A 230686-nucleotide genomic window follows, 5' to 3' on the forward strand; every position below is an offset into this window, starting at 1 on the left:
CGCGGAAATCGCGCACCGCCTTGGCGTCACCGACTCGGAAATCGATGCTTTGCAGCACCTAAGAACCACTTGAAACCCGCGCGCGATATTTCTTCGGCGTCTCGATGTAATGGCCAACCTCGGCGGCAAGGATCGCGCCGCGCGGGATCGGCGGCTGCAAGGCGAACAGCGCGGCGTCGACCTGATGCGGGTTCATGTCCACGCGCGCCGTCGAAAGGGATTTCGCGAAGGCGTCTTCGTCGACGCCTTCGAGCGTGATCCGGTGCGCAAGGTACCGGCTGTGGTATGCGGTGTAGTCGTTCATCTGCCCCTATCGGCGATCCGTACGGATTACCGATCTCAACCCAGTTTCTTGTTTGTTCTAGCCCGCTTCGCCACTCGCGCAAGAGGCCATAGCCTCTATACTCGTCCAAAACGAGTGATTCTTTCGGGCATTACACGCGCTTGGCAGGCGGCAGGGCCTAGCCGGTCAAAATCGCAAGCATCGGCGCAGGGGGATGGGCGTTAAGGCGTGCTGAAACGTATCTCACCGATCCAATTCGACCTCGCACCGAAACAGGGCCGCACCAAACCGTCGTTCATTACCTGTGAATTGGCGAGCGGGGAACCAATCGAAGTGGTCGCTAAGTTCGCTGGCGGTTGCGACCTTGGCAATGTCAGCCTCGCAAGAGAGATCATTGGCGCGTGTCTCGCGGGCGACCTCCGCTTACCAGTGCCAGAGCCATTCTTGATTGAAGCGACTACGGAATGGGTCGACACGATTCCCGACCCCGAACGACGCGGCAAAGCACGACGCGGATCGCTTATCGGATTTGGCTCTCGTCTCGTTATCGGGCAATTCGACATTTGGAAGCCCGGCAACGTGATTTCGGACGCGATGCTGCCGGCCGCAGCCGCCATCTTCACCTTTGACGGGATCATCCAAAACCCTGACCGAAGGTCGGATAACCCGAATTGCCTCGTTCGCGGCGACGACTTGCGTATTTTCGACCACGAGTTGGCTTTTTCTCATGATCTACCTATCTTTGGGCAGCAATGGAGCCCCCCTTGGGTCATAGGCGGTCTTAAGTCTATGGAAACGAATGGGAATCATATTTTCCGGGCGGGGCTCAAAGGGCGTTCCATCGACTTCGGGCCAATCCGTGCCGCATGGTCAGGCTTGTCGGACGCCCAGATCACGGATTATGAAAAGGCACTTCCAGCCGAATGGACCGACGTAGCGAGCGCTGCGGCAAGCGCGACCAAGCTGATTCGGGACGCACGAGACAACATTGATGCAGTTTTGGAAGAAGTGAAGCGGGTGCTCTCATGACAGACAAGGCAGCATACAGCTACACGCTACTCCGGTACTTTCACGACGTACTGACGGGCGAGTTCGTCAATGTTGGCGTGGTTCTCTTCGTGCCGTCCAAGGGTCTTGTTCGCTACAAAATGCGCGGCACGATTGGACGCCTGAAGGGCGTTTTCCCGGACATTGATCGCAAAGCCTTCCTGTCGTCGATGACCGCCGTGCGCAAGGGCTTGCAACTGGTCACCAAGCACGAAAGGGAAGCTGGCCTCCTGAAGAGTGAAGGCGACGCAGCCGCCATCGCGCGCCGTGCCGTGCCGCCCGACGATAGCTCTCTTCAATGGTCACCATCTGGCACCGGGTTGACCGCAAATCCAGATGAGGCATTGGATCGTCTCTTTGATAGACACGTGTCGCGGTACGATACGCATCATCGTTCCCGCCGCTCCGACGATGATGTTTGGCGTCCGGTTCGCCAGAAGCTCGAAGAGCGCAACCTCGCGCAACATCTTCAGGAAAAATCCATCAGCGGCACCGTGGACGACATTGTCTTTAAGCACGCGTGGAAGAATGGCCAGTGGCATGTCTATGAGCCACTGTCCTTCGACCTTGCCGACGCTGACGGCATCAAGACGAAGGCGCGCGAATGGCTCGGGCATCTGTCCGCTGTCGTTGCCGATGGCAAGGCCGAACAATTCAAGCCGCACTTTATCGTTGGCGCTCCCACTAATCCGACATTGCAGGATGCTTATCGCAGCGCCATAGCCATCCTCGAACGGGCTCCGAACCATCCGGAAGTTTTCGAAGAGGGGCAGCTTGATAAGCTCGTTGCCCAAATCGAGGATGAAGTGCGGGAACACAACGCCCGCGCTTGACGCGCGGTGTGCACAACTTCCGGCCAAGAATTCCAGCTTTTAACGAATTCGATCTTAGACTAGGCCCAGTACCAGCCCCAGATGGTGGACAATGCAATCGAGCCGTGCGGTCCGGTGCCACCGGGACGGGAGAGCATTTGTCCCCGAACCGTCCAGCGAAAATCCGCCGCCGACAATGAGGCACCTCGCAAACGAACCTCCGTGTGATCACGCGGAGGCGTATTCCCCTCAACACGGGCAGCGGTTGGGCAGGACCGTTGGTGCGGGAGCGCGGTCGCTCCTCGCCTCGGTTCAGCGCAAGTCGTGGGTACGCAGATTGGCTTGCGGTGCCATTAAGCGTCTGATTTATTTGCTATTTGTTGCGTGCTGGAAATCTGGCTGGGGAGCCTGGATACTAGCCCTTCTTTTCAAGCTTGAGGTCGCGGCCTACCAGACATCGCGACCACGGGCGCGCTTGGCAGGTGTCTGAACAAGCAATAGTCCCTCGGACATGGCTTTCGCCGCGAGCTGGGTTCGCGAGACACACCCCATCTTTGCAAGGATGTGCTCGATGTGCGTCGAGACCGTACGCGGCGAGACGAACAGCTGGTCCGCGATTTGCGGATTTGACGCGCCGGTTGCAACCAGATGCAAGACCTGGATCTCTCTGAACGAGAGATCGTATGGCCACGAAATCTGTTCCTCCGTGACCAGGACCATGTTGCGCTGACAAGGTATGATTGAAACCCGGTGGCAATGGCCGGCATCATCGCTCCACAGGAAGCGCCGCGGCATCCACGGCCTGAGCATTTCCAGGAGCTGTTGACGCAATGCGCCGCCTTCGCCGAGGTGGGGTCCCGGTGCGCGTGCCAGCAAATTAAAAGTTGCGCCACTCGAAGATATGACCAGCGCGAACGAATTAGGAGCTACGCCTTCGGCGAGCAGACGCGGCGTTCTCAGCCGGTCGCACAGCTCAGCCAGAATGGGGCGAAATCGCTGAGTGATCTCTCTGCGCTCATCCGTTGCGGCGCTCGAAGCCGTCCAGTTCATATGGAAGGCGCCGACGTAGCGTCCATCCGGTAACCGCAGGCACATGGTCGAGCCTTCGTGGAAGCCTGACGGAATGAGATATTCGCGGGCCGTCAGAGTGTCGGGAAACCAAAGATCCCAGTCCTGCTCACAGTCCCGCCACCTGAGAGAGCGCGGATCGTCGCGATGCGCAATGGCGAAGGCAGGATTGCCCGTCACGAAATCATCGTTGATGTGCTCGAGCAGTTTCTCGCAGTAACCGTCACTTGCAAGCGTCTGATGGAGATGGGTCTGAGACAGAGGATCCCAGGCCGTCAGAGTGAAAGCAGAGCACCGCACCAGGTCGCGGATAAGTCGCGTTACCTCCGAAGTTCTGTCAATCAGCTGCGCGCGTGGATCGACGGATGCCGCATCCCACGGAACAATCACCGAACTCTCTAAGTGTGCTCTCACTGCTTCCCCCTGAGATATTATTCCGGAAGGAGCCAGCCGGTAGCGTTCGGTTTGATGCTAATTTTCTTTTGAGCGGCTGTCGTGCCGCCTTATTGCTCTCGGCGGCTCGAATTGGCTCGTTTTGCTGACGAGCTTACGACAGATAAGACCTGTTGGCACCGGCTATTTTGCCTGTCCGACGACCGTAAAGGGCTGGCCGATTCGCTTGGGCCCGGCACTTCGGGGCCAACAATCATAAGTTGTTCTATGATGTCGGAGCTACATGAACTCGATGGCGCCTCGAGGGCTGCCGCATCGAACGGGCCAGTTCTTTCCGATCCAATGAGCCGTGCGCCACCCGCGCTGCCCCGCGCAAAATCGGTCAACTGACGTATTGAAGCAAGGTGTTGCGCGTCCGAAGCTTGGCAATGGCAGCACTTGATTTCGCAATGTCTGGCGACGGCGTTGGCAGGGAGAAGGTCTGCGGTGGGAGGCATCACACGCTCATCGATACGACGGCGAGAGGATGATCGGAAAATAGCTGCGATAAAGCCAAGAGGAGACGACAATGCCCAACTGCTCGGAAAGTCTCAGAAATGGCAGAGCCACGCGATGCGCAGTCTGTAATGGCAGGTTTGGCCTTATCCGGCACTACTCATGGCGGACCCCTCTTTGTTCAAAGAAGTGCGTCGATCGCTTCAGAGCTCGCCGGGAAGCCGACGGCAATTGGGTGGGCAAGCTACTCGCCGGCAAATCGATAACACACTCGGACGTTCAAACAGGGCCCGCGTGATTGTCTGCCGGCAGTGGCGCGGATGACCCTCCATCGGACGATCGGACCACGCTGGCGGCGATCGAGGAGCCTGGCAGGCGGATGGTCCGGCTGCGCAAAAAAGCTTAGTGCCGATATCAATTGACTTGCATAGAATAAAAATAACTTGCATGAAATGCAAAGCAGCGATACCGTTTTACGTATCGGTAAGCGCAGCCGGATCCATCAAGCCGATCTCGATAAGCGCAGGAGGAGGACTTGAAATGACTTCAAAGCTGACCAGACGGACAGTGACGGCAGCCCTTGGCGCGGGCTTGGCCATGCCCTGGATTTTGCGCTCACATGCCTTGGGCGGACAGCCCATCGTGATTGGAATTCCCGCAGCGCAGACGTCAGCCGCGGGGGTGGCTGATCATCTGGACTTCGTCCAGGGGACAACGCTCGCGGTCGAAGAGATAAATGCCACCGGTGGCGTGCTCGGCCGCGAGCTCAAGATCTTCACAGTCGATATTGATGTGCTCTCGCCGGAAAGCAGCAAGCAAGCGATTGCTGCATGTATCGATGCGAAAGTCGATGCCATCTCCTTTGCGTTTACGCTGGTGCCAGTGCCGGCGATGGATGCCTCCGTCAAATACAAGTGTCCTTGGATCCACGGCAGCGCACAACGTGCCGGGAGCGAGGCCGTCAAAAACAATCCCGAAAAGTATAGCCACGTCTTTCAGACGCCTCCCTCGGAAGTCGATTACGGCTGGACCTATCCAATCTGGCTCGAGCACGAAGAAAAACGAGGAGTCTGGAAACCCAAAAACCGCAAGGTTCACATCGTCCAGGAGCAGGTCGCTTACTGCCAAACTATTTCCAAAGCGGCGCAAGAGGCGTTCAAGAAGCGCGGCAACTTTGAAGTGGCGCGGATCACCGATATTCAATTTCCGGTCCAGGACTGGGCGCCGGTCATCCGCGAGATGAAGGAGGTCGGAGCTGCGGCGATCATGGTCGATCATTGGGTCGCGGCCGAATATGCGGCGTTCTGCAAGCAGTTCGTTGCCGATCCCGTGCCGGACTCTCTGGTCTACCTCCAGTACGGTCCTTCTCAGCCCGAGTTTCTACAGCTGGCCGGCAGCTCTGCAAACGGCTTCGCCTGGTCGACGACCATGGGTCTTTATGCAGACGAGAGGGGGCGCGCGTTCGCGCGCAAATACAAGACGCGCTTCCCGGGAATCATGGGATTTGCCTATCCGAGCATCTCGTACGACCAGACCTACTACCTGAAAAGGGCTTGGGAGGCGGTCGGCGATCCCCGCAAATTCAAGGAGGTCTGTGACTGGATCCGGGCCAACCCTCAGCGCGGGGTCAGTGGCTTCATGAACATGAACAATGCGTATCAGGAGAGTTTTCACTTCCCGAACAATGGCGGTGACACGCTTCAAGTGTCTGACATCGATAAGGGCGTGTCTCAGCTCTACTTCCAGGTTCAGGGCGTGGAGCACAAGCTGATCTTCCCGAACGAAGTTGCCGAATCCAAGCTTCAAAAGGCTCCCTGGTGGTCCTGATGTTGAAGAACACGTACGAGAGCCGATCTTGGGGCAACAAACCCTTTCAGCCGCTGTTCTCGTGCAGCGGCATCCATCTCGACCTCGGCGGACGGGAAATCCTTCGCAACATCAATGTTCACGTCGGGGTCGGGGAGGTACTCGGCGTCATTGGTCCCAATGGCGCCGGTAAGACGAGCCTGTTCGAAGTGTTATCCGGGCGAATGGCACCTAAGGCGGGTCAAGTGACCTTCAAGGGTCAGGATGTCACCTCGCTGCCATTGCACCGAAGAGCCAGGCTCGGGATCGGCCGGACCTACCAGACGCCGGTTATTCCGGAAGAGTTGACGGTCGGCGAAACCTTCAAGGCCGCGCGACAAGCCTTTCAGCCCTATCTGACGAAGTTCGATGCGGAATATGGCGCTGAGCTCGTCAATTTGAAAGTGGACGAGGATGTCCCGACAGCTCAGCTCGAAACACTCAACCGCAGAAAGCTTCTGCTCGCCTGCCTTCTGATGCGCCGGCCCTCGTTGTTGCTGATGGACGAGCCCGCAGCCGGTCTGATCAATTCTGAGGTGGAGGAAATCGATTTCCTCCTCCGGCTGCTGTCAAAGGAAATGAACATCGCGATCATCATCGTTGAGCACCGAATTGAGCTTTTGGGAACGATTGCGGATCGCGTCATGGTGATGGATGCAGGAGAGGTAATCTCCGAAGGCTCGATGGCGAAGGTGCTCACCGATCCCAAGGTCCACGCAGCCTACTTTGAAAACGTAGACGAGGCAGCCTGACATGAACGTCATGCAGCAGGACTTGGGCCGAACGGCACATACGCAGGTGCAGCGACGCGAGGTGCTCAACGTCTGCGGCCTATCGGCCGGATACGGCCCCATGAGGGTCATTCACGACCTTGATCTGATTGTCAGTTCCGGAGAACGCATCGGCATCGTGGGCCTGAACGGCCACGGAAAATCGACCCTGTTCTACGCCATTGCCGGACTGACGGGATGGCAACGGGGTTCCATCAAGCTCAATGGCATCGAAGTCGGCCGTACGCGCAGCCAAGGCCCTGGACGATACACGCACCAGATTGTGCGCGCAGGTCTCGCTCTCATCCCGCAAGGCGATGAGATCTTTCATGGTCTGACTGTCGAAGAGCATCTTGATTCCGGGGCCTTCACCTTGCGCTCCTGGCGCGAGCGGAAGGAACGCAAGGAGCGCATCCTGCAGATTTTTCCACCTCTGAAGAAGCTGATGGCTGTTCCCGTTGGTCGACTGTCGGGTGGTGAGCGACGAATGGTGTCGATCGGCCGCGGCTTGATGGGGGAGGCGTCGCTCTTTCTGGTCGACGAACCATCCCTCGGGCTCGCGCCAAAAATCGGCAAGAACGTCATCGACGCGCTCATGGCGCTCGATCTCGGCGGGTCCGCGATGGTGATCGCGGAGCAGAATGTCTCCCTGCTTGAGGGGCGTGTTGATCGGATCATCGGGATGCATGTGGGCAAACTCAAGGGCGAGGCATCTGCCGCGCTGATGCTGCACGACCACGGAAGGGCGTGACGATGGATGTCTGGTTTGTTGTCAGCAATACGATTCTATTAGCGTGCATTTACGGCACGCTTGCCATCGGCGTATCCATCACATGGTCAAGCCTGGGGCTGCTCAATCTTGCCTATGGGTTCATCTTCGCATTTGCAGGCTATGGTGCCTGGCTATTTGCCCAGCATGTCTCGACCTGGGGACCGGCCGTTCTTGCAAGCGGTGTTCTGGCCGGGGCTTTAGGCGGACTGCTTGTCTGCGCGCTCGCCTTCATTCCCATCCATGACAAGCCGAACTTTACCATCCGCGGGTTGATTGCGACGCTTGCGATCAACCTGATCGGAACACAGTCGCTGCTGTGGTGGTTCGGACCGCGCTCCAAGAGCTTGCCCGAGATCTTTGGAACCTGGAAGCTCTCTCTTTCCGGAATGACCTTGACGGCCGATAAAGTGGGCAACGTCATCACGTCGGTCGTGATGCTTCTGCTCGTGCTCAGGTGGATGCGGTCAAGCCGCCGCGGACTCGAGATCCGCGCAATGATGATGAATCCTCATGCCGCCTCCATCGTCGGCATCGGCGTGCGGCGAACATCATTCTACGTGATGGCGATCACGGGAGCCCTGGCAGGGTTGGCAGCAGTCCTTCTGTCGCAGACCTATTACATTTCTCCCTTTGGCGGTCTTACGCCGATGATCAAGGCCGTGAGCATTGCGCTGTGCGGCGGGCTTGGAAGCGTCCAAGGCGCAGTCATTGCCGCGGTCGTGCTCGGACTGAATGAAGCGCTCACAACAGTTTCGATCGGCGGCCGCTACGTCCTGATCACGCAGTTCTTGATGATCATCCTGATCCTGCTGGTACGCCCGAGAGGGATCGCGGGAATTCTCGACCGGGCCAGGGAGGCTTAAAGCATGACTGAGGGCAGCCAAGCTCAAAGAACGTGGCGAAACCCGTTGTTCGCCTGGGATAGCGGGCAGGAAGTAGAACAGCTTCCGACCGCGTCCTACGTCAGTCACCAGGAGATCTGGGAGACAACGCGCTCCTCAAGGACCAAGCTCTTTCAGGTCGGACGGCTGCGGTACTACCACAAATGGGCAGGCCACGGCCAACGCACCTGGCGCCGCCGCCGCTACTGGCCGACGCGCCGCCGCATGCTGCGTATTCGGGGAGAGTACAACGACAAAAGCCTTCGACGCGAAAAGACCATTGTCGACAAGCGTCCGATCTGGTGGGTGATGGGACTGATCGCGTTGGCCTTGGTCCCCTTGGTCGCCCCCGAGAGCCTGGAAAACACGCTGCTCACGGCTGGCGTGACCTTCGGAATCTATGCCGCTATCAATCTGTGTTGGATGCTGGTTATCGGCACCGCGAGCATCTTCTCGCTGGCCACCTATGCCATCGTCGGTACGGCCGCATTCATTACGGCATATGCGTCGACCACCCTTGGCCTGCCCTGGTGGCTGTTGCCGCCGCTTGGAGCGATCGTCGGGTTCATCTTCGGGGGCATCATTGCGCTGCCGGCAACGAGGCTCGATGGCTTCTACTACGCCTTGTTGACGCTCGGGCTCAATGAACTCTGCCGCGTGTATTTCGTGACGTCCAGAGAGTTCGGCTCGGCCACCGGCGGGCTCTATGGTGCCGCAACATACATCCCCCAGGACTGGTCTTCGACCGGACAGCTGCAGCTCGCCTACTATGCTTGTTTTGCGCTGATGTTGCTTGCGCTGCTGCTCTATCGTTTCATCAATGGGCGACGGCTCGGGCGCATATTGCGAATAGCGCCGGAAAAACGTGAGGCGTTTGCCGAAGCTACCGGCGTCAATTTCCGTCAGGCGCGCGTGCGCGTGTTCCTGATCTCCTCCGTCGGGCTGGGATTTATCGGCGGCTTCTATTCGGCAAATTACGGCGGCGTGGCGTTCTCCATCTTCAGTTTTGACACGGTGTTGCTGGGCCTCGCCATGCTCGTGATCGGGGGAATCGGACGGTCCGAAGGCGCTGTGGTCGGGACATTGATTGTCGTGTTCTTCGACAAAGTCCTGATTACGCTCGGACCGATACGCCTGATCATCATCGGGCTGATCATGCTGTTCGTTGTGCTCTATCTTCGCAACGGCCTGTTCGGCATCAAGCAGCAGTTCCGGACCTGGAGAAACAAGAAGAAGAGCGAGCGTCGCTCCGCCCGCGCCGAGAAGGGTGGCGAAATGCTGCCCGAGGAAGCGACCGAAGCCGATAATCCGGATGACGTCTATCGCCGCCGCTACGACAAAATGCAGCGCGAGTTCTTAAAAGAGCTGGTGACCCCTGAGGTGATTGAGGAGCATCGGCGCGCGCCGCAGGGCCAGCACAGCGAGTCATTGGAGCGGCTTCTGATCTACTTCAGGAATCAGCCGCAACCGGACAAATACGCGATCACCGCGCTTCAGTCGATCAACGGCTACCGAATTGTCGCGCTCTCAGGTCACCGGGGCGTCGCCCCTCGCGTGGTCGAGGACAAGATCTACAGGTCGCCTGTGGAAGCCTATCACGGGGTGTTTCTGCGCCGGGTGCAGGATCTTCTCGAGTCCTAAAGCCGCAAATTGAGACGCGGCACTGCTGAAAGTGGGGAGTCACGAGATGGCACAAGTTAAGCTCTTTGGCTATTCGGACAAGATTTCGGTCAAGCCGGGAGATGTCATCCAGTTCCATGTCAATGCCGACGGGACAGAGGTCGCCGAGGCGCAACTGGTGCGCCTGATCCATGGTGATGAGCATCCGGCAGGGCCAGGATTCGTCGAACAGGAGATCGACTGTTCCGTTAACGGAGCTTGGCGCGTCGAAAAACAATACACGCAAGTCGGCTCCTTCCTCGAGGTCGGGGACATCGAGCGCCGGCTGGCGCTCGAGGGTAGCTTCACTGTGTTTGCATTTGTCCACCCGTTGTGGCCGCAGGTGGGCACCCGGCAGTGCCTGGTGGGGCGCTGGGACAACGACAAGAATTGCGGGTTTGGCCTTGGCATCAAGCAAAATGGGCTCTTGGAGTTCTGGGTCGGGCAGGGCGACGAGGTCGATTACCTGGAAGCCGAAGTGCCGCTTAAGGCCAACATGTGGTACTTTGTGGCCGCGAGCCTGGATGCGAAAACCGGTCGCGCGACGCTGTACCAGGAAGGCGTGGTCAACCGGTACAACAGCGTGCTCGGCAAGGTCGCGCCGCTCGACCTCAATTCGCACGTCTCTGAAGTCTTTCGGTTTCGCCCGAAGCATTTGGCCGACACGCCGTTCTTGATGGCAGGATCGCGGGACTGGCACGAAAAGCGTGGGCACTTCGTCTCGCAGCTTTATTGCGGCAAGATCGATCGACCTGGATTGTTCGATCGCGTGCTGGGGCGCGATGAGCTCGACCTGATCAGGAGCGGGGACAGGCCGCCGGCCAAAGGCATGGTGGCGTATTGGGACACGACCCACGGATACACCGATCAAGGAATCGGCGATACGGTAACTGACGTCGGTCCGTTCAAGCTGCATGCGAAAGGCTACAATCGGCCTGTTCGTGCGCAGACAGGGTGGAATTGGAGCGGGCGCAATGATTGTTTCCGCTTGGCGCCAGATGAATACGGAGGGGTCGAATTCCACTCCGATGCCCTCATCGACTGCAATTGGAAGGTAACAAAAGCTCTGAAGCTGCCCGATGATCTGCGCAGCGGCGCGTACGCCATGCGTTTGCGCGCAGGGCCCGGCACGGGCCTCGGTGAGGAATATATCCCATTCTTCGTTCGCCCGAAGGTGCCGACCGGCCGCATCGCCTTCCTCGTGCCAACGGCAAGTTACCTAGCGTACGCCAACGAGCATCTCAGCTTCGATGCTCCCATCGTTCAGGGCATGACGGGGATGACGCCCATTCTGACGGACATCGACGTTGAAATGTACAAGAACCCTGAATTCGGGCACGGCTGTTACGATTCCTGGGCCGATGGTCAGGGTGTCTGTTACAGCTCCTATCGTCGTCCGGTCGTCAATATGCGGCCGAAATACCGCATCTCGAGCATGGATATCACCTGGCAATACCCTGCCGACCTGTCGGTGATCGCTTGGCTCGAACACCACAATTACGACTACGACGTCTTGACCGATGAGGACCTCGATCTCGAGGGGGTTGCTGCGCTCAAGCCATATCGCTGCGTGATCAGCGGCACGCATCCGGAATACTATTCCGAGCGGATGATGGACGCGACGGAAGACTACATCGAGGGAGGCGGTCGCTACATCTACCTCGGCGCCAACGGATACTATTGCAATGTGGCCATTCGACAGGATGAGCCTTGGGTGCTCGAATGCCGCAAGTTCGGCGACACCTGGAAGGCATGGGAGGCGCGGCCTGGCGAGCACTACATGGCCACCACGGGGCAAAAGGGTGGCCCCTGGAAATGTCTGGGCAGGCCGCCTCAGAAGATCATGGGTGTTGGCTTTGTTTCCGAGGGGTTTGGCAGGAGCGAGCCTTTTTACCGCATGCCGGACAGTTATGATCCGCAGCTCGCCTGGATTACCGAAGGGATAGAGGGGGAGATCATCGGCGACTTCGGCCTCGCCTATGATGGAGCTGCCGGCGTCGAGCTCGACCGTTACGATCTGACGCTCGGAACGCCGCCGAACGCGAAGGTGATTGCATCGTCTGGCGGTCACACCGACAACTATATTACGCACGTGCAGGTCCAACTGCACCAGCATCCAGGCATCACGGGGAGTTACGATTACCGCGTGCGTGCGGACATGACCTATTTCGCCACGCCGAATGATGGCGCCGTATTCTCTTGCAGCTCCATTGCTTTCGGCCAGGCGCTGCCGGCAAACGGTTTCGATAACAATGTCTCTCGGCTGCTGGCAAACGTCGTGAATGCGTTCGCCAAACCTGGGCCGCTACCGGATGCGGCACGCCCGGAAACAACGCCGCCAGAGGCAGAGCCTGTTGCTTCCTAGGCCTCGCCGGAAACATCCAAAAAAGGGGTCACAAACGTGCCGAACGCAGTGCAAGTCGAGGACAGGGACGAACTCTTCAAGGAGATGTTCGAGGCAAAGCAGCGCGAGTTCCTGCGAACGCTCGTCACCGCCGAGGTGATGGAGGAGCACCGGCTCGCTCCTTGCGGCCAACACAGCGAGCCGCTGGATCGATTGCTGCTCTATTTCAATCGCCGCCCCTTGGCTGAGCGGTATGCCATCCTGACTGTCGAGCCGTTCAGGGCCTATCGGGTGGTGGCTCTTTCTGGACAACGTGGCGTGCCTCCGAAGGCGGCGGATCAGAAGACGTACGCCTCCCACACGGACGCACAGCACGCGATCTTTCTGCGTAACGTGCAAGCCTTGCTCGAGTCCTAGTCCAGCTGTCGCTTCGACTTTGCGTCACTTAGACTTTCCGTCACTTGGACTTTGTGTCGCTTTGACGATCCTGTTCCCCCGAACTGGAAGCCGGAAAAATTCTGGAGTTTGTAAATGACAAAACCTAAGCTCTTCGGCTATTCGGACAAGCTTTCAGCCAAACCGGGCGATCTCCTTCAGTTTTATGTGAATGCGGAAGACGCCGATCGCGCCGAAGCGAAATTGGTGCGGCTGATCCATGGCGATCAGCATCCTTCTGGACCAGGGTTTATGGAGGAAGAGATCAACTGTGAAGCAAACGGCACCTGGCGGGTCGAAAAGCAGTACACCCAGCTCGGCTCGTTCCTGGAAGTAGCCGACCCCGCGCGCCACTTGGCGCTGGAAGGCAGTCTGACCGCCTTTGCCTTTATCTGCCCGACGCGGCCGCAAGCCGGATGCCGACAGTCCCTGATCGGTCGCTGGGATGACCAGGAGGGATGTGGATTTTCCCTCGGCATCTCGGAGAACGGCCGGCTCGAGTTCACGGTGGGACAAGGTGCAAAGATCGATCGTCTCGAAGCCAGTGTCCCTCTGCAGGCGAACACGTGGTATTTCGTGGCGGCCACCTTCGATGGAGCAACAGGTCAGGCACGCCTCCTCCAGGAAGGCGTCCTCAATCGCTACAACAGTCTGCTCAGCAGAGTGGCGCTTGTCGAACACCACGCTCATGCAGCTCGCAGCCTTCAGGCGCGGCAGAAGAATCTTCCCGGCACGCCGTTTCTGATCGGCGGCGCGTGGGATTGGCAGGATGGCCGCGGTCAGTTCGTATCGCAGCTCTATTGCGGCAAGATTGACCGACCCGGACTGTTTGATCGCGCGCTTTCGCCCGAGGAACTGGGGCAGATCAGATCCGGCCACAAGCCGTCCTCGCAAGGTATGGTGGCCTATTGGGATACAGCTGCCGGTTATAGCGAGACAGGTATCGGCGACACCGTTACTGACATAGGTCCTTTTCGGCTGCACGCCGAGGGACGCAATCGGCCGGTGCGGGGCCAGACCGGCTGGAATTGGAGCGGCCGTAATGATTGCTTCCGCCTTGCGCCACAGGAATATGGCGGCATCGAATTCCACGCCGATGCCCTGACCGATTGCAATTGGAAGCTGACCAAGGCAGTCAAGCTGCCTGAGACTTTGCGAAGCGGCGCTTATGCGATCCGCCTGCGGGCAGGTGAAGGAACCGGCTTGGGCGAAGAATACATCCCGTTCTTCGTCCGTCCGAAGGCGCCGAAAAGCCGGATCGCGTTCCTGTTTCCGACCGCAAGCTATATCGCCTACGCCAATGAGCGTCAGAGCTCCGAGGCACCAATCACCCAACCCGTTACCGGCATGCCGGCCGTGTTGTCCGAGATCGACGTCGAACTCGCGGAGCGCTCCGACCTAAGCCTGTCCGCCTGCGATCACCATGCCGACGGGCAGGGCGTTTGCTATAGCTCCTACCATCGCCCGATCATCAACCTGCGCCCGAAATACCGCTCATCCAGCACAAACCTTGCCTGGCAATTCCCGGCCGACCTGTCGGTCATCGCCTGGCTCGAGCACCAGAACTACGAGTACGACGTTCTGACCGACGAAGACCTGGAACGTGAAGGGGTAGCGGCGCTCGAACCGTACACCTGTGTCATCAGCGGCACGCATCCGGAGTACTATTCCGAACGGATGTTGGATGCGACTGAGGATTACATCGCAAACGGTGGCCGCTACATTTATCTCGGCGGCAATGGCTTTCACTGGAGCGTGGCGTTCCGCGACAATGAGCCATGGGTGATGGAATGCCGCAAATTCGGTCCGGCCTGGAAAACCTGGGATGCGCGCCCCGGGGAATACTATATGGCCACCAATGGTCAAAAAGGAGGGGCGTGGCGGGCACAAGGCAGGCCGGCGCAAAAGGTCGTCGGCGTTGGCTTCATCTCGGAAGGGTATGGAAAGAGCCAGTTTTATCGCAGAATGCCGGACAGCTATCACCGGACAGTCTCCTGGCTCACCAAGGGAATTGACGGAGAGATCATTGGAGATTTTGGTCTCGCCTACGGCGGCGCTGCCGGCGTGGGACTGGACCGCTGCGATCCGGCGCTCGGAACGCCACCGCATACAAAGCTGATCGCCTCTTCAGGTGGCCACACCGATAACTACCTGGTCAACCCCGAGGTCATTCACTATGCCTTCGAGGGCCTGTCAGGATCATACGATTATCGCGTCCGCGCCGACATGGCCTATTTCACGGCGCCGCACCATGGTGCGGTCTTCTCCGCCGGATCCGTCGCCTTTGGACAAGCGCTGCCGGTCAACAATTTCGACAATAACGTGTCTCGGCTGCTGGCAAATGTCGTGGACGCATTCGTGAGGCCGGGAGCGCTGCCCGGATCGTGGTGGATCAGCGAGGAGAAGCAATGGCGATGAAGCAATCTCGCCAAGTGTTGGGGCTCGCTGCTCATCGTCGGCAGCCGCAGAAATAGCTCCTGGAACACATGCTCGTAAGGCCGAAGGACCTACTGTGGAGCCGTAACATTCGTGCCCGGTCGTAGAGAGGAGGTTTTTAAGATCACAGGGCCACTTGGCAGACCCACTCCGTGCGCCTGGACCAGGCGATCGCACTCCGTTGACGGCCGCGCAGCCATGGAACTCGACATACTCGATGCTCGTCTTCTTGATCTCGTGCAACACAACAATCGTCTGAGCAGTGAAGCGCTCGGCGAAAGGGTCGGCTTGTCTGCATCCGGAGTTCAGCGTCGACTGAAGCGCCTGCGATCGAAACGCGTGATAGAAGCGGACGTTTCAATCATTTCTCCGAAAGCCATCGGACGGAACGTAACCATGTTGGTCCTCATTTCGTTCGAGCGCTCTCGGGCCGACATCCTTGATCGCTTCAAGCGCTCAATCTGCAAGATGACTGAGGTGATGAGCGGATTCTACGTGACCGGTCAGGCCGAAATCGTCCTGCTGGTGACGGCTCATAGTATGGAAGAGTACGAGCAATTCACCCGGCGCCTCGTCCATGAAACGCCGGATATCAAGCGTATTGACACGATGGTCGTTTTGGATCGGTTTAAGGCCGGCTTCACATTACCAATGGCGTCTATCGCGTGCTGGTGATCAAACCTGACGTCACACTGGATTAGATGGTGCCTCCTTCAGTGCACGCGACTTGGTATCATCTCTCTCTCTGTGAACCTCGGGGACATGTTGTTGAGCCGGCGACTATCGTCCGCATCGACTATCCCGAGTTTGTATCGTACGCCGTCATGCTCTCGTTCTTGCTCTGGCCATGGGGGCGGCCGTGGATCGCGAACGGGCCGCAAAGGAGTGCGGGCTTAATTCTGACGATCTTGAGGCGGCGATGGCTGGTGGGCACGCGTGCGCCAGGACAGATTCGGCGCGAGAATACGTAGAGACACTGGGCCCGATGAGGTGAATCGATCCTATCGCGGAGGAATCCATGAAGGATTGCGAGCTACTTCGTGTGCCCACCGCTCCTCTTGCGTCGATGACGCCCGGGGCGCTTTCTTGCGCGATGCAAATATTTTTGAATTTAGACGAATGAGCAGTCCCGTACAAAGCCTTCACGGCGCTGGCCCACGCGTCGGGACAGCCCGCACAGTGTACTGAAAAGGACCTGCCAATCGGCATTCCGTTTCTTGCGAAGGATGGACGAGATGAGATTCTCTTGTGACTGGCGGGTCAGCTCGAGCAGATGAGCCCTTCGAATGATCCTTACCTGTCGCCGGTCGGGAACAGCTGACTGCATGCGGACGTGCAACGAGGTCGTCCTGATGGAGACGTCGGGGGCCGCTACGCCAAGTCGGGCGGACTGGCGAGGAGAAGCATTGGCAAAAAGGCGACGGAGTGCTGTCGGTAGGTGCAAAAATGCTCAAGACGTCATATCCTGACAGGTGAATTCCTGCAGGAGACGTCGAATTGAGCAAGGTCAAGCGGGCCGACCATAAGCGCCGGGGCAATGTCAAGAAGGGGCGGGCTGTCGAGCAGGCTCCACCTCCCGCCGAAACAGCGGTTGCGAAGCCGCCGATCGACGAGAGGACGGGCGCTGCCATTCGCCGTGCCAGGGTCGAGCGAGGACTTACGCTCAGCGATGTTGCGTCAGCCGCAAGCATTTCGGTCCCGATGCTCAGCCGCTTTGAAACTGGGCAGTCCACCGCCAGCCTTGTGCTGCTTGAGCGTATCTGTGCGGTGCTGGGAACAGACCTTCCGACCTTATTTAGCGAGGTCGAGCAAGCAAGCGGCGAGGCTCAACTCATCAAGGCCTCTGACCAAATGGAGGTGGTCCGCTCAGGGACCAAGCACGGGCACACCTATCGCTTGCTCTCATATCACAAGGGTCCGCGAAAGCTCTTCGAACCTTTCCTCATCAACATGGATAAGGAGAGCGAGAGCTATCCGCGGTTTCAGCATCCCGGCACTGAATTCATCTACATGCTGAGCGGCCGCATGGAGTATCGCTTTGGCGACAGAACGTTTCTCGTTGAGCCGGGTGATGCATTCACGTTCTCGGGCAGCGTTCTCCATGGTCCGGAAAAGCTGCTGGATGACCGCATTCAGTTCATCACGATTATCATATATGCGGAATAACGTTGACGGCTGCTCAAACTCGGGAGACCGATGCGTCCAATAGTGGAAGTGGACCCGGCTGAGAACATGTGATTCGTAAGGAGCCCGCTTCTCGCAGGCGGCCAGTTGGCGGAGTTCTGCTCGACGCCAGCCTCCCCAACTCCCTGCGGGCCGCACCGAGCATGATCGGGCCATGCATGGCGACCACAAGCATACATGACGCCGTCGACCTGCGCACGATATGATGGATCCGCGCGCCTTGGTGGATCGGCCGTGCATTGACCGCCACGCAACGCGATCGCCGACGTTACCAATGATTTGTCTCCCGTTTCCGAAAGTCGCCATATCCTCATTTATTTATAGGATTGAGAGGGGAGCAGCTTTGAGAGGTCGACGAGATTGTCACTAGGCACAGATATCTCGGCCGCACCAGCGACCTAGCGCCCGGCAACGCGATCATGCGGGCGCGGGCTGTGCCGCATCACGCTGGGGGCCATGGTTTAGTTCGAGTTTCCGGAAATTGAAAGCGCCGCCGGACGAATAGGTCGCAATCCGTCGAAAAGGGGCTCTTGAAAGCGGGATTCGAGCGTCAACACGACGCTCATTGCATTAATCAAAATCAAATCGTCGTTACAGTCATAGGGGTCGGGCCGCAGAAATTTCAGATGCTAGGGGACGGACCGCACTATGACCGACCACGTGCCTGCTGTCTTGGAAGCGCTTGACAGTTCCGGAAATGTAGCTGTCAAGCCAGTGCCCGGCACACATCAAATGCTTCGCCGGCCTGCTACGGTGTGTCCTGATAGGCGATCCTTCGTCAAAAACGCGATTCTTGCGAAAATTTCTCTGCAAGATCTTGCGGCTATAGGGCAGTTCCTTGAGCCGGTCGTCCTGAGAGAACGCATGATTCTGCAAGAGCCGAAGAGGCCTGTCGAACACGTCTATTTCATGGAATCGGGCCTCGTCTCGCTAAGGATTGTCGCGGCGGGAAGCATGCTTGAAACGGCGGTAATAGGATATCGGGGTGTCGTCGGCACTTCGTTCTTATGGGGAGCGTATCCCTCCACTCATCAATCTGCGGTGCTATTTCCCGGAAGCGCGCACAGGATCCGGGTCGAGGATTTGCGCCAGATGATGAAAGAGCGGCCGGGCATCCGAGAGCGTCTCTTTGAGTACCTTCAGGCGCTGACGTTTCAATGCATCCAGGCAGGGTTGTGCGGAGTTCGGCACGATCGCGAGCAGCGGCTCGCGAGCTGGCTGTGTCTAGCGAGTGACGCAATTGACGCACGCGTGCTGCCAGTTACCCATGACTACCTTTCCTCAGTCTTGGGATTGCGCCGCGCCGGGGTTACGGAAACGCTGATCCGACTCGAAAAACAAGGAGTGATTCGAAAGATGCGCGGCGTCTTGCAGATCGACGAGCGCAAATCCCTCGAGCAAAAGGCATGCTGTTGTCACAAGCTAGTCTCAAGTGCTTATGCCTCGTCTCAGTCCACTTGCTCACCACCGGAGCCGGCGAGCTAGCAGAGCCGCCAAGGTGCTCTTCTTTCAACGATTCCAGCGCGGGGGCTCGATTTCTTCCGTAACGGTTGCGCTCAATGTGAGCTCCAAGCAGTTTGGACGATCTTTGCGAAAATAGAGCACTACTTGGTCCCATGTGAGGGGCGTCCATGCGGCGAGGTGCCGCGATATTCTTACAATCTGGCTGCTGAAATCTCCCGTGGCTCGACAGAGCGGCGGAGCTGTGTCGCGAGATGGATTGAGATTGGAGACGCTCAGTGCCTGACCTGAGCGTTGGAAAGGTGGCCTTCGAAGAGGTGACCGAAGATTGGTTTTGTGGCTTAACTGGCTTTGAAACAGCCCGGCGGCCTAATGTCCTGAGTCACAAGTTCGCATTATTAGATTCGCGTCAGTATCGCATCGCTGTCGCCGCGCACAATAGACGACGCGCATCGAAGCGGTGATCGTGGCGACGCTGGAGAGTGCTCCCAAGAACGCCACGCATTGGAGCTCGCGGGGCATGGCGAAGCAAAGCAGCCTGTCGGTCTCAAGCGTGCAGCGCGTCTGGCGAGCTTTCGGTTTGCAGCCTCATCTGATGGAGACGTTCAAGCTCTCGACCGACCCGGATTTCGTGGCCAAGGTGCACGATGTGGTCGGCTTCTCCGTCTCCCTACCCCCAGCGTCGTCCTGTGTGTGGACGAGAACTCCCAAATTCAGGCGCTCGACCGCAGCCAAGTTACCGATGCGCCCCGGTAGCACGGCGCAGCTACGACTACACGCGGCGCCACGGAGTTCCGCAAGTTCCTCGACGAGATCGAGGCCGCTGTCCCGCGCGGTCTCGATGTCCATCTCGTCATGGACAACTATGCCATGCGCAACCCCCCATTGATCCGCAGCTGGCTCGCCGAGCGGCCGCGCTGGCATGTCCATCTCACGCCCACCAGTTCGTCCTGGTTCAATCAGGTCGAGCGCTTCTTCGCGCTCATCACTGACAAGAAGATTCGGCGCGGCATCTATCGCAGCGCCCAAGCTCCGCGAGCAGACATCATGGACTTCATCAGTCATCACAATACCGATCCCAAGTCATTCAAATGGACCAAGCCCCACAAGAGTCTGAGTACCAATGCGCGATGCAGGGACGGAGCCGTGTGTAGTAGTGACGAAGGCACTGTAATGGTGGCGGAGCGAAGGCACGGCACTGTCCCGCTTGATTGGAAGAACAACCGGAAACGGGAGGACTCTTTTGGGTCAAGCAAGGCCGTATGACATCCCCAAACGCTGGGTTTAGGAGGCGTACAAACGGGTTAAAGCAAATCGGAGGCGCAGCCGGTGTGGACGAGCAGTCGATCGAGGTGTTCGAGGCAGACTTGCAGAGCAATCTGTACAAGCTCTGGAATCGAATGTCTTCGGGCAGCTACTTTCCACCGCCGATCAAGCGTGTGCAAATCGACAAGCGCGACGGCGGGAACAGGCCGCTAGGAATTCCTACGGTGTCGGATCGCGTTGCTCAGGCGGTCGTCAAAGGATATCTGGAGCCGGATTTGGGGAAACACTTTCATCCAGACTCGTTCGGATATCGACCTGGAAAATCGGCGCTCGATGCCGTTGGGGTTGCTCGCCAGCGATGCTGGCGGCATCCCTTCGTGCTCGATCTCGACATTCGGGCCTATTTCGACTCGATATCGCATGAGCTTTTGCTCAGGGCGATTCGGAAGCACACGGACTGCGCTTGGGTGTTGTTGTACATTGAATGGTGGCTTAAAGCTCCCGTTCAACTGGAAGACGGCACCCCCGATCCCCCGAGAGAAGGGTACGCCGCAGGGCTCGGTGGTATCACCGCTGATGGCGAATCTCTTTCTTCACTATGCGTTCGACATGTGGATGCGAAGAAATCATCGGAGCATCCCGTTCGAGCGTTATGCCGATGATATTCTCTGCCATTGCGACAGTGAGCGGCAGGCACAAGAACTGAAGGAGGCGCTTGCGAAGCGCTTTGCTGAATGCGGACTGGAGCTTCATCTGGACAAGACGAAGATAGTCTATTGTAAGGATGACGACCGGCGAGGTGATTATCCTGAACAGAAATTCGACTTTTTGAGCTACACGTTCCGTGCCCGTCCGTCGAAGAGCCGTTGGGGAAAGCACTTCGTCAACTTCAGCCCCGGCGTCAGCAATGCCGCGGCGAATGCAATCCGACAGGAAATCCGTGCCTGGCAACTACGCTGCCGGGCGGATAAGAGGATAGACGAGGTGGCGAGGATGTTCAACCCGATCATTCGAGGTTGGATGAATTACTATGGTCGGTACTACAAATCGGCGCTTTACCCGACACTACGCCATCTCGACCGATGTCTCGCGCGATGGGCGATGTCGAAATACAAACGTCTGCGGCGACATCGAAGACGGGCAGAGCATAGGGTACGGGACATTGCTTGCCGCACCCCCACGCTGTTGGCCCATTGGCCGATGCTGCACAAGACGGGCGGCTGGACCGTAAGAGCCGGATGAACGGAGACGTTCACGTCCGGATCTGTGAGCGCCTGGGGGCGGGCGCACTGGAGGCGAGCAAAGGCACAGATTATCGTCCTCCCCGTCCCACGGCGGTCGAGGTGGTCGTCGCAATGTTTCCTCTTTAGCCGCGGGCGATCGCTGGTAACGTGCCTACGACAGGACGACTTGGAGCAACGAAAGCCGATCGTTGTTCTGTTTCTGACGGCGAAGGAACGGCCGTCGGGTTCAAAACAGCGCTCGTCGGTTCCGGTCTCTGAAAATTTGTAAGCGTAGTCAGAAACTTGATAGTTGCACGGCGTTGGCATGGCCATTGCTACCGGGAGCCAGTAGAACTGATTGAGGTGCGGGAGCTATTTCGACGCCTAAACTAGGCGATGCTTCCCGTCCGCGAGAGCCGTATCTCATTTGCGAAAAAGGGATAAGCGCGCCATGAGGGGAAGTTCTCGTTACCGCCGAGCTCGATCCTTCCAGGGCCAACACATTCGGTTGAATGACATCGTGAACGGTCGAGCATCAAACTTCGGGAGCGCCGAGTTTGAGAAGTCATAAGGCGACATCTCCCTCTCCGGATCCGCCCATGCAAGCTAGGGAGGAAGCATCTCGTGGGGTAGCGATCTCCCGCGACCGGACATCTGGATCACCGCTGATCTCAGCTCGGCTACGAAATCTGCGTTGCGGACGCGACGCGTCGCCGCACGCTCTGACGGAGCGCAATAACTTGTCGACTGGCATCACGATAGTGAAGGTCATACTCAAACTGGTCGATAGTAGACATTCGGTCGCTATTGCGGCCTATTTGACGTTAAGCAGGCTAACATAAATAAGGAAGGTGACCTTTGCCAATCGACTATCCGGCGGTACTCAACCTCAAGTCCGAAGCCGCTCCCTATTCGTGGGGTGATCGCGAGGTGATGCTCTATGCACTCGGCATAGGCATGGGCTCCGATCCTTTGAACGAAAAGGAGCTACAATTCGTCAACGAGGCATTTGCAACCTCTAAGCCACTAAAGGTGGTTCCAACCTTCGCTTCGATCTGCGTGTGGGGGGCACGACCCGGAATTATCGATCTTAACCGCGTTATGGTCGTTGATGGCGAACGCGACATCACATTTCACAAGCCGATCCCTGTCGCGGCCAGCGTTACGGCGGATGCGCGCATACGCGGCGTGTACGACAAAGGCAAGGAGAAGGGCGCGATCATTCAGAACGAAGTGATCGTCAGAGATGGCGAGGGTGACAAGATCGTCACGATCGCATCTTCAACCTTTGCGAGGGGAGACGGCGGCTTTGGGGGACCAGCGGAGGGAATGCCACAGCCACACCAAGTGCCGCGCCGAGCGCCGGACAGATCGATCGATATACCGATTCGGCCCGACCAGGCCCTGATCTATCGTCTGTCGGGTGACCGTAATCCCTTGCATAGCGATCCTGAATTTGCGCGTCAGGCTGGTTTTCCCAAGCCCATTCTCCATGGTATGTGCACTTACGGACTGACCTGCAGGGCCGTTTTGCAGACCTATGCCGACTACGATCCCTCTGCCTTCCAGCGTCATCGCGTGCGCTTCTCTGCCCCAGTGTTTCCTGGGGAGATCATTTCGATCAATCTCTGGAAGGACGGCAACTCGATTTCGTTTGAAGGCCATGTTCGAGAGCGCCAAGTTACCGTCGCCAAGAATGGGCAGACGGTGTTACGCTGAATGCTTCCGGATCCGCTCCGCCCAATCAGCTGTCGAACGCCATGTGGAACTACCCCCTTTGCATCACGAAGAACTGCCTCACCCTCGGGTTCATGATTTTCGGTTGAAGGTTGGCTGCGCCGCGGACGGGACGGAGGAAGACGAAGCCGCGGCCCGATGAAGACCGAGATTGCAGCCCGCGAAGCTGACCGGCCGCTACGGCACTGTTGAAGGGTGCGCCTCCAATCAGCTTCGCTCCATCGAGCGACACCAGACGTGATCTCTTCGGCGGCCGCTTGACCACGGGCTACCGTCAGTGCCAATTGCCTTTAACGATTGGGGCTCACATGCGCGCGATCAGATTGGAATGCTGCGCGGCATCGGATTGGACTAGCTGCGCGCGATCATCGGAATCCGCACTTCGGCAGCCTTCGTTGGGCGCGCCATTAGAAGCTCCCTCCGATCGCTGCTTCGTATTCGGCAAGAGGACGCAACAACGAGGGCAGTGGAGAAGGTGCCGCGACTGTCGCTGTTGCCGGTCGGCAGACCGTGCCATTGCGACCGGGAATCCTGTCGATGACCCGCATCGGCGCCTGTCCGATTGCTTGTGGATCGCAACCTCGCGCATGCCGTGGCGGATGCACATCTCGCCGGCTGCAACCGTCATCGCCACGCGCTCGCCGATCAGCCGCCACGGCACCGAGTAGCTGTTCGTGTCGATCTCGACGGCACAATCGTTGCGGACGACGCGGACCAGGTCACGCAACGATCCGAACGAGGGCTGCCCTCCGAGCGGCTTCAACCGGTGTGCCCCATCACCTGCAAAGCGAGCGATCGGCGCCCCGCCGGCCGTGCCGTGGATACGCTACGTTCGCCGCCTCACGGTCTTACTCGGCGAGATGCGCTTCGAATGCCTCCCGGCTAGCGAAGGAATGTCCGGCGATCGCATTCTTCTTCACGTAATCGACATCATTCTCCGTCTTGCCCTTCGTGCGCGCCCGGTACAACTCGCAGGCGCGAGGACGGAAGCTCGAATGCTTCGCGAATGCAGTGAGTTTGGCGTTAAACTGAACGGACCGGCTCACGGCGTCGTGGAGCACTACGAGCGCGTGGATTGTCCACCAGCACTTCCTCCGGCAGACGGCCGAAGGCCGTGAATGCGCTCTCGCGCCCGGCGAACCAGTGCTCTCGCTTCTCGGTTCGGAACGCACGGACATGCAGCCGCAGCGAAATGCTCCAGCGCCGCCAGAACACGATGCTTTGATCTTCATCCGGCCGATCTCGACCAGACGCCGTCGAATTCGATCGGCCGCTGTCCGGCGTGTCTCGAACCGCGTCGTCGCCAGTGCTTCGGCCTTCAGGACCTGGTGCTGCACAGCCTGTTACAGCGTTGGCCGGCTGACTGCCACGCTTTCCTTGGCCTACAGGTCCTTGCGCGCTACATCCGCAACTCCATGCATGCTGTGCGTGTAGTCATATTGCAGCGAACGAACCGAATAAATTTGACTTATCCGGCGATTGGCTGTTGGCGTCACCCAGTGTCCACGCCAGGACGTCGAGGAAGTGCCGCAGGAGGCTTGCAAGTGCTAGTGTGGCTCGCCCCTTCATAGGTTCGCTCAGGTCCCGGCTACCGATTGCCTTGGTCAGATAAGAGACGACGGGATTGCGAAAGGGTCTTCGGAATGTACGGCTCCGCAGAGAGCGCGCTGCCGTGGGAATTTCTTTCGCGTGCTACCCGACGGGGAAATTGGTAACACAAAAGCTATTACCACAAATCTCGATCCCGAGCCGATCCCGACCTAATAAATCGTCAAGAGAATTCGAGTTGGCTTGGCAGGCACCTCTTTGCGCTCGCGACCGAGACAGGTCGCCGGCACCCGCTAAGTCGAAGGGCTGGCCAGAAACCGCACCTTCGTTTGGATTCCAGGTTGAACCTGCTCTACGTCGGGACTGCTGATCGCGCTAATCCGCGGTGATGCCGACGTTCAGCTACCAAAATCGATGGTCTCGTCGGATGAAGTCGTGGTAATCGTGGCAAGGTCACCTATCGGCTCCTCGATCGTGAACAGCGGGGTCTCCAGTCTATGGGCTGACGATGGACGGCGCTCGATAGCGACTGCTAGATCGTCGGACTGGGCCGGCGACATTGTCTGTCGCGAGCCGCAGCCCTATCGATTCCACCATCGCTCAAAAACGCTCTCCCGGCGTTAAATGTTAGCACACGCTTGCTCATATATATCGAACCGATGCTCGCCACTAGCATGGGTAGTGTCTCGATCGACGTTGATATTGTACGGTCAGTTGGTAACTGGCCCTGCAAGTGCGGATGCAGCTTAAATGTGTTGGCCGCGCGATTGCGTCTTAGTGACGGCGGCGCGGAGGTGCTCCACCCGTACATCACAGCTCCAACGCACATGACTCGGAAGGGTTGGGAGTTCGAATATGCGCATTGAAGCCTTCCGGAATCTACAGCATGAGGCAGTCGTCTGGCGCCACTATCTCCACGAAAATCCTGAGCTCGACTATCGGATGCATAACACGGCGAGGTTCGTAATCGAGAAGCTGGCGTCGTTCGGTATCGATCGCATCGAAACAGGGATAGCTGAAGCCGGTATCGTGGCACTGATTCAGGGTGAAGACGGCAATCAGCCAACGATTGGGTTGAGGGCGGACATGGACGCCCTGCCAATCCTTGAAGTACCAAATAAGCGCTGGTCGTCGAACATACCCGGCAAAATGCACGCATGCGGGCATGACGGGCATATAGCTATGCTGCTGGGCGCCGCAAAGTACCTTGCAAATACGCGCAACTTCAAAGGATCCGTTGCGTTGATCTTTCAGCCCGCCGAAGAAGTAGGGTTACCATCGGGCGGCCTGAGGATGGTCCAAGAAGGAATCATGGATCGCTTTGGTATCCATCAAGTATTTGGCATGCACAATCTGCCGGGCATCGAGGTCGGCAAATTTGGCATTTGTGATGGCCCAATTATGGCCTCGCAGGACGACTTTGATATTGTCGTGAAGGGCAGAGGCGGCCATGCCGCCGCGCCGCATCAGGCAATTGATCCAGTTGTCATTGCAGCCCACATAATCGTCGGGCTGCAAACTTTGGTCTCGCGCAACACGAACCCGATGGAGCCGCTCGCGATCTCCGTCACCAAGTTGAAGGCCGCTGAAGCCTACAACGTCATTCCCGACCAGGTCGAAATGGGCGGTACCGTCAGGACCCTCGTACCTGGCCTGAGGGAGTTCGCCGAACGGCAGATTTTGGCAACCGCGCAAGGCATCGCGCGCGGATTCGGTGCGGACCTCGATTTGAAGCACCGTCGCGCCGTTCCCGTCACCTTCAATGACACGAACGGAACTAATCTGGCGATCAAAGCGGCGTCCAACCTTGTGGGGCCTGCCTCCGTGGACGTCAAAATCAAACCGCGGATGGGATCGGAGGATTTTGCCTACATGCTGGAGGCACGACCAGGCGCTTTCATTTTCCTTGGTAATGGAGCGACCGCTGGCCTGCATCACCCGGCATACGATTTCAACGACGAAGCCCTGCCTTTCGGAATCGGCTATTGGGTGAATCTGGTCGAGATTGTGCTGGCTGCTTAAAGGGGCGTCCGGCTAGTGCCGCGAAAAGGTACTCTATGTCGTTGCGTAGTTCCCCGGTCATTCGACTAATGCAGATCTCGACGTGCTCGTCTCAGTCTTCAGACGACTCATTGAGGCGGCCATACACGAGTGAGCAGCCCGGATCATTCTGTCCTTGAAATGGGTATAGCCCCGACCCTTCGCGGCAGGAACGCTATCAGGCGCAACGGCCCGCTGAGCAAGGATTGAGTGCATGACTCGTCTTTCAAACTAAATGAGATCGGTTTATTGCGATTGGTCGGTGCAAAAGCAATGAAACCCTGAGATCTCTCCGTGAGGCAACTAGGGTCTATAGGCCTCTGATAAGGCGGAAGCAAATGGCTGAAGGCGCAGCCTTCGGGCATACCGAGGAATCACCCAACGGGCGTGCGGGAGGCGGTCTCGGCATTCTCGGGTAGGAGAAAGTTTCTCCGAGTCAAGGAACACATCAGTAATATTGCCGTCGGTTGACGATAGCGATGCGCGATGATCGCGATCTGTCCCTCTTCCGAACACTCTCTCACCCGATGAGATCGGGCGCACAGTCCATTAATCTCAACAATCGGCCAGCGCAAAGGGACAGTGTCTTTAACGCTCTCAGCCTCCATGGATTACCTACGACCACCTATAGGACGACATGCGCGCGCCATGCGTCCGCTGAAAACGCTCCCAACACACTGGCGTCCGAAGCAGACGCCGAGAACGGCGCGATGGCATGAAAGTTCGCGGCCAACGGTGATGGTATTCTCGGTTCCATCGAGTAGGAGGCTGGATGAGACGACAATTGCGCGGCTTTCGAAGCCAAGATCGTAGCTAGTGAGCACGTCGTTCTGCACCGTTGCTATATCAAAGCCGTTGAAACAGGGGCCAATATCAAAAAACGAAGGGAACGTCTGTCGCTGTCGGCGTAGTTTTGGCTGATGACATCAGCTCTTGCGGCGGATCGGACTGCTTGCGGAGGTCATGTGAAACGTTGACCCGTATCATACTTTTGAAGGGCCTCGTCACCGAATGTTCGGCACGGCAGGGCGACTATCGTCCTTTCACGCACCCTCGCAGTTGTGTTCAGCCGTGTCCGGTTGAAGGCGTCTTTGGCTGATGCCCGACACCAAATTGCAAGTATCACGTCAGGCGGCAAAAAAGCCCATGGCATTTCGTCAACGAAGTTTCCAATAGCGGCCTTCGCGGCACGCGTATTGCTTGGGATGGAGCGGATCCGTTCACCCGTCGTCCAGCCCAAGTTAGGGAGTTGAAAAACTTCTTATCCAAATCTACGCCATGGCCACTGCATTGTTGATCGCGGATCTACCAACTGAGGCTTGCGCGCGTCCATGGAGGCAGGGGAAACAAATGTCCAAAGGATTTCGGGCGATTAAAAGAGAGGCGAACCAGGGGTTCGTAGCTCTGTTACGCCGCGGAATAAGACGAGAACGAGAGGCACTCATATGTCCAAAAGCTTGATCGACCTGCGCGCCATTCTCGACATCGAACCGATCGAGGTGAACCTGTTCCGTGCTAATAGTCCGAGAACCAACTCGGAACGGCTGTTCGGCGGGCAGGTGATAGGGCAGGCGATGGTCGCGGCATGCCGCACGGTCGAGAGTCGGCTGCCGCACTCGCTCCATTGCTACTTCATTCTACCAGGTGATCCGCGGGTGCCGACCGTCTATCAGGTCGAACGCATGCGCGACGGCAAGAGCTACTCCACGAGGCGCGTCACCGCGATCCAGAACGACAGTGCGATCTTCTCGATCATCGTGTCGTTTCATGCCGAGGAGAAAGGGTCCTTTGATCACCAGGACAAAATGCCCGATGTGCCCCCGCCGGAGAAGTTCAGCGCGGAGGAATTGTCGAAGCAGCCGATCTTTTTCAAGGTGCCGGAAATCGTCCGCCGCTATTACGAATCCGATCGTCCGATTGAATTGCGCCCGGTCGAAATTGGCCGTTATCTCGGTCAGACCATCGACGGCGGCAGGATCCATGTCTGGATCAAGGCCGCCACAAAGCTTCCGGACGATCCGGTGATGCATATGTGCGCGCTGGCCTATGCGTCGGATTTATCGTTGCTAGATGCGGTGATGGCGCGCTATGGTCGAACGCTGTTCGACGAACGAATGATGTCGGCAAGCCTCGACCACGCGATGTGGTTTCACCGCCCGTTCCGAGCCGACGATTGGCTGCTCTACGCCAAGGATTCGCCAAGCGCGCAAGGCGGTCGCGGCCTCACGCGCGGCCTGATCTTCAGGCTAGACGGCAGGCTGGTGGCGTCCGTCGCCCAGGAAGGCTCGGTGCGCGAGCGGCGTTGATTAATCACGTGCGTACAAACGCTCGTGATCAGGTCCGCGTCGCTGATTGTGCTCGCAGCGGCCATGCTCCTCCATACGAAGGCATTGCAGAATCATCCGTCGACAACGCAATAACTAAGAAGCAATAGAGATTGCGGCATTGCGCGCCGAAGGCCAACGCGCAGGCAAGTTCTAGCATTGCAGCTGGTGCGCCGCGAGACCGGCAAGAAGTGGATGGTGCAAGCCAGTACCATGAAGGAATAGCCAACCACATCGGTACCGCGCCGTGCGCAGACATTCGCGAAGAGACTGGCGAAGCGTCGGGTTGTAGCTTGCAGGACTCGATCCGCGAAAGAATGTTTTCCGGGTGTCGACGCTGTCAACCGAGCGGAAGGCAACACGGGCGGACGCGCAAACGAGAGCAATCGTCGAGCCCGGCGTGGTCGTAGATGGGTGCGTCGGAACGTGGACCATGCCAGGACGCGAGCGTTGGGTCCGGCGCTGCGCAAGCCTTGAGATGGGACGTCGCATTTCCCGCGCGGACCAGCAGATGAATCTTGCCGGCGCGTCGATTTTTTTTCGACGATCATTGCGTTACCTGGGATCGGACGGCGCTCATGATGGCGTAAGCCGGCATGACCAAGGGGACATGTCGGTGCCAACGTGCCAAGAGCGACGTTCGTTGTGCTCTAGGCCGAGCTCGCTCTTTGTCGTCTCGAAATCTTCTTCGACGCGCTATCGCGTTCCTTCAACACGAACGCGGCTCTCGATTGAGGTGCCATCGGGACACCATATGGTGAAGCAGGAGAGTTCACCGTCGGCAAGGCCGCGTCGCATCTCCGTCGTCGTCGCTCGCCAGCGCTGCGCTTTGGGCAAGCGCGCGACGGCGGCTCCGAGGGGTGGCTCGGCCAGACCCATGATCGAATATGCTGAACTTGGCGCACAGAACTAGGCATAACCCTTGACGTAGGGGACGAACAAATACCAAGCGATCCATCACACCCAAGGCAGCCTCCCAAAAGCAGCCCTGAGTCTGATTTGCTCTCAAAGGGGTATCCTTAGAGTTCATTCAACCTGAGGGTTATCCACAGGAACAATCCACGCCACCCACTGCCGATTCCTGTACGGTGTCGGACAGAGCCGACGGCTGTTTGTGTAGAACATCGGACGCTGTCTGAGGGGCATCCGGACCACTTTACAAGCAATCGGGAGATTAGTGCCTTTGAATGCCGCTGGCACGCCTATTGCTTCTGAGAAAGGCCAACCGTGAGTGACCTTAGGGCTCAATGCTTCCAAATGCGTAAGACAAGCGATCATCTGCTTCGTTAGCCAGAGACTCATTACTGAACGAGCGCGCGGAAACAATCACCGCAATTTTGGTAAGCCGCTGATGGAGAGCAATATGCCTTCAGCGAGAAAAAGGGCATCGATGGGCCGAGCTTCTCGGAGAGCACGCTAACGGGCCAATTGTCCGAAATGGGTTTCGGGGATTCCAAAGTGGGGTCGGTACATCGCCTCGAAATCACGCTGAAATTTGATTTGCTTCGAGGGAGAAAGGACGACCGTTCGAGCTACTAGTCGTGCGTGCCTCTGAATGACGATCTCGACGACGCGCGACTGAATTGCTTACAGGAGAATCCGATGGATCTTGTATTCACAAAAGAAGAGCAGGCATTTCGACGGGAAGTGCGGCAATTCCTCCGCGACAACGTGACGCTCGAGATACGACGCAAGATGATCGAGGGACGCGATGTCTCGAAGGACGAGATGGTCACCTGGTGGCGCATCCTCAACAAGAAGGGATGGGGGGTCAGCCATTGGCCTAGGGAATATGGTGGCACGAACTGGACCTCCGTGCAGCACTACATCTTCAAGGAAGAGTTGCAGATGTATCCGGCGCCGGTGCCACTCGCGTTCGGCGTTAGCATGGTCGGTCCGATCATCTATACCTTTGGAAACGAGGCTCAAAAGCAGTACTATTTGCCTCGCATTGCGAACGTGGACGACTGGTGGTGTCAGGGATTTTCGGAATCTGGCGCGGGTTCTGACCTCGCTTCGCTCAAGACAAAAGCCGAGCGCAGGGACGACAAATGGATCATCAATGGGCACAAGACCTGGACCACACTCGCGCAATATGCCGACATGATCTTCTGTCTCTGCCGCACCGATCCGGCCGCGAAGAAACAGGCCGGCATCTCCTTCATGCTAGTTGACATGAAAAGCAAAGGCATCACAGTGCGTCCCATTCAGACCATCGACGGCGGTTACGAGATCAACGAGGTGTTCTTCGACGACGTCGAGGTGCCGATGGAAAATCTCGTGGGCGAGGAAAACAGAGGCTGGCACTACGCGAAATTCCTGCTCGCCAATGAGCGGACCGGCATTGCACGCATAGGCGTTTCCAAGGAGCGCATCCGCCGTATCAGGGAGCTGGCCTCAAGGGTCGAGTCCTGCGGTCAGCCTGTCATCAAGGATCGCTCGTTCCGCGAGAAGCTCGTTGCTTGCGAGATCGAGCTGAAGGCATTAGAGCTCACGCAGCTGCGCGTCGTTGCCGATGAAGGTAAGCGCGGGAAGGGCCAGCCCAATCCAGCGTCTTCCGTACTCAAGCTCAAAGGCTCGGAGATTCAGCAGACTACGACCGAACTCTTGATGGAACTGATCGGTCCATTCGCTGCACCCTTTGACGAGGATCCGCACGGCTCCGGCCTGACCGCGAATTGGGCCGCTCAGATCGCGCCGATCTACTTCAACAACCGCAAACTCTCGATCTATGGAGGTTCTAGCGAGATCCAGCGCAACATCATAGCCAAGGTGGTGCTGGGGTTGTAACTCGTCTCCCGCTCTTAGAGGATCAAAAGATCCAGCCCGAATTTGTCTCGAGGAAATTGAAGAAGATGGATTTTGGATTATCCGAGGAGCAACGGCTACTCAAGGAAAGCGTCAATGGACTGTTGACGAATGCCTATGATTTCGAGCAACGCAAGAAATACATGATGGAGAAAGGAGGATGGAGCAGAGCCATCTGGAGTCGCCTTGCGGAGCAGGGCCTCCTAGGTCTTCCGTTCGCGCAAAATGACGGGGGCTTTGGCGCGGGCGCCGTCGAGATCTTGATCGTGATGGAGGCCTTGGGACGAGCTCTCGTGCTTGAGCCGTATCTTCCTACTGTCGTGATCGGCGGCGGCTTCCTGTGTCATGGCGGCTCAGCCGCGCAGAAGGCCGAGCATATTCCGCCGCTCATCGACGGTAGCAAGACCTTTGCGTTCGCGCAGCTCGAGAAGAACTCACGCTACGATCTGAACAATGTCATCACCTCGTCGAAGAGCAAGGGCGACGGGTGGATCATCGACGGCGAAAAATTCGTGGTCATCAACGGCGAAACCGCGAACACGCTGATCGTGACTGCGCGCACCAAAGGCGCCCAGCGCGATAGATGCGGTATCGGTGTCTTCCTGGTTCCCGCCAACATCGCGGGTATTTCGAAAAGAGGCTATCCGACCCAAGACGGCCTACGTGCGGCCGATATCACCTTCAGCGGCGTCGAAGTCGGTCGCGACGCTGCATTCGGTGATCCAGAGAACGGCCTGCCGCTGATCGAGCGCGTGGTCGATGGGGCCCGCGCCGCGCTTTGCGGGGAAGCCGTCGGCTTGATGGATGAATCGCTGAAAGCTACTGTCGAATATCTGAAGCTTCGTAAGCAATTTGGCGTGCCGATCGGATCGTTCCAGAGCCTGCAGCACCGCGCCGCCGACATGTTCGTGGCCCTCGAGCAGGCGCGTTCGATGTCGATGCTTGCTACCATGGCCACCGATTTCGATGATGTCGCCGAGCGGAGCAAAGCTATAGCGGCGGCAAAAGTGCAGATCGGCAGAAGCGGAAAATTCATCTGCCAGCAGTCGATCCAACTGCACGGCGGCATCGGCATGACCATGGAAGCCAAGATCGGTCACTATTTCAAACGGCTGACGATGATCGAGAATACGTTTGGTAATGCCGACTATCACCTTCGTTGCGTTGGCGAGGGCGGCAGGGTGGTATGATCTGTGTGAATGAAGAGACAACGGCCGTGCAATGGCCGTTACGCCCGATCGTGTTCCGCCGCCGTGAAAGATTCAGCGTGATGACACTCGAGAAGTCGGCGAGGTTTCGCCAAGAATGGATGCGGGCGTCCATGTAAGACCTCAAAAATCAAATGTCCAGGACAAGCCTTGGCACGACCGTTGGTGGCGCGACGCGAAACATGACCCAAGGAAGTGTGCTTTGTGAATAGCGTTGTCGTTATCGAGAATTCGATGAACGGACAGCCCGCCTCAAGTTAGAGCGCTCTGGAAATCTAGCGTTACTCGTCCGTGAAGAACTCGACTCAGCTTGGAACGAGCTGAAGTGGGAGGATGAGCTGGGCGAGGATTTGGTGCAACAGAAGCTCGAGCCAGCGGATGAGGCGGCGGAAGTTGTAGCCGGCGGCGGCGAGGACGGCATTAGTGACATCGCTCTGGCCGTGCCAGAGATAGTTCCGGCCCATCCGATGTTCGGATTTGAGATGGCCGATGACCGGCTCGATGGCCGAGCGGCGGCGCATCTCGCGTTTGATCTTGGGCGCACCCGCCGCTTCTGCCCTGAGATGAACACCCTGAACTTGTAGTCGGGTGGCGCATTGTGGCCGCGATAGCCTTTGTCGAGAACGTGCCGCTCGATGATGTTGCCGATCAGCGCCTCCATCTCCGGGATTACGGTCTCGAGCGTATGACCGTCATAGGGGTTGCCCGGCAGCACCTTCACATGGGTGACAAACTGGTCGCCGCAGGCCGGCGCCAGCGTCGTGGCGACGCAGACCTCGACCCCGAACTCATAGGGCCGGTGGGCCTTGCCCTTGCCGATGCACTCCACCTCCGGCGCGTGCAGCGAGTAGACCTTCGGTCCACGCTGGTGCTGCTTCTGGTCAAGCACCCGTCGCGCCAGCGCAGCATGGGGCCGAGGAGAATCTCACCGAGCAAGTCGGTGCGGCCTTCGATCTTGTGACGTCGCGGATGACGCGGCGGAGATAGGCGGAGCGTCCTCTAGGCTCGGTTGGCGCACTTGAACTGCTTGGCGTAGGCATAGCGCTGATGCTTGATCAGCGCGAACTTGCCCACTCGCGCATAGAATTGCCGCAACGCGAGGCCCTGCCGTTTTGCCAGCGGACCAGGATTTCGCGAGCGCGGTTGAGAGGCCTGGCATCGGTCGGGAACATCACGTTCTTGGGCTGCACCGTAGTGTCGACGATGACGCGGTTGAAGTCGGACGGCTTCATCGCCTCGGCCTTGGTGGCGACCAAGAGGCTCTCCTGCAGCAGCGCTTGCAGCTTCTCCTCGCCCATCCGTTGGCGCCAGCGCGTCAGCGAGCGATCGAACACCAGGCGGTTCTAGAAGAACTCCTCGCCGCAGAAGAACTGGTAGTAAGTCTGTATATCCCTCGGTGCTGGAGCAAGGCGCCGGAGATCTCCGGCATTGTCGAGCCGCCGCCCTAATAGGGCCGCGGCGTCTCGACGGTCGGAGAATGGAGCATGCAAAAGGCTCTTTATGTTGGGCTCGACGTGCACAAGGCCAGCATCTCGGTGAGCACGGTGGAAGACGGACGCGAAGGAGCAGTCAATTTTGTCGGTACTGTCCCGAACACGCCGATAGCGCTCAACAAGCTCAGCAAGCGTTTGGCCAGAGATGGCCACCGCCTGGAGTCCGGTTGTTGCGGGTACGGCGTCTATCGACAGCTCACCGGTTTAAGGCATGGCTGCACGGTCGTCGCGACGTCGGTGATTCCACGCAAGCCAGCGAACGGATCAAGACCGACCGGCGTGCGCGATCTCACCCGGACGCGGATGCATCGATGCAGCTCGTGCAGGCTCGGCGGCAACTGCAAGCATTTCTATTGCGTCACGGCCGCCATTACGAGACCGGCAAGACTGGACCCAAGACATCGCTCCTGGCTTGCCGGTCAAACCTTTGATGAGTCCGCGCATCAGATCGCTTTTCAGGCTTACCTTGAAGCGGTCTGGACCGCGCAAGATCGCCGTGACCAGCGCATCAGCACGATGGCTGCCCATTGGTCGATGGGACCGCTTGTGGAGGCATTGCGCGGGTTGCGAGGTCTCGATTTCATCTGCTCCGCGACGTTTGTCGCAGCGATCGGCGACCTCGGCCGTTTTGAGAATGCGCGGCAATTGATCTCATATCTCGGCTTCGTGCCTTCCGAGCAGTCAAGCGGCGAGCGGATCTGGCGCGGCGGTATCACCAAGACCGGAAACGGCGAGGCACGCCGAATGCTCATCGAAGCCGCCTGGAGCTATCGCTATCCGCCGCGAGTTGCCAAGGACAAGGCCGAGATAGTCGTGCGACTTCCCAAGATAGTTCGCGAAGTCCCGCCATCAGCCGCGTCGGCAGCGGCGGACGCCCTGGCTTGCAGGCAGCGCCAACCCGCTCCTCGAGGAACGACCAGTCGATCGCCCGTGGAAGCTTCACCAGCGCATGGTTCATGTCGACGATCGCGTCCAGCCGCGAGCGCAGAAGATCGGCCTGTCCGCTGTCCCGTCGTTCCGTGGGTCGCATCCTACTCCCTTTCGATGCGACCGAAGGAATCACGATTCGCGATTCGAAGGAATCGTAAAAATGAAATTGCAGGCTTTTGGGCCCTCGAACCCAAGAAACTTGCAATCTCAAACCTCGCTCCGCTCCAAAAATTGACTCCCGCTCAATGGATTAGGAGGTTCTTCACGGACGACAAGTTAGAGTGCTCTGGAAATCTAGCGTTAGCTACGATGTCGCGTGTTGCTCCGGTCTCAGCCGGATTGTGCGATCCGCGCTCTCGTTGTCGACAGTGCTTGCTTGCCATCAATATCGATGAGCTCGATCTAATTCGCCTTGCTGGCTTAGAACCGGATCAGCGCGTGCGGTTATCTAAGTCTCCGATTGCCTAGGTCGTGGAAATCACATTCGAGTATCGTTGCCAGGCAACGATACGTAGTACATAAGCGTCGTCGACGGTAGTTCAAGGCATAGTCGTGGCTCGCTACGTGATCCGTACGCAACAGCGTGTGTCCGCCAGTCTCTCGTTTGATGCGCGTCGACAGAGGATATTCAATACGTGCTTTGCGCCGCATCCTTCTCGGCCGTGATGTAAAAGACGCACTTTAAGTGCTTCATCGATGGGCTCCATCTTCGTCGTTGATTGGTTGAATCTTTGGTCCATCGAGCGCCCCTATTGCAGATCGAAGCTCTTCTCGGGCGCGATTCCAACCGGAGCTGAGATCGCATAAGAGAGCGGCCGATCGTTCAATGCTCCCTTCGAGCTCATCAAGGACGGCAGAAACGGTCTCTGGAGCGGGCCCTCCTCCGGCGCGAGCCGCTCTCACGATGACGTCTGGTGCTGGCGAGACGTCGGGATCGAGCATCCGATCTCCTTCCATGATCGCCGAGAGGCGCCGTGCGCCGCACTCGACGGCGGTCGTGACGAGCTGCCCGACTTGATTATGGGCTGAGCGAAAATCGAGACCAGCATCGACTGCGAGACGGGTCGCCGTTTCCATGGCATTTACGAAGGACCTATCGAGCATAGAAGTCGCAGCTTCTTCAGCGACGATCAGCCCGGAAAAACACAGTCGGATGAGGCGCACCGAGTCAATGGAATTGTCGATCCCAGGCCAGACATGGCGGGTAGCTTCTGTTCCAACGGCCACGCAGTTCGTGAAGGGGGTGCTATGCATGCCGGTGATTGCGGCGACGAAACAGCCAATCGCCGCGCCAGCCTTTCCCTGGACTTGCTCGAGAAGAAAGGGATTCCGCTTGTGGGGCATCGCGGAGCTAGAGCCCACCAGTTCGTCCGGCAAACTAACCAGCCCAGCTTCGCCGACCCAAAGCAACAGGGTCTCGGCGATTCGACTGAGATTCGATCCCAGAATCGCGGAAGCCGCTAGCAGTCGAAGGACCAGATCGCGAGATGCCACGCTGTCAATGGAGTTGACTGACGTCGTCGTGAAGCCGAGCAGCCCTGCCGTCAAGTCCGGCAGGATCGGCAAAGTCGTGCCACCTCCAACGCCAGCGCCGAGGCAGCAACGATTGAGGAGTGGATGCACTGCCAGGACCGCATCTAGATCGCGTGCGAGCGCGCTAGCGAACGCTACCAGATGGTGCGCGAGGGTGGATGGTACGGCAGGCTGACGGTGTGTGTGTAGCGGGAAGACCGTCTCAAGATGAGCGCGTGCCAGACTGCACAAAACCCGCAGAAGCTTGACGAGTTCACTGGCCAATTTCTGATACGGACCTCTCATTCTGAGTTTCACGAGCGTCGCATTGATGTCGTTGCGGCTGCGACCGAGATGTAGATTGCTCGCCTCCTTGCCTATCACCGAGCGAAGATGATCTTCATAGGCGAGATAGGAGCCGCGAGGAGCGAGCAAATCCGCAATCCCGTGGAATCCTTCCGTCTGTAACCTATCGAGCTCGATGAACACCGTTCGAGCGAGATTCCTGTCAATCAGCCCGGCTCGCTCAAGCATGATGGCTTGGGCCCGGTCGATCTCGGCGTAAAATGGTAGTTCGTCGCTTACGGACCGCCGAAGATCGGCGCCGAAAACGATGGCACTCGCCTCAGGATGGAGCGTCGATTTGATACGACCTGTGTCTTGCAACGTTCTTTCCTTGTGCCTATTGGATGAAAGAAACCGCAGCCTCGGCGCGCCGGGCGGCTGCAGCCGGATCGTCATCAACCGCAATAACGTGCCCGATCCGGTCGCGGAAATCGTTGCATCGCCGAAATTCTATCGGCAGTATGCGATACAAAGCGAACTCCGCCAGTCCAAATCGGTCGATGAGGTGCTCGCCGTTCTGGGGGAGGTCAAAGGGCCCTTCGCGCTGCGGCACTATGAACCGGATCGAACCATGAGCATCTGCGGTCGGCCTCGCGGAGGGCAGTCCGAGTAGGCTACGTAATACCGCGAGCACCGGATCGAAGCCAGTGGCGTGCCGGAAAAGGCTCGGAATTGACCCGCCGGCGAGGCGCGGATTGACTTCGATGATCGTGACGCAGCCTGGGCGTGCTCGGAGCTCGACATGAGCCGGTCCCCGCACGTGACCTAGGACCTCTACGGCGCGAACGGCCTCGCCCACAATTTGCGCTCGCAACTGAGGCGATGTCACCGCCGGCGCATCGTGTCCGATCTCGACGAAATGCGGAAGGGCTCCGAGGTGTTTCCGCGTCACGCCGATGATTTGCCTGTCAAGGATCTCGACGGAAAACTCGTCACCTGCGATGTACGACATGAGAAGGCCACCAGACTGCATAGGGCGCCCGCGCACATCGGTCGTGGTCCCGAGCAGATTGCGCAAAGCTTGAATCGCATCGGTTTCAGTTGCCACTAGATTGACGCCGACGCTCCCGGTCCCATTGATCGGCTTTGCGACCGCAGGCAATCCGACCCGCATGATGGCTTTGCGGATGTCGCAGTCTGCATCGACTGTGGCGCTGTTGGGAACGCGGATACCAGCCGCGCGCAGCGCGTCAGCCTGACGAGCCTTGTTCCGGCAAAGCGCGATGGCATCGGGATCCGGGCCAGAAAGCCCGAGCCGCCTGGCTTGCAACGCGGCCGTATGAAGGTAGAGATCGCTCGACGTTGTGAGCAGCTCGATCGGCATAACCGCGGCAACGTCATCGACGACAGCTGCAACAGCGGCCTCCGATGACGTGTCGCATGCGCGTAGGTCGAGCTCCGGGTTGCCGCGCAGAAAGTCATACCGCTCAGGCGCGGCAGTGACAAAAACCGGAAGAAGCCCCAGTTCTCGAGCGCGCAGAATGAAGTCGCCGCCCGAGCCAGAGCTATTGGATTCGATGAAGATCGCGGCGGAGATGGGCATTGCAGCAGCCTTCAGTTCACGCAATAAGCGGATCCCATCACGTCTCTCAGCGAGCGGCGGCTCCAATCGAAACGGCACCAGCCGCCATTGGCGCGGAGGGGATGGTGGACGAGGATAGGCTCGATCGCAGCGAGCTCGGCCCGATAGCCGTGCTCGAGCATCCACGCTGGATCGTAGACGTTGTGCTCGTATCGGTTGCTGTCGTCGGGAAACACCGCGAGCACCTTGTTTCTGGGGTAGCGCTCCGCGTACCATCTAGCCACGAGGTAGGCCGCTCCGCTCGTGGGTCCCCGCTTCAGCGAAGTCTCACGATGAAGCCGATGTGCAGCTTGGTATGCTTCGTTGGCGCCGAGCCAATGGATCTCGTCGAACGCATCGTGCAATAAGTTGCCCGGGAGCATGCTGTTACCGAGACCGCGCAGATCGCGGCGATTCGCCGGCTGACCGAACAATACACTACCGAATGTATCGATTCCAACGAGTTTCATCTCGGGAAAGAATGCGCGGCAGTAGTGCGCAAGACCGCAGGATGATCCTCCCGAGCCCACCGTTGCGACCATTATATCGATCTTGCCAAATTGTCTGATCGCTTCCTCCGCCGGACGCGCGTAGGAAAAGCGATTGCCGAGATTGTCATACTGTCTTGACCAAGTGGCGCCGGTGCGCCCCATGAACTCCAGGAGTGCTTGTTTCCGGAGCAACTGGACGTTGGCATCCGATGCGGTAGCGTCGACAAGGTGCACTTCGGCCCCCAAATCCTCTATCGTGCGCTTGAGCGGCGGCTCGATGGCGCGATCGCCGAAAATGTGCAATTTGAGTCTGAACTGCATGCAAACGATAGCGAGACCGAGAGCCATGGTTCCGCTCGATGTTTCGACGACCGTCGTGTTGGGGCCGATCTCGCCGTCGCGAAGCCCAATTTCGATGATGTTGAAGGCCGGGAACACCTTCATGAGCCTGAAGTCGATCGCGGCCAAGTTTGCAGGACGCAATGAGACGATCTTGAGGGGGGCATGAGCGCCTACGATGTCTGAGAGCACGTCAGCCATCCAGCGGATCCTCAATATGGGGACGAAAAGGTACGAAGGCGATCGAAACCGAGGCGGAGTATGGCGGTGCTGGCCTCATCCACCCGAGTACAAAGATCGGGCAGAGCCGGATCGAAGATTAGACCAGCGGCAGTGCCACTATGGGCGACAATAATGCCGACTGAGCCGGTGCCTTCCTTGATGCGAAGGAGTTCATTGAATTTCGGCTTGTTGAGCGGATTCTGCATGGCCGTCTCGCTCGTCATCGCGGAGAAGGTCGCAACTCGGCCGGCGAGCTCGACGCTCTGCTCAGCAACCGCTCGCTCCAGGACCGCCAACGCGCACCCAAACGCGGCGATCTGGTCGCGCGAGTAGCGCGCCCGCCGTAACCCGTCGGTGTCAATACCGCTGCTGGCCACACCGGTGTCAAACCCCAGGATTTTCATTTGTGGGAGAGGACCATTGAACATCCGGACAATCTTGCCGATGCGATGGGCGAACAGGATCGTGGCGCACGTACAGTCGAACATCAGTGAGTCACATGCATGCTCAGCCGCTACCGCGAGTTTCGCTTGCAGATGAGGCGCCGGAAAGATGCGGGATCCCCGGTAGGTACTGACGGCATGAGCGACCGCGCGGATGGTGGCCACTACGCCACTCGTAGACGAGCCCATGCCACCGCCTTCCGGGACGAACGTCGTCACCTCGAGCCTAGCCGCCACATTCTTCATTCCGAAAGCATCAAGAGCCAGCCGAGCTGCGATCTCGCATTTGCAGAAATGGGCCGGCGTCACGTGGATGCCGGTGCGGCCGGCTTCGGGTACGAACCTGCCCGTGCGGCTCGGCTCCAATGTCACGCGGGCGATCGATCCAAGATTGTACGGCATGTGAACTGAAACCAGAGCGCGCACCGTCCGATGGTGCTCGCCGTCAGCGATACGGAAAGCGCCTTGGAGCAATTCGCCAAAGTGCGGATGGCAGCTTGCTACGCCACATGTGTTCGCGGAGGGGCGGTCGGACGTTCGCGCAACGGGTCCTGAATCTTTCAGCGATATCTCGATCATGTCGTTCCGCCCCTGCGGCTAAGCTGACCTGGCGGAACAGCAGCGGAAGTATTCTCCATCGGTTGCTCGCATAGCGTCAGATTCCGCATCATAGCATAGCGCATCCAGATGACGCCGGTGCCTCTGCAGGAATCCAGCTTGGTGTGCATCACTTTCTTAGTTCTTCCATTGTGTGCACTGAAATGGAACCATTCCTACGAAACAGAGAGCCGCCGACTCAGACCATCTTGATGACGAAATAGTCTCTCGCGTTCTAATGAACGCAGCACGAGGATGCCTTTAGGATTGATCTATCGCGTCTGCTAGAAGCAAATTACCTAAGCGCGCAGATGTACGCACCTACCAGGAGTAGGAGTTCAGTCTATCAACCGACCCGCCGGTTGCCAGTGGTCGTCGAGCGGTGTGACCCGGCGTTCTCAACCTTTCGAGCAGCGAGCCAAAAAGCTATACCGAAGCCGCGGTCGGTACTTGACATGGTCAAGCGACACCATGTTCCAAATTTTCGGAGAGATGTGGAGTCAGCAAGAGCCTTGTCCTTCATGAAGGCCTCAAAGTCGCCGATGTCCACGACCGCCCATAATCATCGAGCTCTGGGTAACTTCGTTCAGCGGCGCACCTTGCGTGCTTGAAATGGTCGACAAGGTAAACAGAGGATCATGTGAACGCTGCCGTAATCGATTGTCTGAAAGCCTTGGATTCCCCAGCAGCGATCCGCGGCCATCACGCCAGCCGAGCGTCAACTTGTTCAGTCGACGCATGCAAGAGGTGGCTGGGAAGCCGACAAATTCCGGCGAGTTCGGCAAAGGAGAATGGAGCGACGTCAATTATGCCGAGCGATCTGTAGCATTGAAGTATCTGCTGCGCTCCAGCGTAGCTCTTCGGTCCATTTGATTGGCGCTTGGCGGCTACTTTGATCGCAGCTTGGGCGGCGAGGCATCCACTTTTCCGAGAATGCGTTGACGGCGGCGTCGAGCGCCGCCGATCGATGACGTTCGGATCGAACCGCTTGGGAGACGCATATTTTTGCCCTCCGGATGGGTGGGATCGCGTGCTAATGGCCTCAAGGTAGTTGGCATAGCCGGTCCCGCCCGCCAACCTCCGGAGGGCAGCGGCCGATGGCATCGCGGAAGACCGTCCGTTGGCATGTCGTCGAGCCATTTTTCGAGCTTGATCACATGATTCCAGCTGTCGCCGAAGTCATAGAGATAGTGGATCGTTTTGACCTCGGTCTCGTGAACGATATCGCAGAGACGGGCTTTGTGGGCATCGACGGGCTGGAGCCAAGATCACCATCGGGATCAGGTATGCCCCAATGTCCTTCGCCAGCGTTAGATGTAGCCGCTTAAGACGCAGGGTCAGCTGTACGAAGATGTCGCATTACCTCTGGTTGTGTTTCGTTGAGGATCACCTTGGTCCGGACAACGGTCGTGTTGAGCCTCATGCCGCCAGCCTCGGATCTTGTGCATGCGTCGAATAGGCTGATGCTCACGGAAGCAACTCGCCTAACCTTGCGGCGGGCCGGCCATTGACAAGCTTCGCGAGGACGTCACTAAGCCAGTGCTCGGCACTAATGCCATTGAGCTTGCATTTTTATGATGCCCGCCGAACTGACTGAGCCGCGCTCAAGCGATGACTATCGGTGCTGCGCGAGGAAGGCGCGATCGCGCCGTTGATGCTACCGCCTCTCACCCCGCGCGAACGGGTCTTCAAGGAGTTCGATGCCTACCTACAATCAGAGTGCGGCTTGACCCCGAGGTCCATCGTCCGCCATCTCCCGGTCATCCGCGGGTTCCTGCACGCGTGTGCTCCGGCGGCGCCGCCGCCCTGTGTAAGATCAGCGAAGAGGACGTGACCCGCTACTTGAGTGCGACGCCCAGGATTGTAGCCCGGGAACAGGCTAGGCGTGTGCTGGTCGTCGCGCGCCCTTCTCCGTTACCTCCACTATCGGGGCTGAACGCGCGCGCCCGTTGGCGGATCGCGTTCCATCGATGCGTCGATGGAAGCTCACAATTCTGCCGACCTATTTGCCTGCCGCTCAGGTGCGGAAAGCTCTCGACGGTTGCGACCGAGAGACGGTGATGGGACGGCGCGACTACGCTATACTGTTGTTGCTGGCCAAGCGTAAGCGTGGCGTTGAGGCCCTTGAGAATTTTTGTACTCAGTCCTGAGAGGACCGCTAGAAGAGTCATCTTCTGCAAGGGTGCTCACAATGGACGACCATTCGGACGACATAAGACGACCGTTGTCACCGCGTATCGAAGTGTACGCAGGCGCAGGTCGAAAGCGCTGGCCGGACGATTTGAAGGCACAGATTGCCGCGGAAAGCCTTGAGCCGGGGGCGATTGTCACAGATGTCGCGCGTCGCCATGGGTGCCGGCCCCAACAGGTGCACGACTGGCGGCGCCGGGCGCGTTTGGGCCAGTTGGTGCTGCCGGCTTCGGCGGACACGCTGTCGTTCGTGCCGGTGGTATCGGAATCGGCGCTACCGGCGGCCGCAGAGCCCACCGGGTCGCCGGAAGCAGCCGTTGTGACGGTTGAACTCCAGGGGGCACGCGTGGAGGTGCGAGGGACGCCTGGCCTTGCTGTGTTGAGTGATGTGTTCTTGGCGCTTCGACGGACACGTTCATGCTGACGCCGCCCGCGAGCCTCATGATTTACGTGGCGACGCAACCTGTGGACTTCAGAAAAGGTGCGGAGGGCTTGGCGCTGTTGGCGAAGGAGACGCTGGGCCATGACCCGATGAAGGGCGTGGCGGTGGTGTTCCGTGCGAAGCGCGCCGATCGGGTGAAGATTGTCGTCTGGGATGGCAGCGGCCTTGTGATGTATTGGAAGCGGCTCGATGGCAGCGGCTTCAAATGGCCTCCCATCGTGGCCGGCGTGATGCGGATGAATGCCGCCCAGCTGTCCGCGCTTCTGGCCGGCATGGATTGGACGCGGATGCACGCGCCTCGAATCCCGCAGCCGAAAGCACTTGCGTAGGACATAAAATCTTCGCTGCATCGGGGCGCGAAGCATGGCAGACTTGGGCCAATGAGTGATTTGCCTGATGAGCTGCCGAGCGATCCAGCCGAGCTGCGTGTCTTTGCCGCGGCTCTGCTGGATCGCTGCGCCAGGCTCGAGCGGTTGCTCAAGCTTGCGAAGGATGCGCAGTTCGGTCGATCGTCGGAAAAGCTGGACGCTGATCAGCTGCAGCTTGTTCTGGAGGACATCGAAGAGGCCGTCGCGGCTCTCGAAGCAGCTGAGGATCGCGCCAATCCCAGAGCCCGCGAGAAGAGAACTGCCAAGCGCAGAGCCAACCGTGGTCAGCTTCCGGAGCATTTGCCACGCATTGTCGAAACGCTGATGCCGGCTGCAACCTGCTGCCCGTGCTGCAAAGGCGATCTCGTTGAGATTGGTCACGATGAGAGCCAGAGGCTCGACGTCGTTCCGGTGCAATACAGGGTGATCGTCACCCGCCGGCCCAAGCTGGCTTGCCGCGCCTGTCATGGCGTCGTCCTCCAGCACGCTGCGCCCGAGCGATTGATCAAGGGGGGACTGCCCACCGAGCGTCTCGTCGCGCATGTAATTGACGCCAAGTATCATTGGCATTTGCCGCTCTATCGTCAGGCGCAGATGCTGGCGACCCACGAAATAGCGCTGGACCGTTCCACGCTCGCCTTCTGGGTCGGCTACGCCGCCCAGGAATTGAAGCCCTTGTGGCATCGTCTGCGCCAGCTTCTGCTCGCCTCTTCGAAGCTCTGTGTCGATGAGACCCCGGCGCCGGTGCTGGATCCAGGGCGCGGCAGGACCAAAACCGGCTACTTCTGGGCGCTGTCACGCGATGACAGGCCCTGGGCCGGACCTGACCCACCTGGCGTGGTTTACGCCTATGCACCGGGCCGTGGGGCCGTTCATGGCTTGAGGCTGCTCGAGGGCTATCGCGGCATCATCCACTGCGACGGCTATCAGGCTTACAAGACCATGACCCGAGAGACGCGTGCGGACGCCTTGTCCGGAACGCTCGCCTTCTGCTGGTCGCATCTGAGGCGCCAGTTTGTGAAGATCGAGCGCGAGGCTGCTCCGGCGCCAGCTCCGGTTGCCCGCGAGGCTCTTGAGCGCATCGCCCAACTTTACGCGGTCGAGAAAGCGCTCCGCGGCCGATCGGATGCCGAGCGCCGTGCTGGCAGGCAGGCGCATGCCCGACCTCTGGCTACAGCCTTGAAGCAGTGGTTTGAGGCCAAGCTTGATCACCTTGCACAAAAGAGCGACACGGCGAAGGCCTTGCGTTACGCGTTGCGTCATTGGGACGGCCTGACGCTCTACCTTGATGACGGGCGCATCGAGATGGACACGAATGCTGTCGAGCGTGCGATGCGGCCGATCAAGCTCAACGCCAAGAACTCCCTTTTTGCCGGTTGCGACGAGGGCGCCGAGAATTGGGCAGTTCTGGCTTCGTTAATCGAGACCTGTAAGCTCAATGGCGTCAGCGCCGAGCACTGGCTCGCTGATGTTCTCGCGAAGCTCGTCAATGGTTGGCCTGCGGCGCGACTGGACGAACTGCTCCCTTGGGCGTCGATCTACACGATGCATGCACACGATCCGAGGCTGGCGGCATGAGCCTGAACACGACCGCGGTCCGGATCAAGGTGACCCTCAAGGATGTGAAACCGGAGGTGATGCGATGCCTTGTCGTGCCGCTCACGCTGCGCCTTGATCGGCTGCATCTGACGCTTCAGGCGGCGTTTGGCTGGACGAACAGCCATCTCTTCGAGTTCCTGGCCGGCGAAGGACGTTGGGGTATCCCTGATCCCGATGGAGATTTTGGCCCTCAGCCCATCGATGCCCGCAAGACGCGGCTCTCTAATATCGTTCAGGAGACCGGCGCGAAGACGATCCATTATCTCTACGACCTCGGCGACAGCTGGGATCACGTGATCAAGCTTGAAAAGTGGTTCGACAACACGACAACGGAGGGACTTCCGTTCTTGCTCGAGGCCGCCGGCCGTTGTCCTCCGGAAGATGTCGGCGGTGCGCCAGGCTATGCTGAATACCTCGACGCCATCAGCGACCCCACCCATCCGGAGCACGAACATATGCGCCTCTGGGGCCCGGAGCAGTTCGATCCCAACGTCGTCGACCGGAAGGCGCTTGAGGCCGCTGTCAATGCGTTGTCCGACATATGGAAGCCGCGCCGGCGCACCACGCGCTCAAAATAGACGTCAAGCGCCAATCAAATGGGCCTCAGAGCTACGCTTACGGCCAAGCTCGGCCTGCGGGCCGACGAGGTCGCGATGCTCGCCCTCGATGATATCGACTGGCGCGCCAGCAAGAAGGTTGCGCACACCGCGGCGCCCATGTCTTCCGACACAGTCTCGCTACCGAGTTTCTCCAATCTGGCGCGCGGAGATCGGACAGTGCTGCGGCACGAGAACCACGACACCACTCGGATTTACGGCGAAGGATACAAGCACGAGCACCAGACCCGTCGGCTCGTCGACTTCGGCGCCTTCATGGAGAAGCGCAAAGCCAGGAAATCACGGCGAAGCTGGGTAATGGAATGGGCAACACTGCCGCCCAATCGTCATGCATCCTGGGCGCTGCGATTGAGCGACGTGCGCGGGTTCGCACCATGTCGTCAACTTCGATCCGAGAACGGAGGCGCCGCCCGTCGGCATGCTGCCCGGATGGAACCGCGCGTCGCCAACCTCTGCGCCTCCCGATAAAGTGGCAAGTGCCAGTGATACTTGGCATCGATAGCATGCGCGACGAGCCGTTCGCAAGCAGTCCACCCCTGATTAGTCGGGCGCGGCGTGTTGGAGGACGAGGCCATGTCAGGCGTGATACGCCGGTTTGGGGCGGCGGGTCACGATCACACAATATCGCGCCGGAACGACGCCGAGCTTCTGACTCTCATCACGACAAATCTCAAAAAGTGCCTTTGCAGTATGGACAGCAAGTTTCAACGGGCATCACGGTTTCGATGATGCACGGCAAATACCCAGGTAGCTCACCGCGGTTGGCTCTGCGCTCAGCAGTTCTCTTCTCACATGTTTTGGGACTGGCGATCTTCCGCCGCTTCGAGAGCCGCGGCAGCTCCATAGAAGTCCTCCAAAATCAGCTGCAACTGATTATCGCCAAGTTCTTTCGGAAGATCGACCGAAGGGCGCATCTTTCGCAAGCTTGAGCAATCGCTCGAGCCTGGCACAGCGATCCAGTTGAGCCGCGGCGAACGCACGTTGCTAGATGGGATCGCTCGGCAAATATCCGGAAAATCACCCCTTTCATCGAGTCTGCCATGCTTCGCGCGCCGATGCAGCGAAGATCATATTTCTACGCAAGTGCTTTCGGCTGGGATGCGAGCCTCGTGCATGCGTGTCCAATCCATGCCGACCAGGAGCGCAGACAGCTGCGCCAGGTTCATCCACATGACACCGGCCACAACGGGCAGCCATTTGAAGCCGCTGTTATCGAGCCGTTTCCAATACATCACACTGCCACTGCCGTCTCAGACGATAACCTTCACCCGGTCGGTGCGCTTCGCACGGAAGGCTACCGCTGTCCTTTTCATCGGGTCATGGCCCATCGGCTCCCTTCGCTAAAAGCGCCAAACCATCTGCGTCCTTTCTGAGGTCCGCAAGTCGGATCGCAATGTAAATCATGAGGCCGGCAGGTGGCGCGTCAGCACGAAGATGTCCGACGTAGCGCCAAAACACGTCGCTCAGCACGACAACGCCGGGCGCTCCGCGCACGCCCGCTCCCGGGAACTCAACCGTAACTGTGGCTGATTCCGGTGATCGGGACGGCTCCGCAGCCGTCGGAAGCGAAGATTTCGAGACGAATGGCACGAACGATAATGTATCGGCCGAGAGACCAGTCGCACCAATTGACCCAAACGCGCTATCCGCCAGCAAGCTGTACACCTGCTGGGCCGGCAGCCATGGCGGCGTGCGATATCTGTCACGACTCCGCCTTTCCGGCCCACGCCAGCGCACACTTCAATACGCGGCGACAACGGTCGTCTTATGTCGTCCGAATGGTCGTCCATTGTGAGCGTCCTTGCCGAAGATGGCTCTTCTAACAGTGCTCCCAAGACTGCGCACAAACGATCTGAAGGGGCTCTGCGGCACACTGATGTTGCAAATCGGGGCAGTCAATTGAAAGAATTGGAAACGCCCGGCTTATGGATTGTGAAGTTTCTCCGGCACTCGGATGGGTTCGTTAGAGCTGAGCACCGACACATGGATCTGCCTGAGTAGGGCTTCTAGCACGTCTAATGGCGCAGTCGGCAGCCAAGTACGAAAAACGCAAGCAACTGCGGACGATGATCCGCACATATGCTTTCGATGGGCCAACCCGAAAATAGATAGAAAAACGGTACCTAGTGGATCCGCTCTCGTCGAATTGGTTCGCAAGCTAGCTCGCGCTATAGTAATCGGAAGAACATCTCAGTTCTTGGATGCAAACCACCGTGCTTGCGCCTGCAGGACCGACCGAACGGCGTTTGCGATGACTTCGATATCCTCATCGCTGATCAGATAGTGGAGAACGGCACGAACTACGCCTTCGCGCAGCGCGCCCATCCGCACCCCCCGTCGTGACAGCGCGGTAAGGAAATCCGAGGTCGATAGACCGTCTTGCTCGAGGCGGAAGAAGACCATATTAGTCTCGATGACAGAGGGCTCGAGGCGAATGCCGGGAATTGCGCGGATCCTTTCACCCAGAAGTTGCGCGCGCCGATGGTCTTCAGCCAACCGACCAACCATAGTTTGAAGCGCCACAATACCCGCGCTGGCCATAATGCCGGCTTGACGAAGGCCGCCACCTAGAAGCTTCCGATACCGCTTCACCCGATCAATGAACGGCCGCGCCCCGCAAACCATAGAACCAAATGGCGCGGCGAGCCCTTTGGAGAGACTAAACATGATCGAGTCAACATCTTCTGCGATTTCCGCCGGTGTCCGCTTCGACGCGATTGCCGCGTTGAAGATACGGGCCCCATCGATGTGCAACGGCAAGCCGTGTTCGTCAGCGAATGCCCGAACCTCCTTGATATATGGCCTCGGCAGGACGCGTCCGCCGTTTTGACAGTGCGGATTTTCTAGCACAATGACTCCCGGAGCGCGCATTGGTAGTCGGTCTTGTCACGAACCGCCGCGCGCAGGTTATCCAACGACAGCCGCCCGTCGGATTCGGTCGAAACCGGATGGAGGACGAGGCCACCCACCACCGAAACGCTGCCAGCCTCGAAGTCGTAGAGATCTGAGCGATCGCCCAGGATCACCTCGTAACCACGGGGACAATGCGCTAATAGCGCAGTAAGATTTCCCTGACATCCGCTCGACACGAAAGCTGCAGCTTCCTTACCGAACATTTCGGCCGCCAATGCTTCAAGCCGGTTGACTGTAGGGTCCTCGCCGTACCCGGAGTCGCCCACTTCCGCCTTGAACATCGCCTGCCGCATCTCCTGAGTTGGCAAGGTTACGGTATCGCTAAGCAGATCGATCATTCTTGTCTCCCAGAGGTGGCGTTGGCATCAATGCGCTCCCGGCGGAAAGTTCACCTCGTCTCACTCCGACCCAGCTGTTCGCGAGGATGGCTGCGCGTTTGCACAGCGAGAGAATGAAACAAGGAGCCGGACTACGTAGAACTCTGTTTATCCGAGCGGATCCCTGAAGTGGACCACGAGCTATGATCAAAAGCATCCAGCTATTCTTCCCAGCGCAGGAGTAGAGTTTCTTCAGCCGGTACCCTCAAATTACTTACCCACGACAGGTATTGTTCGAGGAGCGCGAGACGTGAGCAACTCTACGCCATTGTCCGTCACAACAACAACCTCTTCGTGGACCATCACCTTCGGTGAACCGTCGAAATAAGAAGGATAAGCTGTACTTGGCTCGATATTAATCACCAGACCCGGCTCTAGAATCGTCTTATCGTCGGGGTGAACCGAAGGTGGCTCCGGCATCCAGAGGCCCATTGAATGACCCATCCGCCCGATCGTGGTCGCTTTGCCTCGATTCTTTGAGCCACTCAGCACATCTGACATTGCGGCAAAAACATCGCAGATCGGGATTCCAGGCTTAACCGCGGCGATGCCTGCCTCCGTTGCGTCCCAAACGACTCGATAGGCATTTTCCGTATGCGGATCAGGTGCGCCGAAGGAATAGTGTCGATCGAAGTCACTCCAATAGTAATCGAACAAACAGCCAGCATCGATAAAAAGTAGATCCTCATCAGAGAGAACTTTGTCGGATGGAGCACCGTAGTAACGCGTGTAACCACCACGTCCAGAGACACCCTGGATCCTAGTGGTCTTGTCGGCACCGCGAGTGAAGCATTCGAGTTCAAAGAGACGACAAGCGTCTCGTTCTGTCATTCCGTGGCGTAACTTTGGGGCCAGATTGTCGAATGCTTCCGAAACAATCCGATTCACAATACGAATTCGATCGATCTCCGCAGGTGACTTTATCATCCGTAAGGGAGTAAAAATCGGATCCGATGCATCGGCGAACGTCTGTGGCTTGATCGCGTCCACGAGACGTAGGAAGTCTGCCACAGGCATGCCCAGCCTGCTTTCGGCGCCGAGCTCCGTCCCGATTTTTGCATGCTTCGGCAGCAAATCACGGAACGCTTTGATAAGCGTGGAAATGCCCTCGTCCTCTGGATTTGGACTGGGCCAACTTCGGCAATTCTTTACCCAAGTCGTTTCTTTGTAAAACTCCTCGATCCCGGTAGGAACAATTCCGACAACATCGCCAGACAAGGGGATAAGGAGAAAGCGCGGTCGGGTGGTCTGATGGGGCGTGGAGCTAATCTCGCCGACAAAATAGCGCAAGTTGTATTCGGAGGTCACCAGAAGTGCGTCGAACGCGTATTGCTTCATCAAACGCCGCGCTTGCTCGACCCGATCTTCGTACTCCCTTTGCGAAAACGGAACGTAAGGAATCGTTGTGACGGTACAATCACGAGCGGTCATAGCTTTTCTCCAACAAGCACCCTAGCTTTAGGCGGCAACAAGTACGAAATTCGATCAGGACACTGACAGTGTTGGGCGGATCTCCACGATCAATCGTCATGTGTCAGTGACGGGTATAGTCGTCGTCTGTTTTTCGACCGGGCCTGAAGCGCCGTTTCATGCTTCAGGTTGTATCGAGATAGTGTGGTAGATTAAAACAAAAATGCAGCTAATCGAGTTGGGTCTATGTCATATCCGTCAAAATGTGCGACGGCTGGCGGTCTGAGGAAATGATCCTACAGGTCATGGATGACTCAGGGAGAGGCAGAGCAAAGAAGGATGATAGGATCCTGAAGAACATTCGGTGCAGTGGACTCGATCGAATTCCATCCGAAGAGACGATGGATAAATCGGGGTTGAGCAGTTTTCGGCTAATCTTCCGCATCACTCGATAGCAATAGTCGTGCCAGCACGGTTCAGGAAATACTTTCGGGGAGGGGCGGCGCGAGCCAGGCGACTTGGAGCAAGCTCGCCGAGCGGCCTCCCGGTTCGTGAATGCTGACAGCGTTTTCGGTGCCACTGCTGTGAAAACTATGATCGTGATAGAGGCACTCGGCAAGGCGCGGGCGCTCGAGCCGTATCTTGTCGCCATCCTAATGGGTGCGTTTTCATCCGCCATGGCAACTCTGCGGCGCGGAAAGCATAGATATCCTCTCCATCCGCGATGGCGGCAGGATCGTTTGCTCCGCTCGACCAGAACTCACCCCATGACCTCTCCGAAAATCACGTCCGCTAGGAAGTCGTACGCGGACGGTCTGGGACATCCTCATTGCGGTGAAAAAAACTGTAAAGCAAAGCCAACTGCGAGGAGCGCGCGTTGTAAACAGTAGTCAGCCTCTCCGAGAACGCGCAAGACAGATCGGTCTTTCGATCGATTCAATGATCCTTAATATCGAATGTTGAGCGCCAGTGGTTCGAGATCTGACAAATGGCGTGTGGCATTCGGAACTCTTGTCTGTTGGAGCCAGTGGTAGCAGCAAGAAGATGCGCTAGCGCTAGCCGATGATCACCTCGGGACCTATGAACATATTTGACCTGCATATTCTCGGGATCGGTAGGCCCCAACGGAAAGCTGATCGCTGTCTCTAAGGGGATCAGGCGCGGCATCGGTCGACTTGAGCAACAGAGTGGAACGAGTCGAGTCATAAGCCTGACGGGCGGCCACGGAGCGCTCGTACGCCCTCTGTCTATCTGATTTGGTAGCTGACCAACCGATGTTGTACGTGGTTAAGTGGTATTTACCGCCGCGTCCATTGAGCCGCGCCCGCCCATGCTTTATTGAACGTCCATTTCATCTGGTTGCCGCAAAGCTGTGCAGTCGAGCCGACTTCTTGTGACCGGCCTGGTGTCCGTCCTTGTCAGCGACAGAATGGAGAATGAAATGCAGCAGCGGATCTCGTCTCGTTTCAACAAGGCGACACCTGAAAGTGATGGATTTGCGCTGGCAACGTGCGGATCTGGAGATGTTGCCGCTCCGAACCAGTCGCAATCGCCAGATGCCCGCGCCTTGGTGGTGATGGCCTCAGTCGGATCGCCGATCACATTCTACAGTGCCAATAGGGTGGTAAAATGGAACTATCGATGAGAGCATTGTCGCACCTGCGGGTCACCGAGATCGGTAGCGCGGTCGCAACTAGCTATTGCGCGCGCTTGTTTGCCGATTTTGGGGCCGACGTTCAGAAAGTTGAGCCGCCAGGAGGCGATCCACTTCGTCGCAGTGCGCCGTTCACGCCCAAAGGACAGAGCGCGTGGTTCGCATTCCTGAACTTCAATAAGTCGAGCATCATCATCGACGCCGCTAACCCGGACGCGATCAGACGGCTCACGAAGCTAGTTGAGGATTGCGATATTTTGATCGACGGTCGCGACGTTGATTGCGCAGATTGCCCGCCTATTGACGTGGCCGCGATCCGGCAGCGGCGTCCCGGGTTGATCTATCTCGAAGCCAGTTGGTTCGGCGACGAAGGACCGTATGCAGGATATGCTGCGACCGATTCGACCATCCGCGCGCTTGCCGGTCTCATCAAATTGGTCGGACCGGCGGACGGCCCGCCATCGTACGCACCGGATTTCCAGACGGGTATCGTTGCTGGACTGTGGGGCTTCACCGCCGCCGCTTCCGGTGCGGTTACGCGAATGCAGGGCGGGTTAGGGCGATCATGGTCTCTGAGTATTTTTGAATCGAGCCTTGCTCTCAGCGAGGATCTCATGTTGGAGGCGTTTGCGCGTGGCGATGTAATGCACCGGATTGGCGTTAATCGCTTCTCGCTAACCTTTCCGGTCGGAATTTACGAGTGCAAAGAAGGCTGGCTCGGCGTTACCACAATCGCGCCAGCACAATGGCGCGCATTCTGCGATATGCTCGACCTGCCTGAATTGCGTGATGATCCGACTCTGCTTTTGAGCGCCGATCGTTTGCCGCGCATGGGAGAGATCGAACGACAGTTTGTTCCGAGGTTGAAGACGCGGACAGCACAGGAGTGGTTTGCGGAGGGGGTGAAGCGCAAGATCCCGGTCGTGCCGGTGCCGAGGATATCAGAGTTACTCCAGGACGCGGAGAAAAAAGCGCGCGGCGCACTCGTGCCTGTTCTGCTTGGCGAAGAAAAGTGCATGACCGTTGGGGCGATGCAGCGGCTGACATTGACGCCGCCACGCCAGGGCGGAAGCGTTCCGGCCCCCGGCGAGCAGCAGACTTTTGCGAACGTTCGAAGACAGTTAACTGATACTGCGCCGGCGGGATCCAGCTGCGATGCCGACCGAGGGCCGTTACGGGGGATTCGAGTAATCGACTTTACAATGGGCTGGGCAGGCCCATTGTGCACTCGCACACTGGCCGATCTTGGCGCGGACGTCATCAAGATCGAGGCCATCCAATATCCGGATTGGTGGCGCGGCGTTGACCGGCGGCCCGCGTACGTGAATGGCCTGATGTACGAAAAAACACCGCGCTTCTGCATTATGAACCGCAACAAGCGTGGGATCACGCTCGACCTGACGCGGCCGCAGGGTCTCGCTCTCGCCAAACGATTGTTGGTCGGCGCCGACGTTGTCGTCGATAACTACTCGGTTGATGTGCTGCCGAAGTTCGGGCTCGGCTATGACGTGCTCAGCGCGCTAAACCATCGCCTGGTCGTGATGTCTATGTCGGCCTTTGGTGCGAATAGTGTCCATCGTAGTTGCCGAGCGTACGGTTCAACTCTTGAACAGGGGTCCGGATTACCGAGCGTGGTCGGAGACATTGACGGACCGCCAGTGATGAGTCACATCGCGTTCGGAGATGCTGTTGGCGGGTTGAACGGCTGCGCTGCAATTTTAGTCGCGTTGATTCATGCCCGCAAGACTGGGCAAGGACAATTCATTGATCTTGCACAGGTCGAATGCATGATGCCGTTCGCGGCGCCATGGATCACGGTCCACTCGATCGACGGTATGGAGCCGCCAAGATATGGCAATCGACATCCGCAGTTCGTCCCGCATGGTTGCTTCCGATGTGCAGGGAACGACAACTGGATCCTAGTAGCGGCTACGGATGAGGACATGTGGCAGAGGCTTGCCATCCTTATTGGCCGACCAGACTGGGCCAAGGACAAATCCTTGCAGTCTGCGGAAGGTCGCCGTCGGGTAGAAGGCGACATCGAAAGAGGCATTGAAGCTTGGACGCATGCCCGCGATGCGGATAGGGCTATGTCCGAATTGCAGAGCGTACGGGTTGCGGCTGGCGTGGCCCGCCTGCCAATCGAGTTGCTCAACGATCGGCATCTAAAGTCACGCGCGTTTCTACAGGAGATTGATCGGCCCTTCATTGGATCGCATCCACAGCCCTCGATGCCGATTCGAGAAGGCCAAGCACCCTACGCGATTCGCACGGCGGCGCCGACGTTAGGAGAACATAACAGAGAGGTCTTGTCAGGGCTTCTCGGACTCTCCGATGCCGAGATCGCGGATCTGACGAGGGAGGGAATCATCGGCACGAACATGCTCTCCGAAGCGGAACTCCAAAGGACAAAGAGGGGCTCGTTAGAGTGACGAAACGACGCTGGACTGAACCCTATCTGCAGTGAGTTTAAGGTCTTTAGTTGAAAGCTTTGATGGTGTCTCGCCCGATTCCAAGGATGCGTTACAGGACAGGCTGCGCAATCACGACGGAGGCGCTCCATCAAGCAGTACAAAATAGCTAAGAGCCTGACAGCGATCCTGCCAGGAAGCCAAGTCGATCATCTCTTCCATCGAGGAGGAGCGATCATCATCGCTTCCGGCGATATATACTGCTATCGCTCGACGATTGCCTTTATGCACGGCAGCTGATGACCTCGCACCAGAAGCGGCGATTCCTGTATCGTTCCTCCGGGACGGCATCAACCGACTGCCGGAGGTAAATGTCGATAATCCTTCAAAGAAAAGCGCAAGGCTAATCCGATAAGCTATTTCCACGTCCAAACGTTGAGCTCCGTTCGCTCGAAGGCGAGCTCTAGCTCTAGCTCTACGTCGCAGTCGATCGCACCAGCAAGTTGTCCCTCGTGCAGCGGATAAGGGCCTTGGCCTCGGCCTTCCTCGGAGCTCTGATCGCGACTGTCTCCTGCAAGCCCCGCATGGATGAATGGCTTCAACATCGCGTGGCTCTTGAACGGCTTATCAGGATAATGTGAGCTATTTCATATGGCGTCCAGCGAGCGAGGAGTCGCCAATCATCTCTATAGCTGGACCGATGTCGGGCAGCTAAAATCAGTTACGCGCACGAGCGCTGGCCGCTTGCGCGCTCCTGGCGCAGAGCAGCCCATCGGAGCTGGGAGCTGCGTATCCTGGGGGCTGGCTCTAAGCTTTAACTGAGAAGCGAGGTCAGCAGCGAATGCTTTCGCCGAGATGCGGACGACGCGCGCCAGATGGTAGGAAGGTGCGTAGCTATCACAAGAATACTACCAATCCTGGTAGTCTCAGTATTCTTGGTTATCGGGTAAGTGAGCAGAGGTGCTCGCCGCGACGTGCTTTACGACGCAACCCTGCCACGCGGCGCTCAACCGGCCTTTCGTATCCCAGCGCCGCGTGCGCTGTACTCGAACCACTTACTGGCAGAGGACGCCATCGTCGGTGAATAGTTTTGGAGGACGAAAAGTGCAGCCCTTCAAGGCCCCAAGATCAGATATCCGCTCGAACTCGCGATCGTTTTCCGACCTTCTCAGCCGAGCGCGCAGCTCTATTGTGCTAATGGCGGATGGTCGAAAGCTGATTGACTTTCATTCCGATGCGGGAACGCTGAACTACGGTCACAACAATCATCAGATTAAAGTTGCTATTACCAAGTATCTGGAATCGGATGCTGCAGTCTCCGCCTTTAACATGAACACTTCCGCGAAGCTGGAGTTTATGGAGACGTTCAGCTCGGTAATACTCCGACAGCGGGGTCTACAATACCGGTGTCAATTCGCGGAGAGTGTCATCGAGGTAGCGATAGAACTCTCACGCACAGTTACAGGGCGCCAGAAGATCATTTTATTTACACACGCATATCATGGTACTAGCCTGAGAGCGGTTGGTGCTAGCGGAAAAGATCGTACGACGAGTGGCGTGTCTTTGTCTGACGTAACTTTCATGCCGTATGATGGTTATCTTGGACCAGACGTTGATACGGCCGGCTACCTGCGAAAAGTTCTAACAGACGAGAGCAGCGGCGTCGATCGTCCAGCTGCCATTCTCGTGGAAACAGTGCAAGGAGAAGGTGGTATATACGTGGCCGCCAAAGAATGGTTGCTATCAATTCAGGACATAGCAAGGGATGTGGGCGCCCTCTTTATAATTGACGATGTCCAAATGGGTTGTGGTCGCACCGGCGATTTCTTTAGTTTCGAGTTCGCGGGGCTGTCGCCAGATATTGTGGTGCTATCGAACTCGTTAAGTGGCTACGGTCTGCCACTCTCAATGTTGTTGATCAAGGACAGTATCATCGAATCGAGATCAGCGAGATGCACGAGCGCGTTTCGCGGAAACAATCTGGCACTAGTATCTGCAACCGCAGCCGTGAACCTCTATTGGCGCACCCAGACCTTTTCGCAGGGTGTTCACCGCATGGGAACGGTTTTGCGGTCTCGACTTGAGACCATAGCTTCCGGCTGTGGACGCAATTTCGTTGTTCGGGGAAGGGGCATGGCGCTGGGGTTTGATTGCCAAAATGGCAACGTCGCGGATGCCACGACGCGCAAGGCATTTGAAAAGGGATTAATGGTGGAGCAGTGTGAGTGCGCCGATCAGGTCGTAAAATTTTTACCCGCACTTACGATTGACCTTGAGACGCTAAATCAAGGTCTTCAAATCTTCGAGGGAGCTTTGGCCGAAACATTGAACAAAATAGGGTTCGCTGCGACTTGCCCCAGCGGTACGCTCAGACGATGAGTGAGAGGGATCTCAAATATGGAATTCTTGGGCAGATTCTCACCTGCGCCTTGATTTGGCTCAAGATCCTCAACTGTCACGGCAGGGCGGAGCCTCGTTTCTCGCGACCCGAACATCGTCCCATTGACGGATGCAAGAGTCTAGGGCGGACCGATCCGTAGGAGCGTCGGGGCCCTGTAATGGGGACGGAGCAAAGGGATCGGCTCAGGTAGTCGTACTCTTGAACCAACGCAGAGCGACCGACGTAGACTGACAAACCTTGGAGATGTTCGAGACAGATCTTGTGAGGAATCTCGACAAGATCTGGAATCCCCCGACCGTCGTCGGCATCTACGATTTGGCTTGGCGTCGTGGCCAGCGATGTGGAACGATCATCTGCTATCTGGGGCGCAACTGCGTGCTTGATCTGCTTCTGATCGACAGTGTTGCGCGTTGGCCGGGAATCAAGGTCGTTGCCCGCGATCGTGCGTATCGTGACAGCGCACGCTGCGGCGCCTCGGACGCGGTGGCGAACCGCTGCCACATGCTCGACAGTTGGGGTGAGGACGCGCGCCTCGCGGTCGGCCGCCACCATCACAACGTAGCCGCCGTGTAAATCTCGGCGTCCGCGCAACGGACGAAGACCGGCAGTTCCACGCCGCCGCCCGGCCTCGCACAGTTGCGGGCGGATCAAAAGGCTGCGAAGCGAACACAACGTGACGGAGAATGGCGGAATCGGGCAAGCTCGTGACGGGCGAGCGCCGATCGCTGTGACAAGCGTCGTGGAGGAGATGAAATCGAGACCTCGCAACTCACGCAGCGCCTCCACGTGCTACTCCATCGACCAATGAGCGGCCATCGTGCTGATGCGCCGGATAAGCTGGTCATGGCGGTCTTGCGCCGTCCAGACTGCTTCAAGGTAAGCCTGAAAAACAATCTGATGCGCGGGCTGATCAAAGGTTTGACCGGAAAGCCGGGAGCGATGTCGCCGGGTCCCGTTCTTGCCGATCTTGTAAGGGCGACCGTGACGCAATAGGAATGCCTGCAGTTGCTGTCGAGCCCGCATGAGCTGCATCGATGCATCCGCGCCCGGATGAGATCGCGCGCGCCGGTCGGTCTTAATCCCTTCGCCTAGCTTGCGTGGAGACATCGACGTCGCGACGACCGTGCGAGTTCTTCCAGCACCGCCTCGTGTTCAATCGCTCCTCGCTGACGCGCTGGCGCCAACGGATGGGCGAGGAGGAGCTGCAAGCGCTGCTGCAGGAGAGCCTCTTGGTCGCCAGCAATACCGAGGCGATTAAGCCGTCCGACCTCAAGCGCGTCATCGTCGACACCACGGTGCAGCCCAAGAACGTGATGTTCGCGACCGATGACGGGATTCTCAACCGTACTCGCGAAATCCTCGTCCGGCGGCAAAACGGCAGGGCCTCGCGTTGCAGCAATCCTATGCGCGGTGAGCAAGTTCGAGCTGATCAAGCTTCAGCGCTATGTCCACGCCAAGCAGTTCGAGCGCGCTAACCGAGCCTTGAAGACGCTCCGAACCTATCTCGACCGCGTCACCCGCGACATCACCCGCAAGGCCGCACTGGCTTGCTCGGTGAGATTGTCCTCGGCCGCATGCTGGCGCTGGCGCGACGGGTGCTTGACCTGAAGCACCAGCATGGACCGAAGGTCTACTCGCTGCACACGCCGGAGATGGATGATCGGCATGGGCAAGGCCCACCAGTTCGGGGGCAAGGTCTCCGTCGCCACGACGCTGGCGCCGCCCAGTTTGTCACCCATGTGAAGGCCCTGCCGGGCAACCTCTACAACGGTCATACGCTCAAGACCGTGGCCCCCCGGAGATGAGGGCGCTGATCGGCAACATCATCGAGCGGCTCGTTATCGACAAAGGCTATCGCGGCCACGATGCGCCACCCGACTACAAGTCAGGGTATTCATCTCAGAGAAGAAGCGGCGGGTGACGCCCAAGGTCAAACGCGAGAGGCCCGCCGCGCGGCCATCGGCCATTTCAAATCCGAACATCGGATGGGCCGGAACTATCTCAGGCACGGCCAGGGCGATGCCACCAATGCCGTCCGCGCCGCCGCCAGCTACGACTTCCGTCGCCTCATCCCCTGGCTTGAGCGTCGGTTGCACCAAACCCTCGCCAAGCTCATCCTCGCACTTCAGCTTGTTCCGATCTGAATCGAGTTCTTCACGGACGACTAGAGGTCGTGTCCCCATTGGTGGTGTAGCTCGGTAGAGCAAAGCCGTCCGCACGCGCGGCCTCCCATGGCGCCGTAGCGGGCGGGCGGCTTTGCGGTGGTCACCGGCAGTTCGCCGGTAGGGTCGGGTTGCTGATACCAACCTGATTCGAGGAACCACCGATGACCGATGAGATGATGAACCTCCGCACGCTCGTGGAGAAGACCCCTGATGCCGATCTGCTGCGCGAGATGATCGGCTTTGCCGCCCAGCGCCTGATGGAGCTGGAAGTGGAAGGCCAGACTGGGGCCGCCTATGGCGAGAAGAGCCGAGCGCCTGGCGCAGCGCAACGGCTACCGCGACCGGACCTGGGAGACCCGCGCCGGCACGGTCGAGCTGCGTATCCCCAAGCTGCGCAAGGGTTCCTACTTCCCCGGCTTTCTGGAGCCGCGCCGGATGGCCGAGAAGGCGCTCACCGCCGTGGTGCAGGAAGCCTATGTGCAGGGCGTCTCCACCCGCTCGGTCGACGACCTGGTGCAGGCGATGGGCATGAGCGGCATCTCCAAGAGCCAGGTCTCGCGGCTGTGCGCGGAGATCGACGACAAGGTGAAGGCGTTCCTCGCTCGCCCGATCGAGGGCGATTGGCCGTATCTGTGGATCGACGCCACCTACGTGAAGGTGCGCCAGCAGGGGCGCATCGTGTCGGTCGCGGTGATCGTCGCGGTCGGCGTCAACAGCGATGGCCGGCGCGAAGTTCTCGGTATGGACATTGGTCCCTCGGAGGCCGAGACATTCTGGACGGCGTTCCTGCGCAAGCTCGCCCGCCGCGGCCTGCGCGGCGTCAAGCTGGTCGTCTCCGACGCCCACGAGGGCATCAAGGCGACCGTCGCCAAGGTGCTCAACGCCAGTTGGCAGCGTTGCCGCGTGCACTTCATGCGCAACGCGCTGGCCCATGCCGGCAAAAGCGGACGGCGTGTCGTCTCCGCCTTCATCGCCACTGCGTTTGCCCAGGACGATGCCGAAGCCGCACGAGCGCAATGGCGAAAGGTCGCCGATCAGCTCCGCCCCAAGCTACCCAAGCTCGCCGGCTTCCTCGACGAGGCCGAGACCGATGTGCTGGCCTACATGACGTTCCCGCCGCAGCACCGCACCAAGCTGCACTCGACCAACCCGATCGAGCGCCTCAACGGCGAGATCAAGCGCCGGACCGAGGTCGTCGGCATCTTCCCCAATGAGGACGCCATCGTCCGCCTCATCGGCGCGATCCTGCTCGAACAGAATGATGAATGGGCCGTCCAGCGCGCCCGTTACATGACGCTGGAAACCATCGCGCCGTTGAGCGATGATCCAACCGTCAGTCTCCCGGCTATCGCCAGCTGACCAGTCCGGCTCTTGCCGGCGAACGCGGTGTCCCACCGCCAGTTACACCACGCTCAGGGACACGATCCGACTAGAGTTCGTCGACGACCTGTGTATCTAGCACATCGCCTATTTAGCGTGGCCTTGCTGCGTCACCACGATTGTATCTACTCAAGTGGATTGCGGCTCCTCCTGCAAATAGGTTCGGCTGCACGAAACCTTCTCAATTGTGCTCATGAACCGTTTCACTTCTTCCGGCAATTGGTTGTCGTGGCGGAGGTGACGTAGAGCTGTTCGGTTTTCAAATCGAGGTCAAGACGGGTCCTGCCAGCGCGCGTTTCAGATGATCCATTGAAATATTTGCACCGGTAATAGCACAACGATGCGCTTTCCCTTCAATTCACGCCGCCGTCCCCAAGCTCCGGTGAGCCCGGCGGCTGCGCCAGTTTCTACGAGGATGTGAGCATCGCTCGCGAGCGTATGTACGGCCGAAAGAAGCGCTTGGTCGCTCACGAGATTGGCGTCGTCGACGTGTCTCACGAGAGCGTTGAGTACCAATACCGCAGGTACGCGGCACGTAACGCAGTCTGCGATAGTCTCGACTGGTCGCTCGATCTTTTTGCGCGAGTGGAAGCTTTCTACCATTGCAGGAGAACCTTCCGATTGCACTGCAGCGACACGCACGTTGGGCTGCAGTGCCTTCAATGCAGCCGCAGTGCCCGAGGCGAGAGATCCGCTTCCCAAGGGCGTGAACAACCAGTCGATATCAGAAAGAGTGGTGCCAATTTCGAGCCCTATTGTGCCTGCACCCTCGATCAAATGGATATTTTCGCCATCGTCGACAAAGTTGCCGTGCATGTCCTTGGAGAAGGCTTGGGCATGCCACTTCGCATCGTCAATATCACAGCCTCCGACGTGAATGGTCGCCCGCCAGGGCAGCAATCATGTCCCGCTTTGTCGGATTGGGGTTGTCGGGAAGAAAAATATCAGCCGGAACACCCAAGGCTCGAGCGGCAAATGCAACAGCTTGACCATGGTTTCCGGTTGAAGACGTCACTGCTCGTCGTAAGGATGACATTTCGCGCGCCGTCAGCAGCGCATTGAAGGCACCCCGCAACTTGAACGAAGCGATGGGCGTAGCTGTTTCCACTTTCAGCCAGACCTCAGCTTCGAATGCTTTGGAAAGAAGCTCGGATTGGAAGAGCGGCGTCATCCCCACCCAGCGTTTGAGGCGTGCGCTCGCTTCAACGATACCTTCAAAGGATGGAATCTGCTCGGTCACTACCACGATAAAGCCCTCGATTGTCTCCGAGCAATCTCACGGCCGAAAAGTGATCAATTGCGATCAAATGTAGTCACTAAATTGATCGATTCCTTCAATTTTGCACGCTGGACGCCGTGGACCGTCATTCCAGGCACGATCGGTCAATTTTGACCAGGCCTTGCACTGAGTAACCGAAGTTAAAGCGGCGGGAGCTAAGTGGTGATGCAGTAGTGTCGGCGCGAGCAAGGACACTCGGCGGCTACGCCGGACCTCTGCGTGGTAAACCTGAGAAGCTCGAAAAGAACGATGCGGTCGGTGACAAGCCCATTGGCCGGCAAGGATCAGTGATCCGAACAATTCTCCCTCGAGGCACTGATTTTTGGAATACCGCGAGTGGCTCGCTTTGCCGCAGGGACCTACCACGCAGCGATCATTGGGCCGATGGTATCGCTGGGGCGTAAGTGGGCCATCCGGAGCCAAGGCCCTTGAGAGCGTTGATGAAAGCTCGTACCCACGATCTTCACCACCGACAAGTCCTGTCGTCGGGTTGCCATTCCAGATCCAACGGATGCTCTTGTGACATTCCCTTCTCCGACTGGAGTGGACATTTTGCCGCTCGCTCTCTTATGGAAATCTCAGCAGGCACGCCTGTTGCGCGTCGGTCTCGACAGCAATCCCCGTCGCGGGGCTTCATGGGCCGCGGCGCGGTGCTTCTGATGTCAACCGACAAGCTACCTGCCAAGATCGACCGCTGACTATCGATGTATCCCGCTGCCGTTTGCAATCAACCGAGCAGGAAGCGTCTGCAGCGAGCGAAGCGCGCTTGGGAAGGCTTAGCGCACTGATCCGAACGGACGCTCCAACAGGCGTAGGACGCGCACGGGCTCAGGTCCGATGTGAAGGGCGATCGCTTTCCGGTCGAGTGCGCGCTCCGACTGCGTCGCGCGATTGCGCTGCCGCAAATAGTCGAGCCATGTCGGGCAATGATAGCGTTCGGTCCACAGTTCGGGATTCGCAGCGTCACGCGCAATCGACCAGCCATAGGCCCATTGCGCTGGCGAGACAACTGCGCGTTCTGCATAATTTTATAGAAAGCGCGCATTCTCCTGTGCGACACGATATTCGATCTCGACCACCAATGGCCGGCTGGGATTCGTAAGCGGGAGCCGCACCTTAGGATCGGCTCCCGCGTCGCCATCCTCATCGTGAGCGGTGATACGCGGCATGCCGAGCCAGCACCCGAGGCGCGCCGAGAGCAGCATCAGCGTGGCGGAGATAAGCAGTCCATCTGGACGCCGGCGATATCGGTGAGCCGTCCCCAGCCCCAGCTCCCGATCGCAATACCCCCGGAGAACGCAGCCTGATAGGCTGCAAGTGATCGGCCTGCCACCCAGCGCGGCGTGGAGAACTGCACCCCCGATATTAAACAGTGTAACAGCCATCACCCATACGGCTCCTGCCAAAACCATCGCGACAGCGGTCAGCACCGGTTCGTGGCTCAGCGCCACCGCCGCGATCGCGCCTCCCATGGAGAGTGTGCAGGCGCGCAGCGCGGCTTCGCCGCTCATACGCTTGCGCACCTCACCGAAATAAAGAGCCCCAATGACGGCGCCAACTCCAAAGAAACCGAGCATGATGCCGTAGGTCTGCGCGCCACCATGCAGTAGATCCCGCGTGACCAGCGGCATCAGCGCCGATATCGAGGCGGCGATCGTGGCGGTCGCCATGGCGCGAGTGAACACAATCTTGAGAGACGGCGAATTGGAAGATGTAGCGAACGCCTGAAACAATGGCGCAGCTCAAAGCTGTTCGCCGACGAGACGACAATGCCGGTGCTTGATCCCGGCCGCGGGCGCACTAAGACCGGTCAGCTCTGGGCCTATGCGGCGGACGACCGACCATGGGGCGGCGTCGATCCGCCGGGCGTCGCCTATGTCTATGCCCCCGATCGCAAAGCCGATCGACCGATCGTTCATCTCGCAGGCTTCAAGGGGATACTGCAGGTCGACGGCTACGCCGGCTATGCCAAACTCGCTGAGCGGGGCAACGTTGAGCTTGCGTTCTGTTGGGCGCACATGCGCCGCAACTTCTATGAGCTCGCAACACCTGGCCCGGCACCCATCGCGAGCGAGACGCTGAAGCACATCGCCGAGTTCTACGCGATTGAGAAGGACATCCGCGGCCGCAGCGCCGAGGAGCGTCGCCTCATCCGGCAGCAGAAAAGCCGGCCGCTTGCCGATACCTTCCAGAAGTGGCTACACGCAAAACTCGCCCTGATCAGCCAGAAGGGCAAGCTCGCCGACGCCATCCGCTATGCGCTCTCACGCTGGGAGGGGGTCTGACGCGCTTCATCGATGATGGCCGTATTGAGCTCGACAACAACGCCGTCGAACGTTCGATCCGTCCGATCACGATCAACCGGAAAAATGCGCTGTTCGCAGGCTCCGACGGCGGTGCCGAGCACTGGGCCATCATCGCCTCCCTGGTCGAAACCTGTAAGCTGAATGACGTCGATCCGCTTGCTTACCTGACCGGCGCGCTCACCAGCATCGTCAACGGCCATCCAAACCGCGACATCGACCAGCTGCTGCCCTGGACTTACTGCGCTCAAGCCCTCAAAGCCGTGGCCTGAGAACGACGCTTACACTTCCTCGACATAAGCGCGATGATATCCTGCCTTCGAGCAGAGCCCACCACGATCAGATAAATCCAGATCGGTCGCTACCGCGATTTCGAAATAGGTGCCACCCGTCTCACCCGTAAACACGGCGATTGTCGCGATCGCACGAGGGTTCGAACTTGATTCGCTGCTAGCCGCTAAACCGATGTTTTCTCTTCCAGCATCATCGAGACGCTCTGCGTTCTGAGATGCTGAAGGGTTGTTGCCATGCTCTTTTAACCACAGACCAGACCAACAATCTCGGCGTCACGTTGACGGCGATGCCGATTCGCGGTGCTGCCGCGATATATCTTGCTCATTGTTCTCGGTGTTTGCGCGGTGCATTCAGGGGTGACCACTTCGAAAACAGAACTGGACATAAGTCCGAAACCCGTCTCCGCAGCTTAAGCTAAAGCAGCCTCACAGTAGAGGAACAAGACTGGGGGATTCTCGCATTGCACGCAAGGAAGTGCCGAAAAAGAGAGCAAACACATGCGTCGGCGCATGCTGTCACTCTTCGCGCGAGGTCTCGATTGGAATAGCAAACCCTGCTTTTACGCGATCCATTATAACCATCGTCTTGAAACCTTTGATCTCGGGGTTCTCATAGAAGAAACGGCGGGTGAATTGCTCATAGTCTTCCATCGTGCGCGAGGTGATGTAGAGGACAAAATCAGCATCGCCGGTGACAAAAAATCCATTGACCACTTCAGCTGACGATTTGATGGCCTTCTTGAATTTATCGACTATGTCCGCACGCTCTCGCTCGAGGGTTACCAGCACAAGCATTTGAATAGGTCGTCCCACCGCCTTCGGCGAAACGATTGAGACGTCGGCCTCGATGATCCCGTCCGCACGAAGCCTCTTCAGTCGACGTTGACAGGCGGTTGCCGACAGTCCGGCAAGCTCGCCGATTATCTCAGAGGTTAGGCGGTTGTTCTTTTGAACGATCTCGAGGATGCGGGCGTCTGTTCGGTCGTATTGCATGGTCGACTCCGGCCTTGAAGAATTTCATCGCAAAACGCCGCAGAATGCAGGAAATCTGCTGAACTGCAGCAGAAAGCGACGCAAACACGTTTGCGGCTGCAGTATGCTGAATGCACCGGCAATTTCAACAAAATGCCGGGTGAGACTTCCAAATGAGTTCTCAAGCGACCCGGCGCAAAAGTCTGTCTTTGGCTGATCTCGCCGGCAGGCTTCCGCGATTCCTGAATCATCACCGCTTTGTGGTGGGGCCGCGCTTGTCGACTGTCGCTGGATTGCCGCGAGCGGGACGCTCTGGTCGATCTAGCCACCAGAGAAAAGATTAACGAAACTGCTCGCCGCAGTACTGAAGCAATTGGCTCGCGATCACTGCAGCCTGATAGCCGTGATTGCCAACGCGGCCAAGGCGATTCTCAGATCTCGAAGAGTGTCGATCGTCGAGCGTTCCGAAACGAACCAACAGGAAGAGCCACTGATCGCGCGCACTGACATATCTCGTTTCGGCGATTTCTTGGCTGAGGGAAAGGGTATGATCGAGGTCAAACCCGTCGCTGAACGAGACCGCTCAAGTGTTCTGCATTCCTTTCACCGAGCTTGACGATTTCGCCCGTGGCCAACTTGACGATCCCACGATCATTGCTGGTGGAAAAGGCATTCGAATCGAAGGCGCACAGGGATGCCGCCACATCAACGGGTTTGCCGGATTGTACTGTGTGAATGTTGGATACGGTCGAACGGGAGTCGCTGAGGCGATCGCGCGGCAAGCCTACAGATTAGCATACTGCCACACATATGCAGCGCATGCGACCGAAGAATCAGCCGTTCCATCGCATCGCCTCATTCGACCGGCTCTTGGCAGAACCGGTAGAGTCGCCTCGGGGTTGTTCGGACCAGGCACGACGAAACCCAAGCCAAGCTTGCATGGTGTCGTGTTCAGCCGAAAAAGAAGAAGTCTATCTCGCGCGAAATCTGGGCTCGGCCGCGAAGTGTCGGGTACGGCTTAGCTAAATATATGGAATTGAAATACATCTGCTTCGGCGACCTCGCGGCTTAGGAGAAACGGTATGATCGATGTTAAAGCCACTGCTGAACGAGATCGCTCGAGTGTTCTGCATCCCTTCACTCAGCTCAAGGAGTTCGCCTCTGGTAAGGCCGGGGATCCGACGATAATCACCGGAGGAAAAGGCATTCGCATCGAAGACGCGCAGGGGCGCGGTTATATTGATGGCCTTGCTGGTCTCTACTGTGTAAATATTGGATATGGCCGGACTGAAGTGACCGAGGCCATTGCGCGGCAGGCCTACAACCTTGCTTACTATCACACGTATGCGGCACACACGACGGAAGAGCTAGCGACCCTGGCGGATCGTTTGGTGCGTACGGCGCCGGGCAAGGCGAGTAAAGTGTTCTTCGGTTTGTCCGGATCAGACGCTAACGAAACGCAAGCAAAGCTCGTCTGGTACTATAACAATCTACGTGGTCAGCCCAAGAAGAAGATTATCTCGCGCGAGCGCGGTTATCATGGCTGCTCGGTGATTTCAGGTTCAATGACCGGTATGTCATTTTATCATGATCACATGGATCTACCCTTTCCAGGCATTTTGCATACAGGCGCCCCGCACTACTATTGGGGCGCCGAACCAGGCGAGACGGAAGAGTCCTTTTCTCGCCGCCGAGCTGCCGAACTTGAAGAGCTGATCGTGCGGGAGGGGCCGGATACAATCGGTGCCTTTATTGCTGAGCCGGTCTTGGGTACCGGCGGTATCGCGCCGCCTCCAAGTGGCTACTGGCGTGAAGTGAAGGCGGTGCTCAGCCGCTACGACGTCCTTTTGATCGCAGACGAGGTGATTTGTGGATTTGGTCGAACCGGTGCGGATTTCGGTAGTACGCTGTACGGGATCGACCCAGATCTTGTAACGGTCGCCAAAGGTCTGACATCTGGCTACGTCCCGCTCTCGGCAGCGATCGTTGGTGAGAGGGTTTACTCGGTTATGGAGGAAGCTGCGAATCGTGTGGGGGTGTTTTCCCATGGCTACACCTATTCTGGCCATCCGATTGCCGCAGCTGCTGCTAATGTAGTTCTCGATATTGTTGAGAAGGAGCGACTAAGTGATCGCGCGAAGACCGTGGGCGCACACTTCCAGAAGCGGCTGAAGGATCGATTTGCGCAGCTGGAAATCGTCGGTGAAGTGAGAGGCGTGGGCCTGCTCGGTGCTGTGGAGTTCGTTGCCGACCGGCGTACGAAAAGGCGATTCGATCCGCAGCTCAAGATCGGCGCCCGGATCTCGAAGGCTGCTCGTGATCGTGGGCTTATTGCCCGAGCAATGCCGCATGGAGACATTCTTGGTTTTGCACCACCGCTCGTTGTGTCCGAAAGTGAGATAGACGAGATTATTGACCTGGCCTATCGAGCGACCAAGCAAGTGATGGATGAGCTAGCGAAAGCGTCACTCGCCTGAACGTCAAATATATATCGCTAAAATCGCGGCCGATAGGCGAATACGAGCCTTCGCGGGTACTTCTATCGTTCGAAATCATCGGCGAGCCGTACGCCACCGACACCCGAAGCGCGCTAGGCATAACCCCTTGATCCACCGACGAGAGAGAACTTGCTTTCGTCAATGAAGCCACTGCAACGATGGGACCCCCGAATGTCGTACCGACTTTGTCTCGGTCACTGCTTGGCCGGGTGAGATGAACACTAAGGCCTCATCGAGGTACGGCGAGGGTGATATCGTGTTTCACACGCCGCTCGGGACCGAGCCGCACATCACGGACCGACGCTCTGCGCTCGCAGTGTACGGCAAAGGTATGGACGAGGGCGCGGTCGTCCCTATTCAGGCCGTGTTGAAAGTTAGGAGGGGTCTTTCCAAACTTAGGTGCTCTCGAACACTGCGCGTGATGCCGTTTAATAGACTCAGCCGACCGGAAGCTCACGCCGCTGAGAATGCTGAGAACGCCTCTTTTCGCAGGATTTCTTCAGGTCGCGCGCAATTTTCGTGGAATTCGTGCGTCGACACGGGTTACATTTTTATGTCTTCACGACTGCGAGAGGCAGTACGCAAACTAGGAATTCCAATCATGGTCGCTGAGCAGGGTAGACGGTTCGATGTTGTTCACGCCGGACATGCTTTGGACCACTCATAATATCGAGCCCGCCGCCTGTCGGTTCCCAAGGGGGCGAGATTACACTGGAGATTCCTGGCGCTCCGAGGACTTAACATGCTGCGGTAGGCGTGTGGCTCGGCCGCACCCCGAGCCCTCGTGATCCCCGGCGGCTGGTCAACCTTTCGCGAGGGGTCTGGTTGCGGTGCCAACTTGGTAGTCGCAAAGCGCGAGCTCCGCGGTCAAATCGAAGTAGAGAGTTGAAAAATGACTAGCGCAGAAGCTTTATACGAAACTGTGCTCGCGGAGAATTCGCAAACCCAAGTGAATAACACAGCTCGGGATATATCCGAGGTGAAGGACGGCTGCGTCCGCTTGCGCGGCCTGACGAAGGAGTACAACGGCCTTCGGGCGGTCGATGATGTGTCCATTGATATTGCCGCCGGCGAATTCGTGACAATGTTGGGTCCGAGCGGTTCCGGAAAAACGACGGTGCTCATGATGATCGCCGGATTGACCGAGCCTTCGGCGGGCGTAATTATGGTCGGCGGACGCGACGTCACACAAGTTAGGCCGCAGCACCGCAATCTTGGTGTCGTCTTTCAGAGTTATGCACTTTTTCCCCACCTCACGGTAGCGGAGAACATTGCATTCCCACTTCGCATGCGCCGTAAAGGCGAAGGCGAAATCCGACGGAAAGTGGCCAGAATGCTCGATCTGGTCCGGTTGCCTAATGTTGCAGAGCGGCTGCCCGGACAGCTCTCTGGGGGCCAACAGCAGCGCGTTGCCCTTGCCCGAGCTCTCGTCTTCGATCCTCCGGTTCTACTTCTCGACGAGCCGCTGAGCGCATTGGATAAAAAGTTGCGCGAAAACATGCAGTTTGAGATTCGCGAGCTTCATCGCAATCTTGGGCTCACCATCATTAACGTTACGCATGACCAAACCGAGGCTCTCGTCATGTCGGATCGTGTGATTATCATGCGCGATGGGCAGGTTGTACAATGCGGATCGCCTGGCGAGCTCTACGAGCGCCCACAGTCGAGCTTCGTCGCCGATTTTCTCGGGACGTCTAACTTCCTGAAGGGAGAGCTTCAGGAGCCGCGGGACGCGGATGGATGGAGCCTGCTTACCGCTGGCGGATTGCGCTGCCGTATCCCTGACTCGGCGCAAGTGTCCAAGGGCCAGGCGCGTTTAATGCTGCGACCAGAGCGCATCAGTCTCAATGCTGCCGCGGCCCCGGAACAGAGTTTCGAGGGGCGTGTCACTGAGATTGCCTACACGGGGGATCTCATTCGCTACCGTGTAGCTCTGAATGACCGGGACGTGGTCGAAGTCACGTTACAGAACAAGCCAGGTCACGTCCCGCAAGCCAGTATTGGCAGCCAAGCGACGGTCGGATGGCGTTTTGAAGACGTCCACGTCTTCGTCGAGTCGTCAATTGAGTAGTGCATTCTGCAAGGAGTGACGCGTCTCAACGCCGGATCGATCACCTGCCATCCAACCGATCCAAAGCACGAATCTTAACGCACTGAAGAAAGCCATGTCATTGCGCACAAGCCGTCGTATCGGTGTCGTCAGCCTCTTGCTTCCAGCGGCGCTCCTCCTTGTCCCTCTCTATATATATCCTCTTGCGCAGATCGTATCTCGCAGCTTCGGATCTGAGAAGTGGTCGACCGCTAACTATGTAGAGCTGTTCAGCGATCCGTTCGTGCTTCGCGTGCTGTACCAGACTTTGCAGCTTTCGCTGATCATCGCGGCACTTTGTGTCCTCGTCGGCTATCCAATTGCATATGCGATGTGCGTTGTGTCGGAGCGAACAAGGCGGACCATGACGCTGCTTGTCCTCCTGCCACTCTGGACAAGTTCTCTCGTGCGTTGCTTTGCTTGGATTGTGATACTTGGCCGCAGTGGCATTGTGAACACGGCGCTGTCTAATGTCGGGCTCATCGATACGCCTCTCAAGCTCGTTTACAATACGATAGGCGTATATATCGGTGTAGTCCATATCGGGCTGCCGTTCATGATCTTGCCGCTCTACAACAGTTTGCGCCGAATTGACCTGCGTCTGCTGTCTGCCGCGGAAAGCCTGGGTTCGCGTCCGATTTCAGCTTTCTTCTGGATCGTTCTGCCTTTGAGCATGCCTGGGGTGCTCGCTGGCGGTCTTTTGGTCTTCATGTTTTCGGTCGGAATGTATGTGATACCTGCCCTCCTGGGAGGGCTCTCGGACACAACTTACATGATGGCCGTTGAGAAGCAGGTGAACGACCTGAACAATTGGGGGCTAGCGGCTGCGATGTCGGTATTGCTACTGATCGCGACCGGCATTCTCACGCTGTTGTATGAGCGTACACTGAACGTAGACTCATCATCTGGAATTCTCAGTAAGATAGTACGAAACGTCTTTCAGCGCGGACCAATTCACGCACTCGTCTGGCGCGAACGAATCCTGGCGAGGCTGTTCCCGTTGCGCGCATCCGAAGAGAAGGTGGGCAAACGGTCTACCCGCCTGGAATCGCGTCACCTTTTTGTAAGATGCTGGTCGTTTGGGGTACTTGCTTGCCTCGTGGTCCCGCTCATCGTGATTTTTCCTCTTGCACTTTCAGGTGAGACATATCTTCAATTTCCGCCACAGACGTACTCCATGCGTTGGTTCGAGAACTTTTTCTCACGCGACGATTGGGTCACACCTACCATCACAAGTCTCAAGGTCGGGCTTCTTGCGACTCCAGCCGCCATTCTGGTCGGCGTCCCGGCAGCATATGCAATCGTGCGTGGGCAATTCCCGGGAAAAGGAATCATTACAGCGATTCTCATTTCGCCAATGATTGTGCCAGTCGTGATTTTGGCGATCTCACTGTACGCGTTTTATGCTCGCGTTAGTTTGCTTGGAACTGTCGGTGGACTCGCTCTGGCTCACACGATTCTCGCACTTCCATACGTCGTCGTGACCGTTTCGGCGGGCCTGAAGGGAACAGACGAGAGGTTAGAAGCGGCGGCCCTAACAATGGGCGCGAGTCCTGTGCGCGCATTCTGGATCATCACGCTGCCCGTGCTGCGCCCTGCAATCCTGTCGGCCGCCTTTCTCGCGTTCCTTACTTCCTTTGATGATGTGATTCTGGCACTTTTCCTTTCGGGCACAACCGCCAAGACGCTCCCTGTGAGGATCTGGGAGGGTATTCGATTTGAAATTGATCCGACCATCGCTGCCGTATCGGTGATGCTCATCCTGATCACGATAGGACTCAAGTTTGTTGCGGAATGGCCGGCCAGAAGAGTCGCTAAATCAGGGACGGGCGGGGCTGCAGTCATGCAATCCGCAGAGATCGGAGGTATCGGATAACAAGCCTTGGCGCTCGGCGCTTGGCTAGCAGTAGCAGGCGCTACGAAGTCTCGCGATCCGCGACAGATGGCATAACCGAAGGCAAGTAAGATTAACTTCGTAGAGACTAAATCGAAGAACGATTATCGCCCTGGCGCATTCTCCGCGATTGCTCTGAGCGCTATCCCATTCTCGAGCTCAGAGTACGAAGTCCGGAAGCAGAAGGTGGGCGGCCTCGCAGGCGTGCGAGGGGGAAATCCTCAGCGGTACACCACACGCTGTCTTATGCGTGAATTGTAAGATTGGGAGCAGACATGCACACCGTTGAAGCGTTCCGAGATCTGCAGAGCGAGGCAATCGCGTGGCGCCACCACCTCCACGAAAATCCCGAGGCTCGGCTATGCCGTGCACGACACAGCCAGGTTCGTGACTGAGAAGTTGGCATCGTTTGGGATCAATCATATTGAAACTGGGATTGCTGAAACAGACATCGTCGCATTGATCCAAGGCGCGGGCGGGGACGGACCGACGATCGGCTTGAGGGCAGACATGGACGCCCTGCCAATCCTTGAGGCCTCCAATAAGCCTTGGTCGTCGAAAGTGAGCGGCAAAATGCACGCATGTGGGCATGACGGCCATATGGCCATGCTACTGGGCGCAGCGAAATACCTTGCGAAGACACGCAACTTCAAGGGCTCGGTCGCCCTGATATTTCAGCCGGCGGAAGAAGTAGAACTGCCGTCAGGCGGCCTAAGAATGGTCCAGGAAGGAATCATGGATCGTTTTGGCATTTCTCAGGTTTTTGGGATGCACAACTCGCCGAGTGTCGAAGTCGGCAAGTTCGCCATTTGCGACGGGCCGATCATGGCTTCGCAGGATGACTTCGATATTGTCGTCAAGGGCAGGGGCGGCCACGCAGCCAAGCCGCATGAGACCATTGATCCCGTCGTCATTGCGGCACAGATCATCGTCGGTCTGCAAAGCCTGGTCTCACGCAGCACGAATCCGCTCGAGTCGCTCGTGATCTCCGTCACCAAATTTAATGCCGCGCAGGCCTACAACATCATTCCCGATCATGTTGAAATGGCCGGTACCGTCAGAACGCTCGTGCCTGGTCTGCGGGACTTTGCCGAACAGCGAATTCTGGCTGTCGCCCAAGGCATTGCGCGCGGCTTCGGCGCGGATATCGAGTTCAAGTATCGTCGGTCCGTTCCCGTAACCTTCAACCACACGGAAGGGACCAATCTGGCGATTAATGTGGCGCGTCATCTGGTGGGGCTTGCCTCGGTGAACGACAATATCGAACGGCGCATGGGAGCGGAGGATTTCGCCTACATGTTGGAGGCACGGCCGGGCGCGATCATTCTCCTCGGCAATGGACCGACGGCTGGCCTGCATCACCCCGCTTATGATTTCAACGACGATGCTCTGTCCTACGGCATCGCCTACTGGGTGAACTTGGTTGAGACCGCGCTGGCTTCGTGACATGTCATCGGCTCGGTCTTGCTCAGGCGCGACCTCGGCGCTCTCGCCCACGATCATCCGACCGGTCCGCCATCTTACCAACGAACCGGCCCTCTTGCCTGGATAGGCTGCATTGGGCTTTGGAGCTCCAGGAGCTTACACGAGCCGGTATCAATGGAGCTGGCTCGACACCACCCTGTAGCTTCGGATGCACGATTCATGCATCAGCGCGTCAGGACGCGGGTGAGCCCGCCCATTTTGGTTCATAGAACTCACCTCAAATCTGGATCGCCAACGAGCGGCCGATGACCATCAGCATTGATCGCGATGACGCCGATCATGTCTGGAAGCTTCGCATAATCGGATCAGACGCAGGATTTCGCCCGTACGGCTCCTCATATTAGAAAAATGCGCCGCTAGGAGCTTGCTACCATCCCGGGTGACGACGGTCCAATCGACCGTATGCCGACCTATTTCACCTGGATGGAGTACCAATGTCAGAGACCTCTGGTCTTACAGCCGCAAGCAATTCTTCGTCTCGCTCCCTGTCGCCTGCGGTTCCGAGCATAGATGAACGTCATGTCGATCGCCGGCACTATCCTAACGGGGTTGCTTTCATGGACGGGCAATACCTGCCGATGTCCGAAGCCAAAATCTCTGTGCTCGATTGGGGTTTCCTCCACTCGGACGCCACCTACGACACTGTACATGTCTGGAATGGCAAGTTCTTTCGGCTGGACTTGCATCTTGACCGCTTCTTTGGAGGCATTGAACGCCTGCGAATGAAGCTGCCATATGATCGTGAAGCCATAGCATCAATTCTTAACAACTGCGTCGCTTTGTCGGGCCACAAGTCGGCCTATGTGGAGATGATCTGCACGCGCGGATCATCGCCGACGTTCAGCCGCGACCCGCGACAAGCGGAGAACCGCTTCATCGCCTTTGCAGTCCCATTTGGGTCGGTCGCCAACAAGGAGCAGCTGGAACGAGGCTTGCATATCGCGATCAGCGAGACGGTCCGCATACCGCCCAAATCGGTTGATCCGTCGATCAAGAACTATCATTGGCTCGATCTCGTTAAGGGCCTCTACGACGCCTATGACAAGGGGGCAGAGACTGCACTGATCGTAAATACAATCGGTCACATCGCAGAGGGGCCAGGATTCAATGTATTTCTTGTAAAGGATGGCGCCCTGAGAACACCCGCTTTTGGCGTGTTGCCGGGCATCACGCGACGGACTGTGTTGGATCTTTGCACCGAGATTGGACTCCCGGTCACCGGTGGAGATATTAGCCGAGCGGAGATCAAGGGAGCTGACGAAGTGTTCATCACCTCCACTGCGGGCGGCATTATGCCCGTATCGCGTATCGACGAGGCTATGATTGGTAAAGGGCAAGTGGGGCCGGTTACCCGCCGCCTCATGGACCTGTACTGGCAAAAGCACGACGATCCGGCTTGGTCGACCGTCGTCGTTTATCCGTAATGGGAATGGATCATGCGACACCCACTTTGTGAGAGGCTTCGTGACGAACTCGATGAGCTGTCGTCACGCAAACTTCTGAAAGCGGAGCGAGAAATTGCCTCACCCCAGTCTGCGCACATCAACCTGCGCGCGGTGGGCGAGCGCGACATCCTTAATATGTGCGCCAACAATTACCTTGGTCTGTCCAACCACCAGACGTTGGTGCAAGCCGCGCATGTAGGCCTCGACCGGTATGGCTTTGGAATGTCCTCAGTCCGTTTCATTTGTGGGACGCACTCCGTTCACAGAGCGCTGGAAACGAGGGTTAGCGACTATGTCCGGACGGAAGACACGATCCTATTTGGATCGTGCTTCGATGCTAACGCTGGTCTTTTTGAGGCGATCCTCGATGCTGGCGATGCCGTGATCAGCGACAGCTTGAATCACGCAAGCATCATAGATGGGATTCGCCTGTGTAAAGCCGAGCGCTTCCGCTACGCCAACAATGATATGGACGAACTCGACCGGGCCTTGCGCGAGGCACGTCACTGCCGAACGGTGCTCGTTGTCACCGATGGCGTCTTTTCCATGGACGGCATCGCCGCGAATCTACCTGGGATCTGCAATCTCGCGAAACGCCATGGCGCCCTGGTCATGGTCGATGACTCTCATGCGGTAGGCTTCATCGGCCCAGGCGGACGCGGTACACCAGCCCTGCACGGGCTCGAAGACCAAGTCGATATCCTCACCGGCACCCTCGGTAAAGCGCTTGGCGGCGCATCGGGTGGGTACGTCTCGGGCCGCCATGAGATCATTGCATGGCTGCGGCAGCGAGCACGCCCATACCTATTCTCGAATTCATTGATGCCGGCGCTGTGTGAGGCTTCGCTGGCTGCCATCGACTTGGCAGAAAGGGCGGACGATCTGAGGCAGAATCTCACGGCCCGCACGTATCAGCTTCGCAAGGGCTTGAGCGATCTAGGATTTCAGGTCTCTGGCAGCGATCACCCCATTGTACCCGTGATCACCGGAAACGCGGCGATCGCCGTCCAAATTGCTGACTTCTTAGCGGCGCGCGACATCCTTGCCGTTCCATTCTCGTATCCTGTGGTACCGCAAGGTGCTGCGCGAATTCGCATGCAAGTAAGTGCGGCGCATAGCGCAGAGGACATAGAAAGGGTGCTCGCTGCATTTCAGTCCGTTAGGAGCTCAATTTGAAAATGCGCCGGCATCGGTTGCAACTTGCCAATAGAAACAGGAACTTAGCACGACTGTCGATTCATGATTCTCATCCAACGAGCAAGGATCTGGGGCAGCCTACGACAGTTAGATTGGGGTAGGATTGTTGTTACGGCTCAAGTTCGCGAACCGGAGCGCCGAACTCATAGTAGCTTTGAGCAAGGACAAGCGCGTAGCAACGAACTAGGTATCTGCTCTGCTCGCTTTTGTGACGCGGACCGAACGAATCGGAGCTCGCGCGCGTCCTCAAGCTACGTGTTGTTATCAGTTTCACCAGTGACGCCTGCGATCTCCCGGTGGCGGGAGCTCATCGCCCAATTTCCCTTTGTTCAGGCCGCATCCGTACGACCAAGACAGCCGCGTTGGATGATGCACGCCAATCTATTGCATGGCAAATTGACTAAGCTTCATGACGACGCTCTCAGCATCTATGGCTGAGAGCGTCGTCTCGCGACCTGCGCAAGCCTATAAGCAAACAACCAAGATCTCGGCTATGCTGTGCCGTCGCCTTCTGTCCTGATGGCCTCGGCAACCATCTCAGCTGTTACCGCAGACAGTGTCCAGCCGAGATGCCCATGGCCAGTGTTGTAATAGATATTCGGTTTTTTGCCACGGCCAACCCTCGGCAACATGCTGGGTGTCATGGGTCGCAAGCCCGCCCATGGCACCACCTGCGCGGTCGAAATCCCCGGAAAGAACCGCTCTACCCAGCGCACCAGAGGCCTAATTCTGTCCGCCCGTATGTCGCGGTTCTCTCCATTGAACTCAGCAGTCCCCGCGACGCGAAACCGATCCGCTCCAAGTCGACTTGTGACGATCTTGGCCGCGTCGTCGAGGAGGCTGACGTGTGGAGCGGCATTTTGGCTAGCTTCGTCCGCCAGATCCACCGTGATGGAATATCCCTTAACGGGATAGATATTCACGCGGTCCCCAACCATCGAAGCAATCCGGCGGCTGCCGATCCCGGCACAGATGACAGCTCTTTTGGTACCAAGTTCGTTCCTGAGCGCGCCTTCTTGCCAGCATATGCGCACACCTTCCAAATCCGCTCGTACGTCGCAGATCTGCGCTCCGAAAACGAAGCGAACGCCCTTTCGCTCGCAAGCCGCGGCGAGACCGCGAGTGAATTTGTGAATGTCGCCAGTCGAGTCGGACGGCGTGAAGAATCCACCGTAATACTGGCTCTGCAACGTAGGTTCTATCACCCGCATCTCGGAAGGGGTAACCGGACGTCGCTCCAGTCCGCCCTCCGTCAGCAGGTCGTTCACCCGAGCAGCCGCATCGAATTCGGCTTTGTTAGAGTAAACGTGCAAAATCCCTCGCCGCTCCAAATCAAAGTGGATACCCTCCCGGTCGGCAAGATTAAACAGATGTTGTCGCGCCGCAATCGCAAGTCTTGTCGTCTCGATCGTGTTGCGACGGTAGTGCCGAATCTGACCGATGAACTCGGCCAACCAGGTATATTTGTGAAAGCTCGGACTCGGATTCAGTAGCAAAGGTGCGTCTTTGCGCAGCATCCATCTGAGGCCTTTGATAATAGTCCTTGTGCTGTTCCAGACCTCGGCATTGCTTGCGGATAATTGACCGCCATTGGCAAACGACGTCTCCATTGCGGGATAACGAAGCCGGTCAAAGACCGTAACTGAATATCCACGGCTGGCTAGCGCATATGCAGTAGTTACTCCGGTGATACCAGATCCAATAATGCTGATCGTGCTCATCGTGTGCTCCAAGACAGGGTGAACGGTGCAATGGCTTAGCCATAGCTCCGCCCCAAATCTGTCCGTGCACCTGAGAGCTTGCTCCGCAATCGCAATGACAGCGGTCCCCTTCGGTGGATGCCCGGTTGGCACCTCTCTCCAGATTGTCCTAGGCGTGCAGTCCTGGGCCTGAGAGTTTCCTTGGGGAGTTGCTCCGTCGGCGGCGATGGGCCTATGGGCTCAACGCGCTCTCCCGCACACCGTCATAAGACATGAAAACATTTTCAGGCGTGCTGCGCTATGTCAAGCCATCGCATATCGTCAAAGGCCAAAAAGCCGAGCTGAGGGATCGCGCGATGACCAGTCCTCCAAACTTGGCATGAACTAACAGCTCCCGCATGGGCGGATGTTCGGCCATGGTAAGCTAAAGCAGTTTTGCCAATCATTGCTGGTCGGTATGCTGCCGCTTTCCATCGCTGAACATGGCAAAGCGCAGCAATGCTGCGTATGCGTTCGAGAAAACGCACGATGCCGACGGGAGGGCGAGTCTAGTCTGCCTAGACAATCAACACCTCGACGGATTGGTACACGCCGCAAGAATTCGGCCGGCCCGTTGGAATCGTTGTCGTGAGCGAGCCTCCTATGCCGTCATGCGCCCCGAAGCCGGCGAGTGTCCTGCTTGAAACGAAGGAACCTTTGCGATGAGGCACGCCGTTTTTGTCTTCTGCATGGTCCCCGAAAAGGATCCAGTGGCGGCTCACGTTCTGAATGCCTTGAAAGCCGAGCGCATCCTTATTCCAACTGGGGCTGAGATTGACGGGCATCCGGTGCTCAAGATTCCGGGCTTGCTGGATACGACGATCTCGATCGTGACAACCGACGAGTACGTGAGTAACGATTATGCGCGTTACGTACCAACCTTGAACCACTGCTTTGGTGACGCCGATGTTATCGGTATCGTGAATTGGCACGAGGGCGCCAATGCGCCAAATGCAATCTTCACAGTGCAAACGACGGGCGATCTGGCGACTGGCACTTTCAGTCCGGTCGACCCTCGGATCACGCGCGGGCTTCTTCTCGCCATTGAAGACGAGCGTGTTGCCTCTGGTCTCCACGAGTTTCAGACCTACTTAGAGGCGACGCATTGGTCGGGCGTCAAAGCTGGCAGTTCTGGTACTCGTCTCGCTGAGCTAAAACCGTCGACCATCGATATCGAAATCGGGAGCTCGCCAGCGGACTGGACGAACCCTCTTGCCGCTCGCGTGTTAGCGCGAGCTCTTCTGCGTACCTTCGATCGCATGGAAGACCCGGTGCAGTCGGTCCTTTGCCTTGGCGGCATTCACTTCGAGCCAAGCTTCACCAGGGCGGTATTGCAGCCCCGCGATGGGCTGCCGATGGCAGCAAGCCATGTCCTTCCAAACCATTGGCTGGTGTCGGAGGGGTATGATCACGAAAGCCGCTTGGTGGATCTGAAGGCTTGCGCAAATTCGATCGTCGGCGGGGTCCAAGCCATCGTCTATCATGACAAGCTTAAGGCCGCTTACAAAGGAGTGGCTCGCTTGCTGGCTGAGGAACTCGGCGTTCCGCTGATCTCGCACAAAAAAATACGCGCGACTCCCACGGATACGGAAGTCGTGGAATGAGCGCGCGTACCCCAGCGAGATCGATGAGAATGTTTCCTCAAGTAGAAAGCATCTCGTTCAGGGGGCGGGATGTTCCTTGACGTGTCTCCTACGCTACGACGACCGTGCGATGCTTAACCAGGAACGTTCTGCATCCAAAAATGAGGCTTGATTGCCAATGTAGGAAGGACTGTCCTTCAAAGGAAATCGTGAAGATCAGTCTAGATGGTCAAACTTGCCATGAAAGCGTTCGCCGAACACACTGTCAGAGTCCTGATCGAATTTCGTATCTGTTGCCCCCCCAAGCTAGGGGTGCTTGTTGGAGAAAAGCTATGACCGCTCGTGATTGTACCGTCACAACGATTCCTTACGTTCCGTTTTCGCAAAGGGAGTACGAAGATCGGGTCGAGCAAGCGCGGCGTTTGATGAAGCAATACGCGTTCGACGCACTTCTGGTGACCTCCGAATACAACTTGCGCTATTTTGTCGGCGAGATTAGCTCCACGCCCCATCAGACCACCCGACCGCGCTTTCTCCTTATCCCCTTGTCTGGCGATGTTGTCGGAATTGTTCCTACCGGGATCGAGGAGTTTTACAAAGAAACGACTTGGGTAAAGAATTGCCGAAGTTGGCCCAGTCCAAATCCAGAGGACGAGGGCATTTCCACGCTTATCAAAGCGTTCCGTGATTTGCTGCCGAAGCATGCAAAAATCGGGACGGAGCTCGGCGCCGAAAGCAGGCTGGGCATGCCTGTGGCAGACTTCCTACGTCTCGTGGACGCGATCAAGCCACAGACGTTCGCCGATGCATCGGATCCGATTTTTACTCCCTTACGGATGATAAAGTCACCTGCGGAGATCGATCGAATTCGTATTGTGAATCGGATTGTTTCGGAAGCATTCGACAATCTGGCCCCAAAGTTACGCCACGGAATGACAGAACGAGACGCTTGTCGTCTCTTTGAACTCGAATGCTTCACTCGCGGTGCCGACAAGACCACTAGGATCCAGGGTGTCTCTGGACGTGGTGGTTACACGCGTTACTACGGTGCTCCATCCGACAAAGTTCTCTCTGATGAGGATCTACTTTTTATCGATGCTGGCTGTTTGTTCGATTACTATTGGAGTGACTTCGATCGACACTATTCCTTCGGCGCACCTGATCCGCATACGGAAAATGCCTATCGAGTCGTTTGGGACGCAACGGAGGCAGGCATCGCCGCGGTTAAGCCTGGAATCCCGATCTGCGATGTTTTTGCCGCAATGTCAGATGTGCTGAGTGGCTCAAAGAATCGAGGCAAAGCGACCACGATCGGGCGGATGGGTCATTCAATGGGCCTCTGGATGCCGGAGCCACCTTCGGTTCACCCCGACGATAAGACGATTCTAGAGCCGGGTCTGGTGATTAATATCGAGCCAAGTACAGCTTATCCTTCTTATTTCGACGGTTCACCGAAGGTGATGGTCCACGAAGAGGTTGTTGTTGTGACGGACAATGGCGTAGAGTTGCTCACGTCTCGCGCTCCTCGAACAATACCTGTCGTGGGCAAATAACTCGATGCCCCGCCCCGAAAGTGCTCGTGAAGCGGGAATCATCAGGTTGGTGCGCATCGCCGCACCAACCGGTTGAACCTCCATGAATGTCGTCGGGTCCCGCTGACTGCAAGGCTGGTTTGAACTTGACTAATGGAGCGCCGAGCTATCGCCGAAAGTTGGTGACGGAGGGAATCGGAAAGGCGGCATATCGTGGGGGTGCTTGACGCCTCCACTTCTCCACCGAAGGAGCGATATGCCGTGTCCAAAGATAACATCATCAAGCTGATTCAGCCAGGAAGCGTCGCCGATCAACTCACAGAAGTCTTGCGCAACGGGCACGTGCCCTTCTCGCCCCGAGGACTTTCTCGGTAAGCATGCCGATTTGAAGACCGCGGACGGCCACCAGCGCGTCGTCCGCCACGGTCACCTGCCGGAGCGCGAGGTGATGACCGGTATCGGTCCGGTCGCTGTCCGCCAGCCACGTGTGCGTGATCGCGAGGCGGATGCCACCGATCCCGACCGCATCCGGTTCTCTCCGTCGATCCTGCCACCCTACATGCGCCGTTCGAAGTCGATCGAGACGCTGCTGCCGATCCTTTACCTGAAGGGTATCTCGACTGGCGACTTCTCGGAGGCGCTGGCTACGCTGCTCGGCAAGGATGCTGCCGGGTTGTCGGCGTCCGCCATCGGTCGGCTGAAGGATGGCTGGCTCGACGAGCACACCGCGTGGCAGAAGCGCGATCTGTCGGCGAAGCGCTACGTTTACATCTGGGCCGATGGCATCCATCTGGAGGCACGGCTCGAGGACGAAAAGCAGTGCATCCTCGTGCTGATCGGTGCGACGCCGGAAGGCCGCAAGGAACTGGTCGGCTTCACCGATGGTACCCGCGAGAGCGCGCACGACTGGCGCGATCTGCTGCTTGATCTGAAGCGGCACGGGCTCGACGTGCCTCCGCGGCTCGTCATCGCCGATGGCGCACTCGGCTTCTGGAAAGCCGCCGGCGAGGTCTGGCCGAAAACGCGCGAGCAGCGCTGTTGGGTGCACAAGACTGCAAACGTGCTCGCCAAGCTGCCGAAGAGCCAGCAGCCGAAAGCCAAGCGCGCGTTGCAGGAGATCTGGATGGCTGAAACGAAGCTCGCCGCCGAGCTGGCGTTCGACGCCTTCATCGAGAGCTACACGCTGAAATACGAGAAGGCGGCCGACTGCCTGAGCAAGGATCGAGACACGCTGCTCGCATTCTACGACTTCCCGGCCGAGCACTGGAAACACTTGCGGACGACCAACCCCATCGAAAGCACCTTCGCCACCGTGCGCCACCGCACCATCCGATCGAAGGGTTGTCTGTCGAACGGGACCGCGCTCGCCATGGTCTTCAAACTGGTCGAAGGCGCACAGAAACGCTGGCGCCGTCTCGATGGCCACAACCAGTTGCCAAAACTCGTTCTTGGTGTGACATTCAACGACGGGATCGAGGTCATCGCCAAGCCGACCGACCGTCAGCCCATAACCGCCGCCGCCTGACCGGCCCCGCCGTCACCAAAATTTGGCGATAGCTCGGAGCGCCGTGCAGGAATCGCGCGCTTCCGATTACCCAACTGAACCCTGATCTCCTGGTAAGACTTTCGTGGATTGAGGCGTGACCATCACGCGCTGAGTTGGCGCGATTGTCACTATTATCACTTTTCGGACTGCATTCCTCAACCGCGTTACCGAAACGAATGTCGCCGCGCCCGCCTCTCAACACTTTGGCGGTTAAAAATAATAGCACAGCGATCGATCCGGTCGGAGGAAAATGTGCTCGATGCGGGCGCACGAGGGTAGATGCAGGATTGGAAACAGCCGAGCCAGGAAGTCACTAATCGATGCCTTTGACCAAGGCACCATACTGAACAATAGAACTGCATCGCAAAACGGCTGCGCAACGCAGGAAATTGCCAAATGCGATCCGAAATACGCCGAAAATCCTCCTCCGCCCTAGGTATGTTGAAGTGTATGGGCAACTTTCAAACGATGAGCGCGCTAGGACTTAGGACGGGCTTTCAAACCGGTCGAGGCCGCTCTCGTAGATGACCGCTGGACCGCCTGTCAGCGACGAGGCGCCACTGCCGGTGCGGTGGCGCTGTTTTCCGGCGGTGTAGCTATCCGCTCGATGGTGCCAGGCGGCGCCAACGGTCTGTCGCGCAAAAAATTGATGCCAACGCCACCTCTGGGAGACAAGAATGATCGATCTGCTTAGCGATACCGTAACCTTGCCAACTCAGGAGATGCGGCAGGCGATGTTCAAGGCGGAAGTGGGCGACTCCGGGTACGGCGAGGACCCTACAGTCAACCGGCTTGAAGCATTGGCGGCCGAAATGTTCGGTAAGGAAGCTGCAGCTTTCGTGTCGAGCGGATGTCAGGGAAATCTTACTGCGCTATTAGCGCATTGTCCCCGTGGTTACGAGGTGATCCTGGGCGATCGCTCAGATCTCTACGACTTCGAGGCTGGCAGCGTTTCGGTGGTGGGTGGCCTCGTCCTCCATCCGGTTTCGACCGAATCCGACGGGCGGCTGTCGTTGGATAACCTGCGCGCGGCGGTTCGTGACAAGACCGACTACCAATGCGCGCCTCCGGGAGTCATTGTGCTAGAAAATCCGCACTGTCAAAACGGCGGACGCGTCCTGCCGAGGCCATATATCAAGGAGGTTCGGGCATTCGCTGACGAGCACGGCTTGCCGTTGCACATCGATGGGGCCCGTATCTTCAACGCGGCAATCGCGTCGAAGCGGACACCGGCGGAAATCGCAGAAGATGCTGACTCGATCATGTTTAGTCTCTCCAAAGGGCTCGCCGCGCCATTTGGTTCTATGGTTTGCGGAGCGCGGCCGTTCATTGATCGGGTAAAGCGGTATCGGAAGCTTCTAGGTGGCGGGCTTCGTCAAGCCGGCATTATGGCCAGCGCGGGTATTGTGGCGCTTCAAACTATGGTTGATCGGTTGGCTGAAGACCATCGGCGCGCGCAACTTCTGGGTGAAAGGATCCGCGCAATTCCCGGCATTCGCCTCGAGCCCTCTGTCATTGAGACTAATATGGTCTTCTTCCGCCTCGAGCGAGACGGTCTATCGACCTCGGATTTCCTTACCGCGCTGTCACGACGGGGGGTGCGGATGGGCACGCTGCGCGAAGGCGTAGTTCGTGCCGTTCTCCACTATCTGATCAGCGATGAGGATATCGAAGTCATCGCAAACGCCGTTCGGTCGGTCCTGCAGGCGCAAGCACGGTGACCGAATAGTCCTTGATCGCCGCACGCTCGCTTTCAGGGCTGGGTGGTTTCGCCGCCTGATGCCACGCCTGATCGCACTATAGGGCTCGTCCGGAGCGCCGTCTTCGGTCGAATGAGCCGAATCTCAGCACAGCCTGACGGTGAAGATTCTCGGCCCGGCCGTCACCACAATCAAGCCACTTGTGACGGCGACGCCCTCGCCCGCGAGCTTATCGAGCGATCTGGGCCGGAGGTCTTTCATGCCGGACCGGATATCAAGTCGTGGCGGTGCGCGCGAGGGGGAATCCTCAGCGGTACACCACACGCTGTCTTATGCGTGAATTGTAAGATTGGGAGCAGACATGCACACCGTTGAAGCGTTCCGAGATCTGCAGAGCGAGGCAATCGCGTGGCGCCACCACCTCCACGAAAATCCCGAGCTCGGCTATGCCGTGCACGACACAGCCAGGTTCGTGACTGAGAAGTTGGCATCGTTTGGGATCAATCATATTGAAACTGGGATTGCTGAAACAGGCATCGTCGCATTGATCCAAGGCGCGGGCGGGGACGGACCGACGATCGGCTTGAGGGCAGACATGGACGCCCTGCCAATCCTTGAGGCCTCCAATAAGCCTTGGTCGTCGAAAGTGAGCGGCAAAATGCACGCATGTGGGCATGACGGCCATATGGCCATGCTACTGGGCGCAGCGAAATACCTTGCGAAGACACGCAACTTCAAGGGCTCGGTCGCCCTGATATTTCAGCCGGCGGAAGAAGTAGAACTGCCGTCAGGCGGCCTAAGAATGGTCCAGGAAGGAATCATGGATCGTTTTGGCATTTCTCAGGTTTTTGGGATGCACAACTCGCCGAGTGTCGAAGTCGGCAAGTTCGCCATTTGCGACGGGCCGATCATGGCTTCGCAGGATGACTTCGATATTGTCGTCAAGGGCAGGGGCGGCCACGCAGCCAAGCCGCATGAGACCATTGATCCCGTCGTCATTGCGGCACAGATCATCGTCGGTCTGCAAAGCCTGGTCTCACGCAGCACGAATCCGCTCGAGTCGCTCGTGATCTCCGTCACCAAATTTAATGCCGCGCAGGCCTACAACATCATTCCCGATCATGTTGAAATGGCCGGTACCGTCAGAACGCTCGTGCCTGGTCTGCGGGACTTTGCCGAACAGCGAATTCTGGCTGTCGCCCAAGGCATTGCGCGCGGCTTCGGCGCGGATATCGAGTTCAAGTATCGTCGGTCCGTTCCCGTAACCTTCAACCACACGGAAGGGACCAATCTGGCGATTAATGTGGCGCGTCATCTGGTGGGGCTTGCCTCGGTGAACGACAATATCGAACGGCGCATGGGAGCGGAGGATTTCGCCTACATGTTGGAGGCGCGGCCGGGCGCGATCATTCTCCTCGGCAATGGACCGACGGCTGGCCTGCATCACCCCGCTTATGATTTCAACGACGATGCTCTGTCCTACGGCATCGCCTACTGGGTGAACTTGGTTGAGACCGCGCTGGCTTCGTGACATGTCATCGGCTCGGTCTTGCTCAGGCGCGACCTCGGCGCTCTCGCCCACGATCATCCGACCGGTCCGCCATCTTACCAACGAACCGGCCCTCTTGCCTGGATAGGCTGCATTGGGCTTTGGAGCTCCAGGAGTTGCGCTCTAAGTCCGGGTTACGGGAAAGCTTCCGATCATTCGCGTGTCGGGGCGGGTATGTCCGCTGAGGTCGTGCTCAATGCGGTACGATCCGCAAAGCACGTTCGGTCTTTGCAAAGGTCCGCCAATAGGCGCGCCGAATTGATAAACATCGCTCACCGTCAGGTGAACGTGGTCGTTCCGAACAACTGTCAGTATATGAACAGCTCATACTATTCCGAGCCAGCTTTCGCAAGAACAGCGAGGCACCGGTTTTGTGGAGCCGGAACTCGCATGATCCGCGCCTTCACCTGCTGATTGACTCGAGTTACTTTCATTTTTGCAGAATTGCTGCAATTCCGGGCCGATTTTCGCCGTCGTTAGGCGCAGACTGTCCTTTATCTAATTGTCACTTACCACCACTTTGAAGGCTTCTTCGCGTCAAACCCGCGTCGCCTCCTAGGTGGTCAAGACAAAAGGCCGGTCTAAAGCCAGGTACAAGACTTTGGCGGGCGCGTCGGCGCCCTCCTGGGGACGGAATTTTCGATCTGTTATCAAGCGAAAAGGAGGCGCGAATGCGAGCAAAGCTGCTGCTCTCAATGGGAATCGGATTAATTGCACTATTCTCGGGCCAGGCTGCTTGGGCTGAAGATCAGGGACAGGTCTGCGTGTCGGCTGGCGGGGGGAGCTACCAGGATGCGCTGCGCGAAGCGATTTTCAAGCCGTTCGAAAAGGCGACCGGTATCAAGGTCGTCGAGGCGGTCGAACAGCCGCTGGCGAAAATCCGGACGATGGTCAGTACGGGAAGTCCTGAATGTGACGTTGCCCAGCTAGGACCGGGCCAATATTTTGCCCTCTCGAAAGAGGGGCTGCTCGAGAAGATCGACTACACGTCAGTCGACAAAAAGACGTTCGCGGATTTTCCAGAGGATGCCGTAACTCCGTACGGCGTTGGTACATTCGTCTATGACAAAGTTATTGGCTTCAACACGAAGCGTTACACGCGGGATAATGGGCCGAAAAGCTGGGCCGATGTCTGGGACGTCAAGAAATTCCCTGGTCCGCGAATTCTTGATGCTGGAAACAATCTGTTCCCCCCGATCGAGTACGCCCTTCTCGCAGACGGCGTGTCGCCGGATAAGCTTTACCCGCTCGACTTGAAGCGCGCCTATGCTGCCCTGACCCGGATCAAGCCCGATGTTGCGAAATGGTCAACAACGGCGGCGATGCAGCTCGAATCGTTGATCTCGGGTGAGGCGGTGATCGGCCCCGCGACTCTGGGGCGTCTTCAAGAAGCCAAAGAACATGGTGCACCCGTCGATTACGTGGTGAATCAGGCGCTCATGCAACACGACTACTGGACCATCCTGAAGGGAGCGAAGAACTCCAAGAACGCCGCGAAGTTCATCGAGTTCGCGTCCAGACCCGAAAGTCAGGCTGGCGTGATCAAATATCAGGTCCTCGGTCCTCTCAATAGGCGCGCGTTCGAGCTCATTCCGCCGGAGCGCGCGAAGCTGCTGCCCACCTATCCGGAGAACCTCGCGCACGCGATCAAGTTGAATCCCGCCTGGTGGGCTGAGACCGATGCTTCTGGAAAAACCAATCTAGAGAAAAATAACGCAATGTGGAACGCCTGGATTCTGCAATGACTTCGAGAGCCCGGGCGCGGCTTATCCGCGCCTGGGCTCGGCTCTGGGCGCGCCCCTGGTCAGAGCCCCGCGAGCGATAAGCGCGCGGAGCGTAAGGTTGCCGAGGAGGCGCCGAATTCAGATTACGGAGTTTGCGAGTGTGGCGGTGAAGGCTGTAATGACATGAGCCAACGCCGCCGAGCAAGCCGCCCTTCGCTCGCTATGGACCGAGCTGTCGCGCATCGATTACATTGAATTAGTGGCAACGCTGGTCGGGCTCAAGCGGCCGTTCTCATGAGTTCCAATCTCATAATCCGCATACGGCCGGCTTCTAACCCTTTTGAAGGGCCGACATCAACGCGGTCCCGCCGAACCGTCTGAATGGAGACAATGGATCACAGTGTCCCTTTAGCGTTGTCGCTTCCGATCTTTGCGACGAAGTTTCTGCGCCGAAGCAACGTAATTTGCTGGAAATGTGCGCATCCGCGAGAAAGTCGACCATTTTCTCCTCAGTGACCGGATAAGTTTCGGTTGTCGTCGAGTGGTCGGCGAAGGCGAACGGATTGCTCGTCAAGCGCAAGGCGACAACCGACCATGTGCCAGCGGCCGTGCGCGTGAGCGCACGTGCAAGGCAATACCCTCGCGCAAGGGGTTGACCACCGTTCTGTGAACCACGGGTATCGCCTTGGTTCGCATCGGAGTTGACGTAGAGAGAGGCAGGAGGATCAATCGTGGTTCACGCTCATAAGGACGGACTGATGTATCGAATGCCGTACGGCTTCGGGCCTACGGCAGGACCTCGTCAGGGGCCCGACTATAAGCGTTTCGATTGCTCGAATGCGCCTCACCGGTGGCAGGCGGCAGTCAGCTTCCTCACTGATCGTAATCACCTCGATCGTTTGCTCCCTCCCGGGTTTGCCCTCGCCGGCGATCCCATCGTGACGGTGGAATTCCGTGTGCTGAGCGAGCTGCCCTGGCTTGCCGGCCGTGGCTATTCCATATTGAAGGTGAATTTCCCCGCGGCCTACAATGGCAAGCGCGACAAAGCGGTCGGCAGTTTCTGCTCTGTCCTTTGGGAAAACCTCGCTGATCCAATCTTAAGTGGTCGGGAGGAGCTTGGCTTTGCAAAACTTTGGTGTGAGCTGCCGCCGCCGCGAATCATGGGCGATCGGGTGACCTGTACGGCATCTTGGCTGGGACATGAGTTCGCCATCCTGGAGCTCACGGATCTAGCCGAAGCCGAGCCTCGGAACCCTGCCTTTCCGGGGCTTGGCGGTCAGGCTGGTGATGGCACACTGCACTACAAGTACATCCCGCAGACGGGGGAGTGGGGGAAAGCCGCCGTTGCGCATGCCTGTCTGACGCCGCCGACGGGCGGCCCTACCGTTGAAAGACTGCGTCTTGGCACGGGCCGGGTGAACTTTCGTCCCACGACCTGGGAGCAGATGCCGACGCAGTTCCACATCGTTCAGGCCCTTTGCGCTCTGCCGATTCTGGAACAGCGCGAGGCTTGGTGCGTCGAAATCCGCGGCGATTCAGACCTGTCGCAACAGCGCGCTCTCGTCTGACCGCTCCTCCTATCTACCAAAGAAGAACTTTGCTTATGCTCCACACGTCGCTTGAAGGTCGCATCGCACTCGTCACCGGATCAATCAGCGCTGCCGGCCCCGCTATTGCGCGACGTGTTCCTCAAGATGGTGCTTCAGAAGTGGGCTGTCCATGCAATCTCTTCGCTTGCTCGCTGATGACCTGACGGGGGCGCTCGACACAGCGGCCGAGTTCGTTCGATTGTGCGGCACATTTGATGTCACCTGGACTGATGCGCCCCGCTCGGATCATTCATCATCGGTTGCGATTGATAGCGGCACGCGCGAATGCGACAGAATGCAAAGTGTAGCCATCGTCAAACGTCTCGTTCCGATGCTGCGGGACGGATCGATCGCCTTCAAGAAGGTCGATAGCTTACTGCGGGGCCCATGGGCAGCCGAACTAGCTGCCTGCCTCGAATCGGGATTTTGGAGGTCCTGCATTGTGGCGCCGGCCTTTCCTTACCAGGGACGCTTCACACGTAATGGTCGGCAATATGTGCGCAAGGAGAACGGCAGCTGGTTACCCGTCGGCGATAGTTTGTTGAAACAACTGGCCGCCGAAAATATCCAAGCGCATACGAGATCAATCGACGTCCAATTGAACGATGGCGTCCACGTACTGGATGCCCAAAGCGATGGCGATCTGGATCGTGTGGTCGCACTTGGACGTCGCGCAAGCCACCCGGTACTCTGGTGCGGGAGCAGTGGTCTGGCCGCCGCCCTTGCGCGGAGTAACGCGCCGACGCTACCCCGCACCCTGCGCAAGCCCGTCCTTGGTTTTTTTGGATCGGACCAGCCAGCTACAGCTATGCAGCTTGCGGCCTGTGGTGCGGCAGCCATCGGCTTCCCAGAGGTAGGCGATGACCATGCCGGCATGGTTCGTCGCAAGCTCAATGCCGACGGCATCGCGTTCGTGAAGTTCGATCTCGCTCCCGGCGTGTCGCGCGGCGACGCGGCGCTCCGCATCGCGCGTGCGCTGGCTTCAGTCACCGCTGCGCTCGAACCGCCGGGCACTCTGATCGTCGCGGGCGGCGAGACTCTTCGTGCGCTATGCGCTGCGCTTGGTGCGCACGCGCTCAAAGTGACCGGGCGCATCGTGCCTGGATTGCCGTGCTCGACCATTCAGGGCGGCCGGTGGGACGGCGTCGAGGTGATCTCGAAATCCGGCGCCTTCGGCGCACCGGATTTGTGGCGCAAGCTGCTCGAAGAAAATCAGTTGATCAGCGAAAGACACGACACATGACTCATCCGCATTTGGCGATCACCATGGGCGATCCTGCTGGGATCGGTCCGGAGATCATCATCAAGGCCTGCGAGCGGCTGCGTGCGCGCCTTGATGCAGGCGACTTGCGGCTTCTGGTGATCGGCAGTGGTGCTGCACTGAAGAGAGCTGCAATCCAACTCGGCGCTAGCCTCGATATTTCCGAGGTGCGCGCGGCGGACGAAGCCTGGCCCAATCTCTGCTTCTTGCAGGCCGACGCTGAGGGCGAAGCGATCGAGCCCGGCGTGCTCTCGGCCGACGGTGGCCGCTTCGCCTTCAAGGCGGTGGAGCAGGGGGTGCGTCTGACGCAAGCCGGCCGGGTCAGTGGCATCATCACTGCGCCCTTGAACAAGGAAGCGCTCAACAAGGCCGGATACCACTATCCGGGCCACACCGAGATGCTGGCCGAGCTTACCGGTGTCAAGGGATCGGCGATGATGCTGGCGCACGGCAACATGCGCGTCAGCCACGTCTCGACTCACGTCGCGCTCCAGGATGTGCCGAAGCGTTTGACGCCGGAACGGCTGCGCTATGTCATCGATCTCACCGACAAGGCGCTGCGTCGCATCGGCCTCGCGCGGCCGAAGATCGCCGTAGCGGCGCTCAATCCGCATGCGGGCGAAGGTGGGTTGTTCGGCCGGCAGGACATCGACGTGTCGGAGCCGACAATTGCGAAAGCTGTGGCTGACGGGCTCAACATCGTCGGCCCGGTGCCGGGCGACACGGTTTTCGTCAAGCTGCGCGCCGGCCAGTACGACGCTGTCATCGCCATGTACCACGATCAGGGCCACATCCCCGTCAAGCTCTTGGGCTTCGAGGTCGACCCCGCCACCGGCCGCTGGCAGGAACTGTCCGGCGTCAACATCACGCTCGGGCTGCCGATCATCCGCACCTCCGTCGATCACGGCACCGCCTTCGATATCGCCGGCAAGGGCATCGCCAACGAGCGCAGCCTGATCGAGGCCATCGAATATGCCGAACGCCTCGCCGCCGGCGCGGCGCGAAACTGAACTCTTTTGGACACGAGACTCATGACCAGCCTGTCAGCTCCCATCGAGATCATTCGCCCCGAAACCATCGAGTTCGGATCCGGCACCGTTGCCGCCGTAGCTAAGTTCGCGCGTTCCATCGGCGCCTTGCGTCCGCTGGTCGTCGCTGACGCGTTCAACGCCGCGCGCGTTGAAGTGCTTGCGCTTCCAGGCGACGTCGGTGTGTTCGGCGAGGTGAAGCCGGAGCCTGATGTCCCCAATCTGGAGAAGGCGCTTGCAGTCGCTCGCGCGACGAAGCCCGATCTCGTCGTCGGCTTCGGCGGTGGCAGCGCGATGGATCTTGCCAAGCTCGTCGCCGTACTCTGCACGGGCGAGCAGACGCTCGGCGATGTCGTCGGTCCCGACAAGGTCGCCGGGCGCAGCGTGGCGCTGGTGCAGGTGCCGACCACGTCCGGCACCGGCAGCGAAGGCGGCATCCGCGCGCTGGTCACCGATCCCGCAACCCGCAACAAGCTCGCGGTGCAGAGCCGCTTCATGCTCGCCGATCTTGCGGTGGTCGATCCCGATCTGACGATGAGTGTCCCGCCGCAGGTGACGGCTGCAACCGGTGTCGATGCGCTCGCCCATTGCGTCGAGGCCTTCACCAGTCGCAAGGCGCACCCGACGATCGATCTCTACGCCCTCGAAGGCACCCGCCTCGTGGGCCGCTATCTTGGCCGCGCCGTGAAGGACGGCACGGATCGCGAAGCGCGTGCCGCGCTGTCGCTGGCCTCGCTCTATGGCGGCTTTTGCCTCGGGCCGGTGAACACCACGGCCGGACACGCTGTAGCCTATCCGCTCGGCACCCGTCATCACATCGCCCATGGCCTTGCTTGCGCGGTGATATTCCCGCATACGCTTGCCTTCAACATGCCGTCGGCCGAAGCGAAGACGGGGGCTGTACTGGAAGCTCTGGGTGCCTCTGCAACTGCAAAGCCGTCCGCGGCATTCGATGCGGCCTACCAGTTCTGCACGAAACTCGGCATCGAGATGCGATTGTCCGCTCTCGGAGTGCCGGCGGAAGATCTGGGCGCCATGGCGGACGAGGCGTACGCGATCCGCCGCCTGCTAGACAACAATCCGCGCAATATTGGCAGAAACGACATCCTGGGCATCTACAGGGCGGCGATGTGACCAGCGTTTGGGCCTGAAGGAGGCGGTGCTGGCACACCGCAGAGGAAATCGTGCTCGGTCAGCTGCAGCGAGCTATCGGCTCTCTTTCGACCAAAACTCGATGATTGTAGTTTCGCGAGCCCAAGCTCGATCTGGGTCATCAAGCCCTCGAGAATGTCCAACAGCTCGGGTATGCAGGGAAAGTGGCCCATCCAAGGACCGAGAGGTTCAGGCTCCGAGCTATCGCTCTATCAAGGGCTTATTGACCCACTGGGGTGCCGCGTCAGAAGAGCACTTCGGCTTCTCGTCATGTGTCCAAGTAGATAAAACATCGTCTCACTGATCACCGGCGATTTCCGTGAGCAGCCAATCGCGAAATTCGACAAGGGGCGGGTGAGACGATCGCTCGGGCGGCCGTACCAGGTGGTATTTTTCGGCGCTTTTGATCGGCAGCTCACATCTAGTAGATGCCTCGGCAACCACCAAGCTTTTTGGGGGCGTTTAACCGCCTGCTAGTTCTGCACCAATCTTAGTATCGAGATGGATCGTATTCTCGAAGGCCCGGCGAGCAATACTTAGTTCATGGCTGACGACGCGCTCGCGATCGGTCCTGCTCGACAACAGATCCCGCAATATCAGCACACAAAAGGTCCTGAGCATCTATCGAGCAGCGATGTGATTGGGTCTAACTACCGATGGCTGGCACACTGGTCTTTCTTATTCTTGATTGAGCGGTGGGCGGCGAGATCTGCGACCATGTAGCCGGTTGCAGTAAGCGGCTTAGGTCGCGGGGCGATAAATTCCACGCACGAGGCCGTGAGGCTTGCGGTGAGCTAACCGACCGCGTCCCTCGGTCTTTTCAAATTCAGTGGGTGATATCCGAGCTTATCCAAGATCTTCGTGGAAGAGACCGCTGTCGCGCGGTATCCTCCGCGCTCCTGGCGAACGAGGTCTCTGCGACTATGTCGCTCAAAGTGCAAGGCTGACGGAAGCGCTCATCTCAACGACCTTGCACCTTTGGGGAATTTCGAGACGATCCCCGCTGAGTTCGGCTTGCCTTCGAGAAAACGGCTGGTACGCTACAAAAAGTAAGACTGCAAACCTATGCGCTTGGCTGTGATAGCCCCTTCTGCTTCACCCGCTTGATCGTGGCGGAGAAGGTGAACAACGTTCGCTCTCCCGTCCTCAATTGACCGCGCAAGAAGATCAGCGAGCCGCCGGCGCGGATAATTTCGCCCGTGCCTACAATCAAGTCACCTTCGCCTGCGGAATCGATAAACTCGCAAGCCATAGCGATGGTCACGCCGGGTCCTTGCAGCACCGGTTTGGCGATCACAAACAAGCAGTAGTCGGCGAATGACAAGAAGCAGCCGCCATGGACATGCCGGGAGGTATTGAGGTGTTTTTCTTTGACCCGGAAGGCGCAGCGCATGCTGCCATCCGGCTCCTGACGATACCAGAAGGGCCCGGTGTGAGCCTCATAATTGTCACCGAAATAGGTCCGCCAGCCAGCGAACTCACCCTCGGTGCCAACGTGAGTGAGCTGGTCCATATGGTCGGAAGTCGCCGGTTTGGTGTGATCGTGCATGAGAACAGGTCCCTAGTTACTTGTGCTCTAACTCCGAGCAGTCGCAGCAAGTTTACAGTGGCGCAAACGAGGATAATCGCCAAGTACGCCGGCGGCGGTGCACACTTTGACCGATTTTTCTGAGCCGGCGCAGGAATTCATCGTAGAAATAGGCGTACAGAAAGAACAATCGCGTCATCGAGAGCCGGCAGGGGCCACTGATACGGATGCCCGCTACCGGCGTAATCTCGTTCGTGTCGCCCAGGCTGTTGGTCCGGTTCCTTTTCTTCAGTAGCTCAAGACCGCGAGCGTGCGGCCATGATTGACCGCTTCAACCTAGACACGCGCGCGCGAGAGACCATGAGCGACTCGTATGCCTTGCCAAGAGCGTTGACACTTGGCTCTCGCGGCAACTCCATGGATGCGCTCTCGTCACGCCCCCCAGCCGGCCGGCAAGCTACAAGCGAGCTGCGATTTTGGCTTCGTAACCACCCCATGCTCCATCACGTATTTTGAAGCCGCTCCTGCTCATGAAATTTCGACGTTAGCCGAGCCTGTCGAGCCCGGAGCCTCGAGCGCGGGTTGAAGTCTCGACTAAGCTATGTGACCGCCGCTACGGTCGGGATGATCGCTGGAGGACTTCAGGCGAGCGGCCTTGTCAATTTGCCTGGCGCCGAAAAGTAGTTCGGGTCGCCCAGATTATGCGGTATTTCTTCGAATATAACCCGTTCTTGCGGTTTTTATGCGGAAACAATGGCCCACTATTAATTTGTCCTGCTGCTCGAGGCAGTTCGCCCTTCGCTACAGAGCCTATACGATGCTTCCGCGATCCAAATTCAGCAAAGAGCAACCAATCCCCGATCGGCTCATGATCAATCCTGTGGGCTGGCGCGGGATGCAGATTAGACGTCTTGATCGTGAGGCCTGCCAGCTCGATGTCGTGGCGGCGCAGAAGGCGCCCCTGCCAAACAATCAAATGCGGCGGGCTCAATCGTCTTGACTCCGGATGGAGTTCCACGATGCCCACGCCTGAAAACGGAGATCCCACTGGTATGAACAAGTCGCGCGCGGCCAGCTCTAACGAGCTGTCGGCTCTCTTTCGCCCAAACTCGATCGCCGTCGTTGGCGCCAGTCCAACCCAGATCTGGGGCCGTCAAGCGCTCGAGAACATCCAAAAACTCGGGTACTCGGGCAAAGTGGCCGTGGTCAATCCCAAGTACGAAGAAGTTCTGGGGTACCCGTGCTACCCCTCGATCAAGAGCATGCCCTTTGTGCCGGAGGCAATTTTTGTCTTGCGCAACCGTGAGTCGACGGTCTCCGTGATTGAGGAGGCGGCGGATGCCGGTGTGCGGGCTGCGGTAGCCGTTGCGATCGGCTTTGCAGAAACGGGAGCAGAGGGGGCGGCGGCACAAGCTCGGATTGTGGACGTCGCGCAAGCGGCAGGGTTGGTGGTTGTCGGGCCGAACTGCAGCGGACTGATCAACTGGGTTGACCGCGTGCCTCTCCATCTCGGAGATGTGCAGGCCAGGCCGGCGGGGCGCGTCGCGCTTTTTGCGCAAGGTGGCGGACCCAAGACGTCACTCGTTGCAAACAAGCGCGGCGTCCATTGGAGCCATATCGTGACTTGCGGGAACGAAGCCGTCCTGGGCAGTGCCGACTTCCTTCGATACTTTGTCGATGACCCGCGCGTAAAAGTTATCTGCGGCTTCGTCGAAGCAATCCGCGATCCCGAGCGTTTCTTTTTCGAGTGTGATCGAGCGCGCGCCGCCAACAAGCCGGTAATCATCTTGAAGGCGGGACGCTCCGAGGCCGCTCAAAGGATGGCTGCGGCACATACAGGCGCACTTGCCTCGCCGTATCGGCTCTACCGCGAACTCTTTAGAAGGCACGGCGTTGTGCAGGTAGAATCGATGGAGGATCTGCTCGCGTCCGCCATCATTATGCAGGCAAGGCGATCTCCAGGTGAAGGAAGGCTTGGGGTGGCCTCTGCGTCAGGCGGTCTACTCGAATTGATCCTGGATGAGTCGGCGAAGTACCCCTCGCTCAATTATCCTAATTTTGAGGCGCGTACCGCTAGCAAACTTCGGGACCTCTTGCCTAACGTCCTTGAGTGTAAAAATCCCCTGGATTCTTGGGGCGTTGCGAATATGGAGGACTCCTATCCCAAGATATTGGAGACCGTTGCACGCGATCCCAATTTCGATGTCGTCGCAACATTCTATGACCCGAACCAGGCCGGTACAGGGAATGCCTACGAACAGGATGTGTTCGCCGACAGTGCAGTGAAGGCCGCCGCTGCGACCGACAAGCTCGTCACCTTGATTACGCCGCTAGCTGGCTCGACGCCTCCGGAGGCCGTCGAAGATTTCCTGGACAAGGATGTCGCAGTCCTCGGTATTCAAGATGCGTTTGGCGCGCTCGATCGCGCCGTGAGGTGGGCGCGACCCGTGGCTCCGATCGCAGACGAGCCGCCGATTGACAGCTCCGGGATGGCGAAGCTGATCCGTGAGTTTGAGGGCAAGCCCTTCGCTGGGAGGCCGGCGTTGGATTTTCTTGCCGCCGCAGGCATTCCGGTGGTTGAGAGCCGCTTCGTGACTGATGTAAATAATGCAGTTCGCGCGGCAGAAGAGGTTGGTTACCCCGTCGTTGTGAAGATCGGCGACACCGGTACGTTGCATCGAACCGAGCTATCCGGCGTGGTCACGAACTTGCGGGACGCACAAGACGTTTCCAAGGCAGCGGAAAGACTCTTCTCGGCCGGCTCAAAGGTCCTCATCATTCAGCCATACGTAAGGGATGGTATCGAGATGATCCTCGGTTTGGAGACCGATGACGTCCTCGGGACATTCGTTTTGATCGGCCAAGGCGGCATCTGGACCGAAATCATGGATGACGCAGCACTCCGACCCGTTGGGCTTAGGGTCGGTGAACCGGAGCAGATGCTCGCAGAACTCCGGACAGGACGACTCCTCCGCGGAGTTCGCGGTGCTGCCGCTCTCGACACACAAGCTCTCGTTGGTGCTGTGAGGCGGCTGGATGCCATTGCACGGAGCCTCGGTGACCAACTCCGCTCGATCGACATTAATCCACTCTTCGTGCGCAAGCAGGGAGTAGTCGCGGTTGATGCGCTGATAGTGCCCGCGCACGGGTCGCGCAACAAATGAAAGACGGACCTTGGTCGTGCCGGAAACAATGCGGTTTCGGACTAAGCATATAGACTACTTTTACGGAGGAGATCCGAGGGCGGGCGCCGGTGCTGCAACGCTCGGATTGAAACTCTAATCCCTTAGCCATTTCTCGTCGCCGAGTCACCGGGACGAAAGAAGTGACTAAGGTTGTGATCGGCAGTCAACTTACAGAAGGACGTATCAGATGGCCTACAGCACCATTCTCTACGACGTGGACGATCGTGTCGCGTGGATTACCCTAAACCGGCCAGACAAGATGAATGCTCTGTCCCTCAAGGTCTGCGCCGAATTCCAAGATGCGCTCGCAGTTGCCGACCGCGATCCGGAGGTTCGTGTTGTCGTGGTCAAGGGCGCGGGCGAACGCGCGTTTTCAACTGGCTTTGACCTCGATGAAGACGAAACGGGGCAAGGCCACCGAACCATGGACGACTGGAGCAGGCGTATTAGTCAAGACGTCAAGTTCATGTATTCTGTCTTCGATTGCACGAAGCCAGTTATCGCGATGATTAGCGGCTATTGCCTGGCGGGGGCTCTAGAGTTCGCCCAAATGTTTGACATTCGCTACTGCTCTGAGGATACGCGCTTTGGAGCGATCGAGGCCCGGTTTGCCTCTGGTAATGCTATGCTTGCGATGCCCTACATAATCGGTCAGCGGTGTCGCGAATTGCTTTACACCGGAGATATGTTCGGCGCTCAAGAAGCCTACCGGCTCGGACTAGTCAATCGTGTCTTCCCCAAGGACAAACTCGAGGAGGAAGTCACACGCATTGCGAAGCGTATGTCTCGTGTCGCCTTGCCAACCTTGATGTGGAACAAGAAGGCACTCAACGCTGCACTGATCGCGGGCGGATTCGATTCTGCTCTACGCTACAGTGCTGCGACCTGTCTAATCGCTGATAATACCGAATCCGAGTTCAAACGCTTCCGTGAGCTGCAATGGACGGAAGGCGTGGGGGCGGCAGTCAAGTGGCGTGACTCAATCTTTGCGCCGTTCGAGTCCGAAACGTCCTGGGTGCGCTCAAAATCCAAGAAATCCGCTACTGGCGAGGACGGACCGAGCTGATTGGCGCCAATGGTGAGGTGCAGAAGCAATGATTATCAAAAGGCGCGCAGCGTGAGGTTCTCTGGTCTCTACTCTGCGCAGAAGACGATAATTCTTTCTTTCCCTTTGGCATCGCAGTAGCCGGCATCCATACAGGGGGCGCGGCCGATTCATAACAGCTTAGAGTTGAGACGCTAACAGCACAACGTTCAACGCGAGAGCCGCAACGGGGCGTTAGCTTCGCAGCCGGGCTCAGCCACGCCCCCCTCAACAAGTTCTGCGCGATGCGGCCCTCCCAATGGCAATCGCACAAGGACAACGCGTACCGACCAGTATTGCTCAAGTGTTCAGTAGGAAACCGCACATGCCAATCAATTACGAAGAAGCGATGGCCATGAAGAATCTTGGTCAGAAATATAGCTACGCAGATCGAGAGGCGATGCTGTATGCTTATGGCATCGGAATGGGGGCTGATCCTCTGAACGAGCAAGAGCTTGCTTTCGTCAACGAGGCGACGGCAACGCCGCGGCCTCTGAAAGTGATGCCGACCTTTGCCACCGTTGCTGCCTGGGGAGCTTGGCCGGGTAGGCTGGACATCAATCGCGTAACGTTGGTGGATGGCGAGTGCGATCTCACGTTGCACCAGCCGCTGCCGGCCGCCGCAGATATTATAGCGGACTCTTCGGTGGCTGGGATCTACGATAAAGGTAAGGACAAAGGTGCGGTCATCCGCTTTCAAACCGTGCTCAAGAACACCAGCGGCGACGCACTCGCGACGCTGGTGACCTCTAACTTCGCGCGTGGCGATGGCGGTTTTGGCGGGCCCTCCGGCGGACAGCCCGCGCCACATCAGATACCGGCTCGTACCCCCGACAAGATCATCGATATCCCCACGCGTGCCGACCAAGCCCTGATCTATCGGCTTTGTGGCGATCGCAACCCGTTGCACTCTGATCCAGAATTCGCCAAGCGCGCCGGGTTTTCCAGGCCGATTCTGCACGGCCTGTGCACTTACGGAATTACCTGCCGCGGCGTTCTGCAAACCTATGCCGATTATGATCCGACCACCATCAAGCGGCATGCGGCGCGATATTCCGCGCCGCTGTATCCCGGTGAGACGATCACGCTGGAGATGTGGAAGGACGGAAACGTGATCTCGTTCGAAGCCAAGGTAAAAGAGCGCGCCGTCACAGTGATTAAGAATGGCATGACAGTACTTGGGTAATTCGATCAGACCTGTCACCGATGTTTTTCGGGTGAGCTACCCGGTGGGCTCGGCGGTTGTAAGCACCGGCGAGCCCCGCTTGGCGGCAAGCTCGATCTCACTAGGCCCAGCTGGGCGCTTGCCCATGATGCGGGGAAATTTGTCCGTGTGGCTAGCAGCGATTGCGCCGGTTGCAACGTGCATTCGTTACTCAATGTCCAAAGTGGTTCCCTAGAGCTTATGTCGCTTCGTCCTTTGGTGCGCTCAATGAAGGATGAATGGGCGATCTTTGCGACGAAGTTTCTGCGCCGAAGCAACGTAATTTGCTGGAAATGTGCGCATCCGCGAGAAAGTCGACCATTTTCTCCTCAGTGACCGGATAAGTTTCGGTTGTCGTCGAGTGGTCGGCGAAGGCGAACGGATTGCTCGTCAAGCGCAAGGCGACAACCGACCATGTGCCAGCGGCCGTGCGCGTGAGCGCACGTGCAAGGCAATACCCTCGCGCAAGGGGTTGACCACCGTTCTGTGAACCACGGGTATCGCCTTGGTTCGCATCGGAGTTGACGTAGAGAGAGGCAGGAGGATCAATCGTGGTTCACGCTCATAAGGACGGACTGATGTATCGAATGCCGTACGGCTTCGGGCCTACGGCAGGACCTCGTCAGGGGCCCGACTATAAGCGTTTCGATTGCTCGAATGCGCCTCACCGGTGGCAGGCGGCAGTCAGCTTCCTCACTGATCGTAATCACCTCGATCGTTTGCTCCCTCCCGGGTTTGCCCTCGCCGGCGATCCCATCGTGACGGTGGAATTCCGTGTGCTGAGCGAGCTGCCCTGGCTTGCCGGCCGTGGCTATTCCATATTGAAGGTGAATTTCCCCGCGGCCTACAATGGCAAGCGCGACAAAGCGGTCGGCAGTTTCTGCTCTGTCCTTTGGGAAAACCTCGCTGATCCAATCTTAAGTGGTCGGGAGGAGCTTGGCTTTGCAAAACTTTGGTGTGAGCTGCCGCCGCCGCGAATCATGGGCGATCGGGTGACCTGTACGGCATCTTGGCTGGGACATGAGTTCGCCATCCTGGAGCTCACGGATCTAGCCGAAGCCGAGCCTCGGAACCCTGCCTTTCCGGGGCTTGGCGGTCAGGCTGGTGATGGCACACTGCACTACAAGTACATCCCGCAGACGGGGAGTGGGGGAAAGCCGCCGTTGCGCATGCCTGTCTGACGCCGCCGACGGGCGGCCCTACCGTTGAAAGACTGCGTCTTGGCACGGGCCGGGTGAACTTTCGTCCCACGACCTGGGAGCAGATGCCGACGCAGTTCCACATCGTTCAGGCCCTTTGCGCTCTGCCGATTCTGGAACAGCGCGAGGCTTGGTGCGTCGAAATCCGCGGCGATTCAGACCTGTCGCAACAGCGCGCTCTCGTCTGACCGCTCCTCCTATCTACCAAAGAAGAACTTTGCTTATGCTCCACACGTCGCTTGAAGGTCGCATCGCACTCGTCACCGGATCAACCAGCGGTATCGGCCTCGCTATTGCGCGACGTCTTGCGCGAGATGGTGCTACGGTATGCCTACATGGCCTGGGTGAACCTTCACAGATCGAGGCAGCGATATCGGACGCTGCTGCACAAACGGCGCCACGGCCACGACACTTCGGTGCCAATCTGACCGACCCCACAGCCGCCACGAGTCTCATTGAGGAAGTCGAAAATACTGTCGGCAAAATTGACATCCTGGTCAACAGCGCGGGAATCCAACACGTCTCCCCAGTGACGGAGTTCTCACTCGAGCGATGGAACGCTGTGCTCGCGGTGAACCTCACGGCGGCGTTCCTAACTATACAGCGCGCGCTCCCTGCAATGTTGGACCGTAATTGGGGTCGGATCATCAACATTGCGTCGGTTAGTGCTTATTTCGGCGTTCCAAACAAAGCGGCCTACGCCGCTAGCAAGCACGGGCTGCTCGGTCTAACGAAGGTGGTTTCGTCTGAGACTGCACGAACCGGTGTAACGTGCAACGCCGTCTGCCCCGGCTGGGTTCTCACGCCGCTTGTGGAACGACAGATCGAGGCCCGGGCGGCCCGCGACGCAGTGAGCTTTGAGACCGCACGGGCTGAGCTGGTATCAAGCCAGCCATCGGGCCAGTTCGTGAAGCCTGAGCAGGTCGCGGGGTTAGTCTCGTTTCTGTGCTCGCCAGATGCCGACGAGGTGCGCGGCGTAGGCTGGAACATGGACGGCGGCCGGTCTGCGCGCTAGCGGCTCCGTCCGAAGCGACGGCCTGAATCTCATGCGAACGCTATGCCGCAATCTCTCGATTCGGCAAACCGGCCAAGTTGACGGAGTGTCGGCAAGCAATCCATCTGCCAACTGCTCCGTGGGAGCACTCTCTCGCCTGCTGCAGGATTTTCCCGACACCCGGTTTGTCCTGGTGCATATCGGACGTCCCTACGAGAAAGAGTTCCGTGCACTGACCAAACACTATAGGAAGGTGATAATCGACATCTCCTGGGCTGGTCTGGATTATCAACCCGGCGGCGAGCATTCGCTTCTTCAAGGAGTTTCTCACTGGCGGTTCCGGCCAGCAAGGTCTTCAGCTTCGGCGACGATTCTCTCGCCGTCGAGCCAATCTATGGCTATGCCTGCACCGCCCGTCGGGCATCGCGCCGGCACTCTGGCAACTACTCGCCGAAGGTTGGATAGTCCCGGAGGAAGCTCCCGAACTTATCGAGTGATCATCTGTCGTCGCGCTAACACGTGGTATCCGGTACGCATACGGATTGACGCATGCGCGCGGGCACGGCGAGCTCTATGATGGCGTTGCGTGAAGATCAGGCGGCCTGCTGATCGGCGGGCTTGTCGGCTTGGCGTAGGCGTTTCCATTCCCAGGGCAGCAATTCGTGCAGACGCGACGCGGGAAGATCGGCGATACGGGCGAGGATGTCGGCGAGCCAGGCCTTGGGATCGATTTCGTTGAGGCGACAGGTCGTGATCATCGTCAGCATGATGGCGGCCCGGTCAGCGCCGCGCTGGCTGCCGGCGAAGGTCCAGTTGCGCCTTCCCAAGGCGATGCCTCTCAATGCGCGCTCAGCGCAATTATTTGTCAAGCAGATCCTGCCATCGTCGAGGAAGCGGGCGAAGTCGCCCCAGCGCCTGACTATGTAGTTGATCGGCTTCAGGACCTCGGAGGAGCGCGAGAGGGTTTCGCGCTCGCGCAACAACCAGGCGTGAATGTCCTCGAGAAGCGGCTTGCTCTTTTCCTGGCGCACGGCGCGCCGCTCGTCGGCGCCGCGGCCGTTGATGGCGCGCTCGATCTCGAACAACGCATCGAGGCGTCTGACCGCCTCCAGCGCGATCGGAGAGACCGGTTTGGCCTTCTTGCCTTCCCGGGCATTTTTCTCGATGTCAGCCAGCTCGAAGAAGCCCCGCCGCGCATGGGCAAAGCAAAACGCCGGCGTGATCGGCAGCACCTTCTTCTGCGGGTCGAACAGCGGCTCGAAGCCGCTGTAGCAATCGGCTTGCAGAATACCGGCAAAGGCGGCCAGATGCTTCTGGGGATGCTCGCCTCGTCGGTCGCTCGAGGCGTAATAGACCGCCGCCGGCGGCGCTGGCCCGGCGAAGGGCCGGTCATCCCGCACATAAGTCCAGATCCGCCCGGTCGTGCACTTGCCCTTCGCCAGGATACGGATGGTGGTGTCATCGCCATGAAGGCGCTCGGCCGCGACCACATGGCGTTCGATCAAGTGGAAGAGCGGCATGACGACGAAGGTCCCGTGGCCGACCTGGTCGGCCAGCGTCGACAACGGCAGGTCGATCCCCTCGGCCTTGAAGCGCGCACTCTGGCGGTTGAGCGGGATATGCATGCCGAACTTGTCGAACAGGATCGTCGCCAGCAATTGTGGGCCGATGAAGCCGCGCGGCGTGGCGTGGAACGGCGCGGGCGGCTGGCTGATCTTCTCGCAATCGCGGCAGGTGAACTTCTCGCGTACCGTCTCGATCAGCTTGAAGCGGCGCGGGATCTCCTCCAGCGTCTTGGTCACATCCTCACCGATCTTCGCCAGCCGCGATCCACCGCAGCAGGCACAGGTCGTTGGAGCCTCAATGACGACGCGCTCGCGTTCGATGTCGTCTGGCCATGGTTTGCGCACCGGCCGCTTGCGCATGAAGGGGCGGACGTTCTGCGTCTTCGCCGATGCGGCCTGCGCGGCAAGCTCATCCTCGCTCGCCGTGGTGACGAGTTCTTCGAGCTCCAACTCCAGCTGCTCGAGCAGCCGTGCCGAGCGCTCGGAGCGCTGCCCGTACAGTTCGCGTTTGAGCTTCTCGATCCGCAGCTCGAGATGCGCGATCAGCGCCTCGTTGTCCGACAGCTCCGCCTGCGCACTGGCAGCCACCGCCTCGGCTCGCAGCCGCGCCTCACGCTCGGCCTGCAGCGCCGCCAGGGCACTCGCAAGGTCCGATGGAAGATCGTCCGGCTTCGATATCATGAAGCCATTGAATCAGATCAAGCAGCAGATTCAAACCGTAAAAGCGGCTATCCGACCCGCGTCGGCCGATGGGTTTCTTGAGGATTACGCCAATCGATCCCGGACAGCAGATAGCTCAACTGCGCCGGCGATATCGTTACCGATTCACCGGCAACCGATGGCCAGATGAACTTTCCTCTCTCGAGTCTTTTTGTGAACAAGCAGGCTCCCTGGCCATCGTGCCAGATCGCCTTCACAAGATCGCTGCGGCGACCGCGGAAGACGAACAGATGACCGCTGAACGGTTATGTTGCGTGCAACATAACCATTCTTATGTGTCGGACGAGATTATGTGGCGGAGGTGTCACTGGGCGGTGAATACTCCCCAAATATGGGCATCGAAAATTCCCTAGGTGGCATCCCAGCCTGAAGGGGCCGCGGCGCGTAGGCCCCACATACCGGAGCGCTGCGGCCCCTTCAGGCTTTCCGCATCCGATCCTGTCCCGAAGTGATTCGGGGGGCGGAACGGATGATCCAGCTTGGAGATCTCATCGTGATTTTGGACCTTCACCGTCAGGGCTTGTCGATTAGCGCGATTGCCCGGCGCACGGGGCGCGACCCGAAAACGATCCGCAAATACATCGCGCGTGGTCTCGAGCCACCCGCCTATGGCCCTCGCCAGGCTGGCCGGCCGAACAAACTCGCACCCTATCTGGACTATCTGCGCGAGCGCATCGCCGCATTCCCCGACTTGAGTGCCATCCGGTTAACGCGCGAGCTTCGCGAGCGTGGCTACACCGGCGCCTACACGGCCGTGAAACGCTTCGCGGCTGCGATCCGTCCCGACAACGCACCTAAACCCTTTGAGGTGCGATTTGAGACGCCTGCCGGGAAGCAGGCGCAAGTGGACTTTGCTCGCTTCGTGACCATCTTCACCGACGAGCCCGGTGTGACACGGATCATTTGGCTGTTCTCGATGGTGCTCGGCCATTCGCGGTTCATCTTCGCCCGCTTCGTCATGCATCAGGACCTGCAGACGCTGCTGCGCTGCCACATACAGGCTTTTGCGGTCATCGGCGGTGTCCCGATCGAGATCCTTTACGACCGCATGAAGACGGCCGTGACGGGCGAGGACGGCGATGGTCACATCGTCTATAACCGGTCGCTCCTGGCGCTCGCACAACATTACGGCTTCCATCCGAGGGTCTGCCGGCCGTACCGCGCCAAGACCAAGGGCAAGGTCGAGCGTCCGTTCAGCTACATCCGGCAGGACTTCTTCCTCGCGCGCAGCTTCCGCAATCTCGACGATCTCAACACCCAGCTCGATGACTGGCTCGCGACGGTTGCGAACGTACGCGTGCATGGCACCACGCAGAAAGTCGTCGCTGAGGCGTTTGCCGCCGAAAGACCCGAGCTGCAGGCGTTGCCGGCAGGGCCGTTCGACGCGCTGCTCAAACTCGAGCGCCGTGTCAGCCACGACGGGCTCGTGTCGATCGGCGGCAACTATTACAGCGTACCAGACCGTACGCGGCGCATTGTCGAAGTGCAGCAATTGCCTGATGTAATCCGCATTCTCGACCAAGGCGAAATCGTCGCCGTCCATCCCGTTCTGGAAGGCCGCCGGCGAACTCGCGTCGCCCCCGAGCATCGCCAGGCCGTCAACCGATCCAGGTCGCGACCTGGCGTGTCCGAAGCCCTCGTCGGTCGGGCCGGCGATCACATCCCACGACGGTCGTTGGAGTTTTACCAAGCTGTCGGCAAACGGCTCGCCCACTCGGGAGGCCGGCCATGACCATCCACACGCAACCGGCAGCGATCGACAGCGTCAAGAAAAGCCTGGTCGCACTCAGGATGCCACGTGCGCTGGAAATATTGGACACTACGCTGCGGCGAGTCGAACAGGGTGAGGTCACCTGGATTGAGGCGCTCGATCAGCTGCTTGTCGAGGAGCTGACGTTGCGCGACAATCGCCGTGTCAGCACCGCGCTGAGAATGTCTCGCCTGACCACCGTCAAAACGCTCGCCGGCTTCGACTTCGCATTCCAGCCCTCGCTCGATCGCAATCGCATCCTGGCGCTTGCCGAATTGAAGTTCATCGACCGCGCCGAGGTGGTCCATCTGCTTGGGCCACCCGGCACCGGCAAGAGCCATCTCGCGACGGCGCTCGCGGTCGAGGCCGTCAAGGCGGGAAAGAGCGTCGCGTTCGCCACGCTCGCCGACATCGTCACCACCCTCGCAAAAGCCGAACGCGAAGGCACTTTGCGCGAGCGCCTGCGGTTCCTCGCCCGCGCCTCCCTCCTTGTCGTCGACGAGATCGGTTACCTCCCGGTCGTGCCCGGCGGCGGCAATCTGTTCTTCCAGTTGGTCAACGCCCGCTATGAAAAAGGCGCGATGATCCTCACTTCGAACCGCGGCTTCGCCGAATGGGGCGAGGTCTTTGGTGATGCCGTCGTCGCCACAGCATTGCTTGATCGCCTGCTTCACCACGCAGTTGTTATCCAAATCGAGGGATCGAGCTATCGGCTTCGCCAGCACGCTGCCCTCGTACCGGAAAACGTCCGCTCGCGCCCGCTCACAAACCCGCCGCAGCCCAAGCGCCGCGGCCGCCCACCCGGAAGGACCAATAACGATCCCGATAGCGGCTGATCCCCGAACCACAATCACCGTCACCTAGGGAAATTTGGAAGCCCATTCTTACGGAAAGTTCGCTGCCCGTTGACAGGAGGCGCCCTAACGCCAGCCAGGGCCGGCCATCCAGGGTTTCTCCGCCACATAATAATCAGATGTTGGCCAGCAGCTGCAGGATGTTGTCGTTCGGCCGGAAGCGCGCGCTGCGGTCGCCTGAGACGCCCGCCTTCTCGAGTCCCCGGCGCATCATCTCGACATCCGCAGCGGCGTATCGGTGGGTTGTGGCGAGCATGGCCAAGCCAAGCCTGGATCGTCAGGAGGTCCACGCCTGACCGGAGAAGCTTCATGGCGAGGGAATGCCGGAAGATGTGCGGCGATATCGGCTTGCCCTCCAAGCTTGGCCTCGTAGACCCGGCCTGGGAGGCGGCACGCCGCACGATGTGTGTCGCGCCGAAACGCGTCAGGCGCTCGTTGTGGACCCCGACGAAGATCGGCCGCGGTTCATGATTGGCGAGGCCGCGTTCGCTCAATAGATCCGTCAGCGATCGCACCAGATCCTTAGGAATGGGAACGACGCGATCTCGGCGTCCCTTGCCGTGAAGCAGCACCTGCGGGCGTCCTCGCTCCAACTGAAGGTCGTTCGCGTTGACGCCGGTCGCTTCGGACACGCGAGCGCCGGTTCTGGCCAAGAAGAGCAGAAAGGCCCGGTCACGCCGGCCGCGGGGCGTCGTCTGATCAGGGGCTGCGATGATGGCCTCCACCTCGGCGTTGGTGAGATGATGCGTCACCTCGATGTGGGCCCGTTTGGTGGGGATCGTCAGAACCCGTTGGGCGACGCCGAACGAGGCGGGATCGGCGGCAGCGACGTGATGGAAGAAGGATCGGATCGCGGCTAGTCGGGCGTTGCGCGTTGCGACGGAGTTGTTCCGCTTCTCCTCAAGCTCGTCAAGAAAGGCGAGAACAAGGTCCCGATCGAGATCCTCAAGGGCCAGCGCCGCCGGCTTCTTCCCCAAATGGGCGGCGGCAAAGAGGATCAGCATGCGCAAGGCATCGCGATAGCTGGCTAGGGTCGCGGAGGTCGCGTTGCGCTGCTTGGTCAACCGGCGACGAAAGTACGACTCCAGGAGCGGCGCCAACAGGAGGTGTTCGTTCATGCCGCGCCTCCGTCGAGGAAGGCGCGCTCAGCCGCGATGGCGAGGAGATCCGACGAGCCGGTGAGGTAGTAGGCTGTGTCGCTATAGTTGGCGTGGCCGAGGTAGGTGGCGAGTAAGGGCAGCAGCGCTTGGACGTCTGCGCGCTGTTGGTGCCACAGCCTGAGCCTGGTCACCGCGAACCGGTGCCGGAGATCGTGCGGTCGCAGAGGCTTGCCATTGTCAAGACCCGCGAGCTTGCGTGCCTTAGCGAAGTTGCTTTGCAGGCCGGTCGCCGACAGACGGCAGCCTCGCGAGCTGAGGAAGAAGGCCTCGCCTTTGGGCCTGGGAAACACGGTGTCGCGCTCACGGGCGTATCGACGAAGGGCTGCCTGGGTCGTTGGGTGAACAGGAATCAGGCGGTCTTTACGGAACTTGGTTTTACGGACGAGGACGACCCCGTTGGTCAGATCGACGTCGCCGCGATCAAGGCTGACCACTTCGCCCGATCGTAATCCCGTGCTGGCCAACAATCCGATTAGCGTCGCCATCGTGCGGCCCCTGAGAGGGTTCCCTGGCGAAATGAAGCTGCATGCGTCGATAAGCGACGTCAGCTCAGCCTCACTTAGGATGCGCGGCGGCGGAATCGCCCTGGACCGCGGGAAAGCTTTGCGCTCCAAGACCTCGGTCTGGGGATCGTAGACGACCAGGTACTCGTAGAATCGGCGGAGCACGCCGTGACGGACCGCGCGGCTGTCGGCGGCGCCACCGAACGACAGGACGAAGTCCAGCGCCATCGTCCGGGTGGCGGGCGCACCCAGCCGAGATCGCTCGACGTAGCGAACGAAAGCCCGCAGCGTGCCGGCTTGCTTGTTGAAGGCGTAGCCGAGGGAGCGGCGCAGCTCGATGTAGCGCTCGACCTTGTCGCCGAGGAATGCGGCAAAGGCGGTCATGCGGCGCCTCCCGGAAAGGGAAGCGCGACCTCAGCGAGCTGCGAGGCCGCGACCTTCACGTACAGCGCCGTTGTGTTGATGCTTCGGTGCCCTAGAAGATCGGCGACCTCGTTGATCGGCCTTCGTCGCCCCACGAGCTGGGTGGCTAGACTGTGGCGCAGGAGATGTGCGCCTCCGACGCGACCGAGCTCGATCCCACCATGCTGCAATCGCTTCCGCACGATCCTCGAAACAGACGACGCGTACTTGAATGGTCCCACGGGCGGCGTGAAGGACAGGAACAGATGCTGACTATCGACCTTCGGTCGAGCCCGCAGGATGTAGTCGGCGAGCGCGGCGCCGGTCTCCTCGACGAGCGGGGCCACTCGGTCACGCTTGCCCTTGGTGCGCCGGACAAAAACCTCGCCAGCTCGCCAGTCGATATCCCGGAGCTGAAGAGCGCGTAGCTCGCCGTTGCGAATGCCTGTGGTGGCGAGCAACAACAGGACAGCTCGATCGCGAAGGTCGATCGGCGTCGCCTTGCCGATCGCATCGATGGCGCGGCGAACATCATCCCACGAAAGCCGGGGCGGTAAATGGGCCAGTCGCCAATATGGCGTTCTTGGAACGACGGGAGCCAGATCCTGCTCGTGGTGGCCACCCCAATGCAGAAAGCGGAGAAACGTTCGGATGTGAGAGATCGCCGCCGTGCGAGTGCCGGAGGTCGCCGAGAGCGACAGCCGATACTCGACAGCGGCAAGGACATGCTCTGCCGCCAACGCCTCGAGGTCTTGGCCAGGATGGCGATGACGGAGCCAATCCAGAAAGCGCCGTGCGCCCAGGAGAACGCCATCGCGGGACCTTGGCTCAAGGCCTCGTACCCTGCTCAGATAGTCAGAAAAGGAGCGCAAAAGCGGAGCGTCCGGATCATCGACTACAATGGGCGTCGAAGCAATGAATCGTTCGGGCGCCACCCGTCGCGCGTGTTGGAGCGCAGACACTGCCGCAATCCGCGGTGGGTCCGTGGTGAATGTGCATAGATAGCTATCGACGATAGCTTCGCCGATCGGCCGTGAACCGCAATGTGCTGCAGCAAAACGGCCGAACCGCGCGATCCGGCTCAGATAAACCTTAGCGGGTGCTTGCTTGTAACCGAGCGAGAAGAAGTGCCCCGCGATGCGATCCATCTCGGCGCCGAGCGCCCCGTCACGAAGGCGCTTAAGCACCCCACGGTACGAAAAATAGAACTCGAGCATTGTGCCCCTCCGGCGTTACGGCGCAGGGGGATCCCGCGTCCGCACGAGGGGCACAAAATATTATGTGGCGGAGGAATCCAGCCGTGGCCGGCCCTGGCTCGCGTTAGGGCGCCTCCGCCACATAATCTCGTCCGACACATAAGAATGGTTATGTTGCGTGCAACATAACCGTTCAGCGGTGCGGCCTTCGTGTTCCGGGCCAAGCGGGCGGACCGGATCAAGCTGGTGTTCTGGGATGGAACGGGCCTATGCCTGTTCGCCAAGAGGCTTGAGGATGGGATCTTCCGCTGGCCGAAGATCGAGGACGGTGTGATGCGCCTGTCAGCGGCGCAATTGTCGGCGCTGCTGGAAGGACTCGACTGGCGGCTTGTGCATGAGGCACGGGAGACGCCGGCGCCAGCGCAGCCCGGATAGCTGTTGGCAGTGCTGCGGCGAAGTGAATCAGGAGCGCCGAACGCGTCGCCAGATGGCGGCGAATATGCTCTGATTTGGGTGTGAGCGACGCCCTGCCTGACGATCTCGATACGCTGAAAGCGATGCTGCTTGCCGAGCGGTGCGAGAGCGAACGGCTGCGTCAGATCATCAAGGAAATGCAGCGACACCGGTTTGGCCGGCGGGCGGAGACGCTGCCCGAAGATCAAATGCTGCTGGGCCTGGAAGACGTCGAGCAAGCCGCCGCGTACGGCGAGACGGCACAGGACATCAGTGCACCTGAAGGCCGTGATGCGCGAGCTCGCAAGCGCCGCGGCAACCGTGGCGCGTTGCCGGCGCACCTGCCGCGGATCGAGGTCATCGTCGATATCGAGGACAAGACCTGTCCCTGCTGCCAAGGCGAGTTGCACCGGATCGGTGAGGATAGAAGCGAGCGGCTGGATCTGGTCCCTGCGCAGTTCCGGATCCTCGTGACCCGGCGGCCCAAATACGCCTGCCGGGCCTGCGAGGATGGGGTCATACAGGCGCCAGCCCCGGCTAGGCTGATCGAGGGCGGATTGCCGACCGAGGCTACCGTCGCCCAGGTGCTGGTCTCCAAATATGCCGATCACCTGCCGCTCTACCGGCAGGCGCAGATTTACGCCCGCCAGGGCATTGAGCTCGATCGTTCAACGTTGGCGGACTCGGTGGGACAGGCAGCCTTCCTGCGTCCGTTGCATGAGCGCCTCCTCGGCAAGCTCAGGCAACGGCCAAAGCTGTTCGCCGACGAGACGACAATGCCGGTGCTTGATCCCGGCCGCGGGCGCACTAAGACCGGTCAGCTCTGGGCCTATGCGGCGGACGACCGACCATGGGGCGGCGTCGATCCGCCGGGCGTCGCCTATGTCTATGCCCCCGATCGCAAAGCCGATCGACCGATCGTTCATCTCGCAGGCTTCAAGGGGATACTGCAGGTCGACGGCTACGCCGGCTACGCCAAACTCGCTGAGCGGGGCAACGTTGAGCTTGCGTTCTGTTGGGCGCACATGCGCCGCAACTTCTATGAGCTCGCAACACCTGGCCCGGCACCCATCGCGAGCGAGACGCTGAAGCACATCGCCGAGTTCTACGCGATTGAGAAGGACATCCGCGGCCGCAGCGCCGAGGAGCGTCGCCTCATCCGGCAGCAGAAAAGCCGGCCGCTTGCCGATACCTTCCAGAAGTGGCTACACGCAAAACTCGCCCTGATCAGCCAGAAGGGCAAGCTCGCCGACGCCATCCGCTATGCGCTCTCACGCTGGGAGGGGGTCTGACGCGCTTCATCGATGATGGCCGTATTGAGCTCGACAACAACGCCGTCGAACGTTCGATCCGTCCGATCACGCTCAACCGGAAAAATGCGCTGTTCGCAGGCTCCGACGGCGGTGCCGAGCACTGGGCCATCATCGCCTCCCTGGTCGAAACCTGTAAGCTGAATGACGTCGATCCGCTTGCTTACCTGACCGGCGCGCTCACCAGCATCGTCAACGGCCATCCAAACCGCGACATCGACCAGCTGCTGCCCTGGACTTACCGCGCTCAAGCCCTCAAAGCCGTGGCCTGAGAACGACGCTTACAGCGAAGGGAAGGGCGAGGCGGGAGAATGAGGATGTAGTCGCGGCGTCCGAGATCCGGCGGCTGGAGGAACGGGTTCAAGATTTCGCCGCCTGCTTGTCCGCAGGACGATCGAGGTTTAGATGTTCAAGGAGGCTGTTGATCTTGCGTTGAAAAAAGACCAGTCGCGACCGCAGGCACCGGAGGACACCCCGCAAAATGGCTCGCAGAGGTCCTCGGGGTCGTCCGATCCAGCCCGGTTGAGCGATCCGCGCGGCAAACGTCTAAATCGCGATCCCCAGACCCGCGCCGGGATGTGGAGCTCATATCCGCCACTTGATGGATAGCCGGCTCAACGGATAGTAGCGAGCGGATCGCCGCGCTCCTTAAGCGCGCGCGAAGATCCGCCGGTATCGATCTAGCAACGCGAACAGCGTCGACGACTTCTAGATCCAATCTTGCCACTCAGCGCCGCAGCCGGAACTGAGTGTCTCAGTTTCGAGCATTTGGTCGATCTCGGGTTTTGGCAGGCTCCGTCACGGCACTTCTTTGTCTAATTCCGGAGGCTCCGTCATTGTCGGCGCGAGTTATTCGTACTTCTTAAACTGGGCATCTCTCCACTTCAGAGCCTCCTTCACGCCTTTTTCCCGCCGCAGCAGGTCGAATTCCTCGTATTCTGGGGAGTCGATTTTGAGCAGCAAACAAGCTTCTTTCCCGTAAGTGGTCGCCGAACCGAAGCCCATAATATCGTAAGTTTGATTGATTGCTCGTTTATTCCAGTGCAGGCACGCCATGGCGATTAGCGACATGCGTTTAGCTAGTTTCATGGTTTCGACTTCAAGCCGGTCCTTCGGGAACACTCGGTTCACGAGACCCATCTCCTTCGCTTCGTTGGCACCGATCGTGTCGCCGGTATAGATTAACTCGCGACAACGCGCGCCGATGATCCAGGGCATAGCGAGCGTCGCCACTCCCCCTGAGAATCTGCTTTCGACCACGCCAAACTTGGAGTCCTCCGAGCAATACCGGATGTCGCACATTTGAGCAAATTCCAGTGCTCCGGCGAGACAATAGCCTTCGATCCGCGCGATAACGGGCTTGGAACACGACCATACTGTGTACGTGAAGTCAAAATCATCGGCAATCCCCTTGCGGAAATCCGTGACCGAGCGTCGAGCGACGGGTTCATTGAGGTCATATCCGGTCGAGAATGCCTTTCCGCCAGCACCGGTCACGATGATCACGCGAATCTGGTCATCCTCATCCGCTTTGGCGATCGCATTCGTGAACTCTTTCTTCATTATCGAGCTAAACGCGTTGTAGCGGCTCGGATTGTTGAACGTGATGGTCGCGACCCGTTCGTCGGTCGTATATTTTAGGAACTTGTAGTCCATGGCGGCTGCCTCCTTTGTGTCAGTGGAACTAAAGAGTCTCATGATGATCGCTACGCGTACCGGAGTACTCGACCGTGCCGGGTTCGAGCACGACCAAGGGATTGATCCCGGCCAGGTAAACCGTTTTGCTCGGGTTCTCCGTAACGCGAAAAAGCTCGAGATTCCGGCACCTCCACCGGAGTCAACAAGATCGGCCCCGGCATCATCCAGCGGGGCTTCGACAATAGGTCGGAAGCCCTGCAGCTGCACCGCTGAGGAGATCGCGCTATTCACTGCGTTTACCGCGCCATACGACGGGGTAATCATTATTCGCGCTCACTGGCTGAGTTCGTTTCAGATGAGTTTGGCAAGCCCCATGCCAGCCGGCATACGGCCGAAAACGCTCCGCTTTTGCTTGTGATCCCGTTTTCTTTTACAACGCTGTCGAATTTTCGACATGGGATATTGGCGGTGTCGGAACAATCGGGACTACTGCACCGCAGTTGATCCAACATATGTGCTCGCAAAGGGCACGTAACGATCGTTCCTTTGACTTTCGACGCATACAATCGCAGCCTCGCGCATCAGCCTCAGACTGTGAACGATGCCGGTGGGCGGACCAGCGACCATTAGCCTTTCCCTGCTTCCGGATCGATGGCGGAGCTACGCCCCTTCTCCCTCAGCACTAACAGATCGAACGGCGACTGACCCGGCATCGATGTCACTATACTGCTTCCCCAGGTTCGAGTGGGCCGACACCAGGCCAGCTCATCGTAGACGGCGAGCGACGCCAGTTTGACATTCAGGATCGAGATAGCCTCGGGTCGCAAGCGATCGCCTAGAGCGGTTCCCGGCCGGATTGAATCATTTGGGATTCCCAAATCACGCCGGTTCTGATTCAAGCTGCTTGCTGGCGAAGGAGGCCGGCAGGCATGGTGCCACCTCTTTCGATTGATCTCCGCAAGCGTGTGGTTGGAGCCGTCGCGGGCGGCATGTCCTCTCGAGAGGCCGCAACGCACTTTCGAGTGGGCGTGTCGAGCGCGATCCGGTGGGTAACACAAGCGCGCGAGACCGACGAGGTGACACCGAAACCACAGGGCGGCAATCGACGCTCGCAGGCGATCGAACCTCGCGCTGATTGCGGTTGAGCCCGACAGCACATTGGAGGAACTGAAGGCAGCGCTCGCCGCCGATGGACATACGTTCAGCATCTCCGCATTGTCTCGCTTCTTCCAGCGTCGCAAGATCACGCTCAAAAAAAGACCGCACACGCCGCCGAGCAGGAGCGGCCGGACGTCCTGAAGAGGCGAGAAGAATGGGGCCAGATTGGCCTCGATCCTGACGAGCTCATCTTCATTGACGAGACATGGGCATCGACCATAGCGCGGGCGCGCGCCCCGCGGCGAGCGGCTGCGGGCCTCCATTCCGCACGGCCAAAGACAAAGACCTTTGTTCAGGCCTGCGCCTGTCGGGTATGGTCGCACCGATGGTACTCGATGGGCCCATCAATGACCTCGCCTTCCAGGCCTATGTCGACCACGTGCTCGTTCCAGAATTACGGGAAGGCGATATCGTCGTCATGGACAATCTCGGCAGCCACAAAGGCGCAAGCGCGCGCAGCGATCCAGGCTGCTGGCGCAAAACTCCTCTATCTCCCGCTCTACAGTCTCGACTTCAATCCGATCGAGAACGCCTTCGCCAAGCTGAAAGCGCTGCTGCGCGCCGCCGCAGAGCGCTCCGTCGAAGGCTTGTGGAACGCGATCGGACACTGCCTCGACCGCTTCACGCCGCACGAATGCGCCAATTACTTCGCCGCCGCTGGATACCAACCAACCTGATCGGGAACCGCTCTGCCGGTAGCGTTCCGACCGGCGGAACGCGGAGGAAGCATTCGAGCCGGTCGCCCAAAATGCGCACGCGCACGCGATGGCCAATCAGATTGAACGAACGGTGTAGAATACACACCGCACAGTGAAGCCGCCTGACGACGTCACCGGGATCACCTTCTCCTCGAAGTCGGTCGTGCGGCCTTTCGGCGGTGGCGCCAGTGCCTCCTTCTCGAGCGCGATGCCCTTGAAGGTTGGCGTTGCGCCAGCCGGCAATCTCGTCGACGGAAGCTCGATAGGCACTGGCGGAGGCGCTGCTGCTGCGGGGCATGCTCGCTTCGGCAGATCCTCCCGCGCGTTGATTGCGGAGCCGCCGAGCACGACATGGGCGCGCTCGAGCCGGAGAACGCCAACCAGTTCTATCTGGCAGGCCCATCCTCTGGGCACCGCGCCCATTCTTTGCCATTGCAGATTTCGAAGAGAATGCACGGCGCAGGGCCGCCGGCAAAAAGTGAAATCCACTGCCTCCGATGACGATCGAAGTCGTGCGCCGGATCGAGATTGAGTGCTTAGCGCTTTATCAATGGCAAGAGCGCCGAGGACCGCCTTCAGGTGCGGAGGCACTGAGCCGAGCCCTGGTCTGCGGGTCTATATGCGGGAGCAACTCGCCAAGTTCTCATTTGGGTCGATTGGGCCGGAAAACACGGCGTTCAGGTCTTGGGTGTCAAAAATCTGATCGACCTCGTCCGTATGCACAACGAAAATCCGACTTGGCTCAAGCGCGGGCCGCCGAATAGCCAATCAGCCTGTGGCCTACGTCGTAGGCGTCATTCTCAGGCCACGGCTTTGAGGGATTGCGTGCAATAGGCCCAGGGAAGCAACTAATCGATTTCGCTGTTTGGGTGGCCGTTGACGATCCTGGTGAGCGCGCCGGCCAGGTAAGCAAGCGGATCAAGTCGTTCAACTCACAGGTTTATGCCGACTGCCGAGCTATGCCGAATGGGCTGGTTTTCCCCGAGATTCATCGCGAGCGGCGTGTAATCGGCTCGGCATAGTTTGTCTTGTCCCTCCGCTTTTCAACGGTGGAGGCCGGGATATGATTGCAGAAGAATATTTGGGCAGGAGCCGACTATTCCCGCGCCTGAAGAGCAGACCTACGGACAGCTCGTCGAACTCTACGCGGCGCTTCTCGTCAGGGAAGAGCTCGCTGGCCGCGGCACGTGGCGATGCCTGAACTTGCTCGGCGATCTCTTCAGCTGGATCAAAGGAAGCGGCCTAAAGCTGACCGATGAGCGCGTGGCCGAACGGTATCTTAAGTATCGATCGGGGAAGCAGCGCAGCCAGCCGGGCGACCGAGCGGGGCTGAAGCGATCGCTATCGGTGTTGCACGAGGCGGGCAGAATTGCACCTGCACAACTTCCGCCAATCGCCCCGGAGGACCAGATATTTGACGGGTTCAGTGATTATCTGCGACAAGGACGCGGGCCGGCGCCAAGGTCTATCATTCAGCACCTGCTATTCATTCGCCGCTTCCTGCGCGAGGTGTGCCCTGCCAGCACAAGCGATCTCGGCAAGATCAGCCAAGAAGAACGTGACCCGCTACATCGAGCGCCACGCCAGGGATCGGAGCGCGGGATCTGGGAAGGCGATGTGCTGGTCGCTACGCGCTTTTCTCCGATACCTGCATCATTAAGGACTGACCCCACTCGCCCTGGCGGATTGCATCCCGTCGATGGAAGCTCGCAAGCCTGCCGACCTATCTGTCTGCCGCGCGCATCCAGAAGGTTCTCGATGATTGCGATCGGACCACCGTTGCGGGACGGCCAGATTACGCCATCCCGATGCTGCTGTCCAAGCTCGGTTTACGGGCTGGCCAGGTCGCCACCGTCACCCTGGCGATATCGATTGGCGATCCGGCGAGATGCTCATTCGCGCCAACGGTCGGCAGCGGGCGCGGATGCCGATGCGTCCAGAGGTCGGCGCGGCTGTCGTTGCCTACCTGCGTGGTAGCCGACCGACGTCGTCGTGTCACCGGCTGATTCTACGCACGCTGGCGCTCACGTCGGCTTTGCATCCGGTTGCGCGATTACGATGATCGTCAAGGCTGCTCTGGAGCGCGCCGGCGTCCGTGGCTACGCCCACCAGGGGGCTCACATCTTCTCCGATCGGGCGCGACTTGTCAGACATCGGCCAGTTGCTACGACACGAGAGCCATGACACCACGCGCATCTATGCGAAGGTGGATATTCAGAGCCTCCGTACATTGAGCCTGCCGTGGCCGGGAGGCGTGCAATGACCACTCTGCGATCCGCACTTGAGCACTATCTGAGCATGCGCCAAGGACTTGGAAACACGCAAGTACCAGCACCAAGCCCGGCGACTCGCCGAGTTCGTCTCCTTCATGGAGAAGAAGACTACGACCATCACCACGAAGCTCGCCGTAGCCTGGGCGACTCTGCCACCCGATCGGCACGCATCCTCGCCTTGCGGACGTGCGCGGTTTGCGCGACAGTCAGGCTGCATTGCCAGCGTCAATCATGGATTTTGTCGAGCTCGTTTGGAGTGGCGTGAACGGGCGGCCGGTCTGGACCTTTCGACGGTAGCTCTCGACGTTCACCTCGAGGATCGTTGCGTGGTGGACCAAACGATCGATGGTCGCCAGCGTCATTGCCTGATCTGGGGAGATACGCCCCACTCGCCGAACGGCTGATTGGCCGTGATCAGTAGCGCGCGTCGCTCGTAACGGGCGGCGATCAGCTCGAACGGGACGCTGGTTTCCGCCTGATCCTTGCTCACATATGCGATGTGATCGAGGATCAGGAGGTCGTAGCGGTCAAGTTTGGTGATCGCGAACTCCAGCGCCAGCTCGCGCCGCGCCACCTGCAGCCGCTGCACCAGATCGGTGGTGCGTGCGAACAGAACGCGCCAACCGTTCTCGACGAGAGCTAGGCCGATCGCTGCGCCGAGATGGGTCTTGCCTCCGCCGGGTGGACCGAACAGCAGCAGATTGGCAGCGGTCTTCAACCAGACGTCGCCGGCGGCGAGCGCCATCGCCTGTGCCTTTGACAGCATCGGCGCGCTCTCGAAGTCGAAGGTGGCGAGCGTCTTGCCGGCGGGCAAACGCGCTTCCACCATGTGTCGCTCGATGCGACGTCGGGTGCGATCCGCAGCCTCGTGCTCGGCAAGGGCCGCGAGGAAGCGGGCGGCGGGCCACCCCTCCTTGTCCGACTGTGCGGCGAGCTTCGGCCAAATCGCCTTGACGCCGGGCAGGCGCAGCTCATTGAGCAGCAGCTCGACGCGAGCGGCATCGATGGAGGTCGCTATGCTGGTCATGCTGCTTCTCCCGGGTTCGAGTGGGCCGACACGATGCTGACGGAGGCCAACTCATCGTAGATGTCGAGCAATGCCAGCTTCACGGCGACGCTCGGGATCGAGGCGGCCTCGGGTCGGAAGCGATCGCGCAGTGCGGCAAGATCGGGTATTGAGGTTGAGGTCGGGATGCCGTCGGCGCAGTTCGTCCAGCACACCGATCACGCGGACGCCAGGCGCAGCCTTCAGGATCGGAATGATCTCGGCGTCCCAATTGGGCGCGAGCGGATCGGGACGTCGACGGTAATCTCACTTCCTTCCCCAGGAACGTTCGAATCTGGCTCTTAAAGGCCTCCGGCTGGCATGCCGGAGGCCTTCTCAGAGATCAAATAAATCTAGAGAGCCGCTTCCTTTCTCCCACGCTAGCAGCCAATCACCAGTTGCGCTGGACCCGGAACAGCAGCGTAAGGCTGTTTTGGTCTTTCAGCTCATAGCTGGTACCCGGCTTAGCGATGGCTGACTGCAGCGGCAGGGTCACAGTGCTTCCGCTCGCATACTTCTGGTCGAGCAGCGTGTAAGCAAGGTCGGCCGAGAACGTTAGGTTCCGGACTGGGGTCCAGGTAGTCATCGTACCAATCGTCGAATAGTCGAAGTCGGGATTACAACCGGCTAAGCCGCTCGACAATGCCAGAGCAGTAACCACCGCGCCACAGATGTAGCTCTTGGCAGTGCTGTTGTGGCGCACAGCAGCCCATCCACCATAGAGGCTGGTAGACCAGTGGGGATCCCAATTGTGGGTGTAGCCGCCGCGGAAGCCGTAGGTGGTGGTCAACTCTTGGCCAGAACCAGCGACAAAGACTGAGTCAGACACCCCCGCAAAGCCGACGCTTTGGTAAACAGCCGCGACGCCTGCACGAGCGTACATCGCGAACGTGGTCGACATATAGTCCTGAAAATTATAACGACTAGCGCCGTTTGTATACACGCCCGACACGTTGACTGTATCAGCGGGGCCAGTCGGGATGTTCTTGATCGACAATGCCAGCTGACCAGCCCAGCCCCACTTATCACCCGGATAGCCCGTGACCTCAGTCGCGCCATAATAGCCAGCATGATTATCATGTGCGGCGAACGAGGCCTGGAAGAGACCCCAAGCCTGATCAACACGAAGCATCGCTATGAGATCTGGGGCTCGCGTGCCACCGATATCGTTGGCGCCATATGCACCCGTAGCGAGACCAGCCGCAGTTGCGCCGCTCACATTCCAGAGGTTGCTGGTGTCATGTGAGAATTGATCCTCCGCCGAGAACGATGCCGTAATCCCCTGACCGAAGTCAGCGGTGTAGGTGAACTGACTCACGCGGTCCCAAGCGCCGCCGCCTGGCAATTCAATGTTGTTGGCCGGATACTGGGCCCAAGGCGCAGAGAACTGCGAGAGCGCCTTACCGAACGTGAACCCAGCAAACTGGATGAAGGCGTCGAACACGCTGAGTGAAGCACCACCGTTCGCGGTCGCCGCACCATTTAGGGCAGTTGAACCGGCTCCTGTGGTGGCACCGTCGGTCCACGAGAAGGCCCCATAGAAGTAGGTCCGCACCGTTCCGTACTCGGACGCGGTGCGCGTATCAATGGTGATGGCTCCGCGAGATCGACTGGTGGTGTAGTTGCTAAGACGGTTGCGCGCGCCAGCCGTGCCGTTGTTCGCCGCGTCATAGGTCGTGTTCGTCGCCAATGCCGTTTCAGCGCGAACATAACCACCGAATGCGATGCAAGTTTCGGTGCCCGGGATATAGTAGAATCCCGCGCCATAGAGCGAGCAGACTTTTACGTAGTCGATCGCCTTAGCCTTCAACGGAAGATCGGCCGCCTGCGCCCCAGCCCCCACAAACATTGCCGTAGAACCCAGGATAAGACTCTTTGTCAGTTTCATCGATGAATCTCCAAGTTGGAAACGCCGTTTCCGCCCTTCAAAGAACCGCCGGTAGCAGCAGCCTCGCGTAAAGGGCGGGTGCTTGACGGAACGACTTCGAGGCGCCCCCTCGCTGTCAATTGACCTATAATTTCCGAAGTTAATTTCTGCAATTAAGTAATTTCGGCAATCCTTCTTTCTTTGGCCAACGTGTCAATTCCGCAACATTGCCGCGTTTGAGCTCTGGGTTGAACTCGGCACCCCAGAAGCAAAAACCTCCGGGGGGCATCCCGGAGGCTTTCATTTGGAGATTTATACACGATCGCAAGTCAAGAACCGAACGATCGACCTTGAGACTAGCTAAAATAAATTGCATATGTCAATTGTTTTTTAGATGGCAACTGTGTCGCGCGAGCACTTTTTAAGGTGACTGAATGGGGATACGTATTCCCGCTGGTGGAAGATCAGCTGCGCACCTTATCGGCGACACTAAGATTTGGCGGAAAGACCAACATGGCAGAAAAAGCACAACTCGACCGGGCATTCAGGGATTTCATCTGGAACATCGTTGAGATCCACTCGCAGCTCGAGGAAATTCACAAGAGCTGGGCCCAGATGATAGGAATCTCCGAAGCACAGTGGTTGATCTTGATGGCGATTGACGAGCTTGATGAAGGGCGCGGTGTTTCGGGCATAGCGGTCGCAAATAAATTGCGAATCCATCCCGCGTTCGTCACCAACCAAACGAAGAAGCTCGAACAACTGGAGTTGCTGGCTCGCGCAACATCGCCTGAGGACGGAAGATTCCTCCAGATGTCGCTGACCCAGAAGGCGCAGGAGGAGATCACGAAGCTCGCACTCAAAAGACAAGCCCTGAACTCCACGATGTTCGGCGGACTAGATCAGGAGGCTCTCGTCTACCTCAACAAGCGACTAAACTCGATCGGGAAGAATAGCCGATTGGCCTCTCAAAAGCTGAGCATAGGCATATTGTAGCGCATCTTGGCAGCGATGCCCGACTCGCCGATTGACTCTTTTCGGTGGTGGCCGGCAACGGAATCGCGAAGCGGCACAGTGGGCGGGTTTCAGCCACGACTCCTAGCCGACGATAATTATCGGGCTAAACTATACGCTAACTTATGCTCTAGCCATCCGAAGATGTAATCATCGGACGTTACAAAGTTTTCGATCTCTCCGAGAGGGGTCTGCGTCATCGGCCGCATCGTCAACTCCAAATCAATGTGCGCCGCCGCGCATTCAGCTTGCAATTTGCTCCCCTCCGAAATGCTGACCGTGCCGCGGCCACCGGCGACTACAAGAACTGGGCACTTAAATTGCCGTGCCAACCGCACGCGGTGCATCGCAACCAAGTGCTCGTCCATCACATGTTGTGTGCCGGTCATCCAACCGACCGACGCTCGAGTCCGCGCCAAGTTCCAAAGGCCACCGTCACAAACGGCCGCGGTAATGCGGTGATCCGACAATGCGAAATCAGTGGCCAGCACAGCCGACAAGCCGTCTCCGTAGATGCCAATTCGAGTAGGATCTACGTCGGGTCGAGCTGAGAGGTAGTCTAAGCAGCAAGACAACAGCATCTCCGATTGGCCGCGCCAGCGACCTGAGATATCGTCGTGGGATAGCACCAGAACCGACATGTCCCGATGAATTACTGCGGGCAAGAGTCTTCCAAGCAGCGCCGTCCCTGTTTCTTCTTCCGTGCTGAGGCAAACAACTGCGGGTGCGCGGACATGCGGACCAGCAGCTGGCAGGTAATTCGCTACGAGTTCGGCTTGATCACAGCAGGAAATCTCTACTCGCTCCACGCGGCGCTCGAGACATCCGAACTTCTGAACGCCGGCCTCGACTTTGACCAAAACGTCTTCACTCTGTGGATCAGCTTCGTGGACGAGACGTCTGGCAACCTCGAACGCGGTGAGGGCACAAAGCCAAGCTTCACTCGCCTCATCGAAAGCACCATTTTTGACGCTCAGGTCACCCACGAGGGAATGCGCATCACCAATGCTTGTCCATCTCGCAATCCAGTCTCGCAGAGTTATAGGCCCATCGCCCCCCCGAAGATTGTCCAGGAAGACCGCAGCGCCTCGCCGTGAGGACTCAAGATCGCCCCGTGCATGAGGCCAAGCAGCGCACAGCATTCGATTCGCCCCTTGGTGAGGATCAATACAATCCGCTTAGGATACACCGTCGCTGGTATGGAGATCGCCAGGAGCCGATCCACTACCTGACCGACTCTCGACTTGGGCTCCCTCTCCAACCTTGGGTAAATATTACTTGATCATTAATGACGAAGTTCGGCGATATAGGGCGATGTAATGCTGAAATTCTGCCTTAAAAACGCGAGGGGCGCAGGCTTTTCGCTCGCCGTCTAAATTTTTCCCCAAGCGTCCGATGCCTAAAGTCGAGGCGCCGTCGCCCGTGCAACATAGAGCGATGCTAGTTCAATCGGCGGTTGTCCCGCCCGCCTTTGGCGACAGTTGGACGCTTCGTTAAATCTACCAGCAGTGCTTCGCAACAGCTTACCCGGCAGGATCCAGAGGCCTTGCAAAGAAGAATGATGACGCGTGCCTAGAGTGTCGGTTCGTACTGACAATGGACCAGGAGTTCGGAGACAGAAGCGTTGTTAGGCAACTGAATGAGCGTCTCGACAGAGGCGCTGGCGCGGGTCCTCGATGTGCTTGGACGCCGATGATTGCTATACCGGGGAATGTGCGAGTGTGGCTCGCGACAGGCTACACGGATATGCGCAGAGGCTTTCCGTCGCTGGCACTCCACGTGCAGGAGGTGCTGCACAAAGACCCGCTCTTATGTGTCGGACGAGATTATGTGGCGGAGGCGCCCTAACGCGAGCCAGGGCCGGCCACGGCTGGATTCCTCCGCCACATAATATTTTGTGCCCCTCGTGCGGACGCGGGATCCCCCTGCGCCGTAACGCCGGAGGGGCACAATGCTCGAGTTCTATTTTTCGTACCGTGGGGTGCTTAAGCGCCTTCGTGACGGGGCGCTCGGCGCCGAGATGGATCGCATCGCGGGGCACTTCTTCTCGCTCGGTTACAAGCAAGCACCCGCTAAGGTTTATCTGAGCCGGATCGCGCGGTTCGGCCGTTTTGCTGCAGCACATTGCGGTTCACGGCCGATCGGCGAAGCTATCGTCGATAGCTATCTATGCACATTCACCACGGACCCACCGCGGATTGCGGCAGTGTCTGCGCTCCAACACGCGCGACGGGTGGCGCCCGAACGATTCATTGCTTCGACGCCCATTGTAGTCGATGATCCGGACGCTCCGCTTTTGCGCTCCTTTTCTGACTATCTGAGCAGGGTACGAGGCCTTGAGCCAAGGTCCCGCGATGGCGTTCTCCTGGGCGCACGGCGCTTTCTGGATTGGCTCCGTCATCGCCATCCTGGCCAAGACCTCGAGGCGTTGGCGGCAGAGCATGTCCTTGCCGCTGTCGAGTATCGGCTGTCGCTCTCGGCGACCTCCGGCACTCGCACGGCGGCGATCTCTCACATCCGAACGTTTCTCCGCTTTCTGCATTGGGGTGGCCACCACGAGCAGGATCTGGCTCCCGTCGTTCCAAGAACGCCATATTGGCGACTGGCCCATTTACCGCCCCGGCTTTCGTGGGATGATGTTCGCCGCGCCATCGATGCGATCGGCAAGGCGACGCCGATCGACCTTCGCGATCGAGCTGTCCTGTTGTTGCTCGCCACCACAGGCATTCGCAACGGCGAGCTACGCGCTCTTCAGCTCCGGGATATCGACTGGCGAGCTGGCGAGGTTTTTGTCCGGCGCACCAAGGGCAAGCGTGACCGAGTGGCCCCGCTCGTCGAGGAGACCGGCGCCGCGCTCGCCGACTACATCCTGCGGGCTCGACCGAAGGTCGATAGTCAGCATCTGTTCCTGTCCTTCACGCCGCCCGTGGGACCATTCAAGTACGCGTCGTCTGTTTCGAGGATCGTGCGGAAGCGATTGCAGCATGGTGGGATCGAGCCGGTCGCGTCGGAGGCGCACATCTCCTGCGCCACAGTCTAGCCACCCAGCTCGTGGGGCGACGAAGGCCGATCAACGAGGTCGCCGATCTTCTAGGGCACCGAAGCATCAACACAACGGCGCTGTACGTGAAGGTCGCGGCCTCGCAGCTCGCTGAGGTCGCGCTTCCCTTTCCGGGAGGCGCCGCATGACCGCCTTTGCCGCATTCCTCGGCGACAAGGTCGAGCGCTACATCGAGCTGCGCCGCTCCCTCGGCTACGCCTTCAACAAGCAAGCCGGCACGCTGCGGGCTTTCGTTCGCTACGTCGAGCGATCTCGGCTGGGTGCGCCCGCCACCCGGACGATGGCGCTGGACTTCGTCCTGTCGTTCGGTGGCGCCGCCGACAGCCGCGCGGTCCGTCACGGCGTGCTCCGCCGATTCTACGAGTACCTGGTCGTCTACGATCCCCAGACCGAGGTCTTGGAGCGCAAAGCTTTCCCGCGGTCCAGGGCGATTCCGCCGCCGCGCATCCTAAGTGAGGCTGAGCTGACGTCGCTTATCGACGCATGCAGCTTCATTTCGCCAGGGAACCCTCTCAGGGGCCGCACGATGGCGACGCTAATCGGATTGTTGGCCAGCACGGGATTACGATCGGGCGAAGTGGTCAGCCTTGATCGCGGCGACGTCGATCTGACCAACGGGGTCGTCCTCGTCCGTAAAACCAAGTTCCGTAAAGACCGCCTGATTCCTGTTCACCCAACGACCCAGGCAGCCCTTCGTCGATACGCCCGTGAGCGCGACACCGTGTTTCCCAGGCCCAAAGGCGAGGCCTTCTTCCTCAGCTCGCGAGGCTGCCGTCTGTCGGCGACCGGCCTGCAAAGCAACTTCGCTAAGGCACGCAAGCTCGCGGGTCTTGACAATGGCAAGCCTCTGCGACCGCACGATCTCCGGCACCGGTTCGCGGTGACCAGGCTCAGGCTGTGGCACCAACAGCGCGCAGACGTCCAAGCGCTGCTGCCCTTAACCGTCCGGCATCGAGATCGATCGCGATCGCCTCGGCGAGCCCGGCTTCGCAGGCGCGCTCGTGGGCCAGTGCCAGAAGTTTGACCGCCACCTTGCAGGCGCGTCGATCGTCACCGTGCTCCCGCAAGGCCTCGAACAGGCGCTTGTAAGCCGTGCGAGGGAAGAGCTAGTCGCGATAGACGAGATTGATGAGCGCCATCGGCTTGCGCCGCAGGGCGGATGACGTGCCGATAATCGACAACATGCCCGCCGTGGTTCTCCGACACAGGCCGACCGCGCCGCAGCGTCCCGACGGGCGTGATGCCGAGAAAGCATTCGAGCCGATCGTCGAAGATGCTCACGCGCAGGCGATGGCCAATCAGTCTTGAAGGTACGGTGTAGAACACGCGCCGCAGGATGAAGTCGCCTGACGACGTCACCGGGATCACCTTCTCCTCGAAGTCGATCGTGCGGCCTTTCGGCAGTGGCGCCAGTGCTTCCTTCTCGAGCGCGATCCGATTGGCGAGGTTGGCGTTGCGCCGGCCGACGATCTCGTCGACAAAAGCCCGGTAGGCATTGAGAAGTCGACCGTGCCTCGCAGCAGCAGCGCATCCTCCAGCGCTCGTTTGAGATGACCGTGCGCACTCTCGATCGAGCCGTTCTCGTGTGCGATGCCCGTATTGTTGCGCGTTGGCGCCATACCGTAGTGGTCCATCAGCGCGGCGTAGCGCTGTGTCAGATCCTCCCGCTCGTTGCCACCAGATTGCGGAACGCCGCCGACAGGCTATCGCTGCGATGCTCCCGCGGCACGCCGCCGAGTGTCCACAGGGCGTTCTGCAAGCCTCGGCCGGGGCGACGAAGCTTCACCGCCGAGCACGACATGGGCATGCTCGAAGCCGGAGAACGCCAGCCGGAAGTGATAGAGCCGGTGATCGAACGCCTCACCCGCGACGGCAATGCCGAGCGCGCTTGTGTCGGTGAAGTCGGACAGACACAAACGGCCCGGCTCGTGCTCCTAGCGAAGATCACGTCCTGTTCAGGGCCGTTGAGCGCGCGCCAGGCATTGATGCGCCGCTCCAGCGTGCGTCGGATATTGAGGTTGAGGTCGGGATGCCGTCGGCGCAGTTCGTCCAGCACACACCGATCACGCGGACGCCGGGCGCAGCCTTCAGGATCGGAATGATCTCGGCGTCCCAATTGGGCGCGAGCGGATCGGGACGTCGACGGCCCCTCGGGACCTTCCTGTGCGATGGCGGGTGCGAGTCGCTCTCGATCCGATACGCGCTTGCTTTTGAGAACCCCGCCTTGGCCGCGGCGGCCTCGGGGGACAGTGTCAGTCGGTAGTTCATGTACAGCCTCATCTGGCGGTCGGTGATGTGGAGGCCGGGCAAGGCGTCGTTTCCCTCTCGTCGAGACGAATCAACAGCTTGCACCAGCCGCACCCAGTCGCCAGACGGGTCCGAAAAGCGCGACGTCGATGGGGACGGTCCTCCAGTCGGGCTACGCCCTCCCTTCGATCCGTCCCCATCGACGCAGTCTCATCCTGATTGTCGCCGAAGTCTCACCCTGATCGCCGCCGCCCAGCAGGACGAAAGATACCAGTAAGTATCGCGCGCACACAGGGCGTGGCTCCTCGAAGACTCGTTCGCGTTGGGTGAGAGGCGTAGCGCCAGCGGCGCGATTGCGCCTTCCTCGCGCACCGCGGACGGCCATCGGTTGAGCGCGACTCGGTCACCGGGGTGGGATAGACTGCCTCCCGCCTCGATGCCGGAGGTGCCGCTCAACGACCTGCTCATCGAAATCGACCACCTTGTAGCGACGGCCGGCCTGCGATCCGACTCAGGAGCCTGCCAACCACGAGCGGCGTAGCGGTCGACGACCTGTCCGTGCGGCCCACTTCTGAGACGTCGGTGCAGCCGGCTTCTGCCCAAGTACTTTTCAAGTTCCATCTTCCTGTTCTCCGCTGTTGAAACGAAGGCACAGAACGACCTATGCCGAAGTGACCAACGCCGAACCGACCCTAATCGGCATAATTCAGCGGCCAGCATAAAAATGCCTATTGCCGAGTGCGGCATCGGCAGGTGAGGCCAGCAATGCCCGATTTTCGGCCCCGCGTCGCAATCGACACACAGGACGTCCTTGGCATTGAGCTGATCGGCCGCATCGCACGCTCGATCACATTCGTATCCATTTAGATGCGCCCGTCGTCAAGATACGTCAGGCCGTCTCAATGATGCAGCGCATTTGTGCAATGCCTTCGCTGCCTCACTCTTTTGCGCGACGTGGCCAAGCTTGGCCTCAAACCACTGCTTCGGAGCCGCCGCCAAAGGCCACGCATACGCCTGCCGGCCGGCATCGCGCTCGGGCAGCAGGTCGGCCGCGGAGTGCCTTCGCAGTCGCGTAGAGCTGGGCGATGCGCCCGAAGCTTCGCTGGCGATCGGAGGGGTCCCGGCGCAGCGTCGCGCCCGATCTTCACGAACTGGCGCCGCAGATGCGACCAGCTTGCGTCAGGACAAGTCCCGGAAAGGAGGAAGAATGTGCTCTGAAATCTTTCATCGTGACCCGGCGGGTTCGACGCCCTCCCGGCAAAGGCGGAACTCGACAGCCGGAAGCGAGTCTTGCATGGGTGACGGCAACGTCGCTCATGAAGCGTAGATAGCGGGTACCGAAGCACGGTGGCGGCCTCGAAATCATCGTCGTGCTGAAGCCTTCGCCGTGTTGGATCCGGGGCCAGTACTGGGAAAGCCGCTATGGCCAGGCTTACCGGTTCGGCCGAGGTCTCTGAGCAGGGCAAAGGTACGGGATGGGCCACACCTCTTTCGCGCCGTCGTGGCGCCCAAGTCATCAGCGTATCGGACAGTTGGCATCGCCGCTTGAAGGCGGGGCTGCGCGAAAAGGGCGTCCTGCGCCGCACGATAGCGCCACTAATCATAGGCCGGCCTGACCAGAAAGGTTCGACCGGGCGGGACAACCGGATGTTCGTAGAGGGTGTGCATTGGATTGTACTTACCGGCTCTCCCTAGCGTGATCTACCGGAGGCGTTCGCAGACTGGAACAGCGTATTCCCGCGCTTCAGTCGATAGAGCATCAAGGGTGTTTGGTGGCGGATATTCGAGGCGATGTCCGATGATCCGGACTTCGAATATCTGATCGTCGATTCCACCATCGTCCGGGCGCATCAGCACGCCGGGGCGAAAAAGGGGGTCTGAAGATCAGGCGCTCGGCCGCTCGCGCGGCAGCCTGAGCACGAAGATACATATGGCCGTTCGCGGCTTGGGATGTCCTGTACGGTTCACGCTCACCGCAGGCCAGAAGGGCGATGCACCACAAGCCGCCACATTGATCGAAGGCTTGCCCGCCGAGATCGTCATCGCCGATACGGCCTATGACGCGGATGACTTGCGCCAGGCCATCGCCGCCAAGGGCGCGCTCGTCGTCATCCCGAACAATCCGTCATGCGCCCTCGAATATCCGCTCAACAAATATCTCTATGCCCAGCGTGTCGCGCGCCATGGAAAACTGCCCCCTCGGCGTCACGAGGAATTGCCCGCTCCCTCGATAGCCGAGGAGAGAGCGAATGAACGAGGAACGAATCTCGGAAGGCTCGTCGTGGAGTGATCCACGGAGGCAGGTGATGAAGACGCCGGATGACTTGGCGGAGATGTTGCGCCTGAGGGCGTGCGGGTGGGATCTGAAGCGGATTGTGCGGCAGCTGGGCTGCAGCCATCACACGGTGAAGGACTACGTGGCGGCGGGGCGGGGGGAAGCCGTTCAAGTCGCCTGACCGGGCGAAGCGGCTCGATGGCCTTGAAGGCTGGCTGCGCGAAAGGGTCATTCGGCATCGCGGCAATGCGGATGCGGTACGCCAGGACCTGTTGGCCGAGAAAGGGGTGGCAATCAGTCGGCGAACGCTGCAACGCGCCGTGCAGCCCTATCGCCAGGCGCTGAAGGCGGAGGCGCTGGCGACGACGCGGTTCGAGACGCCCCCAGGCCGACAGCTGCAGATCGACTTCGGGGAGCGTCTGGTCGAGATCGGCCGGGTAAAGATCAAGGCATTCGTGTTCGTGGCGACGCTCGGGCATTCGCGGGGGCTGCATGTCCGTGCGTTCCGGGGCGAGAAGCAAGAGCACTGGTTCGCCGGGCTCGAGAGCGCATTCACGAGCTTCGGCGGCGCGCCAGAGGAAGTGCTGATGGACAATCTACGCGCGCTCGTGGTGCGCCACGACGCGGTGAGCCGATCGGTTCAGTTCAACGACAAGCTCATCGCGTTTGCAAAGCATTGTGGCTTCCGTCCTCGCGCCTGCGCGCCGTATCGGGCGCGCACGAAGGGCAAGACGTAGAATGGCGTCGGCTACGTGAAGAAGAACGCGATCGCGGGGCATTCCTTCTGGGAGGCATTTGAGGTGCATTTCGCCGAGTGGGAGCGTGAGGTGGCGAACGTGCGTATCCATGGCACCACCGGCGAGGCGCCGATCGCTCGCTTTGTGCGTGACAAGGCACACCGGTTGAAGCCGCTCGGTGGGCTGCCGTCGTTCGGATTGTTGCGCGAACTGACCCGCGTCGTCGGCAACGATTGTGCCGTCGAGATCGACACGAACAGCTCCTCGGTGCCGTGGCGGCTGATCGGCGAGCGCGTGGCGGTGGCCGTTGCGGCCGGCGAGGTGCGCATCCGCCACGGCATGCGCGAGGTTGTGCGGTCCAAAGGCAATCGGAGGGTCGCCGGCTGCGGATCGTCGATTCCGCCCACCTGGACGGGGTTGCCGGCCGCAATGGCGCGGTCTACTGACCGGTAATCGCGACACCGACAGTGCCGGCGCCTTCTCCACTGCCCTCGTTATTGGGTCCTCTTGCCGAATACGAAGCAGCGATCGGACGGAGCTTCTGATGGCGCGCACAAAGAAGGCTACCGAAGCACCAATCGATCGGCTCGACGCCATGCTGGCGCGATTGCAGCTATCCGGCATCCGCGACCAGCTCGACAACCTGCTCGATGAGGCGGCGCGCGCGAACCTATCGGCGCGTGAGACGCTGATCCTGCTGTGCGAGGCGCGAGATCGCGCGCCAGGATCATCGCCGCATCGAGATCGCGCTGAAACTCGCACACTTCCCGGCCGTGAAGGAGCTTGCGGGCTTCGACTTCGAGGCCAGCCGTCGATCGATCCGAAGCAGATCTGCGACCCGGCCGCGTCACGTTGGATCGCCAACGGCGAGAACGTGCTGCTGCTCGGCCCGCCGGGCGTCGGTAAGACGCACTTGTCGATCGCGCTCGGGCGAGAGGCGATCCTGGCCGGTTACACGGTGCAGTTCACCACGGCGACGACGCTGGTCGCTGGCCTCGCCAAGGCGCATGGTGAGCGGCGCCTGGACGAGAAACTGCTCGCGCTGGCGAAGCCAAAGCTGCTGATCGTCGACGAACTCGGCTACCGCTGGAGCCCGATGCGGCGCATTTGTTCTTCCAGCTGGTCAGTCGTCGCTACGAAGCCGGCGCCATGCTGATCACGTCGAACCGCAGCGTTGCCGAATGGGGCACCGTGTTCGCCGATCCGGTGGTCGCCACCACGATCCTCGACCGGCTCTTGCACCACAGCCACGTGCTGACCATCCGCGGCGACAGCTACCGGCTCCGCGCCAAGCGAAAGAGCGGCATCATCAAGCCGCCCGCCGCTGACGGCCCTCCGGTCGGCTCCGCCTCCCTCCGTCCGTCAGCGGCGGAGCTAATCTTCAACCGGCATCATGAACCCGATGGTGGGGCAGTTCTTCATGACGCAAAGGGGGCAGTTCCGGATGGCGTTTGACACCCAGCGCTGCCATCGTCCTATGGATGCCATAAGTGAAAGCGTAGGGAAGACGTCAAAACGAAGGGGTAGGCGCTATCTTGGGATCAGTCTGAGCGATATCTGTTTGCGGCTCAGGCGGCGTCCGGCAGGCGAGGTGGCGTGACTTCGGTTCAGGCTTCTGTGCGGAACGGGGGGACCTGTATCGCGATGTCAAGGTGAATGATTCAAGTGGAAGCCCCACAAGAGTCTGAGTATGCGCGATGCAGGGACGGAGCCGTGTGTAGTAGTGACGAAGGCCCTCTAATGGTGGCGGAGCGAAGGCACGGTACTGTCCCGCTTGATTGGAAGGACAACCGGAAACGGGAGGACTCTTTTGGGTCAAGCAAAGCCGTATGACATCCCCAAACGCTGCGTTTGGGATTCGGAAGCACAAAGACTGCGCTTGGGTGTTGTTGTACATTTAGCGGTGGCTTAAAGTCTCCGTTCAACCGGAAGACGGCACCCTGATCCCCGAGAGAGGCGCCCGCCGCCGGGCTCGGTGGTACCACCGCTAATCTCTTTCTCCACTATGCGTTCGAGATGTGGATGCGAAGAAATCATCCGAGCATCCCGTTCGGGCGTTATGTCGATGATATTCTCTGCCATTGCGACGGCGAGCGGCAGGCACAAGAACTGAAGGAGGCGCTTGCGAAGCGCTTTGCGACGAAGGCAATCCGACAGGAACTACTATGGTCGGTACTACAAATCGGCGGTTTACCCGACACTGCGTCATCTCGACCAATGTCTCGCGCGATGGGCGATGTCGAAATACAAACGTCTGCGGCGACATCGAAGACGGGGAGAGCACCGGGTACGGGACATTGCTTGCCTGCACCCCCACGCTGTTGGCCCATTGGCCGATGCTGCGCAAGTCGGCGGCTGGACGGTAAGAGCCGGACGAGCGGAGACGTTCACGTCCGGTTCTGTGAGCGCCTGGTGGTGAAACTCCCACGAGCGACTCAACCGGTGATCGCCTTCGAGGACCATTGTCCGGCAAACGATTGCTGAATGTGCTGGGTATGCCGCTCGGTCGGCAGGGCTTCAACTCCATCCGATCAAGACCCGCTTCGTAGACTTCCGGTTCAAACGCCCGCGTGGACGTCATCCCACGACGGCGGGGACCACATTCTACTTCCTTGGCTTCACCCATGTGTGAGAATGTCGTCCGACATAACGGCAAAAGACCGTTATGCCCGCGCGCTGGTTTCCGTGACGGAATGGTATGGGCTCAACCCGCATCGTCCGTTCCGGGATCAGCACGCGCACCTGTCGCGGGTGCGTCGGGGGCACTGCGCCTACTACGGCATCTCCGGCAACGGCCGTCGGATCAGATGGTATCACCACCAGATCACGCGGATACGAAAGAAATAGGTTGCACGGCGTGGCCGCCACAGCAATTTGCCGTGGTCGCGCTTCCGGCCCATGCTCGCGCGACATCCGTTGCCGATAGCCAAGATCGTCCACCAATATGCCATCCCGTGAGCGAAGCTTACGCGTGAAGAACCGGATGCGGGTAATCCGCTCGTCTGGGTCTGTGAGGGGCGGGATGGCAACGTTACCGCCTACTCGGCAGAAGGCAAGCGGCCGGGACCGGGCATCCACGCGCGTCGCTTGGGTCATGGTCTTATCGGCCTCATAGCCATCGCAATGGATGATGCAACGATAGCTCTCAACGGCCTCAAGTCATGAACGGCGCCGCGATGCCACAAAGGCATCAACTCCTGCGCGGCGTAGCCGATCAGAAGACGAAGCGTAGAACGGTCGATAGCGATACTGTGCGTCGCCAACCTCTGTGCCTGCCGATAAGATAGCAAGTGCCAATGATACTTGGAATCGATCACATGCGGTATCCAATATTCGTTACCAGAATAGGTAGTGTCTCCATCCATCATGAATGTTGTACGTTTTCTTATCGCTTGCCACATAGGGCATGATGCTGATCATCACTCGTCACGATAGAGCACGGTGTCGCAATGAAAAGCATGGTTAATCCGCTGAATGTCTCCCGATTCCTTCACATATACGATGCCGCCGCTGCCCAAAAGGGCATCAAGCTTTCCATAGGATTCGATTTTAATGAGTACGTCTCGATCACGCGAGCGCTTCCAACAAAGAAGCAGACATACCCAAATTTTCGGCCAGATCGCTCTCCGATCAAGTCAGGTGAGGGATATTGGATGATTGGCATCGACAGCAATAGCGAGGTTGTCCTTGTAGAGGCTGCTCGACTGTATGATCTGTCGCACAGTAACTTTGCGGAACATCTGGAATCCTTGAAGGCATTTTACGCGGACCCAGCCAAACATGCACATCCTCAGGACCGTTGTACTTGCAGGGCACCAAGCGCGAAGACGATTACTGGCAAGGTGGCCTATCATGGAGATTTCTGGTTGCGGAGAGACTTTAGAGGGCAGGGTCTTGCTAAGATCATGGCCGGAATATTGCGTGGCGCGTCTTTCGCCATGTGGACGCCCGACTTCTTGTGTGGACTTGCAGAACGCTGGCTACTGGAGAAGGGCGTTCTTGCGCAATACGGATATGCGCATCATGAGCCCGGCGGGTCGATCTTGCAGCTTGTGGAAGAAGACATTGCAGATGACGATTTGCTTGTTTGGCTGACCGGTGGGGAGTTGAGGAGCCTTGTTGATCCCTGTGATAGAAATGAGCTGGCTCTGGTCCCACGATGCTCGCCAGCTCGGCCACGTGAGGCTTGATGGTCGCTGCGCGGGCCATCAACTTGGTCCGCGCACGTAAGCAGCCGGAGACGCCGACACTCGACAGCAGCGTCGATATTAGAGGCGACGGTTGCATACGCGCAAAATAGTCCAACGGCGTTGCTGCCGTCGCGACGCAAGACGAACTGAGAGGCTCTGTGTGAGGGGGTACCCAATCCCGGTATCTCCATTTTTTTTGGGGGCGGCTAGGCATAGCTATGCTCAGATCGTCTCGATCTACTTCAGGGAACCGCCAAAACTACGGACGTAACCCGGCGAATGGCAGCGATTGGGACGATGTTACCCTACGATAAATTGTAGCGCTTGGCTCACCTCAAAAATGGCAGACGTCTAGATGAGGATCCCGTGAATAACGGTACATGTTCGAGTATAACGGGTATCGCCCGCGTTGGACGGAATTCTGCCGACAGCTTTGCCCGGGCGCGGCGAGTTTTTCCAGACGGCACGTCACGGGTGACTATAGATCGGGATCCGGTGCCGCTCTATATCGAGCGCGGAGTGGGCAGCTATCTGTTCGATGTCGATGGTCGTCGATTCCTCGACCTAAATGGCAACTTCACGGCATTGATCCATGGTCATGCCTTCGCGCCCATTGTCGAAGCGCTAACGGATCAACTCCAGCGCGGCAGCTGCTTCGCTAATCCGACCAAGAGTGAGATCGAACTCGCTGAACTACTTTGCAGCCGGATTCCCCAGGTCGAACGCGTTCGCTTCGTCAACACGGGAACTGAGGCTGTTCTGTTTGCTATCAAAGCTGCGCGGGCAATTACCGGGCGTTCGAAAATTGCCAAGCTTGAGGGGGCTTATCACGGTGCCTATGATTGGAGCGAGGTGAGTCTGACGGCGACGCCACACAATTGGGGTGATCCTACCGCACCTAGCTCTACGGCGTTCTATCATGGGATGCCCGCGAGCGTACTCGATGAAGTGGTCGTTCTGCGATTCAACGACGTTGAAGGCGCACGTCGGCTATTGTCAATGCATGCGCGCAACCTCGCTGCTGTCATTTTGGATCCGATGCCGAGCCGCGGTGGGCTGATTGCGCCGAAGTCTGAATTTATGGTTGCTGTCCAGGAAACTGCTCGAGACCGCGGCATTTTGGTGATTGCTGATGAAGTCCTCAATCTCAGGCAAAGCATCCGGGGAGCTTCCGCCCGGTATGGCCTTGTTCCGGACTTGGTCACGATGGGTAAGATCATCGGCGGCGGTTTGCCGATTGGAGCAATCGGCGGACGCGAGGACCTGATGAAGGTGTTCGATGCGTCGGCGGGCGATCCACTGCTTCCGCAAGGCGGCACATTTTCCGCTAATCCTCTATCCATGACGGCGGGTCTCGCCGCAATGCGGCATCTAGATTCTGCGGCTTTTTCATATCTCGAGATGCTTGGAAACATTGTCCGGGATGGGATTAGTCGGGTCATCTCAAATCGGGGCGCGCCGTTGTGCGTGACTGGAGCCGCTTCACTCTTTCGCCTCCATCCGATAGCACAAATCCCGAACGATTATCGTGACGCCTATCCTGCGCCGGCCGGAGCAACTGTAATGAGGCAGCTCACGCGATTCTTTGCGGAGAACGGTATTTTCCTGCCGCATGGAGCTGCCGCTTCGATGTCAACACCGATGACTCGCGCCGACGCCGAGTTGATCATCGATGTATTCGCAAGATTCCTCGACAGACATCAAGAGATGTTGGACGCGATACAGGTACGTAGATGACCGACGTAACAGTCATATAATAGAAAGCGCTGCCGTGCAGGGCGGGAGATAGAGGAGTTTTGCGCCAGCAGCCTGGATCGCTGCGCGCGCTTGCGCCTTTGTGGCTGCCGAGATTGTCCATGACGACGATATCGCCTTCCCGTAATTCTGGAACGAGCACGTGGTCGACATAGGCCTGGAAGGCGAGGTCATTGGATGGGCCCATCGAGTACCATCGGTGCGACCATACCCGACAGGCGCAGGCCTGAACAAAGGTCTTTGTCTTTGGCCGTGCGGAATGGAGGCCCGCAGCCGCTCGCCGCGGGGCGCGCGCCCGCGCTATGTTGGTCGATGCCCATGTCTCGTCAATGAAGATGAGCTCGTCAGGATCGAGGCCAATCTGGCCCCATTCTTCTCGCCTCTTCAGGACGTCCGGCCGCTCCTGCTCGGCGGCGTGTGCGGTCTTTTTTTGAGCGTGATCTTGCGACGCTGGAAGAAGCGAGACAACGCGGAGATGCTGAACGTATGTCCATCGTCGGCGAGCGCTGCCTTCAGTTCCTCCAATGTGCTGTCGGGCTCAACCGCAATCAGCGCGAGGTTCGATCGCCTGCGAGCGTCGATTGCCGCCCTGTGGCTTCGGTGTCACCTCGCCGGTCGTGCAGTTGCCGGCGGGCCTAGTCCGCGACGCTTCAGGGGTGGTCACCAAGGATCCCAATCTCGAGGTGCAGGGGGGCCTGTCGCTGCTCTTCGGCACCGGTCTTGAACTGCCGCGAAAGCGCCATAGCGCTTCTTCTAGGATTAGCCCTGGGACCCGCAGCGCTCGCATCATCAAGAAAGATGGCCCTCAAGGGAGACGAACGTTGCTTCGCGCTCAAGCCCATCTGATCTGATAGCTGCCTGTGCGGCGCAAATAGTGGTTTAACCGGGTGTGAGCTAGGACTTGCAAATTTGATGCAATGCCTCCAATTCGGACTAATGCCGTCAAGCCGCTTGTCCTGTGCATTCATCTAGCATCCACTACGCTTGCTCGGCAGATGGAATGGAGAAGAAAATGCACCAGCGGTGCGCACTCAGTGATGGTGGTCGACCGATCCAACACTTTCGGAACACGGCCTACATGGTCAACACAAGCAGAAAATATTTCGATGCAGCCTACGAGGCCGGTCTCATGGCTGTCCACGGACGTTCCTACTCGGGACGCGCCTTTGCCTTGGGTACAGGCTCGCTTGATAGTCGACCTCGGGCAATTGATTTCGTCCGATGCTCTTATCTAGGTCTCGACAATCATCCGCTGATCGTTGCCGGCGCGATCGAAGCGATTGAGGCGCATCGGTCATTGCACTGGTCATGCGCACGAACGCGGCTCAATTTCGATCTTCTGGCTGAGCTTGAAACGACTCTGTCGGAGATGTTCGGCGCGCGCGTGATCACCTTTTCTACCGTCATGCTTGCCAATCTGGGCGCGATGCCCCTCCTTGCTTCGGGCCAGTTGACTGGTGGAATGAAACCGATCGTCGTGTTCGATCGCATTGCCCATATCTCGCTTGCCTATCACAAGCCTGTCGTCGCGGATGAAGCGCCGGTGGAAACAATTGGGCACAACGACATCGAGGCCCTCGAACACTTATGTCGGCAACATCCAGCGGTCGCTTATGTATGTGACGGCGTCTATTCCATGGGAGGAAATTCGCCCATCAAGGAACTGCGTCAACTGCAGGAACGTTATGGGCTCTTTCTCTATATCGACGATGCTCACGGCATATCATTGTTCGGAAGTCAAGGCGAAGGATTTGCTCGCTCTCAGTTTCCGGAGCGTCTGGGTGAACGCACCATCATAGCGGCCTCCCTAGCCAAGGGATTTGGCGCGTCTGGCGGCATGTTGATGCTTGGAACGACTGACCAAGAGGCTCTGTTTCGACGCTACTCTATTCCATATGCATTCTCAGTTGCGCCCAATCTGGCGGCGGTTGGCGCGGCGCTTGGCTCGAGCAAGATTCATCGCTCGGCAGAACTCGGTGAACGGCAGAAGCGATTGACCCACCGGATCGACGTCTTTGACCGCCGTGTTGCAACCGCCGAGCAAGGCAATTCACTTCCAATTAGAATGATCCCAATCGGTTCGGAAGCCAAGGCGGTTTCAATCGCAAGAGAACTTCTCGACGTCGGCTTTTATACTTCTGTGACGTTCTTCCCGACGGTCGCGCAGGGAAAGGCAGGGATTCGAGTGTGCATTACGGCCGATCACGAAGTCTGCGACATAGAGCGGCTGTGCGACTGCATTTTGGAAAGGATACCTAACACGGCCACCAAGCCACGTACGAAATCGGTCGTCCCGTGAGATTAGGATGGGAAATTAGCCGACGCCATTCATGGAACTGGCTGGCAGAACCAAGTTGCGTCCACTCTATGCGAACAAGAATGAACGTTCGTTGTCCTTGTTCCGTCGGTCGGCGTTAATCCCAACGTCCTTCGCCGCGTCTGTATGCGAAGGGCTCTTACAGAGCCCACCAGTGAGATATGCCCCCGCTTTCGGTCGGTTTGTCCAAGTTACGACCGTGATGTTGGCGCGGCGCCAGTATGACGTCCGTGCATCAAGCGCCTTCGGAGCTCGTTTCAGCCGGCGCGCGGGATCCAAATCCGCGCTCGCTGACGAGCGTACCGTTGCTGGAGTCGACCAAATTCGAGGAGCTGGGCTTCGCGATCGAAGGCTTGTCACTCTCAATCGCAACACGATGTTTTGCCTGCGTTCGGCTGCGGAATCAAAGTCCTTCCATTCGGTTTGGGCGCTCCGAGCCGCCATCCTAGACTGGTCAACTTCGCGTCCTAGCGATGCCTGTTCGGCGGAGTTCGTCCCGTATCGGAGTAACCTTCGCCCTTCCGGCAACGCTGCATCACCGGCCATCCGGAAAGAATGATCGCAGGTGCTGTTACCTTGAACCAGGAGGAACTGCATTCGTCGTGAACACCGCGGGAAGGGCGTCTGTCTTCAACACTATTGCCAGGAATAACTCGAGCCGCCGCACTGGCACCGATCGTTGAATCCTCAGGTCGAGGAGCTCTGGTTCACGATGAGTGCGCAGTCAGCGCCTAGCCGTGTAAGCGAAGACGCGATGGCTCCAACTGGGAGCTCGCCGGGAAGATGGGTAAACAAAACGGCAACACCTTTTTCTGAGCCGTGCACCGCTGTACGTTCGCGACGCTGCGAGCTGGCCCCCAAGATTATGTGGAGTGTTTAACGATTATGGTGAAGCCAGAAAAACTCCCGGACCACAGCGATCGGCGTGTTGTTCTCGTGACCGGAGGAGCACGCGGGATTGGACTTTGGATCGTGCGCCGGTTCTTAGCGGATGGCTATCGCGTCGCTTTTGTGGCAACAACGTCAGAGCATGTGGAGCGGGCGCTTAACATGCTGAGCTGCTCGAAAAATCAGCTCTTCGCTGAGGCGATCGACGTAACGCGACAAAACGAGGTGGAAGGATTTGTCGATCGGATCCGGGCGCGTTGGGGGGAGATTGCGATTTTGGTGAATAACGCAGGCATCTCGCCCAAGCGCTTGGACCAAAGAGAGGGGTGGCTTTCGCAGACGTCCCTCGAGGAATGGACGCATGTCATCGATGTCAATCTCAACGGGCCCTTCATTCTCATTCGGCTGCTCGCGCCAGCAATGATTGCGATAGGCTTCGGACGGATCATCAACATCGGGTCGCTTGCTGGGCGCGCCATGCCGTTGATTGCGGGTCCGCACTATGCGGCATCGAAGGCGGGACTTGTCGGATTAACTCGGGCTGCCGCGCGGGATCTCGCTCCGCACGGTATTACGGTCAATTGTATCGCTCCCGGGCGAGTTCTCAGTGACATGACTGGCCCGCCCGAGGCTGCGGTCAACCGCTCCGCACTCAGCCGGATTCCGGTCGGCCGTTTTGGTGAGGCTGAAGAAGTCGCCCACGTCGCAGCCTTTCTGGCCTCGCCGATGGCGGGCTTTATCACCGGTGCAACCATTGATATCACGGGGGGAGAATTCGCTGCCTAAGCCATGCATGTCACAACTTGGTGCGAACGGCCGGCGTTCGATTGGACAAGGCGTGGAGTCGGGCCGGCGGCTAGGAAAATACTGCAAAATAGGATGCCAGAAATTCCCGTCTAAGCCCGCGGCCTCGGTCCCTTGACCTTGTCCAGCTTGCCATCTTAGGAGCACGTGTCCGGGTAGCTAGAGTGCGATGTAGCAGCATTGATGGGGTCGCCGACGGGATGTTTGAGATCGTTGCGGTTCATGCGGTGCTCTGCCTTGACGTGCGCCATGATGGGCTCGATAGCTGCGCGAGGCTCATCTCGCGCCGGATGAGAGCCCTGCGGCGGATCTGCTGCGAGATCCAGATCTTGAGCCGGTTCGAGCGTATGGCCGCGGTACCCGTTGACGACATTGACGCCGGTGAAGATCTCCACGTCTGCAATTGCAGGGTCGAGAGCCTGTCGAAGGGATTGCCATGTCGTTCTTTGGCATGGAGCTCGAACCGTTAGCTCGTAAGCCTCGGGGCTTTGCCTTCGCCGATACACCCGACCTCCCGAGCATGTAACGTATAGGCCTTGGGCCGCGCACTGATGCTAATTCTGGCTGCGCATCCGCTGCGCCAGATCGAGCAACGGATCGAAAGCGAGCTTTCAGCACCGCATCGCCATCAATCTTGCAGTGGATGTCCCAGATGATCCGGCCAGTCCGCAACACTTGAACTGACGGCAGGCCTATCTGAATTGGTGAGCGCGGGTGTAGCGGCCGACCGTAAGCGCGAAGCCGGCATCCTGGCTTCAGGGTTAGATTAAATGTGCGGAGAAGGCCTCCGGCTTGGATGGAGGCTTGGGATGGGATTAGACGGCAAAAGGACGTTGGACGGCTTGTCGGTTGGGACGGTCAGCCGACTTGAAGTCCTTGAAGGACCGTCCGGGCGTCGCGTGCGTTCGGAGGCTGAAAGGGCACGGATCGCCGCCGAGAGTCTGCTGCCGACGCTCAGGTGGGGGTGGCGCGCAAGTACGGGGCGACGAACTGGCAGGTTTACGATTGGCGATGCCACTTCCGCCAGCGCGGCGAAGTGCGGTCGTGCGAGGCGTCGCAGCCGTCATTCGCGCCGCTCGTCGTGGAGGCGCCGTTAGAGGAGCTCGAGATTGCGATTGGCGGCGTCATCGTGCGGACGGACGCGGCGATTGACGGGGAGCAGCTGTCTCGGGTGATCCGCGCGGTGCGAGCGTCACGATGATCGTACCCGGCGCCGAGCTGCAGATTTATATCGCGACGCGGCCTGTCGACTTCGGCTGTGGCCACGATGGGCTTGCTGCGAAGGTGCAGGAAATGCGTGGTCTCGACCCGTTCTTATGTGTCGGACGAGATTATGTGGCGGAGGCGCCCTAACGCGAGCCAGGGCCGGCCACGGCTGGATTCCTCCGCCACATAATATTTTGTGCCCCTCGTGCGGACGCGGGATCCCCCTGCGCCGTAACGCCGGAGGGGCACAATGCTCGAGTTCTATTTTTCGTACCGTGGGGTGCTTAAGCGCCTTCGTGACGGGGCGCTCGGCGCCGAGATGGATCGCATCGCGGGGCACTTCTTCTCGCTCGGTTACAAGCAAGCACCCGCTAAGGTTTATCTGAGCCGGATCGCGCGGTTCGGCCGTTTTGCTGCAGCACATTGCGGTTCACGGCCGATCGGCGAAGCTATCGTCGATAGCTATCTATGCACATTCACCACGGACCCACCGCGGATTGCGGCAGTGTCTGCGCTCCAACACGCGCGACGGGTGGCGCCCGAACGATTCATTGCTTCGACGCCCATTGTAGTCGATGATCCGGACGCTCCGCTTTTGCGCTCCTTTTCTGACTATCTGAGCAGGGTACGAGGCCTTGAGCCAAGGTCCCGCGATGGCGTTCTCCTGGGCGCACGGCGCTTTCTGGATTGGCTCCGTCATCGCCATCCTGGCCAAGACCTCGAGGCGTTGGCGGCAGAGCATGTCCTTGCCGCTGTCGAGTATCGGCTGTCGCTCTCGGCGACCTCCGGCACTCGCACGGCGGCGATCTCTCACATCCGAACGTTTCTCCGCTTTCTGCATTGGGGTGGCCACCACGAGCAGGATCTGGCTCCCGTCGTTCCAAGAACGCCATATTGGCGACTGGCCCATTTACCGCCCCGGCTTTCGTGGGATGATGTTCGCCGCGCCATCGATGCGATCGGCAAGGCGACGCCGATCGACCTTCGCGATCGAGCTGTCCTGTTGTTGCTCGCCACCACAGGCATTCGCAACGGCGAGCTACGCGCTCTTCAGCTCCGGGATATCGACTGGCGAGCTGGCGAGGTTTTTGTCCGGCGCACCAAGGGCAAGCGTGACCGAGTGGCCCCGCTCGTCGAGGAGACCGGCGCCGCGCTCGCCGACTACATCCTGCGGGCTCGACCGAAGGTCGATAGTCAGCATCTGTTCCTGTCCTTCACGCCGCCCGTGGGACCATTCAAGTACGCGTCGTCTGTTTCGAGGATCGTGCGGAAGCGATTGCAGCATGGTGGGATCGAGCTCGGTCGCGTCGGAGGCGCACATCTCCTGCGCCACAGTCTAGCCACCCAGCTCGTGGGGCGACGAAGGCCGATCAACGAGGTCGCCGATCTTCTAGGGCACCGAAGCATCAACACAACGGCGCTGTACGTGAAGGTCGCGGCCTCGCAGCTCGCTGAGGTCGCGCTTCCCTTTCCGGGAGGCGCCGCATGACCGCCTTTGCCGCATTCCTCGGCGACAAGGTCGAGCGCTACATCGAGCTGCGCCGCTCCCTCGGCTACGCCTTCAACAAGCAAGCCGGCACGCTGCGGGCTTTCGTTCGCTACGTCGAGCGATCTCGGCTGGGTGCGCCCGCCACCCGGACGATGGCGCTGGACTTCGTCCTGTCGTTCGGTGGCGCCGCCGACAGCCGCGCGGTCCGTCACGGCGTGCTCCGCCGATTCTACGAGTACCTGGTCGTCTACGATCCCCAGACCGAGGTCTTGGAGCGCAAAGCTTTCCCGCGGTCCAGGGCGATTCCGCCGCCGCGCATCCTAAGTGAGGCTGAGCTGACGTCGCTTATCGACGCATGCAGCTTCATTTCGCCAGGGAACCCTCTCAGGGGCCGCACGATGGCGACGCTAATCGGATTGTTGGCCAGCACGGGATTACGATCGGGCGAAGTGGTCAGCCTTGATCGCGGCGACGTCGATCTGACCAACGGGGTCGTCCTCGTCCGTAAAACCAAGTTCCGTAAAGACCGCCTGATTCCTGTTCACCCAACGACCCAGGCAGCCCTTCGTCGATACGCCCGTGAGCGCGACACCGTGTTTCCCAGGCCCAAAGGCGAGGCCTTCTTCCTCAGCTCGCGAGGCTGCCGTCTGTCGGCGACCGGCCTGCAAAGCAACTTCGCTAAGGCACGCAAGCTCGCGGGTCTTGACAATGGCAAGCCTCTGCGACCGCACGATCTCCGGCACCGGTTCGCGGTGACCAGGCTCAGGCTGTGGCACCAACAGCGCGCAGACGTCCAAGCGCTGCTGCCCTTACTCGCCACCTACCTCGGCCACGCCAACTATAGCGACACAGCCTACTACCTCACCGGCTCGTCGGATCTCCTCGCCATCGCGGCTGAGCGCGCCTTCCTCGACGGAGGCGCGGCATGAACGAACACCTCCTGTTGGCGCCGCTCCTGGAGTCGTACTTTCGTCGCCGGTTGACCAAGCAGCGCAACGCGACCTCCGCGACCCTAGCCAGCTATCGCGATGCCTTGCGCATGCTGATCCTCTTTGCCGCCGCCCATTTGGGGAAGAAGCCGGCGGCGCTGGCCCTTGAGGATCTCGATCGGGACCTTGTTCTCGCCTTTCTTGACGAGCTTGAGGAGAAGCGGAACAACTCCGTCGCAACGCGCAACGCCCGACTAGCCGCGATCCGATCCTTCTTCCATCACGTCGCTGCCGCCGATCCCGCCTCGTTCGGCGTCGCCCAACGGGTTCTGACGATCCCCACCAAACGGGCCCACATCGAGGTGACGCATCATCTCACCAACGCCGAGGTGGAGGCCATCATCGCAGCCCCTGATCAGACGACGCCCCGCGGCCGGCGTGACCGGGCCTTTCTGCTCTTCTTGGCCAGAACCGGCGCTCGCGTGTCCGAAGCGACCGGCGTCAACGCGAACGACCTTCAGTTGGAGCGAGGACGCCCGCAGGTGCTGCTTCACGGCAAGGGACGCCGAGATCGCGTCGTTCCCATTCCTAAGGATCTGGTGCGATCGCTGACGGATCTATTGAGCGAACGCGGCCTCGCCAATCATGAACCGCGGCCGATCTTCGTCGGGGTCCACAACGAGCGCCTGACGCGTTTCGGCGCGACACACATCGTGCGGCGTGCCGCCTCCCAGGCCGGGTCTACGAGGCCAAGCTTGGAGGGCAAGCCGATATCGCCGCACATCTTCCGGCATTCCCTCGCCATGAAGCTTCTCCGGTCAGGCGTGGACCTCCTGACGATCCAGGCTTGGCTTGTCCATGTATTCTTCCGGGGCTAGTCCTCTCTTACAACGGGCGTCGGCATTGCCGGCCACAAAGCGTTGCCGGGAATTCCCCATTCAACGCCACGTCCCCACCGATAGGCACGACAACGATACCGGGTGAACCGTAGGTCAGGTCGCCGCCGGCTGATCGTCTATTCTCGCGATGACCCACATGAAGGCAGCGAGCTCGCGAGCGGTCGCGTTCACCGCCACGGTGCTGCGCTTGCCGCGAGCAACGAGGGCTCGGTAAAGCTTGGTCAAACGCGCCTGGGCCTTCCATGCAATCTCTCGCACGACCTCAGGCATGTGCCGGCTTGCGAAGTACTTTCGTTTTCCCAACTTGGCCGGACAGCGGTAAGTCCTGGCGGTCTCGGCCAAAACCCGGCGCACTCTGGCATTTCCGGTCTTGGTGATACCACCACGGCGTACGGCATCATCGGTCGAGCGTTCCGAAGGTACAAGGCCGAGGTAGGCCTTTAACTGCCGCGGGTTCGTAAAGCGGCGGACGTCACCGATCTCAACCATGAAGGTCGCTGCGCAAAATGAGCCGGACCCCGCGCAAAGCCTGCAAACGTTCGACCACCGGTGTAAGCGGCCAGTTGAGAATGCTGTCTTCGATCGCCTATTCCAAACGCAATACTCTTTCCCGGCACTGCGACTCCGCGACGATCAACTCCTGCAGGACAGTTTGCTGGCCCGAATACGCAAAGCTGAGCCCGTGCGTCCACATAAAGTACTTCGTTTCCCAGGCTTTCAAGCCGGGAAAAATCTTGCCATGCCGCAACAGAAAGGACCGGATCTCTTGTCGTTTGCGGGTCCGATCCTTCACCGCCGCCTCCCGCGCGCGGATCACGTCACGCATAGCCTCATGCGCTGCGTCCGGGGTCCAGATCTCCGTCAGTTCGCCGGCGCGGAACAAGCGGGCAAGCTTCTCGGCATTCCGGCGGTTTGTTTTGATCCGATCGCCGGGCTTGTGTGGAATCAGGGACGGGGCAATGACAGTACATTCATGGCCAAGCGCTTCGATCTCTCGCTTCAGCCCATATCCCATCGGCCCAGCCTCATAGCAAAATCTCAAACGTAATCCTGGCCGCGCGAGCTTGCGGACGAGCCGTCCTACCGACGCGTTGTCAGAGGATATTTCACCCCAGATAGCGAACCTCACCGTTGCGCCCGCTCTCGGCAACCGCAACTGCATGTCGATCTTTGGAAAACTCAAAACCTACGAAAAGGGCATTATTATCTTCCACGGTTCGTCCTCCTGGCGTGAGGATAGGCTCCTTCGTTCAACACCGCCAGTGTAGGGCGAACCATCTCACCGTCGGCATCCAGAAAGGACATACGGTCTTACAGCCGACCGGGATGGCGGAGCGTTTCGCCAGGCGCAGCTAGCTCTGGCGCACCGACACGCGATTTATGGAGCCGCGACGGAACAGATCCTATATCGAGATGCTCACTAAACTACCAACGCTGGTAATTGATCTACCTAGCGGAAGGTGACATCTATCGGCTGTTGAGCATTAATCTGTCAAAAGTTCACCGCTCGGAGTTTGGTATGCAATACAAACCACGGTCCGTCGGCCTCGATCGATATGCTGTCTCATCGGAGGAAGTACTCGTGCTCGTTTCGGGTCGCTTGAACTGCGATGCTCATGGGCACCCTGCTGCGCTCGCGGAGGACGCCGGACTTAATGAGTACCGGACGTCGGACCTGTCAACGGCAGGTTCGACCGGACTACCTCTGTTCGGTGGGGGTAGTGGTTTCAGGGAGCGCGCCAACGCGCGTCCTCTAGCACGCAGAATGCATCATTGGTATTCGTTGCATTCGAACCGCCGTAGCCCGAGTTGGCACATATCGAAATCGGGAGACCGGCGATCAATTCCGAGATCGCTTCGAACATCGAGGCATTTCCTGGTTGGTCTGGCATTCGTTTCTGGCCGTCAGCTACGACAGAAGCCGATTTCTGGTGGGCCGCAAAGACTCGATCCTTGAGGTGCACGCTGTTGCTGGGGCGTCAATCAGGGAACTGCTAGCTGAACGAGATGGCGAGACCGTCCATTCAAAACGGAGACACAGTATGCTGCGCAACGATGAAATGAAGCTCGGACTGTTCCTTGGTCAGGCTGGACATCACGAAGGTGCATGGCTCGATCCGGGCGTACCAGCGAACGGCGGAGTCGATATAGATCACTATGTTCGCTTGGCAGCACTTGCCGAAGGTGCGGCATTTCATTTCATGTTTCTTGCGGATAGTCCAAGCGTAATAGAACGAGATCGCGCAACCATAGCTCGTACAAGCCGAAACGATGGTTTTGAGCCAATCACACTATTGTCGGCGCTTTCATCGAAAACACAAGACATCGGTCTTGTTGCGACAGCAACGACCACGTACTATCAACCTTACCACCTCGCACGCATGTTCGCGTCACTTGATTATCTATCGCAAGGACGTGCTGCATGGAATATTGTCACCTCGGGATTTGAGTCCGAAGCCGAAAACTTCGGCGAAAAGGAACTTCCAGATCATGATACTCGTTACGCTAGAGCGAGAGAATTCGTAGAAGTTGTTAGAGGTCTTTGGGACTCCTGGGAAGACGATGCTTTCATTCGCGACAAGAAGAGCGGCATTTTCGTTGACACTACGAAGCTCCATGTGCTGAACCACCGAGGGAGGTACCTATCAGTCAGAGGCCCGCTGAACATTGCGAGGCCGCCGCAAGGGCATCCCGTGTCAGTTCAAGCTGGCTCATCCGACCCCGGGATAGAATTTGCTGCAGAATTCGGCGAGGTTATTTTTACCGCTGCACCTTTTCTAGAGCAAGGCAAACGATACTACGCAAATCTCAAGGAGAAAGCGCGTGCGCTTGGGCGGGAGGACAATCAGGTATTAGTCATGCCGGGTATTGTCCCAATCGTTGGAAGGACGAGGCGGGAAGCTTGTGAGAAGCTTCAAAGGTTGCAATCGCGTATGCACACAGACGTTGAAATCGGTTTGGCTGATCGCCTGCTGGGATTCGTCGCCGACCTGCGTTCAATCGACCTTGACTCGTTAGTCCCGGAGGCTTTACCGCAGACGAATCTCATCCAGAGTCGTCAAAAGCTGCTCCTCGACCTAGCCGCGCGTGAAAAATTGACCTGGAGGCAACTAATCCGCTCGATATCGGACAGCAAAGGACAGCTTATGGTTGTGGGAACGCCGGCCGAAATTGCCGACGTGATGGTGGATGTGTTTGACCAACGTGCGGCTGACGGGTTCAATGTAATGCCCGCGACTTTGCCCGATGGACTCAAGGATTTTGCTGAGTTGGTTGTTCCTGAACTGCGCCGACGAGGCAAGTTCAGATCCAGATACGCCGGACAAACACTTAGAGAGAACCTTGGTCTCAAGCGGCCACTTAATCGATTCGCGCAAGCAAGTGTAAACGATCGTCCGTGAAGAGAAGCTCTTGGTCGTATCAACCTTTTGAGTCCGCGAGTCCATCTGAAATTGCAATCTCCCGGAGCGCTGGGGGCGAACGGTGGTAGCTTTATTAGATCGCTTCAAATGATCGATGACGACCCGCTGTGGGCAAAGCTCGCGTGCCGCTTACGCCAATGGAACTTGACAATCCAGGTAGGTCGCTTGTCCGAGGAGATTTCGACACTGAAACTCTAGCCACACTAGTCCAATCCGCCAAGCCTCAGATCACTCTCCCCAACTGGCGCGCCAGCGACTTCGTTTTATCTCGAAACGCTGGAAACGCTTGCCGACGAGGATGCGGTTCTGCTTATCGGTGAGACCGGCATTTTGAAACAGAGCAAGGCTTCGTGCGGGATCGCGCGCCAGTACACGGGCTGAGCCGGCAAGATCACCAAGTCTGATGTTCGTTGTCCAGAGTTATCGGCATGAGAGTGCGATCTCCGTTTGGGCCGGAGTTGCCAATTGGATGATTGTTACGCAGCGCAGGAGGCAGAGCCGCTGAGACGACGGTTTGCGGACTCTGATACGCGGGTTGGATACCGCATTTCCGTTTGTTCGTCCGGGGCTGCCTCGATCTGCCAGCGGGCATCGACAATGTCGGCCACACAATTGGTGCGAGAGTTCCCCAACTCCCCAACCGGGGACCTGCCCCCAGTGATGCGCAACAGATGTCGCTCCTGAGAGTTCTCCTGTGAGGAAGGAAGGCGTGACTAATTGGCAAGCGATCAGGTTGCGCCGTGCGGCTCCGCTTCTTGGCCAATTGCCCAAAGGAAGGCGGCCATTTCCCGGGCGATGGCCACGGTGACGATTGCCTGGCGTTTGCCACGTGCCATCAGCTTGCGATAGCGAGCGCAGAGTCTGACTTGGGCTTTCCAGGCGATGTCGCACACCGCTTTCGTCAGGCCGTCCTGCCGTTCCTGCAGTAGGCGGCTCATCCGGGCGGGGAAGCGGTAGGTCCAGGCGCTCTCAACGAGCAGGCGGCGCGCCCGGCCATTACCAGCTTTGGTGATGCCGCCGCGCCGGATGCGTTCTCCCTTGGAGTTTTCGCAGGGCACTAGGCCGAGATACGCCATCAGTTGGCGCGGGCTGTCGAAGCGGCGCACGTCGCCGATTTCGGCGACGAAGGCGACCGCGGTCAGGAAGGCGACGCCACGTAGCGTGATTGGTATGCGGCGATCACTGGAGCCATGGACCATGAACTCAGCGTCTCGGCGACCTGTTCGTCCGGACGCTTGAGCCGGATCTCGGCGGCCTCGATGGCTTGGCGATACTCGGCCAGCACCAGATACTGCGCCGGATGCTCGAAGCGTTGCTCGCACAGTCATCGTGTATGCGCCTTGGTCCACGCTTGACGGCCGGTGAAGACCGGGCCGTGACGCAGCAGGAAGGACTGCAAGCGCTGACGGGCCCGCCGCAGATCTTCCGTCGCGGCTTCCCGGGCAGGTACCAGTTCTCGCACCGCCTCGTGCTCCGGATCCGGTACCCAGACCGCGGTCAGCTCTCCTGAGAAGCTGGTGTCGGTGGAAGGCCATCGCTGGGCCATCGAGGACAGCTTCGAAACGGCCAAGAACGAACTCGGTCTTGACCACAATGAGACTCGCTCTTGGCATGGCTGGCATCGCCATGTCTCACTCGTCATGCTGGCCTTCGCAATGATGGCTGTCATCCGGCACCACGCCAACGCTTCCCTATTGCTCAAAAAAACACGACCGAGTCCACGAACAGGCCTCGGCCTACTTGATCCGCTGGTCGACCAGGAACTCCGTCGCATCATTAAAAAGCTTGCTCAACGGCGCATCCCGTAAACGCATACGCTCGCATGGTCGCTCTGGCGAAGGGCCCATCAAGCTCATGCCCGACGAACTCATCTCAAATGAAAAATACAACTGTAATGCTAGGGTCTGTACCTAGTTATCGACTTCTGATTCTCTTGCGTTGCATTGATTCGGCACGAGGGTTAGGTGCGAAAATGGGCTGTTCTGGCTGAACGATAAGCAGTGGGCTCAGATTGCGCCGCATCTGCCGACGAACCAGACCGGCCCGGCGCGCGATGACGATCGACGCATGATCAGCGGTGTCATTCACATGCGTCAGCGCGGCGCACGCTGGCGCGATTGTCCGCCTGACTACGGTCCTTACACGATGATCTACAATCGCTTTAATCGCTGGGCCAAGCGCCGACATTGGCAGGCGATCTTTGAAGCGCTCGTCGGCTGCGGAAAGGGTGGCGTGACTTTGTCCATCGATCCACCTCGATCAAGGCGCATCGCTCGGCGAGCGGACGAAAAGGGAGGAGGATGAACAGACGATCGGCCGCTCGCGCGATGGGCGGACCACGAAAATCCACGCGCTGAGCGACCCTGATTGCAGACCTTGCACATTTCATCTCACTACAGGCCATGACGCAGATATTGCCGCCGCGCCGGCCCATTTGGAACTCGCGCCGCCCATGTCTGCTCTCATTGGCGACACAGGATAGGACGGCAACGGCTTCCGCGCCGAAATCGTCGATCGTGGTGCCAAGCCCGTCACTCCAAATAAATCGAACAGGGTCATCCTCCACAGCTTCAACGCGCCTATAAGGGACGCAACGTCATCGAACGCTGTTTCTGCCGCCTTAAGGATTTCAGGCGTGTCGCAACTCGCTAGGACAAACTTGCCAGAAACTTCTTGGCTGCCGTCCACCTCGCTGCCAACATCGCCCATTGGATCAATTGCGTCCGAACCCTAGAGTCGGGCAACCCAGCTCGCGTAGGGGACAGATTAAATCCCAATGTTCGCGTCGCAGCCTTTCGATCCGCCGGGCAACCGAGCAAGGCCGGCGGCGGCGTGGAACTGCCGGTCTTCGCTCGTTGCGCGGACGCCATGATTTGCACGGCGGCGGCTACATTGTGACGATGGCGACCGACCGCGTGGCGCAGGGCCTCACCCGAACTGTTGAGCAGACGCCAGCGGTCCGCCACCTGGACAGCGTCGTGGGCACCGTAGCGTGTGCCGTCACGATAAAGTGCCGCAGGATCGCGGGCGACGATCTTGATTCCCGGCCAACGCTTCAGCCAGCTCGCAATACTGTCGATCGGAAGCAGATGAAGCATGGGATTGAATCAGCTGGCGATTGGCTTAATAGCCAACTGCATGCTTGTCGCCAGCGCGCCGCCCTCCCCAAAGAAGCGGACCTCTCCTACCGGCCAGGTTCAGCAATCTTGATAGCAGTCTTCAGCTTAGCGACGCGCTTCCGACAAATGATTCCGATATCAACGGGTCATCCTCATGCGATCAGGATCGGCTGAACCTGCGAGAGCGACACTCGGATGCGACGTGCGGGGCGAGTCGCTTCATTGGTAGAGGCAGACATGCGGTCTTACACTTGTGCTCAATCTTCTTTCACTTGAACCGACGGATTGTACCGGCGCAACGGCTTCTCCTCCAACCGCATCAGGAGGAGTAGCGACAGGACCTGAGAAGAGGCGGCTGCGTAGAACACCCAGCTGAAGCCGTCCGCGATCTCCGTGCGCGCACTAAGATCAAGGACGGAGGACTTGGAGCCGATGCGTGACGAGATACCAGTGGCGCCTAGGATCGTGCTGAGTGCCGCGAAACCGATCACCGAGCCAAGTGATCGCGAAAAGACTAGCATCGCTGTGGCGGTACCGAGGTCGCGCTGTTCGGAAGCATTCTGAACTGATATCAAGGCTATCGGAAATAAGGTGCCGAAGCCGAAGCCTGCCACTGCGACCGTCCCTTCGACTACCGCGAAGGGGGCCTTGCCAGCTACTAGGCCGAGCAGAACTAGCGCCGCGGTAGTGATGCACATCCCGAACACGGAAATTTTCTTATAATGATCTGACCTTCGCATATACTGCCCCGAGATGTTGGAACCCAGCGACGCTCCGCATATCAACGCTACGAGAGCGAATCCAGATGCCGCTGTTCCAAATTCTTCAACCAGCTGCAGATAGATCGGAAAGTACACGGACAGGCAGATAAAGCATGTCATTGAGAAGAAGGCCGCGGCGCTAGCGTAGGCGACAATAGGATTGGCAAGCACGCGGGTTGGCAACAAAGGTTCTTTCGGCTTTAGCTGATACCAAGCAAACAGGCCAAACAATAGCAGCGATGCACAGATGAGTCCGCCGATCATCGGTGAGCACCAAGGATAGATTGTTCCCGCCCAAGTGAGAGCGAGAAGCAGCGTTGCAGTGGCGACAATCACCATCAGCGCGCCGAGAATATCAAGATTGTGGCTGCGGCGAACGTCCAGGAAGTTAGCCAACGCTCGAGACGAAATAGCGTAGCAGACGGCGCCAATCGGCAAGTTAATCCAGAAGATCATTGACCAGTGAACATGTTCGGCGAGAACGCCGCCAACGATAGGTCCCGCCACGCTGGACACGGCCCAGAGCGTCGAGATGTATGCGTAGTAGCGTCCCCTTTCCTTCGGTGAGATTACGTCGGCGATGACCGTTTGTACTACCGCCGTCAGGCCTCCGTCGCCAATACCCTGAATGGCGCGGCCCCCAATGAGCACTGCCATGGTCGGTGCGAGCGCGCAGACCGTCGAACCAGTGAGGAAGATGGCGATGCACCAATGGAGGACCGGTCGTCGTCCCTTGAGGTCGGCAAGCTTCCCAAATAACGGCGTTACAGCCGTCGATGTTAGCAAATACGCTGAGATAACCCAACTGAGCCATAGTCCATCGCCCAGTGCTGCACCGATGATCGGCATGGCGGGCGAAACAATCGTCTGATCGAGCGCGGCTAGGAATGTAACGACCGACACGCCGATGACGATGTGGGCGCGCTCGTGCGCGGTAAGCGAGACTGTCTGATTCAACACAATTTTTGTTCTCTTGAGAGTGGACTTCGGAGAGATGCGGGAGCGCGAATCGTATTCCATGTCTGAAATAGGGATGCAGCTCTGGCGGATCGTAGGGGAAAAGGAGCAGTGCTCGGGAGCGATCACGACGCTCTACTTCGTCAACTGCTCGACCCGGATGCCGGCGGACTCGAAAGACGCACGGCGCTTTTGGCCGCCGCCAGCGCCATCCGACCACGCGCGAACAGTTGTACTGTACCGCCCGCGAGGCAGACGCCAAGCGTCTTTGTAATGGTCCTCATAGGTTATATCATTCTGCAGCGTGTATTCGAGTTCAGCACAAGAGACGACCAGCGCCATCTCGACCTCCATCTTGTTTTGTTGCTTCCGTCCAACCCTGGTCTGATTAGCGGTCCAATATCCGAAAATCACGTACGATGATCCACCGATCCTGCCAGTACGAAAATAGCAGGTCAGCTTCGTGTTCGCTCAAGCAAGATACACGCCATTTCGCGGGCGCCGTACCGCCATTGCCGGTATGATCTTCTCAATTGATCGAGATCAATGCTGCAGTGTCTGTTTAAAGGAGAGTGCGAAGATGCGCTGCTTACCGCGGCTTGCCGTGGCGGGAGTGGCCACCGTCGATATATAAAGCTTCCGATGAAAGCGTCTTGCTGCGGCTTGCAGGGCGCAATGTAGTGCCACGCGACCGCGTTCTGCGATCGGTACGGCTACGTCGGCCGAACTATTCGGGAAAGATCGTCGCGGCGACCTGAACATTCATTTCGTGCGCGAAATCATCAACGAAGGGTAAGCAAGCTTCCTGAGGTCCATGGCAATACCCGCCCCAGAGAAGGTGCAGCCATCGACAAGAAAACGGCTCGCGAAGGAACGCCATGCTTGGGTAGCCATACGCGCGGCTCAGGTCCACGACAGTGACGCCGCACAGGGTGTGGAGCATCAGTCTCCGCCGGAAACGTCTTCAGCTTGTGTCCGCATCTTCCAACGCTCTCAGTCCCTTGGCATCACTTCCGGGCCCGTATTGGCCTTAAAAGGTTGAGCTGCTGACGCGTGCTTGCTGCACACGTCGACCTCATTTGCTCCGGCTTCCTATTCTCGCAAAACTTCCGACGACCGCTTTTCAGTGAAACCACACGGCCATACATCCATCCCGCCCGGCGGTGATAGACTCTACCAATTTTGGCAGGAGATTGCGCGGTTCAGGTCAGTTAGAAATGGCTGGACGCTGATATCCATTGGAAGTGGTCTCGTCTACGAGGCTGGTAGGAGGGGGCCTATGCCACCGGATAATCGCTTTGCCAATGCAACGTCAGGCTTGCTGCATCTAACTTTGCTGGCTCTGTCGGCCGTAACAACAGCAATCCTTCTCGGCTCCCTGCTATACTACTGCAGTTACGGTCTTAATCTCGCCGATGAGGGGTTCTACCTCAACTTAATCGCGAATCCATTCCGCTACGGGATTAATATGCCGCCGACCCTTTTCGGTTTCGTCTATCACTGGCCGTATCAGTGGGCGGGAGGCGACATCGCGGTCCTTCGCATAGCGAACGTCACACTTACTATGGGACTGGGCTGGACACTCAGCTTCCTCGTGATTCAGCGTCTCTGGGCAGCGGACTGGCCGCACGCGGCCGTACTATCAGCTGGGATCGCTAGCCTGGCATTAGTTGAACTTCGTCGCTGGACGCCGACCCCCAGCTACTACGCGTTGGCCTTTCAATCGCTCATGATGGTGATGATCGGCTTGTTGCTGGCTGATCGGCCAGGGCGCATCCGCCAGCCGTTGGGGTGGATCGTGGTTGGCGTTGGCGGCTGGTGTTGCTTCATGGCAAAGCCGACCACCGCCGCGGCCATTGCCTTCGTCGTTATGCTCTATGTCGTGACTATGAGCCGAAAGATGCTGCTGCCCATGCTTGGCGCCGCGGTAGTCGCTCTCGCTCTATTGGTCGGTAGCGCTTATTTGATCGACGGCGGTATCACCGGGCTGATGACCCGTATGTTCAACAGCGCTGAGGTCGCGGCCCTGCTGGGGGCCGGGTACGAGGTATCTCTCATATTTCGGATCGACTGGCTCCCCATCAGTCGCGCGCAATTTGTTATCGCGATGTTACTGGCGACAGCGCTTGTGCTCACTATTCTCATGGGGTCTAAGCACAAGTGGTTCCTTTTGATGGCTCTCGCTCCGGTTTTGATCGTAACAGTAGCGATTGTGATGCTTGGGGTCGATCCGATCTGTGTCAAGCCTGCGACTCTGTTCCTGGTGTCAGCCTTCACATGCCTTGGCGCGATGTGTTATCGCGAGGCAATGGTTCTGCGTACTCAGACTCGCGAGAGCATCGCCCTAGCACTAACGTTTTTGACTCTGCCGCACCTGTTCGCATTCGGGACCGCTGGCAATTACTGGTACTTCGGTGCGAAGGTCGCCTTGTTCTGGATGCTCGCCGTCGTTGCCGTCCTGAGCCCTCTTGCGCGACAGAAATGCAGCGTCGTCGCCCTGCTGCCCCTAGCCGTGTCGGCGCAGTTACTCACTGCATCAGTCGTCAATGGTGGTCTCCTCCAGCCATTCGCCCAAGTGAAAGATCTGCGCGCTTATACCGCTGTCACCCAGTTGCCGGGTGGTGGAAAATTGGTACTCTCGCAAGCCTCCCACGACTATCTGACCACGGCCAGAGCCCAGGCCCGTGCGGCCGGCCTTGAGGTCGGTACCCCAGTGATCGATCTGGCTGGCTTCTCGCCGGGGCTACTGTATGTGCTTGAGACGCGGGCGCTTGGTCTACCATATCTGTTCGGGGGATTTTCCGGCAGTAACGCGGTCGCGGTGGAAACACTCGGACTTGAGAGCTGTTCAGATCTGGGTAAAGCGTGGGTACTGATCGAGCCGCAGGGCCCGTATCATCTTGACCAGGCCAGTGTCATGGCCTCGTTTGGAGCCACGCAGGCGGACTACGTCGCCGCTGCCATATTCGAACCTCCCCCGAACTATGACGGGGATTTTCCAAATGCTGCCAAGCAGTTTCTATTAAAGCCGGTACGCTCCGCCGCGCTGGCGGAGCAATCCTGCCGTGAGGCCAGAGAGCCACGGCCAAATAGCCAGAAAGGAAGCTCGTCGGGAAAGCTGTGATCCTCAACGGGCAACATACGCGGCACGCTCGTCAGCCACTAGGTCGGGGGCGGCTGAAGGCCATACCGTCAAAGCTCATCCCGCAATGGAGCCCTGCTGTGGCGCCGTTCGGTGCACGGCTTCCAGGTCTGATCGACTGTGGCGTGAAGGATACCGGAAGATGGAGCATGAGCGAAATCCTCAATTACCTACCAAGAGCCTGCAAGACATCTCGGGGCCCGCAGTTGGTTTCCGTCATTGCTCATACATTCAACTAGCGCGATAGCCTTATCAAGGTGTTCGAGAACCTGCAGGCGGCCGCGTTGGGTAGGAAGTGATCTACGTAGATGGTAACGCCCCCGATGATACCTAGCAGATGGTCCGCGAACTCGCGGGGCTGCTGCGGCCGAGTGTGCTGCATCCGCCTAATTGGCCGACCTGGCTCGTCGCGAGTTTGCATCGACGGGATACTGACCTCCAATGCACCCCACGGCGCGGTGATAGACGCCGAATCGCAGCATAACAAAACGCGACCGCCAAGAATGCTCTCGCAGAGCAGGAGCCAACAAGCTTATGGTAGCCATCGGCGCCATTTCTAGCGCAACAACGTCTATATTTTCAACAAGGAGTGCGCCAGCGCGCATTCGCAACCGAGGTCGCCAAACGCGCTGCGGCCCGAGATCGCCGATTCCTCGAGCAGTTTCTTAATGACCAGCAATGACCACTTCAAGCAGCTAGCGCTGCAGCTCTCCGCGCAAGGCATCAAGATCCTGCTCGATATCGTTGCGACCACGCATAGCAGCGTCGAGAGTCCCTATCGATTCGGTTCGCCGCGGCAAGGTGAGAGCAAGTTCGATTTCATAGCGATGCTGCACCTCCCCGGGCTCCTGCTCGCAAAGCGCCAACAATGACATGGTCTCGCTGCAGTTAATGATATTCGCTATGGTAGGCTGCACCGGGCTGCTCGTTCATCTCGGTGCGTTGTTCGTCGCGTCGAACCTTTTCGACCTGCCATTTGCGCAGGCCCAGGCCGTCGGCGCGTTTGTTGCCATGACCTCCAATTTCACCTTGAACAATTCCCTCACCTATCGCGACCGCCGGCTGAAGGGTTTTGCGTTCCTTCGCGGTTTGCTCGCATTTTATCTAGTCTGCAGCGTCGGCCTCTTTGCCAATTTCGGTGTCGCGCTTTCGGTCTATGACCATGAGCCGGTCTGGTGGTTCGCCGCAGCCGCCGGAGCTTTGATGGGTGCGGTCTGGAATTACGTGATGTCCGGGCCGTTCGTCTGGCGCATGCGATGAGTCTCGATGCCGCCAGCTAGCAATGTGAGCCGAATCGCCGGCGGGAGCACTTCCTTTGAGGCGTGGCATGCTGGCAGCTGAACTTCGGATGGCATTCGCGGGCGCCCGGAGGAGGCTGTCGGATCGTCGGACGTCTAGTTTGCCTCGGCGCCTGCCACGTCGGGAAGGCCCGTTCAGAAAATTATGGTGAGCAGAAAAACGGACTTGGTGCGATCAAGCGCGTTGGTCGTGCTGCCGGCGCAAGTCTCCACAAGGGCGTGGCCAGTTCTGTGCATCACGTTCAGCAAATTCGATCACGGGGTCCGGCTGAGCTAGCCCCTCGGAGCCGCCGTCGCTGGCTCGCCCAAAGCGTAGCGCCGGCGAGCGACGACAGCGGAGAGGGGGGCGTGCATCCCTGGGTGGGCCTGAGCATCGTCAGGCCGCCCGGCGTAACACCTCCTTACTCCTTGAGCAGGTCCATGTTGAGGTAACGTTGGTCCTCGAGCCAGGCCTCGTGACGCTCGGCGGTCAGCGCCCGCACCGGCCCTAGGCAGCTCTCGGCATTGGGGAAGATCCGCACTATATGGGTGCGCCGCCGGATCTCCTCGTTGAGACGCTCCAGCATGTTGGTCGATTTCATGTGCTAGCGGCAGGCGGAAGGAGGTCAGGGTTTTCTCGATGTTCTCCTCGACCCAGCCGGTGAGCTTGGGGTACTTGCCGCCCCATTTGGCGAGCCGGGCGGCCAGATCGCGCCGGTCGTACATCCAGCGCAGCTCGAGTAGGCAGTCGTCGTCGACCTTGCGCGGCACATAGTGGAGCGCGTTTCTGAGGAAGGCACATAGGGGTCGTTGAAGAAGTCAAATCCTCTCGGTGTGGCAACCGGTCCATTCATACCTTCGCCTCCGACCCGGACGCGTCGCGATGCAGTACCGCGACGCGTCGAGGGAGAACGATCAAGAACAAAAGAAGGGCAACAAAAGCAGCCGCGAGCCGCTTGAGGTTGATGGCGGCGGCCGTCAGGTAGGCCTGGATCTTCATATTTGGTCGCCCGTGAATAATGCGGATTGACCTGAGAAATAAGCAGAATTGATCTTGATGTAGTATTCGATTTTGCAGGAAAGCGGGGTGTTGGACCTCGCTTTCTTGCGTTTTAGGATTTTGCTTTTGGGCGATTCGTGATTCCCTGATGGCTTCGTCGACATTGGGGAATGCGATGAGCAAGCCGCGGGATGGTCGCCAGAAAGACCTGTTGCTTCCGGCGCTCGATCAGATCATCGACATGGGTCATCCGCAGGTGCGGTTGGCAGCGCTGATCGACTGGAACATCCTGAATGAGCGCTTCAGTTCGGTGTGCCAAGCAGGGTCGGGACAGCCGGGCTTGCCGACGCGGCTAGTCGCCGGCCTGTTCATTTTGAAGCACATGCACAACCTATCAGATGAGGTGCTGTGCGCTCGCTGGATCGAGAACCCCTATTACCAATACTTCTGCGGCGAATTGAACTTCTGCCACCGTCTGCCGTTCGATCGATCGTCGATGACACGCTGGCGGCAGCGGCTCGGCGAGGAACAACTCGTCGCGTTGATCCAGGAAAGTCTTTCAGTGGCGCACAAGACCGGCGCTATCGGTCCCAAGGACCTGGAACGGGTGGTCGTCGATACCACAGTGCAGCCCAAGGCGGTTGCACATCCGACCGACGCGAGGCTGCTGCATCGAGCAATCATCAAGCTGGTCGGGCTCGCCAAGCGCAACCGTGTGCCGCTGCGCCAGAGCTATCTACGCCTGACCAAGCGCGCCGCCATCATGACCGGCCGCTATACCCACGCCCACCAGTTCAAACGCGCCCGGCGGCAGCTCAAGTTCCTGCGGACACGGCTTGGCCGGATCATCCGCGACATCCGCCGCAAGATTGATGGCGATACGGTGCTGGAAGCTCGCTTCGGCCCGTTGCTCGGTTTAGCGCAGCGGGTGCGCAGCCAGGATCAGCATCAGCGCGGTCCGAAGGTCTATGCGTTACATGCTCCGGAGGTTGAGTGCATCGGCAAGGGTAAAGCCCGCGCGCCCTACGAGTTCGGCTGCAAGGTCAGCATCGCCACCCCCGTGACGTCTCCGAAGGGCGGCCAGTTCGTGCTCCATGCCAAGGCTCTGCATGGCAATCCCTTCGATGGGCACACGCTCGGTCCCGTAATCGCCGACGTGGAGAAGCTCATCGGCGTGGAGGCTCGCCGTATCCACGTCGACAAAGGATATCGCGGTCACAACCACCCGCATCGGCTCAGGGTCTGGATCTCGGGTCAGGTCCGCCGCGTCACAGCTTCCATCCGTCGCGAGATGAAGCGTCGCGCGGCTGTCGAGCCCGTCATCGGCCACGTCAAGGCCGAGCACCGCATGGACCGAAATCATCTCAAGGGACGCCTCGGCGACCGCATCAACGCTGTTCTCGCCGCCGCCGGCTATAACTTCGGCCTGCTGCTGCGATGGCTCGCAGAGCTCTTGCGTATCATCATCCGAGCCTTCTTCGAGACCGTCCCGGCTCGAAACATCGCTTGAGCCGGGCGCCGCGCCAGTTCTCCACGAACGACTAGTTGGCGGACCACGCCGTATGGCGCGCGCCAACCCACGCCAAGTTTTGGCTTCGCCGTGGAAACCCTCTGAGCGCCAACGATGGCGCTGATAGGGCCGTCGATCCTGTTTGCTCCGTCGCTCGCGACGGCGGCGGGCGCGAAGCAGTGCAGGATAATCGGCACCTACAACAACCGCCTTGTTAACCCGCCCTTTGGATAGGCAACGCTCTTGAGCGGATACCGGGCACAAATCCTTCGCCTTCGCGCAAAAGGAACGGCCGTGCTTGATGGGGCGCGCGGGGCGCAAGATGCGTTCTTGCGGGCACTTCAAGATGTCGGCGCCGAACCGGAAGCGCCTGAGCGGTACGCGACTCTTGATTGGTTCGGCTTTAGCTGGGATCAGGGCATCAATGCCGCGCCGCTCGAGCGCGGCGTAGACTTTAGCGTAGGCATAGCCCGCGTCGGCGGTGACCACCTTGACGTCGGTGCCCGTCATCGCTCCAACCTCATCGACTTGCGGCTCGATCATCTCGCCTTCGTTCGTTTGTCCAATCGTGACCGCGACATCTAGAATGACACCGACCTTGTCATCGACCGCCGTGTGCTGCTTGTAAGCGGGTTCCAGCCGCCGCTTTCGGGCATTCGTGGCCATTACGCATCGGAATCAGTCGTGCGGATCTTCTTATACTTGCCGCTTTGCCGGCCCTTTCTCTCAGCCTCGCTTTCATCCTCGCCTTGATTCTCGCTCAGCACATCCACCACATGCTGCTCGGTAAGGCTGTCCCAACTCACGTTGGCGCGGATCAGCGAGGCATCGATGTGGACCACTTCGGCGATTGCGATCTTGGCCTTAAGGCAGGCCTCGACCGTGCGTTTGAAGATCCTACGGAACCGCGCTTCGTCCCAGCGCTGGCGGATGCGCGTCAGGCTGGAATGGTGCGGCAACTGCTCATGCAGGCCATAACCGACAAACCAGCGAATGGCGATACTGACCTGAGCCTCGGGCATCAGCTTGCGATCGTGCACGATGCCGGTGAGCAGACCGGCGAGCATCAGCCGTACCGCCGCTTCCGGATCGATGCCTGGCCGGCCGTCGTTCGTGCAATAACAGTCGGCGACCTCTTCTCTTAGCCACGACAGGTCGAGCACACGCTCAACCCTCATCAGCACGTGCTCGTCTGGAATGAGCCGCCTGAGGGAGCCAGTGATGAATAGCTCCAGCTGATCCCGCTCCTTGCGCCCAGCACGTCGTTGCTCCGCCAATCGCGAATCGCCGACGTGAACTGAATCAGCCAATTGCAGCTTTTTCAACGACCCCACATAGCAGCGCTGCCAGAACACGCCGGTCAGCACTTCGGCAATCGCCTCTTCAGCCCCTGGTGGTCGTCGGAGACGACGAACTCGACGCCATGCAGGCCGCGGGCCTTCAACGCCTCCAAAAACTCTTTCCAGCTCAATCGGATCTCCCGGTTGGCGAGCTCGACCGCGAGCATCTGGCGCCGACCTTCCCAGCCCCGATCGCGATCAGCACCGCCGGCATCCAGGATCAGATAGGGGAACGGCTCCTTCAGCTTGCGTCGCAAAAAGGCCTTCAGCGATGCATCCAGAAGCTTGTTGATCGCGCTGATCCCCGAGGCCGAGAAGGCATGGCCCATCCAGTTCCTCGGTGACCTGCTTGACCTTCCGGGTCGAGATCTCTTGCATGTACATCTCGGCCAGCGCCGCAACCAATGCCTTCTCAAAGCGCTAGTAGCGCTCGAACAGCTTGGTCGTCCCTGCCGGTCCTGCGGCACCTTCAGCTCGATCTTGTCGACCCGAGTGATCAGCGAGCGGGGATAGTAGCCGGAGTGATGGCCAAGCCCTCCTTCGACACGCTCCGCACCCACCGTCTCCGTCATCTCGGCTTCGAGAATTTCCTGCACCGCACTCTGGATCAGCGGCTTCAGGAACTCCTTGTCCGACCTCAACAACTCTTTGACTGCTGAGACATCCGTCCCAATCTTTGTCACGGTCATGGCGGCTCTAAGCTCCCCGACGAGCGGTGATCTTCGCAATCACCGGACTTACCATGACCGCTTCAGCCTCTCAGCTTTTGCAGAGCCTCCGCACACTACCGCGTGGCCGCGTTCAATCATCAGAACTAACAGCGCACCTCGGGTTTTTTTCATTTCGCTATTCTCTCGGCCTACTTTATGACCGCAAGGGAGGCCGTGCATATTGTGGAAACAACCGGCCCGTGGCGGTTGCATCACCCAAGGTACGCGAATCGCAGCAGCGCATTCGTCATGCGTTCACGCGGAAGATGTCGCGTAGTGAGTCGCGTGGGAGTGCCTGCTGCGCTAGATCCCAAGGAACAAGTTGAAACCGCCAAAAAGACGATGGTCGTGATGCTCGCCTTTGCGAGCCGGCTGAGCAGCCGACACCGAGAGTTGCCGGCGCATAGAATAGGCTCACTATGGCCAGCGGGTGGCCCCCAAAAAGGCCAAGCCGAAACTGGTCCTGTCGTCAAGGAGACCAGCCCATTCATGTCTGATCATAACAATACCAAGCAGTCCGCATACACGATAAATGCCACGCATGCGTTCCCGAAAGAACTCTGAGGCATCCACACTGTATCGCCGGCTTCACTGGAGCCTTCTAATAGATTCAGTGCGAATCATCGCCGATCTACCCCGGATCCACGGGTTGCAGGATGGAGAGTCAATCGACGGATTGATCAGTACGATCGGTTAGAAATTCGGTTAAGGTTGGCTCAGCGCATCTCGTCAATCGGGCCCGGGGGGCGAGCGCGTTCTTCATCATGCAGTTGCTGACCGAGGTGATTCTCGCCGAGCAGTCACTGGTCGGCAGCAACTCGAACCTCGAACGCTAGGCCGTGTGAACTCTTGCGATTCTCAAATCAGATGGAACGTGATTCAAGGCTTTCTTTCAGGGGGAAGCCTTGGGTGTCATGGATCGGCTCGTTCTGAGCGATGCGCAACGGAATCGTATCTCCGGCTTGATCATCGGTTGACCGGACCAGCGTGGTTCGACGGGCCGCGACAACCGCATGTTTGTCGAAGGCGATCGTGCGCACCGGTTCGCCGTGGCGCGATCCGCCTGAAGCATTCGGCGAATGGAACAGCATGTTTCGGCGCTTCAGCCGGTGGAGCGTCAAAGGGGTCTGGCTGCGCATGTTCGAAGCCTTGGCAGATGATCCAGACTTTGAATACCTGACCGTCGATTCCACCATCGTCCGCGCCCATCAGCACGCCAGCGGCGCAAAAGGGGGCTCAAAATCAGGCCACCGGACGTTCGCGCGGCGGCCTGACGACCAAGGTCCGTCTGGCTGTCCGCGGCTTGGGCTGCCCGGTCCGTTTCTTCCTAACGGCAGGCCAGGCCGGCAATGCACCGCAGGCCCAGCCGGTCGTCGAAGGGCTCCCAGCCGAGGTCGTGATGGGCGATGCGGCTTACGATTCCGCCGCGTTTCGATCCGCTATCGCCGCAAAAGGCGCTCAAGCCGTCATTCCAAACAATTCCTCGCGGGCGAAATATCCGCTCAACAAGCCCCTCTATGCCGAGCGTAATCTGATCGAATGCTGCTTCTCAAAATTGAAGGGGTTCAGACGCGTTGCAACTCGCTACGAAAAGACGGCCCGAAACTACTTCGCCGTCGTCACTATCGCTGCAGCTTTGCTCTGGCTAAGGTAATTGTCCACACGGCCCAGGGCCGATCGACGTTCAGGATTTCCAAGTTGTTTGATCGCTGATTCATAGAGTTCCGTGATTCGACACACGGAGCAGATGGTGGCGGCGAAGCGATATGAGCTGACCGAGGCGCAATGAGCGAGGATACGCCACTTCCGCCGGGGAAAGCTGGCGACCCGGGACGTACGGCTGCGGATAATCGTCCGTTCGTCGACGGATGTTGTGGGTTTTGCGGTCGGGCGCGCGCTGGTGCGACATGCCGGAGCAATACGGCAAGTGGAAAATGGTGCATCAGCGCTTCAGCCGCTGGTGCCAATGCTGGCGTCTGGGAGCGCGTGCTTGCTGCTCCGAACGCTGCTCGCGACAACCAGTGTCTGATGATCGACAGCACCATCGTTCGCGCCCACCAGCAGGCGACGAGCGGAAAAGGGAGGCCAAAGATGAGGCGCTGAGGCGTTCCCGAGGCGGACTGATCACAAAGATCCACATGCTGGCCGATGCGCTCGGCCGCGCGCTCCGCTTCATCGTCAGGGCTGGGCAGGTTAATCACATCACCCAGGCGCCCGCACTGCTCGATGGCCAGAGCGGCGATGCCGTGCTCGCCGGCAAAGCCTATGACGGCGACGCCCTGCGTCCGATCATCGCGGAAATCGGCGCAACGGCGGTGATCACGTCAAACCGCACCCGCATGATCATCATTCCGCACGACGCCGACGCCTATAAACGGCGCAACCGTATCGAGCGCTGCTTCTGCGAGCTCAAACACTTCCGACGCTTGGCAACCCGCTGTGACAGGCGGGCCGCCAACTTTACCGGCTTCATCCATCTGGCAGCCGCAACGATCTGGATGCAATGAATGTCGATCGGCCCTAGTTCGCACTGGTGCGCCAGGGCGTCCGTATCGCTGGAATCGTTCCTCGCAGCGGCCGTCATTTTCTTTGACGGCGGGCGCTTTTTTGCGGCGATGTCTTGGCGCAGATGACCGGCATTATAAGCTGTGTCGCGATGATGAGCTCGGCGGGCAGTCCCTCGATTAGTGCGGCAGCTTGCGGTGCATTGCCCTTGTGGCCTGCGGTGAGGGTGAAGCGGACGGGACGTCCAAGGCCGCGAACGGCAATATGTATCTTCGTGCTCAAGCCACCGCGCGAGTGGCCGAGCGCCTGATCTTCAGGCCCCTTTTTGCACCGGCGGCGTGCTGATGCGCCCGGACAATGGTGGAATCGACGATCAGGTATTCGAAGTCCGGGTCATCGGACATCGCCTCGAAGATCCGCCACGAAACACCCTTGGTGCTCAATCGGCTGAAGCGCCGGAATAGCTGTAATAGTTCCCGAGCACCTCCCGACGATCACGCCAGGGAGAGCCGGTGCTCGCAATCCAAAGTACACCTTCCACGAACATCCGGTTGTCCCGCCCGGTCGAGCGCTTCTGGTCGGGCAGGCCGATGATCAGCGGGGCCATTCGCTCCCAAGCCGCGTCGCCCAATACCGAACGATCCATCACACCCAAGGCTGCCTTCCCAAAAGCAGCCTTGAATCTGGTTTGCTTTGAAAAGGGAATCCTTCCACACAACCTAGAACCGACGCAGATTCTTGCATTTCATGACGATAGCGTCGACGACGCAGCCGTCGATAACCGAACCGTCGGCGAACGGTCGTATCCGACATGCGCTTGTCGCCGCATCGTCCGGCCGACGACTCCATCGGCGACGGGTGTCGTGTCACCCTATTTTTATGACGTCCTCGAGCACGGCTTTATGGAGCATCGCCTCCGCTACGTTGACTTTTATGCTGTCGTTCCTTTAGCGGCTCCAGTCGTTGGTATCCGGCCGCTTCCGGCCGGCTGCTTCTAGATGGTTAACGCTGCTGAACCCGCTCCTCGGCACATGTCAGCTGTCTTCGCTCTGGTCTTACTCCCACTAGAGTCCAATCTGTTCCTGCGTGAAGTAGCGGCTCACGTCCACCCCCACCGAAGTTGACGGACTCTACCAGTTCTTGGAGGAGCCTGCGAGGCTCAAGTCAATTAGAAGCTCCTTGAGGCTAAACTTTATCGGAATGGACTTTGTCCACGAGGGAAGCAGGAACGGCCTATGCCAAGAGGTAGCTACGTTGCAAACGGAAAGACGGTATCAGTTTTTCTGAAGCGGACTTTGTCGGCTCTGTCCGTCGCAACCACGCCGCGGTGCTTCGCATTGCAAAAATTGAAGGATCGTCGCCCGAGCGGAGCGCCAGCCGGCTCCAGCCCGCTGCGTAGACGCATCTTAGCTGTCTAGATGATCGCATTCGGCCAGGACGGAGGCACGCTCGAGTGGGCTGCACATCGTCGCGTCGCGGTGTTGGTGCCGTGCCTCAACGAGGAAGCCTCAGTCGGTCAGGTAGTGGCGGATTTTCGTCGCGCACTGCCCAACGCCGTGATCTATGTGTACGACAACAATTCAACTGATCGAACCATAGCGCTGGCGTGCGAGGCTGGTGCCACCGTACGCAACGAGCGACGCCAAGGCAAGGGGCACGTGGTACGGCGCATGTTCGCCGACATCGACGCGGACATCTATGTGCTAGTCGATGGTGACGCGACCTACGACGCTACGAGTGCGCCAGAGATGATCGCGGTCCTGATTGATCAGCATCTTGACATGGTGGTGGGGCGGCGCATCGAACAGCAGGAGGCTGCCTATCGACCAGGCCATCGCATCGGCAACCGCGTGCTGACCGGGTTTCTATCCACCGCGTTTGGCCCGCAATTCAAGGACGCTCTCTCCGGCTATCGCGTATTATCTCGCCGCTTCGTCAAATCATTCCCGATACTGTCTGGCGGGTTCGAGACCGAAACTGAATTGACAGTGCACGCGCTCGAACTCGCGTTGCCAGCCGCGGAAATTGCGACGCGCTATTATCCGCGGCCCGCCGGATCGATATCGAAGCTCAGCACCTGGCGCGACGGATTTCGTATCCTAAAGACCATCGTCCAATTGTATCGCTTCGAAAAGCCGCTTCGCTTCTTCGGCCTTATCGCTATCTGCCTCGCGCTCGGCGCGCTCGTGCTCGCCGCGCCGATTGCGGTGACCTACATCGAGGACGGGTTGGTGCCACAGCTACCAACGGTGGTGCTGTCGACCGGGCTGATGATCCTCGCGATGTTGTCGGCCAGCTCGGGCCTCGTGCTCGATACCGTGGCGCGCAGTCGCCGAGAGATGAAGCTGCTTTCTTATCTCTTGCAACGTGCAGACAGGCCTCGAATTGAGTCCAAATGCTTCGATTAATAGATTAATATGGCTTCGGAGTGACCGGGAGGAGCTGAAGAAGGTCCTGGAGTGCCGCGGAGGCTGGCTCGTGAACGAAACATCGAACTTGGTTTTGAGCGGGTGGCTGCAAGCCGAGCAAGTCGAACCTAACGTCGATAAAATGGTCTAAGTGTGCTTCCCGCTTTATCTGGGGCAGCTAGGGCCATCGTTTAGTGTGAACAGCCCGTCTGACCCGAACGCCTCGAAGAGAACGATCTATAGGAGGTTTACGAGGCGAGACTACGCCGGAGCTGGATAATTCAAATGAAGTATCGTTTGCTGGCGATATCTGCGGCCTTTCTCTGCGGTTCTGTCGGCGCCACCGTAGGCAGCGAGCGCTGCCAGGACGAGTGAGCATGTGGTATATCACATGTTCGCCGACGTCGATGCAAACCATCTGCATGGATTGTTTAAAAAGAGGATTCACGGTTATGAAAACGATGGACCATATTTATTATAGAGACGGCCTGAAGGCACCCGCGGCGATGCGCGCGCTACTAGCCGCGCGTGAAGGGATGTTCCAATTGTTTATGGATCAAACCCGTCCTACCAAAGACTTCAAGATCATTGATATTGGCGCCTCAGAAATCGAGAATGAGGGTGCCAATTTTCTCGAAAAGAAGTATCCGTGGCCGAAAAACATCACGTGCGCAGGCCTGGGCCATGGAAGGCAGATTGTTTCAGCAAATCCGGCCGTCAGCTTCGTTCAGATCAAAGCCGGAAAACCACTTCCCTTTAATGACAAGCAGTTTGATATTGCGTATTCTAACGCAGTTCTAGAGCATGTGGGTGACGCCACTGCGCGAGGTGCGTTCATATCCGAGCACATGCGCATCGCCAGGAATGTATTTTTGGCATTCCCAAACCGTTGGTTCCCGGTTGAGCATCATACCGGCCTGCCGTTACTCCACTATTCGCCGGGGCTATTCAGATTTGCTATCAAACGCACCTCTTTGAGGGAGTGGGCTGATCCGAGCGTTGTCGAATTCTTGAGTGCCAAGCAGATCTTCGATGAATGGCCATCATCGAAGAAACCTATAGTTTATCATTCTGGAATACTTTTCCCACCATTCAGTTCAAATGTATGTCTCGTTTGGCGAGAAGATTGATCGCCCGACTAGACTAGGGAACGGACGGCTGGGCACTGGTGAGCACCCGAGCAGCCTCCAATGCCGCGTTGCTGGCCGAGATCCGGCAGATCCATTGGGCGAGTGGCGTTCACGCTGTCCTGCGGACGCAGGGACGTGGGGGCAGTCGCGGCCAGATCGAACGGGTGATGTAGTGGCATGGCATGCAGGCGATCCGCAGATTGCAAAGGCTGTCGGTGGTACGGACCCGACGTGACCGCGCCACGATCGCGCCGAACCTAATCACGCGCGACTTCAGCGCCGCGGCCCCCAATCGGGTCTGGCTTGCCGATATCACCTACAATCCGACCGCGGAATTTGTCTGTACCTAGCCGCGAGCATGGACCTCTTGAGCTGCCAGGCCGTCGGTTGCGCAATGCGTGACCACATGCGCGTCGAACTCGCTTCCACCGTCCTGATAGCCTTCTGTCGGGGCCGGCTGCTGGATTGATCAACCATTCCGATCGTGGCGTGCAGGGCGGATTCAATCGATTGTCGCAACACCAGACTTTGTCCCTCATGGCGGCAACTCGTGAAGCGCCTCTGCCGGCGTCTTCCAGCCTAAGGTCTTTCTCGGTCGAGCATTGAGGGCCGCTGTCACGGCGGCCGTTTCGTCAGCGCTGTGGATGCTCAGGTCAGTGCCTTTCGGGAAGTACTGACGCAGTAAACCATTAGTGATCTCATTGGTGCCGCGCTGCCACGGGCTTTGCGGCTCGCAAAAATAGACTTGGACACCGGCATCGATCTTGAGGCGATCATGCTGGACCCTTTCGTCTCCTTGATCCCAGGTCAGCGAACGGCGAAGCTCTTCGGGCAAAGTGATGATGGTCCGCGTAATCGCGTCGCGCGCGGCCTCGTGTCCGCGAGCGCCGGGCCGGTTCTTCATGCGCAGAGTCTCGCCATGCCCTGCGAGCCGAGGAAGATGAAGCAGCATCGCGTGGAACGCTTCACCAATGTATCGCGCCAGCGGTCGTAGTCGCGCAATGTGGTCCTTGTCGTCGGATGCAATGGCAGGGCCACGATTGTCGACCTTGGCCAGCCGGACAGTCAGCAGGCCGGCCCGTCGAGGTCGACGTCATCACGCTCCAGGCCCATCGCCTCGGATATGCGCATGCCCGTCGCCGCGAGGTATGGTAGGTCCATCGGCGCAGCCGGCAGAGCCAGCGCTGCTGGCTCGTCGCCTCGGCTTTCGCAACTGTTTCAAACCGACTCGACATCTGTGAAGTTGTGAATTGATTGCCCTGTGGTTGCAGGATATTGGACCGCTCCAAGCTTGTCTTGCCGATGTGTGCCACGGAGATCGACCCGACGAATTCCAACAGTCCCTCTGCGTCGGACCCATTTTGAAACCGTTCGTCAGCAGGGAAGCTTATCCGTGATCGGCGGAATCCAACCTAGACTAGCTTCAAGGGGGCCTGTATAAACTCGAAAAATGGATTGGGAGTAAGACGCGTGTTGTTTACTAGCGGACTCTCGTTACAGGTCGTTTCAGGAATTCGGCAGGCTCAACGTCGAGCTTATCAGCGAGGCGACCTATGATTTTGATGCTGACGTAATACTCTTCCTTCTCAAGCTTACTCAAATAGCTCCGGCTTATCTTGGCCTCGAGGGCGAGTTCATCTTGCGACCATCTCCTCGCATTGCGCAGACGGCGCAAATTGGCGGCGAATTTCTCCCGCAAGTCCATGCGGGAAAGGAAGGCGTTTGCTCAGTTTACTGCACCTCGATATACTTCACAAAATGTCGTCTCATGCGTATTGTGAACCGAAACTGTCCGGCGGAAATCACCTAGACGAGCTTTCAAAGAGGGGACGAGAGAGATCAGAAAAATGGATTGAGAGCAAGACGCGTATTGGGCTGTGCCCGCCTAGCGTCCTCTCTTTGCTGGACGTTTCAGGAACTCGGCAGGCTCGACGTCGAGCTTCTCGGCAAGGCGACCTATGATTTTGATGCTGACGTAGTACTCGCCCGTTTCAAGTTCGCTCAAATAGCCCCGGCTCATCTCGGCTTCGAGGGCAAGCTCCTCCTGCGACCATCCCCTCGCATAGCGCAGACGGCGCAAATTGGTGGCGAATGTCTCCCGCAGATCCATGCGGGAAAGGATGCCGCTTGCTCAATATACTGCACCTCGATATACTTGACAAAGTGACGTTTCACCCACGTTGTGAACGGATACTGCGTCAGTGCGCATGAATAAGATCATCCGGACCCCACACCGAATCCTTGATGATCCTCACTCTAGGTGGCGCGCGGAATCTGATGATCCTGGTCGAGTTCTTGTTCCTGAGGGCGTCGACGCCGACCAGAAAGAGGTTGCTCGGGCCGTTCTGCTTATCGATCCAGATCGTGCCCAGCGCGCGCTCGCGAATCGTTCGTTAGACATTTGGCGGGCGCAAAACGGATCGACAGGCGGACGTTCTTCGCGGGGGCGGGACCAAATAGCAAAATCGGTCAGGTGGAGTTGGAGTTGAGAATGAAGTTCTCACCAAATGGCTGGATCGCACAGCCAGGTCACCGACCAGCGAGCACGAACCGTGTTTGCCCATCAAACCGCTCGCGTCGACGCCTTTCCGGCAGGCAACAACCGAGCAGACGCTAGCTGGACGGCAATCCGCTGATCGCGCTCCGAGGATATGGACCGCGATCAAATCCACACCGACCAAATCGGAGTGAGGGAAATGGACATCAACGATGGAATCAAGGCCGCCACGATATCTAATGGTAAGGTAATCTTCAATCGAGATCTCCGCGGAAAACATTCACGCAAAATCGCGACAATTCGACGGTACTAGGATGCCGTGAATACGGCTAGCATTGCCCAGATTTAGGTAGAGGCTTTTTCGGTTTGATAGGAGTTTCAGGCAATGCCGGACGATCCGAAGATCGCAGACTTGGCGCCCAGTGCGCCCGAGCTTACACCCTATGACGAGCAGCACGCAGTTACCTATATGCGCCTTCTCGATGCCGAAGCCGATAACGCTGACTGGCACGAAGTCACGCGCATCGTGCTTGGTGTTGATCCGACGCACGAGCCGGATCGCGCACGCCGCGCGTTCGAAAGTCATCTGGCTCGCGCCAGGTGGGCGGCGCGTCACGGCTATCGTGAACTCCTGCGCAGGGGATGGCCGAAAAGTGAAGAGTGAGGCGTTCGAGGCGGAGTTGTCCTCTCTCCAATCGCAAAAATAGAACGTTCCATCGTGCAACTGCATCAACGCTAAGTAGCCGCAAGGTTCAACCAGAAATCGTCACAATTGTCCGGCTGCAGTCTCCTTGCGTGTGCATGAAGAACGTGGGGAAAATAGTACGATGCCGGGTGCCGACTGGAGATCAAAGAGCGCATACTGTGAGGTCGAGAAGGCACAAACTGTCGACCTCGCGTGGGAGTGGCTACGCCGCGATCGCGAGTATCACAAAGACTTTAGGATCCTGCTTTGCGGCAAACAATCTAGCGAGATGGCGGATCACTTCCGAAGGAAGTGGGGGCTGACCTTTCGCAGCTGATCCGCAAAAGAGGTTCGACGAACAAGCTGTTTTCTGGGCGCCTGAAGCGCTGCCGACCGTGTTGGCCGTCCGCGGGGCCGGCTCCTCGGCGGCATCCAAACTGTATGATCTTGATGTCGCCAAGCTGGCAGGCAGCCAGCTTCGTGAAGCGCCAGATGGATGGCATGCCATCGCGCCGCGCGGAGGAACGAAGCATCGCCTTTGGCTCAGAGAACCTCCACCGAGCGGCTCATCGCTTTCCGTCGACCTACCACTCGACCGCAACTTCGACGTCCGTTTGCAGGCGGCACATCGATTTTGGCTGGCGCTCGAACAGCGCCCCGCTGGACCGCCCCCTCTTGCTCAATCGATCGCGAGCCGGCATCGGCACACCCTAGCCCTGCGTGCTGTTGATGGATGGGTGAAAGGCCACAGCTATCGCGACATCGCACAAGGCCTATTTGGCAAGCCTCGTATTCCCGATCGCGGTTGGAAGACACACGATCTGCGCAGCCGGACCATTCGTCTGGTCCAGATGGGGCTGCGCCTCATGCGAGGCGGCTACCGTGACTTGCTCCGTCGCAAGCGCAAAGATATGGATGACACTTCCTGAGCTCTTCGCTGATCAGCTTGCTATCCGACATCGGCCTTCGACAATGACACCTGGCAAGTCATTGAGTGAGAACATCAAGCCGCGCTGGGCATTTGGCTCTCTTCGCCGCCGCGGAAGGGGGCATAGTCGAATGCAAGTGGTGTGACTGGTCTGCACCACCGTCCCGCCGCTTGGAGGACAACCTCTTGCACGTTTAGCTTTTCCGCCCAAATCCAATCTATCGACCGTCTGATATTGCCTGACAGATTGTCAGGCGGCTTGTGGAACTGCGGTCCTTTTGCAGAGCCGCGCAACCCATCGGCAGAAGGCACGCGCAATCTCGGGATTATCACTGCGGTCGACCGCGTAGGCCCGATACTGCATACCACTTGGCGTGCGCGATCCTGGTATCACATGCAGCGCGCCCGCGCGCACGAGATCGCTGACAATAATTTCAGGAGCTACCAGCAGGCATTTCCCCGTCATGACAGCGGGCAGGGCAAGGTAATTGTGATCGTATCGGGCGCCCGACTTTATGTCCTTCGAAGTCAGGTTCATCGCCCTCAGCCATGTCGGCAGGATGTCGGGCCGAGACGTGATGTTCAAAATTGGCATTGAACGCGCAATTGAGAGCGTTTTTCCCGCGACGTGATTGGGAGAGCCTACGCATACGAGGGTCTCATTGTAGATTTCCCAATTGTCTGCAGGCTCGATCACGCAAAGGTCGCGTGTAATCAAGATGTCGAAGTCGTCGGAGGATGTCGGTGGAGACAGCGAACTAATGACATCCACAGTGACGCCACCAACCTCGGCGGAAAATGCTTGAAGATTTGGAATCAGAAGAGAGGAAGCGAAGGTAGAAAGCGACGTGCGGACTACAATCCGACTGGCGTCAGGACGATTTCGCCTACGCATTCTCCTGGCGGTGAAGCAGATTGTTTCGAGTGGTTCGGCGACGGTATTGGCAAATACCCTTCCGAACTCCGTCAATTCGCCACGCCGACCGCGTCGCTCGACGAGGTTTGCGCCGAGATAGCCCTGCAGCACGCCGAGATGGCGGCTGACCGAGCTCTGCGTCGTTCCCAATGCATTAGCCGCGCGGGTAACGCTTCCTTCGCGCGCAATGGTCACAAATGCCCGGATTGCATTGAGGGGCACTTCATCGGATTCGGCAGCCATCTTCTGCTCCGGTAACTTCTGCAATGTCCGCTGGGTTGCGACGACGAGCAAGAACGAATGCTCGTCACATTATTCGATGTGTATAGCCGGATTACTGCTTATCAATGATATGTCGCGCACAAAATCGGCCTCATGGTACGATCTGTACGATTTGGCTCGCTAACTTCGATCGCTGCTGGCCGGTTTGTTGCATCTTCAAATGGGCGGAGGGTCGGCAGATCCCTGTTCCCGCCGTAGAGAGCCCGTAACTAAGGACAGGCCGATGGCTCAAACTCTCCCAACAGCGCCAGAATAGCGCCGGAGCGGAGCTCGGCCGGCGAGTATCTTTTCAACCCTCGTTGGCTACGGGGTACTAAAGGTCGCGTTCAGCGAAGGAAGCGGGCTTCAGCGACCCTGACCTCGTGCATCTTCTGAAGCCTGAAAATCTCCTCCACTGGCAGAATCTCCTTATGGGCGTTCTGGACGCCGCCATCGGCGATAATCCGGCGGAATGTCTGCTGCATGCAGGTTGCCCCAGCGCGGATGCCGTAATTGCCGTAGATCACCATGTGGATATTGCCGAGTGCCTTGACTCGCTCCGCCTCGAGATCCGGGTAAGCATTCGGCACGATCACCACCGGCACCGATCCGACCCAGGCGCGGGAAAAGTTCTCGATTTCAAAAGGGGCCCCGTTTTTCGAATGGATCAGGATCATGTCGGCGCCGGCCTCCACATAGGCTTGCGCCCGACGCAGTGCTTTCGCTTCACCAAACCCCGCGATCGGGGCTTCGGTGCGGGCGATGACGAGAAAGTCCGGGTCCCGCCTTGTCGCGACAGCTGCCGCGATCTTGCCCTGGAACTCCTCAACACGCAGCAGTTCCTGGCGTCCGCCGACAGCAAGGCTCGTCACTTTCGGAAAGGTCTTGTCCTCGATAACTATGGCGCTGGCGCCCGCGCGCTCGTACTCCCTGACGGCGTGGATCACATTGATCGCATTGCCATAGCCCGTGTCGGTGTCGGCAACGATTGGCAGCGTCACGCATCCGGCGATCGCGCGCAGCATGTCGAGATGCTGCGTCATCGAGATCAAGCTCATGTCTGCAAGGCCGTCGAGCGCCGACAGCTCAAAGCCAGAGGCCCACAAGCCGTCGAATCCGGCTTCTTGCACCAGGATCGCAGACAGCGGACTTTGGGTGGCCATGATGTGGACAAGGCCGGTCTCGGCCATCCGGGCGCGAAGGCGCATAGGAAATGCGACATAAGGCGAGGCCACCAAGCCACTGCCGGGTGCGACAGCGACGGCGCGATTGGCTGGGGGCATCGGGAGATCTTTCAGGACAGGGCGGCGCAGGCGGCCACAATGCGGTCGCAGGCGCGGGTGAGGTCCTCGAGCGAGGAGGCATCGAATGCGTTGAGCAGATACCATCGCAAAGCTGGTGTCGGGGTCGGTAAGCTCGCCATTGGGCGTCCGGTTGCCGATGACACCTGCGCGCAAGAAGGGAAGACGTAGAAGGTGCCGTCCGGCACCTGCGCCAGCCGGCCATTGCGTCGGCCTTGGATACACCGTTGATGATCAGCGTGCGACCGTAGAGGATCGATGCGACCGCGGCCATAGTGACGACGTCGACGTTGTAGGATAGCTTTTCATAGATGTCATCGGATAGCACGAGAACATGGTCCGCAGCACCGCGGCGAGCGCCAATGGCTCGCTTCGGCTGTAGACCGCATCGGTCGGATTGCAGGGCGAGCTCAGCATCAGCCACTTGTGGTACGAGGCGTGATCGCTGCGTCCAATGCCTCAGGGCGCGGCTTTTTGGAATTCTTGCCGCCAGCGAGCGCTACCATATCGGGGTAGGAGACCCAGCACGATGTCGGGATCACCACCTCGTCACCCTGCGTCGAGGCTGGCGAAGCCTGCGTTGAACACGGCCTGCTTGGTACCGCAACCCACCGTGATCTGCTCGCTCCCGCAGTCGCAATCCAATCTCTTCCCGATCGCCTTGCCCAACGGCTTGACGCCTACTGATGTGTATTTCGTCGTCCCGTCGCGAATTGCCTGGATACCGGCGTCGCAAATCGCGGATGTCGTGTCGAAATCCAGTTCGCTCCGAGTGAGCGTGATCTCATCGAAGTCGTAATCATATTACTCGGCTGCGTCCGAAGTCATGGTTTTGGTTTCTGAGGTGCGGCAACGCTTGAGCCGTCCTGCCGAGAAGCAAACTTGAATCATCATGCAACTAGAGGCGAAACGGAGCATCTGCGAAAACGCAAACGTTGTTGACCGCTTCTACTCGCTGGCAAACTGAGAATCGCGGTTATCGAATGAATTGACCGCAATTGTGATGCTTTGCTCGCATCGCCGGAGATAACCTTCCTACAAGCTCGCCGTCTGATGAAAGACGAACAAGATGCCCGCTATCCAGCGTGTTGGGACGGCGCAGGTACATGGGACGACGTCGGGCCAGATCGAATCATCAGCAGGACGCGAAAGATGGTGCGTCTGGGTTAAAAGTTGCCGACGTCCCGCGACAGAGCTGCGCCGAAGCCCGCCATAGCGCGACAATCGCTTTTTTAGCGATGTCGCGAGCGAGGCAATGCGTTGAGCGGCTGTTGTGAGCTCAGCACTAGCTGCGTCATCGCATATAGCGCGGATTTGGATCGAATTATTCGATCAACGTCATCCAGCTGTAGCACGATAGGTTTTGAAGCTCGATCTACTTGTCGAAGGGGAGAGGATCTCCTGGTCGCGCTTGCGCAAGGGTTCCATGACAGTGGGGAAGTAACGCCGTGGCATCGGTTTCGATCGAAAGCATCAACAAGAATTACGGGCAGACGCCGGTCCTGCGCGGCGTTTCGCTGTCGATAGCGGATGGTGAGTTCCTGACGCTGTTGGGACCATCGGGATGCGGAAAATCGACGCTGCTGCGCATCCTAGCCGGACTTGAGATGCAGGATGCCGGCTCGGTCTGGATCGGCGAGCGCGTGGTGGATGGACTGCGGCCAAAGCGGCGGGATATCGCGATGGTGTTCCAGTCCTACGCACTCTATCCCCACATGAGCGTCGCCTCGAACATGGCTCTGCCGTTGCGCATGCGCAAATTATCAGCCTTGCAACGTCTTCCCCTTCTCAATCGCCTGCTTCCAAGAACGGCGCAGATCACTGCGGACATCGACGTGGAAGTCACCCGTACCGCCAAGTCCCTCGGCGTCGGCCATCTGTTATCGCGCAAACCGGGGCAGCTCTCCGGTGGCCAGCGTCAGCGTGTCGCGGTTGGTCGGGCGATGGTGCGCCATCCAGCCGTCTTCCTGATGGACGAGCCGCTGTCCAATCTCGATGCCAAGCTGCGTGTACAGATGCGTGCCGAGATCAAGGAGCTGCACCAGCGGCTCGGAGTCACCTTCATCTATGTCACGCATGACCAGGCCGAAGCCATGACCCTTTCGGATCGGGTGGCGGTGATGCTCGACGGCGAGCTATTGCAGGTTGCTCCGCCGCAGGACATCTACGCCGACCCCGACAATCGGCGCGTCGCCGAGTTCATCGGTTCGCCCAAGATCAACATACTGGACGGCGTGGTGCGCCAACGTGGTCTAATCGATCTGGCCGGATCGACTCTTGCGATCGAGGCTGATGCACTCGCCGGCGCGCCTCTCACCCTCGGCATTCGCCCGGAGGCATTTCATCTTGCGGACCGCGGTGGGCAGGGCGCACTGACCGGTTCAGTGCGGATGATCGAGCATATGGGCTCCGATTTGTTCGTTCATCTCGATCTGGCGGGCGTCGACCATCCATTGATTGCAAGGTTGCTCGCGGAACGGGCACCTCATATCGCCACTGGCCAGACCGTGCATGTTGGCGTCCGGCCGGACCGCGTGCTTCTCTTTACACGGGATGGGCAGCGTTTGCGCAACGAAGTGCAATCCGGCCGAACATCGGTCTCGCCGATCCGGGAGATCGCTCGATGAGCGTGCCTATTGCTCGTTCGGACGTCTCCCACGAGGCGTCCGCGACGGGTGGTATTCTGACGGTCCCGGCCCGCTCCGCGTCACGGGCGGGCAGGCGTGGCTTTGCGGAAATGCTGGCGGCTTGGACGCTGGTTGGGCCGGCGCTCGTCTCGTTGCTCGTGCTGTTTTTCCTGCCGGTGATCTCTGTGTTCGTCATCGCGCTCACCGACTGGCAGTTCGGGGCGGATTCTTTATCCTTTGTTGGCCTCGCCAACTTTCGTGAGGTCTTCGCTGACGCGGGCTTTAGAGCCTCGCTTCTCAATACAGTCCTCTATGCTCTGATCGTCGTGCCGGGTACTCTGGTTGCCGGTCTTCTTATCGCGCTCCTGATCGAAAGCGGGAAATCCTGCCGCCTATTCTATCGCACCATCCACTTTCTGCCCTTTATGGCGACGGTCACGGCTATGGCTATTGCCTGGGAAGCGCTGCTGCATCCCACGATCGGCCTCGTCAACCAGACCCTCGCCGCCGTCGGCCTCCCGACCGCCAACTGGTTGCGCGATGAAAATACCGTCCTTCCGGTGCTGGGCGTGATCGGGATTTGGCAGAACCTCGGCTACGCGATGGTGTTGTTTCTCGCAGGCCTGAAAAACATCCCGCCAGATCTTTACGATGCAGCCGATGTCGATGGTGCTGACACGAGGCTCGACCGGCTTCGCACCGTCACTCTGCCCTTGCTCGGGCCGGTCTCGATGTTCGTTGTCATCGTCGTGGCGCTGAAGGCGTTCGAATCCTTCGATGCCGTGGAGGTCCTGACGCAAGGTGGCCCCGGCCACGCCTCCGAAGCACTACTCTACACGCTCTATCGGGAGAGCTTTGAGTATCTACGCACCGGATATGGCGCGGCCGTTGCCGTCGTCTTTCTCGCCATCATCGTGACCCTCACTTTCGTTCAGGTCCACATCATGGATAGGAAGGTGCATTACCAATGAGCGCCACCACATCCACTCGCCGCCTGTCGCGACCCGCCGCCGTCCTTCGACATGTCGTGCTACTTTTCACCGGAGCGCTCATACTCGTTCCCTTCCTGTGGATGATCTTGCTGTCGCTCAAGCCGTCCGGCGAGATATTCCACGCGTCATTCTGGCCCGCGCAATTCTTCGGTGCCGAGAACTATAAAAAGGCGCTGACCGAAGTGCCGTTACCGCGCTACCTGTGGAATGGCCTGATCGTATGCGCGGTGATCCTGACACTACAAATTCTCGTTTGTGCTCCGTGCGCCTATGGGCTTGCCAAATTGCGATTTCCCGGCCGCGACCAGCTTTTCAAGATGGTGCTTGTCGGTCTGCTCCTGCCGCACCAGGTGCTTTCGCTGCCGCTGTTTATACTCGGGTACAAACTTAACATCCTCAACACCTATACTGCGCTGATCTTTCCCTATGTCGTCTCACCCTTCGGCATCTTCCTGTTCCGGCAATTTTTCAAGACCATTCCGGATGATGTTGTGCACGCTGCCCGCCTCGACGGTCTCTGTGAACTTGCCATCGTCTGGAAGGTAATGGTCCCGATGGCACTGCCGGCCGTCATCGCCTTCTCAATCTTCTCGGTGGTCGGGCACTGGAACGACCTGTTTTGGCCGCTTATCGCCGTGCGCGATCAGTCGCTGATGCCGCCGCCGCTTGGCATCGTGGTCTTCAAGAACGAGGAGGCTGGCAACGACTACGGTCCTCTGATGGCTGCAGCTACCGTTATCGTGCTGCCGCTGGCCAGCGCCTTCGTTGTCGCTCAACGTTGGTTTGTCGACGGCCTGATCGGAGGGGCCGTCAAACAATAGGCTTACCGAAGCGATCGATATTTCGCCTCGGCGTATGCACAGGCGTTGCCCCCGCAATGTGCTCAAATGGACAAGTCCGGAAAGGAACTTCGATGTTCACAATAACGAAGCTCTCCCGCGCAATCGGCGCGGACGCCAATATTGACTTGCGTAAGTTGGCTGAATCGAAAGACCCTGCGGTTGTCGCTGCGGTTCGCGAAGCGGTTCAAACGCACTTTGTCCTTCGCTTTCGTGATCAACACCTATCAGCAGACGAATTTGTTGGCCTTGCATCAGCCTTCGGACATACAAAGACTCTCAAGCGCGCGACGGCGGCGACGAGCGCTCACTTGAGTAGTCATCCTCAAATCAAGGTGGTCTCAAACGTATCAATTGATGGCAGACCGATTGGTGACGGTGGTTCGTCTGAGAACTATTGGCATACTGATGGCACCTATCTGCCGCAGCCCGTCGAACTGACGTTTCTGTATGGACGGGAGTCGCCCAAAGCGAACCCGCCGAAGACCTTCTTCATGAACCTCTCCGACGTCCATGATCGCCTTCCTCGCTACCTGACATCCTATCTGAGCGAACTGAGTTGCATTCATTATTCCAAGTATAACTTCGCACCTGAATATGCCGAGCAAATTGCGGCACTTCCTGAAGGGGCCGATCGTCGGCATATTGGTCCCAGCTTTCCGCTCGTACGCCGAAACCCGCATAGTGGGAGACCATCGCTATATCTCCCGCGCCAACGACAATGCTTGATCGAAGGCCTGACGAGCGAGGAGAGTGAGAAGCTCTCAGACCTGCTATGGACTTATGTCGAAGCCTACAACGACACATGGGGCGACGTGATAGGTGTCAATGATCTCTTCGTTTTCGATAATGGCTACACGCTTCATAGACGTGAGGCGTTCGACACCAGCGAAAGGCGGGTCCTGTGGCATATCGCGACGGAGGGCGAGCCACCGATTCCATATGGGGATGGCGTCCTAGCCAGTGGTCCTCGTAGGTCACCAGGGCGTAGCGGCAACGGCGAACGAGCGTAGACAAGAAATGGTCAGCGGCGAGAGCTGCGGCGGAGTGAAAGTAGGCGGCGTCATGCTGCTTGTGCTCGTTCATCCATGGTCGTGACGACCCACGCGTACTCTCCTTTCGGTCACCCGCCGAGCTGACGTCCTGAAACACAAGTCGCATCATCATTGGAGACATGGAATGGTTCGCCGTCCGCCAACAGCTTCAGAGGCGGCCTCGAGATCGACGGCCGCATTGTTTTCGAACGAGCTGCTTCTCAATGGCGCCACCTTTCCTGCGATTGCGTTTTGGCGCCCGCCCACCGGGACCAATCCGACCGTGGTGTTTTTGCCTGGCGGTGGCCATCTGGCCCGGATCGCGTATGGCCATCCCGGCGCAAATCCAAGGGATTTCGTTGACTTCTGGTTGCGCGAGGTCGGATGGGGACTTCTCGCGGTCTCCTATCCTTGCGACCACCCCGCCTTTCCGCGGCTCTATCCCGAGATGACGGTGAGTGACTGGGGAGCGTCGGTCGCCGCGATCGCTCTGGACCTTTTGTCGAGGTGTCCGGCGCCGTGCCAGGTTGTCGTGGCCGGCTGGAGCATGGCGGGCCGGGTTGTGCGTTCTGTCTGTCACGGACTAGCCCGAGGCGGCCTGCCGGCCATGGGGGTTATCTCGCTTGCTGCGAGCGCTCCGTTTCCAGGCCTAGTGCCGGTCTTCGAGAAGGGTGAGCCCGTGACGGAGACAGGCCTGTGGGATCTCTCGGCCCATGAGCCGGGTCTGCCAACGCGTCACTCAAATTGGTGTGCCGAACTTGCCGCCCAATCGGCCGACAACGACCGCGTGATCATTCCTGAAGATGTCTACCGACGCGACTATCGCGTGAATACGCCGCTGCTGCTGCGCGGCGAGCCGCAATTTCTGCGCTCGCGCAGTGCGATCCTTTCGGTTGCCCAAGTGACGGATGAACTCGGCACCTTCGATTACGGTTCCCATCCGCTGACGGGAGTGATCGCGCCGACGCGGCCTTCCGATGCGCGCCACGCACTGACCGACCCGCTCACCTGGGGTTTCTTGAATGCACAGCAGGTCTTCGAGCGGCACGTTAGCGGCTGCCGCGACCTCTCCACTATCCTTCCGCAGCGCTGGGAGCAGCTGCGGTCGCTGATGTTCGATCTGCCGCGCCGCCTTACTCGTACTGTTTCGGGCGGTCATTTCTTCTTCGTGGGTGAGCGGGGCGCCGAAGCAACCGTACGTCATCTGACAAATCTCGCCTCCGATATCGCATCCCTGCAGGCCGAAGTCTCGGCCATTTTAGGCAGTCAGACGGCATCGACCAACGGAGCATGACAGCTCCAGCCTCTCACACGTCTCATACGCATTCACGCGTATTGAGGCCATCGACCTCTGGACGTCGCTTTTGCCAGTCCGCTATGCAAGGCGCGCACCCCGAATCTGGCCGCGCCGAGCAGAGTTCAATCACATCCAAGTCGCCTATAGTGCCACCGACGCAATCAAGCATGATTTTCTGATTGACGCTCCTCCGATCGCACTGCGCGCGACGGCCGGGCGCTCGTCTTCCCGCTCATGCGACGCCGGGCGCGGTAGCTGGGTGTCAAATGAATAATTGCTGCGATCTCGGTGTGGCTTCCCGTCACCCAAGAAAAGGCTAGACATGCGACGCGGGCGCGGCGGAGCCGCGCCCGTACACGTCCTCACTTCTTGAGAATGAGCTTGCGTGCCTCCTTGGCGGCGTCCTCGAGCGCCGCCTGCGCCGAGAGCTTACGAACCAGGACAAGTTGCATTTTGTCTACGATCATCGCTGCGGCCTTCGCGCTGTTCTCGCCCGGAAACGCATACCAGGCGGTCAGATCACTGAGTTGCCGCAGCGGAACGGTGTAGTTTGGCTTTTCCAGATAACGCTTCTGCAGCTCTGGATCCGACAGTGCGGCCGTGTTGACTGGTGTATAGCCGGTCATTGCCGCCATTATCGCCTGTGCCCGCGGGCTTGCTGCGAACTTGATGTACTTCCAGGCGGCCTCCTGTCGAGCGGGATCCTTGGTTAGGATAATCATTCCGTTTCCGGCGGCCAGGACCTTGCCGTCAGGCGCCAAAGGAATCGGTGTCATAGTCAGACTGAAATGCTGACCGATTTGCCGCTCGTAGTCGGTGAGGAGGCTGCTTGACGTCAAGTAGATCCCGATCTTGCCGCCGACAAAGGACTGGCGGGCGTTGTCACGCGACAAGTCGATCATTCCGGCTTCGGCGGCGCGCTTTGCGGTCGTCATCGCGGCAAGCCCTTGCCGCTGGTCAAAGGCGATGTCGCCCTCGTCCTTGGTCATCATCCTGCCGCCATCGGCAAAAAGCAGAGTTTCGAAGCCCCACGCCCCATTGGCGCTATATTCCATGTAAAACCCGCTGACGATCGGGTCCCGTTCAGCGATTTTCTTTGCCAAATCGAACACACCGTCCCATGTGGTCGGCAGGTCGGCGGGGTCAGCGCCAGCACGGGCGACGAGCGCATTGTTGTAGAACAGCACCGGCGTTGTCAGCGAAAACGGAACGGCGTAAGTTTTATCACCGGTTGGTCCGATGTTTCGGATGGCGTCGGCGATGCCTTGTTTCTTCCACTCCGCATCGGCCGCGATGAAGCGGTCGAGCGGCACGGCAAGCCCGCGATCGGCGAACAGCCGTATATAGTTCAGGCCCTCGTGTGAGACGTCAGGCGCATCGTTAATCAATGTGGCACGCAGGGTATTCTGCAGCAGGTCGTCGTAGCTCTTTGCCGTTTCGAACTTGATTGTAATGTCGGGATACGTCTTCATGAATTCGGCCGCAACGGCGTTGTACATCGCGGAGAAATTCGCCGGCGAGTAGCTGACGCGCAGTTCCAGCGCGTGAACCGTATTGGGGCCGTGGCCAACAATCGCGACCAGGACGAACAAGGTCACCGCAAGCAGACGTCTCATTGCTAGTCTCCAATTTTTGGGAACGAAGGGAGCGAGCACCTCAACTGGCAGATCGTCCTGCCGGTGTGGTTTGACCGGCATTGGCATTGATCGCCGGCGAGACACCGAACAGGTGTTTGGGAAGGCGTTCTTCAAGCTCAGTTGTCTCGGTTGATCAATAACGTGAGCGTTGGCGTGGCTTTCGATCCCGCCACAGTAATGAAATCGTTGACCCCACGGAACATGCCGACCGGCGAAGAACTTCAAGATGCTGCTCGCAACATGCGAATGACATGCATCGACATTTGATGAGAGCCCACGCAATATGCGATCGTGGCCTGCTTCGGGAGGCTTGATAGTCATCGAATTACGCTTGTCGGCACGACCAATGACAGAAGGGGCGGGCGTGGGCCAACTCGCCAAGGCGACGCCATCAGCGTCGCCTTCTTGCACCGGCTTGAACGCGGATATTCCTCATCCGATCCTCAATCTCGCGTCGGCCCGTTTTAGCTCCTCGCTCGGTGGCTCTTCGGCTTCAGCTTGTCCAAGCTCGGAGCGGCGTTGGTCACATGCGACTGTCGCGGCTCGCTAGAAGAATATCGAGGTAGACGCCGAAAAGTTCAGAGCATGGCCGATTTGGGGGGTGTATGTGATGCTTGTCGGGTGATCGATATATGTCAGCCCTATGCTCGCATATATTCCGGGGCCAAGATGTGCGGTATAGGTCCCTGAGATCGCCTTAGCGTCCCGATGCACGAGATTCCCCTTAGCCGCTGCAGCATCTACTGCAAAGTTGCTCCAAACCGTGTCGGTCGCAACAAGCGAGATCTGGTCACTAGGCCGGCGATCAAAAAGTCCCTTCGCATAAAGCCGAACTTCGTAATACTGGCTGACCTTATTGAGGTCAGGCGGAACGCCCATGACCGAGAATCCACCATAGATGCCGCGAGATGCGGTCTCCCGAGCATCGCATTGCCAGAGTTGCCTATCGGCAGCGACGTAATAGAGGCTATTCTCGTCGGCTCTCGGTTGCGTTGGATAGGCCAAGTTCGTGTAGTGGCTGTTGTTGAAGCCAACACCCGCCCGCAACCACGTCTCGGGTAAGCCGGGAGCAGCGCCATTCCGATAGCCGCTTTCGTCGAGCAACAGAATACCCGCGTTGGTTGTACTCCAGTTCAGGCCCGTTGGATTTGTAGTTATGTGTGCAAATACCCCGTCTGGACTAGTGGAGCGCTGCAATGACACCTTGTTATACAAGCGGTCATCAAAATGGTACGTCAGGTTGAGAGTTGGCGTTGGCGCCGGCGCAAAGTTCATCCCTCCCTGATACAGGACATTCGACGAGGGTCCGAAAACGTTCGCTCCTGGATTTCCTCCGACCACTGTGCCGGCTAACTCATATGAATTCATCAGATAGCCAACTTTGAGCTCGATCTTCCGATCGAAAAACGTCTGGTAGTAAGCAATCGTGTTTATTCCCCATCTATCTGGGCCACCAGGCTGCCATGTCCAGGATTGCTGTTCGGTTCCGACAATGATTTGACCGTCCGGAATCCCATATCGACTCAGATCATAGGTTACCATCATGTAGCTCAGCGTGTAGAAGGTCGGATTCTGTCCGCTATATAGTTGATTGGCGATGGTGCTCTTGGCTGCGTTCGGTAGAAGATTGTTCACATAGGTATTTTGCGTCCAGGCAATGTAACCGATCCCGATCTCTGCCAGCGCGGATCTTGCGCCACCTTTATCCTGAACGACAGTATCGGCTGGACCAGGTAAGTTGACCTCCAGTCCCTTTATGCGAAGGCTTTCGAATTTCGCGAATTTGTCGGCCTGTGGGATCGTAGCTTGTGCCGGCGCCAAGCGGCCACCAAAACGCGCTGCTCGTGTTTTTCTAATCTCGTCGGATCTTCCGGCCGGGGCTCTCTTGCTTTGAACGGTTCTCTTCGTGCTCTCATCGGCAGTGCTGCTTTTTTGATCAGAAATATTAACCGTTTGCGCCAGCGCAGATCCGTTGAAGAGACCTGCTGCTAAGGCACATGCGACCACAAGCTCCGCGTGTCTAGGTGGACGACAGCTGAAGGGATGTCCTGAAGCCGAGTATGGCGGCTTTGTCTGATCGTTTGGTCGATCGTGTACGCTGGCAACATCGTTGCTATTTATCTTGACCTGCATAGGATCCCCGAGACGCGGTGAGAACTCTTGACGCGTTGTCCTTCGCACCGAGACCGCAACGCAGGGATGACGATCATTGAATAAGTCGATGTGAACGCATCTAAAATGCGATAACGGTGGCTATCCAGGCAGAAGCCCATATCGGGAGAGTAGACCCTCGGGCTGCGGGGGGAGATGGCTCGCAATTGTCGCGTTAAGTATGGAGGTGTTGGCAGTTGTTCCAAGTATTAATGGGCACGACGATTAACACGGGTCTCTCGCCAAAGACACCGAAAGGAAAATGCCGGATAAGAACGGGCCACCCCCTTCACGGGTGGTGAGACCTCAGGACACCCGCTGCACTGATGATGCGCTAACAGGTGAACCTGCGATTATGATTCTCAATGGGTCGTGAGCCAAAACTCTGATCGTGGCCTCTGCGAACAGCGCAAGTTCTGACAAGGAATTTAGCCGTCCTGCGAGCCTCTAAGGCGGGGCTCTGCTCATAATGACATCAGTGAGCCAGTCGACAGCGACACAACCGGACGTGTCCTGGTGCCGACCAAGAAAAGCCTCGAGCTCCGTTGCGATCGTTGCAGCGCCAGACTGAGCAATGGCCGTTTTTATATGTCCTGAATGGCAGTAGCCGCGAAATTGCTTTGCGGTAACACTCTGGCGCCATTCCAGCTTATGGCACTCCACAGCCACGAAATCGTGACGCGAACGAAGTTCCGCCTCAAAATCAGCTTTCCCATAGCCGCCCCAGAAATCAGAGTAGTGACCTCGACGAAATCCGGGGATGTGGCGTTCTTGAAGACTGGCGAAATCATCGAGAAATGCGCTATCCCAGTACCGATGAGTGTTCTGTAGCAGCAACAATGTTCCGGAAGGCTTCAGCACCCGTGCGGCTTCCTGGTAGAAAAGCGGCCTGTCGAACCAGTTGGCCGACGTTGCTGCTGCGACAAGATCGCATGAACGATCTGGAAGCGGGAGCATCTCAGCAAACCCGACAATGACGTCGAGGCCACGAAAGATGGCGGATCGCTCCTTGGCGACGGCTGCCATATCCGGGTTCGCTTCAATACAGGCTAAGCTCTCAATGCTCGGAACTGACGCCATCAGTTGCCGGCTGAAGATCCCCGTTCCCGCGCCGACGTCTGCGGCCGATCGCAGCGGCGAAAGTGGCGAATGATAGTCTGAGAGGAGACCAAAAACGTCGCGTGGATACCTGGGTCGATATTCATCGTAGTCGAGAGCGGAGCCATTATAGAGCTGCCACGTCACACGATCGTTCATGACGAGTCCCTCAATCAAGAAGCAAACGAGCGAGAGAGTAGATCCCTCGCTGGCAAGTCCGTTCAGACGAGTTGATCGTAAGCGTGGCGTTGAGGCCCTTGAGAATTTTTGTACTCAGTCCTGAGAGGACCGCTAGAAGAGTCATCTTCTGCAAGGGTGCTCACAATGGACGACCATTCGGACGACATAAGACGACCGTTGTCACCGCGTATCGAAGTGTACGCAGGCGCAGGTCGAAAGCGCTGGCCGGACGATTTGAAGGCACAGATTGCCGCGGAAAGCCTTGAGCCGGGGGCGATTGTCACAGATGTCGCGCGTCGCCATGGGTGCCGGCCCCAACAGGTGCACGACTGGCGGCGCCGGGCGCGTTTGGGCCAGTTGGTGCTGCCGGCTTCGGCGGACACGCTGTCGTTCGTGCCGGTGGTATCGGAATCGGCGCTACCGGCGGCCGCAGAGCCCACCGGGTCGCCGGAAGCAGCCGTTGTGACGGTTGAACTCCAGGGGGCACGCGTGGAGGTGCGAGGGACGCCTGGCCTTGCTGTGTTGAGTGATGTGTTCTTGGCGCTTCGACGGACACGTTCATGCTGACGCCGCCCGCGAGCCTCATGATTTACGTGGCGACGCAACCTGTGGACTTCAGAAAAGGTGCGGAGGGCTTGGCGCTGTTGGCGAAGGAGACGCTGGGCCATGACCCGATGAAGGGCGTGGCGGTGGTGTTCCGTGCGAAGCGCGCCGATCGGGTGAAGATTGTCGTCTGGGATGGCAGCGGCCTTGTGATGTATTGGAAGCGGCTCGATGGCAGCGGCTTCAAATGGCCTCCCATCGTGGCCGGCGTGATGCGGATGAATGCCGCCCAGCTGTCCGCGCTTCTGGCCGGCATGGATTGGACGCGGATGCACGCGCCTCGAATCCCGCAGCCGAAAGCACTTGCGTAGGACATAAAATCTTCGCTGCATCGGGGCGCGAAGCATGGCAGACTTGGGCCAATGAGTGATTTGCCTGATGAGCTGCCGAGCGATCCAGCCGAGCTGCGTGTCTTTGCCGCGGCTCTGCTGGATCGCTGCGCCAGGCTCGAGCGGTTGCTCAAGCTTGCGAAGGATGCGCAGTTCGGTCGATCGTCGGAAAAGCTGGACGCTGATCAGCTGCAGCTTGTTCTGGAGGACATCGAAGAGGCCGTCGCGGCTCTCGAAGCAGCTGAGGATCGCGCCAATCCCAGAGCCCGCGAGAAGAGAACTGCCAAGCGCAGAGCCAACCGTGGTCAGCTTCCGGAGCATTTGCCACGCATTGTCGAAACGCTGATGCCGGCTGCAACCTGCTGCCCGTGCTGCAAAGGCGATCTCGTTGAGATTGGTCACGATGAGAGCCAGAGGCTCGACGTCGTTCCGGTGCAATACAGGGTGATCGTCACCCGCCGGCCCAAGCTGGCTTGCCGCGCCTGTCATGGCGTCGTCCTCCAGCACGCTGCGCCCGAGCGATTGATCAAGGGGGGACTGCCCACCGAGCGTCTCGTCGCGCATGTAATTGACGCCAAGTATCATTGGCATTTGCCGCTCTATCGTCAGGCGCAGATGCTGGCGACCCACGAAATAGCGCTGGACCGTTCCACGCTCGCCTTCTGGGTCGGCTACGCCGCCCAGGAATTGAAGCCCTTGTGGCATCGTCTGCGCCAGCTTCTGCTCGCCTCTTCGAAGCTCTGTGTCGATGAGACCCCGGCGCCGGTGCTGGATCCAGGGCGCGGCAGGACCAAAACCGGCTACTTCTGGGCGCTGTCACGCGATGACAGGCCCTGGGCCGGACCTGACCCACCTGGCGTGGTTTACGCCTATGCACCGGGCCGTGGGGCCGTTCATGGCTTGAGGCTGCTCGAGGGCTATCGCGGCATCATCCACTGCGACGGCTATCAGGCTTACAAGACCATGACCCGAGAGACGCGTGCGGACGCCTTGTCCGGAACGCTCGCCTTCTGCTGGTCGCATCTGAGGCGCCAGTTTGTGAAGATCGAGCGCGAGGCTGCTCCGGCGCCAGCTCCGGTTGCCCGCGAGGCTCTTGAGCGCATCGCCCAACTTTACGCGGTCGAGAAAGCGCTCCGCGGCCGATCGGATGCCGAGCGCCGTGCTGGCAGGCAGGCGCATGCCCGACCTCTGGCTACAGCCTTGAAGCAGTGGTTTGAGGCCAAGCTTGATCACCTTGCACAAAAGAGCGACACGGCGAAGGCCTTGCGTTACGCGTTGCGTCATTGGGACGGCCTGACGCTCTACCTTGATGACGGGCGCATCGAGATGGACACGAATGCTGTCGAGCGTGCGATGCGGCCGATCAAGCTCAACGCCAAGAACTCCCTTTTTGCCGGTTGCGACGAGGGCGCCGAGAATTGGGCAGTTCTGGCTTCGTTAATCGAGACCTGTAAGCTCAATGGCGTCAGCGCCGAGCACTGGCTCGCTGATGTTCTCGCGAAGCTCGTCAATGGTTGGCCTGCGGCGCGACTGGACGAACTGCTCCCTTGGGCGTCGATCTACACGATGCATGCACACGATCCGAGGCTGGCGGCATGAGCCTGAACACGACCGCGGTCCGGATCAAGGTGACCCTCAAGGATGTGAAACCGGAGGTGATGCGATGCCTTGTCGTGCCGCTCACGCTGCGCCTTGATCGGCTGCATCTGACGCTTCAGGCGGCGTTTGGCTGGACGAACAGCCATCTCTTCGAGTTCCTGGCCGGCGAAGGACGTTGGGGTATCCCTGATCCCGATGGAGATTTTGGCCCTCAGCCCATCGATGCCCGCAAGACGCGGCTCTCTAATATCGTTCAGGAGACCGGCGCGAAGACGATCCATTATCTCTACGACCTCGGCGACAGCTGGGATCACGTGATCAAGCTTGAAAAGTGGTTCGACAACACGACAACGGAGGGACTTCCGTTCTTGCTCGAGGCCGCTGGCCGTTGTCCTCCGGAAGATGTCGGCGGTGCGCCAGGCTATGCTGAATACCTCGACGCCATCAGCGACCCCACCCATCCGGAGCACGAACATATGCGCCTCTGGGGCCCGGAGCAGTTCGATCCCAACGTCGTCGACCGGAAGGCGCTTGAGGCCGCTGTCAATGCGTTGTCCGACATATGGAAGCCGCGCCGGCGCACCACGCGCTCAAAATAGACGTCAAGCGCCAATCAAATGGGCCTCAGAGCTACGCTTACAGTTGATCGTCGTAGAGGACGAAGCCAGTTGGCTCACTAACCGCTCGCGCCTATTCCAAGACAACGAATTTTCGTAGGTTCCTGAGCGAGCGTGAGTTCATCGCATCCACAATCAACCACGTAGTCCATCTTATTGAAGCACGCTCGAGGGGCAGACTACAAACACCGGTAGCTGAAGAGCGAAGGTAGCGTGCGTATCACGATCCAATTGACGTCGGGTCGATTACACCGGCGACCGTCCTATTCCGGCAGTGCATCAAAACAATCTCTGATGTTATCCATGCGGCTCGGTTCGACGGTCTCCTTGAACGTGCAGTCGTGTGGAACTAATGATGCCCACGGCGCTGCTCGCGATCATTGCCTTTGCGAGATTCTCCGTTGCTTCGGTGTCTAAGGATCTCTTGGAAGACCGCTGATAGCGCTGCGCTGGGATTGATGCCTTAGAGCGCGCCCCTACGAAGGCATCGATTACCATGGCAGCAACAATTATTCCCGCGCGAACGTTGGAACGGTCATTTCGAAACCGAGAGGGAACAGCGCTCGTTTGCCGATAACAGCATCAATGAGCAGACCGCTTGCGGCTCAATTCGAGATATGAAGGCTGTCCGTTCGAATTTCACGTCATCAAAAGACAGGAGTCCGCCACGATGCATACGCAGCATTCTTGCCGGTGACGATCGCCCGGTAGATCTCCATCAACTGTCGTGTGATCGCTCCAGGTTCGCCATTTCCGACGACTATGCGGTCTACAGAGGTCACCGGAGTGATTTCGGCACCGGTGCCACAATAAAATACCTCTTGGGCTAGGATAAGTTCCGTTCGATCGACATCGCGCTCGACGGTATCTAGCCCAAGATACTCGCGGGCTAGCTGAATAACGGTCTGGCGCGTGATCGACTCTAATATGTCGTTGGTTCCGCTCGGCGTGATCAATCGATTATCGCGAACGATAAATACGCACATCGCTGGCGCCTCGGCCAGCTTTCCTCTTGAATTGAGGAGAAAAGCAACGTCGTAACCATCGAGTTGAGCCTGCATGATGGCCAATCGAGCGTTGTGGTAATTCGCGTTGCATTTGATGCGTGCGGGCATAACGTTGTCCGGCATGCGCATCCAGGAACTGATCTGGGCAGAGGCGCCTTCGATGGATTGTTTAGCGGTCGCCCGCGGCAACGCCGTAATGGCGGTCCCGACAGGGCCCGTTGCTCCCAACTCGCCAGGCCCATCAATAAAAGCCATCATCCGGATATGCACGGTTGTGCGAAATGCGTTTGCGCGACAGAGGCGAACGAGTGCCTCGGTCAAGTCATCGCTGAACATCGGCTGATCGAATCGCATTGCTCTTTGCGAGAAGGCATACCGTTCAAGGTGCTCTGCAACGCGAAAGAGGTACAATTGCTGTGCCTCTTCGTTCCAATAGCCGCGGAGTCCTTCGAAGACACCTATGCCATACTTTGCCACCGGGGCGAATACATGCACCCTGGCGTCATCCCATGGGACAACTCGGCCGTTGAGATAGGCAAATTCTGCCGCCGACATCTGTGTTCGCACCTGTGCTCGGTTGACATTATGCACGAAACTAAGCTCGACCGGCGAGCAAGTCCGCTATGACCCTTAGCCCTCGTCGAAGCCCCTCGTGCGTTGAAGGAGCGATCAGCGACGCCCTGATGTGTCCCTTGATGTCGGTACCGGATGTGGCGAACACACGCGGATGTCTCAGTGTCACGCTCTTGCCGGCGGCTGCTTGGATGAACGCCTCTATTGTCCAGGGGGGTGGTAAGTCGATCCAGACATGCAGAGATGATCTGTGCGTGCGCATGAGACCGAGATGCCCGAGCATCTGCTGCGCAATATCTTGTCGGGCCGCAATCTCGCTGGATATCTGTCCGGCAATTTCGCACGCGGCGCCACTTTCGATCAGGTGGGTAATAACGGCCGCGGACAAGCCGGGTACGAACCAAGAAGAGACGCTTGGGATCGGTCGAAGAAGATCGGCAAGGCCGTCCTCCGATGGTGCAATGAGATACGCTGTCCTTAATCCGATCCCCATACATTTTGAGACGCTCATTAGGTACCAGGTGAGGTCGGGAGCAATCGAAGCAAGCGGGGGCGGCGCGTCCTCGGTTATATGACCATGGACATCATCTTCGATAATCGGAACGGTGTACTTGCGTGCGACGTCGGCAACCCTCCGTCGGCGCTCGATCGACATAATCGAGGTCGTCGGATTGTGGCCCGTCGGGTTAATGTAAACTGCTCCAACCTTGTGAGCTTTGCATACCGCCTCAAGGGAATCTTCACGCAATCCGTCTTCGTCTATATCAACAGGTAAGACGCTGATCCGTCCCAACGTCGCGAGTTGGCCAATCGCCGCATAGGTTAGCTTTTCCGTCGCAATTGCGGTCCCTTGTGGCGCAAGGTGCGAGAACAGGATCATGAGCGTGTTCTGGGTTCCGCCTGTCATCAAAAGGCGGGCAGGGTTGGGCACCGCACCGAGCCGTCGCCCCAACCAGTTCGCTGCGACTTGCTTGTCACGAGCACTCCCATGGAACCGGTGGCGCAGCATGGTGCCGGCAAGATCGGGTTCGCGCGCCACCGCTGCGAGGCTTCTCTCAACATATTCGCGGAAAATTGGCACTTCAGGCGCCGTCGTTCGCGTCATATCAATTGGTGCCGTCGTTTCGTCCGCGGACATTGGAATTCCCTTCAGAGGAAACCGCTACAGCGCACCAGGATCAAGTACTGGCTGTTGGCCCCGATCGCCATCGGCCAAGTACCAGAGCAGGGGCGGGTGAGATGACATTCGACTCAAGATTGATCATATGTAATCCGGAATCCGGTCCTGACCCAGATAGCGCGAATCCTTGATGCAATAACGATTGCTCTGCGCGCAGTAGAAGGAGCGTCAAACTGATCTCCATTCTCGGGAAGTGACCGGGAGCCCATTGATAACCATGGTCGCAGCCAAGGGGAAAATATGAAGAACCATGATGGCCAATAACGCCCCCAGCCTGTTCCGCCCAATGCAGGACGAACCGGTCATCGCGAGCTGTCGATTTCGAAGGTGCGAGGGCACTGATCAACGTCGTATCTTCAGAGGTCGAAACCGATAGCAGATGGCAGCTACTTCTTAGCTCAGCTGGGGAAGAGCGGCGCGGAGAACACCGCCGATCTATTCTCGCCTTAGTGGCGGGCGGCGTACAGGATATCGAGGTGGCATCTTTCGACGAACGTGCCAGCCGGCGATACTTGATCAAGTAGAGAGCGCAATTGTTCTTCGAATTGATCTCTTCTCTCGGTCAGTACGCCCGGGCTCGCCTTCGACGTGGAATATATGTACTTGACCAGCGTCTCAGCAGTCCACGATACCGTGTAAGGGATGTTCTGTCTTGTGATGTTCGGAAACCTCGAGCTGCGGAGAATGTCTTCGTTGCTCATAACCAATTCCCGGCGTCTATCTTCGCGTCCCGCAGGAAAATATCCACCCCACCACTGGTGCACGAAATCCCAAATCCTATTCCACCAATCGTTCGGTGCGGCTTCGTCGCGAACCCTTGTGATGATCGAAACCTTGCCGGACGACAGCAGGCGTTGATCAAGCGTCTCCATAACGAGTGATCGGTCCATCCAATGAAAGGCGCTTGCAATCGTTGCCCCGTTGTACCCGGCTAGGGCCACGTCCATCTCCTCCGCCATACTTTCGAATAGCGAGATGTTCGTCAGACCGCGTTCTGCGGAAAGTCGGTTGGCCTCATCGAGCATTCCCCGATTTGGATCGACGCAGTCCACATGTCCAATGCTGGGTGCAAGTCCAAGTCCGATCTGTCCGGTACCACATCCAAGATCAAGAAGCCGGCTTTCGGGTGTGAGAGCGAGCTGGTCTCGAAGCGATTTGAACAGCTCGTGTGGGTATTCGGGCTGATACCGGGCGTAATAAAATGCCGCTCCCTCAAAGATGCGACTTGCCAACATCCCACGCTCCTTACCTAATACTGCCAAATTCGGATTTGACCGCGTTGCCAGTCAAACCCGAACGACGCCGACGATGGTTCAAGGTTCGCTGACCGAGGCCACAGGCTCGAAGCGGTTTAACTCAGAATCCTGAATGCGAGGGCCGACGAAGCGACGATGGCGAATAGTGAGATTGCGACGTAGGCCGCCATATTCGGCGGTGATACGCGAATGGGCGCGACGTGCAATCCTGCTAGTACGATGAAAATGCTGACCGTGAACGTCACGAACAATTCATCAGGAACGAGCGGTCTGGCCAGAAAAGCGGTAGCCAAGACAGGAATGTCGTACGATAGCGGCACCCCCAAAAAGCACCCGTCGGTTGATCTGCCGAAATTGGCAAAGTAGCTGAGCCTAATCGCCCCAGCTACGAGCAGAGCGCTTGAGGTCACCAGGGCGAGGACGGAAGCGTGACTGAGTTGGATTACAATTGCTGCGGGCAAGACGGCTCCGTAGATAATATCACCGAACCCATCGAGGCTCTTTCCCATTTTCGCAACGTCGGGGTCGCGGTTTTCCGTTCGAGCCGCCACGACCCCATCGAGGTGATCTGATAGAACGGCCCAAAGCGCGGTCGCTACCGACAGCTCAAGGCGCCCGGAAAGAGCAAGAAATAAGCTGACCGAAGAGAAGAGAAGACCGCCGATTGTTATGGCGTTCGCGGGATCCCAGAGATATTTGAGCATTGGACGTTCACCTGCCGCAGGTCATGCCTTGGCGTTACGCTCCTCTGAAGATGCGCTCTGCGATGCGCAGGTCCTCAGCATTGTCGATTTCGTACCACCTGACGTCATCGCATCGCGCCACGGCAAGCTGCAGACCGCGTCTTTCCACGAGGTAGGAAAGAAGTTCCTCCGTGTAGGACTGGATCGCTCCGGACCCAATGATGTCGTCCAATGCCGGAACGATCGTTGCTCTGAGAGTGGGCGCTGAAAGTCGTAGTAGGTTCATCGTCTTGAAAAGCGTTCGTCCATCCGCGACCAGGTTTGCAGCGGTTTGTTTCATTCGGAAGCCTGAGATGAAGCCGCTATCCGACAACAGAACCGCCGACCCTTCCATTAAGTCAGCAAAAGGAGCGACTGCAGCAACGTCGGTCGCTTGGCTGAGCATCAGATACCGCAACGCATCCTCCTCGAAGAAGACGTCTCCTTCGAGAAGGTAGCAGTCGCCGGAAAGCAGTGTCCGGCGCGCCAGCCACAGCGAATAGGCACTTCCGGTACGGTCATAGGCCGATGATTCGACGTAGTTGATTTCGATCGCGCCGAACCGGCGATCACATGCGTATTGAATGGCATCCTTGCGGTAGCCAACGACGAGCGTGACCTCTTCGACGCCGACTGCCTCCAGATTACGCAGGGCATTGTGGAGGATCGGCGTGCCATTGACCTCGACCAGGGGCTTCGGTCGCAGATCGGTTAGCGGTTGTAGCCGAGAGCCGACGCCGGCTGCGAGAATGACGGCTTTCTTGGGGGCGTTAATAGCCATTTGAGGAGGTCGCTTGATCGTCGAGAGGCATCGCGTCTTTGTTCCATGGCATCGGTCCAAGGCATCGAGACTTGAGATGAGCCAACGGAGCTTGGTCAGACCGCATGACTTCGGCGCCGGCGTGCTCACGAGGTTTTCGTGTGTCGCCGAGGTGCCCCTTCAGATGATCGATGCGCAAAGGTGGGAGCGTAATGGTCCATTTCGCGGCCATGAGCGCTCTCCCTCTATCGGCAATGTCGCTTGCGGTTGCATGGTGAGGTCTGCCGAGAGCTGCAAAGGAGAACCCGATTCGGAGGGGCCAGGTATCATGCACGTCGGCTGGCTCAATGCGCTGGTAGAATCGACCGACCATTTCGCGAAAAGGAGGGGATCGGATCGAGGCATCTCAGCAATGCACTGGCTCTAGGTAACGGTGTTCATGCCAGGTCATGTCATCTCCAATATGAGGATGACCGAGCGCCTCGTTGGAAAATGCAGATAACAGGGCAGACGATTGCATGGCGGCGCTCCTTCGGGTACGTGGCAGCGTGAATAAGGCTATTGCCGAATGTCGTCAGGATGTAGGTATCGCGCTTCTGCACTGGCGAGCTCATTGTAGTCCAACAGCTCGAAAACCTCGTCGAGCGTTGCAATACTGTGCTCAATGCTCGCAGTCGTCTCCTCAGCGGAGATGCGATCGCAGATCTGTCGCATTGCCCCTATTGCAGCTCGCATGGAGTGGTTGGCCCAGATCACCGTGGAAATGTGGGCTTTGCGATAGGCAGAGACCGGCGTTCGATAGTATTTCGTTGGAACGATCACAACCGGAAGTCTGTTCTGCCAGGCGCGCATGAACGCAAGGATCTCGTCCGCGGCGCTCCTTCGCGAGTGAATGAGGATCGCATCGGCTCCGGCGTCGGCGTAAGCGTGAGCGCGCGAGATCGCTTCGTCCATTCCTCGCCCGGCGATTAACGCTTCGATGCGCGCCACGAGGATGAGATCGTCCGCGACCGTATCCTTCACCGCACGTAAGCGGCCAGAGAATTCATCAATGTCGGCGAGAAGATGCCCATCACCAATAAACGAATTTGTCTTCGGAAAGCAGCTGTCTTCCAGTGCGACGCCGGCGGCGCCGCGCTGACGCAGCTTGCGCGCCAGTAGGCGAGCGTTATTGAAATTGCCGAAGCCGCCGTCGCCGTCGACGAGGACCGGAAGCTGGCTCGTATCCACGATTCGCTCGACGACGTCGACGACTTGACTCCATGATGCTTCGTTGGCGTCGCGGTAACCTAGCGAGCAAGCTATCGATAGACCCGATGCCCAGAGGCCCTTGAAACCTGCACGCTCAGCGATCGCGGCGGAGAGGCCATCATGCGCTTCCATGAGGAACGAAAGGTCGCTGCTGCAGCAGACCTGAGCCCGCATCAGTTTAGCAAATGAGGAATTCGCGGATTGAGCAGAGCCATTGGCGTGGACAAGTGGTGTTTGGTCTTGCATGCCGATTCCTTGTGCACTTGACCGGCCGACGTTCATCCGTGAAGCTGACATGCATCTGTCATCTCGATCAATCACGAGGGTTGGTAGTTGACTTGAGCTCAAATGGCTGGGACCCGCTGTAAGTGCCAAGCTTTTTGGTTACGCCGTCAGAGCTGACTGGAGAGCCCTTCAGTTCGTCAGCTTGGATCCTAGTTCTGGTAGCGACAGAATGATCGTCGGCGGCCGCCTTCTACTGTCTCCAGTTCCACGGCTTGGGGCGCGGTCTTCGGCCGCAATCCTGGTATCTGAGCTATTGGCAGGGCCGCGGGGCCAGTCTGAGACCCGAGCGCGGCCGATGATTGAGCCGACCTGAGGGCCGCCAGGGTCTCTGATGTCAGGTGTGCGACATGCCGTCGGGGCCATGACACGTCGGATCGAGCAAATAGCCTTCACAAATCAAGCTATCGCGACTGGCATAAGCCTTGATAGAGCACGTCGGCAGTAGCGCATGTGAAAGGAGCAGCAGTGGTGGCTTACAAGATCATAGGCTTTCAATGGATTGTTTGGAGCGAGCACAAAGGTGACAGTTTCAACGACTCGACCGATCGCAACTGGGGAACCCATGTGGTTTTATCAGTGTGATCGATTACTGGATCATGGTTCGCGACAACATCGTTGCGCGCTCGCGCCTTGGCGCCGCACCTGTGCCTGGCCCTGCACCTGCCGGCGCCGATATTCGTGAAGCTGCCGAATTCAAGAGCCTGGAAGCCCAGGTGCGGCGCATGGACGCCGACGGACGAACTGCGGTTGATTGGGTTAACGTCAATACGCTGTCGCTCAATATCCTGTCGCATCGATCCAAGGATATACGGGTCGCCTGTTGGGCGACTTACGGTTTGTTTCGGGTCGAGGGATACGAGGGGCTTGCCGTCGGCCTCGGCGTCTTGCGCGGCATGGTGGACGTGCATTGGGAGCGGTTATTTCCACCGATCAAGCAGGAACGTGCGCGGGTCGCAGCGGTCGATTGGCTCGTTGGTCGCCTTGGGCCGGAATTGGCCGGGAATGTGCCGATCGAGGCTGATTCTTCGGCGGTGATCGCCTCTTACGATGTGCTTGATGATCTCGTTCGCCAACTTAGCGGGAAACTGGTGGACAACCAGGCTCGATTGGAGGTTCTGTTACGCGCTCTGCAATCGCCTTACGAACGGGCCAACCACGCGATTGCTGCAGCAGCTGAGCATGCGGGTGAAGCGGTCCAAGCCGCCGAACGGGCCGCGGTCACATTGGCCGAATCCTCATCGCCTGCATTGCTCAACCAGTAGCGCCGAATTTAGCCTGCACGGGCCGAAGCGGCATCCCGTTCGAGCCACGACCGCCGGCAGGATCACTCAAGTGTCACGGGCCGCACAGTATCTGCAACGCGCCCGAAGCTTGACCTGGCCAATACCGATTGTTGCGCCAGTTGGTCCTCTGTGAACCTTGGGCCGGACCAGGTGCGGGTCTCCGGCCTTATCTGGCTCGCCGATTGATCAAGGCTGATGGAATAAAGACATAGGTATCCATCCTATCCAAGTGCGCTACGGCGTCTCACTTTCGTTGTATTTGGCGTACCAAGGACCCGATCTTTCCCCGGGCGTCATTCAGATCCATGGCCGAACCAAGTGGGCAGCGCGCCGCTATCATGATCTCCTTGGCTGGCAACCGCCCGAATGGTGGGATGACCGGGTGCTCCTTCGTTCCAATCGAAAAAAGTGGGGCGTTCCATCGCGTAACCGCGTCAATCATCGAATAACAGCGACAGCACAACCATAAATCGTCACAAGGTTGCTGTGTCCTTAGCGTGCAATTCAAAACATGAGGGGTACACTGCGATGCCAAGTGCCGACTGGAGATCAGAGAGCGCATATCATGGGGTCAAGAAAGCAGAAACTGCGGACATAGCCTGGGAGTGGCTACGCCGCGATCGCGAGTACCAAAAGGACTACAGAACCCCTGTCAGCAACAAACGATCCAGCGCGACGGATCACTTCCGGCGGAAGTGGGGGCTGACGTTTCGCGGCTGACCCGCAAAAGGCGTTCGACAAACAAGCTGTTTTCTGGGCGCCCGAGGCGCTGTCGACCGTGCTAGCCGTCCGCCCGGCGATCTGCTCGACGGCGTCCAAACTGTATGAGCTTGATTTCGCCAAGCTGGCAGGCAGCGAGCTTCGCGAGGCTCCAGATGGATGGCATGTTATCGTGCCGCTCGGCGGAGCGAAGCATCGCCTTTGGCTAAGAGAACGTCCACCGAGCAGCTCAGTAGTTGCCGTCGACCTGCCACTCGACCGCGACTTCGACATCCGTTTGCAAGCAGCCCATCGATTTTGGCTAGCGCTCGAACAACGCCCCATTGGATCGGTCCCTCTTGCTCAATCGATCGCGACCCGGCGCCGGCACATCCTCGCTCTGCGTGCGATTGATGGGTGGCTGGAAGGGAACAGTTATCGCAAAATCGCGCAAGGCCTGTTTGGCACGCTTCGCATTCCCGATCGCGGGTGGAAGACACACGATCTGCGCAGTCGGACCATTCGCGTGGTCCAGATGGGGCTGCGTCTCATGCGTGGCGGCTATCGTGACTTGCTCCATCGCAGGCGCAAAGATAAGGACGACACCCCCTGAGCTCTTCGCTGACGGGCTAGCCGCACGCTGCGGACTCGATCAGTCTCATGTTGAGGGGTGCGCAGCTGTGATGGCGAGCGATATAGTGGAGGCGAACGACATGGCGGCTGGAACGAAGGGGCAATCCGACAGAGAGCTTAAGGTCGTGTATCGTGGCCGTTGATCGTCGAACATTCGCTGCAGCCGGGTTTTCTGCGCTCGTGTCCGGTTACGCGCCGATGCGGCTGGGGCGGACCGCGCCGGCCAGCAAGCCAGTGGTCGCCGGCTATCTGGCTCCTTGGAAGGCTCGAACTGGCAATCGAAGCATCAATAAGGTCCCGGCTCGCGAGCTGACCCACTTGATGTACGCGTTCGGCACGGTCTCGGCAGAAGGACTGGCTGAACTTGCGGATCGTTGCGTCGACGCCGGAGTGTGCAACGGGACCGCGGCGTCCAGACCGTTGGGCGGCAATTTCGCCCAGCTCGCCGAACTGAAGCGGATCAACCCGCAGCTTCGGATCCTGATTTCATTTGGCGGTTGGAATGGGTCGAAATATTTCTCGGCGGCTGCTGCAACTGCGCTGTCGCGCACACGGTTCGCCCAATCCGTCATTGAGGTATTCTTTCGGCCGTATCCGGGCCTGTTCGATGGAGTCGATGTCGATTGGGAGTTTCCCGTCTCAGGAGGAGCGCCAGGAAATCTCGCGCGCCCCGAAGACCGTACCAACTTCACGCTCCTGATCACGGAGCTCCGCGGAAAACTCGCCGAGCTGTCCGCCGTCGAGCACAGGGAGCTCGAACTCACCATTGCCGTGTCGGCCGCCCCCGACAAGATTGTCAATCTGGAGGCGGCCGCTCTAGCCCCGCTGGTCGACCGCATTAATCTGATGGCCTACGATTATCACGCGGGCTCGGCCCTTGCCGCCTTCAATGCCCCGCTGTTCGCTAGCGCCGGCGATCCAAATCCTGATCTCAATGTCGATTCGAGTGTAAACGCCTTGATCCGGGCCGGCGCGCCGCCCGCCAAGGTGACGCTCGGGGTCGCCTTCTACGGCCGAGCCATTGCCGGCGTTCCGCCGGAAAACGGCGGGCTCTTCCAAAAGGGCGCGACAGCGAGCGGCGAGTGGGGAGGAGGTGACGGCATCGACTATCGGGATCTCGTTGCCCGGCGGCCGCAGCAGCATGGCTTTCACAGGTATTGGAGCGACGAGGGCCAGGTGCCGTGGCTCTGTAACGCCGAGCAGCGCATATGGATCAGCTACGACGATCCGTTCTCCATCGCACGCAAGGCATCATACGCGCGCAACCGGGTACTCGCCGGGATCATGATTTGGGACCTGTTCGCCGACGACGGTTCGCTGCTCGCAGCACTTCGGACCGGCACCCTTCCTTCGCGAAGGTTCGAATAGGAGCGTGGTCACCGTGGTGCATTGAAGCGCGTCATCTGTCCGCCTCCACCGGAAGCAGTCGCGAAATGGCTCGGTGCTGTGAGATCAGAGCGACGTCCGGTTGACGACGGCAATGTCGGAAATCTGACAAGGGGCAGCCTCGTTCCAGAGTCATGCTGGTGGCAAACGCATGTTTTCCGCCCTGACGCGACGCACGCACAGGACCGCGATCGGCACGCCAATTGCTGGGACGAGATGGACGACCGACCGCAAGCAGGACGGCCAGCGGTCCTCTCTGGGGAGTTTCGGATGACCGGGGCGATTTGCCCTGATCGACAAGACGAATAGATCGCAGCCGGTGCTTCGGCAAGGCGCGCGATCTCTGGTGTCTTAGACGACTGCCCGCCCGTACAAACTGGTCAAGAACGCTCCCGCTGAGCCGGAAGGCCGCCTGACACCGTTCAAGACGGATGCAAAAGAGGAAATGATGGACAGACGCGCATTCCTGGCCACGGCTGCCGCTGCAGCTGCGACGGCCACAACCATGAAGACGGCCGCCGGGGCGACCGTCACGCCATTCGGCCACACAGGCGCTCCTATCACGAATGCGGATCCGTTGCCATTGGGACCACTCCCCGGAAGTCGCCATCCAGACACTCACATTGAGTTTCTCAAGAAGCCCAAGATCTTGTTTGGCTCCACGGATCTTCCGATTTTTTCTGGCATAGGCGCGGTTGAGCGCATCGCGACTGGCTTCCGCTGGGCTGAGGGACCGGTTTACTTCCCTGCAGGGCGCTACCTCCTGTTCAGCGATATTCCGAGCAACCGCATCATGCGGTTGTCAGAGGACGACAATCATTTGAGCGTATTCCGCCAACCGTCCATGAACGCGAATGGGAACACCATTGATCGAGAAGGTCGCCTGATCACTTGCGAACACAGCGGCCGACGGATCACCCGCACGGAGCTCGACGGCTCGATCACGATCATCGCCGACAAATACAATAGCAAGAAGCTGAATTCGCCCAACGAAGTGGTTGTCTCGTCCGATGGTTCGATCTGGTTTACCGATCCCGCCTACGGCATCAGCGCCTATTCGGGTGGCAGCAAAGCCGAGCCTGAGCAGGAAACGAGGAACGTCTACCGGGTCGATCCGAAATCCGGCGAGGTCAGGATTGTTGCTGATGATTTCGTGCAACCGAACGGCATTGCCTTCTCGCCCGACGAAAAGAAGCTCTACATCGTCGACAGCGGCTTCTCGGACAATCCGGACAATCCCTGCCAGATCCGCGTATTCGACATCGATGTCGGAGCCGGAAAGCTGCTCAACGGCAAAGTCTTTGCGGAAATGCCCAAGCCGAATGTCAGCGACGGGGTGCGTTGCGACACCGCCGGACGGGTTTGGTGCTCCGTCGGTTGGGGCGATCCCAGCGAGGACGGCGTACGCTGCTATATGCCGGATGGAGATTTGATCGGCAAGGTCCACATCCCGGAAACAGTCGCCAATTTGTGCTTCGGCGGTCAGCAGCGAAACAGACTGTATATCTGCGGCACGACGTCGATCTACGCACTTGACACAAATGTGCAAGGCGCAATGAAGCCTTGAGGGCTGGCAACGCCGACTTGTCTGTCAATTCGACAACGGCCGACCGTTCGCGAACGACGGAACGCTTAACCGCGCCGCACTGGGTGAAGCGGACGTTCGACCGATGGCGATCATGTCGACGAAGTGGTTGTCGAGGCCTCTAGGCTCATCGGCTGCGGACGGCGGCAGGCTGCATTCGGAAAGCTGTCGCATGTGGTGGACGGCGCGAGCGGAAAACGAGCGCGATGTATGGCCCAGCTTGCGCAAGCAGGTTTTGGCATCGAAACCGGTTTGGTCACGACCGCCATCCCGCAACCGGAGCACAGTGATCGCCGAACCCAACCTCGAAGGTTGGCGCCCGCGCTCGAGGTCGCAGAAGTGTGCTCTGGCGCGATGACCCCATTCCGATTGGCATCAAATGGGTGACGAGCCTCTAGCAGTCTGCTGAAGAACCCCCTCGTCACGGAGGGAGCTTGATGATTCACTTTATCATCTCGAATCGGCGGATAGGATCATGCGCGGCAGGTTTATGGATCAGGGTGGCCTGTTTTCGTACATCGCGCCGGATAAGCGTGTGCCGGCGAACCACCCGCTGCGGAAGGTCCGGGAACTCGTCCGGGATGTTTTGAGTGATTTGAACCGCAGCCTTGGGAGGCTCTACGCCAGCGAGGGACGCCCCTCGATCCCTCCGGAGCAATTGCTGAGCGCCCTGCTGCTGCAGGTGTTCTACGGCGTCCGCTCGGAACGCCAGTTGATGGAGCAACTGGACTACAATCTTTTGTATCGCTGGTTCGTGGGACTGTCGCCGGACGATCCGGTCTGGGACCCGACCACCTTCACCAAGAACCGGGAGCGGCTGCAGAACGGCGATGTGTTCACGAAGTTCATGACCAGGCTTCTGAACCATCCGCAGGTCAAGCCGCTGCTGTCGGACGAGCACTTCTCGGTGGATGGAACGCTGATCGAAGCCTGGGCTTCACAGAAGAGCTTTCGTCCCAAGGACGGCAGCGGTGACGATGACAATGGCGCCAACTTCCACGGCCAGAAGCGCAAGAACGACACCCATGCGAGTACCAGCGACCCGGACAGCAGGCTGTATCGCAAGGCGGCCGGACGGGAGGCCAAGCTTTGCTATATGGGCCACGCCACCATGGAGAACCGGCATGGGCTGGCGGTGGCCGGCAAGGTCACGCACGCCAATGGCACCGCCGAACGCCGGGCTTCGGAGACCATGCTGAAGGCGAAACGCAAAGCCGCAGGCCGCCGCATCACGGCCGGAGAAGACAAGGCGTACGATACCGCCGATCACGTCGCCAATCTTCGCGCCATCGGTGTGACGCCGCATGTGACACAGAACCAGGCCGTCACCAAAACCGGCAAGACCCGCAACAGCGCCATCGACGAACGAACCACGCGGCATCCGGGATATGGCATGTCGCAATCGCGCCGCGCGATGATCGAGTGCATCTTCGGATGGGGCAAGCAGCATGGCACCATGCGCAAGACCAAACATCGCGGCATCGCTCGCGTTGCCGCCGACTTCCTGCTCAATCTGATCGCCTATAATCTGATCCGCATTCCCAAACTGCTTGCCGCTTAGCCGCCTCTCGTCAGGGAGCGGCCAACCTCGGCCTAGCAAATTATATCCGACGCCACCGCGCCTCCCTCCAAACGACTGGCGAGAACAAGAAAACTCCTCACCTCAACGTTCTTCAGCAGACTGCTAGCTAGCCGCCGCGTCGCGCTCAAGCAAATCCGAGCGCGGGTCGCAGGCATCGATAGCGCACGCCCGCGGTCGCAGCGGATCTTGTCAAGGACAAAATCTTAAAGCCCGCCCCAGTTTTCGTAAACCTGTCCAAAATTTGCCCGAACGAACCATTTCGTGCGGCCGGCGACCCTTGAGCATGCTCACCAGCATGCGCGGGAGATAGCTCGTGATGTTCCGCAATGTATATGAGCGCTTGTCAATCGATCCGCCGGGCCGCAACCAGGTCAAGTCACGGTACATGCCTATTACTCCATATGCCCGCAGATGCGCGCGGACGGCCGCCCAAGTGATGATCACGTGAGGAGCGCGATACTACTCCAGCGCTCGAGTCCTTGGCATCGGGGCCCCATCATGTCCTCGCCGGACCGCCTGTGACGGCAGCCTTCCGCGTGCGCTCGTCAAAGAGATGAAGGCCGAGCTCGTCTTCCCTTCAATCTGACGTGTCGTCGCACCTACCGCTCCGATCGAGCCGATAGTCCTCGATGGGAGAACTAATGCGGCCACTTGTTTGGCGACCGGTCAGCTTCCGGAAAGCTAGACCTGTCAGCCTTGTGAGGTGGAATAACTGGGAGCTGATCGGCGAACCGCATCAAACGCAAACATCGTCAAACGGAGTTACGGAATGGATCGAGTCCATGACACTCTCGACGCAGCCACATCGAGCCCCGATGCTATATCATACGCCACTCGGCAACCTGACACGACAGAGGAGGCGGCGTTTGATCGACACCTGAGCGAGATCCCACTGAAACTGGAGCAACAAGCCGGCGCGGGCCCTTCCCATTGCGTTGTCTCCAGCGACCTGAATGATCGTCTCGATACGGTAGCCCGGCGACCGGACATGAAGCTGGTCGTCATTTCGAACCGCGGCGCGCCCTTCGATCCCAATAAGCCCCAGGTCGGCGGACTTGCCGCAGGCCTCGAGCCGGTCGTTGAACGGTCCGGCGCGATCTGGATGTTCTCCTCGGAGGACCAAGGCGACGGGACTGAGAAACCTCTCCCGCTCGACAAAGCTGGCAAAGGCCATGTGGCCAAGCTCGATCTGCCGGCCGCGCATTATTCCGGCTACTATCGAGATTATTCGAACGCGACGTTGTGGCCGGTATTGCACTCCCTGCCCGATCGGATGTCGCGCGCGGAAGAGGGGTACCGCAGCTATCGAGAGATGAACGCCTTCATCGCGCGGGCAGCGTCCGGCTTGCAGGATCGGAACGCGTTCTGGGTGCATGACTATCACTTATTTCCGCTCGCGGCCGATCTGCGTCAGCTCGGCATCGAGCGGCCGACCGGTTTTTTCCTGCATACGCCATGGCCGACCCCTGACATGATCCAGCTCGTGTCCAATCATCGCGAACTGATGAAGTCGATGCTGGAGTATGATCTGCTGGGCTTTCAGACGAACCGAGACGTGAACAACTTTCTCGACTGTCTGCGTTCCCATCTCGGGCTGGAGAGCAAGGACGGCGTTGTGATCTCGGAACGTGGCCGGACGCGATGTCAAAAGTTCCCGATAGGTATCGATCCAAAGCAGTTCGCAGACTACCTGGCTGCAGACTTGTCTCCCGCAGAACAAGACAAAGTCTCGTTCTTGCTGAAAAGCGTCGAGGGCACCACGCTTGCGATCGGCGTCGACCGGCTCGACTACACCAAGGGCATCGACAAAAGGGTCGAAGGTTTCAATCAGGTTTTGGTGAAGGCCAAGCCGCGCAGCATCTCGCTGTTACAGATCTCGCCCCCTCACGCGCCGACGTCGAAGAGTATCAGAAGTATAAAAACGAGGTGGAGAGCCGGATCAACCAGGTCAATGCCGAGCACGGCACGGACGGGTGGAGCCCGATCCAGTACAGGAACGAATCGTTCAGCCAGTCGGCACTCGCGCGTCTTTACCGCGCGGCGCGTGTTGGCGTCGTGACGCCGTTGTGTGACGGCATGAATCTCGTCGCGAAAGAGTATGTTGCTGCACAGGATCCGGAGAATCCCGGCGTTCTGGTGCTCTCGAAGTTTGCGGGTGCGGCTGAAGACTTCAACGACGACGAGGCGCTGCTGGTGGATCCGAACCGTCCTGAAGAGATCAAGGACGCAATTTTGCTGGCGGCCAAGATGCCGCGTGAGGAGCGTGTCAGGCGCTGGCGGTCGATGATGGACAAACTAGAAGCATATACGATCCACGACTGGTCGGCGGACTACCTTCGAGAGCTGGACAAAAGCCGAGTTACCGCAGCCGCGGTGACCGCCCACGACAGGATCAAACCCATCGGCACGGAGCCGAGGGAGGGCGCCGATGCGAGAGGAGCCTTTGCGGCGTTAGCGGACCCGGTGAAACATCCGCAGGATAGCCTTTGCGCGCTACCGACAACGACGGCTTCCATCGGCCCCAGCGGACAAGAGCCGGCCGCGAGCGACCGACCGGACGAGGAGCATATCGCGGCGGATTGCGCTCTGCCGTAGCAGACAATTGCACAGGGGACGATCCGATCCGGCGGGCGCACGTCGCTCTTGCAGCCGGCGCAATCCTGGCTCGCGGCTCGCCGCGCGTGAATGGCTCGCATGGACCTTCCATGGGACAACTGTCCATGACCAGAAATGGCAGCGACAAGCCAATGTCCTGTTCCTGCCAGGAAACGACAGTCACGCGAGTGGCGGCGGTACCGCTTCGCCACTGCTGGGCGCTGCGCGTCGGAAGCGGCGGTTGCCTCATGCAGGTGCGCAATAGCCAGTTCGCGGCAAGGCGTGGCGCTAGCTCAAGGCGAGGCACTAGCTCGAGCCAGGCCGCTGGCCCGGCAGCAATGGGCGACTGACGTCTCGTCCTTTGACGTTTTTTGCGAAATACGTCTCCTTGAAAAGATGCGCAGGCTCCTTCGCCCGGTCTGCCGGCGGGATCGGGACCATCGGTGAGGGCCAAGCAATCGAGAATGGCGAAGAGCTGCCTCGAAGCGGCCATGCAATCATGGGCGAGCGGCGGGCTCCGGCGGTTTTTTGGGAAGGGGCGACGTTTCGGATTTTGAGCCTGGCCGGCCAGTTCTCACCATGTCCCGATGAGACTGTCCAGCGTCCGGTCGCGTCAAGTGCTGGCGGAGATCTGGTGTGCGCGCGCCGGATGGCGCGCAGCCATCTTCATGTTCGATCTCGAGCAGCTTCAAACTCGGCTTCAGTACATGACGGCGGGCGCCCGGCTGCGTCCCTTGCCTCGACGTGTCGGCTTCGGATTTTCAGGGAGTTACGCGGCGAGCTTCGGGATGGAGTTCACGGCCGCCTGGTTCTGCAAGGCTGATCGGGCGCTTCCGCTCCAGCTCGGCTCCTCATGGGTGCGGCATGGTTCCGGCTATGCAACTGCCTTTCTAAGCCCGCGACCAATGACGCGCAAGTGAAAACGCCGTCCGTATCCTGAAGCCTCAAAGCGAAGTGTTCTCTAAGCCAGGGCCTTGCTGGTGGTCCCCGGACAAAGCGGCGGGACTCAAGCCATGCGGCAAAAAAGTTGGTACGTAACGTACGCTGCCAAGCCGTGCGTTTCCCCTGCCACCCAGCTTGATGACTGCAAAGCTCTTCACTAAATCACCATCGTTCAATTATGGAGATAGTGCGGTGGCAATGGGTATTGTGAAGTGGTTCAGTTCGACCAAAGGGTATGGCTTCATCAGGCCGGACGATGGAGGGCCAGACGTTTTCGTGCACATCCGTGCTGTCGAAAAGGCCGGCTACACCGGCCTTGAGGAAGGCGCTCGCGTCAGTTACGAGCTAAAGGCCAATCGCTCGGGCAAGACGTCTGCCGAAAATCTCCGGATTGGCTGATCTCATCCTGCCCCGAGCAACCCGCCGGGTTATCCGACGTTTTCAGCTAAAGGTTTTTCCCGCGTCGCGTCATCCCGGCGCCGGTCTATGCGGGCGGCAGCTCGAGCGGTCTTTCCCCGCGCCAAAAAAAGCTCTCGTTGGTATACCAGAAAAATCCAAGCGCCTCGTAATCGCAAAAAGATTTCGATTTGGGTCCCAAACGAACGTAAATCGCTTATGACGCAGTTCGTCGGAGCATCTTTTTCGAGCGTGGACGGCTGGTCCAGATCGCTTGGCTTTTAAGTATTCTGGCGGGGCTTGCCGATGTCGATGCCGAGACCGCCGTGCGGTGAGACAAAGTGCGCGTTCCCGGGGTCTTGCACAGAACGTCTATATCGAGGCTTGCAGTTCAATCGCCTTTGTTCAGGTCGGACAACGCGATCGAATGGTGATCTGTTGGCGCTCCGCCAAGACGCCCGCCAGCGGGGCGGCGGCGGGCTTGATTTCGCACAGCCTGGTCAGAATTTCCGATGTCGTTGTGTTTGAAAATGTCGGCACAACGATGCTTCAGCTTCGACTGATACCAGTTCCTTCGTCATCTCGATCCGCTTCGTCATCTCGATCCGCGAGGTGCGGCCATTGTCGTCGTGATCGGCCGCTGTCTCAATTGGGACACTCGCCAGAACAAATGATATGACCTACGCGATTTTGATGGCTCAGGTCATTGCGGGAATCGAATTGGATATGCACGATCAGGTTGCTGATCCGCGCTAGTCCCGGATCAGGCGACGACGGCCCCAGCACCCGCCTCCATGGCCCCCAAAGGTGCTGGGGCCGCTTCGTTGTTGACCGCAGCTCTCTGCGGGAAAACCTCACCCGACGCCAAACGAATGTAAATCGCTTGCTGCGCGCACGTCGTCCGGGCGCAGCGCCCAAATCGGCACGAGCCGATCCATCACGTTTCCATCAGACGAAGCTTTCCAAGCGTCGCCTTCGGCAGATTGGAATGAGGCCTCCCGAGATCGTCAAAAACAGCTTGAATCTCTCGTGGCGTCAGATTGTAGGTTTGAGGCCACGATCAAAACAACACGCTGGCATCGCCGGATCATCGGCAAATCATCTGTGCGCTTTGCGTATCTGTTGGGGAGAATCGTACGCAGTAGAGCGCAAGGCGAGCCGTAACGACGGGTTCAATCGGATGCGCTTCGGTTGCACGACGTCGCTCCATTAGGTCGAAACAGATCCGCGTCAAACAGATCGACCAGATCTCGTCAATTCGAGAAAGTCGACCTGGCGCGCTGTAGAAGACGCGTCGTCGATGGAACGGGGTGACTGGCACGTCGGAAACTCGAAGCGTTTGTGTCACGCGGGGGCGCACCGTTCCGTCCCCACATGCTGGACGGCTCGCGCGCAGCATCCTTGGGCTAGCGGGACTCTAAGTTGCGCCTTCGGGGCGAGGGCTGCAGATCTTGAAATGCGCGACTGCGAAGAAAGACGCCGATGACTTCTTACAATTTTCTCTTCGCCTCGTGGGGTACGTTGGGAAATCTCAGTCCGCTCTTGACAGTCGCCCGCCGATTGCGCCGCCATGGTCACCATGTCCGCGTGATCGCCGATCCGGCCATGCGGGTCGAAGTCGAGGCCGCGGATTTCGAGTTCGTGACATGGCGCCGCGCTCCAATAGGCAAGACCGCCGACCCGACCGATGTCTCGGATATGCGGGAGAGGATGCGCAGGGTCGTCTTCGAGCCTTGTTCTGCCTACGCAGCCGACATTCGCGACGAGATTGGACGCGTGCCAACGGATGCGGTGCTCGGTCTCGACCTGCTGTTTGGTGCGGCGGTCGGGGCGAAAGCATGTGGCGTGCCGTTCGCGTTTCTCTCGCCTCACGTCAGCATTCGGATCCTGCCGGGAATGCCGCCCGCGACCTCCGGACTGGGGCAACCGAAAACGCCGGAGGAACACGCCGAAGTCAGGCGAGCCTCCGATGCGCTCGCGGCAACATTCAATGCCTCTCTTCCTATCCTCAATCAAGCCCGCGTCGAGTTCGGTCTTCCTCAACTTAGCGACGCTATGGAACTGTTTGACGAAGCCGATCGCGTTCTGCTTGCCATCAGCCAGGCCTTCGATTTTGAGGCGGACGCTCTTCCGCCTAATTTTCGCTACATCGGGCCTTTGCTTGACGTGCCGAGTTGGTCGAAGTCGTGGCAGGGTCCCAGGTCCCCGCGATCCGATCGCCCTCGTGCGCTGATCGCCTGTAGCACGGGTGCACAGGGCCAGCGCGACGTGTTTCAGCGCGTCATCAATGCCGTCGGCGCCATGGATCTCGAAGCTGTGTTCACGACCGGTCCAAATCTGGACATCGCCGATCTTCAAGCTCTGAAGAACGTCCATCTGGTGCGCGGCGCGTCTCACGACACCATTATGAAGGACGTTTCTGTTGTCATATCCCAAGGCGGCCACGGAACCGTCACCCGGGCACTCATCAATGCTTTGCCGCAACTCATCCTGCCGATGGGACGAGACCAATCAGCCAATGCAGCGCGGATAGAGGCAAAGGGAGCAGGGCTTCGATTGGCACCGACAGCGTCCGCGCCGGAGATAGCGGCAGCCATCAAGCAGCTGATCAGCGAACCGCAATTCAAAGTCGCAGCCCGAAGGCTTGGCGAAATCATCCAGGCCGATATCGACACATCGCCTGTTGTCCAGGAGATGGAGATTCTCGCGGCAATCGGACGACGGCGGCGCAGCCGCGCGTGACGAGCGATCCGAGGTGCTGATCGGGCGGTGCTCCCGGACAGTTGCCTGATCGATGCGTTGTCTTTCCCTGATGAAAACTCCTCCAAGCCCGCGACATGGCGCCCGCCTTGACGCCGATCAATGGAAACATGGCCGTGCGCATCAATCCAAATTCGTTCGCCTTCACGTTGTTGCTCGGTCTTCTGGCCTCCTTGCCGACATTTGGCATCGACATGATCCTGCCAAGCCTCTCGGCTGCGGCAGCCGATCTCGGCGTGACGTCGGCCGATGTCGGGCTCGCGATGAGCGTCTATCTCATGACCATGGGAGCATCGCTTCTCATCTATGGGCCGATGTCCGATCGCTTCGGCCGCAAGCCGATCATTCTGTTTGGCTCTGCACTCGTTGTCGCCGCAAGCTTAGGCTGCTTCCTGTCCAGTTCGCTATCGCAGCTCCTGTTCTTTCGCGCGCTCCAGGGAGCTGGTGCATCGGCGAGCGGGATCGCTGCGGTTGCGATTGTCAACGATCTCTTTGAGGGCGAGGCTGCCGGGACAAAGATGGCCAACGTGGTGCTCGCGATCTACATCGTCCCGATGATTGCGCCAATCGTCGGCGCGGCGCTGCTTGCGCTGGGCAGTTGGCGGACGGTCTACCTTGTGCCGCTCGCGGCAGGATTAGTGCTGCTCGCCACAATGTCCGCCTTCAGCGAGAGCGCGACAATCGATCCGAACATCAAGCTCAGCCATGGGACGATCCTGCAAAACTATCGTCGCGTTCTGCGACATCCACTCTGTGTGGGCTACATCCTTTGCAACGCCGCGGCTGCGGGAGCGATGTTCGCCTACGTGACCGGCTCTTCGCTATTCTTCATCGCTGGTCTGGGGCTCAATCCCTATCAATATGGTGTGATCTTCGGAGCCAGTTCTCTGTCAGTCATGCTCGGCACCCGCATCAACAGGATACTTGGCCGTTCGGGGCTATCGCCGGCGCAAGTGATTGTGATGGGCCTCGCACTCTCGACTGTCCTCGCCACGTCCCTTGTCGCCGTGACGCTCGTGGAAGGCAGATCGGCCAGTCTGGTGGTGATCGTGATCGTCGGTGTCGCATTGTCATTCGGCTTGATTTCGCCCCACACCACGAACGAAGCGGTGCGGCCGATACCGGACATCGTGGGGACCATCAGTGCTGCCAGGGCCTTCGTGCAAATGATCGGCGCGGCGTTGTCGAGCGCAATGGTCGCGGCACTTTTCGACGGGCATTCGGCACTTTCGATGGCTGCCGTGATGCTTGGCTTTTGCTTGTTGGCCTTCGCCATCTATGTCGGCCTCGTTCTTCCAGCCGAACATGTCGTCGAGGCCACTTGAACGCCAACCAATTTCGAAAGGAAAGACCGTGATCTCTTATGACACGTTGGAGCCCGTTGTGTTGCGTCGCGACGGCGTACGTCTAGCGCACGTTGAGGCCGGTCCTAGTACCGGTCAAACCCCTCCGCTGCTCCTTATCAATGGCTGGACTGGCGACCACGGCATCTTCACGCCGCAGATCGCCCATTTTGCGCAGTACCGTCGCGTGGTGGCCGTCAATATTCGCGGCCATGGCGCCAGCGATGCGCCTGAGCAGGAGTACACCATCGCGGGATTTGCGGACGATATCGCCTGGCAATGCGCTCAACTGGACCTGCTCAAGCCGGTCGTGATCGGTCACAGCATGGGAGGCCGGATCGCGCTGGAACTGTGTGGCCGCTATCCGGACTTGGCCTCAGGCATGGTCATGATCGACACGATCGTGATGCCGCCTCCGAGCTTGCGCGACTCTCGCGAACTTTCAGCGTTCCTGGAAGGTATCGGCGGACCCAACTATCTTGCGGTCTTGACGGCAAACGCATGGGAAATGGGCTGCGATTTCGACGATCCCGCCCGGCGAAAGACGATCTACGAGACTTATGTGCGTCCGTCTTGCGAGAAAACGCCACAGCATGTGGCCTATTCGATGATACAGAACGCAACCTTGAACTATGATCCCGTCCCTGCCGCTCGAGCCTGCCGGATCCCTATGGCCTATATTTCCGCAGACGTTCCGCTGGTGAACATGGCGCGCGACCTCGATCGGCTGCAGGAGATCTGCCCGCAGCTCGTGATCGCGAAAACGATGCTCGCCGGACATTTCAACACGATCGAGGTTGCCGATCAGGTCAATGCCATGCTGGATCGCTTCTTGTCTGTCGGTCTTCGCCCGTGCCGACGTCGAAGCCTTGAATAGGTCCATGCGTCGCACCTCAAGAATCCCGTGCTCCGCTGGTTCCTCTGTCATGGTCCTGACCGGAATCAAGATGCTGCATTGGACCAGGCTTCCTTCATCAGGGTGATCCGGTGCAGTGCGGCGATCCTGATCGACTCCGAGAGCTCCGACGGAAATTCCTTCGGAAGCTTGTCAAGAACCCGGGCGAAAGCCGGCTCGAAACTTTCGACCAGAGACTCGAAAACTGAACGGACGAGGGGAGCTCCGACACCGGACATTTCGGCCGTCTGGATGAAGTGGCGAGGCTGGATTTCGCTCATTCTATAGTGTCGGCTCTTGCCGACGGACATCGCGAGCTTGAATACCTTGGGCTGAATCTGCTTTGCATCCAGGCTCGGTTGGGCGGTCAGCACGTCGTACAGGGGGGTGAGGCGGAAGCGCCCCCCAGGGCTTAAGAAGACACTGAAGTTCTTGGCGTGACCATCCGTTGCTCCAATCAGCCAGAACGCGACGGCCGCGCGCATGAATGTCGCCAGATCCTCCGCCGGCGCGTCGCTACCCTTGAGCAGTTCCAGAATCTCTTTCATCCCGGGGCCACCTTCCGACTGGTATTTCCTCGAAGGCGGCACCGACAGAGACTGGCAACAATCTTCCTGGGGAAGGCGCAGCAAGCGCCCGTTGCCTGTCCAGCGTCGATCAAATCGCTGGATGATCAGGGTCCGGCGTCCCCCGAACTCGCCGATCTCCGCGTTGGCAGTCGGTATGCCGAGGCCGGACAGCAGTTTCAGACAGAAATATTCGTTCTCAACGCTGTTGGAGAGGTCAATGCCGTTTGGCAGCCTGCCAATTTGCGGCTTGAGAATATGCGTGGTCGCGGCAGTGCCGACCGGCTTGTACCATTTGCCATCGCGGCGAAGTAAGGCGGTTTTCTCCTGCGCGCCCGCAATCGAAAGTCTGAATTCTTCATCCTCGCCAACCCCGAGCGGAGCTGTAGCGAGGTTCTGGATGATGTTGCCAATATCGGCGTCACTAACCGGTTTCCCGTCGACCTTCCCGGCCGGACCTGGATCGACCCCCTCAGGCAAAAACTGGAGCGCGCCAACGCAATCATGCCCGAGCGCGGACAGCATGCTGTAGGCGTCGATTCCACTCGCCCCGACACGTTCGGCCACGCGTCTGCGCATCGGTTCGGTATCGGGAAGCAGATTGTCGAACACGTTGACGACCGGCGCGCCGATGTAGCGGTCCTCTCGAAGGGGCAGCGAGAGAGAAATTGGAAAAGTGGATTCCCAGGCCAGCCATTGCGGATCGTACCGGAAATCGATTGCTCCGCTTGATTCACGCCGAAGCATGCCGACCAACCGTCCGTTGACGAACACATTTAAGGGAGCGTTCGCTCGTCGACGGGCCATCAGAAGACGCTTTCAATGTCAGCAGCGCTCGACTTGCTGCGCGGGCGGATCACCAGTTCGAGATCAAGGGCTGCCAGGGCTTCCATCAGGGTGCGCAATTGAATTGCGGGCGCGCCCCCCTCCAGGCGGGAAACTGTTCCCTGCCGCAGGTGAATGCGCTTACCTAGATCGGACTGCGTCAGCCCGGCCTGTTTGCGAACCCGGCGCAGGACGGCTCCAAGTTGCCTTTCCGTGCGGGCAATATGCTGCGTCATATCCAGCCTCCAAGGGGGATATACGCGATCTCGTATACTAAGTAAATACACGCGATCGCGTATATTTCGGCTTTATACGCAAGCCCGTATAAACATGGAATAAGCGATGGCCCATACGCACGGATCTGAGATCAATGCCCGGAATCGGCACAATTATGCACGTCTCTGGGATCTTCCCTCGGTAACCTTCCGCTGATGCGCATCGCGAGGAGCGATTGTCGCTCCATGGTCCGCGCCTCTGATAAAGAGGCGATGCTGCGCGAGACCAACGTCATCGGCACGTCCCGCGAGCGCACCCTGCAACATAAGGGACGCGAACTCGCGCGCGAAATACGTCTTCGTACATCAGGCCCGGGATGCACTGTAAATCGACGGGAGCTGGACTCCGTCCCTTGGCGCGTCGCCGATGGATTCGACGAACTGAGGAGACGGCGTCGTCAAGAATGACGAAGTCGCCGATCTCCACAAAATCGCCGCTGGCAAGATCGTGGCTCTCGTCCTCCACGCGTTGCAAAGCGCCGTGATGAGGCGCGCCGCTGCCACTGTCCGAAGCCTCGTGATCGCCTGGTCGCAGAGGCGGCCCGATCGCCGGCGCTATTCCGCTCGTCGTGACCGGCCACGTGCTGTTTTAGCGGCAAGACTTCGGGCGTGAGTGCGTAAGCGGGGGAGGGGCGGAGGGCAGAGGCGTCCACCGTGCTGTGCCCTGATTATTTTGCGCGCCGGCCCCCGCCTACTGCCCACTGATCCTCTGCCACAGCCAACGTGCCACCGCGGCGGGCGAAGAATTCGCGTCGCTTCCGCCGGCGCGCAAATTGGCTTCGCGCATCGCCGCGATGTCGATCCGGCCAAGCAGCGGCTTCAGTTCGGCCTGCAACGCCGCGTCATGCGCGCGCCGCGGTGCCAGCAGCAGGACCGCATCATAAGGTGGGATCGCGTGCTTGGGATCGGCCAGCGCCACCAGGTCGTATTTCTTGATCCGCCCATCGCTGGTATAGCCCGCGATGACGTCGACGTCGCCACTGGCCACTGCCGCATACATGAAATCCGGCTGCATCTGTCGTTGCGTGCGGAATAACAGGCCATAAGCCTTGTGCAGGGAGGCCCATTCAGGGCGTGAGAAGAACTCGTAGTCGCCCGCAATCGACAGCGCGGGTGCGTGCGCAGCCAGGTCGGCGATCGAATGAATACCCAGCGCATCGGCGCGCTGCCGCGGCATCACCAGCGCATAGGCGTTCTCGAAACCGAGCGCGCCGAGTAGGGTGATATTCTGCTTTGCCAGGATCGTCGTCAACTCGGCGAGCAACGTTTCGCGCGGCGGCATATCGGTGCGGTAAAACTGGTTGACCCACAGCGTGCCGGAATAATCCACGTAGACGTCGATGTTGTTGGCTGCGAGCGCTTGGAAGATCACGTTGGAGCCGAGGCTCTCGCGCGTCGAGGCCTGCAATCCCGCCGCCTGCAACCGCTGCTCGATCAACGCGGACAGCACATATTGCTCGGCAAACGTCTTGGCGCCGACGATGTAGGTCGACGGCGCCCGCGCTATCGAAGGGGTCAGGGTGGCCGCGACCAGTGCGGCAATCCCGACGCTGCCAAACGTCGTGCGCAGGCGCCTGCGTTCGCGCAAGCCTCGCTCAATCAGCGCCAGAAGCTGATCGACCGCGAGCGCGAGCACCGCTGAAGCGACACAGCCGAACAGCACGAACACCCAGTTCTGCGTCTGCAATCCGGCGAAGATGTAATTGCCGAGGCTGGTCTGCCCGATCGGCGTCGACAATGTCGCGGTCCCGATCACCCATACCGCCGAGGTGCGGATGCCGGCCATGATCACCGGCAGCGCCAACGGCAATTCCACCGTGAACAGCGATTGCCGCGGCGTCATGCCCACACCTTGTGCCGCCTCAAGCAGTGTGGGATCGACACCGTTCAGCCCTGTGATGGTGTTGCGCAGCACCGGCAGCATGGAATAGAGCGCCAGCGCCAGCATGGCTGGCAAAAATCCGAACCCGGAAAAGTCGAAGCCGAACCAGCGAAGCGTCAACGACGCAATGGCGAGCAAGAGCGGGTAGAACAGCGCGAGCAGTGCCAGTCCCGGCACAGTCTGGACGATGCTTGCGAGGCCTAGCAGGATGCCGCGACTCACGGTGTGGTTGCGCGCGAGGATCGCGAGTGGCAGGCTGATCACGAGCCCGAGCGCCAGTGCTGCCAAGCTGACCTGAACATGGCTGCCAAGATAGTCCGGCAGGTGCGCTGCCGCGTCGCGCCAACGCGGGTCGGACAGGAAACTCATCCCGTGCTTGCCCCCGGGAGCAGGGCGTTCAGGCGCTCCGCCTGACGCCTGGGCGTGCGCAACAGCTCCGCCACATAGGGATCGTTGTTGTTTGAGAGCTCAGTTGGCCGGCCTTGCGCTACAACCTGTCCGGCCCGCATCACCGCGATGCGATCGGCAAGCAGCAAGGCCGCCGTCATATCGTGGGTGACCATGACCGTGGTCAAGGCGAGCCTGCGGTGCAGAGCGCGGTAGTCCTCGCCGAGAGTGTCGCGGGTCAGCGGATCGAGCGCGCCGAAGGGTTCGTCCATCAGCATGATACGAGGACGGGCAGCGAGCGCCCGCGCCACACCTACACGCTGCTGCTGCCCGCCCGACAGTTCATGCGGAAGGCGATCGCGATGGAGGGAGTGATCGAGACGTACCAGATCGAGGAGCTCATCGACCCGCGCGGCGATCTCGGCGGCGGCCCATCCCAGCAGTCTCGGCGTGATCGCGATGTTGTCGGCGACGCACAGATGCGGAAATAGCCCGCCACTCTGGAACACGTAGCCCATGCGCCGGCGCAAACGCACCGGATCGACGTCGCGCACGTCCGCGCCTTCCACCACAACACGACCACTGTCGGCGTCGAGCAGACGATTGGCAAGCCGCAACAGCGTGGATTTGCCGGAGCCCGAGGCGCCCACGATCGCCACGAATTCCCCCGCTGCAATATCGAGCGAGACATCGTCGACGGCCATGACGCGTCCGGCGTCATGACCGTTACCAAAGCTCTTCACGACATGGGCGTAAGCGATCAGCGGTGTGAGTGCCATGGTTGGACTGAACAGGTGCGCGAGCGTCCGGAATCCGAAGGGCGCTTCATTCTGCGGTAAGTAGTTAGCGACCCCCCCGATTTGAAGGACACCAGCAAGTCTACGAGACTAAAGCGGCCCGCCGTGACGCGCGGTAATGCGGTTGTTGGCTTGAGATGTCGAAATCGGTCATGGCGTCGGGCATTCCGATATGAAGCGTAGCACTATGACCCGAATAGTTCACGCTCGCCGAGCGCGCGTGTTGGTCCGTTTCGTACAGAGTTTGCCTTCGATCGGTCCTGTTCCTGCAAAGGCAAATACGCTAGTGCGAAAAGCGAAGCGGACCAGGCGGGCGCGGAGTGCGGGTGGATAGCCGCGTTATGCCGCAGCTATATCGGCCTGCATGAGTCCGACGGCAAGCCGATTGCTCGCGCGACGCGTGCTCGTCGTGAGGCCTCTCAGATCTTACAGGCAAGCGATCAGTCGCCCAGGCCGCGGACATCGTCCTTCCACTATCCGTCGAGTTTACGAACTTCATATTCACGCGCGGCGGAACCGCAAAGTCTACGTCGGCCGTCCCAAATTCACGCTGCTCTGGATGTGCTTGGTAGTCACCGCACTGCTAAGCAGAGCCACGCGCTCTGAGCCTTTGCGGCGATACCACTGAATGTCTGCTGATCATTATTGGCGCTGGAACTCTGCCATCGATCACAGACGAACGATGGCGCTGACACCAGTCGACGGCCGATCGTTTCAACCGTTAGCGTTCCGTCAGGTAACCCAAGTATCGGCGTCGCCCCGGCGCGTGACGATCGTCCGTTTCGGAAGAACGAAATCGTTGCGGGCAGGCGGCGTCGTCCCGTTTACATCGGAGATGATTTATGCGGGACATTGACGAGCGCGGGCAATCGCCCATTTCCGATCTTTGGACCAATGAAGCTGCCAACGCCGACGCCTCTCGTGTTGGACCTGCCGCTGGCCGTACTGAAGAGCGCCAATTATTCAATGCCGTCATGGATCGCATGCGCCCGGAATCTGAGGATTCGGGTGCCTTCTCCTCGGGCATCGAGCGCTACACAGCGGTGTCCGGCCGGACCGGTCTGCCCATCGCGAGTCTCAGCCGCACTCAGGAGCGTATCAAATGGCGTGCCTTCTCTGCTCCTCGAACAGTCTCGGCCGGCACGACGGTCGAGCAGATGAGTCAGTTCGATCAGGCGCGGTTCGGACCATTGCCACCAGATGTAGTATGGAGGGCGGGCCATGGGCAACGCCGCACGGAAGAGAGCGACGAAGAACTACCGTACGCGCCTGTACGCAGCGCGGCTTCACGCGCTTCGAAGTTATGGCCCACGAGTCCGGTCGCGATCTGATCCGGACGCTGGCCCGCCGCCTGGCCGAGGAAGGACCGGAAGCAGAGCAGGTTCGCGCCGCCGTGAAGACGGTCATCGCGGGCGAGCCTCCCAAGCATGGTGCTATCCTCACCGCACGCGTCGTTCGCCTCTGGTGGGTGCTGACCTGATCTTTCCCGCCATCGTGAAGAGGGGCGTAAGGTCGGCCCGTGAAGCGCTACCTTCTCGGCACCAACATCATCAGCAACGTCGTCAACCCATAGCCGTCGGGGTCGCTGCTGGCCTGGATGGTGGCGCAGCGAGATGAAGATCTGTTCATCGCGTCACCAACCGTCACGGAAATTCGTCGCGCGGCTCTCGAAAAGCCGCGCGGCAAGAAGCGCGATGCGCTCGACACCTGGTGCTCGGGACCGGAGGGGCCTCAGGTCTTGTTTGCGGGGCGCATCCTGCCGTTCGACGACTGGGCCAGCCTGGTCTGGGCCCGCCTCATGGCGGAGGGTGAGGCCGCCGGCGTCGCGCAGTGGGCATGTCACCGCCGCCGTCGCTGGTGCGAATGACTGCGTCGTGGTTACCGATCACGAAAAGGATTTCGTCGGGCTACAGATCGTCAATCCGATGCGCGAGGGCGCATCATGAACAACATTAGATCCATTGACATGATGTTCCTCGGCTTGGCTGCGCTAGAAGCGCATGCGCGCGGCTACGGTTTCGAAAAAATCTCTCCACGATCTGTTCGATCGCCTATGGCTTTGCGCAACGGCAGCCTTTCGATTAATGGGCGAACAGATCGACGGCAGATTTCAGTTCGGTAACGAGACCTGTCTCGTCGAAGCCAATTCGGCAGTCGCGACTGCGCATAAGTATTCCACCGTGTCGAGCATTACTCCACTCATCTCCCGTATGTCCCCATGCCCGATCTTTACGGGGATGAGCAGGAGCGCTGGATCATAATCATGGTACCGCCGCTACGCGGCGGCTATTGTCGAGCCTGACCGCTAGATCCGCACTGCGGTATCTTTCTGAACGAAAAGTCGCGCCGCGCTGTCTACCAATTCTTTCGGTAGCATCCTTAGCTGCTCTGTGTCGAAGGGCAGGTGGGTCAGATAGTTCGCGACCAGAGCACCCACGGCTTCCGCCTGTGCTGCATCTCGTTGGCGCTTCAGTGGCTCCCTGTCCGCACGACGCGACAACCAAAGCTTATGGACAGCCCAAACCCGCGGATCTGGAGCGACGATGCGAACCGGCTCGCCCTTTTCGTCGATTGCGACCGCCTCGAAACGCGGAGAATTCTGTAGCCAATCGAGTCCTTCGATTTGAATGGCGGACAGATCTTCGGGGTCCGAGCCGATCTTGTCAGGAGCCGTCTTCCAGGGAGGGCTCTGCATGGGCTTGATCAGATCGACAAGATAGCCGTCCCGGTTCACAGCTCGAAACGTCTGCTTGGCGCGTTGGAAGCTGGTGTCGACGCGTTGAAGTATTTTCAGAAGTGAAGATTCGGAGACGTCGTCCCCCACGAACGTCAGCCCGCCACGCGCGTCGAACAGAAGGTCGATGTCTTCCGTCGTGGCCAGGCTCGGATCGATCCTGACGCCCGAAGAGGCCTCATAACCGTAGATCGCGTTCGTTCCGAGAATCCGAATGCCCGATCCCAACATCCCGAAGCCATCGAGGGCGCGCATAATCCGGGCCCCGATCAGAGGCACGCGACCAAGGCCGAGCGCGCGATTGATCGCGGCTTGCCGGTTGATCGTATCGCGCAAATTCTTCAATCGGTCTTCCGCCGCAGCGCGCTTGGCCTCGAAGTCGGCCTTCATCTTTTCGGTTTCGGCAGACCGCGCCCCTAGGGAACTTTGCTTTCGGCGGCCGGCTTTGTCGTAATAGCTCCGGACCAAATATTCGTGGCCTTTGGACTTCGCCCAGGTCAGGGAACCGCGATGCGCGGCAGAGGCCTCCTTGGCGTCTCGCAGGGCCTGAAACCGCTGCCGGCTGTTGACCATCTCGCGGCGCTGATCATTATTAAGCTCTTGAAAATACACGGTTTCAACATTTGATTCTGATTTTTGCCGTCGGTGTTGAAGCCCTATTTATCACCTGTAATCAATGGTTTCAACAGTTAGTCTGATGTACTGACGCAAGTGTTGAAACCGGGGCGATTAGTTCCCTTCCGGGCCGCTCGTATCGCATTGGAGCCGACGTGGAGGCGGGCCCTTGGCGAAGCCGAGTGGGGAGGGACCGCCGCAAAACCATGGCCAGCGTGGCCGCGACTAACATGCCGTTCGCCACATCGCCGGCCGAAGCGCGCTCCGCATCGTGTCCCAGGCCATAGCCGCCCCGGTTTGCGACTGAATAGCTTGCGAGGCAGGTAGGAATCGACGCGCTGAACGAACTCGGCAATCGCCTGGTCCAGCATTTCCGCTCGGCTCGCCTTGAAACGCGCATCGGCCTTCTCGACGGTTGGTCGCGGGAGCGCCGGCACCTTTTGGCCCCAAAAGTTGCTCCTTAGGCCAACGCCCTGTCAGGACGTGTCATGCCTTTGAAAAGGTTGATGTTTCAGAAATTCTAGATATGTCAGCGCTCGGTGACATTTGGATTGCGCGTGCTCGTACACCTGCCGACCTCGGCGCTGTCATTCGCGACAGACGCAAACGCCTTAAGCTCGACCAGTCGACACTGGCCAAGCGGATCGGCGTCAGCCGTCAATGGGTGATTGAGGTTGAGCACGGACATCCGCGCGCAGAGCTGGCGCTTGTCCTTCGCGCGCTTGACGCCCTCGGCATCCCTGTCGACGCAAACAGTGGAACGCCCACCAGCCCCGGGTCAACCTCCGCGGTTGATATCAATGCCATCGTCGCCAAGGCCAAGAAGGGCAAAGCATGACGCGTGAACTTGTCGCGCTCCTAGACGGCAATGAAGTTGGTCGCGTGCGCAACGATGCCCGTGGCCGGCTGACTTTTATAACGATGACCGCACAGCTTACCCTCTCTCGCTCTCAATGCCGCTCGCCGCTGAAGAACATGGTCCTAGCGCCGTGCAGGCCTTCCTCTGGGGCTTCTGCCGGACAACGAACGTGTGCTCGATCGTTGGGCGAAGAAGTTCCAGGTCTCGGCCCGCAACGTCCTTGCCCTCATCTCTAACGTCGGCGAGGACTGCGCCGGAGCCGTCCAGTTCGTCAGGCCTGATCGGTTGGAGGCGCTGAAAACTGGCAAAGACGACAAGATCGAATGGTTGGACGAGCCGGACATACCGGATTCAAGCCTTGCGCGAAGACCACGCCGCTTGGCGTTTGCCGCACGACACCGGGCAATTCACTCTTGCAGGCGTCCAGCCGAAAACGGCCCTTGTTCTGAAGACAAACCGATGGGGCATTCCGTCTGGGCGCATTCCGACCGCGCACATCCTGAAGCCGCCGACCGGCCACTTCGATGGTCACGCCGAGAATGAGCACATCTGCCTGCAGCTCGCACGCGAACTCGCGCTGCCCGCCGCCGAAACCAAAGTGATGCGGCTCGAAAAGGAAGTCGCCATCGTGGTTGAACGCTACGACCGGCAAGTCAGTGGGAACGACATCATCCCGGTACACCAGGAAGATATCTGCCAGGCCATGGGCATCCTGCCGACCAGGAAATACCAGAACGAGGGCGGACCAAGGCCTGCGGATGTGATTGAACTCTTACGCACCCACTCGACGGACCGCGCGGCCGACCTTGAGACGTTCGTCAGGGCTTTGGGCTTCAACTGGCTCATTGGAGGCTCCGACGCCCATGCCAAGAACTATTCCTTGCTTCTGGCGAGCGGCCCTCACGCCCGTCTCGCACCACTGTACGATATAGCGAGCATTCTTACCTACGACCGCGTTGACCAGCGAAAAGTCAAGCTCGCCATGAAGGTCGGGGGCGAATACAAGCTCGATCAAATTGGTGTGCGTCAATGGCAGAAATTTGCGCGCGAAACGCGCGTTGATGCGGACGAGCTTATTGCAAGCCTGGTTTCCATGGCCGAACAGACTCCCAACCGCGTGGCGGATATTCACGCGCGCGCACAAAAAGAGGGGTTGGATAACGCCGTCGTCGGGCGATTGGCAACCTTGCTGCGTAAACGAGCCAATGACTGCCAACGTCTACTAAAGGGAACCTAGCTTTTCGGCGAAGCAGGTCAGTGCCGGCAGCATCAGCGGCAGCATGATGATCGTCGGCGTCGCGATCGATACGGCGATAATCGCGGCGATCGCCGTTGGCACGGCCGGCACCGCAATCGCCGGACCGCGATTGCGGTGATCTGTTCTTCCACAAAGCGGCTGCGCTTCATGCTCTGGTCCTTTGGCCAAAGCGAATTTCAAGCCGGGTTAGGCGAGTTGCGGCAAGTCACCAGGGCATGCTTTGCGTAAAGAGCAATGCCCGCCGATCTCGTGTACTTGATCCAACTGGCTTTCGCTTTCAAACGCTGACCAAGGATCCCGATTTCGCGAAGGCACTTGATGCGAAGCGTCACGGCCTCGGACATGAATGCAGAGGCGCCTTCATGCCATCAAGGCCTGGTTCGCTCTTCGGCAGCTCGATCGATGCGGCATTCCAGTTCGGCGGGACCTGCCCGAGTATGTTACGAACGAAGTAGTCTAGGACCTTGAGCTGGGCATAACGGCCAGGCGTTCCGTGATCGGCGCCGGGCACATAAAGCATGTCGAAGTATTTTCCCGCCCTGATGAGCCGATCGGCAAGCTGGAAGGTGGAGGACGGATCGACGTTGCGGTCCATTTCGCCGACAATGAGCATCAGCTTGCCCTGCAGCCTGTGGGCGTTGTCGATGGCGGAGGATTGCGAATATTCGATGCCGACCGGCCAACCCATCCACTGTTCGTTCCACCAGATCTTGTCCATCCGGTTGTCGTAGTTGCCACTGTTGGCTACGGCCACCTTGTAAAAATCAGGATGGAAGAGCAGGGCGCTCACCGCATTCTGGCCGCCGGCGGACGTGCCAAAAATGCCGACGTTGGAGATATCGTACCACGGATACTTCGCGCTCGCCGCCTTGTGCCAGAGGATGCGGTCGGGAAGGCCTGCGTCCTTCAGGTTCTTCCAGGCGATATCATGGAAGGCGCGCGAGCGGTTGTTCGTCCCCATGCCATCGATCTGAACGACGACAAATCCCAGCTCGGTGAGCGGTTCGACCCAGGTCGAGAAGGATTTCGGAACGAAAGAGCCCTGCGGGCCGGCATAGATCCGCTCCACGACCGGATATCTCTTGTTTGGATCGAAGTTGGCCGGCAGGTGAATGATGCCCCATATATCGGTCTTGCCGTCGCGCCCCTTGGCATGGAAGCTGAGCGGCGGCCGCCAGCCGGCAGCGCTGAGCTCGGCGATGTCGGCACTCTCGACATCCATCAGTTTGGCATTATCGCTGGCGCGATACAGCACCATGTGCGGCGCGACGTCGATGCGGGACCATAGGTCGACATAGTAGCGGCCGTCAGGCGAGAATTCGATGTGATGATTGGCCTGCTCAGGCGTGAGCGCAGTCAGGCCCTTCCCATCGAAATCGATGCGATAGGCGTGGACGTAGTAGGGATCCTCCCTCGGGTTCATCCCGCTGGCGCCAAACCAGATCTGGCGCTTGATCGGATCGACATAGTAGACCGCGCGGACCACCCAATCTCCTTTGGTGATCTGGTTTTTGAGCTCGCCGGTCCGGCCGTTGAACAAATAAAGATGCTCGTATCCATCGCGCTCGGAGGCCCAGATGATCTCGTTTCCGTCGTCCACGTCGTAGCGGAAGATCTTTCCACTATGCGGCTGGTTCACCAGAGGATGGTAGTCGACAAAGGTTTGGCTGACCTCATCAATCAAAGAGCTCGCGTGGCCCGTGGCGGCGTCTACCGCGACAAGTCGATAGAGCTGATGCCCACGTTGATTGTAGTCGAAGGTGAAGCCGCGCCCGTCCTCCCACCACTGGATCGGCGAAAGTTCATAGGGATTTGGAAACAGGGTATTATCGATTGTGATCTCGCGCTGGCTAACGATGTCAAACAGCACCGGCTGGGGCAGTGATAGGGCATCACCTGGCTTCGGATACAGCATCGTCGAATGTCTGGGTTGAAGCTGATCCCTCGGCGATGACTCCACGTAATGGATCTCTCGCTTGTGGCCCGGACGGATGCGGTAAGCTGCGAGGTGACGTGAATCTGGAGACCATTTCAGCGTCGAGACGGCATAGTAGTTGCTTTCGGACCCGTCAAAGGTCAGTGGGATGTCCTGCAAGCCGTCCTTGCTGCGCAGGACGATATTGTAGTTCCTGGTATAGGCCAGCCATTTGCCGTCAGGCGATACGCTTGCCTTGTGCGGATCATTCTCCGCGGGTGGCGTGTGGTCGTAGTAGCTCTGCTGACCGGCGTCCAGGCGCGATGCGTTTCGTGTGCAGGCGTAGCTTACAAGGTCGCAGCTCCATCGGATATTTTCAATGCTGAAGTCGATCTTATTGTCGGTCAGCTCGAAACGGGCGAAGGGCAGGTCGTCGGCCTTATAGTTCTTGTGGCTCGCCCTGTTCAGAGCCTTCGCGAGGCGGGCCTGATCAAAAGCCGGCTGCTTTACGCCAGTTGCCGCATTCACCAGCATGAACTGCTGCTTGCCTTGGGTCGTCCGTCGGTAGACGAACGCCTCGCCCTCGCGGAGCCAGAATGGTTCGGCGGGGACATTCACGGTGAGCCGGCCATAGCGAGCGCCGATCGTGAGCGCTCGCTCGTAATCGGATAGCGCCGGCGGTGGTTTAGCGATGTCCTCCGGCAGAGCCCGCGCGGCTGCCGAATCCTGCAGAGCCAACAGCGCAAGCATCAAGGCGCCGTACTTGTACATGATCCCTCCTGTTTGTATGTCGATACCGGAATGCTGGGATTGAACGTCGCCAATCACGTGCAGCAGCGTCGATGTCTTCTTGGGGAGAGCCGCTCTGGTCGTCTTGCGCATGACGCGACCGCGAACGTTGGCTCGAGCTGGGCAGACTCACACGGCGCACTGGCGGACATCTGGATGGGCGGTTCTGGTTGCTCTCAATGCGAAGACAGCCGATGAAAACGTAGGTGCCCTCGACGCGGGTATTCCTCTCGAAGATCGGCAAATCCCACCCGACGAACTGCTCCCTGTATCGTCACCGCCCCGGTTCGTTCGCTGCTCGATTAACATGAACGTTTCATGGCCTCCGTCGCCGTTCTGCGCTCTGAGCGGCAAGTGTCCGATCTGCTGTATGCATTCGTCATGCCAAGGTGCAAACGCAACAAAGTCGTCCGCAACGGCCAATGTCCGATATCCGGGATCGTCGTAGATCGGACAATGTCACTCGACATTGTGCTCGGCCGTCGGTGGCATCACGGAGCGTGCGGCCACCACAATGCGCCGTGACCGCACCTAGACCTCATCAACCTGTTCATGCGGTCGTTGCGGCTGCTCGGCTGGCCCGATCAGCTGGAACCTCGATGTCGTTGGTATCTTCGCCTTGGACGAGTGTGGCGATCGCGTTGGCAAAAGCTCCGATGAGCACCGATCAGGTTCGGGATATTCACCGGCTGAACGCAAAAAGTCGCAAGCAACCAAGGACCGTGGCGCCACGTGCTCAGCGATCCATCGCCAATACACGAGTCCGCTACTCCCTTCGAGCTCGAGCGGGGCAAGTTGGCGAGCCCAAGACCTATATGGAGGTCGCCCGCGTGACCGCCGTAGGGCTGTAGTCTCCTTGAGGAAAACCAAAGAATTCGCGCATCTCGGTGAGTTGGTTGTCCATCATCACGACGCCCGGCTGCACGTAGCAGCCGCGCGCTTGTGCGGTAAGCAGCAGCGGGGTCATCTGGGGATGAACGACAACGTCCCCGACCAATGCCCAAGGCACCAGATCAGTGCAGTCGATCGAGATCGGATCATCCGGTTTCATCCCGATCGAACTGGCATTCACAATGAGATCGTATCCTCGCGCCGATGCTGCCGAAATCCCGGACGGGATTCCGGCTGCCTGAAGTCGGCTCGCGAGAGCGTGCGCGCGATCTGTCACGATGTCCGCGACGTGGACAGAGGCCGCCGCCGCTTCTGCAATAGCGAAGGCGATCGCAGTGCCAGCTCCTCCCGCGCCAACGACGAGCGCGCGACGTCCCTCAATGCGTTGACCTGCGCCCAGCAATCCCCTGACGAACCCGACGCCGTCGAGAATGTCTGCATGCCAGCGGCCTTGGTCGTCCCGCCGCATGACGTTCACAGACTGCACCCGACGTGCCCGGTCTGTATGGATGTCCGCATGGTGCACAGCCGCCAGCTTGTGCGGGATCGTAACGATCAGACCGGCCAGGTTCCGGATCGTTTGCAGACTCCTGAGGGCGGTCTTCAGCTCGGCAGGCTTAACATGGAGCGGGACGCAGACCGCATTGAAGCCATTTGCGCGAAACAGAGCGCTCCAGACTTCAGGCGCGCGCACCTGCTCAATCGGATCCCCAACAATACCAAGGAGCTGCGTCGAGCCGTCAATGATCTTGCGCATCAAGCCTCCGCTTGCGAACTGAGCCCGCAGTTCGCTGAAGGACGGGCTACGGTTCTTCGCGAGTGCCGGCGCGCAGCCCGCCGTCGGGTTCTCCTGCGTTGAGCTTGCACCGACCAGCAGCGCCAGGCTGTGCCCGTGACCTGAAGATGCCGTCGCGGCAAGTGTCGTTGCGGAGTACGCGCGTCAGCCGATGTTGGCTCAGGACGACAAGATGGCTCGCGGAGCCGTTGACAGGTGTCGAAGTCTTGGACGAGCGGACGGCCGCGATCACGATCGGCGCGACAATCAAATCTTTCGATCGACACAGGAGCTAGACCTTGGCGAGCGACGGCAACGGCCCGGACGGATTTCATCAACAGCCTCGCATGAGCGGGATCTCCTGTCGAGCGACGATCCGCTGGTCGGCAAGCACGCAAGCGCAACCGCCACATTTGAGCGTGGGCGCTCCCGTCGTGAGAGCCACCGGCCCGCCTCGAGGACCTTCGAGCTCGTCACCAAAGACGACTTTTTTGACTTGGCGATTCATCCCGTCTTGTCCAAACGGCGTCGGGGTGAAGACACTATGTGTGTCAGGAGTCCGACAACTGACGTCCAATCTTCGGGCGAGGGACGTGATGCCGCCCTCTCAGGCAGGCTTATGACAGCATCTTTGCGGCATGCCGATTGCTCTGACATCCCCTGACGGAGCCGTTACGACCCAGACGGTCCCAACCGGTCACCGGCCTTGGATTTCTGATGGAACTTGCTCGATCTCAGCTGATCAATCCGTTGAAGGCAGCTTCATGGATCGAAGCGCTGCCATGTGGCTCGAGGGCGTCATTGTTGCGCGCGGCGGCGTCGGTCCTTGAGGGCAGCAGAGGGAGCTCCCAGGCACTCGCCGGCGGAGAGCTCTTCCATGAGATGGAGCCGGCCGACGTCAGTCTGGCCAACCGGATGCTCGAACCGCGGAGCGAAATGCGGGTCGACGATTTCGGCGCTCGTGCGAGAAGCCGGAAGTGGTGGTGTTGAAGCAGCTTAAGAGCGTTTAGATCATGATTGTAAGGGGGGATGAACTCATTGCCAATGCAATGTCTGAACATTATGGGCCCGGCAATGACGCCAGTTGACAGAGCGTGCGACGTCCAGTGAACGAGATATTGACAGGTTCATCGTGGCGGACCCTGGCGCACGGCACAGCATGGACGGCAAGGTGTTGCTCAGTTCGACGAGAGGAAGTCCGTCAAGCTAACCAACGAGGCCACGCCACTCCATCTCGGCACGATATTGCGCATGCAGCACCCTTGTCGGGCTTTGAATCTTATGGAGGAGATCACGCCCACCAAAGGCCTATCGAAGCTCGCGTCGGCGGCGGAAATGCATAGAGCCGACGAATTGCTCTGCCGTTCACTTCGTGCTTGCACGCTAAGCGCAGTCCAAAAAAGCGGCGGTGGACACATTGGCTCATCGCTTTCGTTGATCGAAATCCTCTATTGCCTGTTTTATCGATTTCTGCGCATCGATCCGCTGAAACCGGACGATCCCAACAGAGATCGCTTCATTTTGAGCTCTTGCCAAGGAGCTGTGGCGCTCTTTGCCGTCATGCAGCTTCGCGGGTTCTTGCCGCCATGTTCGCTGGAGCGGTTTCTCGCGCCCGGTTCTGAACTGACGATGTTTCCAACCACCAAGATACCCGGCGTGGAGATGACGGGTGGATCTTTAGGGCACGGGATCGCGTTTGGAATCGGAACGGCGCTGTCCGCAAGACGATATGGTCAATCCTACTTAACCGTCGTGCTTATCGGCGACGGGGAAATGAACGAAGGATCCATCTGGGAGGCAGCCCTGGCGGGCAGCCACCTCAAGCTGAGCAATCTTCTGGTCATCATCAACCGAAATCGACTTCAGATTGACGGCCCAACCGAATCGATCATGGCCCTTGAGCCCCTGGCTGAGAAATGGAAATCGTTCGGTTGGAATGTGCAGGAAACCGACGGACACTCGCCATCGAACATCTTGCGCGCGCTCGATCTTGCCAGGGGCAACGCTGAAACGTCGACATCTCCACAGATCTTGATTGCGCACACGGCCAAGGGGCGGGGCGTATCCTTCATGGAGAATTGCTTGGATTGGCATTACCGCGTTCCATCTGAGGCGGAGTACGAGATGGCGATCAAAGAGGTGGAGGCGTGCCGGTGCGCTGGCGGTCAATAACCGCCGTGACCTGCGGATCAGGGTTGGCCTAGCTCGTCGACCTGCAATGTCGAGAGTGAGCCTCGCCGGCGAATGGCTGGCTGACGGAATAGACGGGCCGATGTGGTGCAACGAGACGTCCCGCGGCTGGGATCGTCGACAGCAGCTCATCCCGGTGTCCGCCGCAAAGCAGATCCAGTTGCGCCCTCCATTGCGCCGTCACCGCAACAGTCGGTGCTTATGGCCAGAAGCCTGTCAAGTCCAGTAAGGAGCCACGCCTAGCCGTGTCGAGCCAATCTGTTGATCTTCGTTCCGCGTTCGCAGCCGCGCTCATCGGAAAAGCAAGGGAAGAACACGCCTTCACCCTCATTTCCGTTGATTCGAAGACATCATCGCATGTCGAGCAAATCGAGGCAGAGTATCCGGCTTACTTCCTAGACCTTGGGGTGATGGAGCAGTGCGCGGCCGGCGTTGCTGCCGGACTGGCCAGCTGCGGCCACAAAGTATTCATTGTCGGCATCGCATCGTTCGTCACCATGAGGGCTTATGAGCAGATCCGCACAGTTCTGTCCCATGAGAACTACGACGTTAAGATCGTCGGGCTGTGGTCCGGCCTCTACTACACCTTCCAGGGGCATACCCATGTTCCCCACGAAGATATCTCGATCATGCGCAGCTTGGACAATGTATCCATTTACTGCCCAAGCAGCGAGCTCGACATGCGCAACGTCGTCGATCTCCTCTTTGCCGAACGGGGATTTGCTTACCTACGCGTGGAGAACCCGTTCTTGCCGGCCAGGATGAGGGCGCATGGTGGAGAGAGCTTGGAACTCGGCAGGCTGCAGATCTTAAGGCGGGGCCACCGCGTGGCAATTCTGAGCATGGGCCGCTGCCTTTTCGGCGCTATCGACGCCGCTGAGTTGCTGAATGACAAAGGGATCAGCTGCAGCCTTCTCAATGCAATCCGTCTGTGGCCGTTTGACGAAACCAGCTTTCTGGCAGTGCTCAAAAAGACAGAGGTACTTGTCTCTGTCGAAGAACACGGGAAGGTCGGCGGGCTAGCCAGCATTGTTTCGGAGTTGCTCGTGCGGCATCGCCTGGATCACGTCAGACATTTGCCGATCTCTGGTTCCTCGAAATATCAAAACAATCTGTCCTATGAGGACGCGCTCGATAGCTTTGGACTGACGGGCGTCAAAATATCGAAGGCCGTTATGCAACTACTCGATGGACGTGGCGTCGAGCAGGCCGACTAACGCATGTTCCAGCCGCCATCCACCGTCATGGTGTGGCCTGTGATCATCCGGCTCTTGGTGTCGGAGGCAAGGAAGAGCACGAGCTCGGCGATATCGCGAGCCTGACAGAAGCTGTTTAAAGGCACCTGGCGTAGGAGCGATTGCTGCTGTTCCTCCTGCAGGCGAAGCATTCCTCCCTCTACTCCGCCAGGCGCGATGCAATTGACCCTGATATTGAACTCTGCAAGCTCGCGCGCCAGTGATTTGGTGAGGTTATGGACCGCAGCTTTTGATGCGCAATAATGGATACCGGAATTGCTGTACGGAAACCTGTTTGACGTCGCGCTTGTGGCTCCAATGAAGCCCATCACTG

Annotated in this window: 156 protein-coding genes, 39 pseudogenes and 2 riboswitches (1 of these 197 running past the window's edge); of the genes and pseudogenes, 121 read left to right on the top strand and 74 right to left on the bottom strand. The window is 58.9% G+C overall.

From position 1 onward, the window contains the following. Positions 1-58: 58 nt before the first annotated feature. Positions 59-304 (bottom strand): hypothetical protein, encoded by a 246-nt coding sequence (locus P6U25_RS09620; protein WP_280973303.1) that lies wholly within the window; start codon positions 302-304, stop codon positions 59-61. A gap of 207 nt (positions 305-511) precedes the next feature. Between P6U25_RS09620 and P6U25_RS09625 the strand changes: the two genes are divergently transcribed. Further along, positions 512-1312, top strand: a complete 801-nt coding sequence (locus P6U25_RS09625; protein ID WP_280973302.1) for a HipA family kinase — start codon at positions 512-514, stop codon at positions 1310-1312. Beyond that, entirely contained in the window at positions 1309-2163 is an 855-nt protein-coding gene (locus P6U25_RS09630) for a DUF3037 domain-containing protein (RefSeq protein WP_280973301.1), read from the top strand. Before P6U25_RS09625 ends, P6U25_RS09630 begins: the two co-directional genes overlap by 4 nt. A 426-nt stretch (positions 2164-2589) precedes the next feature. Here P6U25_RS09630 and P6U25_RS09635 read toward each other — a convergent pair whose 3' ends face one another. Beyond that, on the bottom strand, positions 2590-3600 hold the full coding sequence (locus tag P6U25_RS09635; RefSeq protein WP_280973300.1) for a helix-turn-helix transcriptional regulator: 1011 nt from the start codon (positions 3598-3600) through the stop codon (positions 2590-2592). A gap of 1038 nt (positions 3601-4638) precedes the next feature. On the opposite strand from P6U25_RS09635, the gene P6U25_RS09640 reads away from it, so the two are divergent. From P6U25_RS09640 to P6U25_RS09705, 14 genes and pseudogenes are all read left to right on the top strand, one after another. Then, the gene (locus tag P6U25_RS09640) at positions 4639-5925 is read left to right on the top strand and encodes an ABC transporter substrate-binding protein (RefSeq protein ID WP_280973299.1); all 1287 of its coding nucleotides are present in this window, start codon (positions 4639-4641) and stop codon (positions 5923-5925) included. After that, positions 5925-6695, top strand: a complete 771-nt coding sequence (locus tag P6U25_RS09645) for an ABC transporter ATP-binding protein (protein WP_280973298.1) — start codon at positions 5925-5927, stop codon at positions 6693-6695. The genes P6U25_RS09640 and P6U25_RS09645 overlap by 1 nt, the downstream gene beginning before the upstream one ends. 1 nt (position 6696) lies before the next feature. Beyond that, positions 6697-7464, top strand: coding sequence for an ABC transporter ATP-binding protein (locus P6U25_RS09650; protein ID WP_280973297.1), 768 nt, complete (start codon positions 6697-6699; stop codon positions 7462-7464). Positions 7465-7466: 2 nt separating this feature from the next. After that, on the top strand, positions 7467-8348 hold the full coding sequence (locus P6U25_RS09655) for a branched-chain amino acid ABC transporter permease (RefSeq protein WP_280973296.1): 882 nt from the start codon (positions 7467-7469) through the stop codon (positions 8346-8348). A gap of 3 nt (positions 8349-8351) precedes the next feature. After that, positions 8352-10007 (top strand): ABC transporter permease subunit, encoded by a 1656-nt coding sequence (locus P6U25_RS09660; protein WP_280973295.1) that lies wholly within the window; start codon positions 8352-8354, stop codon positions 10005-10007. A 46-nt stretch (positions 10008-10053) separates the two neighbouring features. After that, positions 10054-12390 (top strand): N,N-dimethylformamidase beta subunit family domain-containing protein, encoded by a 2337-nt coding sequence (locus tag P6U25_RS09665; RefSeq protein WP_407151094.1) that lies wholly within the window; start codon positions 10054-10056, stop codon positions 12388-12390. A 36-nt stretch (positions 12391-12426) separates the two neighbouring features. Then, positions 12427-12786, top strand: coding sequence for a hypothetical protein (locus P6U25_RS09670; protein ID WP_407151095.1), 360 nt, complete (start codon positions 12427-12429; stop codon positions 12784-12786). 114 nt (positions 12787-12900) lie between these two features. Continuing rightward, on the top strand, positions 12901-15222 hold the full coding sequence (locus P6U25_RS09675) for a N,N-dimethylformamidase beta subunit family domain-containing protein (RefSeq protein WP_407151096.1): 2322 nt from the start codon (positions 12901-12903) through the stop codon (positions 15220-15222). A gap of 216 nt (positions 15223-15438) precedes the next feature. Beyond that, a complete protein-coding gene (locus P6U25_RS09680) occupies positions 15439-15915 on the top strand; it encodes an Lrp/AsnC family transcriptional regulator (RefSeq protein WP_407151097.1) in 477 nt (158 codons plus the stop codon). A gap of 822 nt (positions 15916-16737) precedes the next feature. Beyond that, on the top strand, positions 16738-17406 hold the full coding sequence (locus P6U25_RS09685) for a helix-turn-helix domain-containing protein (protein WP_407151098.1): 669 nt from the start codon (positions 16738-16740) through the stop codon (positions 17404-17406). A gap of 666 nt (positions 17407-18072) precedes the next feature. After that, positions 18073-18909 carry a Crp/Fnr family transcriptional regulator gene (locus P6U25_RS09690; RefSeq protein WP_407151099.1) on the top strand — a complete coding sequence of 279 codons (837 nt, stop codon included), beginning with the start codon at positions 18073-18075 and terminating at the stop codon, positions 18907-18909. Positions 18910-19698: 789 nt separating this feature from the next. Continuing rightward, positions 19699-20151 (top strand): transposase, encoded by a 453-nt coding sequence (locus P6U25_RS09695; protein ID WP_407152476.1) that lies wholly within the window; start codon positions 19699-19701, stop codon positions 20149-20151. Continuing rightward, positions 20129-21393, top strand: a pseudogene (gene ltrA / locus P6U25_RS09700) (group II intron reverse transcriptase/maturase). The gene P6U25_RS09695 and the pseudogene ltrA overlap by 23 nt, the downstream one beginning before the upstream one ends. A gap of 839 nt (positions 21394-22232) precedes the next feature. Next, on the top strand, positions 22233-23093 hold the full coding sequence (locus tag P6U25_RS09705; protein ID WP_407151100.1) for a MaoC/PaaZ C-terminal domain-containing protein: 861 nt from the start codon (positions 22233-22235) through the stop codon (positions 23091-23093). A gap of 322 nt (positions 23094-23415) precedes the next feature. On the opposite strand, the gene P6U25_RS09710 is transcribed toward P6U25_RS09705, so the two are convergent. Then, on the bottom strand, positions 23416-23772 hold the full coding sequence (locus P6U25_RS09710; protein WP_407152477.1) for a hypothetical protein: 357 nt from the start codon (positions 23770-23772) through the stop codon (positions 23416-23418). A gap of 1742 nt (positions 23773-25514) precedes the next feature. Between P6U25_RS09710 and P6U25_RS09715 the strand changes: the two genes are divergently transcribed. Together P6U25_RS09715 and tesB are read left to right on the top strand one after the other, a co-directional pair. Beyond that, on the top strand, positions 25515-26681 hold the full coding sequence (locus P6U25_RS09715; RefSeq protein WP_407151101.1) for a M20 aminoacylase family protein: 1167 nt from the start codon (positions 25515-25517) through the stop codon (positions 26679-26681). Positions 26682-28144: 1463 nt separating this feature from the next. Continuing rightward, positions 28145-29005 carry an acyl-CoA thioesterase II gene (tesB, locus tag P6U25_RS09720; RefSeq protein WP_407151102.1) on the top strand — a complete coding sequence of 287 codons (861 nt, stop codon included), beginning with the start codon at positions 28145-28147 and terminating at the stop codon, positions 29003-29005. Positions 29006-29514: 509 nt separating this feature from the next. On the opposite strand, the pseudogene P6U25_RS09725 reads toward tesB, so the two are convergent. After that, positions 29515-29821: pseudogene (locus tag P6U25_RS09725) on the bottom strand (IS701 family transposase); the annotation flags it as partial. 804 nt (positions 29822-30625) lie between these two features. Here P6U25_RS09725 and pimC point away from each other — a divergent pair. Both pimC and pimD read left to right on the top strand, forming a co-directional pair. Then, positions 30626-31813, top strand: a complete 1188-nt coding sequence (pimC, locus tag P6U25_RS09730; protein WP_407151103.1) for a pimeloyl-CoA dehydrogenase large subunit — start codon at positions 30626-30628, stop codon at positions 31811-31813. A gap of 65 nt (positions 31814-31878) precedes the next feature. Next, entirely contained in the window at positions 31879-33021 is a 1143-nt protein-coding gene (pimD, locus tag P6U25_RS09735) for a pimeloyl-CoA dehydrogenase small subunit (protein WP_407152478.1), read from the top strand. Between the two features lie 323 nt (positions 33022-33344). On the opposite strand, the pseudogene P6U25_RS09740 reads toward pimD, so the two are convergent. Then, positions 33345-34418: pseudogene (locus P6U25_RS09740) on the bottom strand (IS5 family transposase); the annotation flags it as partial. A 648-nt stretch (positions 34419-35066) separates the two neighbouring features. On the opposite strand from P6U25_RS09740, the pseudogene P6U25_RS09745 reads away from it, so the two are divergent. Beyond that, positions 35067-35243: pseudogene (locus tag P6U25_RS09745) on the top strand (transposase); the annotation flags it as partial. A 127-nt stretch (positions 35244-35370) separates the two neighbouring features. Here the strand turns inward: P6U25_RS09745 and P6U25_RS09750 are convergent. The 7 genes and pseudogenes from P6U25_RS09750 to P6U25_RS09780 all read right to left on the bottom strand — a co-directional run. Then, a pseudogene (locus P6U25_RS09750) lies at positions 35371-35562 on the bottom strand (IS5/IS1182 family transposase); the annotation flags it as partial. 590 nt (positions 35563-36152) lie between these two features. Continuing rightward, the gene (locus P6U25_RS09755) at positions 36153-37640 is read right to left on the bottom strand and encodes a lyase family protein (protein WP_407151104.1); all 1488 of its coding nucleotides are present in this window, start codon (positions 37638-37640) and stop codon (positions 36153-36155) included. Between the two features lie 16 nt (positions 37641-37656). Continuing rightward, positions 37657-38886 (bottom strand): ATP-grasp domain-containing protein, encoded by a 1230-nt coding sequence (locus P6U25_RS09760; RefSeq protein WP_407151105.1) that lies wholly within the window; start codon positions 38884-38886, stop codon positions 37657-37659. After that, the gene (locus tag P6U25_RS09765) at positions 38874-39911 is read right to left on the bottom strand and encodes a pyridoxal-phosphate dependent enzyme (RefSeq protein WP_407151106.1); all 1038 of its coding nucleotides are present in this window, start codon (positions 39909-39911) and stop codon (positions 38874-38876) included. Before P6U25_RS09765 ends, P6U25_RS09760 begins: the two co-directional genes overlap by 13 nt. Positions 39912-39922: 11 nt before the next feature. Then, a complete protein-coding gene (locus P6U25_RS09770; protein WP_407151107.1) occupies positions 39923-40954 on the bottom strand; it encodes a hypothetical protein in 1032 nt (343 codons plus the stop codon). Between the two features lie 905 nt (positions 40955-41859). Next, positions 41860-42195, bottom strand: a complete 336-nt coding sequence (locus P6U25_RS09775) for an IS1096 element passenger TnpR family protein (RefSeq protein ID WP_407152479.1) — start codon at positions 42193-42195, stop codon at positions 41860-41862. A 244-nt stretch (positions 42196-42439) separates the two neighbouring features. Next, positions 42440-42541, bottom strand: a pseudogene (locus P6U25_RS09780) (transposase domain-containing protein); the annotation flags it as partial. Between the two features lie 622 nt (positions 42542-43163). On the opposite strand from P6U25_RS09780, the gene tnpA (P6U25_RS09785) reads away from it, so the two are divergent. From tnpA (P6U25_RS09785) to P6U25_RS09805, 5 genes are all read left to right on the top strand, one after another. Next, positions 43164-43586, top strand: coding sequence for an IS66-like element accessory protein TnpA (gene tnpA / locus P6U25_RS09785; RefSeq protein ID WP_247280258.1), 423 nt, complete (start codon positions 43164-43166; stop codon positions 43584-43586). Then, the gene (gene tnpB / locus P6U25_RS09790; RefSeq protein WP_011931031.1) at positions 43580-43933 is read left to right on the top strand and encodes an IS66 family insertion sequence element accessory protein TnpB; all 354 of its coding nucleotides are present in this window, start codon (positions 43580-43582) and stop codon (positions 43931-43933) included. The genes tnpA (P6U25_RS09785) and tnpB (P6U25_RS09790) overlap by 7 nt, the downstream gene beginning before the upstream one ends. A 51-nt stretch (positions 43934-43984) precedes the next feature. Then, on the top strand, positions 43985-45550 hold the full coding sequence (gene tnpC / locus P6U25_RS09795; protein WP_407147860.1) for an IS66 family transposase: 1566 nt from the start codon (positions 43985-43987) through the stop codon (positions 45548-45550). Next, on the top strand, positions 45547-46149 hold the full coding sequence (locus tag P6U25_RS09800; protein ID WP_407147861.1) for a plasmid pRiA4b ORF-3 family protein: 603 nt from the start codon (positions 45547-45549) through the stop codon (positions 46147-46149). The genes tnpC (P6U25_RS09795) and P6U25_RS09800 overlap by 4 nt, the downstream gene beginning before the upstream one ends. Before the next feature lie 75 nt (positions 46150-46224). Then, positions 46225-46656, top strand: a complete 432-nt coding sequence (locus P6U25_RS09805; protein WP_407152746.1) for a hypothetical protein — start codon at positions 46225-46227, stop codon at positions 46654-46656. Here the strand turns inward: P6U25_RS09805 and P6U25_RS09810 are convergent. From P6U25_RS09810 to P6U25_RS09830, 5 genes and pseudogenes are all read right to left on the bottom strand, one after another. Then, a pseudogene (locus P6U25_RS09810) lies at positions 46623-47193 on the bottom strand (IS66 family transposase); the annotation flags it as partial. The gene P6U25_RS09805 and the pseudogene P6U25_RS09810 overlap by 34 nt on opposite strands. 62 nt (positions 47194-47255) lie before the next feature. Beyond that, on the bottom strand, positions 47256-47420 hold the full coding sequence (locus P6U25_RS09815; protein WP_407151108.1) for a hypothetical protein: 165 nt from the start codon (positions 47418-47420) through the stop codon (positions 47256-47258). A gap of 958 nt (positions 47421-48378) precedes the next feature. After that, a complete protein-coding gene (locus P6U25_RS09820) occupies positions 48379-49059 on the bottom strand; it encodes a GntG family PLP-dependent aldolase (RefSeq protein ID WP_407151109.1) in 681 nt (226 codons plus the stop codon). Next, positions 49032-49439, bottom strand: coding sequence for a beta-eliminating lyase-related protein (locus P6U25_RS09825; protein ID WP_407151110.1), 408 nt, complete (start codon positions 49437-49439; stop codon positions 49032-49034). Before P6U25_RS09825 ends, P6U25_RS09820 begins: the two co-directional genes overlap by 28 nt. Before the next feature lie 249 nt (positions 49440-49688). Further along, on the bottom strand, positions 49689-50909 hold the full coding sequence (locus P6U25_RS09830; protein ID WP_407151111.1) for a M24 family metallopeptidase: 1221 nt from the start codon (positions 50907-50909) through the stop codon (positions 49689-49691). 1420 nt (positions 50910-52329) lie between these two features. Between P6U25_RS09830 and P6U25_RS09835 the strand changes: the two genes are divergently transcribed. The 4 genes from P6U25_RS09835 to P6U25_RS09850 all read left to right on the top strand — a co-directional run bounded on the left by P6U25_RS09835 (position 52330) and on the right by P6U25_RS09850 (position 57927). Then, positions 52330-52533: a hypothetical protein gene (locus P6U25_RS09835; protein ID WP_407151112.1), complete on the top strand. Its 204-nt coding sequence runs from the start codon at positions 52330-52332 to the stop codon at positions 52531-52533. Then, a complete protein-coding gene (locus tag P6U25_RS09840; RefSeq protein ID WP_407151113.1) occupies positions 52530-54974 on the top strand; it encodes a CaiB/BaiF CoA transferase family protein in 2445 nt (814 codons plus the stop codon). The genes P6U25_RS09835 and P6U25_RS09840 overlap by 4 nt, the downstream gene beginning before the upstream one ends. 1083 nt (positions 54975-56057) lie before the next feature. Then, a complete protein-coding gene (locus P6U25_RS09845) occupies positions 56058-57332 on the top strand; it encodes a diaminobutyrate--2-oxoglutarate transaminase (RefSeq protein WP_407151114.1) in 1275 nt (424 codons plus the stop codon). 259 nt (positions 57333-57591) lie between these two features. After that, complete coding sequence (locus P6U25_RS09850) at positions 57592-57927, top strand: hypothetical protein (RefSeq protein WP_407151115.1); 336 nt, start codon at positions 57592-57594, stop codon at positions 57925-57927. A 216-nt stretch (positions 57928-58143) separates the two neighbouring features. Here P6U25_RS09850 and P6U25_RS09855 read toward each other — a convergent pair whose 3' ends face one another. Beyond that, the gene (locus tag P6U25_RS09855) at positions 58144-58386 is read right to left on the bottom strand and encodes a hypothetical protein (RefSeq protein ID WP_407151116.1); all 243 of its coding nucleotides are present in this window, start codon (positions 58384-58386) and stop codon (positions 58144-58146) included. Positions 58387-58481: 95 nt separating this feature from the next. Between P6U25_RS09855 and P6U25_RS09860 the strand changes: the two are divergent. Together P6U25_RS09860 and P6U25_RS09865 are read left to right on the top strand one after the other, a co-directional pair. Further along, positions 58482-59498: pseudogene (locus P6U25_RS09860) on the top strand (IS5/IS1182 family transposase); the annotation flags it as partial. A gap of 182 nt (positions 59499-59680) precedes the next feature. Beyond that, a pseudogene (locus P6U25_RS09865) lies at positions 59681-60878 on the top strand (IS256 family transposase). 318 nt (positions 60879-61196) lie between these two features. Here P6U25_RS09865 and P6U25_RS09870 read toward each other — a convergent pair. The 3 genes and pseudogenes from P6U25_RS09870 to P6U25_RS09880 all read right to left on the bottom strand — a co-directional run. Next, positions 61197-61799: a pyridoxal-phosphate dependent enzyme gene (locus P6U25_RS09870; protein ID WP_407151117.1), complete on the bottom strand. Its 603-nt coding sequence runs from the start codon at positions 61797-61799 to the stop codon at positions 61197-61199. Further along, positions 61759-62145 carry a pyridoxal-phosphate dependent enzyme gene (locus tag P6U25_RS09875; RefSeq protein ID WP_407151118.1) on the bottom strand — a complete coding sequence of 129 codons (387 nt, stop codon included), beginning with the start codon at positions 62143-62145 and terminating at the stop codon, positions 61759-61761. The genes P6U25_RS09870 and P6U25_RS09875 overlap by 41 nt, the downstream gene beginning before the upstream one ends. 809 nt (positions 62146-62954) lie before the next feature. Continuing rightward, positions 62955-63933, bottom strand: a pseudogene (locus tag P6U25_RS09880) (MFS transporter); the annotation flags it as partial. Here P6U25_RS09880 and tnpC (P6U25_RS09885) point away from each other — a divergent pair. Further along, a pseudogene (tnpC, locus tag P6U25_RS09885) lies at positions 63918-64753 on the top strand (IS66 family transposase); the annotation flags it as partial. The pseudogenes P6U25_RS09880 and tnpC (P6U25_RS09885) sit on opposite strands and share 16 nt — an antisense overlap. 537 nt (positions 64754-65290) lie before the next feature. Here tnpC (P6U25_RS09885) and P6U25_RS09890 read toward each other — a convergent pair. Further along, the gene (locus P6U25_RS09890) at positions 65291-65767 is read right to left on the bottom strand and encodes an Lrp/AsnC family transcriptional regulator (RefSeq protein ID WP_407151119.1); all 477 of its coding nucleotides are present in this window, start codon (positions 65765-65767) and stop codon (positions 65291-65293) included. 526 nt (positions 65768-66293) lie between these two features. Between P6U25_RS09890 and P6U25_RS09895 the strand changes: the two are divergent. The 7 genes and pseudogenes from P6U25_RS09895 to P6U25_RS09925 all read left to right on the top strand — a co-directional run. Beyond that, positions 66294-66731, top strand: a pseudogene (locus P6U25_RS09895) (aspartate aminotransferase family protein); the annotation flags it as partial. Between the two features lie 97 nt (positions 66732-66828). Then, the gene (locus P6U25_RS09900; RefSeq protein ID WP_407151120.1) at positions 66829-68223 is read left to right on the top strand and encodes an aminotransferase; all 1395 of its coding nucleotides are present in this window, start codon (positions 66829-66831) and stop codon (positions 68221-68223) included. A gap of 913 nt (positions 68224-69136) precedes the next feature. Further along, the gene (locus tag P6U25_RS09905; RefSeq protein ID WP_407151121.1) at positions 69137-70315 is read left to right on the top strand and encodes an ABC transporter ATP-binding protein; all 1179 of its coding nucleotides are present in this window, start codon (positions 69137-69139) and stop codon (positions 70313-70315) included. Positions 70316-70409: 94 nt separating this feature from the next. Continuing rightward, on the top strand, positions 70410-72209 hold the full coding sequence (locus P6U25_RS09910) for an ABC transporter permease subunit (protein WP_407151122.1): 1800 nt from the start codon (positions 70410-70412) through the stop codon (positions 72207-72209). Between the two features lie 293 nt (positions 72210-72502). Continuing rightward, positions 72503-73673 (top strand): annotated as a pseudogene (locus P6U25_RS09915) (M20 aminoacylase family protein). A 596-nt stretch (positions 73674-74269) separates the two neighbouring features. Further along, positions 74270-75136 carry an aminotransferase class IV gene (locus P6U25_RS09920; protein ID WP_407152480.1) on the top strand — a complete coding sequence of 289 codons (867 nt, stop codon included), beginning with the start codon at positions 74270-74272 and terminating at the stop codon, positions 75134-75136. Between the two features lie 12 nt (positions 75137-75148). Then, positions 75149-76333 (top strand): glycine C-acetyltransferase, encoded by a 1185-nt coding sequence (locus P6U25_RS09925; protein WP_407151123.1) that lies wholly within the window; start codon positions 75149-75151, stop codon positions 76331-76333. 512 nt (positions 76334-76845) lie between these two features. Here P6U25_RS09925 and P6U25_RS09930 read toward each other — a convergent pair. Further along, complete coding sequence (locus P6U25_RS09930; protein ID WP_407151124.1) at positions 76846-78075, bottom strand: D-amino acid dehydrogenase; 1230 nt, start codon at positions 78073-78075, stop codon at positions 76846-76848. Positions 78076-78130: 55 nt separating this feature from the next. After that, positions 78131-78220, bottom strand: a riboswitch (glycine riboswitch). Positions 78221-78222: 2 nt separating this feature from the next. Beyond that, a riboswitch (glycine riboswitch) is annotated at positions 78223-78320 on the bottom strand. A gap of 435 nt (positions 78321-78755) precedes the next feature. Here P6U25_RS09930 and P6U25_RS09935 point away from each other — a divergent pair. The 10 genes and pseudogenes from P6U25_RS09935 (at position 78756) to P6U25_RS09980 (ending at position 92739) form a co-directional block, all read left to right on the top strand. Continuing rightward, entirely contained in the window at positions 78756-79697 is a 942-nt protein-coding gene (locus tag P6U25_RS09935; protein WP_407151125.1) for a D-aminoacyl-tRNA deacylase, read from the top strand. 311 nt (positions 79698-80008) lie between these two features. Then, positions 80009-81229 (top strand): M24 family metallopeptidase, encoded by a 1221-nt coding sequence (locus P6U25_RS09940; RefSeq protein ID WP_407151111.1) that lies wholly within the window; start codon positions 80009-80011, stop codon positions 81227-81229. Positions 81230-81421: 192 nt separating this feature from the next. Then, positions 81422-82733 (top strand): annotated as a pseudogene (locus P6U25_RS09945) (IS256 family transposase). Between the two features lie 698 nt (positions 82734-83431). After that, positions 83432-84475 (top strand): GntG family PLP-dependent aldolase, encoded by a 1044-nt coding sequence (locus P6U25_RS09950; protein WP_407151126.1) that lies wholly within the window; start codon positions 83432-83434, stop codon positions 84473-84475. 340 nt (positions 84476-84815) lie between these two features. Then, positions 84816-85985, top strand: coding sequence for a M20 aminoacylase family protein (locus tag P6U25_RS09955; protein WP_407151127.1), 1170 nt, complete (start codon positions 84816-84818; stop codon positions 85983-85985). A gap of 689 nt (positions 85986-86674) precedes the next feature. Then, positions 86675-87748, top strand: coding sequence for an ABC transporter substrate-binding protein (locus P6U25_RS09960; protein WP_407151128.1), 1074 nt, complete (start codon positions 86675-86677; stop codon positions 87746-87748). A gap of 737 nt (positions 87749-88485) precedes the next feature. After that, on the top strand, positions 88486-89295 hold the full coding sequence (locus P6U25_RS09965; RefSeq protein WP_407151129.1) for an acetoacetate decarboxylase family protein: 810 nt from the start codon (positions 88486-88488) through the stop codon (positions 89293-89295). A gap of 151 nt (positions 89296-89446) precedes the next feature. Then, positions 89447-90559 carry a four-carbon acid sugar kinase family protein gene (locus P6U25_RS09970; protein ID WP_407151130.1) on the top strand — a complete coding sequence of 371 codons (1113 nt, stop codon included), beginning with the start codon at positions 89447-89449 and terminating at the stop codon, positions 90557-90559. Next, positions 90556-91587, top strand: a complete 1032-nt coding sequence (gene pdxA, locus P6U25_RS09975) for a 4-hydroxythreonine-4-phosphate dehydrogenase PdxA (RefSeq protein WP_407151131.1) — start codon at positions 90556-90558, stop codon at positions 91585-91587. Before P6U25_RS09970 ends, pdxA begins: the two co-directional genes overlap by 4 nt. A gap of 21 nt (positions 91588-91608) precedes the next feature. Next, complete coding sequence (locus P6U25_RS09980; RefSeq protein ID WP_407151132.1) at positions 91609-92739, top strand: iron-containing alcohol dehydrogenase; 1131 nt, start codon at positions 91609-91611, stop codon at positions 92737-92739. 1081 nt (positions 92740-93820) lie between these two features. On the opposite strand, the gene P6U25_RS09985 is transcribed toward P6U25_RS09980, so the two are convergent. Continuing rightward, a complete protein-coding gene (locus tag P6U25_RS09985; RefSeq protein ID WP_407151133.1) occupies positions 93821-94306 on the bottom strand; it encodes a PaaI family thioesterase in 486 nt (161 codons plus the stop codon). 998 nt (positions 94307-95304) lie between these two features. On the opposite strand from P6U25_RS09985, the gene P6U25_RS09990 reads away from it, so the two are divergent. From P6U25_RS09990 to P6U25_RS10015, 6 genes are all read left to right on the top strand, one after another. Next, positions 95305-97449, top strand: coding sequence for an acetate--CoA ligase family protein (locus tag P6U25_RS09990; protein ID WP_407151134.1), 2145 nt, complete (start codon positions 95305-95307; stop codon positions 97447-97449). Positions 97450-97657: 208 nt separating this feature from the next. Further along, positions 97658-98536 (top strand): enoyl-CoA hydratase/isomerase family protein, encoded by an 879-nt coding sequence (locus tag P6U25_RS09995; protein WP_407151135.1) that lies wholly within the window; start codon positions 97658-97660, stop codon positions 98534-98536. A 343-nt stretch (positions 98537-98879) separates the two neighbouring features. Further along, on the top strand, positions 98880-99740 hold the full coding sequence (locus tag P6U25_RS10000; RefSeq protein ID WP_407151136.1) for a MaoC/PaaZ C-terminal domain-containing protein: 861 nt from the start codon (positions 98880-98882) through the stop codon (positions 99738-99740). Positions 99741-100336: 596 nt separating this feature from the next. Further along, positions 100337-100939 (top strand): acetoacetate decarboxylase family protein, encoded by a 603-nt coding sequence (locus P6U25_RS10005; RefSeq protein ID WP_407151137.1) that lies wholly within the window; start codon positions 100337-100339, stop codon positions 100937-100939. 241 nt (positions 100940-101180) lie between these two features. Further along, positions 101181-101972, top strand: coding sequence for a 3-hydroxybutyrate dehydrogenase (locus P6U25_RS10010; RefSeq protein WP_407151138.1), 792 nt, complete (start codon positions 101181-101183; stop codon positions 101970-101972). Between the two features lie 31 nt (positions 101973-102003). Continuing rightward, positions 102004-102528: an amidohydrolase family protein gene (locus P6U25_RS10015; RefSeq protein WP_407151139.1), complete on the top strand. Its 525-nt coding sequence runs from the start codon at positions 102004-102006 to the stop codon at positions 102526-102528. Positions 102529-102544: 16 nt separating this feature from the next. Here the strand turns inward: P6U25_RS10015 and tnpC (P6U25_RS10020) are convergent, their stop codons facing one another. Together tnpC (P6U25_RS10020) and tnpB (P6U25_RS10025) are read right to left on the bottom strand one after the other, a co-directional pair. After that, the gene (gene tnpC / locus P6U25_RS10020; RefSeq protein WP_407151140.1) at positions 102545-104197 is read right to left on the bottom strand and encodes an IS66 family transposase; all 1653 of its coding nucleotides are present in this window, start codon (positions 104195-104197) and stop codon (positions 102545-102547) included. 47 nt (positions 104198-104244) lie between these two features. After that, positions 104245-104433 (bottom strand): IS66 family insertion sequence element accessory protein TnpB, encoded by a 189-nt coding sequence (gene tnpB / locus P6U25_RS10025; RefSeq protein WP_407151141.1) that lies wholly within the window; start codon positions 104431-104433, stop codon positions 104245-104247. Between the two features lie 272 nt (positions 104434-104705). On the opposite strand from tnpB (P6U25_RS10025), the gene istA (P6U25_RS10030) reads away from it, so the two are divergent. After that, entirely contained in the window at positions 104706-105968 is a 1263-nt protein-coding gene (gene istA / locus P6U25_RS10030) for an IS21 family transposase (protein ID WP_407151142.1), read from the top strand. Beyond that, a complete protein-coding gene (istB, locus tag P6U25_RS10035) occupies positions 105965-106822 on the top strand; it encodes an IS21-like element helper ATPase IstB (protein ID WP_407151143.1) in 858 nt (285 codons plus the stop codon). Before istA (P6U25_RS10030) ends, istB (P6U25_RS10035) begins: the two co-directional genes overlap by 4 nt. Positions 106823-106842: 20 nt before the next feature. Here the strand turns inward: istB (P6U25_RS10035) and P6U25_RS10040 are convergent, their stop codons facing one another. The 3 genes from P6U25_RS10040 to P6U25_RS10050 are packed head-to-tail and all read right to left on the bottom strand — an operon-like array spanning position 106843 to position 109507. After that, a complete protein-coding gene (locus tag P6U25_RS10040) occupies positions 106843-107958 on the bottom strand; it encodes a tyrosine-type recombinase/integrase (RefSeq protein ID WP_407151144.1) in 1116 nt (371 codons plus the stop codon). After that, positions 107955-108887, bottom strand: coding sequence for a tyrosine-type recombinase/integrase (locus P6U25_RS10045; RefSeq protein ID WP_407151145.1), 933 nt, complete (start codon positions 108885-108887; stop codon positions 107955-107957). Before P6U25_RS10045 ends, P6U25_RS10040 begins: the two co-directional genes overlap by 4 nt. Continuing rightward, positions 108884-109507, bottom strand: a complete 624-nt coding sequence (locus P6U25_RS10050; protein WP_407152481.1) for a site-specific integrase — start codon at positions 109505-109507, stop codon at positions 108884-108886. Before P6U25_RS10050 ends, P6U25_RS10045 begins: the two co-directional genes overlap by 4 nt. 804 nt (positions 109508-110311) lie before the next feature. On the opposite strand from P6U25_RS10050, the gene tnpB (P6U25_RS10055) reads away from it, so the two are divergent. Continuing rightward, positions 110312-110536 carry an IS66 family insertion sequence element accessory protein TnpB gene (gene tnpB, locus P6U25_RS10055; RefSeq protein ID WP_407151146.1) on the top strand — a complete coding sequence of 75 codons (225 nt, stop codon included), beginning with the start codon at positions 110312-110314 and terminating at the stop codon, positions 110534-110536. A 122-nt stretch (positions 110537-110658) separates the two neighbouring features. Next, positions 110659-112136 (top strand): annotated as a pseudogene (tnpC, locus tag P6U25_RS10060) (IS66 family transposase). A gap of 577 nt (positions 112137-112713) precedes the next feature. On the opposite strand, the gene P6U25_RS10065 reads toward tnpC (P6U25_RS10060), so the two are convergent. After that, entirely contained in the window at positions 112714-113520 is an 807-nt protein-coding gene (locus P6U25_RS10065) for an enoyl-CoA hydratase/isomerase family protein (protein ID WP_407151147.1), read from the bottom strand. 911 nt (positions 113521-114431) lie between these two features. Between P6U25_RS10065 and P6U25_RS10070 the strand changes: the two are divergent. Next, positions 114432-115337, top strand: a pseudogene (locus P6U25_RS10070) (IS630 family transposase). A 96-nt stretch (positions 115338-115433) separates the two neighbouring features. Here P6U25_RS10070 and P6U25_RS10075 read toward each other — a convergent pair. Continuing rightward, positions 115434-115628 carry a hypothetical protein gene (locus P6U25_RS10075; RefSeq protein ID WP_407151148.1) on the bottom strand — a complete coding sequence of 65 codons (195 nt, stop codon included), beginning with the start codon at positions 115626-115628 and terminating at the stop codon, positions 115434-115436. Positions 115629-115732: 104 nt separating this feature from the next. On the opposite strand from P6U25_RS10075, the pseudogene P6U25_RS10080 reads away from it, so the two are divergent. Further along, positions 115733-116010 (top strand): annotated as a pseudogene (locus P6U25_RS10080) (IS66 family transposase); the annotation flags it as partial. 196 nt (positions 116011-116206) lie between these two features. Here P6U25_RS10080 and P6U25_RS10085 read toward each other — a convergent pair. The 3 genes and pseudogenes from P6U25_RS10085 to P6U25_RS10095 form a co-directional block, all read right to left on the bottom strand. Continuing rightward, a pseudogene (locus P6U25_RS10085) lies at positions 116207-116298 on the bottom strand (transposase domain-containing protein); the annotation flags it as partial. Between the two features lie 1539 nt (positions 116299-117837). After that, a pseudogene (istB, locus tag P6U25_RS10090) lies at positions 117838-118658 on the bottom strand (IS21-like element helper ATPase IstB). 409 nt (positions 118659-119067) lie between these two features. Then, entirely contained in the window at positions 119068-120564 is a 1497-nt protein-coding gene (locus P6U25_RS10095) for a porin (protein ID WP_407151149.1), read from the bottom strand. 405 nt (positions 120565-120969) lie between these two features. Between P6U25_RS10095 and P6U25_RS10100 the strand changes: the two genes are divergently transcribed. Then, entirely contained in the window at positions 120970-121539 is a 570-nt protein-coding gene (locus P6U25_RS10100) for a MarR family winged helix-turn-helix transcriptional regulator (RefSeq protein WP_407151150.1), read from the top strand. 116 nt (positions 121540-121655) lie between these two features. On the opposite strand, the gene P6U25_RS10105 is transcribed toward P6U25_RS10100, so the two are convergent. Continuing rightward, positions 121656-122057, bottom strand: a complete 402-nt coding sequence (locus P6U25_RS10105; RefSeq protein WP_407151151.1) for an alpha/beta hydrolase family protein — start codon at positions 122055-122057, stop codon at positions 121656-121658. 234 nt (positions 122058-122291) lie between these two features. Between P6U25_RS10105 and P6U25_RS10110 the strand changes: the two genes are divergently transcribed. The 5 genes from P6U25_RS10110 (at position 122292) to P6U25_RS10130 (ending at position 125642) form a co-directional block, all read left to right on the top strand. Further along, positions 122292-122654, top strand: a complete 363-nt coding sequence (locus tag P6U25_RS10110) for a hypothetical protein (protein WP_407151152.1) — start codon at positions 122292-122294, stop codon at positions 122652-122654. 649 nt (positions 122655-123303) lie between these two features. Next, complete coding sequence (locus P6U25_RS10115) at positions 123304-123405, top strand: hypothetical protein (RefSeq protein ID WP_407152482.1); 102 nt, start codon at positions 123304-123306, stop codon at positions 123403-123405. A gap of 103 nt (positions 123406-123508) precedes the next feature. Further along, entirely contained in the window at positions 123509-124597 is a 1089-nt protein-coding gene (locus P6U25_RS10120; RefSeq protein WP_407151153.1) for a tyrosine-type recombinase/integrase, read from the top strand. Continuing rightward, positions 124582-124746: a tyrosine-type recombinase/integrase gene (locus P6U25_RS10125; RefSeq protein WP_407152483.1), complete on the top strand. Its 165-nt coding sequence runs from the start codon at positions 124582-124584 to the stop codon at positions 124744-124746. The genes P6U25_RS10120 and P6U25_RS10125 overlap by 16 nt, the downstream gene beginning before the upstream one ends. Then, complete coding sequence (locus P6U25_RS10130; RefSeq protein WP_407151154.1) at positions 124743-125642, top strand: tyrosine-type recombinase/integrase; 900 nt, start codon at positions 124743-124745, stop codon at positions 125640-125642. The genes P6U25_RS10125 and P6U25_RS10130 overlap by 4 nt, the downstream gene beginning before the upstream one ends. Here P6U25_RS10130 and istA (P6U25_RS10135) read toward each other — a convergent pair. Both istA (P6U25_RS10135) and P6U25_RS10140 read right to left on the bottom strand, forming a co-directional pair. Next, positions 125530-126898: pseudogene (gene istA, locus P6U25_RS10135) on the bottom strand (IS21 family transposase); the annotation flags it as partial. The gene P6U25_RS10130 and the pseudogene istA (P6U25_RS10135) overlap by 113 nt on opposite strands. Before the next feature lie 721 nt (positions 126899-127619). Beyond that, positions 127620-128064, bottom strand: a pseudogene (locus P6U25_RS10140) (transposase); the annotation flags it as partial. Positions 128065-128440: 376 nt separating this feature from the next. Here P6U25_RS10140 and P6U25_RS10145 point away from each other — a divergent pair. The 4 genes and pseudogenes from P6U25_RS10145 to P6U25_RS10160 form a co-directional block, all read left to right on the top strand. Then, positions 128441-129038: pseudogene (locus P6U25_RS10145) on the top strand (IS5 family transposase); the annotation flags it as partial. Between the two features lie 76 nt (positions 129039-129114). Next, positions 129115-130422 (top strand): annotated as a pseudogene (gene istA, locus P6U25_RS10150) (IS21 family transposase). A gap of 50 nt (positions 130423-130472) precedes the next feature. Continuing rightward, positions 130473-131332: pseudogene (istB, locus tag P6U25_RS10155) on the top strand (IS21-like element helper ATPase IstB). A 679-nt stretch (positions 131333-132011) separates the two neighbouring features. Then, the gene (locus P6U25_RS10160) at positions 132012-132296 is read left to right on the top strand and encodes a group II intron maturase-specific domain-containing protein (protein ID WP_407152484.1); all 285 of its coding nucleotides are present in this window, start codon (positions 132012-132014) and stop codon (positions 132294-132296) included. Between the two features lie 673 nt (positions 132297-132969). Here the strand turns inward: P6U25_RS10160 and P6U25_RS10165 are convergent. Continuing rightward, entirely contained in the window at positions 132970-133278 is a 309-nt protein-coding gene (locus P6U25_RS10165) for a transposase (RefSeq protein ID WP_407151155.1), read from the bottom strand. 48 nt (positions 133279-133326) lie between these two features. Between P6U25_RS10165 and P6U25_RS10170 the strand changes: the two genes are divergently transcribed. Beyond that, positions 133327-134067: a hypothetical protein gene (locus P6U25_RS10170; protein ID WP_407151156.1), complete on the top strand. Its 741-nt coding sequence runs from the start codon at positions 133327-133329 to the stop codon at positions 134065-134067. Positions 134068-134433: 366 nt separating this feature from the next. Then, on the top strand, positions 134434-135804 hold the full coding sequence (locus tag P6U25_RS10175; protein ID WP_407151157.1) for an aspartate aminotransferase family protein: 1371 nt from the start codon (positions 134434-134436) through the stop codon (positions 135802-135804). 39 nt (positions 135805-135843) lie between these two features. On the opposite strand, the pseudogene P6U25_RS10180 reads toward P6U25_RS10175, so the two are convergent. Next, positions 135844-136438, bottom strand: a pseudogene (locus tag P6U25_RS10180) (transposase); the annotation flags it as partial. A gap of 384 nt (positions 136439-136822) precedes the next feature. On the opposite strand from P6U25_RS10180, the gene P6U25_RS10185 reads away from it, so the two are divergent. Both P6U25_RS10185 and P6U25_RS10190 read left to right on the top strand, forming a co-directional pair. Then, positions 136823-138121: an aminotransferase class I/II-fold pyridoxal phosphate-dependent enzyme gene (locus P6U25_RS10185; RefSeq protein ID WP_407151158.1), complete on the top strand. Its 1299-nt coding sequence runs from the start codon at positions 136823-136825 to the stop codon at positions 138119-138121. A gap of 903 nt (positions 138122-139024) precedes the next feature. Then, positions 139025-139813, top strand: a complete 789-nt coding sequence (locus tag P6U25_RS10190; protein WP_407151159.1) for an SDR family NAD(P)-dependent oxidoreductase — start codon at positions 139025-139027, stop codon at positions 139811-139813. Positions 139814-139968: 155 nt separating this feature from the next. On the opposite strand, the gene P6U25_RS10195 is transcribed toward P6U25_RS10190, so the two are convergent. After that, positions 139969-140226: a hypothetical protein gene (locus P6U25_RS10195; RefSeq protein ID WP_407151160.1), complete on the bottom strand. Its 258-nt coding sequence runs from the start codon at positions 140224-140226 to the stop codon at positions 139969-139971. Positions 140227-141995: 1769 nt separating this feature from the next. Here P6U25_RS10195 and P6U25_RS10200 point away from each other — a divergent pair. Genes P6U25_RS10200 through P6U25_RS10210 form a run of 3 tightly spaced genes read left to right on the top strand, consistent with a single transcriptional unit; the run spans position 141996 to position 144333 of the window. Continuing rightward, entirely contained in the window at positions 141996-142526 is a 531-nt protein-coding gene (locus P6U25_RS10200; protein ID WP_407152485.1) for a site-specific integrase, read from the top strand. Next, the gene (locus tag P6U25_RS10205; protein ID WP_407151145.1) at positions 142523-143455 is read left to right on the top strand and encodes a tyrosine-type recombinase/integrase; all 933 of its coding nucleotides are present in this window, start codon (positions 142523-142525) and stop codon (positions 143453-143455) included. The genes P6U25_RS10200 and P6U25_RS10205 overlap by 4 nt, the downstream gene beginning before the upstream one ends. After that, entirely contained in the window at positions 143452-144333 is an 882-nt protein-coding gene (locus P6U25_RS10210; protein ID WP_407151161.1) for a tyrosine-type recombinase/integrase, read from the top strand. The genes P6U25_RS10205 and P6U25_RS10210 overlap by 4 nt, the downstream gene beginning before the upstream one ends. A gap of 114 nt (positions 144334-144447) precedes the next feature. Here the strand turns inward: P6U25_RS10210 and P6U25_RS10215 are convergent. Next, a pseudogene (locus tag P6U25_RS10215) lies at positions 144448-145568 on the bottom strand (IS110 family transposase). Between the two features lie 828 nt (positions 145569-146396). On the opposite strand from P6U25_RS10215, the gene P6U25_RS10220 reads away from it, so the two are divergent. After that, complete coding sequence (locus P6U25_RS10220; RefSeq protein ID WP_407151162.1) at positions 146397-147755, top strand: LLM class flavin-dependent oxidoreductase; 1359 nt, start codon at positions 146397-146399, stop codon at positions 147753-147755. 749 nt (positions 147756-148504) lie between these two features. Here P6U25_RS10220 and P6U25_RS10225 read toward each other — a convergent pair. Further along, positions 148505-149286, bottom strand: a pseudogene (locus P6U25_RS10225) (IS110 family transposase); the annotation flags it as partial. On the opposite strand from P6U25_RS10225, the pseudogene P6U25_RS10230 reads away from it, so the two are divergent. Together P6U25_RS10230 and P6U25_RS10235 are read left to right on the top strand one after the other, a co-directional pair. After that, positions 149285-149584, top strand: a pseudogene (locus tag P6U25_RS10230) (hypothetical protein); the annotation flags it as partial. The pseudogenes P6U25_RS10225 and P6U25_RS10230 sit on opposite strands and share 2 nt — an antisense overlap. 169 nt (positions 149585-149753) lie before the next feature. Then, a pseudogene (locus P6U25_RS10235) lies at positions 149754-150494 on the top strand (IS5 family transposase); the annotation flags it as partial. Here P6U25_RS10235 and P6U25_RS10240 read toward each other — a convergent pair. The 4 genes from P6U25_RS10240 to P6U25_RS10255 all read right to left on the bottom strand — a co-directional run bounded on the left by P6U25_RS10240 (position 150425) and on the right by P6U25_RS10255 (position 153556). Next, positions 150425-150874, bottom strand: a complete 450-nt coding sequence (locus P6U25_RS10240; RefSeq protein WP_407152747.1) for a hypothetical protein — start codon at positions 150872-150874, stop codon at positions 150425-150427. The pseudogene P6U25_RS10235 and the gene P6U25_RS10240 sit on opposite strands and share 70 nt — an antisense overlap. 278 nt (positions 150875-151152) lie before the next feature. Beyond that, positions 151153-152742: an MDR family MFS transporter gene (locus P6U25_RS10245; RefSeq protein ID WP_407151163.1), complete on the bottom strand. Its 1590-nt coding sequence runs from the start codon at positions 152740-152742 to the stop codon at positions 151153-151155. Positions 152743-152748: 6 nt separating this feature from the next. Next, the gene (locus P6U25_RS10250; protein ID WP_407151164.1) at positions 152749-152955 is read right to left on the bottom strand and encodes a hypothetical protein; all 207 of its coding nucleotides are present in this window, start codon (positions 152953-152955) and stop codon (positions 152749-152751) included. A gap of 385 nt (positions 152956-153340) precedes the next feature. Further along, positions 153341-153556 carry a hypothetical protein gene (locus tag P6U25_RS10255; protein WP_407151165.1) on the bottom strand — a complete coding sequence of 72 codons (216 nt, stop codon included), beginning with the start codon at positions 153554-153556 and terminating at the stop codon, positions 153341-153343. Positions 153557-153892: 336 nt separating this feature from the next. Here P6U25_RS10255 and P6U25_RS10260 point away from each other — a divergent pair, with 336 nt between their 5' ends. From P6U25_RS10260 to P6U25_RS10270, 3 genes are all read left to right on the top strand, one after another. After that, positions 153893-155737, top strand: coding sequence for a hypothetical protein (locus P6U25_RS10260; protein WP_407151166.1), 1845 nt, complete (start codon positions 153893-153895; stop codon positions 155735-155737). Positions 155738-156423: 686 nt separating this feature from the next. After that, the gene (locus tag P6U25_RS10265; RefSeq protein WP_407151167.1) at positions 156424-156627 is read left to right on the top strand and encodes a hypothetical protein; all 204 of its coding nucleotides are present in this window, start codon (positions 156424-156426) and stop codon (positions 156625-156627) included. A gap of 1 nt (position 156628) precedes the next feature. Beyond that, on the top strand, positions 156629-157015 hold the full coding sequence (locus P6U25_RS10270) for a GtrA family protein (RefSeq protein WP_407151168.1): 387 nt from the start codon (positions 156629-156631) through the stop codon (positions 157013-157015). A gap of 439 nt (positions 157016-157454) precedes the next feature. On the opposite strand, the pseudogene P6U25_RS10275 reads toward P6U25_RS10270, so the two are convergent. Together P6U25_RS10275 and P6U25_RS10280 are read right to left on the bottom strand one after the other, a co-directional pair. After that, a pseudogene (locus tag P6U25_RS10275) lies at positions 157455-157845 on the bottom strand (transposase); the annotation flags it as partial. 37 nt (positions 157846-157882) lie between these two features. After that, a pseudogene (locus tag P6U25_RS10280) lies at positions 157883-158065 on the bottom strand (hypothetical protein); the annotation flags it as partial. 142 nt (positions 158066-158207) lie between these two features. On the opposite strand from P6U25_RS10280, the gene P6U25_RS10285 reads away from it, so the two are divergent. After that, entirely contained in the window at positions 158208-159542 is a 1335-nt protein-coding gene (locus P6U25_RS10285; RefSeq protein ID WP_407152486.1) for an IS5 family transposase, read from the top strand. Positions 159543-159584: 42 nt separating this feature from the next. Here P6U25_RS10285 and P6U25_RS10290 read toward each other — a convergent pair. Further along, positions 159585-160819 (bottom strand): annotated as a pseudogene (locus tag P6U25_RS10290) (transposase); the annotation flags it as partial. An 83-nt stretch (positions 160820-160902) separates the two neighbouring features. Further along, positions 160903-161571 (bottom strand): transposase, encoded by a 669-nt coding sequence (locus P6U25_RS10295; protein ID WP_407151169.1) that lies wholly within the window; start codon positions 161569-161571, stop codon positions 160903-160905. A gap of 926 nt (positions 161572-162497) precedes the next feature. Here P6U25_RS10295 and P6U25_RS10300 point away from each other — a divergent pair. Next, a pseudogene (locus P6U25_RS10300) lies at positions 162498-163246 on the top strand (IS5 family transposase). 253 nt (positions 163247-163499) lie between these two features. Continuing rightward, entirely contained in the window at positions 163500-164099 is a 600-nt protein-coding gene (locus tag P6U25_RS10305; protein ID WP_407151170.1) for an IS5 family transposase, read from the top strand. Positions 164100-164197: 98 nt separating this feature from the next. On the opposite strand, the pseudogene P6U25_RS10310 reads toward P6U25_RS10305, so the two are convergent. Continuing rightward, positions 164198-164752: pseudogene (locus P6U25_RS10310) on the bottom strand (IS5 family transposase); the annotation flags it as partial. A 763-nt stretch (positions 164753-165515) separates the two neighbouring features. Here P6U25_RS10310 and P6U25_RS10315 point away from each other — a divergent pair. Together P6U25_RS10315 and P6U25_RS10320 are read left to right on the top strand one after the other, a co-directional pair. After that, positions 165516-166505, top strand: coding sequence for a glycosyltransferase family 2 protein (locus tag P6U25_RS10315; protein WP_407151171.1), 990 nt, complete (start codon positions 165516-165518; stop codon positions 166503-166505). A 452-nt stretch (positions 166506-166957) separates the two neighbouring features. Then, entirely contained in the window at positions 166958-167635 is a 678-nt protein-coding gene (locus P6U25_RS10320) for a class I SAM-dependent methyltransferase (RefSeq protein WP_407151172.1), read from the top strand. 535 nt (positions 167636-168170) lie between these two features. Here P6U25_RS10320 and P6U25_RS10325 read toward each other — a convergent pair. The 3 genes and pseudogenes from P6U25_RS10325 to P6U25_RS10335 form a co-directional block, all read right to left on the bottom strand. After that, positions 168171-168587 (bottom strand): annotated as a pseudogene (locus tag P6U25_RS10325) (IS30 family transposase); the annotation flags it as partial. A gap of 528 nt (positions 168588-169115) precedes the next feature. Further along, entirely contained in the window at positions 169116-169340 is a 225-nt protein-coding gene (locus P6U25_RS10330; protein ID WP_407151173.1) for a helix-turn-helix domain-containing protein, read from the bottom strand. Between the two features lie 180 nt (positions 169341-169520). After that, on the bottom strand, positions 169521-169745 hold the full coding sequence (locus P6U25_RS10335) for a helix-turn-helix domain-containing protein (RefSeq protein ID WP_407151174.1): 225 nt from the start codon (positions 169743-169745) through the stop codon (positions 169521-169523). 772 nt (positions 169746-170517) lie between these two features. Between P6U25_RS10335 and P6U25_RS10340 the strand changes: the two genes are divergently transcribed. The 3 genes from P6U25_RS10340 to P6U25_RS10350 all read left to right on the top strand — a co-directional run bounded on the left by P6U25_RS10340 (position 170518) and on the right by P6U25_RS10350 (position 171746). Continuing rightward, positions 170518-170796: a DNA -binding domain-containing protein gene (locus P6U25_RS10340; protein WP_407151175.1), complete on the top strand. Its 279-nt coding sequence runs from the start codon at positions 170518-170520 to the stop codon at positions 170794-170796. A 163-nt stretch (positions 170797-170959) separates the two neighbouring features. After that, positions 170960-171154, top strand: a complete 195-nt coding sequence (locus P6U25_RS10345) for a transcriptional regulator domain-containing protein (protein ID WP_407151176.1) — start codon at positions 170960-170962, stop codon at positions 171152-171154. Between the two features lie 58 nt (positions 171155-171212). Next, a complete protein-coding gene (locus tag P6U25_RS10350; RefSeq protein ID WP_407151177.1) occupies positions 171213-171746 on the top strand; it encodes a DUF2285 domain-containing protein in 534 nt (177 codons plus the stop codon). Positions 171747-171995: 249 nt separating this feature from the next. On the opposite strand, the gene P6U25_RS10355 is transcribed toward P6U25_RS10350, so the two are convergent. Together P6U25_RS10355 and P6U25_RS10360 are read right to left on the bottom strand one after the other, a co-directional pair. Then, positions 171996-172904 (bottom strand): LysR family transcriptional regulator, encoded by a 909-nt coding sequence (locus tag P6U25_RS10355; protein ID WP_407151178.1) that lies wholly within the window; start codon positions 172902-172904, stop codon positions 171996-171998. Positions 172905-173269: 365 nt separating this feature from the next. After that, a complete protein-coding gene (locus P6U25_RS10360; RefSeq protein WP_407151179.1) occupies positions 173270-174205 on the bottom strand; it encodes an isocitrate lyase/phosphoenolpyruvate mutase family protein in 936 nt (311 codons plus the stop codon). Positions 174206-175671: 1466 nt separating this feature from the next. Between P6U25_RS10360 and P6U25_RS10365 the strand changes: the two genes are divergently transcribed. The 5 genes from P6U25_RS10365 to P6U25_RS10385 all read left to right on the top strand — a co-directional run bounded on the left by P6U25_RS10365 (position 175672) and on the right by P6U25_RS10385 (position 181009). After that, on the top strand, positions 175672-176850 hold the full coding sequence (locus P6U25_RS10365) for an ABC transporter ATP-binding protein (protein ID WP_407151180.1): 1179 nt from the start codon (positions 175672-175674) through the stop codon (positions 176848-176850). Between the two features lie 110 nt (positions 176851-176960). Beyond that, complete coding sequence (locus P6U25_RS10370) at positions 176961-177821, top strand: carbohydrate ABC transporter permease (RefSeq protein ID WP_407152487.1); 861 nt, start codon at positions 176961-176963, stop codon at positions 177819-177821. Beyond that, complete coding sequence (locus tag P6U25_RS10375; protein WP_407151181.1) at positions 177818-178663, top strand: carbohydrate ABC transporter permease; 846 nt, start codon at positions 177818-177820, stop codon at positions 178661-178663. Before P6U25_RS10370 ends, P6U25_RS10375 begins: the two co-directional genes overlap by 4 nt. A gap of 92 nt (positions 178664-178755) precedes the next feature. Beyond that, complete coding sequence (locus P6U25_RS10380; RefSeq protein ID WP_407151182.1) at positions 178756-179694, top strand: TauD/TfdA dioxygenase family protein; 939 nt, start codon at positions 178756-178758, stop codon at positions 179692-179694. Positions 179695-179860: 166 nt separating this feature from the next. Continuing rightward, positions 179861-181009 (top strand): hypothetical protein, encoded by a 1149-nt coding sequence (locus P6U25_RS10385; protein ID WP_407151183.1) that lies wholly within the window; start codon positions 179861-179863, stop codon positions 181007-181009. 365 nt (positions 181010-181374) lie between these two features. Here P6U25_RS10385 and P6U25_RS10390 read toward each other — a convergent pair whose 3' ends face one another. The 3 genes from P6U25_RS10390 to P6U25_RS10400 all read right to left on the bottom strand — a co-directional run bounded on the left by P6U25_RS10390 (position 181375) and on the right by P6U25_RS10400 (position 186057). Beyond that, positions 181375-182628 (bottom strand): ABC transporter substrate-binding protein, encoded by a 1254-nt coding sequence (locus P6U25_RS10390; RefSeq protein ID WP_407151184.1) that lies wholly within the window; start codon positions 182626-182628, stop codon positions 181375-181377. A 567-nt stretch (positions 182629-183195) separates the two neighbouring features. Beyond that, a complete protein-coding gene (locus P6U25_RS10395; protein WP_407151185.1) occupies positions 183196-184782 on the bottom strand; it encodes a carbohydrate porin in 1587 nt (528 codons plus the stop codon). A gap of 465 nt (positions 184783-185247) precedes the next feature. After that, positions 185248-186057 (bottom strand): class I SAM-dependent methyltransferase, encoded by an 810-nt coding sequence (locus P6U25_RS10400; RefSeq protein WP_407151186.1) that lies wholly within the window; start codon positions 186055-186057, stop codon positions 185248-185250. Between the two features lie 165 nt (positions 186058-186222). On the opposite strand from P6U25_RS10400, the gene tnpA (P6U25_RS10405) reads away from it, so the two are divergent. From tnpA (P6U25_RS10405) to P6U25_RS10420, 4 genes are read left to right on the top strand one after another with little or no spacing between them, the layout of a single operon-like run. Continuing rightward, complete coding sequence (gene tnpA / locus P6U25_RS10405; RefSeq protein WP_247280258.1) at positions 186223-186645, top strand: IS66-like element accessory protein TnpA; 423 nt, start codon at positions 186223-186225, stop codon at positions 186643-186645. Next, positions 186639-186992, top strand: coding sequence for an IS66 family insertion sequence element accessory protein TnpB (gene tnpB, locus P6U25_RS10410; protein WP_011931031.1), 354 nt, complete (start codon positions 186639-186641; stop codon positions 186990-186992). Before tnpA (P6U25_RS10405) ends, tnpB (P6U25_RS10410) begins: the two co-directional genes overlap by 7 nt. Positions 186993-187043: 51 nt before the next feature. Continuing rightward, the gene (gene tnpC, locus P6U25_RS10415; protein ID WP_407147860.1) at positions 187044-188609 is read left to right on the top strand and encodes an IS66 family transposase; all 1566 of its coding nucleotides are present in this window, start codon (positions 187044-187046) and stop codon (positions 188607-188609) included. After that, positions 188606-189208, top strand: coding sequence for a plasmid pRiA4b ORF-3 family protein (locus tag P6U25_RS10420; RefSeq protein ID WP_407147861.1), 603 nt, complete (start codon positions 188606-188608; stop codon positions 189206-189208). Before tnpC (P6U25_RS10415) ends, P6U25_RS10420 begins: the two co-directional genes overlap by 4 nt. A 665-nt stretch (positions 189209-189873) precedes the next feature. On the opposite strand, the gene ilvE is transcribed toward P6U25_RS10420, so the two are convergent. From ilvE to aepX, 6 genes are all read right to left on the bottom strand, one after another. Continuing rightward, positions 189874-190788: a branched-chain-amino-acid transaminase gene (ilvE, locus tag P6U25_RS10425; RefSeq protein WP_407151187.1), complete on the bottom strand. Its 915-nt coding sequence runs from the start codon at positions 190786-190788 to the stop codon at positions 189874-189876. Between the two features lie 40 nt (positions 190789-190828). Next, positions 190829-191944, bottom strand: coding sequence for a PLP-dependent aminotransferase family protein (locus P6U25_RS10430; RefSeq protein ID WP_407151188.1), 1116 nt, complete (start codon positions 191942-191944; stop codon positions 190829-190831). Between the two features lie 488 nt (positions 191945-192432). Next, entirely contained in the window at positions 192433-193221 is a 789-nt protein-coding gene (locus P6U25_RS10435) for a class I SAM-dependent methyltransferase (RefSeq protein WP_407151189.1), read from the bottom strand. A 116-nt stretch (positions 193222-193337) separates the two neighbouring features. Beyond that, positions 193338-193946 carry a CDP-alcohol phosphatidyltransferase family protein gene (locus tag P6U25_RS10440; protein WP_407151190.1) on the bottom strand — a complete coding sequence of 203 codons (609 nt, stop codon included), beginning with the start codon at positions 193944-193946 and terminating at the stop codon, positions 193338-193340. A gap of 34 nt (positions 193947-193980) precedes the next feature. Further along, positions 193981-194745, bottom strand: a complete 765-nt coding sequence (locus P6U25_RS10445) for a phosphocholine cytidylyltransferase family protein (RefSeq protein ID WP_407151191.1) — start codon at positions 194743-194745, stop codon at positions 193981-193983. A 537-nt stretch (positions 194746-195282) separates the two neighbouring features. Beyond that, complete coding sequence (gene aepX / locus P6U25_RS10450; protein ID WP_407152488.1) at positions 195283-196149, bottom strand: phosphoenolpyruvate mutase; 867 nt, start codon at positions 196147-196149, stop codon at positions 195283-195285. A gap of 689 nt (positions 196150-196838) precedes the next feature. On the opposite strand from aepX, the gene P6U25_RS10455 reads away from it, so the two are divergent. The 12 genes and pseudogenes from P6U25_RS10455 (at position 196839) to P6U25_RS10510 (ending at position 212341) form a co-directional block, all read left to right on the top strand. Then, on the top strand, positions 196839-197522 hold the full coding sequence (locus P6U25_RS10455; protein WP_407151192.1) for a type VI secretion system ImpA family N-terminal domain-containing protein: 684 nt from the start codon (positions 196839-196841) through the stop codon (positions 197520-197522). Positions 197523-198071: 549 nt separating this feature from the next. Beyond that, on the top strand, positions 198072-198263 hold the full coding sequence (locus tag P6U25_RS10460; protein ID WP_407151193.1) for a transcriptional regulator domain-containing protein: 192 nt from the start codon (positions 198072-198074) through the stop codon (positions 198261-198263). Between the two features lie 58 nt (positions 198264-198321). After that, on the top strand, positions 198322-198855 hold the full coding sequence (locus tag P6U25_RS10465; protein ID WP_407151194.1) for a DUF2285 domain-containing protein: 534 nt from the start codon (positions 198322-198324) through the stop codon (positions 198853-198855). Positions 198856-199007: 152 nt separating this feature from the next. Continuing rightward, the gene (locus P6U25_RS10470) at positions 199008-200243 is read left to right on the top strand and encodes a glycoside hydrolase family 18 protein (RefSeq protein WP_407151195.1); all 1236 of its coding nucleotides are present in this window, start codon (positions 199008-199010) and stop codon (positions 200241-200243) included. Between the two features lie 466 nt (positions 200244-200709). Beyond that, positions 200710-201828: an SMP-30/gluconolactonase/LRE family protein gene (locus tag P6U25_RS10475; RefSeq protein ID WP_407151196.1), complete on the top strand. Its 1119-nt coding sequence runs from the start codon at positions 200710-200712 to the stop codon at positions 201826-201828. 493 nt (positions 201829-202321) lie between these two features. After that, the gene (locus tag P6U25_RS10480) at positions 202322-203407 is read left to right on the top strand and encodes an IS5 family transposase (protein ID WP_407151197.1); all 1086 of its coding nucleotides are present in this window, start codon (positions 202322-202324) and stop codon (positions 203405-203407) included. A 1009-nt stretch (positions 203408-204416) separates the two neighbouring features. After that, positions 204417-206023 (top strand): annotated as a pseudogene (locus P6U25_RS10485) (trehalose-6-phosphate synthase). Positions 206024-206691: 668 nt separating this feature from the next. Continuing rightward, positions 206692-206943 (top strand): hypothetical protein, encoded by a 252-nt coding sequence (locus P6U25_RS10490; protein WP_407151198.1) that lies wholly within the window; start codon positions 206692-206694, stop codon positions 206941-206943. Positions 206944-207157: 214 nt separating this feature from the next. Continuing rightward, the gene (locus P6U25_RS10495; protein ID WP_280978203.1) at positions 207158-207364 is read left to right on the top strand and encodes a cold-shock protein; all 207 of its coding nucleotides are present in this window, start codon (positions 207158-207160) and stop codon (positions 207362-207364) included. A 1479-nt stretch (positions 207365-208843) separates the two neighbouring features. Then, positions 208844-210103, top strand: coding sequence for a glycosyltransferase (locus tag P6U25_RS10500; RefSeq protein ID WP_407151199.1), 1260 nt, complete (start codon positions 208844-208846; stop codon positions 210101-210103). Positions 210104-210237: 134 nt separating this feature from the next. Beyond that, positions 210238-211446, top strand: coding sequence for a Bcr/CflA family efflux MFS transporter (locus tag P6U25_RS10505; protein ID WP_407151200.1), 1209 nt, complete (start codon positions 210238-210240; stop codon positions 211444-211446). Positions 211447-211474: 28 nt separating this feature from the next. After that, complete coding sequence (locus P6U25_RS10510; RefSeq protein WP_407151201.1) at positions 211475-212341, top strand: alpha/beta fold hydrolase; 867 nt, start codon at positions 211475-211477, stop codon at positions 212339-212341. Positions 212342-212406: 65 nt separating this feature from the next. Here the strand turns inward: P6U25_RS10510 and P6U25_RS10515 are convergent, their stop codons facing one another. From P6U25_RS10515 to P6U25_RS10530, 4 genes are all read right to left on the bottom strand, one after another. After that, on the bottom strand, positions 212407-213732 hold the full coding sequence (locus P6U25_RS10515; protein WP_407151202.1) for a type II toxin-antitoxin system HipA family toxin: 1326 nt from the start codon (positions 213730-213732) through the stop codon (positions 212407-212409). Beyond that, positions 213732-213986, bottom strand: a complete 255-nt coding sequence (locus P6U25_RS10520; protein WP_280973140.1) for a helix-turn-helix domain-containing protein — start codon at positions 213984-213986, stop codon at positions 213732-213734. Before P6U25_RS10520 ends, P6U25_RS10515 begins: the two co-directional genes overlap by 1 nt. A gap of 730 nt (positions 213987-214716) precedes the next feature. Then, the gene (locus tag P6U25_RS10525) at positions 214717-216276 is read right to left on the bottom strand and encodes an ABC transporter permease/substrate-binding protein (RefSeq protein WP_407151203.1); all 1560 of its coding nucleotides are present in this window, start codon (positions 216274-216276) and stop codon (positions 214717-214719) included. Then, the gene (locus tag P6U25_RS10530) at positions 216273-217073 is read right to left on the bottom strand and encodes an ATP-binding cassette domain-containing protein (protein ID WP_280973136.1); all 801 of its coding nucleotides are present in this window, start codon (positions 217071-217073) and stop codon (positions 216273-216275) included. The genes P6U25_RS10525 and P6U25_RS10530 overlap by 4 nt, the downstream gene beginning before the upstream one ends. A gap of 1239 nt (positions 217074-218312) precedes the next feature. Here P6U25_RS10530 and P6U25_RS10535 point away from each other — a divergent pair. Together P6U25_RS10535 and P6U25_RS10540 are read left to right on the top strand one after the other, a co-directional pair. Further along, positions 218313-218614, top strand: a pseudogene (locus P6U25_RS10535) (hypothetical protein). Then, positions 218611-219037 (top strand): annotated as a pseudogene (locus P6U25_RS10540) (VapC toxin family PIN domain ribonuclease). Before P6U25_RS10535 ends, P6U25_RS10540 begins: the two co-directional pseudogenes overlap by 4 nt. 359 nt (positions 219038-219396) lie before the next feature. On the opposite strand, the gene P6U25_RS10545 reads toward P6U25_RS10540, so the two are convergent. Continuing rightward, positions 219397-220437, bottom strand: coding sequence for a nucleotidyltransferase domain-containing protein (locus tag P6U25_RS10545; RefSeq protein ID WP_280973135.1), 1041 nt, complete (start codon positions 220435-220437; stop codon positions 219397-219399). Positions 220438-220966: 529 nt separating this feature from the next. Here P6U25_RS10545 and P6U25_RS10550 point away from each other — a divergent pair. From P6U25_RS10550 to P6U25_RS10560, 3 genes and pseudogenes are all read left to right on the top strand, one after another. Further along, a complete protein-coding gene (locus tag P6U25_RS10550) occupies positions 220967-221278 on the top strand; it encodes a helix-turn-helix domain-containing protein (RefSeq protein ID WP_280973134.1) in 312 nt (103 codons plus the stop codon). A 192-nt stretch (positions 221279-221470) separates the two neighbouring features. Further along, a pseudogene (locus tag P6U25_RS10555) lies at positions 221471-221515 on the top strand (hypothetical protein); the annotation flags it as partial. Between the two features lie 142 nt (positions 221516-221657). Then, a complete protein-coding gene (locus P6U25_RS10560; RefSeq protein ID WP_280973133.1) occupies positions 221658-222536 on the top strand; it encodes a HipA domain-containing protein in 879 nt (292 codons plus the stop codon). On the opposite strand, the gene P6U25_RS10565 is transcribed toward P6U25_RS10560, so the two are convergent. The 3 genes from P6U25_RS10565 to P6U25_RS10575 form a co-directional block, all read right to left on the bottom strand. Next, positions 222522-222725, bottom strand: coding sequence for a hypothetical protein (locus tag P6U25_RS10565; RefSeq protein ID WP_407151204.1), 204 nt, complete (start codon positions 222723-222725; stop codon positions 222522-222524). The genes P6U25_RS10560 and P6U25_RS10565 overlap by 15 nt on opposite strands. 160 nt (positions 222726-222885) lie before the next feature. Further along, the gene (locus P6U25_RS10570; protein ID WP_280978202.1) at positions 222886-225243 is read right to left on the bottom strand and encodes a S9 family peptidase; all 2358 of its coding nucleotides are present in this window, start codon (positions 225241-225243) and stop codon (positions 222886-222888) included. Between the two features lie 829 nt (positions 225244-226072). After that, the gene (locus P6U25_RS10575) at positions 226073-226909 is read right to left on the bottom strand and encodes a shikimate dehydrogenase (protein WP_280973132.1); all 837 of its coding nucleotides are present in this window, start codon (positions 226907-226909) and stop codon (positions 226073-226075) included. A gap of 1299 nt (positions 226910-228208) precedes the next feature. On the opposite strand from P6U25_RS10575, the gene P6U25_RS10580 reads away from it, so the two are divergent. Together P6U25_RS10580 and P6U25_RS10585 are read left to right on the top strand one after the other, a co-directional pair. After that, positions 228209-229099: a transketolase gene (locus P6U25_RS10580; RefSeq protein WP_407151205.1), complete on the top strand. Its 891-nt coding sequence runs from the start codon at positions 228209-228211 to the stop codon at positions 229097-229099. Between the two features lie 263 nt (positions 229100-229362). Next, entirely contained in the window at positions 229363-230334 is a 972-nt protein-coding gene (locus tag P6U25_RS10585; protein WP_407151206.1) for a transketolase family protein, read from the top strand. Here P6U25_RS10585 and P6U25_RS10590 read toward each other — a convergent pair. Beyond that, a protein-coding gene (locus tag P6U25_RS10590) for an SDR family NAD(P)-dependent oxidoreductase (protein ID WP_407151207.1) crosses the window boundary here: on the bottom strand, positions 230331-230686 show its 3' portion. The gene runs 541 nt beyond the window's last position; the window shows 356 of its 897 coding nt (coding positions 542-897); its start codon lies beyond the right edge, outside the window — the gene reads right to left on this strand; it ends in the stop codon at positions 230331-230333. The two genes, P6U25_RS10585 and P6U25_RS10590, sit on opposite strands and share 4 nt — an antisense overlap.

Source organism: Bradyrhizobium sp. ORS 86, from assembly GCF_045571475.1.
GTDB lineage: Bacteria > Pseudomonadota > Alphaproteobacteria > Rhizobiales > Xanthobacteraceae > Bradyrhizobium.

What these genes read in the sequence shown, in the direction of transcription:
- P6U25_RS10380 (WP_407151182.1), top strand. Translation starts at nt 178,756, where the DNA reads ATGTTCACAATAACGAAGCTCTCCCGCGCAATCGGCGCGGACGCCAAT.
- P6U25_RS09835 (WP_407151112.1), top strand. Translation starts at nt 52,330, where the DNA reads ATGCAGCAGCGGATCTCGTCTCGTTTCAACAAGGCGACACCTGAAAGT.
- P6U25_RS09660 (WP_280973295.1), top strand. Translation starts at nt 8,352, where the DNA reads ATGACTGAGGGCAGCCAAGCTCAAAGAACGTGGCGAAACCCGTTGTTC.
- P6U25_RS10010 (WP_407151138.1), top strand. Translation starts at nt 101,181, where the DNA reads ATGCTCCACACGTCGCTTGAAGGTCGCATCGCACTCGTCACCGGATCA.
- P6U25_RS10265 (WP_407151167.1), top strand. Translation starts at nt 156,424, where the DNA reads ATGACCAGCAATGACCACTTCAAGCAGCTAGCGCTGCAGCTCTCCGCG.
- P6U25_RS10345 (WP_407151176.1), top strand. Translation starts at nt 170,960, where the DNA reads ATGCCGGGTGCCGACTGGAGATCAAAGAGCGCATACTGTGAGGTCGAG.
- P6U25_RS09920 (WP_407152480.1), top strand. Translation starts at nt 74,270, where the DNA reads ATGGACGGGCAATACCTGCCGATGTCCGAAGCCAAAATCTCTGTGCTC.
- P6U25_RS10445 (WP_407151191.1), bottom strand. Translation starts at nt 194,745, where the DNA reads ATGGCTATTAACGCCCCCAAGAAAGCCGTCATTCTCGCAGCCGGCGTC.
- pimC (WP_407151103.1), top strand. Translation starts at nt 30,626, where the DNA reads ATGGATCTTGTATTCACAAAAGAAGAGCAGGCATTTCGACGGGAAGTG.
- P6U25_RS10190 (WP_407151159.1), top strand. Translation starts at nt 139,025, where the DNA reads ATGGTGAAGCCAGAAAAACTCCCGGACCACAGCGATCGGCGTGTTGTT.
- P6U25_RS10285 (WP_407152486.1), top strand. Translation starts at nt 158,208, where the DNA reads ATGAGCAAGCCGCGGGATGGTCGCCAGAAAGACCTGTTGCTTCCGGCG.
- P6U25_RS09985 (WP_407151133.1), bottom strand. Translation starts at nt 94,306, where the DNA reads ATGCACGATCACACCAAACCGGCGACTTCCGACCATATGGACCAGCTC.
- pdxA (WP_407151131.1), top strand. Translation starts at nt 90,556, where the DNA reads ATGACTCATCCGCATTTGGCGATCACCATGGGCGATCCTGCTGGGATC.
- P6U25_RS10330 (WP_407151173.1), bottom strand. Translation starts at nt 169,340, where the DNA reads ATGGACTTGCGGGAGAAATTCGCCGCCAATTTGCGCCGTCTGCGCAAT.
- P6U25_RS10130 (WP_407151154.1), top strand. Translation starts at nt 124,743, where the DNA reads ATGACCGCCTTTGCCGCATTCCTCGGCGACAAGGTCGAGCGCTACATC.
- P6U25_RS10120 (WP_407151153.1), top strand. Translation starts at nt 123,509, where the DNA reads ATGCTCGAGTTCTATTTTTCGTACCGTGGGGTGCTTAAGCGCCTTCGT.
- P6U25_RS10435 (WP_407151189.1), bottom strand. Translation starts at nt 193,221, where the DNA reads ATGTTGGCAAGTCGCATCTTTGAGGGAGCGGCATTTTATTACGCCCGG.
- P6U25_RS10320 (WP_407151172.1), top strand. Translation starts at nt 166,958, where the DNA reads ATGAAAACGATGGACCATATTTATTATAGAGACGGCCTGAAGGCACCC.
- P6U25_RS10420 (WP_407147861.1), top strand. Translation starts at nt 188,606, where the DNA reads ATGAGCCTGAACACGACCGCGGTCCGGATCAAGGTGACCCTCAAGGAT.
- tnpA (WP_247280258.1), top strand. Translation starts at nt 43,164, where the DNA reads ATGGACGACCATTCGGACGACATAAGACGACCGTTGTCACCGCGTATC.
- P6U25_RS10340 (WP_407151175.1), top strand. Translation starts at nt 170,518, where the DNA reads ATGCCGGACGATCCGAAGATCGCAGACTTGGCGCCCAGTGCGCCCGAG.
- P6U25_RS10305 (WP_407151170.1), top strand. Translation starts at nt 163,500, where the DNA reads ATGCCGGAGCAATACGGCAAGTGGAAAATGGTGCATCAGCGCTTCAGC.
- pimD (WP_407152478.1), top strand. Translation starts at nt 31,879, where the DNA reads ATGGATTTTGGATTATCCGAGGAGCAACGGCTACTCAAGGAAAGCGTC.
- ilvE (WP_407151187.1), bottom strand. Translation starts at nt 190,788, where the DNA reads ATGTCGGCGGCAGAATTTGCCTATCTCAACGGCCGAGTTGTCCCATGG.
- P6U25_RS10165 (WP_407151155.1), bottom strand. Translation starts at nt 133,278, where the DNA reads ATGTGGCAAGCGATAAGAAAACGTACAACATTCATGATGGATGGAGAC.
- P6U25_RS09940 (WP_407151111.1), top strand. Translation starts at nt 80,009, where the DNA reads ATGACCGCTCGTGATTGTACCGTCACAACGATTCCTTACGTTCCGTTT.
- P6U25_RS09820 (WP_407151109.1), bottom strand. Translation starts at nt 49,059, where the DNA reads ATGCGCGCTCCGGGAGTCATTGTGCTAGAAAATCCGCACTGTCAAAAC.
- P6U25_RS09970 (WP_407151130.1), top strand. Translation starts at nt 89,447, where the DNA reads ATGCAATCTCTTCGCTTGCTCGCTGATGACCTGACGGGGGCGCTCGAC.
- P6U25_RS09840 (WP_407151113.1), top strand. Translation starts at nt 52,530, where the DNA reads ATGAGAGCATTGTCGCACCTGCGGGTCACCGAGATCGGTAGCGCGGTC.
- P6U25_RS10490 (WP_407151198.1), top strand. Translation starts at nt 206,692, where the DNA reads ATGTTCGATCTCGAGCAGCTTCAAACTCGGCTTCAGTACATGACGGCG.
- P6U25_RS10370 (WP_407152487.1), top strand. Translation starts at nt 176,961, where the DNA reads ATGCTGGCGGCTTGGACGCTGGTTGGGCCGGCGCTCGTCTCGTTGCTC.
- P6U25_RS09960 (WP_407151128.1), top strand. Translation starts at nt 86,675, where the DNA reads ATGCGAGCAAAGCTGCTGCTCTCAATGGGAATCGGATTAATTGCACTA.
- P6U25_RS10480 (WP_407151197.1), top strand. Translation starts at nt 202,322, where the DNA reads ATGCGCGGCAGGTTTATGGATCAGGGTGGCCTGTTTTCGTACATCGCG.
- P6U25_RS10550 (WP_280973134.1), top strand. Translation starts at nt 220,967, where the DNA reads ATGTCAGCGCTCGGTGACATTTGGATTGCGCGTGCTCGTACACCTGCC.
- P6U25_RS10220 (WP_407151162.1), top strand. Translation starts at nt 146,397, where the DNA reads ATGCTGCGCAACGATGAAATGAAGCTCGGACTGTTCCTTGGTCAGGCT.
- P6U25_RS10255 (WP_407151165.1), bottom strand. Translation starts at nt 153,556, where the DNA reads ATGCTCCACACCCTGTGCGGCGTCACTGTCGTGGACCTGAGCCGCGCG.
- istB (WP_407151143.1), top strand. Translation starts at nt 105,965, where the DNA reads ATGACCATCCACACGCAACCGGCAGCGATCGACAGCGTCAAGAAAAGC.
- P6U25_RS09640 (WP_280973299.1), top strand. Translation starts at nt 4,639, where the DNA reads ATGACTTCAAAGCTGACCAGACGGACAGTGACGGCAGCCCTTGGCGCG.
- tnpC (WP_407151140.1), bottom strand. Translation starts at nt 104,197, where the DNA reads ATGATATCGAAGCCGGACGATCTTCCATCGGACCTTGCGAGTGCCCTG.
- tesB (WP_407151102.1), top strand. Translation starts at nt 28,145, where the DNA reads ATGTCCAAAAGCTTGATCGACCTGCGCGCCATTCTCGACATCGAACCG.
- P6U25_RS10205 (WP_407151145.1), top strand. Translation starts at nt 142,523, where the DNA reads ATGACCGCCTTTGCCGCATTCCTCGGCGACAAGGTCGAGCGCTACATC.
- P6U25_RS10260 (WP_407151166.1), top strand. Translation starts at nt 153,893, where the DNA reads ATGCCACCGGATAATCGCTTTGCCAATGCAACGTCAGGCTTGCTGCAT.
- P6U25_RS09855 (WP_407151116.1), bottom strand. Translation starts at nt 58,386, where the DNA reads ATGCAGCTCATGCGGGCTCGACAGCAACTGCAGGCATTCCTATTGCGT.
- P6U25_RS10395 (WP_407151185.1), bottom strand. Translation starts at nt 184,782, where the DNA reads ATGCAGGTCAAGATAAATAGCAACGATGTTGCCAGCGTACACGATCGA.
- P6U25_RS10170 (WP_407151156.1), top strand. Translation starts at nt 133,327, where the DNA reads ATGAAAAGCATGGTTAATCCGCTGAATGTCTCCCGATTCCTTCACATA.
- P6U25_RS10315 (WP_407151171.1), top strand. Translation starts at nt 165,516, where the DNA reads ATGATCGCATTCGGCCAGGACGGAGGCACGCTCGAGTGGGCTGCACAT.
- P6U25_RS10385 (WP_407151183.1), top strand. Translation starts at nt 179,861, where the DNA reads ATGGTTCGCCGTCCGCCAACAGCTTCAGAGGCGGCCTCGAGATCGACG.
- P6U25_RS09650 (WP_280973297.1), top strand. Translation starts at nt 6,697, where the DNA reads ATGAACGTCATGCAGCAGGACTTGGGCCGAACGGCACATACGCAGGTG.
- P6U25_RS09965 (WP_407151129.1), top strand. Translation starts at nt 88,486, where the DNA reads ATGTATCGAATGCCGTACGGCTTCGGGCCTACGGCAGGACCTCGTCAG.
- P6U25_RS09770 (WP_407151107.1), bottom strand. Translation starts at nt 40,954, where the DNA reads ATGATCGAGATATCGCTGAAAGATTCAGGACCCGTTGCGCGAACGTCC.
- P6U25_RS10335 (WP_407151174.1), bottom strand. Translation starts at nt 169,745, where the DNA reads ATGGATCTGCGGGAGACATTCGCCACCAATTTGCGCCGTCTGCGCTAT.
- P6U25_RS09690 (WP_407151099.1), top strand. Translation starts at nt 18,073, where the DNA reads ATGACCGACCACGTGCCTGCTGTCTTGGAAGCGCTTGACAGTTCCGGA.
- aepX (WP_407152488.1), bottom strand. Translation starts at nt 196,149, where the DNA reads ATGCGGGCTCAGGTCTGCTGCAGCAGCGACCTTTCGTTCCTCATGGAA.
- P6U25_RS09665 (WP_407151094.1), top strand. Translation starts at nt 10,054, where the DNA reads ATGGCACAAGTTAAGCTCTTTGGCTATTCGGACAAGATTTCGGTCAAG.
- P6U25_RS10575 (WP_280973132.1), bottom strand. Translation starts at nt 226,909, where the DNA reads ATGCGCAAGATCATTGACGGCTCGACGCAGCTCCTTGGTATTGTTGGG.
- P6U25_RS10460 (WP_407151193.1), top strand. Translation starts at nt 198,072, where the DNA reads ATGCCAAGTGCCGACTGGAGATCAGAGAGCGCATATCATGGGGTCAAG.
- P6U25_RS10520 (WP_280973140.1), bottom strand. Translation starts at nt 213,986, where the DNA reads ATGACGCAGCATATTGCCCGCACGGAAAGGCAACTTGGAGCCGTCCTG.
- P6U25_RS10270 (WP_407151168.1), top strand. Translation starts at nt 156,629, where the DNA reads ATGGTCTCGCTGCAGTTAATGATATTCGCTATGGTAGGCTGCACCGGG.
- P6U25_RS10500 (WP_407151199.1), top strand. Translation starts at nt 208,844, where the DNA reads ATGACTTCTTACAATTTTCTCTTCGCCTCGTGGGGTACGTTGGGAAAT.
- P6U25_RS10430 (WP_407151188.1), bottom strand. Translation starts at nt 191,944, where the DNA reads ATGTCCGCGGACGAAACGACGGCACCAATTGATATGACGCGAACGACG.
- tnpC (WP_407147860.1), top strand. Translation starts at nt 43,985, where the DNA reads ATGAGTGATTTGCCTGATGAGCTGCCGAGCGATCCAGCCGAGCTGCGT.
- P6U25_RS10580 (WP_407151205.1), top strand. Translation starts at nt 228,209, where the DNA reads ATGGAGGAGATCACGCCCACCAAAGGCCTATCGAAGCTCGCGTCGGCG.
- P6U25_RS09980 (WP_407151132.1), top strand. Translation starts at nt 91,609, where the DNA reads ATGACCAGCCTGTCAGCTCCCATCGAGATCATTCGCCCCGAAACCATC.
- P6U25_RS10185 (WP_407151158.1), top strand. Translation starts at nt 136,823, where the DNA reads ATGGAGAAGAAAATGCACCAGCGGTGCGCACTCAGTGATGGTGGTCGA.
- P6U25_RS10015 (WP_407151139.1), top strand. Translation starts at nt 102,004, where the DNA reads ATGCGAACGCTATGCCGCAATCTCTCGATTCGGCAAACCGGCCAAGTT.
- P6U25_RS09655 (WP_280973296.1), top strand. Translation starts at nt 7,467, where the DNA reads ATGGATGTCTGGTTTGTTGTCAGCAATACGATTCTATTAGCGTGCATT.
- P6U25_RS10570 (WP_280978202.1), bottom strand. Translation starts at nt 225,243, where the DNA reads ATGTACAAGTACGGCGCCTTGATGCTTGCGCTGTTGGCTCTGCAGGAT.
- P6U25_RS09765 (WP_407151106.1), bottom strand. Translation starts at nt 39,911, where the DNA reads ATGGCTGACGTGCTCTCAGACATCGTAGGCGCTCATGCCCCCCTCAAG.
- P6U25_RS10250 (WP_407151164.1), bottom strand. Translation starts at nt 152,955, where the DNA reads ATGGCGCTGGTCGTCTCTTGTGCTGAACTCGAATACACGCTGCAGAAT.
- P6U25_RS09950 (WP_407151126.1), top strand. Translation starts at nt 83,432, where the DNA reads ATGATCGATCTGCTTAGCGATACCGTAACCTTGCCAACTCAGGAGATG.
- P6U25_RS09830 (WP_407151111.1), bottom strand. Translation starts at nt 50,909, where the DNA reads ATGACCGCTCGTGATTGTACCGTCACAACGATTCCTTACGTTCCGTTT.
- tnpB (WP_011931031.1), top strand. Translation starts at nt 186,639, where the DNA reads ATGCTGACGCCGCCCGCGAGCCTCATGATTTACGTGGCGACGCAACCT.
- P6U25_RS10375 (WP_407151181.1), top strand. Translation starts at nt 177,818, where the DNA reads ATGAGCGCCACCACATCCACTCGCCGCCTGTCGCGACCCGCCGCCGTC.
- P6U25_RS09910 (WP_407151122.1), top strand. Translation starts at nt 70,410, where the DNA reads ATGTCATTGCGCACAAGCCGTCGTATCGGTGTCGTCAGCCTCTTGCTT.
- P6U25_RS10475 (WP_407151196.1), top strand. Translation starts at nt 200,710, where the DNA reads ATGGACAGACGCGCATTCCTGGCCACGGCTGCCGCTGCAGCTGCGACG.
- P6U25_RS10040 (WP_407151144.1), bottom strand. Translation starts at nt 107,958, where the DNA reads ATGAACGAACACCTCCTGTTGGCGCCGCTCCTGGAGTCGTACTTTCGT.
- P6U25_RS10000 (WP_407151136.1), top strand. Translation starts at nt 98,880, where the DNA reads ATGCCAATCAATTACGAAGAAGCGATGGCCATGAAGAATCTTGGTCAG.
- P6U25_RS10515 (WP_407151202.1), bottom strand. Translation starts at nt 213,732, where the DNA reads ATGGCCCGTCGACGAGCGAACGCTCCCTTAAATGTGTTCGTCAACGGA.
- P6U25_RS09825 (WP_407151110.1), bottom strand. Translation starts at nt 49,439, where the DNA reads ATGATCGATCTGCTTAGCGATACCGTAACCTTGCCAACTCAGGAGATG.
- P6U25_RS09675 (WP_407151096.1), top strand. Translation starts at nt 12,901, where the DNA reads ATGACAAAACCTAAGCTCTTCGGCTATTCGGACAAGCTTTCAGCCAAA.
- P6U25_RS09905 (WP_407151121.1), top strand. Translation starts at nt 69,137, where the DNA reads ATGACTAGCGCAGAAGCTTTATACGAAACTGTGCTCGCGGAGAATTCG.
- P6U25_RS10110 (WP_407151152.1), top strand. Translation starts at nt 122,292, where the DNA reads ATGCGGACCAGCAGCTGGCAGGTAATTCGCTACGAGTTCGGCTTGATC.
- P6U25_RS10400 (WP_407151186.1), bottom strand. Translation starts at nt 186,057, where the DNA reads ATGAACGATCGTGTGACGTGGCAGCTCTATAATGGCTCCGCTCTCGAC.
- P6U25_RS10295 (WP_407151169.1), bottom strand. Translation starts at nt 161,571, where the DNA reads ATGACCGTGACAAAGATTGGGACGGATGTCTCAGCAGTCAAAGAGTTG.
- P6U25_RS10065 (WP_407151147.1), bottom strand. Translation starts at nt 113,520, where the DNA reads ATGGACTACAAGTTCCTAAAATATACGACCGACGAACGGGTCGCGACC.
- P6U25_RS09935 (WP_407151125.1), top strand. Translation starts at nt 78,756, where the DNA reads ATGAGGCACGCCGTTTTTGTCTTCTGCATGGTCCCCGAAAAGGATCCA.
- P6U25_RS10530 (WP_280973136.1), bottom strand. Translation starts at nt 217,073, where the DNA reads ATGGCACTCACACCGCTGATCGCTTACGCCCATGTCGTGAAGAGCTTT.
- P6U25_RS09630 (WP_280973301.1), top strand. Translation starts at nt 1,309, where the DNA reads ATGACAGACAAGGCAGCATACAGCTACACGCTACTCCGGTACTTTCAC.
- P6U25_RS10005 (WP_407151137.1), top strand. Translation starts at nt 100,337, where the DNA reads ATGTATCGAATGCCGTACGGCTTCGGGCCTACGGCAGGACCTCGTCAG.
- P6U25_RS09955 (WP_407151127.1), top strand. Translation starts at nt 84,816, where the DNA reads ATGCACACCGTTGAAGCGTTCCGAGATCTGCAGAGCGAGGCAATCGCG.
- P6U25_RS09900 (WP_407151120.1), top strand. Translation starts at nt 66,829, where the DNA reads ATGATCGATGTTAAAGCCACTGCTGAACGAGATCGCTCGAGTGTTCTG.
- P6U25_RS09925 (WP_407151123.1), top strand. Translation starts at nt 75,149, where the DNA reads ATGCGACACCCACTTTGTGAGAGGCTTCGTGACGAACTCGATGAGCTG.
- P6U25_RS09805 (WP_407152746.1), top strand. Translation starts at nt 46,225, where the DNA reads ATGCTCGCCCTCGATGATATCGACTGGCGCGCCAGCAAGAAGGTTGCG.
- P6U25_RS09645 (WP_280973298.1), top strand. Translation starts at nt 5,925, where the DNA reads ATGTTGAAGAACACGTACGAGAGCCGATCTTGGGGCAACAAACCCTTT.
- P6U25_RS10240 (WP_407152747.1), bottom strand. Translation starts at nt 150,874, where the DNA reads ATGCTTCATCTGCTTCCGATCGACAGTATTGCGAGCTGGCTGAAGCGT.
- P6U25_RS10390 (WP_407151184.1), bottom strand. Translation starts at nt 182,628, where the DNA reads ATGAGACGTCTGCTTGCGGTGACCTTGTTCGTCCTGGTCGCGATTGTT.
- tnpA (WP_247280258.1), top strand. Translation starts at nt 186,223, where the DNA reads ATGGACGACCATTCGGACGACATAAGACGACCGTTGTCACCGCGTATC.
- P6U25_RS09800 (WP_407147861.1), top strand. Translation starts at nt 45,547, where the DNA reads ATGAGCCTGAACACGACCGCGGTCCGGATCAAGGTGACCCTCAAGGAT.
- P6U25_RS10045 (WP_407151145.1), bottom strand. Translation starts at nt 108,887, where the DNA reads ATGACCGCCTTTGCCGCATTCCTCGGCGACAAGGTCGAGCGCTACATC.
- P6U25_RS09715 (WP_407151101.1), top strand. Translation starts at nt 25,515, where the DNA reads ATGCGCATTGAAGCCTTCCGGAATCTACAGCATGAGGCAGTCGTCTGG.
- P6U25_RS09620 (WP_280973303.1), bottom strand. Translation starts at nt 304, where the DNA reads ATGAACGACTACACCGCATACCACAGCCGGTACCTTGCGCACCGGATC.
- P6U25_RS09995 (WP_407151135.1), top strand. Translation starts at nt 97,658, where the DNA reads ATGGCCTACAGCACCATTCTCTACGACGTGGACGATCGTGTCGCGTGG.
- P6U25_RS09890 (WP_407151119.1), bottom strand. Translation starts at nt 65,767, where the DNA reads ATGCAATACGACCGAACAGACGCCCGCATCCTCGAGATCGTTCAAAAG.
- P6U25_RS09680 (WP_407151097.1), top strand. Translation starts at nt 15,439, where the DNA reads ATGGAACTCGACATACTCGATGCTCGTCTTCTTGATCTCGTGCAACAC.
- P6U25_RS10355 (WP_407151178.1), bottom strand. Translation starts at nt 172,904, where the DNA reads ATGGCTGCCGAATCCGATGAAGTGCCCCTCAATGCAATCCGGGCATTT.
- P6U25_RS10360 (WP_407151179.1), bottom strand. Translation starts at nt 174,205, where the DNA reads ATGCCCCCAGCCAATCGCGCCGTCGCTGTCGCACCCGGCAGTGGCTTG.
- P6U25_RS09930 (WP_407151124.1), bottom strand. Translation starts at nt 78,075, where the DNA reads ATGAGCACGATCAGCATTATTGGATCTGGTATCACCGGAGTAACTACT.
- P6U25_RS10525 (WP_407151203.1), bottom strand. Translation starts at nt 216,276, where the DNA reads ATGAGTTTCCTGTCCGACCCGCGTTGGCGCGACGCGGCAGCGCACCTG.
- P6U25_RS10115 (WP_407152482.1), top strand. Translation starts at nt 123,304, where the DNA reads ATGCGCAGAGGCTTTCCGTCGCTGGCACTCCACGTGCAGGAGGTGCTG.
- tnpC (WP_407147860.1), top strand. Translation starts at nt 187,044, where the DNA reads ATGAGTGATTTGCCTGATGAGCTGCCGAGCGATCCAGCCGAGCTGCGT.
- P6U25_RS09815 (WP_407151108.1), bottom strand. Translation starts at nt 47,420, where the DNA reads ATGTATTGGAAACGGCTCGATAACAGCGGCTTCAAATGGCTGCCCGTT.
- istA (WP_407151142.1), top strand. Translation starts at nt 104,706, where the DNA reads ATGATCCAGCTTGGAGATCTCATCGTGATTTTGGACCTTCACCGTCAG.
- P6U25_RS10210 (WP_407151161.1), top strand. Translation starts at nt 143,452, where the DNA reads ATGAACGAACACCTCCTGTTGGCGCCGCTCCTGGAGTCGTACTTTCGT.
- P6U25_RS10095 (WP_407151149.1), bottom strand. Translation starts at nt 120,564, where the DNA reads ATGAAACTGACAAAGAGTCTTATCCTGGGTTCTACGGCAATGTTTGTG.
- P6U25_RS09990 (WP_407151134.1), top strand. Translation starts at nt 95,305, where the DNA reads ATGCCCACGCCTGAAAACGGAGATCCCACTGGTATGAACAAGTCGCGC.
- P6U25_RS10440 (WP_407151190.1), bottom strand. Translation starts at nt 193,946, where the DNA reads ATGCTCAAATATCTCTGGGATCCCGCGAACGCCATAACAATCGGCGGT.
- tnpB (WP_011931031.1), top strand. Translation starts at nt 43,580, where the DNA reads ATGCTGACGCCGCCCGCGAGCCTCATGATTTACGTGGCGACGCAACCT.